The following is a 230,686-nucleotide window of genomic DNA, read 5'->3' on the forward strand; positions in this document are numbered from 1 at the left end:
CCATCGGCGAGCGCCACATCATCGCCACGCCGGCCGATGCGCGCAGTTCGCCGGCGTCGAAGTCGTCGTAGCTCTTGTAGACGCTGCCGAAGTCGACGAAGGCCGAGATGCGTGCCGCCGGGGTGTCGAGCAGGGTCGGGAAATACATTTCCAGCGAACCGGTGGTCTTGAACGCGCCGCCGAGCGGCTGGGTGTAGCTGCCGCCCGAGAGCGAGGCCTGGCGCGGGCCGAGCGTGTTGTCGGTGAAGCCGCGCACCGAGCGCACGCCGCCGGCGTAGAAGTTCTCGAAGAAGGGCAGGCCGGTCGCGGTGATGGTTTCCGGCGGCAACGGGCCGTCCGGGCCGTCGCGGTCGATGACCCGGCTGATGTCCTTGCCGTAGCTGTCGCCGTAACCGAGCTCGGTGCGGGTGTTGAGCACCAAGTGGCGCGACAGCGGCCAGAACTTGGAGAAGTTGTAGTTGATCTTGTAGTACTCGACCGTCGAGCCCGGCAGGGTCGCTTCGATCCACACGCGCTGCTGGGTGCCGGCGGTCGGCGTCAGCGCATGGTTGAGGCTGTTGCGGCCCCAGCCGACCTGGGCGCGCCAGGCGTGGAAGGTGCGGCGGCCGAGCGCGTCGAGGTAGTCGACGATGCTCGGCGGCGTGACCGTGCGGCCGATCAGGATCTCGTTGCTGTCGATGCCGAGCATGCCGGTGATCGAGTCGGTCTCGGTCAGCGGAATGCCGAGCACGACCTGGCCGATGCCGCTGGTGGTCGAATACTGGGCGGTGTTGAAGTCGGAGTAGTCCAACTCGCGCCAGGACACGTTGTAGCCCAGCGAGACGCCGTCGTCGGTGAAATAGGGGTTGGTGTAGGAGAAGTCGTAGCGCTCTTGGTAGTAGCTGCGCTGCGCCTGCACCGACACGCGGTTGCCGCTGCCGAGGAAGTTGTTCTGCGACAGCTGCACCTGGGTGGTCAGCTTGCCGAGCTGGGAATAGCCCAGGCCGAACACGAAGCTGCCCGAGGTGGTTTCCTTGAGGTTGTAGACCACGTCGACCTGGTCGTTGGTGCCAGGCACCGGCTTGCTCTCGACGTCGACGTTCTCGAAATAACCCAGGCCCTGCAGACGGATCTTGGAACGGTCGATCGCGGCCTGCGAATACCACGCGCCTTCGAACTGGCGCATTTCGCGGCGCAACACTTCGTCGCCGGTGCGGGTGTTGCCCTGGAAGATCACCCGGCGCACGTTGACGCGCGGGCCCGGCACCACCTGCATGTTGATGCCGACGGTCTTGTTTTCGCGGTTGACGTCCGGGATCGGATTGACCTGGGCGAAGGCGTAGCCGACGTTGCCGAGCGAGGCGGTGATCGCTTCCGAGCTCACCTCGAGCAGGCGGCGCGAGAAGATCTGCTCGGGCTTGACGATGACCAGCTTCTCGACCTGCTCCTTCGGCAGGATCGTGTCGCCGGTGACCTGCACGCTGGAGACCTTGTACTGGTCGCCCTCGGTGAGACCGGCGGTCAGGAACATGTCCTGGCGGTCCGGGCTGATCGCGACCTGGGTCGAGTCGATGCTGAAATCGACGTAGCCGCGGTCGAGGTAATAGGAGTTGAGCTTTTCCAGATCGCCCGACAGCTTCTCGCGCGAGTACTGGTCGTCGCGGCGGTACCAGCTGAGCCAGTTGTGTTCGCGCGATTCCCAGCCGTCGAGGATGTCCTTCTGCTCGAACTTGTCGTTGCCGACCAGGTTGATGTGGCGGATCTTCGCGGCCTTGCCTTCCTTGACGGTGATCGTCAGGTCGACGCGGTTGCGGTCCAGGCGCGCCACCGTCGGGGTGATCTCGACGTTGTACTTGCCGCGGTTGTTGTACTGGCGGCTGAGATCCTGGGTGACCTTGTCGAGGGCGAGGCGGTCGAAGGTTTCGCCTTCGGCCAGGCCGATTTCCTTCAGGCCCTTGAGCAGGTCTTCGCTCTTGATGTCCTTGTTGCCGGTCAGGGTCAGCTTGTTGATCGCCGGACGCTCGGTCACGGTGACCACGAGGATGTTGCCCTGGCGGTCCAGGTGCACGTCCTCGAAGAAGCCGGTCTTGTACAGGGCGCGGATGGCGTCGCCGGCCTTGGCCGAGTCCATCGTGTCGCCGCGCTCGACCGGCAGGTAAGTAAAGACGGTGCCGGCGGAGATGCGCTGCAGGCCGTCGATGCGGATGTCGCTGACGGTGAACGAGCCCGGGGCCGGGGTGTTCGGCGTGCTGCCGCCGAGGGCGAACGGATCGGCCGACTGCGCCAACGCGGGAATCACCGGGGCCGAGGTCATTGCCGTGGCAAGGGCGAGGGCGAGCAGGCGGCGATTAGGAGTTCGCGTCATCATTACGTCCGTTTGGGGCATTGGATGCCGGCGATCGCGGGCATCGGTCGAAAGTGCGGCAGGGTGAGGGCAAAGCGTTCGTTCGAGCGTCAGGCCGGCATCAGCGCACCAGGTTGTTCAAGATGTCGTTGTAGAACGCCAGGCCCATCAGGCTCGCGATCAACGCCAGGCCCACGAAATGCCCGGCCGCCATGACGCGTTCGCTGACCGGACTGCCTTTGACCAGCTCGATAAGGTAATACAGCAGGTGTCCGCCGTCCAAGATCGGGATCGGCAGCAGGTTCAGGATTCCCAGGCTCAGCGACAGCATCGCCAGCAACTGCAGGTACCAGGCCGGACCGTTGCTGGCGTAGGCGTTGGCGGCGCGGCCGATGGTCACCGGGCCGGCGACGGTGTTCTGGATCGAGACCCGGCCGGTGAACGCGCGCCCAATCATCGCGAACAATTGCTCGGCCTGGTGCACGCCTTCGCGCAGCGCCGCGGGCACCGCGTCGATCGGGCCGTAGCGCAGCACGGCGTCGCGCTTGGGCGGCGCGGTCGCGGCCGAGGTCAGGCCCAGGCCCCAGTATTCTTCGCCGTCGGGCTTCTTCAGGCGGGCCGGGGTGATCTCCAGGGCGAGGCGGTCGCCGTTGCGGGCCACTTCGATCATGGCGTTGCCGCCGCGCTTGCCCAGGCGGGTCACCGCCGCGGCCATGTCTTCCCAGTCGCCGACCGGGTCGCCGTCGAGCGCGGTGACGCGGTCGCCCTCGGCGAGCACGCCCCAGGCCGGGGAGTCGGGCGCGATGCGGCCGATCAGGGCCGGGCGCAGCTCGTGGCGTCCGCTCAGGCCGATGACTTCGACCGAGCGGCGTTCGTCGAACTTGGCCGGCAGGCGCGACAGGCGCAGTTCGCGGGTCGCCGGAGCGCCGTTCTCCGCACGCACCCGCACCGCCACGTCCTGGTGGTCGAGCGCGTAGGGGATCAGCGCCATGTGCACCTCGCTCCAGGTCGGCGTCTGCCGGTCGCCGATCTGCAGCACGGTGTCGCCGCGGCGCAGGCCGGCTTCGGCGGCAATGCCGGTGGCGTTGCCGACCACCGGGGCGAAATCGGGGCGTCCGATCACGAACATGCCCCACAGCAGCATCACGCACAGGATCAGGTTGGCGGCCGGGCCGGCCACGACGATGGCGATGCGCTGCCAGACCGGCTTGCGGTTGAAGGCCTGCGGGGCGAGCGCTTCGCTGATCTCGTATTCGCGCTCGTCGAGCATCTTGACGTAGCCGCCGAGCGGGATGCGCGCGATGACGTACTCGGTGCCGTCGCGGCCCTTGCGCAGCCACAGCGGCTTGCCGAAACCGATCGAGAAGCGCAGCACCTTGACGCCACAGCGCCGCGCGACCCAGAAATGGCCGAATTCATGGATCGTGACCAGCACGCCGAGGCTGATGATCAGCCACCACAACGAACCCAGGACTTCACTCATGGCCGCCTCCGCATCGCTGTCCTGCCGTGGTCGCCATGATTCAGGCCCTGTGGCCGATCGCTTGTTCGGCATGGCGACGGGCCAGGGCATCGGCCTCGCGCAGCACCGCCAAGGAACTGGCCGGGATGGTCGGGAGCGCGGCGAGTGTGTCTTCGACCAGCGCGGGTATCGCTAGGAAACCGATTCGCCGCTGAAGAAAGGCTGAAACGGCCACTTCGTTAGCGGCGTTCAGCACCGCCGGGGTGGTGCCGCCCGCGGCCAGGGCTTCGAAGGCCAGACGCAGGCAGGGGAAGGCGTCCAGATCGGGGCGTTCGAAATCGAGGCGGCCGTGGGCCAGCAGGTCGAGCCCGGCCACGCCCGAGTCGATCCGCTCCGGCCAGCCGAAACCGACTGCGAGGGCGGTGCGCATGTCCGGCAAACCGAGCTGGGCCAAGGTCGAGCCGTCGACGAATTCGACCAGCGAATGGACCAGGCTCTGCGGGTGCACCAGCACCTCGATGCGTTCGCCCTCGATCCCGAACAGATGGTGGGCTTCGATGACTTCCAGACCCTTGTTCATCAGCGTGGCCGAGTCGACCGAGATCTTCGGCCCCATCGACCATTTCGGGTGCGCCACGGCCTGTTCCGGGGTGACCTGGGTCAGTTCGGAACGTGTACGGCCACGGAACGGCCCGCCCGAGGCGGTCAGCAGGATGCGCTTGAGGCCGGCATGGGCGCGGGCGTAGGGCAGGCCGCCGGACTGCGCCGGCGCGGCCGGCGGCAGGCACTGGAAGATGGCGTTGTGCTCGCTGTCGATCGGCACGATGCAGGCGCCGGCTTCGTGCGCGGCGTGCATCAGCAGCTCGCCGGCGAGGACCAGCGACTCCTTGTTGGCCAGCAGCAGGCGCTTGCCGGCGCGGGCCGCGGCCAGGGTCGAGGACAAGCCGGCGGCGCCGACGATCGCCGCGACCACGGTGTCGCAGACGTCCGACGAGACCAGCTCGACCAGGGCTTCGTCGCCGCAATGAGCCTGTGCCGACAGGCCGCGCTCGCGCAGGCCGTCGCGCAAGGCGGCATAGCCGGCCGGGTCGGCGATCACCGCGTGCTCGGGGCGATGCTGTTCGCACAGGGCCAGCAAGGCGTCGACCTTGCCGCCGGCGGCGAGCACGCTGGCGCGCAACGCTTCGGGATGGCGGGCGATCACGTCGAGCGCGGACGTGCCGATCGAACCGGTGGCGCCGAGCACGGCGACCTTGCGGGAGAGGGAGGTCATGCGCGGGCGCTCGCGTGGAAGGGGCTGCCTGGTGCGGTCGCGAGGAGCGCCGGGGGATAAGCAAATCCCCCTCGGTCCCCCTTTTGCAAAGGGGGAAGACAAGCAGGCCAGCTCATCGAGTGAAGGTCAGCGGGCGGCGCGGCTTCGGCCACACCCTCGGTTTCTCCCCCCTTTGCAAAAGAGGGGCAGGGGGGATTTGCTTCTACCCGGCAGACCCGCGTACTCATCATCAGAACCCGAAGATCGCCTTGCCGAGGGCGAACACCGGCAGCGCGGCGAGCACGCCGTCGATGCGGTCGAGGATGCCGCCGTGGCCAGGAATCAGGTGACCCGAATCCTTTACCCCGGCGTGGCGCTTGAGCAGGCTCTCGAACAGGTCGCCGACCACCGAGAACAGCACCGCCGCCAGCGAGACGACCGCGACCCACGGCAATTGCGCCGTGGTCGCGCCGGCCAGCAGCGAGAAACCGACGCCGGCGGCGACGCCGGCGAAGGCGCCGCCGATCAGGCCTTCGACGGTTTTGTTGGGGCTGACCCGCGGGGCGAGCTTGAGCATGCCGAACTTGCGTCCGGCGAAGTAGGCGCCGGTGTCGGCGGCCCAGACCACGGCCAGCGCGGTCAGCAGCCACCAGTGGCCGTTGCTGCCCTCGGCATGGATCCAGGCCAGCGCGCACCAGGCCGGAATCACGCTCAGCGCCGCGGCGGCGAGCTTGAACATCCGCGCGTAGGTGCGGTGGTCGCTGGCGAAGTCGAAGCGCTGCAGCCACAGCAGGGCCAGCAGCCACCAGATCACGCCGATCAGCGAAGCCAGTTTGAACAGCACCATCGACGGCGCCTGGGCGCCGCCGAAACCGCCCGAGCGCGACGCCCAGACGATGGTGACCATCAGGGCCAGGTGGGCGACCAGCAGCACGGTGCGCGACAAGGTGTCTTCGATCTCGGCCAGATCGAACCATTCCCACAGCCCGGCGAGGAACAGGACGGCGGCCACCGCGATCATCCACGGCGTCGGCAGCAGCAGGATCGCCGCGATCGCGACAGGCGCCATCACCAGCGCGGCGAGCAAGCGGGTTCGGGTCATTCAACGGTCTCGTTGGACAGGGCGGCGGCGACTTGCGACCCGGTCAGGCCGAAACGGCGTTCGCGGTTGCCGTAATCGTCGAGGGCGCGTTGCAGGGTCGTCGCGTCCAGTTCCGGCCACAACAACTCGGTGAACCACAATTCGGTATAGGCCAGCTGCCACAGCAGGAAATTGCTGATGCGGGTGTCGCCGCCGGTGCGGATGAACAGGTCCGGCGCCGGCAGATCGGCCAGCGACAGGCGCGAGGCGATCAGCATCTCGTCGATCTCGTCCGGCGCCAGGCGGCCGGCGGCGACGTCGGCGGCCAGCGAACGCGCCGCCTGGGCGATGTCCCAACGCCCGCCGTAGCTCGCGGCGACGGTCAGGTGCAGGGTGTCGTTGTTGCGGGTCTGCTGCTCGGCGGCGGCCATGCGTTCGCGGATTTTTTCCGAGAAGCGCTCGCGCTCGCCGATGAAGCGCACGCGCACACCGCGACGGTGCAGTTCCTCGACCTCGCGCTCGAGCGCGTTGAGGAACAGCTTCATGAGCGCGCCGACTTCGTCTTCGGGGCGGCCCCAGTTTTCGCTCGAGAAAGCGAACAGGGTCAGCGCCTCGATGCCGCGGGCGATGCAGAAATCGATGCAGATGTTGACCGTGCGCGCGCCGGCGCGGTGGCCGATGATGCGCGGCCGGCGGCGGCGTTCGGCCCAGCGCCCGTTGCCGTCCATGATGACAGCCAGGTGGCGCGGGATGCGTGCGGGCGCGGTGGGTGCGGGCTCGTTGGGCATGGCGCCGATGATGTTGACCTTGGAAGCGGGAGGGGCATCCGGAAGCGGGGCTCCGGCGACGATGGATCCCGTCCGGGACCCAGTGCTGACCCGTGCGATCGGCAGAAAGTTCAGTGCGCGATCGTCCAGGAACTGCGGCGATCGATTCGGACCGCCGCCCAGGGACTGCGGCGGCCGGTCAGACCGCCATCAATTCCTGTTCCTTCGCCTTGACCACGCCGTCGACGTCCTTGATCGCGCTGTCGGTGACCTTCTGGATGTCGTCCTCGTAGCGGCGCAGCTCGTCCTCGGTGATCTTCTTGTCCTTCAGCAGTTCCTTTGCCTGGGTGTTGGCGTCGCGGCGGATGTTGCGGATCGCGACCTTCGCGTTCTCGCTCTCGCTGTGTACGACCTTGGTCAGTTCCTTGCGGCGTTCTTCGGTCAGCGCCGGCAGGTTGATGCGGATGACGGTGCCGGCGGTGTTCGGGGTCAGGCCCAGGTCGGAGGCGAGGATGGCCTTCTCGACCGCGCCGACGATCTGCTTTTCCCACGGGGTGATGGTCAGGGTGCGCGCATCGGAGACCGCGACGCTGGCGACCTGGTTCAGCGGCATCTCGGAACCGTGATAGTTCACCTTCAGGTGATCGACCAGCGCGGCCGAGGCGCGCCCGGTGCGGACCTTGGTCAGGTCGTGGCGAAAGGCTTCGACGCTCTTGGCCATGCGGTTCTGTGCGTCTTTCTTGATTTCATTGAGCATTCGCCGGCTCCGGTCCTGTGGCGGTAATCGCGGGATTATATGGGCTCGGGCGGGTTTTGCGGACCGAACGCCGCCGCGGCGGCCGTCGGGATGGGCCGAGGCCAGCGCGGTTTAGGCTGTTTTGCGCGGCCATGGCGCGCGCCGGTGCACGGCTGCGCACAGGACTGCGTCACGGTTTGCGGCCGGGCAAATGCGAAGTTTTCGTTATCCTGCGCCGCCTGCCGCGCCGGCCGCGGTTTTCGCTGCAACGCAGCATGAACCCTAGTGGCCGTGCGAGTGGCCGTGGCCGTGCGTATGCCGATGCTCCTCGTCGCCTTGTTCGTGGCCGTGCCTGTGTTCGTGCTCGTGCTCGTGGCCGTGATGATCGTTATGGTCATGGCCGCCGGCGCCGTGCGGCGCGCGATCGTGGCGGTCGTGCTCGCAGGCGCGGCCGTGCTCGACCTGCAGGGTCGGGTGGTTGATGCCGAAGCGCAGGTCGAGTTCTCGGTTGAGGCGATCGATGAAGACGTCGTGGTCGCGATCGTCGGGGCGCACGATGTGCGCGGTCATGGCGATTTCGCCGGCGCCGAGCGACCAGATGTGCAGATGGTGGATCGCCTCCACGCCCGGTTGCGCGCGCAGCAGGCTCTCGACTTCGGCGCGGTCGACGCCGCGCGGCACCGCGTCCATCGCCGCGTTGAAGCTCTCGCGCAGCAGGCCGAAGGCGCCGATCGCGACCACCGCGCCGATCAGCAGGGCGATGGCCGGGTCGAGCCAGGCCCAACCGGTGAACCACATGCCGGCGCCGGCCAGGACCGCGGCCAGCGACACGGCCGCATCGGCCATCAGATGCAGGAAGGCGCCGCGGCGGTTGAGGTCGTGGTCGTGGCCGTCGCGTACCAGCCAGGCCGCGCCGAGATTGACCGCGATGCCGAGCGCCGCCACCAGCATCACCGGCAGGGCCGGGATCTCCGGCGGCGCGTTGAAGCGGCGGATCGCCTCCCAGCCCAGGGCGCCGGAAAAACCGACCAGCAGCAGGGCGTTGGCGAGCGGCGAGAGCAGGGTTGCGCGCCGCCAGCCGTAGGTGTGGCGCGCGGTCGGCGCGCGCCGCGCCAGCACCGCCGCTCCCCAGGCCAGACCCAGCCCGAGCACGTCGCCCAGGTTGTGCAGGGCGTCCGACAGCAGGGCCAGCGAATTGGTCATGAAGCCATAGCCGGCTTCGAGAATCGTGTAGGCCAGGTTGATCAGGGTCACCGCGGCGAAGGCGCGGGTGCCGCTGGGGCCGTGATGATGGCTGTGCGAGTGCATGGACGAATGCTGTCACGGCCCGCGCCGTGAACACTATTACAGCCCCGGCCGGGTGCGGGCGGAAGCTCGATGGCCGTCGCAGAAGCCCTTATCCGCTCTGGTCTTGCGCTTGCCGTGCGCCGGCCGGTCATGACTTCCGACACCCTTGACTACGTCTGTAGTCATGGCAACCATGCCTACACATGTAGTCATGGCTGGCCATGACCCCGGCAGGCGAGCGCAAGGAGCCTCATGAACCGCAAATCCATCGGCGACCAGGAACTGGCGTTGCTGCAGTACATCGACGAGAACGCCAATGCCACGGTCGGCGAAGTCGCCGCCGCCTACGGCGAACCGCGCGGGCTGGCGCGTTCGACCGTGCTGACGATGATGGAACGCCTGCGGGCGAAGTCGTATCTGCGCCGGCGCAAGCTCGGCGGCGTGTACCGCTATGCCAGTGCGACCGCGCCCGACGACGTGATGCGCTCGGCGGTCGGCAAGTTCGTCGCCAACACCCTGCAGGGATCGCTGTCGCCGTTCGTGGCCTGGATGTCGGAACGCACCGAGGTCAGCGACGAGGAACTGGCCGAACTCGAAAGCCTGGTCGCCGACCTGCAGTCGCGCCGCAAGGAGAGCTGAGATGAGTCTGCCCTCGATCGATCTGTCCTTCGTCGCCGACACGCTGCTGCCGCGCCTGGCCGCGGCCAGCCTGCAGTCCTTGCTGCTGGTCGCCGCGGTATGGGCGCTGTGCCGCTACGTGCCGCGCCTGAGCGCTTCGGTGCGCTGCCGGCTGTGGTGGCTGGCGGCGTTGCAATTGCTGGTCGGCGTGCTGTGGCCGACGCCGCTGGTCCTGCCGCTGTTGCCGGAATCCTTCGGCAGCCTGATCGCCGACGCGCCGTCGGCCACGGCGATGCCGTTGTCGGCGCGCCTGCCGTTCGTGATGGCCGGCGGCGACGCCCCCACGGCATCGCTGGCCGATGCTGCGATCGGCAGCGTCTGGCCGTCGTGGACTTCGTTACTGGCCGGGATCTGGCTGTTTGCTCTCAGTGCCGTGCTCACTGCGAACCTGCGCGCTTTCCTCGACACGCGCCGTCGCATCGCGCGTTCCTCGGCGGGCGTGCCGCTGCCGGTGGCGCAGGCCTATCGCCGGCTCGGCGACAGTCTCGGCCTGCGGCGTTTGCCCGAGCTGCGCCTGTCGGCGGAGATCGAATCGCCGCAACTGCTCGGCCCGTGGCCTGCGGTGGTGCTGTTGCCGCAGCACCGCATCGCCTCGATGAGCGCCGGCGAACTCGACATGGCCCTGCACCACGAACTGGTCCATCTGCGCCGTCGCGATCTGTGGTGGGGCTGGGTGCCGGCCCTGGCCCAGCAGTTGTTCTTCTTCCATCCGCTCGCTCATCTGGTCGCACGCGAGTACTCGCTGGCGCGCGAGGCCGCCTGCGATGCGGCGGTGCTCGACAGCCGCCGCTACACGCCGCAGGACTACGGCCGCCTGTTGGTGCGCCTGGGCGTGGCGCCGCGTCCGCAGGCCGGGCTCGCCAGCGCTTCGCCTACCTATCTGATCCTCAAGAGGAGATTGACCATGCTGCAAGACGCTGCTCCTGCCTCCCGCCTGCTCGCCTTGAGCCTGACCGCGACGATCGCGCTGTTCGGCCTGACGCCGTACCGGATCGCCGCCGCGGACGCGCCCAAACGCACCCTGTCCACCATCGATCGCGGCAACGGCGAAACCCGCATCACCGAACTCGGCGCCGGCGCCGAGCCGCAGCGCTGGGCGGTGCGCGGCGATCGTTACTACCGCATCGACCAGGCCGGCGGCTACCACGAGGTGAGCGACTCGGCGACGCGCGAACGGCTGCGCCAGCGCATGCGCGAATCGCGCGAGGCCGCGGTCGCCGCCGAACAGGCGACGCGCGAGGCGGCCGTCGCGGTCGCCGAAGGCGCGCGTGCGGCGGAGGAGGGACGGCGCGCAGCGGAAGAAGGGCGTCGTGCCGCGGCGGAGGGACGGCGTGCGGCGGAGGAAGCCCGTCGCGAGGCCGAGCTGGGCCAGCGCGCAGCGGAGGACGCCCGGCGCGAGGCGGAGAAGAGCCGGCGCGAGGCCGAGCGGGCGCGAGCGCAGGCTCAGCGCGATGCCGTGCAGGCCCGGGTGCAGGCGCGCGATGCGATAGGCGAACACGGCGAGGCCGAACAGATGGCGGCGCAGGCCCGGCTTACCGCCGACTTGGCGCTGCGCCAGACCGCCGAGGCGACGCGTGCCGCCGTCGAGGTTGCCCGCGAGGTGGCCGAGGCCACTCGCGAACTCGGCGAGGAAGGCTGACCCCGATCCGCGTTTGGACTTCGCTGGCCGGCCTGAAACGCATGTGGTCGCCATGACATGCGAACGGGCGGCTGAAATGCAGGCGCCCCCTACGATATGAAAACGGCCGCCCAAGGGCGGCCGTTGCAGTCGTCGCGTTAAGTCGCGGCAGGGCTCAGTTGCGGCCCTTGACCAGGGTGCCGATGTTCTCGCCGCGCAGGATCTTCAGCAGCACACCGGGCTGGCCCATGTCGAAGATGCGCAGCGGCAGTTCGCTGTCGCGGCACAGCGCGAACGCCGCGGTGTCCATGACCTGCAGGTCGCGGGTGATGACGTCGTCGTAGGTGAGCTTGTCGAAGCGGACCGCGTCGCTGTGCTTCTTCGGGTCCTTGTCGTACACGCCGTCGACCTTGGTCGCCTTCAGCAACAGGTCGGCGCCGATCTCGATCGCGCGCAGCGCGGCGCCCGAATCGGTGGTGAAGAACGGGCTGCCGACGCCGGCGGCGAAGATCGCCAGGCGGCCTTTTTCGAGGTGGCGGATGGCGCGGCGACGGATGTAGTCCTCGCACACGTCGTTGATCTTGATCGCGCTCATCACCCGCACCTTGGCGCCGAGCTTCTCGAGCGAATCCTGCATCGCCAGGGCGTTGATGACGGTGGCGAGCATGCCCATCTGGTCGCCGGTGACCCGGTCCATGCCGCCGGCGGCGAGGCCGGCGCCGCGGAAGATGTTGCCGCCGCCGATCACCAGCGCGATTTCCGCGCCGGCCTGCTGGACTTCGATGACTTCGCGGGCGAGGCGGCCGATCACCTTGGGATCGATGCCGTAGTCCTCGTCCCCCATCAACGCCTCGCCGGAAAGTTTCAACAGGACACGGCGATAGGCGAGCTGGGACATGGGGCATTCTCGGGGAGGCGGGCAGCGGCCGAATTGTAGCCCAAGCGCCCACCCCCGGGTCGTGCGCAAACGGGCCTCCGGCGGTCGCGAGGGCCTTGCCGGCCGTGTTCGCCGCTACGAGCGCCCTCGTTCCGACACGGCGATCCCTTATGATCCCGCCGCCGGTCCAGATTGGAACCGCCGTATCGCGCCCGTGCCGTCCCGGCACGCGCCGCGCACCACCCAAGGAGATGGAAGTGTCGATCAAGAACCTCAACGAATTCCTCGAAGCCTCGAAGCAGAAGGACCTCAGTCAGGACGTGTTCGAGCTGGAAAGCTCGCACCTGCTCGAAGTCAAGCTCGACGGCCGGGTCTGGGCCAAGGCCGGCTCGATGGTGGCGTACCGCGGCGGCGTCAAGTTCGTGCGCCAGGGCGTGCTCGAGCAGGGCCTGAGCAATCTGCTGAAGAAGGCGATCAGCGGCGAAGGCACGCAGCTGATGAAGATGGAGGGCAAGGGCCGGGTCTACATCGCCGATGCCGGCAAGAAAATCACCCTGCTGCGCCTGGGCGGCGAGTCCATCTTCGTCAACGGCAACGACGTGCTGGCCTACGAGGACGGCATTTCGGCCGACATCAAGATGATGCGCAAGGTCTCGGGCATGATGTCCGGCGGCCTGTTCAACATCAAACTCAGCGGCAGCGGCGTGGTCGCGATCACCTCGCATTACGAACCGCTGACCCTGGCGGTGACCCCGGACCAGCCGGTGTTCACCGACCCGAACGCGACCGTCGCCTGGTCCGGCGGCCTCAGCCCCGACATCGTCACCGACATCTCCCTGGGCACCCTGTTCGGGCGCGGCTCGGGCGAGAGCGTGCAGCTCAAGTTCGCCGGCACCGGCTGGGTGGTGGTGCAGCCGTACGAAGAGGTGTATTTCCAGCAGGCCGGCTGAGTCGCCGCGGCAGCGTTCCCGCTGCCGCGACCGCCATGATCTGGCCCGCAAGCGCACGGCCGCGAGAGATCGCGGCCGTGTCGCGTCGGGGGTGGGGAATCTGACAGGTGTCGCAGGGACGCGGACGCGGCCGGACTATGATCGGCTCGGCGAATCGGTTCGCCTAACCCAGGAGGGGTTGCCATGACGTTTCGGAATACCGTGTGCGCGTTGGGCCTGTCGGGCCTGTTGCTGTTCCTGCCGGTGGCCCAGGCCGATCCGGCCGAGGGCTCGTTCCGCACCGAGACCACCTGCGAATACCAGGGCTGGGCCTACGAGATCGTGCTGACCAAGTACCGCTACACCGGCGGTCAGTGGGTGGTGATCTCGCAGAGTTCGCACTACGCCGAGTCCTGCCCGCCGATTGAGTGAGGCGGGGAATCGGGAATCGAACAGCGTAACCATCCCCGTCGTTGCCGCGAAGGTGAGGCCCGCTTCACTTCGGCGAAGCCGAACACCCAGCGACTTCAAGCGTTCTCGCCCGAAAGCCCTGGGTTCCCGCTTTCGCGGGAACGACGGGTGATGATTACGCTGTTCCCGATTCCCGATTCCCGATTCCCGATTCCCGATTCCCGACTCCCGACTCCCGACTCCCGCCCAAAGAAAAAGGCCGCGGAATCCGCGGCCTTTCTCGTACTGCCTCGAAGCGACGGTGGCTTACGCCAGGCCGGCCTGCTTCATGACTTCGGCAGCGAAGTCGTCGACCTGCTTCTCGATGCCTTCGCCGACGGCGATGCGCTGCATGCTGACCACGTCGGCGCCGGCGGCCTTGACCACCTGCTCGACGGTCTGGTCGGTGTTCAGCACGTAGGGCTGGCCGTACAGGGTGACTTCGTTGACGATCTTGGCGATCTTGCCGCCGATGATCTTCTCCAGGATGTCGGCCGGCTTGGACTTGTCCTTGTCGGACATCTTGGCCAGTTCGATTTCCTTTTCCTTCGCCACGAACTCGGCCGGGACGTCGCTGGCCTTGATGTGCGGCGGGTTCATCGCGGCAACGTGCATGGCCAGGCCGCGGGCCAGGTCGGCATCGCCGCCCTTGAGCTCGATCAGCACGCCGATGCGGCCGCCGTGGACGTAGGCCGCGACGTTGTTGGCGCTGTCGATCTGGATCAGGCGACGCACCTGCAGGTTCTCGCCGACCTTGGCGATGACGGCGGCGCGGGTTTCCTCGACGGTTTCGCCGGAAGCCAGCTTGACCGCCTTCAGCGCCTCGGCGTCGACGGCGCCCGAGCTCAGCGCGGCCTGGGCCACGGTCTCGGTGAAGGACAGGAAGTTGGCGTCCTTGGCGACGAAGTCGGTCTCGGAGTTGATCTCGACCAGCACGGCCTTGCCGCCGTCCTGGGCGACCGCGATGCGGCCTTCGGCAGCGACGCGGCCGGCCTTCTTATCGGCCTTGGCCAGGCCCGACTTGCGCAGCCACTCGGCCGCGGCGTCGATGTCGCCGTTGTTTTCGACGAGCGCCTTCTTGCACTCCATCATGCCGGCGCCGGTGCGCTCGCGGAGTTCCTTGACCAGGGAAGCGGAAATTTCAGCCATGGGGTTACCTCGGGTGTTCGATAAAGTCCGGGCAGGAGCGGCGTAAGCCGCGTTTCATCGCTGAGTGCGGCGATGCATCGCGGCTTACGCCGCTGCTACCCGGAGCGGATACGGGCAAGTGCAGCCGCGCAGTGTCGCGCGGCTGCATTACATGACGCTTACTCGGCGGCCGGAGCTTCGCCGTCGGCCTTCTTGGCGGCCGGGGCGGCAGCCGGAGCCGGGCCCTTCTTGGCCGGCGCGCGGCCGCGCGGAGCGGACTTGCGGTCGTCCTTGGCGGCGCCGTCTTCAGCGGCTTCGGCGAACTCTTCCTCGCGGACGCTGCCGACCTGCGGAGCGGCGGCCTTGCCTTCGAGCACGGCGTCGGCGGCGGCGCGGGCGTACAGCTGCACGGCGCGGATGGCGTCGTCGTTGCCCGGGATCGCGTAGTCGACCAGGGCCGGGTCGTAGTTGGTGTCGACGACGGCGATGACCGGGATGCCGAGCTTCTTGGCTTCCTTGATCGCGATGTCTTCATGGCCGATGTCGATCACGAACAGAGCGTCGGGCAGACGGTTCATGTCCTTGATGCCGCCCAGCGAGGCTTCCAGCTTGTCGCGCTCGCGACGCAGGCCCAGCACTTCGTGCTTGACCATCTTCTGGAAGGTGCCGTCGGTTTCGCCGGCTTCCAGTTCCTTCAGGCGCGAGACCGACTGCTTGACGGTGCGGAAGTTGGTCAGCGTGCCGCCCAGCCAGCGCTGGGTCATGTACGGCATGTTGCAGCGCTGGGCTTCTTCCTTGATCGAATCGCGCGCCGAACGCTTGGTGCCGATGAACAGGATGGTGCCGCGCTTCTGGGCGATGCCCGAGATGAAGTTCATCGCGTCGTTGAACAGCGGAACGGTCTTCTCGAGGTTGATGATGTGGATCTTGCCGCGGGCGCCGAAGATGTACGGGCCCATCTTGGGATTCCAGTAGCGCGTCTGGTGGCCGAAATGGACGCCGGCTTCCAGCATCTGACGCATGGTGATCTGAGGCATTGCGATAACTCCGAAGGCAAGGGAACCGACCGCCGGTTGAGTGATGGCGGCTCGCCGCGGACGCAGGTCCGTGGCGAAGGGTTCCGGGGTTGGGCCTCCCTGTCGCTTCCGTGTCCGAACCTGCGGAGCCGAGCTTGCGATCGGTCCCTCAGGCACCCCGGCACGGGCTGTGGCGGCAGGTGTGTATTCGTCGGTGACGCCCGACGTGGGCGGCGCGATTCGGTCCGGTGAAGCAGGTCGGTCCGGTCGCAGAGCCGCGGAAGTGTAACGGGGACGGGGGCTTGGGGCAAGTTGAGGGGGCTGGACCCGGGGTAAAGCGAGGGCAGGGCGGCCAAGCAGGCGCCAAGGCCGCTTTGGGGTTGCCCGGATTGCGTGGCTGCCGCCCTTGAGGCTCGCCATCTCAGCTCGGGCTGAGAAATTCGCCCGTCAGGGCCGACCGTCCCGGTTGCCTGGCTTTGGCCGGCTGCCCGAGCGGCGCCTCGGCTTGTGCGGACGCCGCCTGGCCTTCGCGCCCTGCGCGTGGTTGCAGCTCGCGCGTTCGCCGGCCGCCCTGTGCCGCGCGGTCCACCCTCGGGACGTGCGCACCGACCGCGCCGGCGATGGCACGCAGCGTCGCGTCGACGAGGCCTGCGACGCGTGAAGGGCGGCCCCGATTAAGCGATAATGCCGGCATGGCTATTTCCATCAAGACACCCGAAGACATCGAGAAGATGCGCGTCGCCGGCCGCCTGGCCGCCGAGGTGCTGCAGATCGTCGCTCCGTACGTGAAGCCGGGCGTCAGCACCGGCGAGCTGGACCGCATCTGCAACGAGCACATCGTCAACGTGCAGAAAGCGATACCGGCCAACGTCGGCTACAAGGGCTTTCCGAAGACCGTGTGCACTTCGGTCAACAACGTGATCTGCCACGGCATCCCGAGCGACAGCAAGATCCTCAAGGACGGCGACATCGTCAACATCGACGTCACCGTGATCAAGGACGGCTGGCACGGCGACACCAGCCGTATGTATTACGTCGGCACGCCCTCGGTCATGGCCAAGCGCCTGGTCGACGTGACCCGCGAAGCGATGTTCCGCGGCATCCGCCTGGTCAAGCCCGGCATCACCCTCGGCGACATCGGCCACGCCATCCAGACTTACGCCGAGGCCGAGCGCTTCAGCGTGGTGCGCGACTACTGCGGCCACGGCATCGGCCGCGTGTATCACGAAGACCCGCAGGTGCTGCACCACGGCCGGCCCGGCGAGGGCGTCAAGCTCGTGCCCGGCATGACCTTCACCATCGAGCCGATGATCAACGAAGGCACCTACCGCCATAAGACCCTGCCGGACGGCTGGACCGTGGTGACCAAGGACCGCAAGTTGTCGGCGCAGTGGGAGCACACCGTCGCGGTGACCGAGGACGGCGTCGAAATCCTGACCCGCGTGCCGGGCGACGACAACGACCTATGACCGGCCCCGTCGCCGGCGATCGGCCTGACGAACGATTGGCCGATCGGTCGTCGGCGCCCGATGCGGCGACGCCCGCGGCCGGCAGCCCGGCGGCGATCCGCGCTGCCTTGAGCGCGGTCGACGCCGCGCTCGCGCAGCGTTTCGACAGCGACCCCAATGCCGACATCGACCGCCTGCTGCGCGCGCGCGCCGACGCGGTCGATGCGCAGGTTCGTGCGGCCTGGCAGGCCTGCATCGACGAGGCCGCGCCGCTGGCGCTGTTCGCGGTCGGCGGCTACGGCCGCGGCGAGTTGTTCCCGCAGTCGGACATCGACTTGCTGGTGCTCGCCGACTCCGAAGCGCAGACCGCTCAGGCCGAACAACTCGGCTGTTTCTTCGCCTCGCTGTGGGACGCCGGCCTGCCGGTCGGCCACGCCGTGCGCTCTGCCGAGCAATGCACCGAAGCCGCGGCCGACCTGAGCGTATTGACCGCGATGCTGGAAGCGCGCCCGCTCGCCGCCGGCGCGGTCGCGCAGATGGCGCTGCAGGCGGCGATCTCGCCGTCGCAGGTGTGGCCGGCGCGCGAATTCTTCATCGCCAAGCGCGAAGAGCTGCGCTTGCGCCATGCCCGCTACGGCGACACCGCCGACAACCTCGAGCCCAACCTCAAGGAAGGGCCGGGCGGCATGCGCGACGTGCAGACCCTGCACTGGATGGCGCTGCGCATCATCGGTACCTCCGATCTGGAATCGCTGGTGTCGATCGGCCAACTGGGGCCGGACGAACTGACCACGCTGGAGCGCGAGCGCCGCACCTTGTCGCGCTTGCGCTTCGGCCTGCACTTGGTCGCGCGCAAGCGCGAAGAGCGGCTGCGTTTCGATTACCAGAAACTGCTCGCCGAACGCCTGGGCCATGTCGACAATGCCGACAACCTCGCCGTCGAGCAGATGATGCAGGGCTTCTATCGCAGCGCCGCCCTGGTGCTGCGCATCGGCGAGCGCCTGCTGCAGCGCTTCGAGGAGCAGATCGAAGGCGAGGCCGTGCCGGTGCCGCTGGACGGCGTGTTCGAAGCCTTCGAGTTGCGCCGCGACTACATCGCCGCCCGCGACGCCGAGTGGCCGCGCGATGCGTCCGAGGTGTTCGCCCTGTTCGCGGCCTGGGCCGCGCACGACGAGATCCGCGGCCTGCATTCGCAGACTGCGCGCGCGCTGGCTGAGGCGTTGTCGCAGGTACCGAGTTTCGTCCAGGCCGAGCCGGCGTTGCGCGAACGCTTCATCAAGATCCTGCGCGGCCCGCATCCGGTGCACGCGCTCGAACGCATGGCCCGCCTGGGCGTGCTGGGGCGCTGGATTCCGGCGTTCTCGAAAGTTTCCGGGCGCATGCAGTTCGACCTGTTCCACGTCTACACGGTCGACCAGCACACCCTGGCGGTGCTGCGCAATCTCGCCCGCTTCGCCTCGGGCGTGGCCGACGAACGCTTCAGCATCGCCCACGAAGTCTGGCCGCGCCTGCGCAAGCCGGAACTGTTGCTGCTCGCCGGGCTGTTCCACGACATCGCCAAGGGCCGCGGCGGCGATCATTCCGAACTCGGCGGCGACGACGCGCGCGTGTTCTGTTCGACCATGGGCCTGAGCGAGTCTGACACTGCCCTGGTCGAATGGCTGGTGCGTCAGCATCTGTTGATGTCGGTGACCGCGCAGAAGCAGGACATCGCCGACCCGGACGTGATCCATCGTTTCGCCACCAAGGTCGCCGATCGCGAACACCTCGATCATCTGTATCTGTTGACCTGCGCCGACATCGCCGGCACCTCGCCGAAGCTGTGGAACGCGTGGAAGGACCGGCTGCTCGCCGACCTTTACACCGCCACCCGCCTGGCCTTGCGGCGTGGGCTCGAACACCCGGTCGCCGGCGCCGAGCGCGCCGCCGAAACCCGCGAAGCCGCGCAGGCCATGCTGGCCGCGTTCGGCGCGCGCGACGACGAAATCGCCGCTTTGTTCGCGCGCATGCCCGAGATCGCCTTCCAACGCGGCCGTCCCGACCAGATCGCCTGGCAGGCGGCCTCGCTGCGCGGCATCGCGCTCGGCGACACCCGCGTGCGTGCGCGGCCGGTCAGCGCCCACGGCGGCGCCCATGCCGGCGCGCTCGAAGTGTTCGTACATTCGCCCGACCGCGACGGCCTGTTCGCGGCGATCGTCGCCACCCTCGACCGGCTCGGCCTGGCGATCCAGCAGGCGCGCGTGCTCGACGGCCCGCAAGGCGCGATCTTCGACACCTTCGAAGTGGTACCGACCGATCCGCGCCAGCCGCCGAGCGCCGAGGACGTCGAACGGCGCCTGGAGGCGACCCTGGCCGGCCCGCTCGAACGCATCAAGCCGGCGCGCCGCGCGCAACCGCGGCACCTGCGCCATTTCCGTATCGCCCCGCAGATCGTGTTCGCCTCGTTCAACAAGGACGAAGCCGCGAGCGCGCGCACCACCTTGAGCCTGGTCTGCACCGACCGCCCCGGCCTGCTGGCCGACGTCGCCCAGACTTTGCGAAAACAGCGCCTGCGCGTGTACGACGCGCGCATCGCCACCTTCGGCGAACGCGCCGAGGACGTATTCCAGATCACCGACGGGCGCGATCGCGCGCTCGACGAAACGCAACAGCAGGCCCTGCGCGACGCGCTGCTGGCCTGCCTCGAAGGAGACAGTCGATGAGCCCCGCCAAGAAGACCGCCAAGAAGACCGCACGCAAGAAGAGCAACGAAGTGCCGGGCATCGACGAGTTGAAGTTCATGATCGACAGCGCCTTCGAGCGCCGCAGCATGCTCACGCCCGACGAAATCGAAGGCTCGACCCGGCCCACCGTCGAGCGCGTCATCGCCGGCCTGGAGCAGGGCGAGTTCCGCGTCGCCGAACCCGACGGCAAGGGCGGCTGGAGCGTCAACGAGTGGCTGAAGAAAGCGGTGCTGCTGTACTTCCGCGTCAACGACATGCAGGTCGTCGAAGCCGACCCGGCGCCGTTCTGGGACAAGGTGCCGGCGCGCTTCGAAGGCTACGGCGAAGCCGATTTCCGCAAGCTCGGCGCGCGCGTCGTGCCCGGCGCGATCGCCCGCCGCGGCGCCTACATCGGCAAGGACGTGGTGCTGATGCCGAGCTTCGTCAACATCGGCGCGCACGTCGGCGAAGGCACCATGGTCGACACCTGGGCCACGGTCGGCTCCTGCGCCCAGATCGGCAAGCACTGCCACCTGTCGGGCGGCGCCGGCATCGGCGGCGTGCTCGAACCGCTGCAGGCTTCGCCGACCATCATCGAAGACCACTGTTTCATCGGCGCACGTTCGGAAGTGGTCGAGGGCTTCGTCGTCGGCCACCACAGCGTGATCGGCATGGGCGTGTTCCTCGGCCAGAGCACCCGCGTCTACAACCGCGCCACCGGCGAGATCAGCTACGGCCACGTGCCGCCGTACAGCGTGGTCGTGTCGGGCCAACTGCCGGCCAAGGACGGATCGCATTCGCTGTACTGCGCGGTCATCGTCAAGCAGGTCGACGCCAAGACGCGTTCGAAGACCAGCATCAACGATTTGCTGCGCGGGCTGGCCGATTGATTCGCGTCGCGTCGGGCCAACCTCAGCGCATCTCTTCGCGCGCGACCTTCTATTTCAAGTGGGTCGCGCCGATCGTTTGGCTGCTGTGGGGGGGGCGCGATCGCGGTGTCGTCGGCGTGGTTCAACGGTCTGTGGGGCATGCTGATCGTCTTCGGCGCGATGGCATTGGTCGCCGGCTTCGTATTCGGCATGGAATCCTGGCGCTTGGCCGACGAAGTGCACGACGCCGGAGATGTACTGATCGTGCGCAACGGCAGGCGTAAAGTCCGGATTCCCTTGCGCAGCATCGTCCAGGTCGATTGCAGCCGGCTGGGCCGGCCGACTACCTTGACCTTGTGGCTGGAAGTGCCGGACGCGTTCGCACGGCGGATCGTATTCGTCCCGGTGGGGCCTGCGCCGCTTTTCTTTGGTCGGCACTGGCTGGCCGAGCAGTTGCAATCGCGCATCCGCCACATGCAATCGGCGCGAATGGATGCGGTCACAATGAAATTGCATGCGGTCGATCCGGCAACGCCATGAAACGCATTTCACAGGCTACGTTCGTCTATAAGCGGTTATGGCCGATCTTGAACGTCGCAGTGTTCTCGATCGTTGTCTGGCAATTGAAATCGCCGCCGGTGTCGCCCCAGAACAATGGGATCTGGGTGCTGGGAGCGGTGTTCTTGGCCAGCGGTCTGGCGCAATTGCGGCTGATCTCGGGTTTGGTCGACGAGGTAGAGGACCTCGGCGACCGATTGCGTCTGCGCCGCGGCTCCATCGAAGAGACCGTGGCGCTCGCCGATGTCGAGGCTGTGAGGGTCAATTATTGGTTGCGCCCGAATCGGGCGATTTTGGCGCTGCGGCGGCCTGGCAAGTTCGGTTCGCGAGTCGCCTTTTTGCCGCGCAGCAATGGGCCATTGGGCGATTTCGGCGAGAACGCCGTGGTCGCAGATCTGGCACGGCGGATCGAGCGGGACGCGACTTGAATACCCTCTTCGTGGTCGGGCGGCCACGAGCGGACGCGGCGATCCCGACTTAGTCTTACACTGAAAGCTTAGCGGCGGTCCGACTGCAGGCCGCGCCGCAATTGAGAGATCGCACTTCATGACCACTCTTTACGGACTCAACAACTGCGACACCTGCAAGAAAGCCCGCAAGTGGCTGGACCGCTTCGGCGTCGCCCACACCTTCGTCGATTATCGCGATAACCGGCAGGCGCCGGAGACGCTGGTCGAGTGGAAGAACCAGGTCGGCGGCTGGGAGTCGCTGATCAACAAGTCTTCGACCACTTGGCGCACCTTGGCGCCGAACCGCAAGGAGCCGGCCTCGGATGCGGAGTGGAAGTTGCTGCTGAAGGAATACCCGCAGCTGATCCGTCGCCCGCTGGTGGTGACCGACGACGGCAAGGTCAGCCAGGGCTTCAGCGACAACGGCTTCAAGCAGCGCTTCGGGGTCGGTTCGTGAGTGCGGCCTCGTCGAGCGGGGCCTCGTCGAGTGCCGTACTCGATCTGACCCTGGCGCTGATCGCACGGCCCTCGGTCACGCCCGACGACCTTGGTTGCCAGGCGCTGATCGCCGAACGCCTGCGCCGCGCCGGTTTCGTCTGCGAGCACCTGCGCTACGGCGAGGTCGACAATCTGTGGGCGGTGCACGGCGACGGCGAAGGCCCGACCCTGGTCCTGCTCGGCCATACCGACGTGGTGCCTTCGGGCCCGGTCGATGCCTGGTCCAGCGATCCCTATCTGCCGGAGATCCGCGACGGCGTGCTGTACGGCCGCGGCGCCGCCGACATGAAGGGCAGCGTGGCCGCGTTCGTGGTGGCGCTGGAGGACTTCGTCGCCGCACATCCGCAGCATCGCGGGCGTGTCGCCCTGTTGCTGACCTCGGACGAAGAAGGCGATGCGATCGACGGCGTGCGCCGCGTCGCCGAGGCCTTCCGCGAGCGCGGCGAGCGCATCGACTGGTGCGTGACCGGCGAGCCCTCGTCCACCGCCAAGCTCGGCGATCTGCTGCGCGTGGGCCGTCGCGGCACCTTGTCGGCGACTTTGAAGGTGATCGGCGTGCAGGGCCATGTCGCCTATCCGGACAAGGCGCGCAACCCGATCCACCAGGCCATGCCGGCCTTGTCCGAACTCGCTGCGCGGCGTTGGGACGAGGGTTACGAAACCTTCCCGCCGACCTCGCTGCAGATCAGCAATATCCACGCCGGCACCGGCGCCAACAACGTGATCCCGGGCGAACTGCAGGTGCTGTTCAACCTGCGCTACAACCCGAGCTGGAATGCCGAACGCCTGGAGCAGCAGTGCGAAGACGTGCTGCGCGCGCACGGCCTGGAGTACGAATTGCGCTGGTTCCGCGGCGGCGAGCCGTTCTACACCCCGGAAGGCCCGCTGCGCGCGGCGGCGCGCGAGGTGCTGGCGCGGTTCTCCGGCGGCGTGCCCGAGGAAAGCACCGGCGGCGGCACCTCGGATGCGCGTTTCATCGCGCCGCTGGGCGCGCAGTGCATCGAGATCGGCCCGGTCAATGCCAGCATCCACAAGGTCGACGAGAACGTCCTGGTCGCCGACCTGGAGGCGTTGCCGGATCTGTATCGGGCGCTGATCGAGCGCTTGTTGGTCTGACCGGGCACGAAGCCGCGGCGCTTGAACGCGTCGTCGGCTAACGGTTGCGGCCGCGGCAATCGTGGTTTCGCGGTCGCGGTTCGCGCCGCTCCTACCCAGGAGCGACGTCGCAAAGGGTAGGAGCGGCGCAAGCCGCGACCGCGGGGTTCCGGGGCGCCGCGAACGCCGCAATCACCGCAGCGGCTTCACCGTCAAGGTATGCCGCGCCGGCCCCGGCAGGAACGGCGTCGGCCGACCATGCACCCAATCGTCGTGGCCCGCGCCCCAGAACGGCGATAGCGGGTGGCCGCTCTGGCCGCCGGGCATGTGGATGATGCCGTCGGCCTCGTGGCCGGGCGACACCACCATGCGTTCGGAGGCGCCGAAATCCGGGCGCTGCACGCGCGGCATCGCCGAGTCGCCGGGCAGTTCGTCGAAGGGCATGCATAGGGCGCGCTTGGCGAAGCCGGGCAGGGCCGAGGCGAGCGGGTGGCAGATCGAGGCGGTGTTGTGTTCGCCCCAACGCTGCTCGGCTAATCGCGTCGCCGCATCCGGGCCGGGCGTTACCGCGAATTCCTTGAGCACGTCCTCGGCTGAATGCTCCAGCAATTCGTCCCAGGAACGTTCGCTGCGCGGCAGCAGGTGATCCGGCCGTTGCGTCAGCAGCGGCCACACCACGCCTTCGAGTTGCTTCAGCTCGGGCATTTCGAAGCGTTCGCCGAGCGCGGCGCGCACCGGTGCGGTCAGGCCGTTGGCGACGCGCGTGTGCACGGCGCGGCGCCAGTTGCGGACGATGCGGTAACTCACCGAATCCGGCACGGAGCGGCCTTCCCAACGACGTGCCGCTGCGGCCAGGGTCGCCAGCGCAGGGCTGGCATTGCCGGCTTGGTCGACGCGGGCGGCCTGATCCTGCAGCAGCTTCCACCAGCGCTGCAGGAACAACGCGCGGTCGTCGAGCTGGATAGCGAGCAAGTCGCGTTCGTTGAAGCGCTGCTTGGCGAACAGGCCGTCGCGGATCTGTCCGGCGCGCGCACCGAGCACGTAGTTGCCGTCGCCGATGCGCTCGTACTCGAGACCGTCGAGCGTGCGCGTGTTGGCGGTCCACAGGCGGCCCGACGGCGGCGCGACCAACTGCGGCGCGTCCTGCGTCTGCAGGCTCCAGGGCGGGCAGTCGGCGGCGCTGCGTTGCTTGCCGTCGACGAGGTCGTTCTCGACCAGGGTCGCGGTGGAGCATTCTTCGTCGCGTTCCGGAATGGGCCCGAGCAGACGCCAGGCGATCTTGCCCTGGCGGTCGCCGAGCACCAGGTTCTGCACCGGCATGGCGACGCCGCGGGCGAGTTGCATCGCTTCGTCGACCGATTGCGCACGGCTCAGGTCGGCCAGGCCCATGTTGAGCGAACCCGGCAGGTGCGCGGCCCAGCGCAGGGCTAGCGCGCTGCCGTCGGGGTTGTCGTGCAGCAGCGGGCCCCAGGCGGTCTCGCGCACCGTCAGCTTGCTCGCCGGCCCGCCTTTGACCGCGATGAGTTCCTCGTGGATGCGCAGGCCCGCGCAGGTCGCGGCCTTGGCGTCGCCGGCGCAGCCGGGCTCGCGCGACCAGTCGGCCCAGTCGCCGTAGCTGTTGGTGAAGGCCCAGGCGACATGGCCGTTGCTGCCGACCACCAGCGCCGGCAGGCCGGGAAGGGTGAAGCCGCTGGCGTCGATGCGGCCGCCGGGCACGCGCGGGTCGGCGTAGCGCAGGCGCGCACGGAACCACAGATTGGGCGCACGCAGGCCCAGGTGCATGTCGTCGGCGACGATCGCGCGACGGTCGGCGGTCAGGCTGCCGGCGACGGCGAAGTTGTTGCTGCCGATCTCGTCGGGGAACGGCAGTTGCATCACGCCGCCGGAGGCCGGCGTCGGCAGCTTGCGCAGATCGACCTGGTCGGCGCCCGGCAGTTCGGCGTCGCCGAACGGCGCGCCGAACAGCGGCGCGTCCCAGCGGCTGCCGTTGTGGGTGATCAAGGCGTACAAGGCCGGCGGCAGGTGCGGACGCATGCGCCAGTAAGCGAGGTCGCGGGCGTTGCTCGCGTCCTGCAGATCGAAGTACATGGCATAACCGACCAGGGCCGAATCCGACAACTTCCAGGGTTCGGGTTCGGCGCGCAGCAACAGATAGGGCCAGGGCTTGCGCGACAAGCCGCCGAGGCCGGCGTTGATGCCGTCGGCATAGGCCTGCAACAACGCAGTCTTGTCGCCGGCGAACGACGCGAGTTGCGCTTCGACCCGGCCGCGCAGGCGGTGCACGCGGTGACGGCGGTCGTAATCGAGGGCGCGGGCGCCGAACAGCGCCGACAGTTCGCCGGCGGCCGTGCGTCGCAGCAGGTCCATCTCGAAATAACGTTCCTGGCCGTGGACGTAGCCCAGCGCGCGCATCGCATCGGTCTGGTTGGCGGCGTCGACGGTGACCACGCCGAGCGCGTCGCGCTGGATCGTGACCGGGGCCGACAGGCCCGGCAGGGCGAGTTCGCCGTCCAGGCGGGGCAGGCTGCCGCGCAACAACCACCAGGCCGCGACGGCGCCGAGCAACGACAGGCAAAGCAGCGCGAGCAAGCCGCGCTTGATCCATTTGGCCATGATTTCCTCCGCCGCCGAGCTTAGCCGAAGTCCGCGACCGCGCCTTGGCCGTGTCGCATCGACTGGCGCCGGCACCGGCCCGGTCTCGCAGGAGGGTTGGACGCCCGAACCGCGACCGCGGTCGCGCCGCCCGGCCATGTTGCGGAATTCGGAGTTTGCATCCGGCGCTTGCATCCGGCGCGATCCTCAAGCAGGATCGGGTCATGACCGCCGTCTTCGCCACCGCCGCCCGCAGCCACGCCGCCCTCCGCGGCCTCGCGCGCCCGGCCGCGGCCGACGTGCGGGTCAACAACAATAATCGCAATAACGCCAGCCTCCCGCGGGCCGGCGATTAGCGCGCGCAACACACGCTCAATCGCTCAGGAAGCCCGCACTGCGAAGTGCGGGCTTTCTGCGTTTTGGGCCCCCCGGTTGTTCTGCCGTCCCTTCCGCCCCTTCCGTCCCGAACCGCTGCAAACCCTCCAGGAGATGCTCAGATGTGCTCGATCCTCGGTCTGTTCGACCTGCGCCCCGGCGCCGACCTGCGCCCGCTGCGGCCGCTGGCCCTGTCCCTGTCCGCGCGCCAGCGCCATCGCGGGCCCGACTGGTCCGGCGTCAGCGTCGAGCCGCGCGCGATCCTGGTGCACGAGCGGCTCGCCATCGTCGACCCCACCGGCGGCTCGCAGCCGCTGCGTTCCAGCGACGGCGAACTCGCGCTGGCGGTCAACGGCGAGATCTACAACCACCGCGAACTCGAACAACAGCTCGTCCAGCCCTACGAGTTCCAGACCAAGTCCGACTGCGAAGTCATCAATGCCCTGTACCGCGAAGGCGGCGACCTCGGCGAGTTGCTCAACCGCCTCAACGGCATCTTCGCCTTCGCCTTGTGGGATGCGGCGCGCGGCCGCTACCTGATCGCGCGCGATCCGATCGGCGTATGCCCGCTGTACTGGGGCCACGATGCCGACGGCCGCTTGTGGGTGGCTTCGGAAATGAAGGCGCTGGCGCGGCTGTGCGACGACGTCAGCCCGTTCCCGGCCGGGCACTACTACGACAGCGAGGTCGGCGCGCCGGTGAAGTATTACCAGCGGCCGTGGCGCGACTACGACGCCACCCAGGGCGTCGAAGTGTCCAAGCAGGAACTGCGCGAGGCCTTCGAACGCGCCGTGCACCGGCAGATGATGAGCGACGTGCCCTACGGCGTGCTGCTCTCGGGCGGCCTGGATTCGTCGCTGGTGGCCGCCTGCGCGGCGCGTTTCGCCCGCCGTCGCGTCGAAGAGGATGATCAGGCCGAGGCCTGGTGGCCGCGCCTGCATTCGTTCGCGATCGGCCTGGAGGGCTCGCCCGACCTGGCCGCGGCCGAGATCGCCGCGCAGGCGCTCGGCACCGTGCATCACGGCTTCACCTACACCTTCGAGGAAGGCCTGGACGTGTTGCCCGATGTGATCCAGCACATCGAGACCTACGACGTGACCACGATCCGCGCGTCGACGCCGATGTTCCTGCTGGCGCGCCGGATCAAGGCGATGGGCGTGAAGATGGTGCTGTCGGGCGAAGGTTCGGACGAAATCTTCGGCGGCTATCTGTACTTCCACAAGGCGCCGAACGCGCGCGAATTCCATGAAGAGCTGGTGCGCAAGCTCGATGCGCTGCACAGCTTCGACTGCCTGCGTGCGAACAAGTCGATGATGGCCTGGGGCGTGGAGCCGCGCGTGCCCTTCCTCGACGTCGAATTCCTCGACGTGGCGATGCGCATGGACGCGCAGGCGAAGATGGTCGACAAGGCCGCGGGCGGCAAGCGCGGCATCGAGAAGGCGGTGCTGCGCGAGGCCTTCGAGGGTTATCTGCCCGATTCGATCCTGTGGCGGCAGAAGGAGCAGTTCAGCGACGGCGTCGGCTACGGCTGGATCGACGGCCTCAAGGCGCACGCCGAGGCGCAGGTCAGCGACCGCGACATGGCCACGGCGGTCGGGCGTTTCCCGATCAACACCCCGCAGACCAAGGAGGCGTATTTCTATCGCGGCCTGTTCGAGCGCCATTTCCCCGGCGCGGCCTGCGCCGAGACCGTGCCGGGCGGCAAGTCGATCGCCTGTTCGTCGCCGGCGGCGATCGCCTGGGACGCTTCGTTCGCGAACGCGGCCGATCCGTCGGGCCGCGCGGTGGCCGGCGTGCATCAGGCGGCGTTGGTGTAAGCGGAGCCGGTTGGGCGTCGAGATCGCGCCGGACACCTCTTATCGGGCCTCGCACTGCGAGGCCCGATAAGATTTCATCGACTCGGATGGATGCGATCGCTGTCTCTGCCGATCGCAATGGCGATCACGTTGGCCGAGCCTGTGTTACTGCCCGCAACCCGGCCAACGGCGTTCGAGGTTTTTGTATTCCCAGGTGCCGTTCGGGCATTGCACGTTGACGGTCGCGGCCGCGACCAGTTCGCAGCCCGGGGCCTTGAACACGGTGGTGCCGCTGGTCACCGGCGTGGTGGAGTAGGCGCCGTAGATCTCGGTGTCCTGCACATCGCTGATCCAGTTGGGGTTCGCCGAGTTGCGGCTCATCACCACGCTCTGGGCGACGAAATAGTTCGGATACGGCACCGAACCCTGGGCGAAGGGATTGCGCACCAGGCTGGCTTCGGCGTGCGCGCTGGCGGCGCTGCCGCTGTGGTCGAACACCAGCTTGAGCTTGGCCGAGTATTTGCCGGCGCAGGCGGACTGGTTTTCCGAGATGCTCGGCGGGTCGGACGCGAGTGCGGTCAAAGGCAGGGCGAGCGAGAGCAAGCCGGCGGCGAGCGCCGGAATCCGATAAGTCTTGAACATTGTCGAATCTTCCTTGGATGACGTGAGTAAGAGCCCGCCGGCCGGCTCTGCGCGGACCTGTTCTCCGGGAACATGTTCCCCCGAGAACATGCGTCGCGCGCAGGCCGAGACTGTGCGGACGGCGCCGCGACGGGCGGCGCCGGGGCGAGAATGTGGCACAGGCGGTTTGCGGCGTTAACCGGTCGTGGACGGATTTGCGACGAAGGCCGCCACGGTCCGACGAAACCCCGTCGGGCGCGGACGAAGCGCGTGCGCCGGATTCAGCCGCGGCCCGGATAGTCCTTGCAGTCGAGCCAATGCAGGCCGGCGCCGCGGGTCTGTTGCAGCAGCCCCGGCAGAGCGACGCGCGCCTTGTCGTGGACGTCGTGGAACAGGATCGTGCCGTGGCGCCACAGCAGCATCAGGCTGAGCAAGCGGCCTTGCACCTCCATGGCCGAGACCTTGGCGTTCCAGTCCTGCGAGTCGATGCTCCACAAGGCCACGCGCAGGCCTTGCTGGGCGAAGAACGGCCCGCTGTCGGCGCGGCGTTGGCCGTACGGCGGCCGGAACAGCGGCACGTAGGCCGAACCGGCCGCGGCCCGCACCAAGGCGTCGCTGCGGATCACCGAGTCCTGCCACTGCGGCCAACGCGCATGCGACTGGTGTTCCCAGCCGTGCGAGGCGACGCACATGCCGGCGTACAGATCGGTCGGTCGCGCCGGGGCGGCGCCCAGCCGCCGTTGCAGCGATTCGCCGACGACGAAGAAGGTCGCGTCGAGCCCGGCCTGGCGCAAGGTCGCCAACAGACGGTCGGTGTTGCCGCCGGCCGCGGTCGGGCCGTCGTCGAAGCTCAGCAGGAACTGGCGGTCGCGCAACTCGTTGCCGTCGAGTTCGGCCGCGGAATAGGTGTCGATCTCGCTGCTGACCCGCGGAAACAAGGCCGCCAGGCGCAGGGTCTCGTCGAGGTAGATGCGATGGAAGCGTGCGGCATCGGCGCGCCATGCCGCGTAGCTGCGGTCGGGCGCGGCGTCGAAGGCCTCGGCGAGGCGGCGCAAGGCCGCGGCGTCGTCGGCTGCGGCACAGAACGCTTCGCGCGGCGTGCACGAGCGCGAGGCCAGCCGATAGTTCGCGCTCAGCCGCTGCCAGAAGCGCGCACGGATCTTGTCGAGCGAGGCGCGATCGATCTGCTTGAGCTTGAGGCGGGCGAGCAGGGCGGCCTCGTCGAGAGTTTCGCTGGCCGCCAGCTCATGGGCGAAGGCGAGGATCTCGGCGCGCGAGGCGCGGTCGAACGCGGCCGGTGTGTTCAAGGCTTGCGGCCAGGTGGCGCGATCGGCGCTGGCGACCGCGGACGGTCCGGCCGCCTGGGCCATCGGGGCGAGACCCAGCGCGCTCCAAGCCAATAAGATCCAGGCCAATAGTGATCCAAGCGGCGATTTCAGCGGGGATTTCATCGGCTGGTTCGTGGCGGCGAGGGAGCGCATCAAAGCCCGCGTACCCGTTCGATCGCCTTGTCGTAGGTCGGGTGGGTTTGCTCGCGCTTGGCCGAGAGATAGTTCGACATGGCTTCGTCGTAGCGGCCGGCTTCCTCGAACAGTTTGCCGATGTTGTAGTAGGCGCCGGCGCGGATCGTGGTGGCGTTGGCGCCGCGGGCGAGGGCGATGGCCTTGCGCGAGGCCCAGATCGCCTCGGCGCTGCGGCCGAGTTTGACGTAGGCCAGGCCCAGATTGCTGTAGGCCAGGGCGTAATCGGGGTCGAGCTCGATCGACTGCTGGTACAGCGCGACCGCGCCTTCGAGATTGCCGGCGCGGTACGCCGCTTCGCCGCGTTGGTTGGCATGGGCGGCCGGGCCGGCCAGGCCGGCCTCGATCTCGTCGCCGCCGGCATCGTCGCCGGCACCGTCGAGCCGGTCGAGTTCGGTGTCTATGCGTTCGGCCTGCGCGGTGCTGGCATCGATCCGGTCGATGTCCTGGAAGCGGCCTTCGCCGTCGATGCGGAACACCCGCCACAGGTTGCCGGGACGGTTCTGCGGCACCGGGTAGCTGCGCATCAATTGCTCGCCCAGATACAGCGAGACCCGGGCGCCGCTGCGCGAGAGCGCATTGGCCTCGGGGCGGCTGCGGTTGCCGAAATCGTGCACCGCATAGGTGTAGCCGTAACCGGCCTGCTTGCGCAGCAGGGTCATGGTTTCCGGGCTCTTGCGGGCGCCGTCGTCTACGTCCAGGCGCGCGTCGTCACTGGTCTTGCGCTCGAAATAGACGTGGTGGTCCGGATAGCTGAGGTGCGAGTCGAGGTCGGCCTCGGTCGCGTTCCAGCTCAACACGATACGCAGACCGTCGAGGCTGGTCGTACCCGTACCCGGGCTCAATGCCTGGGCCGTACCGCCGCAGAGCATGCCGCAGCAAAGAACTAGGGCGAGCGCAGCCGCACGGCGAAGCATGGTCCGGTCCTTAGAAGGGAGTTGCGAGGCGCGATCATAGCAACGCCGCGGGCGCCTGCCCGCAAGCCGCGCGCGGCGCGCCTGCTAGGCTGTGTCCAGGCCGGCCCGAAGGGACGGCCGCGCATCCGAATAGAGTGAACCGGCCCGAAGGGACGGCCGCGTATCCGAATAGAGTGAACCGGCCCGAAGGGACGGCCGCGCATCCGAATAGAGTGAGCCGGCCGGAAGGGACGGCGTGCATCCGAATAGAGCGAGCCGGCCCGAAGCGGCGGCCGTGCATCCGAATACGAAGTGAGTCGAGAAGGGGAGACGGGCGATGGCAGCCGAAGCGCAGGGCAGCGAACTGGTCAAGGTGGTGGTGCTGCTGGCCGCCGGCGTGATCGCGGTGCCGATCTTCAAGCGCATCGGCTTGGGCTCGGTGCTCGGCTATCTGGCCGCGGGCCTGGCGATCGGTCCGTTCGGGCTCGGCTTCTTCGCCGACTCGCAGGCGATCCTGCACGTCGCCGAACTCGGCGTGGTCATGTTCCTGTTCCTGATCGGCCTGGAGATGCGGCCTTCGCATCTGTGGAGCCTGCGCCGCGAGATCTTCGGCCTGGGCACCGCGCAGATCCTGCTGTGTTCGGCGGCGATGACCGGGGTCGGCCTGTTGTTCGGTTTCCCGCCGGTGGTCGCCTTCATCGGCGCGATGGGTTTCGTGCTGACCTCGACCGCGATCGTCATGCAGATCCTTGGCGAACGCGGCGACCTGGCCTTGCCGCGCGGGCAGCGCATCGTCTCGATCCTGTTGTTCGAGGACCTGCTGATCGTGCCGCTGCTCGCCTTGGTCGCCTTGATGGCGCCCGCCGATCTGGCCGCCGACGGCGCCGCGCGTTCGCGCTGGCTCGACATCGGCATCGCCCTGGCGTCGCTGGCGGCCCTGCTGGCGGCCGGCATCTGGTTGTTGAACCCGCTGTTCCGCGTGCTCGCCGCGGCCAAGGCGCGCGAGGTCATGACCGCGGCGGCCTTGCTGGTGGTGCTGGGCGCGGCGTTACTGATGCAGGTCGGCGGCCTGTCGATGGCGATGGGGGCGTTCCTGGCCGGCGTACTGTTGTCGGAATCGACCTTCCGCCATCAGCTCGAAGCCGATGTCGAGCCCTTCCGCGGCATCCTGCTGGGCCTGTTCTTCCTCAGCGTCGGCATGTCGCTGGACCTGATCGTGGTCGCGGCGAACTGGCCGCTGATCGTCGGCGGCGTGGTCGCGCTGATGATCGTCAAGGCGGTGTGCATCTACATCGTCGCGCGGCTGCTCAAGGCCTGCCACACCGAAGCCCTGGACCGCGCGGTGCTGATGGCGCAGGGCGGCGAATTCGCCTTCGTGCTGTTCTCCGCCGCGGCCAGCGCCGGCCTGATCGACGCCACCGTCGGCGCCAACCTGACCGCGATCGTGGTGCTGTCGATGGCGCTGACGCCGATCGCGATCATCGCCTTGCGCCGGCTGGCGCCGAAGACCGCGCTGTCGCTGGAAGGGATCGACGAGCCCAACGGCCTCGGCGGCAGCGTGCTGCTGATCGGCTTCGGCCGCTTCGGCCAGGTGGTCTGCCAATCCTTGCTCGCGCGCGGCGTCGAGGTGTCGATCATCGACACCGACGTGGAGATGATCCAGAGCGCGCAGACTTTCGGTTTCAAGGTCTATTACGGCGACGGCACCCGCCTCGACGTGCTGCACGCCTCGGGTGCGGACACCGCCCAGTTGATCGCGATCTGCATCGACGACCGCGCCGCGGCCACGGTCACCGCCCAATTGATCCGCCACGAGTTCCCGCAGGCGCGGCTGCTGGCGCGCAGTTTCGACCGCGAACACGCATTGGAGCTGGTGCATGCCGGCGTCGATCTGCAGGTGCGCGAGACCTTCGAGTCGGCGATGCGCTTCGGCGAAGCGGCCCTGGTCGAACTCGGCGTGCCGCAGGACGAAGCCGCCGAGGTCGTGGCCGAGATCCGCCATCGCGACGCCGAGCGCTTCGAGCTGGAACTGGTCGGCGGCGTCCGTGCCGGCGTGTCGCTGCTGTACGGCAACATGCAGCAGACCCCGTTGGTCACGCCCAAGCCGCGCGTCGGAGCCAAGCCGGTCGAACCGGCCGGCGAGGACAGCGTCAGCAGCGCGTAAGCGTCCTGCTGACATCACTTCTCGCTTCTTACTAATTCCTGGTTACCAGTAACTTAAGAGCTGGCTCCAACCGCTCACGGACACCGCGGCGGCCAACTCAGGTCGGGTTTGGCGACGAGATCGATCAGGAACAACTCGCCCGAGCGCTCGCCATCGGCCTGGGCGAACAGCAGCCGGTCGCCGCGCGGCGACAGCAGCGGGCCGACCTGGAACACGTCGCTGCGCGCGGCGATGCGTCCGCTTTCGCGCCAACCGTCTTCGCCCCGCTCGAATCGGTACAGATGCGAGCGGTCGCCGCGATCGATCACCGCGACCAGGCTGCGGCCGTCGCGGGCGATGTCGGCTTCGTATTCGTCGGCGGCCGTGCTCAGCGGCGCGCCGAGGTTGTGCACGCGCCAACTGCCGTCGGCCTGCGGCGTGGCCAGGTAGAGGTCGTTCTTGCCGTGCCCGCCGTCGCGGCTGGAGCCGAAGTACAGCCGGCCGTCGGCGGCCGCGCGCGGCAGCAATTCCGAGGCCTTGGAGTTGACCGGCTCGGGCAGGCGCTGCGCCGCGCCCCAGGCACCGTCGGCGCCGCGCTCGACGTAATAGATGTCGAGATCCTCGCCGGTGGGGTCGTGGCGGGTCGAGACGAAATACAGGCGTCGGCCGTCGGCGCTCAGGAAGGGATCGGCATCGGCGGCGGATGCGGCGGCGAACGACGGCGCCTGCGGCGTCGACCAACCGTCGCGGCCGCAACGCGAATGCAGGATCCGCCAGTTGCCGAACTGGCGGTCGCTGCGCATGAAATAGAGCTCGCGGCCGTCGGGCGAAAAGGTCGGCGAGGATTCGTATTGATCGCTGGCGATGGCCGGCGGCGTCCAGCGCAATGCGGCGCCGGTCGGATTCGGCGTGCCCGCATCGGCGCAGCCGGCGATCGACAGCAAGCAGGGCGCGAGCGAACGCAACAGGGGCGAAACGGACGACGCTCGGTGCAGGGCCATGGCTGTGCTCGCGCGGTGGGCGGTCGGGTTCGATTTGCGCTCAATCGCCGTCGCGGACGCGCTGCTGAAAGCGCCGTGCCTTGGCGACGTTGCCGCAGGTGGCCATGTCGCACCAGCGGCGGCGGCCGTTCTTGGAGGTATCGACGAATACCCAGCCGCAATCGTGGCCGTCGCAGACGCGCAGGCGATCGAGGCGGGCGTCCTTGAGCAACTCGATGGCATAGGCGGTGATCACATGCGCGATCAAGTCGAGCCCAGAGCGTTCCGGCGACCACTCGGTTTGCAGGCGCGAGCGCCGCGACACCAGGCGCGCGGCTTTCGATGCGGCCAGACGGGCCTGGTCGATGACGTCGAGATCGGCATTGCCGGGCGCCTTGCCGTCGGCGAGTGCGTACAGCGCGTTGCACAAGGCTTCGCGCAAGGCCTTGCAGCGCGTCAGCGCTGCGGCGGCCTTGGCCGGCGCCTCGCCTTGCAGTGTTTCGAGTGCATTGAGGTCGGTGCGCGAGAAGCACGAGGTCTGCCGCGCCCAACGCAGCAACGCAGCGTAGTCGTCGAGCCAATCGCGCGGCTCGCTGTCGCGCGCGGTGACGGTATTGACCAGGTCGAGTACCGGGTCGCCGCCGACCAGGTCGGCGGGCTGGAAGGCGTGGTGTTCGAGGCGCATGCGGGGTCCTTGCGGTTCGCCCGAGATTAGGCCGATTCCGTCTAACCTTCAATATTGATTTTAAAGGTTCGGACGAACGGCTCAGGCGCGATCCCAATAGGGCTCGTCGCCGAAGCGTTCGACCAGGAAGTCCAGGAAGCTGCGCACCAGCGCCGGCATCTGCCGACGCGAGGCATAGACGCCATGGATGCCCATCGGCGGCAGTTCGTAGTCCGGCAGGACGATTTCGAGTTCGCCGGTACGCACCCATTCCAGGGCCTGATAGGTCGGCAACGGCGCGATGCCGGCGCCGGCGCGGGCCGCGGCGACCAGCACCGTGGCTTCGTTGGCGCTGATGGTGCCGCCGACCGCGACGCTGCACGGCTCGCCGCGATGGCGGAACTCCCACAGGCTGCGGCCGACGTGGTGATGGGTCAGGCAGTTGTGCGCGCTCAAGTCTTCGATGCGTTGCGGCCGCCCACGTTGCGCCAGATAGGCCGGCGCGGCGCACAGCACCGAGCGGCAGACGCTGAGCCGGCGTGCGATCAGGTTGGGGTCGAGTTCGCGCGCGATGCGGATCGCCAGGTCGATGCGCTCCTCGACCAGATTGACCGCGCGCTCGCCCAGCACCATGTCGATGCGCGTCTGCGGATGGCGCGCGACGTAGTCGGCGACCGCGGCGGCGAGATGGCTCGCGCCGAACGACATCGAGGCGGTGATGCGGATCTGCCCGTGCGGTTCGGCGTCGTCGGCGGCCAGGGCGAGGCGCAGGTCGTCGCCGATTTCGAGCATTTGCCGGAAGCGGGCCAGGGCGGTCTCGCCGGCGCCGGTCAGGCCGATCCGCCGCGTTGTCCGGTGCAGCACGCGCACGCCCAGCCAACGTTCCAGCTCGGCCAGATAGCGCGTGACCATGGCCCGCGACATGTCCAGGGCCTCGGCCGCGGCGGTCAGGCTGCCGCGTTCGGCGATCTCGACGAAGACGGCGATGGCGGTCATACGGTCCATTCGATTAGCTCGGAATATGCAAAAGACAGTCGACTTATACGCGGTTTTTCGCTCTGTTCCAGGCAACTATCCTGGCCATATCGCGCTGGGACGGCCTGGGCCGCCTGGCCGAGCCATCACGCGCTCTGCGCCCGGCGCGCCGCACCCTGGCCGCCGGGCCGGAATCCGTCACCGCCGTCGTTCAGATCTCCCCTCGAGGAAGCCTCCATGTCCAAGCACCCCGTCTACAACCACCGCCTGTTCCTGGCCATCTCGGCGGCTTGCCTGAGCCTGGCGCTGGCCGCCTGCGGCCGCCACGAATCCGCGCCGGCCGAATCGTCGGCAGCGCCCTCGGCCGCCGTTCCGGCAACGCCGGCCGAGCCGGCCGTGGCTCCCCTCAAGACCGAGGTCTACAACCCGGGCAAGCAGGGCATCTTCGAGGTCAGTTCGGTTTTGGTGAGCGGCGAGCGCGATGCGGTGTTGATCGACGCGCAGTTCGCCGCCGCCGACGCGCGCAAGCTCGTCGACCTAGTCAAGGCCTCGGGCAAGCGCCTGACCACGATCTACATCAGCCACGGCGATCCGGATTTCTATTTCGGCCTGGACACGCTGCGCGACGCCTTCCCCGAGGCCAAGATCGTCGCCACGCCGCAGACGGTCGAACACATTCGCAGCACCCAGGAAGGCAAGTTCGCCTACTGGGGCCCGAAGCTCGGCGCGAACGCGCCCAAGCGCATCGTCGTGCCGCAGCCGCTCGCAGGCGATCGCATCGAACTGGAGGGCCAGTCGCTGCAGATCGTCGGTCTTGACGGCGCGACGCCGGATCGCAGCTACGTCTGGATTCCGTCGATCCGCACCGTCGCCGGTGGCGTGCCGGTGGTGGCAGGCGAACACCTGTTCATGGCCGACACCCAGACCCCGCAATCGCACCAGGCCTGGCTGGCCACGCTCAAGAGCATCGAGGACCTCAAGCCGGATGTGGTGATTCCGGGGCATTTTGCCGAAGCTGCGGCGCAGAACCTCGAAGCGGTGCGTTTCAGCGCCGGCTACATCCGCGCCTTCGACGAAGAAGCCGCGAAGGCGACCGACTCGAAGGCCTTGATCGCGGCGATGAAGAAGCGTTACCCCGACCTGGGCGGCGACCTGTCGTTGGAGATCAGCGCGAAGGTCGCCAAGGGCGAGATGCCTTGGCATTGATTGCGTTGCCTTGCCGAGCGATGCGCCGGCTTCGGCTTAGAGGGTAGGAGCGGCGCAAGCCGCGACCACGTCCTCGCCCGAAGCTGCGCGGTCGCGACTCGTGACCGCAGGAAATCCCTGTGGGACGTCGCTCCTACCCAGCAGCCAAGGCGCCGTTCTCGAAGCGTCGGCTCGGTTTTAAGGGTAGGAGCGGCGCAAGCCGCGACCGCGTCCTCGCCCGAAGCTGTGCGGTCGCGACTCGTGACCGCAGGAAATCCCTGTGGGACGTCGCTCCTACCCAGGAGCCAGAGCGCCTCGCGAACACGAAAACGGCCGCTGCCCACGCAGCGGCCGTTTTTTTGCGATGCAGCCGGGAATTCCGGATCGCAATCGTTACCGCACTCAGGGATTGAAATAGCTCGACACGCTCGAATAGATGTCCGAGAAACGCGAGTAGTAATCCGGGTCGCGCGGCGCGCTGCAGTAGGAATAGCCGCCGTACAGGCCGCCACGCAGCTGGTAGCCGCCGGTGCCGGTCACGGTGAACAGGCCCGAGCCCGACGAACCGCCTTCGGTGACGCCGGTGTTCCAGACCACGCGATACAGCGGCGACTTGCCGTCGATCGAGGTCGACAGCCCGGTCACCGAGCCCAGCGAGTACTTCTTGACGTCGCCGGCCGGGTGGTGGATGCCTTCGATCGCAGTGCCGGTGGCGCCGATCGCCGCACTCGACCAACCCGCGTACACCGCGCCCGACGGCGGCGCGGTCTTGAGTTCGAGCAGGGCGGTGTCGCGGGTGGTGTTGGCATGACGTAGGTAGGCGCCGCCGCTGAGCGTGGTATAGGCCGGATTGACGGTCGAGCCGTTGCAGGTGGTGACGTCGTAGAACCAATACGTTTGCAGCGAATTGGCGACGGTCTGGTTGCTGATGCAGTGCGCGGCGGTCCAGAACAGACGCTTTTTCGGCGAGTGGTTGTTGTTGAGCAGGGTGCCGGTGCACAGGTAAGTGCCGCCGCCGCTGGTGAAGGTCATGCGCGCGACCGACTTTGCTGTGGAGACGAAGCCCGAGGGCGGGCTGGTGCGGCAGACGATGTCCTTTTCGCAATAATCGCTTTCGCCGATTTTGGCCTGGAGCTCGCGTTCGCTCGCCACCGGGCTGACGTCCAGGTGCGAGAGCTGCGGGATCTTCAGGCTCAGCGCATTCGTGCGCACGCCCTTGGGCAGGACCAGTTCGACCACGACGGTGTCGCCCGCGACCACCGGCGACCAACCCAATGCGCTGCCGGCGAAATCGGCGCCGCTCTGTTCGAACACACGGCCGTCGTTGCCGGCGAAATGCAGCGTCGCCGAGGCCGCGCCGGCGCCGCGCAGCGAAAGCCCGGCACGCAATGCGACCGCGCCGTTGGAGGACACCTCGAAGCGCGCTGCGCGCGAGCCGTCGGCGAGCGGCTGCCAGGCGAGGGTGTTCAGATCGACCGCGCTGCGGGCGATGTTGCGGGCAAAACCTATTTCGAGCGGTTCGCCGTTCTTGTCCTGACGGACGCGGCGGTCTTTCAGCGCCGAAACATCCAGGCTGGTCGGCCGGCCCAGGCTGAACAAGCGCGGCGTCGATGCCTTGGCGGCGACGGCGAAGTCGGCGGCGCCCATCGCGCCGGCCGACGGCGCTTCGGTGACCGGCGCCGAATCCATCTCGGCGGCGTTGGAACGGGTAGCGGCATGCATCGAGAAACTGGACAGCCCGGCGACGAGCGCCAGGCAAAGCGCGTTCTTGCGGATCATCGTGCGATTCCTTGAGTGCCATAGGGAGGGGACGGCGGTGCCGCCGGTCCGCCGCCGCAGCGGGGACGCCCGGACCCTACGGCTGCCCGGAATGCGGTTTTGTGCGGTCTTTCCGGCTTCGCCGAAGCGCTTGAAGTACAAGGCGCGGGCTTTGCGAACGCGCGGATTATTTGTGCGCTGCGTGGCAACTCGACGCTAGCCGGAACGTGACGCGGGCCCGTGCCGGTGTGCGCAGCAGCATGAAAACAGCGGTTTTCTCGTTCAGCTGCGGCGCGTGCCGCCGCCGAGCTTCGCCGCCCCGACGCTCGTGCATGCGGTGCGTAGCGCAGGCCTGCCTGCGAATCGCGCGGTGGCCTGCAGCGGGCAGGGAGCGAACGACCGCACGTCGGGAGCGGGCTGCCGGAAAGCCACGGCAGGCACCCTGTTCATGGCGATGTGAGACCATACCGGCATGACAAAAAAGACGAAAAGCAACAAGACCGGTCCGACCGGTGGCAAAACCCCCTCCCGCAAGACCCCTGGCGGCGCCGCTCAGAGCGCCGGCCCCCGCAGCCGCAAGACCACCGCGCCTCGCCCGGCCTGGCTGCCCGAGAATCTCCAGCACGGCCCGCCCAAAGGCCCGCAGGCCAAGAGCGCTTCCGGTCCGGCCCGCACTCCGGCCTATCACGATCCCTACGCCGACCGCGAAGCCTCGCGCTATGCGCAGCCGATCGCCAGCCGCGAACTGATCCTGCAGACCCTGGTCGCCGCCGACGGGCCGATGCGCGCCGAAGCGCTGGCCGAGCGCCTGCAACTGACCGAGCCCGACCGCGTCGATGCGCTCGGCAAGCGCCTCGGCGCGATGCTGCGCGACGGCCAGTTGATCCAGAACCGCAAGGGCGAGTTCGCTCCGGCGGCGCAGATGGACCTGATTCCGGGCGTGGTGATCGCCAATCCCGATGGCTTCGGCTTCTTGCGCCCGGAGGCCGGCGGCGACGACCTGTTCCTGCCGCCGTTCGAGATGCGCAAGGCCATGCACGGCGATCGCGTGCTGGTCAGCGTCACCGGTGTCGACCGCCGCGGCCGCCGCGAAGGCGCCATCGTCGAAGTGCTCGAACGCCGCATCAACCGTCTGATCGGCCGTTTCACCGTCGAGTCGGGCATCAGCTACGTCGTGCCCGACGACCGCCGCATCCAGCGCAACGTGCAGATTCCGCCGGACGCGCGCATGCAGGCGCAGAACGGCCAACTGGTCGTATGCGAACTGCTGCAGGCGCCGGACCCGAAGCGCCCGCCGATCGGCCGCGTGCTCGCGGTGCTCGGCGACAAGCTCACCGCCTCGCTGGCGGTGCAGGCGGCGATCCACGGCCACGAGATTCCCGATGTGTTCCCGCAGGAAACCCTCGACGAAGCCGCCGCGGTGCCGCTGACCGTCGAGGCCTCCGTCGCCGCGCAGCGCGTCGACCTGCGCGCGATGCCGCTGGTCACCATCGACGGCGAGGACGCCAAGGACTTCGACGACGCGGTGTATTGCGAAAGCAACCGCGACGGCTTCCGCCTCGTGGTCGCCATCGCCGACGTCTCGCATTACGTGCGTCCCGGCACGCCGCTCGACGACGAAGCGCAGAAGCGCGCGACCTCGGTGTATTTCCCCGGCTTCGTCGTGCCGATGCTGCCGGAGACCTTGTCGAACGGCATCTGCTCGCTTAATCCCAAGGTCGACCGCCTGTGTTTCGTCTGCGACATGCAGATCGGCCGCGACGGCGAAGTGACCCAGTCGAAGTTCTACGAAGCGGTGATGAACTCGCATGCGCGTCTGACCTATACCCAGGTCTGGAATGCGGTCGGCGACGTCCCCGAGGAAGCGCAAACCGAAGCGCGCGAGCAGATCGGCTCGCTGCTGCCGCATATCGAGCGCCTGCACCAGTTGTTCCAGGTGCTGCTGAAAGCGCGGCAGAAGCGCGGTGCGATCGAGTTCGAGTCCAGCGAAGTGCGTTTCGTCCTCGGCAAGAGCGGCGAAGTGGTGCAGGCCGGCATGCTTCAGCGCAACGACGCGCACAAGCTGATCGAGGAATGCATGATCGCGGCCAACGTCGAGGCGGCGAAATTCCTGATCGCGCAGCAGGTGCCGGCGCCGTTCCGCATCCACGACCGTCCGCCGGAACAGAAGTACGCCGACCTGCAGGAGTTCCTCAAGGAGTTCGCGCTGCGCATGCCGGCCTGGAAGCAGGTCGAGCCGCGCGATTTCACCCAGTTGCTGAAGAAGATCCGCGAACGCCCCGATGCGGCCTTGATCGAATCGGTGTTGCTGCGTAGCCAAAGCCTGGCGGTGTACGCGCCGGAGAACGTCGGCCACTTCGGCCTGGCCTTGACGGCCTATGCCCACTTCACCTCGCCGATCCGCCGTTATCCGGACCTGCTGGTGCATCGAGCGATCAAGCACGCGCTCGGCGGCGCGCAGCCGGCGACCTTCGTGTATTCGCCGCGGCAGATGACCGCGCTGGCGCTGCAATGCTCCGAACGCGAGCGCCGTGCCGACGAGGCCGAGCGCGAGGTCGACGAGCGTTACCGCGCCGCGTGGATGGAGCAGCACGTCGGCGGCGAGTTCGAGGGCACGATCAGCGGCGTGACCAGCTTCGGCTTGTTCATCGAACTCGACGAATCCAAGGTCAACGGCCTGGTCCACGTGACCCAGCTGCCGCACGACTACTACCACTTCGACCCGATCCGCAAAACGCTGAAGGGCGAACGCACCGCGCGCGAGTTCCGCCTCGGCGACCGGGTCAGCATCGTCGTGCTCAAGGCCAGCGTCGAAGACCGCAAGATCGACTTCCGCCTGGTCGAGGAACGCGGCGCCAAGCCGCCGCCGCCGCGTGGACAGCCGGCGAAGCGGACCAAGCAGAAGTATTGAGCGCAGGAGGGGCTGCCCTCCAGGCCGGACCGGATTTTCACGGCGTCCGCTCATAGCCCCCTTCGACGAAGGGGGCGAGCGCTCGGCGCTGGTTCGTTTCTCATCGCGCTTCAGCGCGGGGGATTTGCTTTCGGCCGGGCGAAGCCGTCGAAGCCAAAGCCAAAGCGAAATCCCCCCTAGCCCCCCTTTTTCAAAGGGGGGGAATGTTCCGGTGACCTGAGCGGTTATCCGTTGTCGTTGAGCGCGCCCATGACTCCCTTTGATAAAGGGGCGCGCGCCCGGCGTTGATCCGTTTCGGATCGTGCTCCAGCGCGGGGGATTCGCTTTCGGCCGGGCGAAGCCGTCGAGGCCAAAGCCAAAGCGAAATCCCCCCTGGCCCCCCTTTTCCAAAGGGGGGAATGTTCGGGTGACCTGCGCGGTTATCCGTTGTCGTCGAGCATGCACGTCCATAGCCCCCTTCGACGAAGGGGGCGAGTGCCCGGCGTTGATCCGTTTCGGATCGTGCTCCAGCGCGGGGGATTTGCTTTCGGCTGTGCGAAGCCGTCGAGGCCAAAGCCAAAGCGAAATCCTCCCTGGCCTCCTATGGAAAGGGCGGAATGCCCTCGAGGGGGCGAAAGGAGGGGCCCCCATGCCTCGAACAGGCTCCGGCCAGCAGGCAGCGGGCCGCCGGATCGGCCCGGCGCCGGCCACCCCGGGCCCGGTAGCTTAGAATTGCCGTCCGCCCCCGACCGCGCCGCCGCCCATCGCCGCCGCGCGAGCCTCAGCCCCACGGAATCCCCATGAGCCAGAAACAATGGATCGCCGGCATCAATGCCGTCTCCGCCTCGATCGAACACGACGCGCAAAACGTGCGTGAGGTCCTCATCGAGGCCGGCGCCAAGAACCCGCGCCTGACCGAGATCGAGACCGCCGCGCGCCGCGCCGACATCGACGTGCGCCGGGTCGCGACCCAGGCGCTCGACGGTGTGGTCGGCAATCTGCGCCACCAGGGCGTGGTCGCGCGTTATGCGGCGGCCAAAACCTGGAACGAAAACGAACTCGAAGGCCTGATCCAGGCCGCCGAAGGCCGTGCGCTGGTGTTGGTGCTCGACGGCGTGCAGGACCCGCACAACCTCGGCGCCTGCCTGCGCAGCGCCGCGGCGGCCGGCGTGACCGCGGTGATCATCCCGAAGGACAAGTCGGTGCAGGTCAACGCGACCGTGCGCAAGACGTCGGCCGGCGCCGCCGACAGCGTGGCGGTGATCCCGGTGACCAACCTGGCGCGCGCGTTGCGCGATCTGCAGCAGCTCGGCGTGTGGATCTACGGCCTGGCCGGCGAGGCCGACGCCTCGCTGTACTCGATCGATCTGCGCGGCAACGTCGCCCTGGTGTTGGGCGGCGAAGCCGATGGCCTGCGTCGCCTCACCCGCGATACCTGCGATCAGCTGGTCAAGATTCCGATGCCGGGCGGCGACGCCGCGGGCGGCGTCGAAAGCCTTAACGTTTCGGTCGCCGCCGGCGTGACCTTGTTCGAGGCGGTGCGCCAGCGCGGTTGATGCAGGCCGGGACGCGCGGTCCTGCGACGCGCCATCGCGTCGCAGCGATCAGATTCAGCGACGATGCCCCGATTTCGTCGCGCCGTTTCCGAGCCGCGTCGTCGTCGCGGCGAAGTCCGCCAGCGTCGCAGGCCGGGCGGAAAGCCCGCAAGCGCGGCGCTTTCGTCGCTTTGTAACCCCCCGCTGACCCCACGAACGCAGCGGTCGGCCCCGGCGAATCGCGCTCGTTATAATGGCTCGCGAACGGGGACGACCCCGTTCGCATTACTTCATCCGGGGACGGCCCCATCATCATGGGAGCATCGTCATGCCTTGGATTCTGCTGTTCTTCGCCGGCCTGTTCGAAGTGGGCTGGGCGATCGGCCTGAAATACACCGAAGGCTTTACCCGTTTGTGGCCGTCGGTCGGCACGATTGCCGCGATGGCGATCAGTCTTGGCTTGCTCGGCGTGGCGATGAAGTCGCTGCCGGTCGGCACCGCCTATGCGGTCTGGGTCGGCGTCGGTGCGGTCGGCACGGTCATTCTCGGCATCGTGCTGTTCAACGAGCCGCTCAATACGATGCGCGTCGCCAGCGTGCTGTTGATCGTCGCCGGCCTGGTCGGCTTGAAGCTGGCCTGAGTTCCGCGCACCGGCGGTCGGCGACTCGCCGCCACCCGCACACCGGCGCGACCTCCTGTCGCGCCGGTGTGCGCCGATGCCCGCGTGCGCGTCGCCTCGCGATCAGTGCAGCGAATTGACCAGCAGTTCGTCGAACCGGCGTGCGATGTCGGCGATCGTCTGCGCCTTGTCCTGGCCGTTGATGATCCGTCGCGCATCCTCGTAGTTCGGCAGCTGTCCGGGCTTGAAATAGCTGTCGAGCTTCTTGCCGGTGAACCAGCCCTTCTTCATGCCTTCCATGGCGATCGCATAGGCGACCTCGGGTTTCTTGGCCTCGTCGGGATGGTTGATCAGATCGATGCCGAGGATCTTGCCGGCGCGTTCGTAGTTGGCCCGGCCGGTGAGTTGCACGTAACCGCGGCCGTGATAACGCGCGCCGTCGCCGGCGCGGGTATTGCCGAGCATCTTGCCGACGCGCGTATTCGCCCCGTACAGGCGTTCGAAACGCGCGTCGTCGCCGAACTCGTCGATGGGGCGCAAGGTATGCGCGGTTTCCCACTTGAACGTCGCCAGGCAATAGGCGATCTGGTGGCGATGCACCGGGTTCTGGTTGAAGCTGGCGTCCTGTTCGATGCGTCCGATCAGGAAACGCACGGCCTGCGCGAGTTCGTCGCGCAGCGACCCGAAGCGCCGGCGGTAACCGTCTAGAAACTGCTCGTCGTCGAAAGCGAACATCCTGTCCTCCCTGCATGCGCAACGGCATGTGCGCGCGAAAGCGGCCGCGCGTCCTGCCGGTCGTGGCGGCGCCTTGCCGCTCGCAGTCCATTCAACGCGGCGTTCGGCGCCGGGCGGCCAGATTCGACGTGTTGCTTGCTTGCAACATCGTCGGCAAGAGCGAGTTCAGTCCAGTCGATACCGGCTGAGGACGCATTGGGCTGCGTTGCGGTATTCCACCAGAAAGTATTCGAAGTCGGGGCGTTGCGCGCCGGCTTCGGTCAAGCGGGCGCCCCATCGTTGCAGCCGTTCGTGGTTGAGTTGCTTGCGCAATGCCGATACCAGGGCATGACGGGATTCGGCGCTGAGGAATGAAGCAGGCGCAGAGCCGGCTACGACCAATGCAGACGGCGCTTGCACGAGATGGCAGTTTGCCCAGGCAGTCGGATGTTCGCGGTCGAGCGGCAGCGCATCCGGATAGGCGCCGTCGAGCAGCATCGGCGCGGCGCCAGCGAGCCAGGCGACCCAGCCTGCGCGCCAATACGGATCGTCGATGGCCAGGGCAGACGCCAGCCAGCCCTCGATGAATTCGGGTTCCAGGTACTTCGCTATCAGCGTGCACGAGGCCGAGAACGCATCGACGGGATGAAGCGACTCGCCGGGGTGGAGGCCGGGCAGTCGTTGTATCGGCGAGCAGAACGCGTTCGTCGCCAATCCGCAGGCGCTCCAGTGCGAAGGCGCGAACATAGCGCGGCCCAGCGTGTCGAGCAGGTCGCGGCGTACGCCCGCCGGCCACTGTTCCGGGTCGGGACAGTGGACGAACGTCGCGGTAACGAGCGCCGCGCAAAGTTGCCGATCGAAAAAGGCATCGGCTCGGAATCGCCCGACCAGTTCGAGTGCACGCGGCAACAGGAACGCGAACCACTGACTCCATTCGTGCATCGGCCCGAACGAAGCGGGGCCCGAGCTCAGTTCGTACAGCGCCGAATCCAGCTCACTGCGCGGCCACTGTTGCGGATCTTCGTGCATCAGCGCCGTGTACATGCGCCGCTCGTGGCCCATGAACCAGGCTTCGCCCATCGCTTGCTTGGGCAAGGTCGCGCGTTCACGCAGGCGCTGTAAGGCGCCTGCATTGGGGCCCTGGCCGGGCAGCCAGACGTAAGGGGATGAGTTGTTCGGCGATGCGCGCACGAGCCGACTCCTTGTCGATGCGCAGCGGTTCGGGGCCGAGCCGCTAGGGCGTGGCGATGCCGCGCTGCGGCCAGGCGTTGACGATCTTGCAGAACAATTGCGCGGTGCGTTCGGTGTCGTAGACGGCCGAATGCGCGTCCTGCGCGTTCCATTCCAGTTCGGCAGCCTGCAGCGCGCGCGCGAGCACGGTCTGGCCGTAGGCGACGCCGGCGAGGGTGACGGTGTCGAACACGCTGAAGGGGTGGAAGGGATTGCGCTTATGGCCGCTGCGGGCGACCGCGGCGTTGAGGAAGTTCAGATCGAAGTGAGCGTTGTGGCCGACCAGGATCGCGCGCTGGCAGCCTTGGCGCTTGAGCGCTTCGCGCACCGGCGCGAACACGCTCTCCAGGGCCTGGCGCTCGGGCTTGGCGTCGCGGAACGGGTGGTCGATGTCGATGCCGGTCACTTCGAGCGACTTGGGGTCGATCAAGGTGCCGGGCGCGGGCACGACATGGGCGCTGCTCATCGGGCCCGGGACCAGGCGGCCGTCGGCATCGAGTTCGAGCGGCTGCACCGCGATCTCGAGCAAGGCGTGTTTGTTCCAATCGAAGCCGCCGGTTTCGACGTCGACGACGACCGGCAGGTAGCCGCGGAAACGGTTGGCGAGGGTGGGGGCCGCGGGGGCGGTGGACGGAGTGGGGCCGGTTTCGATCATCGCGAAAGCCTAGCAGGTTGTCGCGAATCGGTCGTTCCGGGGGCGCCGCTCCTACCTTTCGATGCGGCGCGAACGGGCCGCCGCAAACAGCAGCAGTGCCGCACCGAGCCCGGCCAGAGCCAGGCCCGGCGCCGGCAGCAGCATCGCCACGACCAGGCCGACCGGCAGCAGGACCAGGCCCCAGCCGGTCGGGTCGTCGCGCGGTGTCGGCGGGCACAGGGCGGCCGCGCGCGCGAGCAGGGCGTCGACGCTGAGGCGGCCGGCGCCGCCGAGGATCAGCGGCCACAGCATCACCAGGAACAGCAGCGGCAGTTTGTAGTTGCCGGCGCCGTTATCGGTGATGGCATAGCCCTGGACGAGCTGGGACAGGCCCATCCAGTCCTGCGGCCAGTGCACGGCGGCGATGGCGACCACGGTCAGCACGAACAGCGAGGCGGCGACCGCGCGCGTGCCCAGGCCGAGCAACAGGGCCAGGCCGCCGAGCAGCTCGAACCAGGTCGCCATGCCCCAGCTCACGTCCGCGGGCACACGGTCGAACGGAAACGGGAAATTCGCCATGACCGCGCCGAACCAGTTTTCGCCGTGCAGCTTTTCGCGCCCGGATTCGTAGAACTCCCAGGCCAGCACCAGGCGCAGGCCGAGCGGCGAGAGCCAGGCGCCCACGCCGGTGAGACGATCGCGCAGGGCGAGGCAGGTTGCGATACGGGGACGGGCCATGAGCTGCTCCAGTGGGGACTTGCGCCGATCGGCCGGCGCTTTCCACTAAAGAGGCGGCGCTCAGGCGGAAGGATTCGCCGTCGCGGTAAAAAAGATCACGCCGCTGGCGCGCATCTGCCGCAACAGGCCCTGGCCCGATTCGAGAAAGGCGGCGAGCTCGTCGCTGCCGGCTTCCTGCGCCAGCGCCTGCAATTGTTCGCGCGCGCTCAGTTCCGGCGTTTCGCCGATGCGTTCGATCAAGCGGAAGGCGAGCGGGCTCAACTCGGAGAAACGCACCTCGCCGTCGGCCTCGCGGCGCAGCAGCAACAGGGTCGGGGCCGGCGGCGGCTGTTCGGGCTGATGCTCCGGGCCAAGGCGATGCACCGGCCAGGCGTAGGCCAGCGGCCAGGCCAGCGGCGACAGCTGCGGCGCGTGTTCCAGCAGGTCGGCGTCGCCGATGCCGGCGTCGTCCTGCGGTGCCTGCGCTTCACTGAGCTGCAGCGCGAGTTCGACCCATTCGTAATGCGCCAGCTCCGCCAGGAAGGGCGGATCGCCGTCGTCGCGTTCGGGCAGATAGCGCAGGAATTCGCGGGCGATCTCGGCGAACAGCGGGGTGTGGCAGCGATGGTCGCGGTAGAAATCGCGCACCAGCGCGGTCCAGCGTCGCTCGCCGAGCAGCTTGCGGATGACCGGGAAATTGCTCGCCAGCAGGCCTTCGATGTTATTGAACAGCAGGTCGCGATAGATCCCGAGGCGACGGTCTTCGATGCCGGCGGGCGCCGGGCTGGTTGCCGGGTCGCGCAGGTGGCGGGTCAGCTCGAACTGCTGCGCGCGCAGTCGCGAAGGGGCGTCGCTCATGCTTGCGTTGTCGCTCATCGGGCGGCTTGGGCGCGCGCACCGGCCGCGGCGGTTTGCGGTGCGGCTTCGCGCAGCACCTGGCGGACGATGTCGAGCTCGTCGACGAGTTCCTCGTACGGCGGGAAATTGAAGTCGCGTTCGAGCAGGGTCGGGCGCGCGCCGAACAAACGGTAGGCGTCGCCGAGCAGCGACCAGACCTCGTGCTTGACCGGGGCGCCGTGGGTGTCGACCTTGAGGTCTTCGGCTTCGTCGTAATGGCCGGCGACGTGCAGGTAGGCGATGCGTTCGCCCGGCATCGCGGCGAGGAATTCGCGCGCGTCGTAGCGGTGGTTGATCGAATTGACGTAGATATTGTTGACGTCGAGCAACAGCTCGCAATCGGCCTCGGCAAGCACCGCGCGGGTGAACTCGATCTCGCTCATTTCCTGGTGCGGCGCGGCGTAGTAGGAGGCGTTCTCGACCGCGATGCGGCGGCCGACGATGTCCTGGGTGCGGCGGATGCGCGCGGCGACGTGGTGCACGGCTTCCTCGGTGAACGGGATCGGCAGCAGGTCGTAGAGATGGCCGTCGTCGCTGCAATAGCTCAGGTGCTCGCTGTAGCAGGCGACGCGGTGTTCGTCGAGAAAACGGCGGACGCGGATCAGGAAGGTCTCGTCGAGCGGTTCGGTGCCGCCCAGCGACAGCGACAAGCCGTGGCAGACCAGCGCGTGGCGCGAACTCAACTCGCGCAGCGCTTCGCCGTAGCGGCCGCCGATCCCGATCCAGTTCTCCGGCGCGCATTCGAGAAAATCGAAATCACCGGCCGCGGCGGACTGCAGCGGGCCCAGCAGGGCCCGCCGCAGGCCGAGGCCGACGGCATCCGGTTTCAGGGGACGCGAGCCGTCCATCGTCATCGATGCGCAGCGATCAGATCGAACCGCCGCACTTGCCTTCGCCGCACTTGCCCTCGGCGGCCTTCTTGGCCTTGGTGGCGGCCGGAGCGGTCGTGCCGGTAGCGGGCGCAGCAGCGGCCTTGCTGTCGCCACCGCACTTGCCTTCGCCGCATTTGCCCTCGCCGGCCTTCTTCTTGTCGGCGCCGCACTTGCCTTCACCGCATTTGCCTTCGCCGGCCTTCTTCTTGTCGGCACCGCACTTGCCTTCGCCACACTTGCCTTCGGCATGCTTCTTGTCGCCGCCGCAGCTGCCTTCCTTCGCCTTCTTGTCGGCGCCGCAGGTGCCTTCGGCGTGCTTGGCGGTGTCGGCGGCGGCCTTGGCGTCGGCGGCCTTCTCGGCGGCCGGCGGAGCCTGCTGGGCGCCGAGCAGATAGCCCTGCGAGAGATCGCTCATGGCGAACGCGGAAGCCGACAGGCTCAGGCCGCCGAGCAGGGTGGCGCCGATAGCGAGGGCGATGGGCTTCTTGATTTGCTTGGACATGGATGACTCCTACGTGGCGATGACGGCGGGAGGCCCGCCGGCGGGATGAACGGCCCAGTGTGCCGGGTTCCGTCTGGATGCGATGTGCAGCGGTATCGAAGTGAGGGGTTACGAATTCGGGGGCGGTTTAGCGATACGGGTGGAAGCGAGGCGGGGATGCGTCACGGAGCGAGATATTCGCGGGCCAGGACGCGGGCCCGGTGCAGGCGCGATTTCACCGCTTCGCGGCTGAGCCCGAGTTGATCGCCGATCTCGGCGATGGTCAGGCCCTCCAGGTCGCGCAACAGGACGACTTCGCGGTAATGCGCGGGCAGGGATTCGAGTGCGGCGGCGACATCGTGGCGCCATTCGCAGGGCTCGGGGGTGACCACCGGCAGGATTTCATCGGTGATGACGTCGCCGCTGAGCATACGCCGACCGCGCTTGAGGCGGTTGCACTCGCGTTTGACGATGCGGAAGGTCCAAGAGACGAAGCATTCGAGCACGCGCAGGTCGCGCAACTTGCGCGAGACGGTGATCAGGCTTTCCTGGACTGCGTCTTCGATATCGTTGATGACGCAGTGGTACTCGGCGTAGCGGCGCAAGTCCTGGCGCGAGCGCGTCAGCACGCGCTCCAGCGCGGCGCGGTCGCCGGATCGGGCGGCCGCCAAATCCCCGTTCGCCATCAGCAAGGTCATGCCCGGGTCTCCTCCGAGGTACGCAAAATACACCGCGGCACGGCGCTGCGGGTATGTACCAAGAGTTGGGAGCCGGGCCGAACGGTTCGCGATTGCGACGGCGTTGGCGGATTCGTTTAGAACGGATTCAGTCTGGAGCGGCTGTAACCGTTTGCAGGGCTGGAGAGGCCAGCCGACGGCGGCAAGCGGACTAGAGGTTCGGCCTGCCGGTCGGCCGACGGCGTCGGCCGCGTCCCGCGGTTTTGTTGCAACGCAGCGCGACGCGTCTGCGCGAATCCCGCTCCGGAGCCTGCCGGAGCGGGGAGCGAGGTCAGACCGCGCCGGTGGTGTTGGTGTCGTCGCGCTTCTCGCGCGGCGGCAACTGCTCTTCGCCCTTGACCAGGAACCAGACGTTCTCGGCGATGTTGGTGGCGTGGTCGCCGATACGCTCGATGTTCTTGGCCATGAACAGCAGATGGGTGCAGGCGGTGATGCTGCGCGCGTCTTCCATCATGTAGGTCAGCAGCTCGCGGAACAGGCCGGTATAGGCCGTGTCGACCTCGGCGTCGCGGGCGCGCACGCTTTGCGCCAGTTCGACGTCGTTGTCGCGGTAGGCCGTCAGCACGTCGCGCAGTTGCTTGACCGCGAGGGTGCCCAGCGCGTGCAGGCCGGCCACGTGCGGCAGCGGCGGCGACAGGTTCAGCGCGGTCGAACGCTTGGCGACGTTGGCGGCGTAGTCGCCGACGCGCTCGATGTCCGAGGCGATGCGGATCGCCGCCAGGATTTCGCGCAGGTCGCGCGCCATCGGCCCGCGCAACGCCAGCTTCATGACGTCGTGGCTGATTTCCTGTTCGAGCGCGTCGATCGCCTCGTCGTTGGCGATGATGCGCTCGGCGGCCTTGTCGTCGCGGCGCTGGACCACGTCGAGCGCGGCTTCGAGCTGGGACGCGGCCATCTCGCCCATGCGCAGGGTTTCGTCGAGCAGGCGGCGCTGCTCGTCGTCGTAGCTCTTGACGATGTGGTCGTGCATTTGGGTGCTCATTTAGGTGTGTCCGAGTCTCGCTCGTGTTGTTGCTGGGCCGACGATGCCATCCCTGGCGGGACAGCGCATCTCCGGACGGTCCGGCCCGGCCATCCATGGCCGGGCGTTCGGCGCCGCAGCCTGTGCCGATAGGGCACAGGCTGAGCGCGGCGCCTTACCCGAAGCGGCCCGTGATGTAATCCTCGGTCTGCTGCTTGGTCGGCTTGGAGAAAATCTGTTCGGTCGGGCCGTGCTCGATCAGGTCGCCCAGGTACATGAAGGCGGTGAAATCGGACACGCGCGCGGCCTGCTGCATGTTGTGGGTCACGATCGCGATCGTGTAGTCCTTCTTGAGCTCTTCGACGAGCTGCTCGATGCGGCTGGTCGAGATCGGGTCCAGCGCCGAGGTCGGTTCGTCGAGCAGCAGCACCGACGGCTTCAACGCCACCGCGCGGGCGATGCACAGGCGCTGCTGCTGGCCGCCGGACAGGCCCAGGGCGCTCTGGCCCAGCTTGTCCTTGACCTCGTCCCACAGCGCGCCCTGGCGCAGGGCCTGCTCGACGCGGTCGTTCATTTCCGACTTCGACAGCTTCTCGTGGTGGCGGATGCCGTAGGCCACGTTCTCGAAGATCGTCATCGGGAACGGCACCGGCTTCTGGAACACCATGCCGACCTTGCTGCGCAGGCGGTTCATCGGGTACTTCGGGTCGAGGATGTTCTCGCCGTCGAGCAGCACTTCGCCGCGCGCTTCCAGCTTCGGGTACAGCGCGTAGATGCGGTTGAAGATGCGCAGCAGGGTCGATTTGCCGCAACCCGAGGGGCCGATCAGCGCGGTGACCTGCTTCTCGGGGATCTCCAGGTCGATCGACTTCAGCGCGTGGAACTTGTCGTAGTAGAAGTTCAGGCCGCGCGCGGCGAGTTTGACCGGCGAAGCGCCGACCACGGCCGCGGCGCGGTCCGGGGTGGCGACGGAAAGGCGTGCATCGTTCATGGCCGGGGTCCGGGCAACGGGTTGGTTCGAAAGATCAGTCATTGGAGATCCGATTGCGCAACACGAGGGCGCGGGCGAGCAGGCTGACGACCAGGACGAAGAAAGTGAGCACCAGGGCGCCGGCCCAGGCGAGGGTCTGCCAGGTTTCGTAGGGGCTGCCGGCGAACTGGTTCATCACCACCGGCACGCTGGCCATCGGCTGCAGCACGTTGTGGCTCCAGTACTGGTTGCCGAAAGCGGTGAACAGCAGCGGCGCGGTTTCGCCGGAAATACGCGCCAGGGCGAGCAGGACGCCGGTGACGATGCCGGCCGAAGCGCTGCGGTACAGCACCTGCACGATCACCTTCCACTGCGGCACGCCGAGCGACAGCGCGGCCTCGCGCATCTGCGAAGGCACCAGGCGCAGCATTTCGTCGGTGGTGCGTACCACCACCGGCAGCACGATGAAGGCCAGCGAGATCGCACCGGCCAAGGCCGAGAAATTGCCGCCGCTCTGCATCACCACCAGGGTGTAGACGAACAGGCCGAGCACGATCGACGGCGCCGACAACAAGATGTCGTTGACGAAGCGCACCACGGTGCCGATCTTACGGCCGGCGCCGTACTCGGCCAGCCAGGTGCCGGCGGCGATGCCGAGCGGCGTGCCCAGCACGATCGCGATCAGGCACATCACCGCGCTGCCGAAGAAGGCGTTGAGCAAGCCGCCTTCCTGCATCGGCGGCGGCGTGTTCTGGGTGAACAGCGCGAGGTTGATGCCGCCCAGGCCCTTGGCGAGCAGGGTGTAGAGAATCCAGCCGAGGAAGAACAGGCCGAACGCGGCGGCCGCGCAGGCCATCAGCACCGCGATCGCGTTGAACACGCGGCGACGGCCGTACAGCGAATCGGCGACGCGGTGGCGGCGCTGCAGTTCGGCGTCGATGGGAGCGGGAGTCGCGTTCATCAGTTGCCCTCCTTGCGCGAAAGTTGCATCAGCATCAGCCGTGCGGCGGCGAGCACGAAGAAGGTCACGATGAACAGCACGAAGCCGAGCAGCAGCAGGGCCGAGCGATAGGTCTCGGTGGCTTCGCCGAAGTCGTTGGCGATCAGCGCGGCGATGGTCGTGCCGGGTTCGAGCAACGAAGCCGAGAAGTTGACCGAGTTGCCGATCACGAAGGCCACCGCCATGGTTTCGCCGAGGGCGCGGCCGAGGCCGAGGAAGACGCCGCCGATCACCGCCGAGCGGGTGTAGGGCAGGACGATGTCCCAGCTGACTTCCCACTTGGTCGAGCCCAGCGCGTAGGCCGACTCCTTGAGACGGGTCGGCACGGTCAGGAACACTTCGCGCATCACCGAGGAAATGAACGGGATCACCATGATCGCCAGGACGATGCCGGCGGTGAGCATGCCGATGCCGAGCGGGGGGCCCTGGAACAGCTTGCCGATCACCGGCCAGGTGCCGACGTTGTCGTTGAGCCAGGGCGTGACGTGCTCGGTCATCACCGGCACCAGCACGAACAGGCCCCACATGCCGTAGATGATCGAGGGGATGCCCGCGAGCAGCTCGATGGCGGTGCCGATCGGGCCACGCGCCCAGCGCGGTGCGACTTCGGTCAGAAAGAAGGCGATGCCGAAGCTCACCGGCACTGCGATCACCATCGCGATCAGCGCGGTGACGATGGTGCCGTAGATCGGAACGAGCGCGCCGTACTGGTCCTCGACCGGGTTCCATTCGGCGGTGATGAAGAAATCGAGACCTTCCTTGGCCAGCACGTGGCGGCCGCCCCAGAGCATCGACAAGGCGGCGCTGGCGAGAGCGAACAGAACGAAGATGACGGTGGCGGTGAGCACATAACGAAACAGACGGTCGTTGCGCGCATCTTTGCCATCGCGGCTGGAAATACCGGATCGGGCGGGTAGGGCGGTCGCGTTCATTGCGAAGGGAGGTCCGTCGTGGCAGTGCGTTGCATCGGGAGCGTGCGGGGCTGTGGCGGATGCGGGGTGCTGATCGGGCGTGGTGCGGGTGCTGCAGTAGCCGTTGCTATAGAGATGTAGATATATGCGGTAGTGCGGGTGCGATGGGATCGCAGCTTCGGTGGCTGCGACCTTTCCTGCTCGTCATCCCCGCGCAGGCGGGGATCCACCGGACTTTCGTGCGAGAACGCCTGAGGTCTCCGGATCCCCGCCTTCGCGGAGATGACCCATAGGCAATGCCGCGCTCGCTATGCGGACGCGGGCTAATGGGTCACTTGAACTCGGCGGCCCAGTAGGCTTCGATCTGCTTGACCAGTTCCGGCGGCAGCGGCACGTAGTCCAGGCCCTGCGCCTGCGACTGGCCGTTCTCGAAGGCCCACTTGAAGAACGCGCGGGTGTCGGCGCTGCGCTTGGCGTCCTTGGGCTGCTTGTACATCAGGATGAAATTGGTCGCGGTGATCGGCCAGGACTGCGCGCCGCCGGCATTGGTGATGACCAGGTTGAAGTCTTTCGCGCTGGCCCAGTCGGCGGTCGAGGCCGCGGCCTGGAAGGCCTCGGCGCTCGGCTGGACGAAGTTGCCCGCGGCGTTCTGCAACTGCGTGTGCGCCATCTTGTTCTGCAGCGCGTAGGCCAGTTCGACGTAGCCGATCGAACCCTTGATCTGCTTCACGTACGAAGCCACGCCTTCGTTGCCCTTGCCGCCCACGCCGCCGGGCCACTGCACCGAGGTGCCTTCGCCGACCTTGCTCTGCCAGGCCGGGCTGACCTTGGACAGGTAGTTGGAGAAATTGAAGGTGGTGCCCGAACCGTCGGAACGGTGGACGATGTTGATCTTCAGGTCGGGCAGGGCGACGCCCGGGTTGACCGCGGCGATCGCCGCGTCGTTCCACTTGCCGACGTTGCCGAGGAAGATGTCGGCGAGCAACGGGCCGGTCAGGCGCAGCTTGCCGGCTTCGATGCCTTCGACGTTGACCACCGGCACCACGCCGCCGATCGCCGAGGGGAACTGGCCGAGGCCGGCGGCGGCGAGCTCTTCGCTCGGCAGCGGCTTGTCGGACGAGCCGAAATCGACCGTGCCGGCCTTGATCTGGGCGATGCCGCCGCCGGAACCGATCGACTGGTAATTGACCTTGGCGCCGGTGGCCTTGTGGTAGTCGTCCGACCACTTCGACAACAGCGGGAAGATGAAGGTCGCGCCGGCGCCGGTGATCTGCGCGGCGACCTGGTCGCCCGCGGGCGTAGCGGCTTGGGTCTTGCCGTCGGCGGCCGGGGCCGGCGTCTGGCTGCCCGAGCATGCGGCGGCGATGAGGGTAATGGCGAGAGAGAGGACGGCAATGCGGGCCGGCGACGATTTCATGTGCTGCTCCATGAAAGAAGGCCGGCGAGGGCGCCGGCTCGGATGGCGCCATTTGATGATCTTTTTGTTACACGGCTATGACATGGGTTCGTAATGAATCTGTAGCGAAAGGGCGGGGTAGGTGTTGAAAGTCGCGGTTTGCGGGGCTGGAGCTGCTGTTTGGCGGTAACAAACCGTCCCAGGCACGGTTTCCGGCTCGACTGCGGCACGGGCGATCTGGGGGCCCGGGCCGGGGTGAAGTGGGCGGCCGGCCATCAATCCGCGCAGGCGGACTCGGCCTGCTCGGCGGACCTGAATATCCGGGGCCCATTCAGGAACTGCGCTGAAGTCTTCCCGACCAAGCCGACCCCGTCTGGAAGAGACGTCGCGTTCTTTCCTGCCGTCGTCCCGCGGAGGCCGGAACCCAGGGCTTCACCGAGGCATGGCTCTGAAGTCTCTGGATCCCCGCCTCCGCGGGGATGACGGCTGGAAAGGGGCGGGACTCCATTTACCTCTCGTCGTTCCCGCGAAGGCGGGAACCCTGGGCTTCACCGAGGCATGGCTCTGAAGTCTCTGGATCCCCGCCTCCGCGGGGATGACGGCTGGAAAGGGGCGGGACTCCATTTACCTCTCGTCGTTCCCGCGGAGGCGGGAACCCTGGGCTTCATCCAGACTGGATGCTGAAGTCTCCCGATCCCGATCCCGATCCCGACTCCCGATCCCGACTCCCGATCCCGACTCCCGACTCCCGATTCCGACTCCCGATTCCCGATTCCCGATTCCGCGCCCAAAACAAAACGGGCCCGAAGGCCCGTTTCGTCCGATCTCCCCAATCTGAAGGATCCCCCCGGATCCGACGATCGGTCGGATCAGTAGTTCATGTTCGTCGTCCAGTAGGTCTCGATCTGCTTGACCAGCGCGTCCGGCAGCGGCACGTAGTCGAGCGTCTTGGCCTGCTGGTCGCCGTTGGCGTAGACCCAGCGGAAGAATTCCTTGGCGTTCTTGGCGCCGGCGGCGTTCTTGGGCTGCTTGTACATCAGGATGAAGTTGGTCGCGGTGATCGGCCAGGAGTTCTCGCCCGGCGCGTTGGTCATGACCAGGTAGAAGTCCTTGGCGTCGGCCCAGTTGGCGCTGGCGGCGGCGGCCGAGAAGGTCTCGTCGGTCGGCAGCACGAAGTTGCCGTCGGCGTTCTTCAGGCGCGAATACGCCATCTTGTTCTGCAGCGCGTACGACAGCTCGACATAGCCGATGCCGCCCTGGATCTGCTTGACGTAGGCGGCCACGCCTTCGTTGCCCTTGCCGCCGATACCGGTCGGCCACTTGACCGCGGTGCCTTCGCCGACCGAGCTCTTCCAATCGCCGCTGACCTTGGACAGGTAGTTGACGAAGTTGAAGGTGGTGCCCGAACCGTCGGAACGGTGGACGACGGTGATCTTCTTCGCGGGCAGCTTCAGGCCGCCGTTGAGGGCGACGATCGCCGGGTCGTTCCACATGCTGATCTTGCCGAGGAAGATGCCGGCCAGGGTCGCGCCGTCGAGCTTCATCGCGCCCGAGGCCACGCCCGGCACGTTGATCACCGGCACCACGCCGCCGATCACCGACGGGAACTGGGCCAGGCCGAACTTGGCGAGCTCTTCGGGCTTGAGCGGGGCGTCGGAGGAACCGAAGTCGACCGTCGCGGCCTTGATCTGGGCGATGCCGCCGCCGGAGCCGATCGACTGGTAGTTCACTTTCTTGCTGGTCGACTTGGCGTAGTCGGCCGACCACTTCGACATCACGGGATACACGAACGACGCGCCCGCGCCGGTGACGTCGGCGGCCTGGACGTTGACGGCGAACGCGGTCGCGAGGGCGAGTGCGGTCAGGCGGAAGGACAGAGACTTGAACACGGTGAGCTCCTGAAGAGAGACGGCTGGCACGGATCCGTTGCGGCGAATTTCATAACGGTTCGATGACAGTCACGAGGCGAAAACATGACAGGGACGTGACACCCCTTTCTTTCCGACGCACGGTGCGCGCAAAAGAAGGGCGCGGCCTAGGCCGCGCCCGTAACGATCGTTGCCGATCGAGGGGGAGAGATGTCCGATCGGAGCGGTAAGCCGCGGCTTACCAGTAGAACTGCACGCGCGCCGAGATCACGTTCGGGCTGTCGTCGACGACGCGGTTGAAGGTGCGGTTGTTGTAGGCCGCGGTCTGCGAGTAGGTGGCGCTGGTCTTGCCGATGTAGCGCGAGCTGTCGACGATCGAGTAGTCGAGCATGAACTTGAAGTTCGAGCGCCAGTACCAGTTCACGCCGACCGTCCAGGCGTCCATTTCGCCGCCGAGCACGCCGTCGACGATCGGAGCGGCGGTCGGGGTCGCGCCCGGGCGCAGCGAGCCGTCGTTGAGGTCGACCTTGTCGTAACGCACGCCGACCTGCCACATGCCGCTGGCGGGTTCGTCGGGCAGCGGGGTGGACGGCACGCCGCCCTTGTAGCCCCAGGTCTCGCCGGTGATGTTCCACACGCCGCTGACGTAGAAGCTGTCGCCGGTGAACTTCTTGCCCGGCTGGGCGATGGAGCGGGTGGCGTAGCGGTCGAATTCCGAACGCATGTACTCGGCCTGGACCTTGACCGGGCCATGCACCCACATCGCTTCGGCGCCGATGGTGTTCTGGCGGTCGACGTTGAGCATGTTGCCGGTATCGACCAGGCGGCCGGCGGCGAGGTCGGCCTGCGGACGGGTGCGGATGCGCGCGGTGTCGGCGTCGGCGTCGAGATCGACGTAGGACAGGCCGAAGTGCAGGATGTTGCCCTTGTCGTTGATCGGCGCGAAGGTGCCACGCAGGCCGAAGCCCGAGCCGTGGGCGAGGTTGCGGGTCAGCTCGCGGCCGAAGTAGCTCGCGGTCAGGCTCCAGTCGTTGGTGCCGTAGCTGTAGGCGGCGCCGAGACGACGCGCCACGCCGAAGGTGTTGGTCACCATCGCCTTGGAGATGAAGTCGTTGTTCTTGGTCGAAGACAGCTCTTCCAGGCTGTTCGGCTGCTTGTACTGGCCGACCTGGATGTAGTGGTTGGCGTTGCCGCCGAGCTTGTACTTCAGGTTGACGTCGAGGAACTTGTCGGCCTTGGCGTCGTAGCCGGCGACCCACTCGATGTTGCCCGGGCCCTTGCCCTTGAGCACCAGCTCGGCGCGGCGCAGCTCGTTGTCGTTGTCCTTGCCGTCCGGCACGTCGGCGTTGAGGTTGAGGACGTCGCTGTTGAAATCGTTGTAATCCGCCTGCAGCAGACCTTCGAAGGTGACTTCCGAGTCGCCGATGACGTCGAGTGCGATTTCGGCGTGCGCGGCGGGCGCTGCGAGAGCGGCGAACAACGCGACGGCAAGGGTGTTGCGGGAGAGTTTCATGGTCTAGCCCTGAGGCGTGGAGTGATGGCGCGCAGGCTAGAGTGTGAAAGTTGCGTAAATGTGACAGATCTGACTTATTTCGCAGGCATGACGCTGCGATGACGCTCGCGCAAGCGCGGCGCGCCGATTGGATTCTCTTTTTAAATCAAGCCGCTACAGGCTCGGGTTCGCCCGGCGTTTTGTCCGGGAAGCGGCACAGATCACGGATCGCGCAGTGCGGGCAATCGGGCTTGCGTGCCTTGCAAACGTAACGTCCGTGCAGGATCAACCAGTGATGCGCGTCGTGCAGATAGTGCGCGGGCACCGCCTTGAGCAGGCCGTCCTCGACCGCGCGCACGTCCTTGCCGGGCGCCAGGCCGGTGCGGTTGGAGACGCGGAAGATATGGGTGTCCACCGCCATGGTCGGTTCGCCGAAGGCCGTGTTGAGCACGACGTTGGCGGTCTTGCGGCCGACCCCGGGCAGGGCTTCGAGGGCGGCGCGGTCGTGCGGCACCTCGCCGCCATGCAGATCGATGAGCTGTTGCGACAAGGCGATCACGTTCGCGGCCTTGGTGTTGAACAGGCCGATCGTGGCGATGTAGGGCTTGAGCCCGTCGACGCCGAGCGCGGCGATCGCCTGCGGCGTGTTGGCGACCGGGAACAACTTGCGCATCGCCTTGTTGACGCCGACGTCGGTGGCCTGCGCGGACAGCACCACGGCGACCAGCAACTCGAACGGCGCGCTGTATTCGAGTTCGGTGGTCGGCTTCGGGTTCAGCGCCTGCAGGCGCGAGAACATTTCCTCGATCTCGGCCGGAGCGAGACGGGCGATGCGTTTTCCGGCCGGTTTCGCGGTCTTTCTTGCCGCCGGCTGGGTCGCAGCGGGCTTGCTTACGGCGCGCTTGCTTGCGGCGCGCTTCGCCGGAGATTTCGCAGCGGGTTTTGCGACGGTCTTCTTGGCGACTTTCTTGGTCGCCTGCTTGAGCGTCTTGCTGGCGGCGTTCCTGGCGGGCTGGGTGGCGGGCGGGGAGGTCTTGGCCATGCGGAGGGTCGGTCTCAGGTCGGTCCGCGCTGCGCGGCCTTGGCCTTGGCGCGGGCCAGGGCGGCCGCGGCGGCCGAAGGCAGGGCCGGGCGCTGCGTGGCGGGGGGAGCGGTGTCGGCGATCGTGTCGCCAACCGAATTATCGGCCGCGCTCGTGGGCGCAGGCGTCGCCGCGCGTTGCGCGGCGCGCTCGTCGGCGCGTCGCTGCAGGCGAACGTTACGTGCGCGGTAACGTTCGCGCGCCGCCAGGGCGCGCAGGCGCGCCTCGCGCGCGCTGCGCAGCGCCTGCGTGCAGGCGCCGGTGCAGTGGCGACAGACGATGCCGTCGCCGTCGTCGAAGTTCGCGCTCAACAAGCCGAGCGCGATCGCGGCATCCAGGTCGTCCTGCGCCAGCGCCGCGACGATCGCGTGCGCCGCCGCGCCGCGCGCATCGGCGCAGCCGCAGCGGCAGGGCGCGGACGTGCGCTCGCTCACGTTCCGGCGAAGGCGGGCTTGCGCCGTTCGAGGAAGGCGGTGGTGCCTTCGCGCATGTCGTCGGTCGCGAACATCAGGCCGAACTGCGCGGTTTCGTATTCCAAACCTTCTTCGATCCCGCATTCGCCGCCGACCGCGATGCAGTCGAGCACGCCGCGCAGCGCCAGCGGCGCGGCCGCGGCGAGCTGTTCGGCGAGCTTGAAGGTCTCGGCTTCGAGTTCGGCCGCCGGCACCACCCGATTGACGATGCCCAGCTCGCGCGCACGCGCGGCGTCGATCGGGGTGCCGACCAGACACAGCTCCAGGGTGGCGGCGCGGCCGGCCAGGCGCAGCAGGCGCTGGGTGCCGCCGAAGCCCGGGATCAGGCCGAGGTTGATCTCGGGCTGGCCGATCTTGGCGTTGTCGGAGGCGATGCGCAGATGGCAGCCCATCGCCAGTTCCAGGCCGCCACCGAGGGCGAAGCCGTTGATCATGCCGATGACGGGTTTGGGCATTTTCTCGATCCGGCGCATCAGTTTCTGCCCGCGCTGGGAGAAATCGCGGCCCTGGACCGGGGTCAGGGTGTTCATTTCCGAGATGTCGGCGCCGGCGACGAAGGCCTTGGGGCCGGCGCCGGTCAGGACCACGGCGCGCACGGACGGGTCGGCCGCGGCGGCCTCGAAGGCGGCTAGCAGGGCGTCCAGGGTCGCGGCATTGAGCGCGTTCAGCTTGTCGGGACGGTTGACGGTGATCTGGCGCACGGCGCCGCGATCGGCGATCAGCAGGGGCGATTCGGTCATGTGATGGCCGTAGGATTCCGGGGGAATGGGGAGCGGCAGGCAGGGAACTCCGGCCCTGCGTCGCGGTCTGATCCCCGGTCGTCAGTGGCGGTTAAGCGCTGCCGCCGGTATCCTAACTCGTCCTGTCGGGCACTTACGACCGACCCAGGGCTTCTACATCGGGGCATGATTGGACTATGCCCCTAGCCGATCGGGGCGACGCAGTCGCCCCGTGCCATTACCGGAGATTCCACCGAATGAAGTTGCGTTTGATTGCTGCCGCCGTTGCGGCCCTGGCACTGACCGCCGGCAACGCCGTCGCGCAGGACACTTCTTCCGAGAAGGGCAAGCTGAGCTATGCGCTCGGTTACGACCTCGGCCGCAACGCCGTCGAAAGCGGTGAGCAGGTCGATGTCAACACGATCGTCAAGGGTCTGCAGGACGGCTATGCCAAGAAGCAGCCGTCGGTGCCGGTCGACCAACTGCGCACTGCCGTGCAGAACATGCAGAAGCGCCAGCAGGACAAGGCCAAGGCCGAGTGGGACAAGGCCGCTGCCGAAAACAAGGGCAAGAGCGACACCTTCATCAACGGCAACAAGGCCAAGGCCGGCGTGAAGGCGCTGCCGAGCGGCGTGCAGTACCGCATCATCGACACCGGTACCGGCGCCAAGCCGACCCAGGCCAGCACCGTCGCCCTGGAAGTCGCCGGTCCGTTCCCGTGGGGCCAGCGTCCGGAGCAGGCGCGTCCGGCCAACTCGATTCCGTCGATCAAGGTCAGCGAAATCGAAATGGCGGCGATGCGCGAAGTGCTGCTGCAGATGCCGAGCGGTTCGAAGTGGGAAGTGACCCTGCCGGCCGACAAGGCCTACGGCGCCGACCCGCGTACGCCGTACCCGCCGAACGTCGCCGTGCAGTTCGAAATCAAGCTGGTCAGCGTCAAGTAAGACCTGCAACGCGTCACAGACTTGCGCCGGCTAGCCCGGCGCAAGTCGTTTCTGGAGCGGGGCGGCGCGTCGGGCGGTGTAAGGGCCGATGCGCGGTACCCGATGTTTCGCACGGCCTGCCGATCGCTTCGGTCGGGCTTTACGAGGTCGCCCCGCCAGGCACAATGGCGGCATGGCCTCGGTGGACGATATGACGACATTCCGCGCGGTGTTGAGTCCGTGCATCGGTGTCTGCCAACTCGGCGACGACGGCCTGTGCTCGGGCTGCCACCGCACCACGGCCGAAATCGCCCGTTGGTCGCAGATGAACGACGATGAGCGCCTGCGCCTGATGGAAGTAGTGCTGCCGCAGCGCGAGTCGAAGCTGCGGTGACCGCGCCTGCGCCAACGCCGGCCTTCCTGGGCGCCGACTTCCTCGACGGCGATTCGCGCGAACGCACCCGCCTGCTGGCGGCGCTGCATCCGCTCGATGCCGCGCCCGAAAGCGACGGCTGGAACCTCGACGACCTGACCGGGCTGTTGCCCGACGACGCCTTGCATGCGCAGGCCGCGGTGTTGGTCGGCCTGGTGCCGCGAGTCGAGGGCGTGCAGGTGCTGCTCACCCGCCGCACCGACGGCCTGCGCCAGCACGGCGGCCAGGTCAGCTTTCCCGGCGGCCGCATCGAGCCCGGCGATGCCGACGCAGTCGCGGCCGCCCTGCGCGAGACCGAAGAGGAAATCGGCGTGCCGGCCGCGTTGATCGCGCCGCTCGGTTTCCTCGACCCGCTGGTGACGATTACCGGCTTTCGCGTGTTGCCGCTGGTCGCGGTGATCGGCCCGGCCTACGTCGCCCGGCCCGACCCGAACGAAGTCGCCGAGGTGTTCGAAGTGCCGCTGGCCTTCCTGCTGGACCCCGACAACCTCACCACGCGCACCCTCGAGTACAAGGGCCGCGCCCGCCACGTGCTCGAATACCGCTATCCGAGCCAACGCATCTGGGGCGCGACCGCCTCGATGCTGTTGAACCTGCGGCAGCGATTGGAGACGACCCGATGAGCGACTGGACCACCCTGGTATCGGCCGAGGACCTCGCCGCGGCATTGGGCCGCGACGATCTGATCGTGGTCGACGCGCGCTTCGCTCTCAACGACAAGGCCGCGGGCGAAGCGGCCTATCGCCAGGCGCATGTGCCCGGCGCGCGTTACGCCCACCTCGACCGCGATCTGTCCGATCACCGCAAATCCGGCGGCGGCCGTCATCCCTGGCCCGAGGCCGACGATTTCACCGCCGCGCTCGGGCGCTGGGGCATCACCCCGCAACACCAGGTCGTGGTCTACGACAACGGCGATGGCGCCCTGGCCGCGGCGCGCCTGTGGTTCCTACTGCGCGTGCTCGGCCACCAGCGGGTGGCCGTGCTCGACGGCGGCTGGCAGCGCTGGACCGCGCTCGGCCTGCCGAGCGACGACCTCGTGCCGGCGCCGGCAGCGACCCGCTACGAAGCCAGCTATGACGCGCGTCGCGTGCTGGATGCGCAGGACGTGCGTTCCTTGCTGGATTCCGGCGGCCTGCTGATCGACGCGCGCGCCTGCGAGCGCTTCCGCGGCGAAGTCGAACCGCTCGACCGCGTCGCCGGCCACGTGCCCGGCGCGCGCAATCGCCCGTATGCGAACAACCTCGCCGATGGCCGCTTCAAGTCGAGCGAAACGCTCGCCGGCGAATTCGCCCCGTTGCTCGCGGGCCGCGCGCCGGCGCAGACCGCGGTGATGTGCGGCTCCGGCGTGACCGCCTGCCACCATCTGCTGGCGATGGCGCATGCCGGTTTCGACGGCGCGGCGTTGTATACCGGGTCGTGGAGCGGGTGGATCGAGGATCCGCAGCGGCCGGTGGCGGTTGGGGACGAGTGAGGCGAGGGACGCGCAGTCGTCACAGCCATCAATCGAAGCCACCAGCCGCCGTAGGAGCTCTCGTGTAGGAGCGGCGTGAGCCGCGACCGCGGAACGCGCAGAAGCAACAGCGCCGATGCCACGCATCGAAGCGGCGTGCTTCCGCAGGGGTAGGAGCGGCGCGAGCCGCGACCGCGCTGCAACGGCTTTGCGGCGTTTCGCTCAAGCAAGATCAAGATCAAACGCCAAAAGCTTCCGCCACTAAAGCGGCGGGTTACTTTCTTTTGTCAAAAGCGACAAAAGAAAGTAACCAAAGAAAAACGCTTTCTCTTTGAATCACAGGCCCGCACGAGCGGTGCATACGCGGGGATTTTTCATACGGGACATCCCTGTCCCGATGAAAAACGGCGCGCATCCTTGCGCGCCGCCCTCCGGGTCTTCGATTGCCTTCGCTAGTACGAATCGGCGCACGGCAACAGCAAAATCTTTCTGGCCACGGCCACGGCCACGGCCACGGCCACGGCCACGGCCACGGCGCGTAGCGGCTTGAGGGGTAGGAGCGGCGCAAGCCGCGACCGCGATGCTTCAGGTGCGCGTCGTCATTTCATGGCGGCGAGGAGAGCCTGCCAGCCGACTCTCGTATCGCCTTGATGAGCATAACTGCCATTCTGCGCAATTGCCTTTGCCTTTGCCTTTGCCTTTGCCCTTGCCCTTTGCCCTTTGCCCTTTGCCCCTTGCTCTTAGTCCTTGTGGTGCTTTCGCTTTGCCGCTTTCCCGGTCGACCGTAGACCCGGAGGGCGGCGCACAGGACGTGCGCCGTTTTTCGATAGGACAAGGATGTCCTATCGAAAAATCCCGGCGCGCGCATCGCACTCGTGGCCTGTGCTCTTGCAAGGAGAGCCCTTTTCTTTGGTTAGCTTTCTTTTGGGCTTAGCAAAAGAAAGTAACCCGGCCGCGTCAGCGGACGGAAGCTCTGCTCTTGCTCGAGGCTTTCTTACAAGCAAGATCAAACGATAAGAGCTTCCGCCACTAAAGCGGCGGGTTACTTTCTTTTGTCATAAGCAACAAAAGAAAGGTAACCAAAGAAAAATGCTTTTCTTTGAATCAAAGGTCCGCATGAGCGATGCCGACGCAGGGATTTTTCATACGGGACATCCATGTCCCGATGAAAAACGGCGCGCATCCTTGCGCGCCGCCCTCCGGGTCTTCGATTGCCTTCGCTAGTGCGACACGTCGCACAGCAACAACAGCAAAATCTTCACAACAACGACAACGGCGCGCAGCGGCTTTAGGAGGCGGCGTCCGACTGGATTTCCTGCGGCACAAGCCGCGACTGCGTAGCTACCGGTTGCGTCGCGATCCGCAAGCGCCTGCGCGCATCGCGGACATTGCCCCGCTTCTGCGACTCGCGGCTGCTTGCCGCACGCTTATTGCAGCTTGACGAAATAAGGGCATTCCACTTCGTCATTACTGTGCTTGCCGTCGCGTAATCGCAGCGTCACAGGCCGCACCCATCCTGCGCGCAGTTCGTACAGGGGGAGTGCGCGCCATGTCGCGTGCCGTTGTGTTGCCGTTCGTGTTGTTCTTGTTCGCATCGTTGTCCGCGATTGCGTTTCCCGCCCGTGCCCAGGACGCCGAACGCGTTCGTATCCACGGTTCTCAAACGCTCGGTCACGCGCTGGTGCCGAGCCTGGCCGAGGCCTGGCTGCGCGACATCGGCTACTCCGGTATTCGCACCCGCCGGCCGCGCCCGGCCTTGACCGAAATCCACGCCAGTCGCGATGGCCAGCCGCTGATCGTCGAGATCGCCGGCAGCGATTCGGCGCAGGGGTTCACCGATCTGGTCGAAGGCCAGGCGCAGATCGCGATGATGGCGCGACGGCCGAACGCAGCCGAACTCGATGCCGGTTGGCAGCTCGGCGATCTCGGTTCGCAGGACCAGGAGTTCGTGGTTGCGCTCGATGGCGTCGCGGTTGTGGTCAATCGCCGCAATCCGGTCGTGCGCCTCGATTTCGCCCAGTTGCGCCGGCTGTTCTCCGGGCAGTCGCGCCAATGGCGCGAGTTCGGCGGCAGTCAGGGCGAGGTGCGGCTGCATCTCGATCCCGGCGCCGGTGCGGTGCGCGACTTGATGAACGACCGGGTCATGCTCGGCACGGCGTTCGGCGAAGCACAGCGCCATCGCAATGCACGCGAATTGATCGCGGCCGTCGCGGCCGATCCCTTGGCGATCGGACTGATCCCGATCGGCGAGCACTACGGCGACGGCACCAAGCCGCTGGCGATCGCCGACGGCGGGCGCGCGATCGCGCCGACCCGCACCGAAGTGCTGAGCGAGGACTATCCCTTGAGCCGGCGCCTGTATCTGTACGGCGGCCAGATGATGGGCGCCTTGAGCCGCAGCTTCGCCTTGTATGCGATGACCCGCGCCGGTCAGCGCGCGGTCGCTCGCAGCGGCCATCTTGCGGTGACCCTGGTGCCGGGGCGCGAGCGGCCGGTGTCGGCCGGCCCGGCGGAGTATCGCGAACTGGTCGGCCGCGCGGTGCGTCTGCCGTTGAGCCTGCGCTTCAACTTCGGCGGGCCCGGCGAAAGCGGCGTCGCCGCGAACGTGTTCGACAGCCGTGCGGTGCGCGATCTGGATCGCCTGCGCAGCTTCATGGCGCTGCCGCCGAACCGCGGCCGGCGATTGTTGGTGGTCGGATTCGCCGACGCCAGCGCCGGTTCGACGATGGCGGCGATGATGATGAGCAACGACCGCGCCGACCTGGTCGCCCAGGAGTTGATGTCGCGCGGCCTGCGGGTCGAGCAGGCGCGCGGCATGGGCACGGCCCTGCCTCTGGCGGCTGCTCAGCCGGGCAGTGCGCGTAACCCGATCGCCCGCGATGCCGGTTCGCGCTATCGCAACGAGCGGGTCGAGGTGTGGCTGTTGTGATGCCGTAGGGGCTGCTTGATCGGCGCCGCCCGGCGCGGAGAGTCGCGGTTTCGGGTCGTTATGCGGTCGCGGCTTGCGCCGCTCCTACCCCTAAAGACGAATCAAAGGGTAGGAGCGGCGCAAGCCGCGACCGCGAATCGCATAAGGCGATACAAGCGCCGATGTGTGGTGCGAACGATCGAGTCGCTTACTTGCCCAGCTTCGCCACCAGCGCCTTGAGCGCGCTCTGCGTGTCTGGCGAATACCAGGCGTCGACGAAACGGTCGAGCTCGATGTGCTCCGGACGCAGGGCTTCGACCAGGTCGGCGCGGGCGAGCTGGCGGGTGTGCAGCATCGCGCTGCGCGGCAGGCTGAGCAGTTGCTCCAGCCAAACCCGGCCGCGCTGGGCGACGTTTTCGATCTCGACCAATTCATCGACCAGGCCGATCTGCAGGGCGGTGTCGGCATCGACCATCTCGCCGCCGACCAGCAGGCGTTCGGCGCGATAAGCGCCGACCACGCGCCGCATCAGACGCTGGATGCCTTCGGGCGCGACCAGGCCCACCTGGGTTTCGTTGAGGCCGATGCGGTACGGGCCCGAGGCCATGATGCGGTAGTCGCAGCACAGGGCGAGCACGCAACCGCCGGCCGGCGCATGGCCGCCCAAGGCCGCGACCACCGGCAGCGGCGCCGCGGCGAGCGTGCGGGCGAGGCCGAAGAAAGCCTGCCACGCCAGCAGCAGGTGATCGCGCTGGTCGCCGAGCGAGAGCAGATACGGCACGTCGAGGCCGGCCGAGAACACCTTCGGCCCGCCGCTGAGGACGATGCCGTGGGCGCCATGGTGCACGGCCTGTTCGATGGCTTCGCGCGTTTCGTTGCACAACTGCGGGTTGAGGGCGTTGACCGGCGCGCGCGCCAGGCGGATTTCGACGATGTCGCCGTGGGTCTGGGTTTCTACGAAGCTCATGGTTTGACGTCCTGGGGCCAGCGGTAGCGCACGGTGTAGGTCAGCTTGGTTTCGCCGCCGGCGGGCACGGCCACTTCGAACTGGGCGTGGCGCGCATCCTTCTTCTTCGACGGCAGGCTGGACGACACGATCTCCCAATCGGTCCAGCGCGGCAAGGGTTCGATCACCCGAACCGTGGCCTCGTGCTTCTTTGCGTTCTTGATCGTCACCACGAACGATTCGGTGATGGTGCGTCCGGTACGGTCGAGCTGGAAACCGCTCGCTTCGCGGGTGCTGCTGAGGTCGAAGACCTTGCCGAGTTGCAAGCGGATCTCGGCGCCCTGCGGCGTGTGCGCGAGTTGCGATTCGCCGAGGAAATCCTTGCCGTCGAAGGCGCGCACGCGTCCGGCCGGCAGCGGCAGGCCGAGGCCTGAGGCCTTGTCGTTCTTGAACTCGACCTTGGACATCACCGGCACGTCGCCGGTCTGGCCCTGGAAGTTCGGATCGATCAACGGCGTGGGCGGGCGCCAGTCGTTGTCGCCGGCCTCGATCGCGTAGATGCGTTCGCAAGCGACCGCGCCGTTGCGCGGGAACAGGGCGATGCGTTCGGTGCTGCCGCTGCCGAGCGTGACCGGCTGCGGCAGATCGTAGGCGTGGTATTCGCCGGCGGCGCGCTCGACCGGCATCGCCGCGTCGGCGGCCTGGGCGATCGGCGCGGCCGCGAAGCGTTCGGCGTGGCCGCCCATGACGCCGATTTCCTCGCGACGGGTGCGATTGGGCTCGCCGGCGACCAGGCTCAATCGGGTCTGGTTGAAGCCCGAGCCGGAGCGATTGGCCACCAGCGCGGCGCCGTCGAGCGCGAGCTTGCATCCCTGGCCCGGGGTGAGCGTGGCGAGGTATTCGGCGCGCCAGGCCATGCCGCCCATCGGATACGACAGCACGAAGTCGGCGTCGCCGGCCTTGTCGGCGTTGACCGTCCACTGCAAGGCCGATTGGCGCGGCAGCAGGTTGTCGTTGTCGACTAGGCTGAAGCTGTCGTAGCTGCGGATCACCTTGATGCGGCCGTCGTCGAGCGCGAGGGTCAGGCCGTCGCCGGCCGACAACAGCAGGCCGCTGTCGGTCTGCTTGGCGCCGCCGGCGGTGTGTTCGACCGTGACCTTGCGGCCGATCGCCACGCCGACCACGTTCTGCGCGCCCGAGACCGGGGCGATATAGCGCTGTCCGACGATCGCTATGCCGTTGCTGCGCGGCTGCAGCATCGCGGCCTCGGTGTCCATTGACGGCGGCAGGGACTTGCTGGACAACGCATTGCGGCCGCTCTTGAGCGTGTAGCGCAACGGCCGTTCGACCAGGGCGTAACCGGGCATACCGACATTGGGGGCGCGTGCGTTGGCCAGCGCCTCGTAGTCGCCGCTGTAGACGGTGAGCCGGCTTTCGCCGCCGGGCGCATCGCCGGCGGGGGCGTCGGCAGGAGCCTCGGACCCTGCGGCGGGGCCGGCCGAAGGTTTGTCGGCGTCGCCGGAGGGTGCGCCGGAACAGGCGGCCAATGAACAGGCCAGGGCGAGCAGGCTGAGCGGATGCTTCATCGTCAACTCCTTCATGGTCAACTCCTCCACAGGCGGGAGGTATCATAGGCCGATGAACGTATCTGGCATCCGAACGGGGTTGACGCTCGCCGCCATGCTGGCCGCGGCGTCGGTATTTCAGGCCGGCGCGCAGGGCCGCGCCGCGCAACAGGCCAAGGCGCCCCCGGGCAAGGCCTGCGCCGCGCAGGTCCGCGACGGTTGGGTGCGGATGCCGCCGATGCAGATGCCGATGATGGCCGGCTTCGGCCGCATCGAGAACCGCTGCTCGGTGCCGGTGACCATCGTCTCCGCCAGGAGCGCGGCATTCGCCGACGTGTCCCTGCACGAGACCCGCATCGTCGACGGCGTCAGCAAGATGCGCGCGGTGCCCGAGCTGCGCATCGCCCCGGACGGTTCGGCCCAGCTCAAGCCGGGCGGCCTGCATTTGATGCTGATGCAGCCGCACAAGCCGCTCAAGGAAGGCAGCCGCGTCGCGGTCGAATTCGCGCTGAAGGACGGCGGCTCGCTGTTCGGCGAGTTCGAGGTGCGCAAGGCCGCGCCCTGAGTCCTTCCGGTCCTTTCCCTGCTGGAGCGGCGTAAGCCGCGACAACGGGCGCGCAGAGCCGGCAACATCGACGCAATCGCTCGAAGCCGCGTCCCACCCTGGGGCAGGAGCGGCGTAAGCCGCGAGCGCGGAAATCCCACGTCGCTATCCGAAACGGGCCGCGCGGGGCGACAAGGAAATCTGGGGTGTCCGGGCTTCGGTGGCTGCGCTTGCGTACACCACTTCGGTTGGTCGCGGCTTACGCCGCTCCTACAGAGGTAGCGTGGGTCGGAACGCTCAGGCGCCGCCGCAGGCCGCGCGCACCGGCTCCGGCAACGCGGCCGGTTGGCCGGTTTCGCGGTGGATCCACACCAGCACGACGTTGCCGTCGCAGTACACCGCCGAGGTATCGGTCGCGCCGACGATGCGGTGGCCGATACTGAGGCTGGTGTTACCGAGGCGCTCGACGAACAGTTCGATGTCGAGTTCGTTCGGCCATTCGATCGGGCGGCGATAGTTGAGATGCGCCGCCGCGACCACCGGTGCGACGTGTTCGTCCATGCCGTGGCCGGGCAGGGTCACCATCCAGCGCAGGCGCGCTTCCTCGAGGTAGCTGAGGAACTTCGAGTTGTTGACGTGGTTGAAAGCGTCGAGGTCGCGCCAGCGCACCGACAACGGCACCCGGATCAGGGCCGGCGGGGTCGCCGGTACGGTCACCGCGACCTGCGCTGCGGCAGTCTCGGCGGTATTGCTCGAAACGGTCGCGAGGTCCGCGGCCGGAGCCGCGGCGGCCTTGCGTGTGCGCGGCGCACGCTTGCGCGGCGCCGCTTTCTTGCCGCCCGCGGGCGGCTGCTGGGTATCGGTCATGCAGCGGATTTCTTCTTGGCGCGCGACGCGGTCGCAGCGGGGACGGTCTTTTTCGCCGCCGGCTTCTTCTTCGCCGCGTCCGCTTTCGGCGTGCCGAGCAGCGGGGCGAGGAAGTGGCCGGTATGCGAATGCGGCAGGGCGGCGATTTGCTCCGGCGTGCCGGTGGCGAGGATGGTGCCGCCGCGATGGCCGCCTTCTGGGCCCAGGTCGATGACCCAGTCCGCGGTCTTGATCACGTCGAGGTTGTGTTCGATCACCACCACGGTGTTGCCGTCATCGCGCAGGCGGTGCAGGACCACCAGCAAATGCTCGATGTCGTGGAAGTGCAGGCCGGTGGTCGGCTCGTCGAGGATGTAGAGCGTGCGGCCGGTGTCGCGCCGCGACAGCTCCTTCGACAACTTGACGCGCTGCGCTTCGCCGCCCGACAAGGTGGTCGCGCTCTGGCCGAGCTTGATGTAGCTCAAGCCGACGTCCATCAGCGTTTCGAGTTTGCGCGCGATGGTCGGCACCGCCTCGAACAAATTCAGCGCCGCCTCGACCGTCATCGACAGCACGTCGTTGATGTTGTAACCCTTGTACAGAACTTCCAGGGTTTCGCGGTTGTAGCGCTTGCCGTGGCAGACGTCGCAAGGCACGTAGACGTCTGGCAGGAAGTGCATCTCGACCTTGATCAGGCCGTCGCCCTGGCAGGCCTCGCAGCGTCCGCCGCGCACGTTGAAGCTGAAGCGGCCCGGCGAGTAGCCGCGCGCGCGCGCTTCCGGCACCTGCGCGAACAGCTCGCGCAGCGGCGTGAACAGACCGGTGTAGGTGGCCGGGTTCGAACGCGGGGTGCGGCCGATCGGCGATTGGTCGATGTCGACGACCTTGTCGAACAACTCCATGTTCTCGATCGAACGATACGGCGCCGGCGTCTGCGAAGCGCCGTTGAGTTCGTTGGCGGCGAGCACGTACAAGGTGTCGTTGATCAGGGTCGACTTGCCCGAGCCGGATACGCCGGTGACGCAAGTCAGCAGGCCCGAGGGGATGTCGAGGTCGACATCCTTGAGGTTGTTGCCGGTGGCGCCGCGCAGATGCAGCATCGCCTTCGGATTCGGCTTGTGCCGGTTCTTGGGGATCTCGATCTTGCGCTTGCCGCTGAGGTACTGGCCGGTCAGCGAACGCGGCGCCTTCAGCACGTCGGCGAACTGCCCCTGGGCCACGACTTCGCCGCCGTGCACCCCGGCGCCGGGACCGATGTCGACGATGTAGTCGGCCAGGCGGATCGCGTCTTCGTCGTGTTCGACCACGATCACGGTGTTGCCGAGATCGCGCAGCCGGGTCAGGGTGCCGAGCAGGCGCTCGTTGTCGCGCTGGTGCAGGCCGATAGAGGGCTCATCGAGCACGTACATCACGCCGACCAGGCCGGCGCCGATCTGGCTGGCCAGGCGGATGCGCTGGGCCTCGCCGCCCGACAGCGAATCGGCCTTGCGTTCGAGGGTCAGGTAATCCAGGCCGACGTCGACCAGGAAGCGCAGGCGGTCGACGATCTCCTTGACGATCTTGACCGCGATCTCGCCGCGCCAGCCCGGCAGTTCCAGGGCCTTGAAGAACTGCAGCGCTTCGTCGACCGGCAACACCACCAGTTCCGGCAAGGGGCGTTCGGCGACGAACACGTTGCGCGCGGCGCGGTTGAGGCGCGCGCCGCCGCAGTCGGGGCAGGGGCGCTGGCTGATGTACTTGGCCAGTTCCTCGCGCACCGCGGCCGACTCGGTTTCGCGGTAACGGCGCTCCAGGTTCGGCACGATGCCTTCGAAGCGATGCTTGCGCTGGCTGCGGCCGCCGTTCTCGGTGAGGTAGGTGAAGCTGATCAGCTCATCGCCGCTGCCGTACAGCACCGCCTTCTGCACCGTCGCCGACAGCGACTGCCAGGGCGCGTCGACGTTGAACTTGTAGTGCTTGGCCAGCGACTGGATCAGCTGGAAGTAATAGGCGTTGCGGCGGTCCCAGCCGCGCACCGCGCCAGCCGAGAGCGACAGCTCCGGGTGCACGACCACGCGGCTCGGATCGAAGAACTCGGCCACGCCGAGGCCGTCGCAGGTCGGGCAGGCGCCGACCGGCGAGTTGAACGAGAACAGGCGCGGTTCCAGCTCGGGCAGCGAGTAATCGCAAACCGGGCAGCTGTACTTCGACGAGAACAGCAAGGGCGCGGTGTCGGCCTTGTCGAGCGAGTACACCTGGGCCATGCCGTCGCCGAGCTTGAGCGCGGTCTCGAAGGATTCGGCCAGGCGCTGCTTGATGTCGTCTCGCGGACGGAAGCGGTCGACCACCGCTTCGATGGTGTGCTTGACCCGCAGCGCCAGCGGCGGTACCGCGTCGATCTCGTACAGCTCGCCGTCGACGCGCACGCGCACGAAGCCCTGTGCGCGCAGTTGCTCGAACACCTGGGCGTGCTCGCCCTTGCGCTCGCGGATCACCGGTGCCAGCAGCATGTAGCGCTGCTCCGGGTCCAGCGCCAGCGCCTGGTCGACCATCTGGCTGACGGTCTGCGCTTCGAGCGGGTAGTGGTGGTCGGGGCAACGCGGCGCGCCGACACGTGCGTACAGCAGACGCAGGTAGTCGTAGACCTCGGTGATCGTGCCGACGGTCGAACGCGGGTTGTGCGAGGTGGATTTCTGCTCGATCGAGATCGCCGGCGACAGGCCTTCGATGTGGTCGACATCGGGCTTTTCCATCACCGACAGGAACTGCCGGGCGTAGGCCGACAGCGATTCGACATAGCGTCGTTGGCCTTCGGCGTAGATCGTGTCGAAGGCCAGCGAGGATTTACCGGAACCGGACAAGCCGGTGATCACGATCAGCTTGTCGCGCGGCAGATCGAGATCGATGTTCTTGAGGTTGTGCGTCCGCGCGCCGCGGATGCGGATGTAGTCCAGCGCCATCGGGTGCCTGCAAGGGGGGAGGGCCGCCGGCGCGAAACGCGACGGCGAACAGAGGAGCGTATCGAGTGGGCTAGGTGGGGGCAAATCCGGAAAACGGAAGCCTCGGGACCCGCCGCGCGAGGCCCGTGGGGCCTGGGGTTCACCGATGGCGGCCGCGGCGCCGGCCGGCGCGCACCGGCGTGCGCGCCGGCCGAGTGCGCAAAGACGACGGGGTCATCGGCCCCGTCTGACGGGTTCAGCTTGCAAGGCCGGGGCCGAGCGGCCCCGGCCGGCGGGTCATTTGACCGGATTGAAACGCAGCGGCGTCGTCGCCGTGCCGGGTTCGCCGCGGGTGTCGAGCGCGCCCGGGTTGGCGCCGGCGACGATCAGCTGGACCTTGACCGCCTCGGCGCGCTGGCGCGACAGGGCTTCGTTGTCGGCCGGCTGGCCGGCGCTGCCGCCGGGCCCGACGATCTCGAAGCGCGCGTCCTTGGGCCCGGCCTGCAGGGCCTTGGCGGCGCGGCTGAGGATGTCGAGGCTGGCCGGCGCGATGCGCGCGCTGCCCTCGTCGAAGCGCAGGTTCATCAGGTTCAGGGCCTTGGCGATTTCGGCGCTGCCGGCCTTGCCGGGTTCGAGCGCGGCCAGGGCCTGCGCGGCGGCGTCCGAGGAGGCCGCCGCGCCGCCGACGCCCTCGAACAGGCCGGCGTAGTTGTAGCCGGGGAACAAGGCCTTGGCTTTCTCTAGCAGGGTCACGCGGTCGGCGTCGGAGGCCTGGCCGCTGAGCTCGATGGTGGTGCCCTGGAAGCTCACCGCGGCGCCGGGCATGGTCAGCGCCGCGGCGAATTGCGGCAGTTTGTCCTGCCATGGGGCCGGTTTGGCGGCCTTGTCGACGTTGAGGCTGCCGCTGATCTGGCCCATGTAGGCCTGGGTCAGGGCGGTACTCAGCGCCTTGCGCGTGGTTTCGCTGTCGACGGTGCCGTCGTAGCGGATCGCGCCGTTGTTGTTGACCAGGCTGAGCTTGGCGTCGAAACGCACGACCGGCGCGGCGACCGGCGCCGGCGTGGCCGCCGTCGCGCTCTCGTCGGCCGGAGGGGAGGGCTTGTCGCAGCCGGCCGCGCCGGCGATCAGCACGGCCAACAACAGGCCGCTGCGAGCGAGGGCGGGGCGGCGTGAGGCGGATGAAGGATGGCGCATGAAGTCTCCGCTGTTCTGGAACCGGGATTCGTGAGTATGGAGCGCTTGCGCGATGGCTGAAGCGTGCCGAATGTGGCCGGACGATGAGCGACCGCAGGCCGCGTCGACCGGGACGGCGATGGAGTGCCTTATGTCGATCCGAAGTCGTCGGGCGCGGGCGGTCGCTGCGCCGCAACGCTGCGACGATGGCCACGACCGTCGATCGAACGGGGCCGATCCATCCCCGGAAAAAACGAAGGGCCCAGCGATCCGGGCCCTTCGCGATTGCCTACGCTGCGATCACTTGCTGGAGTTGTACTGAATCTCCACCGGATCCGCGCATTCCTGCGTCTGGTTGTTGCACAGCTTGTAGCTCATGGTGCCGCTGCCGATGATGCGGAAGGTATCGGTGTTGGCGCCGGTGTTGCGCACGGTCTTGAGGATCGCGCCGTTGCGGTAGATGTCGATGTTCTTCTTGCCCTTCTCCCACGACAGGTTGACCGAGGTGCGGTGGTTCGGCAGCGCGCTGGCCTTGGCATCGACCCGACGCGGCCAATTGGCGTCGACGAAGCTCGGGTACAGCGACATGCCCGCCGAGGCGCGATAGCCCTTGACGTTGACATACCACACGCCGCCCTTCGGGGTCGGGAAGAAGCAGGTCTCGTTGTTGCTCGCGGTGAACGGACGGCAGTCGTAGGACGTGTTGGTCGGTTCCGCGCCGTACTTCACGTAGATGTCCGAATCGCCGGTGCCGCCGTACATGGCGAACAACAGGTTCGACGCGCCGTTCGGCACCAGCAGCTGGTACTTGATCACGCCGTTGGCCGCGACTTCGATGTTGGTCACGGTGATGCCGTTCTCCAGCTCGATCGGCGGCTCGGGTTCCGGCGCCTGCGGATCCGGCGGCAGCGGCTCGCTGCCGTTGGCCACGGCGACCGCGTGACGCGCGTCGACGATGCCCGAACCGCAGGGGTTGGCCCAGCTGCAGCCGCCCGGCAGGCCGCCGACATGGGCGGTGTTGACCAGGATCTTCTCGATCTCGGCCGGGGTCTTCGGCGTGGTCGCCGCGGACTGCATCAGCGCGACCACGCCGGCGACGTGCGGCGCCGCCATCGAGGTGCCGGCCATCCAGGCGTAGCCCGGGCCTTCCTGGCCCTGCAGGCCGAGGTTCAGCGTCGACAGGATGTTGTCGGCCGCCGGCTGCGCACCGGAACCGCCCGGTGCGGCGACGTCGATCTTCGGGCCGAAGTTCGAGTAGCTGGCCAGGGTGCCGGTCGGGCCGACCGCGGACACGGCGATGACGTTGTCGCAGTTGGCGGGCGAGAAGTTGGCCACGTCGCCGCCCGAGTTGCCGGCGGCGATGACGACGGTGGTGCCGCGCGCGCGCGCGGCGTCGAACGCGGTCTGTTCGGCCACGCTGCAGGCGCCGCTGCCGCCGAGGCTGAGGTTGATGACTTCGGCCGGGGTCGCGTTGTCCGGCACGCCGGTAACGCTGCCGCCCGAGGCCCAGGTCACGGCATCGATGATGTCGGAGGTGTAGCCGCCGCACTTGCCGAGCACGCGCACCGGCTGGACTTTGGCGCCATGCGCCACGCCGGCGACGCCGCTGGCGTTGTTGGTGGCCGCGGCGATGGTGCCGGCGACGTGGGTGCCGTGCCAGCTGCTGTCTTCCGGGACGCCGAAGATGTTGCATTCGCCGGCGTGCCAGTCGCCCGGATCGTTCGGGTTGGCGTCGCGGCCGTCGCCGTCGACGCTGACTTCCTGGTCGATGATGAAGTCGTAGCCCGGCAGGATGTTGGCGTCGAGATCGGTGTGCGGGGTGATGCCGGTGTCGAGCACCGCGACCACGATGCCGTCGCCGTCGGTGATGTCCCAGGCCGGTTCGAGGTTGATGCCGCCCGGACCGTTCTTGTAGTGCCACTGCTGCGCGTAGCCCGGATCGCTCGGGACCATCGTCTTTTGCTTGAGCAGATCGGGTTCGACCGCGATCACGCTCGGGTCCTTCATCAGCTCGATCGCCAGCTCCTTCATGGCAGCGGTATTGAGCTTGGTGTCGGTGCGGATCAGGCTGGCGCCGGTGGCCAGGGTGCGCATCGGGGCGATGCCGATGCCGAGCTTGCCGGCGGCGTTGGCGTACTGCTTATTGACCGCGGCAGCGCTGAGCTTGGCGTTCGCGCCGGGCGCGCGGGTGACGATGAAGCGGTCGTAGGTCTGGGCAGCGGCCTTCTTCACTGCCTTGGCCGAGGTCGTCGCTTTCGGTCCCTGCAACTTCGAGAACGTCTGCAGCTTGCTGCCCGAGTAGGCAGCCGGAGCGACGAGTACGGCGGTCGCGATAGCCAGTGCGGTCCATTTCAATGAACGTTCTTTACGATTCATGACAAACATCCTTGATCCTTTCGTTGCGCATGATCCCCTTCGCATCCCCTGTCGAGCGTCGGGCCTTGGTCCGCGGAGGCGGTGCCGAAAACCTCCGAGGTACTTCCTTGAGCAGCCGGCCGGCATCCATCCGGGAGCGGGTCGGGCTGCGGGATTGCTGACGAAGACGCATTCGTCTGCCTGCACGCGCGCAAGGCGGCGTGAGTGGGTGGGAGAATGCGTCTGTTGCGCAGGAGCGAAGCTCCAGCGCTGGAAACCGGTATGGCGGACGACTCGAACGGCATGCACGGGATACTGGAATTCAACGCGACGGCATCATCGTGGCGCGTCTGCGTCGCAGAGGCTGCGCTACGAAGTGCTGTTCCTTGTCGCGCGACCCCAAGCTGTCGCTCGGGATCGAAGCTAATTGAGGCCGGTGGGTGCGTGCAAGTGTCGTTTACGCCGTCATGACCGCATGAATGCGACTGGGCTCACAGACGGCGCCGATGCGCGCGCGCGGCGCGATCGTGAAAGCGATCCGTTGATGCGGGAAATCAAGGGGTTTTCTGCGTCGAACGGATGCGCGCGAGCGCTTGCGCGCATTTTCGCTTCGAGCAAAATTTCTTTCGGAACTGTGAACTGTGTCGGCCTCTTTGCGTCGCCATGCCGGGTTTTTTCTTGATCGGATGCGCGGTTCTTCAAGCGACGTGCGACACAGGGCGGAGGCGCGCTGCGAAGCTGCGCTATGAAGAGACGATGTGAACGCACGCTGCGAACGCGAGGTTCGATATCGAGTGTTGCGATGTTGCAGGCGCGCAACATCCCGAACATCGCCGATCGACCGCAACAACGAACGCGCCGAAGCGCAGTCGCCAGTAAAGAACGGCGCCGGGACGCATCCGTTCAGAACAAAAAGCACCGAGGCGCCTGCGCAAGAACAAAGGGCGCCGAGGCGCAGTGGCAAAACAAAGGGCGCCGGAGGCGCAGTCGCAAAACAAAGGGCGCCGAGGCGCCCTTTGTTCCGATCCATGATCGCTGGCCGCTTACTTGAGCACGGTGAATTCCATGCGACGGTTCTGCGCCTTGCCTTCTTCGCTGGCGTTGTCGGCGATCGGCTTGTCCTGGCCGTAGCCCTTGCCGAGCAGTTGTTCGCCCGGCACGCCGAGTTCGACCAGCTTCGCGGTGACGGCGTTGGCGCGATCCAACGAGAGCTGCAAGTTTGCCGCGGCGTCGCCGGTGTTGTCGGTGTGGCCGCCGACTTCGATGCGGGTGCCGGCCGGAGCGGCCTTGATGGCCTCGGCCGCTTTGGCGAGCGTCTCGTAGCTGTCGCGGGTGATCGTGGCCGAACCGGTGTCGAAGTTGATGCCCGACAGGTTCAGCGCCTTGATCAGATCGTCGGCGCTGAAGCCGGCCTTGAGCGAGGACAGCGCCGCCATCGCCTTGTCCCACAGGCCGCTGATCTCGAAGCCGCCGAAACCGCTGCGCAGCTTCTGCGACAGCGCGAAACGTTCCGCTTCCGGCAAGGCCGAGGTGTCGATGGCGATCTTGTCGCCGTCGAAGCCGAGCTTGACGCCGCGGGCCTTCAGGTCCGGCAGTAGGGCGATCAGCTTGTCCATCCACCCGGCCGGAGCGGTCGCTGCGTCGACGCTGATGTCGCCGTTGACGTTGTCCGCGCCGAAGGTGGCCTTGATCGCATCGAGCAGCTTGGTCTTCTCGGCGTCGCTGGCGACCTGGCCACTGACGCTCGCCTTGCCGTCGACGTTCTCGAAGCTGAAGCGCGGGTTGGCCTGCGCCGCCGGCGCCGCGATCGGCGCGGTGGAGGAGACCGAGCTGTCGGTGCTGGAGCCGGCGACGACGGCCTCGTCCTTCTTGCAGCCCTTGAACAGCAGGAAGGCAGCGATCAGCAAAGCGCCGAGCAACAGCCAGGGCAGGATCTTGCCGAGACCGCTGCCGGTCTTCTTGGCTGCGTAGGCCGCCGCATCGGCGGTCGCGTCGGCGGCATGGCCGACCGCGCGCGCGCCGCCGGCCACCGCACCGCCCACCGCGGCGGCGCCGGCCGCCAGCGCGCCCCAGCCGAAGCGGCCGAGGTCGCCGAGCCAGTCGGCGATGCCGACGACCCAGGACTTCAGGGTCTCGGGGATGCCGGTCGGCTCCTTGCCGCCCTCGGTCAGCTCGTTGATCAGGTTCGGCAGCAGGCCGCCGATGGCGCCGGCGGTGGCCGAGACCGGGGCGCCCAGCTTGCCGGCGATCGCGCCGATCAGCGGCGCGCCGAAGACGTGATCGACCTGCGCGGCGCTGATCGATTCGTTCGGGCCGGTGCCGACCCAGGACTGGATCAGACGCCCCAGGCCCTTTTGTTCGAACAAGCGGACGAAGCCGGCGAAGCCGCCGCGTTTCTCGTCGAAGATCAGGGCGATCAGGACGCCGACCAATTGGCGGGCCTTGTCGTTAGTCAGGCCGAAGCGGCCGGAGACGTCGCTGATGAGGTTGTCTAACAGGTCGATGCGCATAGTGCTTTCCATAGAATGTGTGATGCGCATCACGAAAAATGGACGCGCACCGCCGATTTATCACGTTCCCGCCAGGATTTGCACAGTCGAACCGGCTTTTTTGCGCGCGGACGCGACCCGGCGGACGGACGGCGTCCGTACGGCCACGAACGGGCGCGAGTGGTCAAGAAAGCACATTGAAAGCACACTAGAAGGCACATTCGAGTGGGCGACAGGCCGGGGCCATCCGGCGCGGGCGGGGCGGGAGGCGGACAAAGCTGGGGCGATTTGACCCTAAGCCCTTGGCCCCGCTACAATTCCGCTTCTGTCCGCCCGCTTGGGCGCGGCAGCGACCAAAATAACTACAGAGGAATCCTGGTCATGTACGCAGTTCTCGTCACCGGCGGTAAGCAATACCGCGTGATGCAAGGCGAAAAGCTCCGCGTCGAATTGCTCGACGTCGAAGCCGGCAGCGAAATCAAGTTCGACACCGTGCTGATGCTCGGCAACGGTGAAGGCGTCACGCTCGGCGACGCGCTCAAGGGCGCCAGCGTCACCGCTAAGGTCGTCGGCCACGGCCGCGCCGACAAGGTGCGCATCGTCAAGTTCCGCCGTCGTAAGCACCATCGCAAGCAGATGGGCCACCGTCAGCACTACACCGAAATCGAGATCACCGGCATTGCCGGTGGCGACAACAAGTAAGGAGAAGCCGCCATGGCACATAAAAAGGGCGTAGGTTCCACCCGCAACGGCCGCGACTCCAACCCGAAGTACTTGGGCGTGAAGATCTACGGCGGTCAGGCCATCGAAGCCGGCAACATCATCGTGCGTCAGCGCGGCACCCAGTTCCATCCGGGCGCCGGCGTCGGCCTCGGTCGCGACCACACGCTGTTCGCGCTGGTCGACGGCAAGGTCGAGTTTTCGACCAAGGGCCTGAAGAAGCGCCGCACCGTCAGTGTCGTCGCCGCCGAGTAATTCTGGCGCGACGTACTGCGAGGAGCCCCGCTTCGGCGGGGTTTTTCGTTTACGGGCCGGGAATCGGGATTAGGGAATCGGGATTCGCAAAGGCGAAAACCCGGTACTTCCACTGTCGCTACAATCCCCGTATCCCCGTATCCCCGTATCCCCGTATCCCCGTATCCCCGTTGTTGTTTTTACGATTCCCGAATCCCCATTCCCCATTCCCGGCTCTTATGAAACTCGTAGACGAAGCAGAAATCAAAGTCATCGCCGGCAACGGCGGCAACGGCTGCATCGGCTTCCGTCGCGAGAAGTTCATTCCGCTCGGCGGGCCGGACGGCGGCGACGGCGGCGCCGGCGGCAGCGTGTGGCTGGTGGCGAACGAGAACGTCAATACGCTGGTCGATTTCCGTCACCAGAAGCAGTTCCGCGCCCAGCGCGGCGAGAACGGCATGGGGCGGCAGGCCTACGGCAAGGGCGGCGACGATCTGGTCATCGTGGTGCCGGTCGGGACCGTGGTCACCAATGTCGAAACCGACGAGATCATCGGCGACCTGGTCGCGCACGGCGATCGTCTGCTGGTGGCGCACGGCGGCAAGGGCGGCCTGGGCAACATGCATTTCAAGAGCTCGATCAACCGCACGCCGCGCAAGGCCCTGCCGGGTCTGCCGGGTGAGGAGCGCGAGCTCAAGCTGGAGCTGAAGCTGCTGGCCGACGTCGGCCTGCTCGGCTTCCCGAATGCCGGCAAGAGCACCCTGATCCGCGCGGTGTCGGCGGCGACGCCGAAGGTCGCGGACTATCCGTTCACTACGCTGTACCCGAATCTCGGCGTGGTCAGCGTCGAAGCGCACCGCAGCTTCGTGATCGCCGACATCCCGGGCCTGATCGAAGGCGCGGCCGACGGCGCCGGCCTGGGTGCGCAGTTCCTGCGTCATCTGCAGCGCACGCGCCTGTTGCTGCACCTGGTCGACGTCGCGCCGATGGAGGGCGGTGTCGAGGGTGTGACCCCGGCCGAGCAGGTGCGCGCGATCGAGAACGAGCTGCGCAAGCACGATCCCGAATTGCTCGAGAAGCCGCGTTGGCTGGTGCTCAACAAGGCCGATCTGTTGCTCGAAGAAGAGCAGCGGGCGGCGGCGCAGGCGGTCATCGACGAGTTGGGCTGGAAGGACCGCTGGTATCTGGTCTCGGCCATCGGCCGCGAAGGCACCTGGCCGATCATGCGCGACGTGATGGCGTTCTTCGACCGTCAGCGCGCCGATGCCCTCGAAGCCGCGAGCGCTGCCGGCGACCATGTTCCCTGAGCCGCAGGCTCGCCGGAACCCGAATCAATCCAGGCTGCGGCGCGCGATGCGTCGCGGCCTTGCCGTGGGCGGGGCGTTCGGTGTTGCGCGGGCACTGAGTCCGGCGCGTTCGAGCGCGGATGTCGCCGTGCGCATGCGCGACTTCAAATTCGCTTCACCGATGGCGCCGATGATGCGTGCGGTGCACAGCGCGAAGAACTCCGCCGCAGGTTCCGCCGACATGTCCGTCGCGGCATCGGCCGCAAAACGAAAAAGCCCGGCCGAAGCCGGGCTTTTGCGTCACGTCGCGAGCGACGTATCAGGCGGCTGCCAGTGCCTTGATGCGGGCCGACAGGCGGCTCTTGTGACGGGCAGCTTTGTTCTTGTGAATCAGGCCACGGGCACTGAAACGGTCGAGGATCGGCTGAGCGACGTCGAACGCGGACTTGGCACTGGCGGCGTCGTTCTCGCCGAGGGCCTTCAGCACCTTCTTGACGGCGGTACGCAGCATCGAACGCTGGCTGGCGTTACGGGCGTTACGCACGACAGTCTGCTTGGCGCGCTTCTTGGCGGACTTGATGTTTGCCACGAGTGGATTCCTGGAATATTTGGTGAAAAGCGTTAATGAAACTGGGCGGTGAAATGCAGTTACGGAAAATCAGACCCAAAAGTATGGGCGATTCAGTGGGTTGCGTCAACTGGAAGAGGGCGGGGCGATGAGCAAGGGTAGCGGCTTGCTGCGTTCTTCGGCCATTTTCAGCGCGATGACCTTCATTTCGCGGGTTTCCGGCCTGATCCGGGACCAGGTCTATGCGGTGGTGTTCGGGGCCAGCCCGGCCATGGACGCGTTCTTCGTGGCCTTCCGGATCCCGAATTTCATGCGCCGGCTGTCGGCCGAGGGCTCGTTTTCGATGGCCTTCGTGCCGGTCCTGGCCGAGTACAAGCAAAAGCACGACCAGGCCGCGGTCAAGGAGCTGATCGACCGGGTCAGCGGCACCCTCAGCGCCTTCCTGCTGGTCCTGACCGCGGTGGTGATCTTCGCCGCGCCCTGGGTCATGGCGCTGTTCGCCCCGGGTTTCGAGCCCGGCAGCGAGCAGTACCGGATGGCGACCCAGATGCTGCAGATCACCTTCCCGTACGCCTTGTTCATCTCCCTGGCCTCGCTGGTCGGCGGGGTGCTGAACAGCTACGAGAAGTTCGCCATCCCGGCCTTGTCGCCGGTGTTGCTGAACGTGTCGATGATTGCCGCGGCGGTCTGCGCCGAGCGGGTGTTCAGCCCGATGGGCCTGAACCCGGTGCTGGCCCTGGCCTGGGGCGTGTTGCTCGCCGGCGTGCTGCAGCTGGGCTTCCAGTTGCCGGCGCTGGCCAAGCTGGGGCTGCTGCCGCGGCCGCGCTGGGGCGGGGCGCACGAGGGCGTGCGCAAGATCATGCGGTTGATGGTGCCGACCCTGTTCGGCTCGTCGGTGGCCCAGGTCAACCTGTTGTTGAACACCGCGATGGCCTCGTTCCTGATCGCCGGCAGCGTGACCTGGCTGTACCTGACCGACCGCCTGCTCGAATTCCCGCTGGGCATGTTCGGCGTCGCCATCGGCACGGTGATCCTGCCGCATTTGTCCAAACGCCATGCCGCGACCGACCCGCAGGGCTTCTCGAAGGGCCTGGATTGGGGCTTCCGCCTGTGCCTGCTGATCGGCGTGCCGGCCTGCCTCGGGCTGGTCTTGTGCGCCGAGCCCCTGGTCGCGTCGCTGTTCCAGTACGGCCGCCTGACCGCCCACGACACCGCGATGATCCGCCTGAGCCTGATGGCGCAGTCGATCGCGGTGCCGGCCTTCCTGCTGGTGAAGGTGCTGGCGCCGGCGTTCTACTCGCGCCAGGACACCAAGACCCCGGTCAAGTCAGCGGTGGTGTCGGTGATCGTCAACCTGGTCTCGACCGCGGGCCTGTTGCTGGCGGTGCTGTACCTGACCGAAGCCGGCCGCGCCGCCCTGCACAGCAGCGGCGGCGACCTGCGCCGGGCGCTCGGCGAAGTGCCCGGCGCGCATGCCTGCCTGGCCCTGGCCATCGCCATCGCCGGCTGGGTCAACGCCCTGCAACTGGCCTGGTACCTGCGCCGCTCGAAGGTCTATGCGCGTCAGCCGGGCTGGGGCCGCTTCCTGCGCCAGATCGCGGTCGCCAGCGTGGCCATGACGGTCGTGGTGCTGGGGCTGTTGTGGTTCTGGACCGGCTGGACCGGTTGGCCGTGGTGGGAGCGCGCCTGGAAGCTCGCGGTCGTGGTCGGTGCCGGCGGGGCGTTCTACGGCGCCGCGCTGTGGCTGCAGGGCATCCGCATGCGCGATCTGCGCGGCCATTGAACGCTTCGCGCCATGGCCGGCATCGTGAGTCGACCGCCGCCTCGGCCCCATTGAGATGGCGGCCGCGTTCAGCGGCCCCGTTGAGAGCGGCGGGTGGCGGCTATACTTCCTGATTCATCCTTCACGCAATGTCCCGGTTCGTCCGGGTCCCCACGCCGGACACTAATGAGCAGGCTGTTTCGTGACGTCGAGGGCGGGCCGCGGTGCCCGCACGGCAGTGTGGTCTGCATCGGCGCCTTCGATGGCCTGCATCTCGGGCATCGGGCGTTGGTGCGCCACACGGTTTCGCGTGCGCGCGCCCTGGGCGTGGAGGCAGTCGCGCTGAGTTTCGAGCCGCTGCCACGCGAGTTCTTCGCTCCGGCCGCGCCGCCGCCGCGTCTGTTGTTGCCGCGCGCCAAGGCCGAAGGCCTGCTGGCGCTGGAGGCCGACCAGGTCGGCCTGTTGCGTTTCAACGGCCGTCTCAGCGCCTTGAGCGCCGAGGAGTTCGTGCGCCGCGTGCTGGTCCAGCGCCTGTCCGCGCGCGAGGTCTGGGTCGGCCCGGAGTTCCGTTTCGGCAAGGCCCGCGGCGGCGATATCGCCCTGCTGCGGCGCATGGGCGAAGAGGGCAGGGCCGAGGGCCGGGGCTTCAGCGCGCACGAGATCGAACCGGTATTGCTGGACGGCGAGCGCGTGTCCAGCACGCGCATCCGCGAGGCGTTGTTGGCCGGCGATTTCGCTACCGCCGCGCGCTGGCTCGGGCGCCGCTATGCGATCGGCGGCCACGTCGTGCGCGGTCAGCAACTCGGCCGCACGCTTGGCTTTCCGACCGCCAACCTGCGCTTCGGCGGCAAGACCCCGGCTTTGTCGGGGATCTATGCGACCTGGGTCCACGGTGTCGGCGACCGCCCCTGGCCGTCGGTGTCCAGCCTGGGCACGCGGCCGACCGTCGCCGGGGTCGAGCCCTTGCTCGAAGCGCATCTGTTCGACTTCGACGGCGACCTGTACGGTCGACGCATCGAGGTCGAATTCGTCGCCCACCTGCGTCCCGAATTGAAATTCCCCGACTTGCCGGCGCTGACCGAGCAAATGCACCGCGATGCCGAACAGGCGCGCGGTCTGCTGCGACTGGACTCGCAACGCGCCGCCGCGCCGTTGCCGGCTCCGCTTGCGGCAGCGACCCAAACACCTGCATGAGAGCTGCTGTGACCGCCAAAGACCCGAGCCAATCCGCTCCCGCCAATCCCTACAAGAGCACCTTGTTGCTGCCGGCGACCGATTTTCCGATGCGCGGCGACCTGCCCAAGCGCGAACCGGAAACCCTGGCGCGCTGGGAAAGCGAAGGCTTGTACGGGCGAATTCGCGAGAAGGTGAAGGACCGCGAGCGCAGCTTCGTGCTGCACGACGGCCCGCCTTATGCGAACGGCGAGATCCACATCGGTCACGCGGTCAACAAGGTGCTCAAGGACGTGGTGGTGAAGTCCAAGCTGCTGTCCGGCTTCGACGCGCCCTACGTGCCGGGCTGGGACTGCCACGGCCTGCCGATCGAGCACAAGGTCGAGAAGGAATTCGGCAAGGTCGGCGACAAGCTCGACGCCGCGGAATTCCGCGCCAAGTGCCGCGAGTACGCCGCCACCCAGATCGATCTGCAACGCCGCGGCTTCAAGCGCCTGGGCGTGATCGGCGATTGGGACAACCCCTACCGCACCATGGATTTCCGCTACGAGGCGGACATCATCCGTTCGCTCGCCAAGATCGTCGAGCGCGGTCATCTGGTGCGCGGCTCCAAGCCGGTGCACTGGTGCTTCGACTGCGGCTCGGCCCTGGCCGAGGCCGAGATCGAGTACCAGGACAAGGAATCGACCCAGATCTACGTGCGTTATCCGGTGATCGAGCGCAAGAAGGTGTTCGACACCTTCGGCATCGAGGACGACGGCGCGCCGCTGTCGGTGCCGATCTGGACGACCACGCCGTGGACGCTGCCGGCCAGCCTGGCGGTGTCGATGGGGCCGCAGGTCGAGTATTCGCTGGTGCGGGTCGAGCCCAGCGAAGCATCGCTGTTCAAGGAGCCGGGCCAGCGCCCGGAATACCTGTTGGTCGCCAGCGAACTGATCGGCGGCGTGCTCGCCGCGATCACCGCCGCCGATGCGCTCAAGCAAGGGCATAGCGTGGAAAGCCGCGACTGGTCCTCGCACAAGGGCGAGGCCTTCGAAGGTCTGCGTTTGCAGCACCCGTTCTACAACGACCGCGAAATCCCGGTGTTGCTCGGCGACCACGTCACCGTCGAGGCCGGTACCGGTGCGGTGCACACCGCGCCCGGCCACGGCCAGGAGGACTACGCGGTTTCGCTGAAGTACGGCCTGATCGAGCGCTACAGCGCCGCGCAGATCAATCCGGTCGACGCGCGCGGCCGTTACCTGCCGTCGACGCCGCCGGCGGGCGCGCACGAATTGGCCGGGCAGCACATCTTCAAGATCGACGCGCTCCTGCTGGAGGTGCTGCGCGAGCGCGGCGCCTTGCTCGCGACCGGCCGTCTCAAGCACAGCTATCCGCATTGCTGGCGTCACAAGACGCCGGTGGTGTTCCGCGCCACGCCGCAGTGGTTCATCTCGATGGAGCAGGCCGGCCTGCGCCGCGATGCGCTGGCCGCGATCGGCGGCGTGTCCTGGGTGCCGGGCTGGGGCGAGGCGCGCATCTACAACATGATCGAGGCGCGTCCGGACTGGACCATCTCGCGCCAGCGTTACTGGGGCGTGCCGATCGCGCTGTTCTTCAGCCGCGAAACCGGCGAGCCGCATCCGCGTACGGTCGAGGTGATGCATCAGGTCGCCGACCGGGTCGAGCGCGAAGGCGTCGACGCCTGGTATTCGATGACCGCCGAAGAACTGCTCGGCGACGAGGCCGAGGGCTACGAGAAGGTCAACGACATTCTCGACGTCTGGTTCGACTCCGGCACCAGCCACGAATGCGTGCTCGCACAACGGCCGCAGGACGGGCTGCGCAAGCCGGCCGATCTGTATCTGGAAGGTTCCGACCAGCACCGCGGCTGGTTCCACAGCGCGCTGCTCAGCGGCGTGGCGATGGACGCGGCGGCGCCGTACCGGCAGGTGTTGACGCACGGTTTCACCGTCGACGCCGAAGGCAAGAAGATGTCGAAGTCGATGCAGAACGCGCTCGCGCCTGAAAAGGTCACCGACGCGATGGGCGCCGACGTGTTGCGCCTGTGGGTGGCCTCGACCGATTTCCGCAACGAGATGACGGTATCCGACGCCATCCTCAAGCAGAACGGCGACGTCTACCGGCGCATCCGCAATACCGCGCGCTTCCTGCTCGGCAACCTGGCCGGCTTCGACCCCGGTCAGCATCTGGTCGGGTTGGCCGACATGGTCGCTCTGGATCGCTGGATCGTGCATCGCGCCGCCGAACTGCAGGACCGCATCGCCTCGGCTTATGAGCGCTACGACTTTGCCGAGATCGTGCAGCTGCTATCGAACTTCTGCAGCGTCGACCTGGGCTCGTTGTACCTCGACGTGACCAAGGATCGCCTGTACACGATGCAGGAGGATTCGCGCGGCCGCCGTTCGGCGCAGAGCGCGATGTACCGCATCTCCGAAGCCTTCGTGCGCTGGATCGCGCCGATCCTGGCGTTCACCGCCGACGAGATGTGGCGGCACCTGCCGGTACAGACCGAACGCGGCGCACGCGAAGACAACGTCTTGTTCACCACCTGGTACGACGGCCTGGCCCTGTTGCCGGCCGACGCCGCCTTGTCGAACGAAGAGTTCGAGCGCTTGCTCGCGCTGCGCGACAGCGTCGCCAAGACCCTGGAACCGATGCGTGCCGCCGGCCAGATCGGCGCCGCGCTCGAGGCCGAGATCTCGCTGCGCTGTGGCGTGTCCGACCAGAACTGGCTGGCGCCGCTGGCCGAGGAACTGCGCTTCCTGTTCATCAGCGGCGATGTCGAAGTGGTCGCCGACGACGGCATCAAGGACATCGCGGTGCTCGCGGTACCGACCGCCAAGAGCAAGTGCGTGCGCTGCTGGCATTACCGCGCCGACGTCGGCGCCGTCGCCGAGCATCCCGAGCTTTGCGGCCGCTGCGTCGACAACGTGGCGGGCGAGGGCGAGGACCGCCACTGGTTCTGACCGCAACACGGCCGCGCGCGGCGAGGCATCGCGCGCGGCCGCTTCAATCCACCGGTTTCGCACCGATCCCGTAGAACCGAAGGCTTATGACCGATACCCCCCGCAAGAACGCATTGCCCTGGCTGATCGTCTCGATCGTCGTGATCGTGCTCGACCAGCTCAGCAAGGCCTGGGTGCTGAGTTCCTTGCCCGAGTACACCGCGGTGCCGGTCATCGACGGTTTCTGGAACTGGTACCGCAGTTACAACACCGGTGCGGCCTTCAGCTTCCTCAGCGACGCCGGCGGCTGGCAGAAGTATTTCTTCGCGATTCTCGCCGTCGGCATCAGCGGCCTGCTCGCGTATTGGTTGTCGCGCGCGGCGCGCGGCGACTGGAAGACCGCGCTGCCGTACGCCCTGGTGATCGGCGGGGCGATCGGCAATGTGATCGACCGCATGCTGCACGGCCATGTCGTCGACTTCATCCAGTGGTACTGGCGCGACTATCACTGGCCCTCGTTCAACATCGCCGACTCGGCCATCGTCGCCGGCGCGATCGGGATCGCGATCTATGGCTTGTTCAGCAAACCCGAGGCCGAGAAGTGAGCGAGCGGGGGTGAAAAGCGAGCCGGACCGCCGGTTTTTCGCTCGCTGATCGCTCCTCTCCGCTCACTCCTGACCGCCAGGAGTACAATGCCCCCATGGACGTCATCCTCGCCAACCCCCGTGGCTTCTGCGCCGGCGTCGACCGCGCGATCGAGATCGTCAAGCGCGCCATCGAGACGCTCGGCGCGCCGATCTACGTGCGCCACGAAGTCGTGCACAACCGCTTCGTCGTCGACGACCTCAAACACCGCGGCGCGGTCTTCGTCGAAGAACTCGACGAAGTGCCCGACGGCGCGACGGTGATCTTCAGCGCCCACGGCGTGTCCAAGGCCGTGCGCGAGGAAGCCGATCGCCGCGGCCTGAAGGTCTTCGATGCGACCTGTCCGCTGGTGACCAAGGTCCACCTCGAAGTCTCGCGCCACTGCCGCGCCGGCCGCGACGTGATCCTGATCGGCCACGAAGGCCATCCGGAAGTCGAAGGCACGATGGGCCAGTGGCGGCGCGAAGCCGGTTCCGGCCGGATCTATCTGGTCGAGGACATCGACGACGTCGCCGCGCTCGAAGTCGAGCAACCCGAAAACCTGGCCTACACCACCCAGACCACCTTGTCGGTCGACGACACCCGCGCGGTCATCGAGGCCATGCGTGCGAAGTACCCGGCGATTCAGGGCCCGCGTCACGACGACATCTGCTACGCCACCCAGAACCGCCAGGACGCCGTGCGCGCGCTGGCCGCGCGTTGCGACCTGGTGCTGGTGGTCGGCTCGCCGAACAGCTCCAACTCCAACCGCCTGCGCGAGCTGTCCGAGCGCGAGGGCGTCGAGGCTCATTTGATCGACGGCGCCGTGGAGATCGACCCGAACTGGGTGCGCGGCCGCAAGCACATCGGCATCACCGCTGGCGCTTCGGCTCCCGAGGTGCTGGTGCGCGGCGTGATCGAACGCCTGCGCGAACTCGGCGCCGAGCGCGTCAACGAGCTGGAAGGCGAGCCCGAGAACATGGTCTTCGCCCTGCCCAAGGAACTGCGCCTGCAATTGGTGAGTTGAGGGCTCGGCCCGGTCGCTCGAGCGCTTGCTTCAGCCGCTCGCTCAGACGTATTCGCGATCGGCATCCGGAGCAGCGCTGCGACGCCCCACGATCGAACGGAACAGCGGGCCGGTCAATACGGTCGACAGCACCGCCAGCATGACCAACGCGGCGTAGGCGGGTTCCGACAGCAGGCCTTTGTCGCGCAGCACGGTTGCCGCGACGATCTCCATCAATCCTTTGCATTGCAGCAGCGCGCCGATCGCCAGCGCGTCGCGGCGTGAGAACGTCGCCGACGGCGGGCAGATCAGCAAGGCCGCGAGCTTCGCTGCGATCGACAGGGCCAGCAGGGCCACGGTGGCCTGCAGCGAACTCCAGCCGAGCGCGTCGCCGTCGATGCCCAGGCCGCTGTGGCCGAAGAACAGCGGCGCCAGGCCGACCAGGGCGAACTGGCCGATCCGCTCGACCGGCAAGCGCCGGATCCAGCTCGGCGCCATGATCGCGCCGCCGAAGTAGGCCCCGAGCAGCGCGTGCAGCCCCAGTTGCGAACTGGCCCATGAGCAGGCGCCGAGGTACAGCGGCATGGCGAGCCAGATCGCGGTTTTCGGTGGCACCCAGGCCTTGCGTTCGGCCAGCGCGGCGGCCGCGGCGAGAACCAGCGGCACCACGACCGCCAGCGCGTCCAGCCCCGACCAGCCGGCGAAACCGGCACCGCCGTCGGCGATCAACAGCAACGCCGCCAGGCCGACCCACAGCACCGCGTCGTCGACGACTGCGATGCCGACCGCCACCTGGGTCAATGCGCGGTGCTCGGCCTTGAGTTCCCGCACAATGCCGATCAGGACCGGCAAGGCGCTGACCGCGACGCAAAGCCCGATCGCGACCGCGCCGAGCCAGTCCTGGCCCCGTGGCGCCGCCCAGCCGGCCAGGCCGGTGAAATAAGCGTGGGCGGCGACCGTGCCGGCCAGGAACGGCAGCGCCAGCGCCAGCGCGGCACTGAGCACGAAACGGGGCAGGGACGAGCCGAGCGCACGCGCGGCCGCCGGCGAGGGCGTGGCCGGATCTCCGCCGTGGCGGGTCTCCAGGCCGGCGGTAAAGGCCAGCGCCAGCACCCCGACCCAGCTGAACCGGTCGCCGATGGCCGAGGGCACGCCGACCTGTGCCGGCAGGCCGCCCATCGCCGCCAGCCCGACGCCGATCGCGATCGGCACCACCGCCAGCGGTATCGAGCGGCCCAACAGGCGCCAGATGCCCCAGGACAACAGGATGAAGATCGACGAATCGACGAGCGCGGCGAGGACGGGTTGCATGGCGCGGATGATAACGACGCCGCGGAATGTGCAGCATGCGCGGCTTCCAGCCAGGGACGCAGCAGGCACGTATGTTTCACAAAAAAGCCCCGCTTTCGGCGGGGCTTTGAAGTATTTCCGGAAGGCTGCCGGCCGTTGGATCGTTGGCCGGGCGGTTGGCTTGCCTTACCTTGCAAGCAACGGAGAGCCCGGTTTGGGACGCATCGGGTGCTGTCGAAGACGACTGGAATGAGCGGCGACTTCCTGATTTGGCAGCGTGCGTTACAAAAAAAGCCCCGCTTTCGGCGGGGCTTTGAAGTGCTTCCGGAAGGCTGCCGGCCGTTGGATCGTTGGCCGGGCGGTTGGCTTGCCTTCGGGGTTACTTGGTGCCGGAAATAGGAATCGAACCTACGACCTACGCATTACGAATGCGCCGCTCTACCAACTGAGCTATTCCGGCGAAGAGGGCAATTCTAGGCGGCGACGGTCGGCGCGGTCAATCGACCGTACCAGGACGGTCTCAGTACCGGCCAAAACCAGGCCTGAAGGCTGCGGTATCAAGGCCTTCACGGGGGCGGGATCAGCGCGTTCGTAATGACGGCCCTCGGCCGGCGCGGCGTTGGCGGGCGGACCGCAGGGACGGCGACGGAGCGGGGAGATTTCGCCATTTCGACACGAGGAATACCGTCATGAGCAATTACTGGCCCGAGCAGAACTTCGACACCGGCAAATTCCATCTGCAGTTGCACCCCTATCTGGCTGCTCCCGAGAACGTGTTCGCACCCGGGGCTGCGTTGCAGTACGGCGGCGACTTCAAGGCGCGTTTCGCACGCGCTGCGCCGCAGAACAGCGAGATCGGGCTGATCCAGCTGATCTTCCCGCAGACGGCGGTGTTTCCGCATACCCAGATCCGTCAGTGGAACGTCGACAAGCGCGACCCCACTGTGGGGCAGCAACCGATGCGCAATTGCTTGTACAGCGAGCCCGGCGTCTTCATAGGCGCGCATTCGCAGTACTACGCCGGTCAGCCGACCCGCCATCTGTCGCCGACCGAATGCTGGCTGATCGATACGCCGCGCGAGTTCAACAACCGCTTCGTCAATGGCCGCTTCGAGGGCGACACCACCACCAAGTTCGCCAATTACGTGGTCGACATGCCCAGCGGCAAGGTGTTCGACCAGGGCATGGTGTGGGGTTATCACGTGGTCCAGAACGCCAAGAAGCTCAACGAATTCGAGCCGGTGGTGGTCGCGCCGAAGGAATCGCGTCTGCGCGAGAACAACGAGCACCTCGATGCCATCGCGCGTTTTTTGCGCATCACCCGGGATCAGGTCAAGAGCTATATCGCCTAGCGTTGAGGGCTCGCGAATTGCGCAACGGCATCGTTCGACGGCGCAAAAAACAAAGCCCCGCCGGAGCGGGGCTTTGTGCGGTTCCTTGCGAATGCACCGCTCGCCTTACTGCGGTGCCTGCTCGACCACCACCTGCATCTGCGCACTCGTCGCGTGCCCATTGGTGATCGTCACCAAGTAGTCGCCGCTGGCGGTCAGGTAGTTCAGATGGAAGGTCGCGGCCTCGTTGGCGTTGCCGCTCGACACCACCGGTCCGCCGGTCGGCGTCTGGACGCCATAGCCGACGACGCTTCCCATGGGAGCAGTCGATTGGCCGGCGACTTTCAGCAGCAGCTTTTGTCCCGCGACCACAGGCAGGGTCATTCGCATGACTTGGCCGTGGCGTGGAATCGTCACGGTCTGCGGCTGGTCGAGGCTCAAGGTTCCGGAGAGTTCGCGACTGAGGGTCGCGGTGGTGCTGAAGGGGCTGTAGCGGTCGGGGTCCTGCCAGTACGGCTCCAGGGCGACCAGATAACGGCCGGCCGCGAGATCCTTCAGACGCATGCTGCAGGGACCTTGCATGACGCAGTAACCCTCGCGCGTGGGGCCGTCGGCCAGCGGAACCACGAAGATCCTGTAGTCGCCCGAAGAGCCGTCGAGCTGGAACTCGCTCAAACCCAGGTCGAGGTACTCGCCCTGCGCTGCATCGAAGGTGAAATACAGGGACTGACCGTGAAGCTGAGTGGCGAAGTTGACCGGATCGCCATCGGCGTGGATATGGCCGCTTTCTCCGAGCACGAGTTCGATCTTGCCGCTCAACTGCATCGCCTTGGATGGATCGACGAACAGCATGTACTCGCCGGTCAGCGCAAGCGCGTCCAGGTTGAAGGTGTAACCCTTTTGCGACCTGCCGGTGCGCTGGCTGCCATCGGGCAGATACAAGGTGTAATCGACATCCCCGAACGCCGGTACGGTCGCGACATTGGAGATCGTCAGTGCCAGGTTTTGACCCGCCACCGCATTGAAACGGTAGCGGCCATTGAGGCCCGGGCGGTTCAAGGAAATCGTGGTCGGGGCGTTCGCGCCCACGCTGCCTTCCAGGTCTGAACTCAGTGTCGCGAGCAGCGAGCGGGCCGGCGGCGGTGGGGCGCTATCGGAAATCCTGACCGTGTAGATGCCCGCATCCAGGTTCTTGAAGTTCATGCTGCAGCCCGGCGGTGCGCACGACTGCGAATGCAGTTGAGTGCCATCCGGTCGGTAAGCCTTGAGCAAGGCCGCAGCCGAAGTCGCACCGCTCAATTCCGAAATGCCGAGGCCCAGGTTGGCGCCTTGTTGCGCTTCGAAACTCAGATGGATTTCCTGGCCCGCGGCCTGGGTGGACATCGGCAAGGAATCGCCGTCGACCGTCAACACACCGGCCTTGGGCGTGTGCAGGATCAGTTGTGCGCTGGAGGTTTCGCCTTCGGTGGGGTCGATTCTGATCGTATAGGCGCCTGCGGCGAGACCCGGCAGAAAGAGCGATTGGTCGGCATTGACCGAGCGGTGCAGGATCAGGCTGCTATCGGGCTTGTAGATGCTGTAGGCGACGCTGCGGCCGGCCGGCTGGGTCGCGTGTTGGTAGACGCCCAAGGCGACGTCCTGTGCCTGGGTCAGGTTGAAGCTAAGCAGGGCATCCTGACCCGGGCGGGCGATAGCCAAGGCGAACGGGGTTTCCGCGACCAACGACCCGGTGAGCTGGGTGCTGGCGGTCGCGCGCAGGCTCAGTTTCTGCTGGCCCAGCGGTTCGACGACGATGCTGTAGTTGCCGCTTGCGAGATTCGTCAGGTTGAGGTCGCAACCGCCCAGCGAGAGGCTGCACTCTTCCGTATGCACGCTGGCGCCGCCGCTGGACAGGACGTTGACCTTGACGCGGCCATTCCCGGGGTCCGGGGCCGACAGTTCGCTGAGGCCGAGGCCGATATTGCCGGTCTGCGGGTTCGACAAGCGGAAGTAGAAATTCTGTCCGGCGTTCTGTGCCGCAGCGTCGATGCTGCTGCCGTCGAGCGCAAGGCTTTCATCGACGCCGTTCGCCAGCCACAGGTCCATCGACACGGTGGCGCCGAGTTCGGTGTCGATCAGCACCGAATAGCGTCCGGTCGCCGACAGGCTGGGCAGATTGAGGGTGGCTGCCGGCGAGCGCGAGCTGCTGGTTTTCAAGGTGGTTCCGTCGGGCCGGTACACGGTGATCGCGACCGCCCGGTTGGCCGGGGCACTGAGCAATTGCGAATATGCCAGTGCCACGGTTTGCCCGGCGCTGGCATCGAACCACAGGCGCCCATTCTGGCCACGGCGATCCAACGCAAACGGCGTCGGGGTCGAAGGCACGGGACCTGTTTTGTCGTTGCTCAAGGTCGCGGTGGCCGAGATCCGGGCCGTGGCCGAATACGAGCCGAGTCGGATGTTGTGCATGCCGGCCGCCAGGCCACTGAGATTGAAGTCGCAACCGCCGTTGGCGACGAAACAGTTGCCCAGCGTGCTTTGGCTGCCATCGGGCTTGGTCAGCACTGCGATCGCCGGGTCGCCCGCTGGCGCACCGGTAAGGGCCAGGTTGCTGAAGCCCAAGCCCAGCTTGGTCCCCGCGGCGACGTAGAAATCGACGGCAGCCGATTTGCCTTCGGTCGGCGAGGCCAGATCCACCGAATCGCCATCGGCGACCAGTACGTCGCTGAAGCCCTGGGTCAGGGTGATCTGAGTATTCGCGGTTTCGCCATAGAGCGGATCGACCAGGACGGCGTAGCGTCCGGTGCTCGGCAGCACGAGGTTGATCGAGGCGGTCGCCGCGGAAATCACGCTGGTCTTGATGGCCGTGCCGGCCGGGTTGTAGACGACGTAGCTGATGTCGCGACCGGCCGGCAGCGTGGCTTGCCCGGCGATGCGCAGGCTGACTTGCTGATTGGCGCTGCCGTTGAACAGCGGGCGGCCGTTCTGGCCGCGATAGCTCAGGCTCAGCGGATAGGCGACGCCGGGCTGAAGCAGCGTTCCCGCGTCGCGACTCAGCGTGGCCTTGAACTTGATCGTTGCGGTACCCGACGTCGGACGCGCGCTCAATACATAGCTGCCCGTGCTGAGTTTGGCCAGGTTGAGCGCGCATCCCGCGTATTGAGCCGTGCAGTTGGTGCTGACCACGGTGCTGCCGCTGCGGGTGACTTTCACGGTCGCCGAGGTGCCTGCGCTCAAGTTCAGCTCGCTGACGCCCAGGCCGTAGTCGCCGGTTTGCGAGATCGTGAACGGCACGGTGATCTCTTGCCCCGGCGTCTGCGACTCGACGTCCACTGGGTTGCCGTCGGGTGCGAGCGTGCCGCTGACCGATGCCGTCGTCGAAGCGGCCGCCATGCGCGGTGCGGTCGCGACCGATGCTGCGGGTTGCGGCGATGGGCGCGGGCCGGCAGTCCCGGTTTCGAAATCGATCAGCGTCGTCGCCAGGGATTTGCCGTTGCGCGCGTGCACGCCGTCGACCAACAGCGAATACGCTGCGTTGGGTTGCATCGGTTGCCGCGGCGTCACGAACAGCAAGCGGCCGGCCTCGGCCGGAGTGACCTGGACGGCGGCGAAACCGCGCGGGCCGAGCAGGGTGACGCTGGCGGCGTTCAATTCCGCCACGCGCAAGGGTTGGTCGAAGCGCAGCGACAGTCGCGAGTCCGGCGCAACACCCTGAGCCAGGTCCTGCGGGAAAGCCGCCATCAACTTGGGAGCCTGGCCGTTGTCGGTGGCCTGGGCAGAAGCTACGCCGGCGGCCTCGAAACTCTGCCGGGCCGGGTCGTAGCGTTGATCCTGTGCGATAGGGCGGCCTTGGCCGTCGACGCCGCCGGAAAGGCGCACCCGGCCGTCGTTCTCGATCCGGCTGCGATGGCCGATGCGCGACGGAGTCGAGAGCCCCTTCGGCACCGATACCGAAGCGCTGCGTTCGTCCCACAGCTCGGCCTGGGCGATGCCGACGCTGCCCGGGGTCCAACCGCCGGTGAGCAGCAGGCGGCCGTCGCTGAGTACGGTCGCGGCATGGCCGGCACGCGGCAACAGCTTGAGCGGGCCGCTGCTGCTCAAGCTGCGCGATGCGGTGTCGAACCACAGACCGCCTTGATGCACATGACCCTTGCCGTCGACGCCGCCCCAGATCAATACGCGTCCGCTCGGCAGCAGGCTCAGGCTGGCCCAGCGGCGCGGCGAGGAAAGCGGCCAGCGACGCAGGGTTGCGCCGCCTTCGCGGTCCTCCATCAAGACCAATGCGGTGCCGCTACGCTCAAGCACCAGCCAGCGGCCGTCCGGCAGTTGCGCGCGGCCTTCGCGCGCATCGGCCGCCAGGCGGTGAACGAGCGTTTGCGGCAGCGGCTCCGAAGCGGCGCCGGCGCTGCTCGACAGCAGTGCCGCCGATCCCATCGTCAGGGTCAGGGCCAAGGCCGCTGCGCTCCAACGCCAATTCCTGCGAACTTCCTGTTGCTTGGGCCTCATGGCGGGTTCCTTGTGTAGAGACGTTTCGATAGAGGCGGACAGCCACCTTGGCGATGACGCACGCGCGAACCGAGACGGAACACGGTCGGTCCGAATGCGTGCGTGTCGTGGGTGCTCTCCCCAGAGCGGCCCCGGAGAAAACGGGCCTGAAGTCATGACGGATGGATGGCGGCCGGCATGCGTTCGGATGCCAAGCGGAACTCGCTGTGCACCGATCGATCGACGGTCGCGCCGCTATTAAACCCGAAGCCCGAACGCGGCGGTAGGCGGGGCAATGTGCCTGGTCCTGGCGCCGGTGTTCAGTTTGGATGAGCTGCGTCGCAACGCCTGAGACCTTGTCTTGTCAAGCTGCAGGGCAGCACGGAGTCCTGCGTTTCTGTCATCAACTTGCATAGAACTTGAATCCAAGATCAGCAACCCGCGGCGCTTCTGCAAATCGCTAATTCCTTCTTCACCTTTTTTTATCGGGCCGATCGACACCATGCGCCGGCTTGCAGCACAAACAGCAAAGGCACTGATGAAAATGCGCGTAGACGTATTCGTGGTGGGTGAGGACGAGGGTTATGTGGTCGCACCTGCCGATAGCTGGTTGCCGCTGGACGAAATGAAGGCCCTCGGCGCTTTGCGCTTCGGTTGGACCATCGACACTTCGATGGCGATGCCGAAGCTGGACTGGCATACGATCGCCAAGGACATCGATGCGCGCGGCTACAGCATCGTCGCCTCGCACGACGTCGGCGGCCTGCTGGCCATCCCGCAGCAGAATCTGCGCGCGATCTATCCCGAACACCACCCGCCCTTCGCGGCCTGAGCTCTCGGCGCCGCGGGGCCGCTTGCGGGCGGCCTTCGGGGGCGTTCGGCGAAGCGACCGCTGGCTCGATCGATTCAGGTGGGCGGCGGCGAGGCTCCGGCGCTTTGGCGCGTCGCGTCTTTGGTTCTGTCGGTTCATCGATCCTCGGCGAAGCCGCGGGCCGTGTCGCTTGCCTCGGCGGATCAATGAGTTGCGCGGCCAATCTCGCAGCATGCGACTGCGAGCGGCTACAGTGCGGCTTCGTGCCGCATCGTTGCCAGTCGCCCACCCATGTCGAATATGTCCAAATCGCCCGGCAAGTCCGCCGCCAAGGCCGCCCGCACCGCCTACGTCTGTTCGGAGTGCGGCGCCGACTACAACAAATGGCAGGGGCAGTGCGGCGAATGCGGCGGCTGGAACACCCTTAGCGAATTCATCGTCGAACCGGCGGCCAAGGCCGGCGCGGGCGGCGGCGGAGTGGCCGCCAGCCGCCGTTCGAGTTGGGCCGGACGCGTCGATGCGCCCGCGGTGACCGCGTTGAAGGACGTGCGCCATAGCGAGGAGTCGCGGGTCAGCACCGGCATCGGCGAGTTCGACCGTGTCCTCGGCGGCGGCCTGGTGCACGGTGCGGTCGTGCTGGTCGGCGGCGACCCCGGCATCGGCAAGTCGACCCTGCTGCTGCAGGCGATCACGCGCATGGCCCAGACCCTGCCGGGTTTGTATGTCACCGGCGAAGAATCGTTGTCGCAAGTCGCCGGCCGGGCCGCGCGCCTCGGCCTGCCGCTCGACGGCGTGCATGCGTTGGCCGAGACCGGCGTGGAGCGCATTCTCGAACACGCCGCCGCGACCAAGCCGGCGCTGATCGTCGCCGACTCGGTGCAGACCCTGTGGACCGAACAACTCGGCGCCGCGCCGGGATCGGTCAGCCAGGTCCGCGAAAGCGCGGCACGGCTCGTGCGCTACGCCAAGGAAACCGGCACCGCGGTGTTCCTGGTCGGCCATGTCACCAAGGAGGGCGGCATCGCCGGCCCGCGCGTGCTCGAACACATGGTCGATGCGGTGTTGTATTTCGAAGGCGAGAGCGGCAGCCGTTTCCGCGTGCTGCGCGCATTCAAGAACCGCTTCGGCGCGGTCAACGAGCTCGGCGTGTTCGCGATGAGCGACAAGGGTCTGCGCGAGGTGCCGAATCCCTCGGCGATCTTCCTGTCGGGCAGCCGCAGCCCGCAGCCGGGCAGCTGCGTCATGGTGACGCGCGAAGGCACCCGGCCGTTGCTGGTCGAGGTGCAGGCACTGGTCGATTCCTCGCCGCTGTCGAACCCGCGCCGGGTCGCGGTCGGCATGGAGCAGAACCGTCTGGCGATGCTGCTCGCTGTGCTGCATCGCCACGGCGGCATCTCGGTGGGCGACCAGGACGTGTTCGTCAACGTGGTCGGCGGCATCCGCGTGCAGGAAACCGCGGCCGATCTGCCGGTGCTGTTGGCGGTGCTGTCGTCGCTGCGCGATCAGCCCTTGGCCGAGCACACCGTCGCCTTCGGCGAAGTCGGCCTGTCCGGCGAGATCCGGCCGGTACCGAACGGCGAAGACCGCCTCAAGGAAGCCGCGACCCACGGTTTCAAGCGCGCCATCGTAGCCAAGGGCAACGCCCCGCGCGGCGGCCGTATCGGCGAGATGGAAGTGATCGCGGTCGAACGCCTGTCCGAGGCCTTGGACGCGGCGTGAGCGGCAGCGAGCGCGAACTCGGCAAACCGAGCGGGTTCGCGCGCTGGGTATCGATCGTCCTGCATCCGTTCGCGGTCTTCATCGCCTTGACGATGGTCAGCGTGCGGGTGCTCGCGCCGCAGGCGTTCTGGTCGGCGGTGTGCGGGGTCGCGGTGGCGGTGTCGGTGAGTTGGGCTTTCGTGGTCCAGCGTCGCCGGAGCGGGCGGTGGTCGACCGTGGATGCCTCGCATCCCAGCGAGCGGCCGCTGCTGTATGCGGTGTTGCTCGCGGTGCTGGCGATCTGTTGGTGGTGGATGCGCGAACGCGCGGCACCGATGGGGCAGGGGATACTCGCGGTCGCGGCGATGCTGGTCGTAGCGGCCTTGCTCAACCGCTGGATCAAACTGTCTCTGCACATGGCGAGCCTGGCGTTCGCCGGGGTGTCGCTGTTTTCGCTGCGGCCGGCGCTGGCAACTATTGGGCTGTTGCTACTGCCGTTGTTGGCCTGGTCGCGCCTGAAACTGGCGCGACACACCTTGGCCGAAGTGATCGGCGGGACGCTGCTCGGCGCAGCGTTCGCCTGCGGTCTGCATGTCCTCGCCGGCTAAGCCGGTGGAGACCGGGCCGGCGAGGTAAGTCCAACCGCGCCGGGCTCAGGCCGCCGGCTTGGCCGCCTTGCCGTGCGCATTGATCAGTTCGACCAGCTTGGCTTCGTCGTAACCCTGCAGGCTCTGGTCGCCGATGTACAACGTCGGCACGCTCTTGATCTTCAGGCCGTCGGCCTCGACCTTGGCATCCTTGTCCTGGTCGATGATGCGTTCGACGAACTTGACGTTCTGTTTCTCGAGCACGGCGCGCGCCTGTTTGCAGAATGGGCAGGTCGACAACGAGTACATCACCACCTCGCCGCCGGCCTTGGCGTAGACCGACGAGTAATCGCCCTGGGTCACCACCGCACCGCCGCCTCCGCCGTTGCCGAGCAGGCCGCTGTTGCGGACCAGGTAACCGGCACCGACGCCGAGGCCGAGCGCCAGCGCCACGACCAGGATCGTCGTCAGGATCGATTTGAAGTTCATTCCATGTCCTCGTAGAGCCGGAGCGTGCGCGGACCGGCGGTGGCTGTGATGGGGTGATCGCGCAGGCCAGCGATCGCGGCCGCTGCAGGGCGGATGCGTTCGCCGACAGGCGATGGGGGTATGCGGGTAGCGGCCAGTACGGCGATCCGGGCGGGTGCCGGGCTTCGGGAGCGGTGTAACGGAGGCGATGCGGCCTGCGGAGATAAGCCGGTGGAGGGCGTCAACGTCACTGTTGCTCCTGGTCCGTCACTGGACGCTCGGAGTTATAGCACCGTCGCGATCCGACGCCATGGCCCGGCCGCCCTGCCGATGTGATCGGTGTTGCTAAACACCGCTCCGGTCGCCTGTTGGAGCGTTCGGCGCGCGCCTGGCGAACACTCCGAACGCCGCGCCCGCTCCGTCGGCGGCGCTCTTCGCTGCGATGCATCACGATCTTGCGCATCGAATGCGGCCGGCAGGCGCGCTGGCGCCGGCCGGCCGCGAGAGCGGCTCAGGGGATCTCGCAACCGCAGGAAATGCCGCAGCTGCGCCAGGTGATCCGGCAGTTTTCCGCGGGATAGCCGGCGTCGATGCAGTAATCGAAATCCGCCTGGCAAGCGTCCCAACAGCCCTGGCAACCGCCGGAGCCGATGGCGCTCAACGAAAACGCCATGCCGAAACAGAACGCGCAGGTGGCGAACAATTTGGTGGTAGTGCGCTTCAACATCAGTCCTCTCCTTGAGCCCGTCATGGGCGATGAGGCCGCGATCGCGGCCGTTCCTGGACGCTCCACGAGAACAGGCGGCGTTGCGTCCCCGGCGCCGCGCTTGCAACGGATCCGCCGTCGCCCGGCGAGGATGCCGAATCGGCGCGGCGCGTGCCGGGCAACTGTCAAAACAGACGGTCGTCGCCCGTAGCAAAACGCAGCCTGGCAGCCGCGACGGTCAATGAAAACACCCGTTTTCCGCAGTTCTTCCCGGAACGGCGATGGCCGTCGAGAATTCGCGATCCCGCTGCGGCGCAACAGAAATTTGTGATCGCCGCTCAGGAATATGAACATGCGATGGCACAAATTCGACGCTTCGTCGTGACATGGAGCGTGCGATGGCGCTGCGTATCCTGTTCCTGTGCACCGCGTACAACGGCCTTGCGCAACGCGCCTGGGTCGAGCTGACCGATCTCGGCCATGAGGTCAGCGTGCAAGTCGCCGCCGATGCCGACACGATGCGTGCCGCGGTCGCGCGCGAGCGGCCGCAGCTGATCGTCGCGCCGATGCTCAAGTCGGCGATTCCCGACGACATCTGGACCCACCACACCTGTTTGATCGTCCACCCCGGCATCGTCGGCGACCGTGGGCCGTCGTCGCTGGACTGGGCGATCCTCGACGGCGAACACGACTGGGGGGTGACGGTGTTGCAGGCGGCGGCCGAGATGGACGCCGGCGACATCTGGGCCAGCGCCGGCTTCGCCATGCGCGGCGCGTCCAAGAGCCAGCTGTACCGGCACGAAGTCACCGATGCCGCGATCCGTGCTTTGCTGCAGGCGGTGGAGCGCTACGCCGAGGGCGGCTATCGCCCGCAGCCGCTCGACTACGGCCGGGCCGAAGTGCGCGGGCGCCTGCGCGCCTCGATGCGCCCCTCCGAACGATCGATCGACTGGCAGCTCGACACCGCGTCGGTGCTGGCGCGCGTGCGCTGCGCCGACAGCTATCCGGGCGCGCGCGCCGAACTGGCCGGACTGCGTTGCCAAGTGTTCGGCGCCCACCCCGAGCGCGCCTTGCGCGGCCGTCCGGGCGAGCTGCTCGGATGGCGCGAAGGCGCGGTCTGCGTGGCCACCGGCGACGGCGCGGTCTGGCTCAGTCACCTGCGCGAGAAGGACGGGATCAAGCTGCCGGCGACTCAGGTGCTCGGCGAGCGGCGCATGCAGGGGGTGATCGAGCGCGCATCGAGGCCGGCCATGTCGGTCGCCGGGCGGCGCGACCACGGTTACCGGCAGATCCGTTATCGCGAAGTCGGCGCCATCGGCTACCTGCATTTCGACTTCTACAACGGCGCGATGTCGACCGCGCAATGCGATCGGTTACGCACCGCTTTCCTGCAGGCGCGGCAGCGTCCGACCCGGGCGATCGTGTTGATGGGCGGCGCCGACCTGTGGTCGAACGGCATCCACCTCAACACCATTCAGGCCTCGAACGATCCGGCGCTGGAGTCGTGGCGCAACATCCTGGCGATGAACGCGCTGGTGCGTGAGATCGTGCTGACCGACAGCCACCTGGTGATCTCGGCGATGCAGGGCAATGCCGGCGCCGGCGGGGTGATCCTGGCCTTGGCTGCGGACCAGGTGTGGGCGCGGCGCGGCGTGGTGATGAATCCGCACTACAAGAGCATGGGCGGGCTATACGGTTCGGAGTATTGGACCTATCTGTTGCCGCGTCGGGTCGGCGACACCTTGGCCCAGGAGCTGACCGAGGGCCTGCGTCCGATCGGCGCCGCCGGTGCCGAGCGCATCGGCCTGATCGACGCCGCGTTCGGTTCGAGCGCCGCCGATTTCGTCGCCCATGTCGAACAGCGCGCCGAGCGCGCGGCCGATCCGGCGAGTTGTCGCAAGGCCTTGGCGCTCAAGCGTCGTCGCCGCGCCGCCGACGAACGCCGCAAGCCGCTGGAAAGTTACGGTGCCGAAGAACTCGCGCACATGTACCGCAATTTCTTCGGAGCCGATCGCAGCTACCACGAGGCGCGGCAGCGCTTCGTATTGAAGTGCGCGGCGGAGGTCTGCGAGGCGGCGCCGTCGGTGCAGCCCGCGGTGCGGGTGCCGGCCTGAGTCGCGTATCGATGCGGCTGCGGCCGTGAGGGAGTACGACGCGAAACGCGACAGGCCGGGCGAACCCGGCCTGTCGTTGATGGCATCCGCTGCGGCGTTACGAGTGCGGCAACATGCTGGATCGTGGGGTGCAGCGATTCGCCGCGATCAATGTCCGCCGGCCGCCGCCGCGCCGCCGCCGAGCTTGGCGGTGAACGGCGGCTTGGCGAACCAGACGATGACGATCACCGCCAGGAACAGGATGCCGAGCAGGTGGAAGATCTCGTTGAAGCCGATCTGCGCGGCCTGCTGCGAAATCATCTGGTTCAGGCTGACCGCGCCGCGTTGCAGATCGCCGCGGCCGAGCGTGTCGACGGTCTGCAGCACCGCCGGGTCGTAGGCGCCGATATGTTCGGTGAGTTGCGCATGGTGGATGGTGCTGCGCTGGTTCCAGCCCCAGGTGGTCAACGAGGCCGCGAAGCTGCCGCCGAGGGTGCGCACGAAGGTGGCCAGGCCCGAGCCGGCGGCGATCTCGTGCGGCTCCAGGTCCGACAGCAGGATCGTCAGCACCGGCATGAAGAACAGCGCCACGCCCAGGCCCTGCCACAACTGCACCATCGCGACGTGGTTGAAGTCGACGTCCAGGTTGAAGCCTGAGCGGATGAAGCTGGTGAAGGCCATCGCGATGAAGGCGAAGCTGGCGACCATGCGCAGATCGAAGCGGGTCGCGTACAGGCCGACGAAAGGCGTGAGCAGCACCGGCAGGATGCCGATCGGCGCGGTGGCGAAACCGGCCCAGATCGGGGTATAGCCCAGGTTGCGCTGCAGCCACAGCGGCACCAGCAGGCCGACCGCGAAGAACGCCGAATAGGCCAGCACCATCGCCGCGGTGCCGGCGGCGAAGTTGCGATGGCGGAACAGGCGCAGGTTGACGATCGGGTCGCGCTCGGTCAGCTCCCAGATCACGAACACGGTCAGCGCGATCACCGAGACGATCGCCAGGATCACGATCTTGGTCGAGTTGAACCAGTCTTCGTCGTTGCCCAGGTCGAGCAGGACCTGCAGCGCGCCGACGCCGACGATCAGGGTCATCAGACCCATGTAGTCCATCTTCGGGCGTTCGAGTTTCTCCGGGCGGCCGCGCAACTGGCTGCCGACCACCAGGCTGGCGAAGATGCCGATGGGAATGTTGATGAAGAAGATCCATTCCCAGCTGTAGTTGTCGGTGATCCAGCCGCCCAGGATCGGGCCTGCGATCGGCGCCACCACCGTGACCATCGCCAGCAGCGCGATCGCTTGCCCGCGCTTATGCGGTGGGTAGATCGAGATCAGCAGCGCCTGGGTCACCGGATACATCGGGCCGGCGACGAAGCCCTGCAAGGCACGCGCGGTGACCAGCAGGCCCATGCTGCTGGCCAGGCCGCACAGCAGGGACGCGACCACGAACGCCAGCGTCGCCCACATGAACAATTTGCGCTCGCCGAAGCGGCGGGTGAAGAAACCGGTCAGCGGCAGGGCGATCGCATTGCTGACCGCGAACGAGGTGATGACCCAGGTCGCCTGGCTGCTGCTGCCGCCGAGGTTGCCGGCGATGGTCGGCAACGAGACGTTGGCGATGGTGATGTCGAGCACCTGCATGAACGACGCCAGGGCCAGGCCCAGCGTGGTCAGCGCGATGTTCGGCGGGCGGAAGCCCGCTTGCGTGGGCGCTGCGGGGGCGGCGCCGGCATTGGCCGTGGTGGCGGACATGGATCTGCCTGTCTGTTCGGATGGGCCGCGCGGGCGCGGGACCAAAAGCGGGAACCCAAGCGTCCGATTCCCGCCATTCCGGCTTGCGCCGGAATGACGGTCTCGGAGCTCGCGGCGCATCGCCGGGGGGAGGGGACGAAGCGGCGCCGATGGCGCGGCTGCTTCGATGCGATGCGTCGCGACAGACGAAGAACGACGTGGGGGAGGCGCTTCGTCTTTGCTGCGGGGTACTGCGTGACCGGATCGCGCCTGGGATGCGGGCCGGTCGCGCGTTCGTCAACCGTGGTGCGTGCCGGGCAAATTCTCGCGGACGATGTTCGCGATCACCGCATCGGCTTCGGACAGCTGCTTGGCATAGGCCTGCGTGCTCAGCAGCGGCTTGGCCGGCGGCGCGGCGGCGAGCACGGCGCCGCCGCGTTCGCGGATGCCGACGTCGACGTGCATGCTCAGGCCCAGGCGCAACGGGTGTTCGACGAGTTGCTTGGGCTCGACTTCGATGCGCACCGGCACGCGTTGGATGATCTTGATCCAGTTACCGCTTGCGTTCTGCGCCGGCAACAGCGAGAAGGCGCTGCCGGTGCCCATGCCGAGGCTGACCAGCTTGCCCTGGTAGGTCACTTCGCTGCCGTACAGGTCCGAGTGCAGTTCGACCGGCTGGCCGATGCGCATGTCGGCGAGCTGGGTTTCCTTGAAGTTGGCTTCGATCCAGACCTGCTCCAGCGGCACGATCGTCATCAACGCGGTGCCGGGCTGCACGCGTTGGCCGAGTTGCACGCTGCGCTTGGCGACGTAGCCGTCGACCGGCGCGACGATGGCCGCGCGCTGCAGGTTCAGATAGGCCTGGCGCAATTGCGCGGCGGCCGCGGCGACCTGCGGCTGCTTGGCGACGGTGGTGGCGTCGACCAGCGCGCGATTGCGCGCCAGCGAACCGCGCGAAGACGACAGCGCCGCTTCGGCCGCGGCGAGTTCGTCGCGGGCATGGGCGAGCTCTTCGGCCGAGACCGCGCCGCCGGCGACCAGGCCTTCGCGGCGCTTCACGTCGGCACGCGCCTTCTGCACCGCGACTTGGCGTGCCGACAGATCGGCCTGGCCGGCATCGACCGCGCTGAACAGACCGCGCACCTGGCGCACGGTGTTGGCGAGGTTGGCGGTGGCCTGGTCGTAGGCGACCTGGGCGTCGTTCGGATCGAGCTGGACCAGCACTTGGCCGGCGCTCACCTTCATGCCGTCGTCGGCGCCGATGCTGACCACGGTGCCCAGGGTCTGCGGGGTGATGCTGACGACGTTGCCCTGTACGTAGGCATCGTCGGTGTCCTGATGCCAACGCAGCACCAGCATGTAGTACAGACCCCAGGCGATCGCGGCGACCGCGACCATGCTGAGCAGGATCAACAGCGCTTTGCGGCGCTTGCCGTTGGACGGCGGGGCGGCGGCTGCGGCCGCGGCTTGCGGATTGATTTCGGTGGTCATGGCGTGGAGGCCTTGGCGATAACGCTGGAATCGGAAATGGTGACGGGGTGCTTCGCGGCGACCGGGTCGGGCGCGCGCAGTTCGAGACCGCCGCCGAGCGCGCGGTCGAGTTCGATCGCCGCGGCCAGGCGTTGTGCGCGCAAACCGGCGAGCTGTTGGTCGAGCTGCAGCAGCGGGCGCTGCGCCGACAGCACGTCGAGCTGGGTGCCCAGGCCGGCGCGGTAGCGGGTGCTGGCGATCTGCCAGGCCTGTTGCGCGGCGTCGCGCGCCTGCTGCGCCGAAACCAACTGCGCATCGAGCGAACGCGAGGCCTGCAGGGCATCGGCGACTTCGCGCAAGGCCGCGACCAGGTTCTGGTTGTAGTTGGCGACGGCGAGGTCGTACTCGGCGTCGCTTTCGGCGAGTTGGTTGCGCAGGCGGCCGCCGTCGAAGATCGGCAGGCTGATCGCCGGGCCGCCCTGGATCAGCACGGCATCGCTGCCGAACAGATCCGACAGGCCGCCCGAGGCCAGCCCGAGCATGGCGCTGAGATTCACGCTCGGATAGAACTCTGCCTTGGCGGCCTTGATCCCGTGCGATGCGGCTTCCACGCGCCAACGCGCGGCGACGACGTCGGGACGATGGCCGAGCAATTCGCTCGAGGTCACCGCCGGCACCGCCGGTGATTTTGCGCTGAGCAAGGACGGGCGCGCGATGTCGAGGCCGCGGTCCGGGCCCTTGCCGAGCAAAGCGGCGATGGCGTTGCGGGTGGCGTCGATCTGCTGCTGCGCCGACTGCATCTGCTGGTCGGCGGCGGCGCTGGCGCTTTCGGCGTTGCGGATCTGCAGTTGATTGTCGAGACCGGCCTTGACCCGCTGGCGGCCGAGGCCGAGCAAATGCTCGGAACGTTGCTTTTCGGCCTGGGCGACGTCGAACGCGGCATAGGCCTGTGCCAGCGAGACGTAGGCGCGGGCGATGTTCGACGACAGGGTCAGGCGCGCGGCCTGGGATTCGACTTCGGCGGCGCGGGCCTGGCCGAGTGCGGCATGCCAGCGCGCGCGTTTGCCGCCCCACAGATCGGGGCTGTATTTGAAGCTCAGCGACAACACTTCCACGCCGCTGTATTTGCCGCCGAGCGGTTCGGGGGCGACCGTCTCGGGCAATTGCAGGCCGGAATATTGGGCGCTGCCGCCGAGGGTGGCCTTGCGCGCGGCATCGGCGAGGCCGGCCTGGGCGACGGCCTGGCGCACGCGCGCGTCGGCGGCGTCCAGGCCCGGCGTGCCGGCCAGGGCTTCGTCGATCAAGCCATTCAATTGCGCGTCGCCGAGCGAGGTCCACCAGTCGCGCTTCGGGAACGTCGCCTCGGACAGCGACGTCTCGGACCGCGGGGCGCCGGCGAAGCTGCGCTGGGTCGCCAGGTCGTCGGCGTCGAGCGCGCGGCCTTCGGGGACCAGGCCGTGGGTGCTGGCGCAGCCGGCGAGGATCAAGGCCGCGGCGAGCGGCGCGAGCACGAGGAGCAGCCCGCGGCGCGGGCGAGTGTCGATGGGTGACATGGCTCAGGAACCGGAAAGGGAGAGGTTGTCGCGAACCTGTTCGAGCAGACGGTAAAGCTGGTCGCGGTCGTCTTCGCTGAGGCCGGCCATCGCGCGTTCGCGCACGCGTCGGCCGCACTGGTCGATATCGCTCCAGATCGCCGAACCGGCCTCGGTCAGGTGGATGTTGATGGCGCGGCGATCGTCGGGATCGGCGACGCGCGCGACCAGGCCGCGGCTTTCCAGCTTGTCGAGCAGGCGCGTCATCGCCCCGGGATTGAGCTGGGCGGCGCGGGCCAGCTCGGTCACGCCGGCGGTGCCGATCGCGAGTTCCTTGAGGGTGATGAACTGGCTGAAGGTCAGATCGTGGCCGGCCTGCGCCAGCTCGCGTTCCATCTGTGCCCACATCGCGTCGCGGACCTGGCGGAACAGCAGGCCGAGGTTCGAGGTCGAGCAGGGCTGGTTCGGATTGGGGGTGGTCATGGCGCCGAATAATCTGCGCCCAGGCAATAGTTGTCAAGGCAAATATTGTTCCGGCAAGCGCCGGTTAAGCCAAGTCGACGAATCGTGCACACAGGCGTTGCCCACCTCATGCTCGCCGGCAGGTGGCTGATTGGCAGGGTTATTGCCTGGCAAGAGCAGGTTCGACGGGCCAGGCGGCGGGGCGCCGGCTGCCGCCGGGAACGCTCAGCTCGGAAGGCTCAGCGCCCAAACATCCAGGACGATATGGGCCACCACCAGTGGCCAGAGCCGGCCGGTGCGGGCGTACAGCCAGGCGTACAGCAAGCCCATCGGTACGATCGAGATCACCCCGACGCTGCCCTGGTAGAGGTGGTAGGCGGTGCGGATCGCGGTGCTCAGGTGGATCGCGGTCCAGAGGCTGCGGCGCTCGCGCATCGCCGTGATCAGATAACCGCAGACCAGGGCCTCCTCGTAAAAGCCGTTCACCACCGAGGCCGCGAGCCGCATCGTCCAGCCGATGTCGCTGGCGACCGGCACCGCCTCGTCGACCGGCGGCAGGCTCAGGCCGAACGCGAGCGCCAGGGCCTGCAGCAGCCAGAACAGCATCGCGGTCAGCACGGCCAGGGCCAGGCCCAGCGGCAGGTCGGTCTTCGCCGGGGCCGGGCCGAGCCTGGCCAGGTTCCAGCCGCGTAGCGACAGGAACACCGCGAGTACGGCCAACACCGGGATTTCCAGGCGCAGGATCGAAGCCAGCCCGGCGCCGTCGATCGGCGTCGGCGGTTGCGGGTAGGCGACTGCGGTCAGGCTGCCGAGGACCGGCCAGGCGAAGGCCAGCACCAGCACGAAGACGAATTCACTGCGCGCCGAAAGCGACTTGATCCAGCGGTCCATGCCTGTGCCGGTCGTGAGTGAGGCGGTGACTCAGGTCCTGCGCAGGACCAGTTCGAGGACGAACTTACTGCCGAAGAAGGCCAACACCAGCAGGACCATCGCGGCCAGGGTCCAGCGCACCGCGGTGGCCCCACGCCAGCCGTAGCGCCAGCGCCCGAGCAGCAGCCCGCCGAAGGCCAGCCAGGACAGCACGCTGAGCACGGTCTTGTGGACCAGGTGCTGGGCGAACAGGTTCTCGACGAACAGCACTCCGGTCAGCAGGGTCGCGGTCAACAGGGCGAAGCCGACCGCGATGGTGCGGAACAACAGGCTTTCCAGCTCGACCAGTGGCGGCAGGGCGCGCAGCCAGCCGTGGAACTCGCGCCGGCGCAGGGCGCGTTCCTGCAGCCACAGCATCAGCGCGAACAGAGCGGCGACGGCCAGGGTGGCGTAGGCGAGCAGGGCGAACCAGGCGTGCAACTGCAGGCGCCAGTCCAGCGGAGCGGGATGCTGGACGTGGCCGTTGAACTGATAGGCGCCGAGCATCAGCGCGGCGAGCGGGAACACCACCACCCCGAGCGCGGCCATGCGTCCGGAGGCGCCGACGATCGCGGTCAGCGCGGCCATGCCCAGGCCGACCAGGGACAGCGCGGCGAAGAAATGCAGGTCGGCGCCGCCGGCGGCGCGCCAGGCGAAGAAGTGGGCGGCGCCGTGCAACAGCACCGCCAGATTGGCCGGCAGCAGCCACGCCCGCGCCTGGCGGCCGGCGTCGTGACGCACCGCGGCGATCAGCAGCCCGCTGGCGACGAGGTAGAGCGCGACGGCGATGAGAACGATTGTCATCGCGGCAGTGTGGCATAGCGGCATGGCGATCTGCAGCGGCCGGATGGCGGATTCGCGCGCCGGGCTATACTTCGCGGTCTTATCAGACCCATACGGCAAGGCCGCCCGGCATCGTCCCGGTCGCGCCGGCCCCAACGCAGGTAGCGCGCGCATGTTCGAATCCCTGACCCAACGCCTCTCCGGCACCATCGAGCGCCTGCGTGGCCGCGGCCGTCTGACCGAGGAAAACATCCGCGAATCGCTGCGCGAAGTCCGCATCGCCCTGCTTGAGGCCGACGTGGCCCTGCCGGTCGTGCAGGCCCTGATCGAGCGCATCAAGATCCGCGCGGTCGGCCAGGAAGTGCTGAAGAGCCTGACCCCGGGCCAGGCTCTGATCAAGGTGGTGCGCGACGAGCTGACCACGGTCATGGGCTCGCAGGCCGCCGATCTGAACCTCAACGTGCCGGCGCCGGCGGTGATCCTGATGGCCGGCCTGCAAGGCGCCGGCAAGACCACCACCGTCGGCAAGCTCGCCAAGCATCTGCGCGAACGCCGCAAGAAGAAGGTCATGGTGGTCTCGGCCGACGTCTACCGCCCGGCCGCGATCGAGCAGCTCAAGCAACTCGCCGAGCAGGTCGAGGTGTTGTTCTTCGCCTCGGACGCGTCGCAGAAGCCCGTGGACATCGTCCGCGCGGCGATCGCCGACGCGCGCAAGTCCTACGTCGACGTGCTGCTGGTCGATACCGCCGGCCGCCTCGCCATCGACGAAGCGATGATGAGCGAGATCAAGGCGCTGCACGCCGCCGCCGCGCCGGTCGAGACCCTGTTCGTGGTCGACTCGATGACCGGCCAGGACGCCGCGATCACCGCCAAGGCCTTCAGCGAAGCCCTGCCGTTGACCGGCGTGGTGCTGACCAAGACCGACGGCGATGCCCGCGGCGGCGCGGCCTTGTCGGTGCGCTACGTCACCGGCCGGCCGATCAAGTTCATCGGCGTCGGCGAGAAGCCCGACGGCCTCGACGTGTTCCACCCCGACCGCGTCGCCAGCCGCATTCTCGACATGGGCGACGTGCTGTCGCTGGTCGAGCAGGTCGAACAGCAGGTCGACAAGGACAAGGCGCAGAAGCTCGCCGAGAAGGTCGCCAAGGGCAAGAAATTCGACCTCAACGACATGAAAGACCAGCTCGAGCAGATGCAGAACATGGGCGGCCTGCACGGCCTCATGGACAAGCTGCCGGGCATGGGCCAGATCCCGGAATCGGTCAAGAACCAGGTCACCGGCAAGGAAGTGCCGCGCATGGTCGCGATCATCAATTCGATGACCAAGAAAGAGCGCCGCAACCCGGGCCTGCTCAACGGCTCGCGCCGCGCCCGCATCGCCAAGGGCGCCGGCCTGACCCCGGCCGACGTCAACAAGCTGATGAAGCAGTATCAGCAGATGGAAAAGATGATGAGCAAGCTCTCCGGCGGCGGCATGAAGGGCTTGATGCGCGGCATGAAGGGCATGATGGGCGGTCGCGGCGGCATGCCGTTCCGCTGATCGCGCGTCGCGCGTGCCGATAAAAAACGGCGGCCGCTCGGTCGCCGTTTTGGTTTTATGCGGATTCGATGTGCGGCGAGTTCGTCCTGCACCGAGCCGGCGAGCCTGACCTCTGCGACAGCCGGCTCAGCCGCGGCCGCTACGGGACTGGAAGCGGCTTCGTTCAGGAATGAGGCCCCGGAAGCTCGCGATCCGGCCCGATCCAGCCCGATCCCGGCTGGGGGGCAGGGCCCGGGTTTGCCCAAGCCGCGGAATCGGTTAAACTTTCCGGCTTACCCCGTCATTCCGACGGCTGGGCAACACAGGAAAGCAGACCCCATGGTCAAGATTCGACTGACCCGCGGCGGCGCCAAGAAGCGTCCGTTCTACCACATCATCGTCACCGACAGCCGCAGCGCCCGCGACGGCCGCAACATCGAGCGCGTCGGTTTCTACAACCCGGTGGCCAATGGCGCCGAAAAGCGCGTCGAGCTCAACGTCGAGCGCGTGAAGCACTGGGTTTCCCAGGGCGCGCAGCTGACGGAAAAGGTCGCCGACCTGTACAAGCAGGCCGTCAAGGCCGCTCCGGCCGCCTGAGCCGGCGGGCCGCGCGCCTGGCGCGCGGCCCGGTTACCGCACCGATGACAGATTCCACGCGCCGCATCCTGCTGGGCAGGGTGCTTGGCGCTTTCGGTCTTCGCGGCGAAGCCAAGCTCGAGTCCTGGACCGAGCCGCGCGTTGCGATCTTCCGCTACCAGCCCTGGATCGTGCGCGACCCGCAGGGCCGCGAGCGCGAGCTTTCGGGCGTGCGCGGTCGCGAAAGCGGCAAGTACCTGATCGCCAATTTCCCCGAGGTCACCGATCGCGACACGGTCGAGGCCATGCACGGCACCGAGATCTACGTGCCGCGTTCGGCGCTGCCGCCGCCCAAGGCCGGCGAATACTACTGGGTCGACCTGGAAGGCCTGCGCGTGGTCACCACCGAGGGCGTTTCGCTCGGCACGGTCTCGCACCTGTTTTCCACCGGCGCCAACGACGTGCTGGTCGCCCGCGACGACACCCGCGAGCGCATGATTCCTTTCGTACTCCCGCAGTACGTCACTTCGGTCGATTTCGACAGCAATACGGTCACGGTCGACTGGGATCCCGAGTTCTAGGAACGAGTGAAGAAGAACGAGGAACGAGTGCGTTCCCGTTTCTCTCGCGGCGTTTCGGCAGTTCCCGCATTGCCACTCGTTTTTCTTTACTGGGCACTCGTTCCTCGCTCCCATGCGCATCGACGTCATCAGCCTGTTCCCCGAATTCGTCGCCCAGTGCGCCGCGTTCGGCGTGGTCGGCCGTGCCGGCGAACGCGGGCTGCTGTCGCTGCACGGCTGGAATCCGCGCGATTACGCCGAGGGCAACTACCGGCGCGTCGACGAACGTCCGTTCGGCGGCGGTCCCGGCATGGTGATGCTGATCGAGCCGCTGCGTGCGGCGATCCGCGCCGCGCGCGCGGCCGATCCGACCCCGGCGCGGGTGGTCTATATGAGCCCGCAAGGCGTGCGCCTGGACCAGGCCAAGGTCCGCGAACTGGCCGCCCACGAGCGCCTGATCCTGTTGTGCGGCCGCTATGAAGGCGTCGACGAGCGCCTGATCCAGGCCGAGGTCGACGAGGAAGTCTCGATCGGCGATTACGTCCTGTCCGGCGGCGAACTCGCCGCGGCGGTGATCGTCGATGCGGTCGCCCGGCTCCAGGACGGCGCCCTCAACGACGCCGAGTCGGCGGTCCAGGACAGTTTCGAAGACGGCCTGCTCGACTGTCCGCATTACACCCGCCCGGTCGAGCACGAGCTCGGCGGCGTGCCGGCGGTGCTGATGTCGGGCAACCACGCTCATATCGCGCGCTGGCGCCGGCAGCAGGCGCTGGGCCGGACCTGGCAGCGCCGGCCCGACCTGCTCGACGAGGCGGCTTTGTCCAAGGCCGACCGCAAGCTGCTGGAAGCCTACCGGGCCGAGCTGGCGGCCGCGCAGGCCGCCGCAGAGCCGGGCGAGGGCGGGGCTGGAAGCGTTTCCAGTGCCGATCAGGCGCCGGCCAAGGCTCCCGGCCCGGGCCGGACGGCCTGAGACGACGGCCCAAGCTGGCAACCCGATTAAAAATGCCGCTATAATTAGCCGCTTAGCCGTACCCATTTGCTGTACCGATGCCATGACGCGGGTCCACGTGCACTCGCGCAACAACTAATCCAACAGGCCGCACCCATGAACAAGCCCTCTATCCACACCCTGCTGCAGAACTTCGAAGCCGAACAGATCCAGCGCAAGCTGCCCGACTTCAGCCCCGGCGACACCGTCGTGGTCAACGTCAAGGTCAAGGAAGGCAACCGCGAGCGCGTCCAGGCCTATGAAGGCGTGGTCATCGCCAAGAAGAACGGCGGCCTGAACTCCTCGTTCACCGTCCGCAAGATTTCACACGGCTTCGGCGTCGAGCGCGTGTTCCAGACCCACAGCGCGATCATCGACTCGGTCGACGTCAAGCGCCGCGGTAAGGTTCGCGCCGGCAAGCTGTACTACCTGCGCGGTCTGGAAGGCAAGAAGGCCCGCATCAAGGAAGACCTCGCTGCCTACGCGCGCGCCAAGAGCGCTGCCGCGGCTACCGCAGCCGAGTAATCCCGTCGCCGCGCCTCACCGCGCAGCGCATCGAACGGCCGCCGCAAGGCGGCCGTTTTCGTTTCCGGCGGCGTCAGGCCGAAGCGAAACGGCGGCGGCTGGAACGAGCCGGTTCTCGCGGGCTTTCGACATAGCCGCAGCGCTGCTGACGCAGCCGTCGAGCGCGTCCGCGACATTGGCCGCAACGGCCCCGCTTTTCGACCGCTCGCGGAATATACGCCGGGGGCCGGTTCGCGCTAGATTCCCGACGCGGCGCCGCCCGCACGATGCCGCCCCCGCGGCAGGAGAGCGCAACGTGAATCCCGGTTTGTCCGAAGGCGATATCTGCACCTATCTGCGCAGCGACGGCGCCTGGGGATTCTTCTGGGTGCAGCGGATCGATGCCTTGCCCGACGGCCGCGATGCCTTGTCGCTGCGCAAATTCGACACCCACACCGCCGAGGAAGTGCTGCGCGAGCACGTCGACGAGGTCGCCGAACTCAAGAGCCTGCGCCTGCTCGGTCATTTCCCCATCGTCGGCACGCGCGTGGCCGAGGTCGAACCGCGGGTGATCGGCCATCTGCCGGTACGCGAGAGCGACCTGGAGGGCTATCGCATCTGGCGCGAGGCTTTCGACAAGGGCGAGGCCGGGGTGTTTACGCTGCCGTTGCAGGACATCTGACCCCGCCCGCCGGCATGGCGGCGCGCGAATCAGCAGCGTCTACGCGCCGCAATTCCGACCGGCGCGTCTATCAACGAACGCGGGGCTCGCGCACAGACGCGGCGACGATATCGATCTCGCCGGTCTCGTGGTTCTCTTCAGGACTCGCATCGGCCACCGGCGCCGGCGGCGACGCGGCGATTTCGGCCGGGGTGGCGATGGTCCGGGCGGCGATCGGCGCGACGACGCGCTCGGGCGCGGCCATCATCCGCGAACGTCGCCAGCCGCCCCAGCGGTAATAGGCGATCGACATCAGCATCGAGCACAGCGCGCTGACCGGGAAACTCCACCACAGCGCATCGGTACCGATCACCGGCTGCAGCAAGGTCGCGAACGGCACGCGGATGCCCCATAGCGCGAAACCGAGGATCAACAACGGCGGCACCACCGCGCCGGTCGCGCGCACCACGCCGGAAATCACGAAGGTCACGCCGAAGAACAGGAACGACCAGATCGCGATGTGGTTGAGATGGCGCGCGATCTCGAACGATGCGCTGCCTTCCGGCAGGAACAGCGCCAGGGTGTAGCGGTCGAACAGGATCAGCGGCACGATCAGCGCGCCGGTCATGAGGAAGTTGAAACCGGTGCCGGTGCGCGCGGTCGCGTCGACGCGGTCCCAACGCCCGGCGCCGACGCTCTGCGCGGCGATCGACGAACAGGCCGCGCCGATCGCCATCGCCGGCATCTGCACATAGGTCCACAACTGCAGCGCGGCGCCATAGCCGGCCGCGGTGCCGGTGCCGTGGGCGTTGACCAGGCTGATCATCGCGATCATCGCCAACGAGATCAGCACCATCTGCAAACCCATCGGCACGCCCTTGACGATCAACGCGCGCAACACGGTCGGGTCGATCTTCAGCAGATGCGCGTCCTGCCGGCCGAGCCAGAGCACGTGGCGCTTGCGCCGCAGGTGCAGCAGCATCGCCATCAGGCCCAGGCCCTGGGCGAAGAAGGTCGAGGCCGCCGAGCCGGCGATGCCGAGCGCGGGGATCGGCCCCCAGCCGAAGATCAGCAAGGGGTTGAAGGCGATGTCGAGCACCACCGCCATCAGCAGGAAGCGGAACGGCGTGCGCGAATCGCCGGCGCCGCGCAGGGCCGCGGAAATGAAAGCGAAGGCGTACAGGAACGGCATCGACAGGAAGATCACCCGCAGGTAGTCCTCGGCCAGCGGCAGCGCCGCCGCCGGCGTGCCCATCGCGCGCAACACCGGATCGGCCATGAACCAACCGGCCGCGGCGATCAGCGCCGACAGGCCGATGAAGAAGGTCGCGCTGGTGCCCATGACCCGGCGCGCGCGCGCGGTGTCCTTGGCGCCGATCGCCTGGCCGATCAGGATCGTCGCGGCCATGCCGATACCGAAGATCGAACCGATCAGGAAGAACATGATGTTGTTGGCGTTCGCGGTCGCGGTCAGCGCGGCTTCGCCGAGATAACGCCCGACCCAGATCGAGTTGATCGAGCCGTTGAGCGACTGCGCGGCGTTGCCCGCCATGATCGGCAGCGCGAAAGCGATCATCGTGCGTCCGATCGGACCTTCGGTCAGCAGATGGCTGCCGCGTGAGGGGCTGGGGGCCATGATGGGATCCGTGCGGAGTCGGCGCAGTATGCCGGCTGATCGGTGAGCCGGTCGTCGCCCTGCCTGCGTCGGCAGCGGGAAGGTCGGCCCGCGGCCCTCAGTTGCCGTGTAGCAAGGCAGTGGTATCTTTCGCGCCGATGAGCAAGCAAGAGATTCCTTCGCCGCCGCCGCAGGCCTCGGTCCGTCTGGATCTGTGGTTGTGGGCGGCGCGCTTCTTCAAGACCCGCAGCCTGGCGCGGCAGGCGGTCGAGACCGGCAAGGTCGAGATCGGCGGTCAGCGCGGCAAGGCCTCGCGCGCGCTGCGCGTCGGCGACGCCCTGCGCATCGCGCGCGGCGAGGAAATGTTCGAGATCGCCGTGACCGGGCTCAGCGATACGCGCGGGCCGGCGAGCGTCGCCCAGACCCTGTATGCGGAAACCGAAGCCTCGCGCCTTGCCCGCGAGCAGGCCCGGGCGATGCGCGTGGCCGAACGCAACGGCTATCGCGCGCCGGAGACCAAGCCCGACAAGCGCGCGCGGCGCTTGATCAAAGCCCTGGGCGATATCGACGCGCTGTGAGTCGCGCGCGCGTCGCCGGTCGATAACGACGAATCGACGGCAGCGAAAACGAAAACGGCTGCGCCTGGGCGCAGCCGTCGTCGATACATCGGGAAAACCCGCCTGGATTCAGCGCTGGCCGCCGCCGAGCAGGCCGCCGCCGATCTTGAGCAGATCGCCCAGGCCCAACTGGCCGTCGCCGTCCTGGTCGAGCACCGCGCCGAGCAGGCCGCCGCCGAGGCCGCCCTGCTGGGAAATACGCTGTTCTTCCTGGCCGAGCACCTGACCGAGCGCTTGCGGCGATGCCGCCTGGTTGCCGCCCGACATCATGCGTTGGGCGAGATAGGACAGCACGATCGGCGCCAGTACCTTCAACAGCGTATTCGCCTGGCTGCCGCCGAGGCCGGTGGCTTGGCCGAGACCTTCCGCCGCGGTTTCCTGGCGGCCGCCGAAGATATGGCCGAGGATGCCGGCGCCGTCGGTCTGCCGGCTTGCGCCGCCGCCGCCGAGCACCGCACCGAGCACGCTGCCGATGTCGAGACCGCTGCCGGCGCCGGCATGGTCGCGTTGCAGCGCGCCGAACAGCGCCTCGGCGCCCTGCGGCTGGCTGGCGTTGCGGCCGAGCGCGCCGAGCAGCAAGGGCAGGGCGGCGCTCACCGCGTTCTGCGTCTGCGGTTGCGACAGCCCGAGTTGGCTGCCAAGTTGCGCCAGCGGCTGGCCCTGGAGTTGGTTGAGAAGGTCGTCGGTCAGCGAGGCGCTCATCAGGGTCGGTCCGTTGCGAGGAACCCAGATGCTAGCGCCGGCTGGTGAGCTTGGGGTGAGATTCGCGGGTTTTTTTCGATAGCACACTTGCCCGCCGATAAGCGGGCGATAGAAGGGCGATAAACGACGATTCATGCGATCCGCGGCGATCCGCCGCTCGGGCCGCGAGACGCAGACTCGCGCAGCTACCGGCTCGGAAACGCAACGGGCCGGCCATCCGGCCGGCCCGTTCGAGTGGAAGCCGTGCTGGCCGGCTCAGGCGAGGTCGAAGCGATCCGCGTTCATCACCTTGTTCCAGGCGGCGACGAAGTCTTGGACGAACTTCTCCTGCGCATCCGAGCTCGCATACACCTCGGCCAGCGCGCGCAACTGCGAGTGCGAACCGAACACCAGGTCGACGCGGGTCGCCGTCCACTTCAGTTCGCCGCTCTTGCGGTCGTGCCCTTCGAACACGTCCTTGGCGTCCGAGACCGCCTTCCACACCGTGCCCATGTCGAGCAGGTTGACGAAGAAGTCGTTGCTCAGCGCATCGGCGCGATGGGTGAACACGCCGTGCCGGCTCGGGCCGACGTTGGTGCCGAGCACGCGCAGGCCGCCGACCAGCACGGTCAGTTCCGGTGCGCTCAGATCGAGCAACTGGGCCTTGTCGATCAGCAACGATTCGGCGCTGACCTCGTACTTGCCCTTGAGGTAGTTGCGGAAGCCGTCGGCGATGGGCTCGAGCACGGCGAAGGAATCGACGTCGGTCTGCGCGGCCGTGGCGTCGGTGCGTCCCGGAGCGAACGGCACCTTGACCGGATGGCCGGCGTTCTTCGCCGCTTGTTCGACGCCGGCGGCGCCGGCCAGCACGATCAGGTCGGCCAACGAAACCTTCTTGCCGCCGGATTGCGCGGCGTTGAAGTCCTGCTGGATCGCTTCCAGCGCCGACAACACCTTGGCGAGCTGCGCCGGCTGGTTGACCTCCCAATCCTTCTGCGGGGCCAGGCGGATGCGCGCGCCATTGGCGCCGCCGCGCTTGTCGGAGCCGCGGAAGGTCGAGGCCGAAGCCCAGGCGGTCGAGACCAATTGCGAGACCGGCAGGCCCGAAGCCAGGATCTTGCTCTTGAGCGCGGCGATGTCCTGCTCGTCGATCAAGGGGTGATCGACGGCCGGAACCGGGTCCTGCCAGATCAGTTCTTCGGCCGGGACTTCCGGGCCGAGGTAGCGTGCGCGCGGGCCCATGTCGCGATGGGTCAGCTTGAACCAGGCGCGGGCGAAGGCGTCGGCGAGTTGATCCGGGTTTTCCAGGAAGCGGCGCGAGATCTTTTCGTAGGCCGGATCGAAGCGCAGCGACAGGTCGGTGGTCAGCATGGTCGGCGCGCGGCGCTTGTTCGGGTCGTGCGCGTCGGGAATGCTGCCGGCGCCGGCGCCGTCCTTCGCGATCCACTGGTGCGCGCCGGCCGGGCTCTTGCTCAGTTCCCATTCGTAGCCGAACAGGTTTTCGAAGAACTGGTTGCTCCACTGCGTCGGCGTGCTGGTCCAGGTGACTTCCAGGCCGCTGGTGATCGAATCGCCGCCGAGGCCGCTGCCGAAGCTGCTGGCCCAGCCCAGGCCCTGCTGTTCGAGATCGCCGCCTTCGGGTTCGCGGCCGACGTGCGATTCGGGACCGGCACCGTGGGTCTTGCCGAAGCTGTGGCCGCCGGCGATCAGAGCGACGGTTTCCTCATCGTCCATGGCCATGCGGGCGAAGGTCTCGCGGATGTCGCGGGCCGCCGCCAGCGGGTCGGGGTTGCCGTTCGGGCCCTGCGGATTGACGTAGATCAGGCCCATCTGCACGGCGCCGAGCGGGTTCTCCAGGACGCGGTCGCCGGAGTAGCGCTTGTCGCCGAGCCAGGTGGTTTCGGTGCCCCAGTAAACGTGTTCTTCCGGCTCCCACACGTCGGCGCGGCCGCCGGCGAAGCCGAAGGTCTTGAAGCCCATCGATTCCAGGGCGACGTTGCCGGTGAGGATCATCAAGTCGGCCCAGGAGATCTTGTTGCCGTACTTCTGCTTGATCGGCCACAGCAGGCGGCGGGCCTTGTCGAGGTTGCCGTTGTCCGGCCAGCTGTTGAGCGGGGCGAAACGCTGTTGGCCGGCGCCGGCGCCGCCGCGGCCGTCGAAGGTGCGGTAAGTGCCGGCGCTGTGCCAGGCCATGCGGATGAACAAGGGGCCGTAATGGCCGAAGTCGGCCGGCCACCACTCCTGCGAGTCGGTCATCAGCGCATGCAGATCGTTCTTGACCGCGGTCAGGTCGAGGCTCTTGAAGGCTTCGGCGTAGTCGAAGCCCTCGCTCATCGGGTCGGCATGCGGGGTTTGTTGATGCAGGACCTTGAGGTTGAGCTGGTTAGGCCACCAGTCGCGATTGGAGGTGCCGCCACCGGCGGTGTGATTGAAGGGGCATTTGCTTTCGTTTGACATGGCTACGTGCCTTTGAGGATGTGGATCCGGCGACTGGGGACGTGGGGCTGGGTGGCGCAACGATGCGCACACGGGCCGCCCTGGAGCGGACTCGTGCGAGCTGTTTCAGAAAGGGGGCGACGGATCGGTCGGGTGATCGTCGCGGGATGAAAGCGATCCGTGCGAGTGCGCCGAGGCAGGATGAGGACGTTCGCGGACCGGACCGTCGGAGGCGGTGGTCGGCGACATCGGGTGTGGCTCGTCCTGCTGGCTCATCGCTGGCGTTCCGTGTCACGAGGGGACGAGGGAACGATAGGCCGGGACCATCCGCATGTGAAATCGATCCTTTCGACTTATCCGATAGGGAACGGCTATGGACGGCGATGCGCGACGGCGGCACCGCCGCTCCATCCAAGACGGATCATGGAAGGCTTATCGCTGCGAGGCCGTGACCGCCTGACGGATTCGGAAGGGTCGTACAGCCGGCCGATTTGATCGCGGTCGACGGCCGGGACGAGTAGCAGCGACTCAAGCCGCGACCGCGTGGGCACGGCCGGTGACGCTCTCGCGGCTTGCGCCGCTGCTACCCATGAGATGTGCGGCGCATCAGGCGCCTATCAGCCGCACATCAGCCGCCCTGCATGACGTCGAATTCGCCGCCGAGCACGCGGTCGAGACGGCCGCTGCGCCAGCCGCGCACGCCGTCGCGGACCAAGGGCGAGGGCGACTCGCGGTAACGCCGGCTGATGCGCCGCTCGCCTTCGGCCGCGGCCTGGGCGACGCGCGCGCGACCCGGCAGGTCCGGCGCCACCTGTACCGACAACGAGACGCGGCGGGTGACGCCGTCCTCCTGGTCTTCGAGCACGTGCAGGCCGGACTCGGCCTGCAGCAAGTCGAAGGCGCCGAAGCCGCTCACCGCCAACCAGGCCTTGCAGCGCTCGGCGTCCTGGCGCAGCACTTCCACGCGCATGTTGCGGCGCTGCGCCCAGGCCAGGTACATCGCCAGCAGGCGCTGCCACCACAGGCGCAGGTCGGGGCCGTGGCGCAGGTGCGCGGCTTCGTCGGTATCGATTTCGATCAAGGCATCCTGTGGGCGCTGTTCGCGAACGGCGTCGACCGCCAGGCCGAGCAGGAACAGCAACTGGGCGATGCGGCCGGCGAATTCGTCGTTGCCGCCGTCCTCGCGCAGGCGATGGTGCATGCGGTGGGCGGTATCGAGCGCGCTTTCGATGCGGTCGCGGCGTTCGATGCGGTCGAGCACCAGATGGCGGTCGCCCGCGTTCCAGAAATCGGCCTCGGCCATGCGCGCGTAATCGGCCTCGCGCGCCGTGACCCAGTCCTGCGAGGTCACGGTGCGGTCGAGTTGCTGCAGGCGGGCATCGAGCCGCGCGACCGACGCCGCCGCGGCCGATGGCGCATGCACCAAGTCGCGCAGGTCGCCGGCGTCGGCGGGCGCTGCGACTTCGGCCACGGCGCCGTCGTTGCGCCGCGACGCGTCGGGATCGATGAACTGCACGTCGAGCTGGTCGCCGGCGCTGCGCACGAACAGGAACTGGTCGCCCTGCGGCGCGCGGTGTTCGACGATGCTGCGCGCCAGAGGGGCGAGCAGGTAGTGCTCGATCGCGCGGCGCAGCGGCCGCGCGCCGAGGTCGGGGGTGAAGCCGCGGTCGAGCAGGAACTCGATCGCCGAGGGCTCCCATTCCACCGCCCAGTCGCGATTGCGCAGGCCGCGCCGGGTCAGCACGCGCTTGAGCTCTTTGTGCAGGATCTCGCGCATCAGGCTGCGGTCGAGCGGATTGAACAGCACGATGCGGTCGAGGCGGTTGAGGAACTCGCGGCGGAAGGTCTCGAACAGCGCCTTCTCGACCGCGTCGCGGGAATAACTGCCGCGCGCCGAGGTGAATCCCGGGCCGGCGCTGCGCGAGATGGTCGAGCCGACGTTGCTGGTCAGGATGATGATGCTGTGGCGGAAATCGGCGGTATGGCCGCTGCGGTCGCTCAGGCGCGCATCGTCGAACACCTGCAGGAACAGGTCCCAGACTTTCGGATGGGCCTTCTCGAATTCGTCCAGCAGCACCACCGAGAAAGGCTGCTCGCGGATGCGCGAGGTCAGCGAACGCACGCCAGTCTGGCCGCCTTCGTCGGCGGTCAGGCGCCAGGCCGAGTCCTCGGACTGGAACTCGCTCATGTCCAGGCGCAGCAAGCGTTCGTCGCTGCCGAACAAGAGCTCGCCGAGCGCCTTCGCCAGTTCGGTCTTGCCGGTGCCGGTGGGGCCGGCGAACAGGAATACGCCGATCGGTCGGCTGCTGTCGATCAGCCCGGCCTTGAGCATGGCGATGCGGTCGAGCAGGGCGTCGACGGCTTCGTCCTGGCCGATCACGCGCTGGCGGAAAAACGCGCGCAGACGGTCGAGGTCGAGGCTCTGGCGGTCGTCGATGACGTCGAGCGGCAAGCCGCTGCGCTGGGCGATGGTCGCCAGCAGGCGCTCGGCGTCGAGCGGCAGCGCCGGCGGCGTTTCCGCCAGCGCGCTCTGCAGGGCGTCGTTGAGCAGGCGCAGCAGGCGGCCGGGTTCTTGCTGCTCGGGGAAATACTGGGCCGCCATGCGCGCGCCCTCGGCGAGGGTGCGCGCCTCGGCGACCGGGCGGCCGAGGCGTTCGCTTTCCAAGCGCGCCCACTCGGCGGCGATCGCCTCCAGCGCGTCGGCTTCGGTCGGCAACAGCGGCACGATTTCGACGTGATGCTTGATGACCGGGCGCGCGATCAGCAACTGCGCCAACTGGCGCGGGGTGATCTCGCCGATCACGCGCAGCTGGCCGCGTTCGATCGCCGGCAGCACCAGATCGAGCAGGCCGCGCGGGTCGCGCGAGTGCGAGCCCTTGGCGAGCAGGTCGAAGAACTCCGGCGCGCGCCACACCGCGCGCTTGCGATTGAGCACGCCGAGCATCTCGCGCACCCGCTCTTCGAGTTCGCCGATGTAACTCTGGCCGGACAGGATCTCGGCCGCCGAGGCCTCGAACACCAGCCAGCCCTCTGCTTGGAGACGCTCGGCCAACAGGTCGATCAGCACGGTCTTGCCGACGCCGTGTTCGCCGGAGACCAGCACCGAAGCGGCGTCGTCGCCCGACAGCAGTTCGTGCAGGCGTTCGAGTTGGCGGGCGAGGGCGGCGTGGACGATGCGCGTCTGCGCCTTGGCGCTGGCGTTGACCCGGCCGAAGGCGCCGAGCACGCGGCTTTCGCGGCGCGCATTGGTGGCGTGTTCGGCCTGCTCGATCAACGGTTCCAATAGCGGCGACTGGAAGCGCTTGAGGGTGTCGCGCAACTGCGTCGAGGCGTGCTCCTCCAGTTCCTCCAGCGCCGGCGCGGCCGGCGCCGGCCCGAATTGTTCGGCCCATTGCAGGTAGTCGCGCAGTTGCTGGCGCACCGGGGCGAAATCCCACCACCACGGCTGGGCATGGCGCAGGAGCTTGGGCAGCTCGCTGGCGTCGGGACGGGTGCGCAGGTACTCGATCAGGAAGTGCAGCGGGTAACCGCCGAACTGGCCGACGTGTTCGAACACCGGGTCGAGCGCGACGTCGCTGCGGCGCGGCAGGGCCTTGGTGATCATCGATTGCAGCACGTAGCCGGTGCCGCTGAGCTGGCGCACCAGGTCGGCGGCGCTGAAGGCTTCGCTCGCGACCAGATCGACGCCCTGGTGGAATTCGGGCAGGGCGAGCAAATCCTGCGGGCGCTGGATGCGTTCGTCGATCGCATCGATGGAACGGACCAACCGAAGTAATCGATCCTCTGGTGCTTCGTTCGTTTCCGAAGTCGATTCAATCGGTGCTTCGGCTTCGTTTTGGATTTGCTCGACAGCCGGTGCGTTTTCCGCATCCGCCCGCAGCGCATCCGTCACGGGAGCGACGACCGCCGCCTGCGGCCGATACAGACGCGCGAGAATCAGGCCGGCGATCAGGCCGACGACGAGTAATAGGGCTTCCACATGCGCTCCGGTGTCCGTTCCGGGCACTAGTTTAGCGGTTCGTCCGATAGGGACCGTGCGCTATGACTGTCGGCGGCGATGTCGTTTGATGCCGCCATCGATCTCTCAGTCGTCGTCCCCGCGAAGGCGGGGATCCAGAGACTTCAGAGCGATGTCGCGGTAGAGCCCTGGATCCCCGCCTGCGCGGGGATGACGGGATTATCGGGGCGGACCGCGGCGGGCAACCAAGCGGCACCCGTCTGCGTCGTCACCGTACTCTGCGCTCAAGCCAGCGCCTTGATCCGATACAGCGCTTCCAAGGCCTGTTTCGGTGTCAGTTCGTCCGGATCGACTTCGGCCAGCGCATCCAACGCCGCCGACGAGGTCGCGAACAGGCCGAACTGCTGCGGCTGGTCGAGCGCGGCGGTGGCGAACGAGGGCTTGGGCGTCTCGCGGCCTTGTTGTTCCAGCTCGATCAAACGCCCGCGCGCCTGCTTGACCACCGACTTCGGCAGGCCGGCCAACGCGGCGACCTGCAAGCCGAAGCTGCGATCGGCCGGGCCGTCCTTGACCGCGTGCATGAACACCAGTTGGTCGCCGTGCTCGACCGCGTCGAGGTGGACGTTGGCGATGCCGTTGCCGGGCTCGGCCAATGCGGTGAGCTCGAAGTAATGCGTCGCGAACAAGGTGTAGGCGCGGTTGCTGTGGGCCAGGTGGCGCGCGCAGGCCTCGGCCAGGGCCAGGCCGTCGTAGGTCGAGGTGCCGCGGCCGATCTCGTCCATCAGCACCAGCGACTGGTCGGTGGCGTGATGCAGGATGTAGCTGGTCTCGCTCATCTCGACCATGAAGGTCGACTGGCCGCGGGCGAGGTCGTCGCCGGCGCCGATGCGGGTCAGGATGCGGTCGATCGGGCCGATCAGCGCGCGCGCGGCCGGCACGAAGCTGCCGATGTGGGCGAGCAACACGATCAGCGCGTTCTGGCGCATGTAGGTCGACTTACCGCCCATGTTCGGGCCGGTGATCACCAGCATGCGGCGGCCGTTGTCCTCGTCGAGGATCAGGTCGTTGGGCTCGAACGGGTCCTTGCGCACCGCCTCGACCACCGGATGGCGGCCGCGTTCGATGCGCAGGCCGGGCGTGTCGCCGAGTTCCGGCTGCGACCAGTCCAGCGCCTGCGCGCGTTCGGCGAAGCCGCATAGCACGTCGAGCTCGGCCAGGGCAGCGGCGCAATGCTTGAGCGGCTCCAGGCGTTCGTTGAGGGCGTCGAGCAGTTGTTCGTACAGCAGCCGCTCGCGCGCCAGCGAGCGCTCGCGCGCCGACAGCACCTTGTCCTCGAACTGCTTGAGCTCCTCGGTGATGTAGCGCTCGGCGTTGCTGAGCGTCTGCCGCCGGGTGTAGTGGGTCGGCGCCTTGTCGGCCTGGCCCTTGCTGATTTCGAGGTAATAACCGTGGACGCGGTTGTAGCCGACCTTGAGCGTGGCGATGCCGCTGCTGGCGCGTTCGCGCGCTTCCAGGTCGACCAGGAACTGATCGGCGTTGGTCGACAAGGTGCGCAGTTCGTCGAGTTCGGCGTCGTAGCCGGCGGCGAACACGCCGCCGTCGCGGGCCAGCACCGGCGGCTGCGGCACGATCGCTTCGGCCAGCAGATGCGCATGGGCGTCGTGTTCGCCGAGTTCGGCGCCCAGCGCGTTGAGGCGCGGCGCATCGAGCGGCGCCAGGATGGCGCGCACGTCCGGCAACAGGCCGAGGCCGTCGCGCAGCGTCGACAGGTCGCGCGGGCGCGCGCTGCGCAGGGCGATGCGCGAGAGGATGCGTTCCAGGTCGCCGAGCGCGCGGAAACGTTCGCGGATGTCGTCGCCGGCGCGGCTTTCGATCAAGGTCGCGACCGCCTGGTGGCGATGACGCAGCACGCTGCGATCGCGCAGCGGGCGGTGCAGCCAACGCCGCAGCAAGCGCCCGCCCATCGGCGTCACGGTGCTGTCGAGCACGCCGAGCAGGGTGGTGCGGCTGTCGCCGTCGACGCGGCTGTCGAGTTCGAGATGGCGGCGGGTGGCCGCGTTCATCGCGATCGCGCCGTCGCCGGATTCGATCGCGATCGAAGTCAGGTGCGGCAGGCGCTGCTTCTGGGTTTCCTCGACGTAGCCGAGCAAGGCTGCGGCGGCAGCGATCGCCAGCGGCTTGTCTTCCAGGCCGAAGCCGCTGAGGTCGTGCAGGCCGAAGAAACGCAGCAACTGGCGGCGGCCGCTGTCGACGTCGAACAGCCACGGCGGACGGCGGCGCATGCCGCTGCGTTCGGCCACGAACGGCGGCCAGCCGTCTTCGTCGGCGACCAGCAATTCAGCCGGCTCCAGCCGGGCCAGTTCGGCTTCCAGCGCGTCTTCGCTGGCGACTTCGTTGACCAGGAAGCGGCCCGAGGCCAGGTCGGCCCAGGCCACGCCGTAAGCGTGCTTGCCGCGAGCGACCGCCAGCAACAAGGTGTCGCGGCGTTCGTTGAGCAGGGCCTCGTCGGTGACCGTGCCCGGGGTGATGATCCGCACCACCTTGCGTTCGACGATGCCCTTGGCCAGGGCCGGGTCGCCGATCTGCTCGCAGATCGCCACCGATTCGCCGAGCGCGACCAGGCGGGCGAGATAGCCTTCGGCCGAATGGTGCGGCACGCCGGCCATCGGGATCGGTTGCCCGGCCGAATTGCCGCGCTGGGTCAGGGTGATGTCGAGCAGTCGCGCCGCCTTGCGGGCGTCGTCGTAGAACAGCTCGTAGAAATCGCCCATGCGGAAGAACATCAGTACGTCCGGATGCTCCGCCTTGGCGGCGAAGAACTGGCGCATGAGCGGGGTGTGGGCGTCGAGATTGCGGGCGCTGGAAGAGTCTGGGGCGGACACGAAATACCGGGTGTTCTGATGCGGGAGGAGCCGGCGCGCTGGGCTGCAGGCGGGCGCACAGTATGCCAGCCGGGCTCAGGCCCGGGCCGCGCCGGTCTGCGGGCACGGCACGCGCTGGTCTGCGTTGCCGGGGCGGGACTGGCCCGCGTGCGATGCGCGCGCTCAGCGGCCGTTCGCGCTCCGATACAGCAGCAATCGTCCTGCGTCCTCGCCGACCCACCAACGGCCGTCGTGCGACACCGCGACCGGTTTGGCGGAACTGTCGGCGGGGGCGACGAATCCGGCTGGCACGGCGCGCGGCGGTTGCGTGCGTTTGCCGGCGACGCCGCCCGGGTCGCTGGCCGCATCGGCGACACCGGCCGGCAGGGGGTCGGCCGGGTAGCGGGTGATGGCGCAGCGCGGGTCGACCCAGGCCGGATGACGTAAAGGCCCGACACCGTCGGAATGGCCATAGCCGGCGGCGGCGAGACCGTCGTCGGCGGTACCCAGCACGCGGCTCAAGTCGGCGGCTTCGCTGCGGCAGCCGAGGCGGCCGTCGCGCCAGCGCTCGGCACGGTCGCCGACCAGCCACAGGTCGCCGTCGGGCGCGTAGGCGAGGTCGGCGATCTCGCTGTCGGTGGCGAAGTCGGCGACGCGGCCGGTGTGCAGGTCGAGGACGTGCCAGCGTTTGCCGTCGCTCCAGGCGAGCAGCGGCCGGCTCGGGTGAAACGCGACCGCGCCGGCTCCGGCGAGCAGACGCGGCGGTGCGGCTTCGGCGGTGGCCGACGCGGTGGGCGATGCAAGGGCAGGGCGCGCGGCGCCGGCCCGGCAGGCCGGCAACAGGGCGACCGCACAGGCGATCGCGAGACAAAGGCGGTGCGCGTGGCGACTCATGTGCGGACCAGTCTAGCCATCGCGAGGCGAGGCGCCGCGGCCTCGGTCACGGTACCTGGCCGATGCCCATGCGATCCCAGACCGCCTCCAGCCCGCCCTGGCGATGGCTTTGCATCATGTTGCGCGCATCGCCGGCGTCGAAGCCGGGGTGGTACTCGACGTGCGGACGGTCGGTAAACCCTTGCCAGTTGCCGCCCCATTCCAGGCCCTGGGCGACGGCGATCTCGCCGTAACGGTCCCAGTTGTTGGTCTCGGCCCAGCTCGGCCGGCCGTTGGCGTCGTTGAAGACCAGGTCGACCGCGACACCGTAGTTGTGCCAGGACTGGCCGGCGCGCGCGTTGGTGACCCGGTTGCCCGGCGCGGTGCGGCCCTGTGCGTAGAGAGCATCTTGTTCGGCGAAGGTGCGATAGGCGGTGTCCACGCGCATGTTCATACCTTCGCGGCGCGCCTGTTCGATCACCGCGGTGACGCGATTGGCGACTTCCTGATTCAGATTGGGGTCGGCGAGGCGGCCGCGCGGATCGGCGGCATGCAGGTCCACCAGGGTCCGGGTCTGCGCGCCGACTTGTTCGGTCAGTTGCACGCGAGTGCTGATGTTGTCGTAGACGCTGCGCGTGGCGGTTTCGTTGGCGAGCTGGACGGTGCCGTCGTTGCGGATCGTGCCGACGGTCCGGCCCTGGGCATCGAGCAGGTTGCCGTTCTGGATGCCGTAGGTAACGCCGTCGAGGGTCAGGGTGCCGGCGTCGGGCGTCAACGAGGACGGTGTCGCCTGCGGGTTCAAGCTCACTTCCGCTGCGCCCTGCAGATAGGTCGCGGTCGCCGCGTTCGGCGCGCTCATGAAGGAATTGAGCGATTCGACTTTCTGTTCTTCGCTGAGCTGGCCGAAATTGCGGTCGGCGACCAACTGGTCGAGCGCGGCGACCGCCTGCGGGTTCTGCGCCAGCTCGGTGCGGATCTCCTCCTCGCGCTCTTCGCTGATGCTCGGCGTGGCCTGGGCCTGGGTGGCCGAGGCGGTGGATTGCGATTCGCTGCTGTGCGATGCGCCGTTGACGCTGTCCATGGGCGTAGTCCTTGTTCGGGGGAACGGCCGGAACTTCGCCGCCTGGGCGAGGTTCCACGGAAGGTTCGCCTGCATTGCACGCCGCATGCATCGCTGTCGCCACCTGGGACCGACCCTAGCGCCGGCGGACCGATGACGCAGTTTTCGTGCACGGCTGTGCAGTCGCGTTTGCGCATTCCGACACGGCGGTGTCGTGCTCTTGCTTCACGAACACGCGAACGTTCGTTCGTTTTTAAGCCGCGAACCACGATGCGACGCGCTTCTACGCTTTTGCTTGCGTTTGCCTACACAAAGGTGTTGCATCGCCGCATGACGTTCGTTAACAGCGTGCTAATTTCCGCACGCCGATTCGATCCACGCCTCACAAACTCAGGCCGCAATCGCTCACGGATTACGTATCGAACAAGGATGTGATCCGCGCAGGGGACGGCGCGGTATCGCAGACACGGGTCGGACCCCCGGACGCATGCCTTCATCTTGCGCACCCGCCGCACCGGACATCGAAGTCCAGCACGTCCCGAACGTTTTCAAACTTGGGGGAAACCAGATGATCGCTCGTCAGCCGGGTCGCAAGTCCTTGTCTTTGGCCATCGCCTTGTCAGTGGCGTCGCTCGCCGCGACCGCACAGGCGCAACAAACCGGTGCCGCGCCCGCCGAAGAGGAGGCCACGACCTTGGCCGGCCTCACCGTGACCGCGCAAAAGCGCGAGGAGGCCATGCAGGACGTGCCGATCTCGATTACCGCATTGCCCGAGCAGTTGCTGCAGGACACCGGCGTGCGCGACGTCAAGGACCTGCAGGTGCTGGTGCCGGGCCTGACTGTGAGCAGCACCCAGAGCGAAGTGCAGACGGTGGCGCGCATCCGCGGCATCGGCACGGTCGGCGACAACGCCGGCCTGGAGTCTTCGGTCGGCGTGGTCATCGACGGCGTCTACCGCCCGCGCAACGGCGTCGGCTTCGGCGACCTCGGCGAGATCGAACGCATCGAGGTGCTGAAGGGCCCGCAGGGCACGGTGTTCGGCAAGAACACCTCGGCCGGCGTCATCAACGTCATCACCCGCCGGCCGAGCTACGACACCACGGTCGAGGGCGAGCTGACGATCGGCAACTACGGCGCGGTCGGTCTGGCCGGCTCGTTCAATACCGCGATCGGCGAGAACGCCGCCTTCCGCGTCTACGCCGGCAAGCGCAAGCGCGACGGTTTCACCGACGTCGAGATCGGCCGCGGCCCGCGCGGCGAGCGCGAGGACGGCGACCAGAACTTCCACACTTTGCGCGGCCAGCTGTTGTTGGAGCCGACCGAGAACCTCGACATCAACTTCATCGCCGACTACAGCAGCCGCGAAGAGAACTGCTGCGTCGGCCTGACCACGGTGCGCGGCCCGACCTCGGCGATCATCAATGCGCTGGTCGGCGGCACCGGCGTGGCGCCGGTCGCCGATCCGTTCGCGCGCGTGGCCTGGAGCAATCGCCCGACCACCCAGGACATCAAGGACAAGGGCATCTCGGCCGAGGTCAACTGGATCACGCCCTGGTTCGGCGGCGCCACCCTGACCTCGATCACCGCCTCGCGCGACTGGCAGGCCATGAACGGCCTGGATTTCGATTTCACCACCGCCGACCTGATCTACCGCAATCCGGACCCGGACGAATCCTTCACCGGCTTCAAGCAGTTCAGCCAGGAGTTCCGCCTGACCGGCGCGACCGACAAGCTCGACTGGATGTTCGGCCTGTTCTATGCCGACGAAGACCTCAAGCGCAACGATTCCTACAGCCTCGGCGCGCACTACGAGCCGTATCTGTCGACGGCGGTGTTGAGCCAGATCGCCGCGCGCTTCCCGGCCGGGCTGATCAACACCGCCAATGCCGCGACCTTCTTGTCGCAGGCTTCGGGCCGCCCGTTCGGCAGCAGTTTCGGCGGGCTCGGTGCGCTCGACCGCTACCAGCAGAACAGCAAGAGCGTGGCCTTGTTCACCAACAACACCTGGCATGCGACCGACGCCCTCGATATCACCTTGGGCCTGCGCTACACCAAGGAGAACAAGGAACTCGACTCGGTCTACAGCAATCCCAACGGCGGCCTCGGTTGCGGCGCGGCACTGTCCAACCCGACCCGGGTCGGCGCGGCCCTGGCCGCACGCGGCGTGCCGGCCGCGGCGCGCGCGGCGCTGGTCCAGCAGGTGGTCGGTTTCATGTGCCTGCCGTGGGCGAACACCCTGCACAACGGCCGGGTGACCAACCAGGAGCGCGACGAGAAGGAATGGTCGGGCACGATCAAGGCGGCCTACCGCTGGAACGAGCACGTCATGGGCTACGCCTCGGCCGCGCGCGGCTACAAGGCCGGCGGCTTCAACCTCGACCGCGTGCAGTCCTCCAACGGCCTGTCCTCGGGCACCGCCGGCATCGCCCCGGTCAACGACACCTCGTTCCCGGGCGAGTTCGTCGACAGCTACGAGCTCGGCGCCAAGACCACCTGGGCCGGCGGCAACCTGCTGCTCAACGCGACGCTGTTCCACCAGACCTACACCGACTTCCAGCTCAACAGCTTCCTCGGCACCAGCTTCGTGGTGCGGTCGATCCCGGAAGTGGTCTCGCAGGGCATCGACACCGAGATCCTGTGGCAGACCGGGTTCAAGGGCCTGATGCTGCAGGGCGGCCTGATGTACGCCGACACCAAGTACGGCAACGACCCGCTGCCCGATGCCGACCTGGCCAAGTTGCCCGGCGCGCGGGCGAGCTTCGCGCCGCTGTGGTCGGCCTCGGCTTCGGCCACCTACCAGTGGGACTTCGGCGCCTCGCTGGTCGGCCGCTTCAACATCGGCGCCAAGTACTCGTCCGACTACAACACCGGTTCCGACCTCGACCCGGAGAAGGGCCAGGAGGCCTACACCGTGGTCAATGCGCGTCTCGGCATCGGCGCCAAGAACCGGCGCTGGATGGTCGAGGCCTGGGCCATGAACCTCACCGACGAGGAGTACAAGCAGGTCGGCTTCGACGCCCCGTTGCAGACCGGCTCCTGGAACGCCTTCCTCGGCGCCCCGCGCACCTACGGCGTGACCTTGCGGGTGATGTACTGAGTATCGCGGGAGCGGCGGCAACGCCGCTCCCTCTTTGCTGATCGTTCCGGTCTTTTGTAGGAGCGGCGTAAGCCGCGACTGTGCCGCCGCAACGACGTCGCCACCTCATGCAACCCCGCGTCCCGTGTCGCGGCTCGCGCCGCTCCTACCCCAAAGCGGTTGCGGCGCGGCTCAAGGGTAGGAGCGGCGCAAGCCGCGACCGTGTAGCCGCACCGACGACGTCACCACATGCAACCCCTCGTCCTGTGCCGCGGCTCGCGCCGCTCCTACTCCAAAGCGGTTGCGGCGTAGCTCAAGGGTAGGAGCGGCGTTAGCCGCGACCGCGTCGCAGCAACTAGGTCGTCACCCGATGCAACCCCGCGTCCCCGTCGCGGCTCAGGCCGCTCCTACAGCGATACCGCGTCGCGCACAGGGATGTCTCCACACCGCATCGGCCGTCCATCCCGGCCGTCCATCCGACCGTCCAGGCAAAGCCCGACCCGCGACGCCCGTTATAGTGGCGCCATGACGCCCGATACCAGCGACTCCGCCCTGCGTGGCCTCGCCGAACGACTCGGCGAGGCGGCGCGCCTCAACCACCACATGCTGGTCACCGCCGAGAGCTGCACCGGCGGCTGGATCGCCAAGACCCTGACCGATATCGCCGGCTCCTCGGCCTGGTTCGGCTGCGGCATCGTCGCCTACAGCTACGAGGCCAAGCAGTCGCTGCTGAGCGTTCGCCCGCAGACCCTCGAGCAATACGGAGCGGTCAGCCGCGAGACGGTGATCGAAATGGTGTCCGGCGCGCTGGCCAATACCGGTGCGACCATCGCGGTTGCGGTGACCGGCATCGCCGGCCCCGGCGGCGGCACCGACGACAAGCCGGTCGGCACCGTCTGGATCGCCTGGAAACGCCGCGGCGGTTACCCGATGGCCGAGGTCTTCCATTTCGACGGTGATCGCGAAGCGGTGCGGCGCAAGACCGTCGCCGCGGCGCTGCACGCGATGCAATCGCTGACCGGCTGAGCCGGCCGTGGGCGCTCAGACGCTTGCTGTCGCCAGGCGCGACCCGGTCCGGTCGCGTGGCGGATCCGCCGACTCGGTCGCCGCGCCGATCACGCCGATCCATCGGTGGGTCGGCTTCGACCCGGCCAAATCCGCCCTGCTCGATCAATCCAACGCGCGCGTCCAGACCTGGCCGACCAGGTCATGGCCGAAGCTGTGGTGCGGCGCCTGTTCGATCAGACTGAAGCCGCAGCCTTCGTAGATCTTCCGCGCCGAACTCAGCACGTCGTTGGTCCACAGCAGCATCCGCCGATAGCCGGCGCCGCGCGCGAAGGCGATGCAGGTTTCAACGAGACGACGGCCGACGCCCAGTCCGCGTGCGCGCGGGTCGACCAACAGGCAACGCAGTTGCGCGGTCGCGGCATCGTCCTCGTTGCGGACCACGAACACGCAGCCGATGCGTTCGCCGTCGAGTTCGGCGATCCAGCAGCGCTCGTATTGCGGCTCATGGTGGGTCGCGAAACGTGCGAACAAGGTCGCGACCAGGGCCTCGAACTCGCCGTTCCAGCCGTACTCGTCCGCGTACAGCCGGCCGTGGCGCTCGATCGCCCAGCCGATGTCGCCGATCCGGTGCTCGCGCACCAGCAAGCGCTGCGCAGCCGGCAGCGACGGCGTCGACAAGGCTTGTTCGGCGTCGCGGATCGCGCGCAGCAGGCGGTCGCGATCCAGCGCCGACAAGGCCGACAGCATCGCCGCGGTCGACTCGTGCGAGCTGCGGTCGAGCGCGGCAAAGGCTTCGCGGCCTTTCGCCGACAGGGTCAGCACGAAGCTGCGCGCGTCCTGCTCGGAGCGGGTTTTCTCGATCAGACCGGCGCCGGCGAAGCCCTGCAGAATGCGGCTCAGATAACCCGGATCGAGGCCGAGCACCTCGCCGATTTCGCGCGCGGCGACCGGCTCGCGCTGGGCGAGTTCGAACAACACCCGCGCCTGGGTCAGCGGGAACGCGCTGTCGAGCAGGTCTTCCTGCAGCACGCCGATCCGGCGGGTATAGAAACGGTTGAAGGCGCGGACGGCATCGACGTCGGCGGTCTCGGCAGCACCGGCCATGAAGGGGCTCGCAGAGATGGGTAGGCGAAGGCCAGACTAGGTAATTGTTTGACTTTGTCAATTAAATGACTGGCGGAGACACTTGCTCCCATGGTTTGTTAGTAGTAATACTACTAACCATGAGCCTGACCGACACCCAGCAAGCCATCCTCGCGATGATCGCCGAGCGCATCGACACCGAGGGTTTCCCGCCGTCGCAGACCGAAATCGCCAAAGCCTTCGGCTTCAAGGGCGTGCGCGCGGCGCAGTACCACCTCGATGCGCTCGAGACCGCCGGCGCGATCGAACGCATGCCGGGCCGGGCGCGCGGCATCCGCGTATTGCAGCCGCCGCCGCAGGCGCAGCGCGAGCTGGGCCTGATCTCGATGGGCGGGATCTCGGCGAACGAGGAGGCGATCCGCCTGCCGGTGCTGGGCCGCGTCGCCGCCGGGGCGCCGATCGGCGCGGACGCCGGCGCCGACAACTACGTCCTGCTCGATCGCAACATGTTCTTTCCGTCGCCGGATTACCTGCTCAAGGTCAAGGGCGATTCGATGCGCGACGAAGGCATTTTCGACGGCGACCTGATCGGCGTGCACCGCACCCGCGATGCGCGCTCGGGCCAGATCGTGGTCGCACGCATCGACGACGAAATCACCGTCAAGTTGCTGAAGATCGGCAAGGACCGCATCCGCCTGCTGCCGCGCAACCCCGATTACGCGCCGATCGAGGTCCAGCCCGATCAGGATTTCGCGATCGAGGGCCTGTACTGCGGCCTGGTCCGGCCGAATCGCTGATGGCCCGCGCGAAGCCCGACCCCAATGTCGATCGCTATGGCTCGGTGCGCGCCTGCGCCGCCGTGCCGGCCGCACAAGCCGCCCTGCAAGGCCTGGACGAGTCGATTTCCGCGGCGTTTTCGCGGGGAAATCCGACCCCGGCGCAAGCCGCCGCCCGGCTGACCGCCGCCGCGGCGAGCGATAATTTGCTTCCAGGCGACGCGGTCTCAGCCTCTGCGATCCGCCTCCTCTAACTTCCTCTCACCACGACACGACTTAAGGACACCACCATGGACGAGAACAAAAAGCGCGCCCTTTCCGCCGCTCTTAGCCAGATCGAGAAGCAGTTCGGCAAGGGCTCGGTGATGCGCATGGGCGACCGCGCCGTCGAAGCCGCCGAAGTCATCGGCACCGGCTCGTTGATGCTCGACATCGCCCTCGGCATCGGTGGCCTGCCCAAGGGCCGCGTCGTCGAAATCTATGGTCCGGAGTCCTCGGGCAAGACCACGCTGACCCTGCAGGCCATCGCCGAGTGCCAGAAGAAGGGCGGCACCGCGGCCTTCATCGACGCCGAGCACGCGCTCGACCCGATCTACGCCGGCAAGCTCGGCGTCAACATCGACGACCTGTTGGTCTCGCAGCCCGACACCGGCGAGCAGGCGCTCGAAATCGCCGACATGCTGGTGCGTTCGGCCGCGGTGGACATGGTGGTGGTCGACTCGGTCGCCGCGCTGACCCCGAAGGCCGAAATCGAAGGCGAAATGGGCGATCAGCTGCCGGGCCTGCAGGCCCGCCTGATGAGCCAGGCGCTGCGCAAGCTGACCGGCAATATCAAGCGCTCCAACACCCTGGTGATCTTCATCAACCAGCTGCGCATGAAGATCGGCGTGATGATGCCGGGCCAGAGTCCGGAAGTGACCACCGGCGGCAACGCGCTCAAGTTCTACGCCTCGGTGCGCCTGGACATCCGCCGCATCGGCGCGATCAAGAAGGGCGACGAGATCATCGGCAACCAGACCAAGATCAAGGTCGTCAAGAACAAGCTGGCCCCGCCGTTCAAGCAGGTCCTGACCGAGATCCTCTACGGCGAAGGCATCTCGCGCGAAGGCGAACTGATCGACATGGGCGTGGAAGCCAAGCTGGTCGAGAAGTCGGGCGCCTGGTACAGCTGCGGCGACGAGCGCATCGGCCAGGGCAAGGAAAACGCCCGCCAGTACCTCAAGGAGAACCCCGAGCTGGCCGCCCGTCTCGAAGCGACCCTGCGCGAGAAGTACGTCCCGAGCGACGCCCCGCGCGACGAAGCCGTCGAGGAATGATCGTCCGGCTCTGAATGGTTCCGGCTCTGAACGGTTAAGGCTCTATGACGTCGGATCGGCACGACGATCGGCGTCGCGAAGGCGGCGCCGTAGACCCGGACGGGCAGGGCGTACAGCCCATGCCCAAATCCGGCCGCGACACGCAGCTTCGCGAGGAGCTGCGCGCGCGGATGCGTGCGATCGAAGCCGGCAATGCGGCGCCGAAGTCGCCCCTGGGCCCGGCGGTGCCCCGTACGCAGCTGCTTTCGTCGCCAGACGAAGCTGCGGATGTCGATGCAGATATAGATCCGGATGAAGGACCGGCTGAGGAGCGCACCACGTCCGAGCGCTCCGCCTCTGAAACCGGCCGGCGCGGCGGGTTTTCCGGCGGCTTTGGCTCGAAGCGCTCGGGTTTGAAGCCGTCGGCTTCGAAACGGTTCGGCTCCAAGGGCTTCGGCTCGAAACCGTTCGCCTCGAAATCGTCCGGAAACGGCGGCTTTGGCGGCCAGGCCGACGGTCCGGAGCGGTCCGTTCCGGGCGGCTCGGCCTGGCCCGAAGCCGACCGCTTCGAGGCGCAGCTCGCCCTGGGCGGCGCCGATCCGCTCGATCCGGCCTCCGCGGCCTCCGCGGAAGATCGACCCAGTGCACTGTTCGACGAAAGTCTAAGCCGCCCTGACGGTTCGGGCCGGGGCCAGCGCCGGCGGGCGCCGCGCGAGCAGAGCCCGACCCAGCGGGCCCTCGGCCTGCTGACCCGCCGCGAGCATTCGCGCAAGGAATTGACCCGCAAACTGACCTCCCGCGGCCTCGACGCCGGCGAGGTGGAAACCGCGGTCGCCCAACTTGCCGAGGCCGGTTGGCAAAACGATGTCCGCTTCGCCGAAAGCATGGTCAGAAGCCGCGCCGGCAATGGTTATGGGCCCCTGCATATACGTGCTGAATTGGCCACCCACGGCCTCGACAGCCAGACCATCGCCGACGCCCTGGCCAGCTACGAAGGCGACTGGCTGCAGAACGCCCGCGATCTGGTCCGGCGCCGCTATGGCGAGGACTTCGCCGCCGACCCGGCAAGGCGGCGCAAGGCCGCCGATCTGCTGATGCGGCGGGGCTTCGACGGCGATACGGCTCGTAATGCGAACCGTTCCGGTTCCGACGACTGAACGGTCGGACATATTTACCGTACGGCCTTGCACATAAGGCCCCCGGGCCTGTTAGGCTACGCGGCTTTCGGGTCCCGGGTTGCCTGTTCCAGTCGATGCCTCCATCGTGGTGGCATGGGTTCGGTCGAGCGGCACCGCTCCCGACCAGGCTAATAATCCCAGGCATGAAAACCACCACTGAAATCCGCAGCGATTTCCTCGAGTTCTTTCGGGGCAAAGGTCACACCATCGTGCCGTCGGCACCGTTGGTGCCGGCCAACGACCCGACGTTGTTGTTCACCAACTCGGGCATGGTGCAGTTCAAGAACGTATTCCTCGGCAGCGAGAAGCCGGGTTACGTGCGCGCCGCCGACGTCCAGCGTTGCCTGCGTGCCGGCGGCAAGCACAACGACCTCGATCAGGTCGGCTACACCGCACGTCACCACACCTTTTTCGAGATGCTCGGCAACTGGTCGTTCGGCGACTACTTCAAGGAAGACGCCATCGTCTGGGCCTGGGAGCTGTTGACGAAGGTCTGGGGTCTGGCGCCGGAACGCCTGCTCGTCACGGTCTATCACACCGACGACGAGGCCTACGCGCTCTGGAACCAGAAGATCGGCGTGCCGGCCGAGCGCATCGTCCGCATCGGCGACAACAAGGGCGCGCCGTTCGCCTCGGACAACTTCTGGCAGATGGCCGACACCGGTCCCTGCGGCCCCTGTACCGAAATCTTCTACGACCACGGCGACCACATCGCCGGCGGCCCGCCGGGTTCGCCCGATGAGGACGGCGATCGCTTCATCGAGATCTGGAACCTGGTCTTCATGCAGTTCGACCGCCAGCCCGATGGCAGCCTGCTGCCGTTGCCGGCGCCGTGCGTCGACACCGGCATGGGCCTGGAACGTCTGGCGGCGGTGCTGCAGGGCGTGCACGGCAATTACGACATCGATCTGTTCCGCCACCTGATCGCCGCCGCGGCGCGCTTCACCGGCACCGACGATCTGCAGAACAAGTCGCTGCGAGTGATCGCCGATCACATCCGCGCCTGCTCCTTCCTGATCGTCGACGGCGTGCTGCCGTCCAACGACGGCCGCGGCTACGTGCTGCGCCGGATCATCCGTCGCGCGCTGCGCCATGGCTGGATGCTGGGGCAGAAGAAGCCCTTCTTCCATCTGATGGTGCCGGCGCTGGTCGAGGTGATGGGCGACGGCTATCCGGAGCTGGCGGCCAAGCGCGAATTCGTCGAACGCGCGCTGTTGGCCGAAGAAGAACGCTTCTCGCAGACCCTCGATTCGGGCATGCGCATCTTCGACGAAGTGGCCGAGCGCTCGACCGGGGTAATCCCGGGCATCGACGTGTTCCGTCTCTACGACACCTACGGTTTCCCGACCGACCTGACCGCCGACATCGCGCGCGAGCGCGGCCTGACCCTGGACATGGAGGGCTACGACGCCGCCATGGCCAAGCAGAAGCAGGGCGGCCGCGAAGGCGCCGACTTCGGCAGCAAGACCACGATGCCGGCGGAACTCGCCGCCAAGCTCGCCCCGACCGAATTCCTCGGCTACGACCGTCTGACCGAGGGCGGCCTGGAAGTCGTCGCCCTGCTGCGCGACGGCATGCCGGTCGACCAGATCGTGGCCGGCGACAACGCGGTCGTGATCCTCGAGCGCACCCCGTTCTACGCCGAAAGCGGCGGCCAGGTCGGCGACGCCGGCGAGCTCGACGAAGCCGGCACCCGTTTCCTGGTCCGCGACACCCAGAAGTTCGCCGGCCAGTTCCATGGCCACATCGGCGAGCTGACCGCCGGCACCCTGAAGCGCGGCGACCGCGTCCTGGGCGCCGTCGACGAGGCCCGCCGCGCGGCGACCGTGCTCAACCATTCGGCGACCCACCTGCTGCATGCGGCCCTGCGCCGCCTGCTCGGCGACCATGTGACCCAGAAGGGCTCGCTGGTCGCTCCGGACCGCCTGCGTTTCGACTTCTCGCACTTCAACCCGATGACCGACGCCGAGCTCGCCGAGATCGAGCGTCAGGTCAACGCCGACGTGCGCCGCAACTACGCGGCCGAAGTCCACCAGATGGGCATGCAGGAAGCCCTGGAGTTCGGCGCGATGGCGCTGTTCGGCGAGAAATACGGCGACCGCGTGCGGGTCCTGCGCATGGGCGAGGCCTCGACCGAGCTGTGCGGCGGCACCCACGTTTCGCGTACCGGCGACATCGGCCTGTTCAAGATCGTCTCCGAGAGCGGCGTCCAGGCCGGCGTGCGCCGGATCGAGGCGCTGACCGGGCAGGGCGCGCTGGACTACGTGGCCGAAGAAGAGCAGCGTCTGGAGCAGGCCGCGCGCCTGCTCGGCGGCAATGCGGCCGACGTGGCCGACAAGCTGCGGGCCCTGCTGGACCGGCAGAAGAAGCTGGAACGCGAGCTCGAATCGATCAAGGCCAAGGCCGCCTCCGGCGCCGCCACCGACCTGGCCGCCTCGGCGGCGCAGATCGGCGGGGTGCGGGTGGTCTCGACCCGGTTGGAAGGTTTTGACGCCAAGGCGTTGCGCGAGGCGGTGGACAGCCTCAAGCAGCAGCTCGGCGATGCGGTAATCGTGCTGGCGGGAGCCAGCGACGGTAAGGCGGCTTTGGTCGCCGGAGTGAACGGAAGCGCGGCTGGCAAGGTCAAGGCGGGGGAACTGCTCGCCCACGTTGCCAGTCAGATCAACGGTAAAGGCGGCGGCCGCCCGGATATGGCGCAGGGCGGCGGTGACGACGGCCCTGCGTTGTCGAAGGCTCTTGCGGGCGTGGCGCAGTGGGTTGAGAGTAGGCTTGTATGAATGGCGAACAGTGACTTCTATCGCTTGCGACCGGGTTTGACCGGTCGCTAAGATGGTTCACGTTTGTGTACAAATTGAAGCATTCTTCCTGATGGAAAAGAATGCCAACGCCGGCGCTGCGGTGCCGGCTCGAGGAGGTTTTCAATGCTGATCCTGACGCGTCGCGTCGGCGAAACCCTGATGATCGGCGACTCGGTGACTGTCACCGTGCTCGGCGTCAAGGGGAACCAGGTGCGTATCGGTATTACCGCACCCAAAGATGTCGCAGTCCATCGCGAAGAGATCTATCAGCGCATCCAGCGCGGCGAGGATGCGTCGGACGACTCGGGCAAGAACACCGGCGGCTGATAAAAAAAGTTTGCTGCGAATCGGGTGAGCCGTTATGCTTCCCGCCCGCACCGCGTTAAGTGATGCGGAGAGTTGCCCGAGAGGCTGAAGGGGCTCCCCTGCTAAGGGAGTATAGGGTCAAAAGCTCTATCGAGGGTTCGAATCCCTCACTCTCCGCCAGTTACAAAAGAGCCGCTTCTGGCGGCTTTTCTTTGCAGATCCATCGGGGTTTTCGCAGCCGATGAGGACGTAAAGAGCAAAACAGAAAATGTTGACGAACAGAAAAACGTCCGTCATAATTTTTCAACTCAGCGCCCGTAGCTCAGCTGGATAGAGCACCAGGCTACGAACTTGGGGGTCGGAGGTTCGAATCCTTCCGGGCGCGCCATACAAAGAAGCCCGGCAATCGCAAGATTGCCGGGTTTTTCTTTGCGCGCGATTTTTGTTCGCCGCCGCCTGTTCATGGCCGGTCGTTCGCGTCGTATCAACTCCGCCGCGCTACTGGCCGAGCCCCCTGTAGGAGCGGCGTAAGCCGCGACCGCGTATTTGCAATTTCGCGTCGTCGATTGCTGAGCGAGGGTAGGAGCGACGCAAGCCGCGACCGTGTCGTTTGTCGTCGCGGCGGTTCTTGCCGCAAAGCGGCAACATCAAGATCTAAAGCTTCCGTCCGCTAAAGCGGCCGGGTTACTTTCTTTTGCTAAGCCCAAAAGTCCGTCTGGATTCCCTTCGGTCAAAGCTAACCAAAGGGAGGGCTTTCCTTGACGAAGCTCCCCTGCGAGCTCGATGCGTCCGCCGGGATTTTCCGATAAGACATCCTTGTCTTATCGAGTCATTTCTTTTCAAAGGCTGGGCGCACGTCCTGTGCGCCGCCCTCCGGGGCTACGGTTGCATCGCAAGTTCGACACTGCGCCAAGCTCTTCACGGCAACGGCAACGGCAACGGCAACGGCAACGGCAACGGCAACGGCAACGGCAACGGCTGACGGGGCGCCTGCTCTTGGGGAGGAGCGGCGTCCCACGGGGATTTCCTACGGTCACAAGCCGCGACCGCGCCACCGCGCTGACGCCGTAGCTGCGAGGCCGATGTCGCGGCTCGCGCCGCTCCTACCCTTTGGGCGCGGCGGCGAGGCGGATTGCCGGCGACACCGGAGTAGGAGCGGCGCAAGCCGCGACCGCGTCACCGCATTTGCGTCGTAGCTGCGAGGCCGATGTCGCGGCTCCCGCCGCTCCTACCCTTTGAGCGCGGCGGTGAGGTGTATTGGCGGCGACACAGGAGTAGGAGCGGCGTCCCACGGGGATTTCCTGCGGTCACAAGCCGCGACCGCGTCACCGCGCTGGCCTCGCAACCGCGAGGTCGATGGAGCGGTCTATGGCCGCAGGAAATCCCCGGGCGACGCCGCTCTTACAGAGGCGGGGACGCTTGCCCGGCTCACCGCTTCTCGATGAAACGCAGGCCCACGCCGGGTTCGGTCGCGATGTAGCGCGGCGCCGCGGCGTCGTCGCCGAGTTTGTGGCGCAATTTGCCGACCAGGATGCGCAGGTAATGGGTGTCTTCCTGATGGGTCGGCCCCCACAGCTCGCGCAACAGCTGCGGTTGGGTGACGACGCGGCCGGCATGTTGCACCAGCATCGCCAGCAGAGCGTATTCCTTGCGAGCCAGCACCACCGCTTCGCCGTCCAGGCTCACCTCGCGACGGGCCAGGTCGATGTGCAGGCGGCCGTCGTCGAACACCGGCAGGGTCTCGCCTTGCGGGCCGTGCGCGCGCAGCAGGGCGCGTATGCGCGCCATGAGCTCCTGTACGCCGAACGGCTTGGTCACGTAGTCGTTGGCGCCGCCGTCGAGCGCGGCGACCTTCTCGGTCTCGCCGGCGCGCACGGTGAGCAGGATCACCGGCACGCTCGACCACTGGCGCAGCTCGCGCAGCACGTCGTGGCCGTCGCGGTCGGGCAGACCGAGGTCGAGCACGACCAGGTCGGCGCCGCGCGTGGCCAGGGCCTCCAGGCCGGCGCCGCCGGTGTCGGCCAACTCCACCGCATAGCCCTGCGCGCGCAGGGCGATGTCGAGGAATTTGCGGATCTGCGGCTCGTCGTCGATCACCAGCACGCGCGCGGGCGGCGTCGTGGCGGAAGGCGGAACGCGATCCTCGGTCATGGGGCGGCGGGCACGGCGGGTTCGATGGGCGGCAGGGTAATCCGGATCGTAGTGCCGCGGCGACCCTGCTCGTCGGCCAGGCCGGGCAGGGCGACCACGCTGCCGCCATGGGCGCCGATCATGCCCTGGCAGATGGCCAGGCCGAGCCCGGTGCCCTGGCGGCCGCGATCGCCCCGCTCGACGCTGTAGAACATGTCGAAGATGCGCGCGCGCTCGTCTTCGGGAATGCCGGGGCCGCGGTCGCTGACGTCGATGCGCAGCACTTGCGCCGGGCCCGCACCGGGCTCGCCGTCGACCCGGCGCGCGTCGATCGTCACCGCCGCGTCCGGCGGCGAGAACTTCACCGCGTTCTCGATCACGTTGAACAGCGCCTGCTCGACCAGGGCCGGATGCACCCAGATCGGGCCGAGGCCGGGCTCGATGCGCAGTTCGAAGCGCGCACGCGGCTCGTAGCGCTGCAGGCGCGTCACCGCCGAGCCGATCAGTTCGTCGACGCCGATCCAGTCGCGGTTGAGCGCCAGCCCGCCGTGGCCGAGCCGGGTCATGTCGAGCAGGTTCTGGATGTAGCGGTCCAGGCGCTCGCCTTCGATGCGGATGGTTTCGAGCAGGCTGTGGCGGTCTTCGCGCGGCATCGCCTCGGCATAGCTGTCCAGGCTGCTGGCGGCGCCGATGATCGAGGCCAACGGCGAGCGCAGATCGTGCGAGACCGAGGACAGCAAGGCCGAGCGCAGGCGCTCGGTCTCGCCGCTGACGCGCGAGTCCTCGAGGTCGGCGACCAGACGCGTGCGCAGCACCGCCTGGGCGACGTCGTCGGTCATCGCTTCGGCCAGGCGCCGTTGCTCGGGCCCGAGCCGGGTCAGCGACGGCGGAAAGCGCAGCCCGATCACGCCCGCGGCCGGCGCGTCGGCGGCGCCGTCGCCCTTGAGCGGCAGCAGCCACCATTCCGAGCCGGCCAGGGTGTCGGTATAACGCCCGGCGGATTGGCGATGCTTGAGGCTCCAGTCGGCGGCGGCGCGGTCCTTGTCGCCCATCTCCGGCAGTGATTCGCCGCGCAGCGGCGCCGCGCCGATGTAGATGAAGGCTTCGACGCCGAGCGAACGCCTGAGCGCGTCGCGGCCGGCGCGCACCACCTGGCCGACGTCGGCCGCGGTGGCGAGTTCGCGGCCGAGGGTTTGCAGCTCGGTGGCGTGCGCGTTGGACGCGCGCAACGCCAGCACCTGCATGCGCAGCTTCGAGGCCAGGCGCCCGGCGACCAGCGCCGCGGCGAGGAACAGCAGCACCGTCGCCACGCCCTGGCGCGCGCCGATCAGCAAGGTGAAGCGCGGTTCGATGAAGAAGAAGTTGTAGGCAAGGAAACACAGGACCGAGGCGATCACCGCCGCGGTCATGCGGGTGCGCGCGGCGACCACGACCACGGCGACGATGAAGATCAGCGACAGATCGCCGAGCCCGATCCAGCGTTCGGCGATCCAGGCCAGCGCCGTGGCCACGGTCGCGGCGACCACGGCCAGGCCGGCGTCGCTGCGGGTCAGCAGGCTGCGCAGCACGGTGCTGCTCTGGCGCAGCGAACGGCGGGCGCGGGCGCGGGCCTCCGGCGTGCTGACGATGGTCAGTTCGTAATGCGCGCCGCGCTGGATCAGTTGCTGGGTCAGGGTGCGGTTGACCATGCGCGCGAGCGGGCGCTCGCGGGTGCGGCCGAGCACGATGGTCGACACGCCGGCGCGTTCGCCGTGGTCAAGCAGGGCGTCGACGATGCTGTTGCCATGCAGCACCGCGGTGTCGCCGCCGAGCCGCCGGGCCAGCGCGAAGGCGCGGTCGAGTTCGGACTGGCGCGCCTCGTCGGGCGAAGCGCCGGTCTGCACTGTCACGACCAGCCACGGGGCGTCGCGTCGTTCGGCGAGGCGCCGCGCGACACGCACCAGATATTCCGACTGGCCGAGGCCGTCGATCGCCACCATCACCGCCCGCCGCAACGGCACCCCGGGCAGGCCGCGCGCGGTCTGGGCCTCGCGCAGATCGCTGTCGACGCGGTCGGCGGCGGTCTGCATCGCCAGTTCGCGCAAGGCGGTCAGGTTCGACGGCGAGAAGAACGCCTGCAAGGCGTGCGCGGCCTGCTCGGGCACATACACCTTGCCCTGCTGCAGACGCTCGATCAGCTCGCGCGGCGGCAGGTCGACCAGAACGATGTCGCGCAGGCGGTCGAACAGCGCATCCGGGACGGTCTCGCTGACGCGCACGCCAGTGATGCGGTGAATGACGTCGTTGAGACTTTCCAGGTGCTGGATGTTGATCGTCGTGTAGACGTCGATGCCGGCATCGAGCAGTTCCAGAACGTCCTGCCAGCGCCGCTCGTGGCGACTGCCCGGGGCATTGCGGTGGGCGAGCTCGTCGACCAGCGCGACCGCGGGCTTGCGCGCGAGCACGGCGTCGAGGTCCATCTCATCGAGCCTGCGCCCCTGATAGTCCAGGCGCTTGCGCGGCAACACGTCGAGCCCTTCGACCAGCGCGCCGGTCTCGGCGCGTCCGTGGGTTTCGACGATGGCGACGACCACATCGATCCCGCGGCGTTGCAACTCGCGAGCCCGCCCGAGCATGGCGTAGGTCTTGCCGACCCCGGGCGCGGCGCCGAGGAAGATCGTCAGCCGCCCGGCGCCCTGGCGTTGCAGTTCGCCCATGAGGGCATCGGCTTGGGCGCTGCGCGGGTCGGTCATGAGGGGGATTGTGCGCTGGGTGGGTGAGGGAGGTGTAGTGATGGGGTGGTGGTTTGGGGTTGTGGGCGTGTCGTTTCTGTGGGATGCCTGGTGCCCGGCAGTTCGCTCGGATTTTTTACTTCGGCTCTAGTCTTGCTGTTGCTGTTGCTGTTGCTGTTGCTGTGCGCAGCTTCGATCTCGCGATGCAAATCCAGACCCGGAGGGCGGCACGCATGGATGCGGGCCGTTTTTCATCGGGACAAGGATGTCCCGTATGAAAAAGCCCCGCGTATGCACCGCTCGTGCGGGCCTGTGATTCAAAGAAAAGCATTTTTCTTTGGTTACCTTTCTTTTGTTGCTTTAGACAAAAGAAAGTAACCCGCCGCTTTAGTGGCGGAAGCTCTTGGCGTTTGACCTTGCTTCTCGAGATGCCACAGCAAGAGCAGAGCTTCCGTCCGCTAACGCGGCCGGGTTACTTTCTTTTGCTAAGCCCAAAAGAAAGGTAACCAAAGAAAAGGGCTTTCCTTGACGAAGCTCCCCTGCGAGTACGCAGCTTGCGCCGGGATTTTCCGATAAGACGTCCCTGTCTTATCGGAAAACGCCGCACGTCCTGTGCGGCGCCCTCCGGGTCTCCACTGTTCTCGCGAGTTCGGTACTGCGCCAAGCTTTCACGGCAAAGGCAAAGGCAAAGGCAAAGGCAAAGGCAACGCGGTGCTTGGGTAGGAGCGGCGTAAGCCGCGACAGCGCCGTTCCGGTCTCGCCGCGAACACCGCCTCAACCCCACAACCGCCTCAGCGCGCCGCATCCAAGGCCAGATTGAGCTTCAACACGTTCACCCGCGGCTCGCCGAGCACACCGAACTGCGGGGCTTCGGTATGGGCCGCGATCAATTGTTCGACTTGTGCGCTGTCGAGGCCGCGTACGCGGGCCACGCGGGCGGCTTGGATCTGCGCCGCGCGCGGGGAAATATGCGGATCGAGGCCGCCGCCGGATTGGGTCGCCAGTTCGGCCGGTACCTGCGTCAGCGCGATGCCTTCGCGCTCGGCCACCGCGGCGGTGGTCTCGGCGATGCGCTTGCGCAGGTCGGGGTTGGTACGCGCCATGTTGCTGCCGGCCGCGGCCATGGGGTCGTAATTGGCGGCCGACGGCCGGGCCTGGAAATAGCCGGCATCGGCGAAGGGTTGCGCGATCAGCTGCGAGCCGACCGCATGGCCGTCGCGTTCTATCACGCTGCCGGTGGCCTGCCACGGAAACGCCAGGCGCCCCAATGCGGTGGCGGTGAGCGAATAAAGCAGGCCGAAGCCGAGCAAGGCGACGGCGGCGAACAGCAGCGGGGCGCGCAGCGGGATGCGGTCGTCGATGTGGGCGGTTTGACTGGTATGGGTGTTCATGTCGGTGTCCTGTGGTGGTCGGTGAGGCGCGAGATGTGCGGCCCTCACCCCAACCCCTCTCCCGCGGGCGGGAGAGGGGCCTTGAGTGCAAGGCGGCTCAGAAGATCGCCACCAGCGCCATGTCGATCAGCTTGATCGCGACGAACGGCAGCAGCACGCCGCCGAGGCCGTAGATCAGCATGTTCCGGCGCAGCAGGGCGACGGCGGTGGCCGGTTTGAAGCGCACGCCGGCGAGGGCCAGCGGGATCAGCGCGGGGATGATGATGGCGTTGAAGATCAGGGCCGCCAGCACGGCGTTGCTCGGGCTCGACAGGCGCATGACGTTGAGCGCGGCCATCTGCGGAATCGCCGCGGCGAACAAGGCCGGCAGGATCGCGAAGTACTTGGAGACGTCGTTGGCGAGCGAGAACGTGGTCAGCGCGCCGCGGGTGATCAGCTGTTGCTTGCCGACTTCGACCACCGCCAGCAGCTTGGCCGGGTCGGAATCCAGGTCGACCATGTTGCCGGCTTCCTTCGCCGCCTGGGTGCCGGAGTTCATCGCCAAGCCGACGTCGGCCTGGGCCAGCGCCGGTGCATCGTTGGTGCCGTCGCCGACCATCGCCACCAGACGCCCGCCGGCCTGCTCGGCGCGGATGCGGGCGAGCTTATCTTCCGGGCGGGCCTCGGCGATGTAGTCGTCGACGCCGGCCTCGGCCGCGATCGCGGCGGCGGTGAGTGGGTTGTCGCCGGTGATCATGATCGTCCGTACGCCCATGGCGCGCAGGCGGGCGAAGCGTTCTTTGACGCCGTGCTTGACCACGTCGGACAGTTCGACCACACCGAGCACGTGGCGGCCTTCGGACACCACCAGCGGGGTGGCGCCGCCGCGCGCCACTTGTTCGACGCGCGCGACGAGTTCGCTGGTCGCCTCGCCGCCGAGCGATCGTACGTACTGGGAGATCGCATCGCCCGCGCCCTTGCGGATCGAGCGCGCGCCGCCGGCGGCTTCGGCCGGCAGATCCACACCGGACATACGCGTCTGCGCGGTGAACTGGATGTAGTCGGCGCGCTCGGGCTCGGCCACGGTACTGTGCAGCTCGCGCGCCAGGCGCACGATGGATTTGCCTTCCGGCGTCGGGTCGGCCAGCGAGGACAGCAGGGCGGCATCGCGCAACTGCGCATGATCGATGCCGGCGAGCGGATGGAATGCGGTCGCCTGGCGGTCGCCGTGAGTGATGGTGCCGGTTTTGTCGAGCAGCAGCACGTCGACGTCGCCGGCCACTTCGACCGCCTTGCCGGACTTCGCCAGCACGTTCGCCGATAGCGCGCGGTTCATGCCGGCGATGCCGATCGCCGGCAACAGGCCGCCGATGGTGGTCGGGATCAGGCAGACCAACAGGGCGATCAGCAACAGCGGGTCGAGCTTGGCGCCGACGAAGCCGGCGAAGAACGGCAGGGTCGCGACCACGATCAAAAAGGTCAGGGTCATCGCCGCGAGCAGCATGGTCAGGGCGATCTCGTTCGGCGTCTTCTGCCGGTTGGCGCCTTCGACCAGGGCGATCATGCGGTCGAGGAAGCTGTGGCCGGGCTCGGCGCTGACTTCGATCACGATCTCGTCCGACAGCACCTTGGTGCCGCCGATCACGCCGGAACGGTCGGTGCCGGCCTCGCGCAGCACCGGCGCGGATTCGCCGGTCACCGCCGACTCGTTGATCGTCGCCAGGCCGCGCACGATTTCGCCGTCGGCCGGGATCAGTTCGTTGGCCGAGACGATGACGCGGTCGCCGGGCTTCAGGCTCGACGCCGGCACCCGGGTTTCGTTCTTGCCGACGGTGTCGAGCTTGCGCGCGACCAAGTCGCGCCGCGCCGCCCGCAAGGACGCCGCTTGGCCGCGGCCGCGCGCTTCGGCCACGGCTTCGGCGAAGTTGGCGAACAGCACCGTCACCAGCAGGATGACGGTGACCGCGGCGCCGAAGCCGAGGTGACCGGGGACGAAGATCGTGATCAGCCCCGACAGGACCGTGCCGAGCAGCACCACGGCCATGATCGGGCTGCGCACGGCGTGCCGCGGCGACAGTTTGAGGAAGGATTCGAGCACGGCCGCGCGCACGCCGGCGGCATCGAGGCCGGCGACCGCGGATTTGCGGCGCTGCACTCCGAGATGGGTTTGTTCGGTCACGATGGCTTACCTCAGAGAACGGGGCTGCTCAGCGCCGGAGCGGCGCTCGCAGACAGCGTCAGGTGATCGGCGATGGGGCCGAGCACCAGCGCGGGCATGAATTGCAGGACGGTCAGGATCGCGATCACCGCGATCAGGGTCAGGGCGAAGGTCGGAGTTTCGGCGTGCAAGGTGCCGGCGCTTTCCGGCGCGACGCGTTTGCGCGCCAGCAGGCCGGCGACCGCGAGCGGAATGATCAGCGCCGGGTAGCGGCCGAGGGCGAGCACGGCGGCGCAGCTCAGGTTCCACCAATAGGTCGCATCGCCGAGGCCCTCGAAGCCGGAGCCGTTGTTGGCGTAGGCCGAGGTGTACTCGTAGAACACCTGGCTGATGCCGTGGAAGCCCGGGTTGGAGTTGCCGGTGATCGACGGCAGCGCCAGGGCGGCCGCGCTGAAGCCCAGTACGACCAGGGGTTGCAGCAGGATCAGCAGGGCCAGCAAGCGCACTTCCGGCGCTTCGATCTTGCGGCCGAACAGTTCCGGCGTGCGTCCGGTCATCAGCCCGGCGAGGAACACCGACAGCAACAGATAGACCAGGAACTGCTGCAAGCCGCAGCCGATGCCGCCCCAGATCGCATTGATCAACATGTTGACCATCGCCATCGCGCCGGTCAGCGGTGCCAGCGAGTCGTGCATGGCGTTGACCGAGCCGTTGCTGCTTTGCGTGGTCAGCGCGGTCCACAGCGCCGAATCGCTGGCGCCGAAACGGGTTTCCTTGCCTTCCATCAGGGCCACGTCGGTGCTGCTCGACGAATAAGCTTCCGAACCGACGGTCAGGCCGGTGGAGATCACCGACATCAGCAGCATGCTGCCGAACACCAGGGCGGTGAGGCGCCGGCGGCCGGTGAAGGGGCCGATCATGAAAGTCACCGCGACCGGGATCAGGATCAGCGCCAGGGTTTCCAGCAGGTTGGCGAACGGGGTCGGGTTCTCCAGCGGCACCGCGCTGTTCGGGCCGTACCAGCCACCGCCGTTGGTGCCGAGCTGCTTGGCCGCGACCATGGAAGCGACTGGCCCGACAGGTATCTTCTGATCTTTCAGCCCGGCGCTTTGGTCGAGCGGCGCGACGCCGACCGCGCCTTGTAAGGTCGAAGGCACGCCCTGCGAAGTCAGCAGCACCGCCCACACCAAGCATAGCGGCAGCATGAAGCGCAGGGTGGCGCGGGTTACGTCGACCCAATAGTTGCCGAGGTCGCGCGGCGCGCCTTCGGCCGGCACCGCGCCTTGCGCGCCCATCGCCTGGCGTCCGCCGAACAAGCCGCGCAAAGTCGCGACCACGATCGCCAGGCCCATCATCGGCGTGACCACCTGCAGGCCGACGATGCCGACCATCTGCGAGAGATAGCTCAGCTGCGCCTGGCCGGAGTAATGCTGCTGGTTGGTGTTGGTGAGGAAGGACACCATGGTGTGCAGCGCGGTGTCCCAGCGCAGGTTCGGCACGGCGTCGGGATTCAGCGGCAGCCAGGCCTGGGTCATGAACAACGCCCAGACCAGCACGGCCAGCACGAGGTTGCTCAAGGCGAACGCCAGCGCGTAGCCGCGCCAGCTCATGCCGCGTGCGGCGTCGACGCCGATCAGGCGATAGATCGTGCGTTCCAGTGGCCCGAACAATGCGTCCAGGCGGGAGCGATCGCCGCGCATGACCCGCGCCAGGTACTGGCCGAGCGGCCATCCCAGGCCGATCGCCAGCGCGAATACGAGAAAGATTTCGATCATGGTGAAACACCGTGCGGTGATGGGTCCGTGGTGGCGCGTCCGGCGCCTTCAGGGATAGGGTGATGCGGGCCGGTCCTGGTCCGCATTGCGGCTGCGCGGACTAGAAGTCTTCCGGACGCAGCACGACGTAGAGCAGATAGGCGCCGGCCACCAGGACCGAAACCGCGCACAACATGGAAAGCCAGCCGGGCATGAGGGGTTACTCCTGTCAGAAGGACGCTTGCACGGCCGCTTCGATCCGCGAGCCGGCCAGCGAGTCGCCGAAGATGCGTTCGGCGTTGCGATCGGTGGCGTGCGCGGTCAGGCGCAGCTCGACATTCGCTTTGGAAGCAAGGGCTTTAACCGCCCAGATCGCGCTGAGTTGGGCGTGGCTGTAGCTGCGGTCGTAGACGTCGTCGAGAAAATAATGGCCGGCGGCGGCTTCGAAGCGCAGCGCGTCGTTGACCGGGAAGCGCGCGCCGATCTGCGAATACAGGCCGCGCTTCTGGGTGCCGAGCGCTTCGTTCGAATACCCCAGCGACAGCCAATAGTTGTCGCGGTAGGTCGCGGTGCCGTTGAGTTCGGTCCAGTTGAGGTCGCTGGTCGTCGACGGATAGCGGTAGTGCAGGACATTGACGTCCAGCGCCCAGTGTTCGGCGACCTGGCCGGCCCAGCCGACGGTGAAATCGAATTCGCTGCTGGCATGCGTCTGCGGGGCGAACTCGACGTTCGAGCCCCATACCGAGCCGTAAAAACCGTTGGCCGCCGCTGCCTTGAAGCCGACCTGCACGGCCGGATCGCTTTGGGTCTGGGAGCTGCCGCGCCAGACGTAGTCGCTGGTGAGCGCGGCCGAGCCGCTGAACTGGACGGCGTCCTGCTCGGCGGCCTGGGCCTGGGTGCCGAGCGCAAGCAGGCCGATGCCGGCGCAGGCGGCCAGGATCAGCGGGACGGCGGCTTCGCGGCTGCGAAAGAGGTGGTGCGACGACATAGTGGATTCCGGGTGCGAGAGGCCTGTCTGGCCACATCGCCATTCTCGGAACCGGGGGCGTAAAGCCGCTATTTCGCGACCGCCGTCACTGCGTAAATTCGCCGTAAAACTTCGGCGGTTCGGCGTAAATCGCCGCGCGAGGCAAACCGCTTTTGGAGTAGGAGCGGCGCGAGCCGCGATTGCGATACCGCATCAACGGCGGCACCACACCGGCAACGGCGCTTTATTGGCGTGGTCGCGGCTCGTGACCGGAGGAAATCCCTGTGGGACGCGGCTCCTGTCCCAAAGCATGGCTTATCGGCGCAACAGCGCCTTGACTACCGCCTCGGGCTGCTTCATCCAGGAAAAATGATCGGCGCGGGTGCCGAGATCGCGCGTCCCCAACAACAGGCTTTCGCTGTGCGCACGCGGCAGCTTCGACAACAGATAGCGCACCGAGCCTGGCGGCACCAGCCAATCGCCGTCCATCGAGACCGCGCGCGCATCGACCGCGACCTGGGCCATGCCGGCTTCGACGTCGGCATCGATACCGGCAGCGGCATAACGCCCGCTCAGCGCGGTGCGGCCCCAATCGCGGATCAGGCTGCGCGCCTCGTTGCCGCCGAAACCGATGCGGCGGCCGGGCAGGGTACCGTTGACGTGGGCGAGCCAGGGCAGGAAGCGATAGATCGGCGGCATCGCGATCCGCTGCGGCATCGGGAGGGTGCGCCAATATGGCGCGCCGCTGGCGACCAGCCACAGCGATGTCGGCAGCGCCGGCTCGTTGCGTGACGCAGCCAGGCCCAGGCGCATGCAGGCGAGCTGACCGCCCAGGCTGTGGCCGCCGATGATGCGCGGCAACTGGGGCAGGGCCGCGGCGACCGCGGCATCGCTGACCGGCAGATCGTCGAGCAACAGCTCGCGATAGCCCCAATCGCTGTCGCGGCTCGCGCGCACGCTGCTGCTGCCGTTGCCGCGCCACTCGTGCACGTACACGGCGATGCCGCGCGCCGCCAGGGCATCGGCGAAGGGCAGGTAATGGCGCGCGGCGACGCCGAGCGCGGGCAGCCACAACAGGCTCGCGGTCGGTTCGGCCGGGACGCGTGCGTACAGATTCCAGCGGTGGCCGTCCGCGGCGCGCAGCGGCAGACCGGAGGGCTCGTGGCGATCAGTCATGCGGCGCTGCGCCGAAGTGATCGAGCACCAACACTTCGCTGCGGCCCGGGCGATAGCCCAGGCGCAGCGCGGCGTGCACATAATCGGCCGCGGCCACGCAGGCGTCTTCGAGCGAGCGCCCGAGGCAGAGATTCGCAGCGACCGCCGAAGCCAGAGTGCAGCCGGTGCCATGGGCATCGACTTGCAAGCGCGCATGCGCGATCTCGCGCACCTGCATGCCGTCGACGAACAAATCGACGACATCGCCCTGCCCGGGCAAATGCCCGCCCTTGAGCAGCACCGCACGCGCACCGAGCGCGGACAGACCGTCGAGGGCGGCGCGCATGCCGTCGAGATCGTCGATGGCGGTGCCGAGCAGCAGTTCCGCTTCCGGCAGGTTCGGCGTGACCAGGCTGGCCAAGGGCAGCAGCCGTGTGCGCATGGCGTCGAGGGCCGACGCCTCGAGCAGGCGCGCCCCGGAGGTCGCGACCATGACCGGATCGAGCACCACGTACTCGGGCCGGTAGTGTTCGAGCGCATCGGCGACCGCAAGGATGACGTCGGCGTTGGCGAGCATGCCGAGCTTGACCGCGCGCACGTCGAAATCGTCGAAACAGGCATCGATCTGCGCGCGCAGGAAGTCGGTGTCCGGCACATGCACCGCGGTGACCCCGCGAGTGTGCTGGGCGGTCAACGCAGCGAGCGCGCTGAGCCCGTGCACGCGATGCGCGGCGAAGGTCTTGAGATCGGCCTGGATGCCGGCGCCGCCGCCGGAGTCGGAGCCGGCGATGGTGAGGGCGCTGGGGTGCGAAGGGGTGTTGGCGGGGAGCGGGGCGGTCATGGGCTAAGCGTACCCAACTGGAGGGGATGCCGCATTGGGGCGTTGAGGCGGTTGGGGGGCGGGGGCGGCCGACTCTGCCTTTGTCTCTGCTTCTGCTTCCGCCTTTTTCTGTTGCTGTTGCTGTTGCTGTGCGCCGCCCCGTACTCACGAAGGCAGAAGAAGACCCGGAGGGCGGCCTGCATGGATGCAGGCCGTTTTTCATCGGGACAAGGATGTCCCGTATGAAAAATCCCCGCGTATGCACCGCGCGTGCGGGCCTGTGATTCAAAGCGAAAGCATTTTTCTTTGGTGACTTTCTTTTGTTGCTTTAGACAAAAGAAAGTTACCCGCCGCTTTAGTGGCGGAAGCTTTGGGCGTTTGATCCTGATCTTGCTTCTCAAGAAGCCATAAGCAAGTGCAGAGCTTCCGTCCGCTGACGCGGCCGGGTTACTTTCTTTTGCTAAGCCCAAAAGAAAGGTAACCAAAGAAAAGGGCTCTCCTTGCAAGGGGACAGGCCACGAGTGCGTAGCTAGCGCCGGGATTTTTCGATAGGACGTCCTTGTCCTATCGAAAAACGGCGCACGTCCTGTGCGCCGCCCTCCGGGTCTATGATCGCATCGCTAGATCGAAACTGCGCCAAGCTCTTTACGGCAACGGCAACGGCAACGGCAACGCGTGTTTTGCTCTTAGGGTAGGAGCGGCGCAAGCCGCGACCGCGCAACCACGATCACTGGTGCCGGCAGCCGCAGATTCGCGGTCGCGGCTCGCGCCGCTCCTACCCTTTGTACCGTCGTGGTTGCAGGATTGCTGTTGCTGTTGCTGTTGCTGTGCGTCGTAAAACACTCGCGAAGGCAACAGAAGACCCGGAGGGCGGCGCGCAGGGATGCACGCCGTTTTTCATCGGGACAGGGATGTCCCGTATGAAAAATCCCTGCGTCGGCATCGCTCGTGCGGGCTTGTGATTCAAAGAAAAGCAACTTCTTTGGTTACCTTTCTTTTGTTGCTTATGACAAAAGAAAGTAACCCGCCGCTTTAGTGGCGGAAGCTTTTGGCGTTTGATCTGGATCTGGATCTGGATCTTGCGACAGCGATACGCCGCAAGACCGTCACAGTGCGGTCGCGGCTTGCGCCGCTCCTACCCTGGGTTCCAGCCGGAGGCGTCGCGAAATTGAAGCGTCGCGGTCGCGACTCACGTCGCTCCTACAGGGGCAGATACGCAACCATGTGCGGTTCGAGCACGCACGACCGATGCCGCCACAAACCGAGCCGCCACAAACCGAAATGCCGCGCGATTCGCATCGCGCGGCATCCGTTCATCGGTATCGCAACCGCCTTAGAGCACTTCGGAAGCGTAATCCGCCAACCTCGAACGCTCGCCGCGGCGCAGGGTCACGTGCGCGCTGTGAGCCCAGCCCTTGAAGCGGTCGACCGCGTAGGTCAGGCCCGAGGTGGTTTCGGTCAGGTACGGGGTGTCGATCTGTTCGACGTTGCCCAGGCAGACGATCTTGGTGCCGGGGCCGGCACGGGTGATCAGGGTCTTCATCTGCTTCGGGGTCAGGTTCTGCGCTTCGTCGAGGATCAGCCAGCGGCTCAGGAAGGTGCGGCCGCGCATGAAGTTCATCGAGCGGATCTTGATGCGCGAGGCGAGCAGGTCGTTGGTCGCCGCGCGGCCCCAGGCGCCGCCTTCCTGGTTGTGGGTCAGCACTTCCAGGTTGTCGGTCAACGCGCCCATCCACGGCGTCATCTTTTCCTCTTCGGTGCCGGGCAGGAAGCCGATGTCCTCACCGACGCTGACGGTGGCGCGGGTCATGATGATTTCGCGGTAGCGCTGCTGGTCCATGGTCTGCGCCAGGCCGGCGGCGAGGGCGAGCAGGGTCTTGCCGGTGCCGGCGGTGCCGAGCAGGGTGACGAAGTCGATCTCCGGGTCCATCAGCGCGTTGAGGGCGAAGTTCTGTTCGCGATTGCGCGCGATGATGCCCCAGACCGCATGCTGGTTATGACGGAAGTCGTCGACGATCTGCAACTGCACGCGGTCTTCGCCGACCTTGGTGACCTTGAGTTCGGACTCGTCGTCGCCGGGCAGGTACAGGAATTGGTTCGGGTACCAGTCGTCGTTCTCGGTGCGGCTGATTTCGTAGTAGGTGCGGCCTTTCTCGGTCCAGGACTTGAGGTCCTTGCCGTGGCGCTGCCAGAAGTCGTCCGGCAGCGCGGTCGCGCCGGTGTAGAGCAGGCTGAAATCGTCGAGTGCGCGGTCGTTCTCGTAGTCCTCCGACACGATGCCGGCGATCGAGGCCTTGATGCGCAGGTTGATGTCCTTGGACACGAACACCACCGGCACGCCGGGTTCCTGCTCCTGCAGGGCGAGGATCGCGCCGAGGATCTGGTTGTCCGGGATCACCGCGCTGAAGCGCTTGCCGGCGTCGAACGAGCCGGTCTGGAAGCGCAGCTTGCCGATGCTCTGCGCGCCGCGCAGTTGCAGCCCCTGCGGGCGGTTGAGGGTGATGCCGCTGCTGATCTTGTCGGTGCCTTCGGCCTGGATCAATTCGTTGAGGAAGCGGCTGACCTGGCGCGCGTTGCGGCTGGCTTCGGAGGTGCCTTTCTTGCCGTTGTCCAACTCCTCGATGACTTGCATCGGCAGGTAGACATCGTGTTCCTGGAACTTGAACAGCGCGGTCGGGTCGTGCATGAGCACGTTCGTGTCGAGCACATAGATCCGCTTGCTTCTGGTCATTCGGAAGTCTCGTCGGAGATGATGGGTGGTGCGTTTCGTTGCGACGGCGGAACGGGGTGGCAAGGCTCGCGAAGGCGCTGAGGCGAGTGTCCGCCAGCGGCCCGCGCCGGGGCGGGGCGTGGGTCGCACAAGTGCGGCGAACGCGCGCGGGCGGCGCGCGCGCACGGCCGCGCCGCCGTGACCCGCGGGGCGGGACAGCGTGCGAGCGTGGAAACGAGGGGCCTCACTGGGCGGCGTGTTCCTTGAGTGCGTCGAGTACGGCCTGGGCATGGCCAGCGACTTTCACCGGTCGCCATGACTGGGCGATGACGCCCTTGGGGTCGATCAGGAAGGTGCTGCGTTCGATGCCCATGTACTTGCGGCCGTACAGGTTCTTTTCCTTGATCACGCCGAAGGCGTTGCACACCGATTCGTCGGCGTCGCTGACCAGCTCGAACTTGAAGCCCTGCTTGGCGCAGAAATTCTGGTGCGATTTGATCGAGTCGCGCGACACCCCGAGCACGGTCGCGCCGAGCTTCTTGAACTTGGGCAGCAGGGCGTTGAAATCCAGGCCTTCGGTGGTGCAGCCCGGGGTGCTGTCCTTCGGATAGAAGTACAACACCAGCCATTGGCCGGCATAGTCCTTGAGCTTGACCGTCTCGCCGCCGGACAGGGCCAGGGCGAGGTCGGGGGTTTTCTTGCCGTAAGCGTGGTCGCCGGTATCGAGCATGATCAGAACTTCATCGGGTCCATGATGGCGTCTAGGTTCAGATGGTCGCAGAACTCGAGGAAATCGTCGCGCAGGGCGGCGATGTGCATGCTCGAGGGCACGCCGATGGTGATCTGCGCCGAGAACATGTCGGCGCCGGTCTGCATCGCGCGGTAGCGCGAGCAATGCAGGCTTTCGATGGTGATGCCCTGGCGGTCGAAGAAGTCGGCGAGCTGGAACAGGATGCCCGGCTTGTCGGCGGCCACCACCTCGACGATGTAGGGCAGCAGGTTGGACTGCACCTGCTTGGCGCCGGTGCGGTACCAGACCAGCTTCAGGCCCTCCTCGCGCTCCAGGCGCGTCAGCATGGCCTCGAGCTTGGCGACCGAGTCCCAGGAGCCGACCGCCAGCGCGGTCACCGAGACGTCGCGGCCCACCGTGGACAGGCGCGCATCGACGAGATTGCAGCCCGAATCGGCGATCCGGCGCGTCACCGACAACAGCGGCGACTCCGGATGCGTCGTATAGGCGTTGATCAGGAGGTGGTTTTCGTTCGGCGACGGCCGGGAAGCGGAATCGGTCAAGGCGGCGCCTGCAAGGGGAGCGTGATGCTCGGATATGAACGGCGGCCCGCGGACGGGCTGCGGCTGAAGGGAGCATACTTGCCCGCGCTTTCGGGCCGCAAGTAACATCGTCCCGTGCGTGGCTGCACCGGCGCACGTTTCCGCACCGGCCCGCCCGCTGGAATAATGGCCCCCGACCGCTCCGCAGCACGGCTACGGACGCGAACTCCACTTAGTAGGTCTTCACTTGCGACTTTCCGGCAGCATCACCGCGCTGGCGACGCCTTTCACCGCGTCCGGCGAAATCGACCTGGACGCCTGGCACAAACTGCTGGCGATGCAGCTGGAAGGCGGCACCCAGGCCGTCGTCGTCGCCGGCTCGACCGGCGAGGCCGCCGCGCTCTACGACGCCGAATACGACGCCGTGCTGCGCGCCGCGGTCGAGTTCGTCGCCGGCCGCATTCCTGTCCTGGCCGGCACCGGCTTGTCCAATACCGCCAAAACCATCGAACTGACCCGCCACGTGGCCGCCCTCGGCGCCGACGCGGCGCTGGTCGTGACCCCGCCCTACGTGCGTCCGACCCAGGCCGGCCTGGTCGCGCATTTCCGTGCGATCGCCGACGACGGCGCCTTGCCGGTGGTGCTCTACAACGTGCCCGGCCGCACCGGCGGCGACCTGCTGCCGGAGACCGTGGCCGAGCTGGCCGGCCATCCGCGCATCGTCGGCATCAAGGAAGCGGTGTCCGACCCGCAGCGGATGCAGGCCTTGCTGGCGCTCAAGAGCGACGGCTTCGCCGTGCTCAGCGGCGACGACCCGACCGCCTGCCGGGCCATGCTTGCCGGCGCCGACGGCATCATTTCGGTCGGTTCCAATGTGCTGCCGGCGGCATTCCGCCGTCTCGCCGACCTGGCCCGTGCCGGTCGCGGCGCCGAAGCCGAGGCCTGGGACGCGCGCCTGCGCCCGGCCTACGATTTCCTCGCCCTGGAACCGAACCCGATTCCGGTCAAGGCCTTGCTCAGCGCCCAGGGCATCGGCCATGGTCTGCGCCTGCCCCTGCAGTCGCTCTCGGCCGTCCATCAGGATGCCGCCCGGCGCACCGCCGGTCTCGTCGTCGAACTCGAACACGTCTGCCGCGACACCCTTGCGGCCTGAATCCCTGTAGGAGATGCTCATGCGTTCCAATGTTTCTCTGTCCCGCGCGGTTGTCGCCGGTCTGTTGCTGGCGATGGTCGCCACGTCGGGCTGCAGCTGGTTCCGCAAGGGCAACAAGCTCTACGCCGAAACGCCTGAGAACCGTCCGCTGGAAGTGCCGCCGGACCTCGACCAGCCGCGTACCGACGGCGCCATGGCTGTGCCGGGCGGTTCGGTGACCGCCTCGGGTCTGGCCGCGTCGCGTCCGACCCAGGCCGCCGCCGGCACCCCGGCCTCGTCGGCCAACGGTTTCACCGTCAGCGGCAACCGCGACGCGGTGTTCAACCAGGTCGGCGACGCGCTCGGCAAGGTCGAAGGCCTCAACATCGCCAGCCGTGCGCAGTTGCTCGGCGCCTACGACGTGAACTACGAAGGCAGCAACTTCCTGGTCCGCATCAGTGCGGTCGAAGCCGGCGCCTACGTCTCGGCGGTCGACCCGCGCGGTCTGCCGGCGACCGGCGAAGCCCCGGCCAAGCTGATCGCCAACCTCAAGGCAGCGCTCGGCGGCCGTTGATCCAACGCCGCAGTCCTGCTTGCGAAACGGGCGCCGATGGCGCCCGTTTTCGTTATGAAGCCAGCGTGCCGAGCGTACTCAGCGTGGCGGCGACCAGCGGGTCAGGCCCTCGTTCAACATCAGGCGCATCGCCGAGGCGCGCTGCGCGCGCGGCATGTCCTTGAGCGCATCCAGCAGCCAGCCGAACGCCTGGCAGCGCGCCTCGCGTCCGCCCGGTTCGCCGGCGTCGGCATTGAGCGCGCCCATGAAGCCGTCGTGCAGCAGCATCGCGGTGGTGCCGGCGGATTTCAGCGTTTGTTTCGCCGCACCGGCGTCGTAAGGCTGGCGCGGGTTCTGCAGGCCGTTCGCGGCGATGCCGAGCAGGGCGTTGGCGAAACCCTGGCGGCTGGCGTCGCCGAGGTTCTGCGCCGCGGCAGCGAGCGCCTGCGGGCTGCGGTCGGCGGCCGGATCGAACAAGGCGCACAGCGTCGCCGCATCGCGCGGATGGCGCGAGGCCTGGTGCAGGGCCTGGAACAAGTCGTCGATCGAACCGTCGGGCGCGCGCATCAGGGTGTCGCTGGCGCCGGCGGCGATCGCGGCCGGGTCCAGGCGCGAGAGATCCAACTGGGACAAGTCGAGCTTGGACAGATCGAGCTGGGAGAGGGCGAGCGTGCGCGGCTGTGCGCCGGCGAGGATCGGTGCGGCGCAAAGCGCGAGGAGCAGATTCAGGCGCAAACGGGCATGCGGCATGGCGTCGTTTCATTCGGTCCGTGACCGGCCGAGTCTAGGTGCGGGCCGATGAATGCCAGGCGGCCATGGCGCGGGCCGGGGCGGGCTCGGGCGGGGCGGTGCCGGCAGTCATCCCGGCAAAGTCCGGGCGGTCAGGGCAGAGACAGGCCGAGCGGCCAAGCCGCATCGGCCAGCCGGGTCGTTGCGGAAGGCGGGGCGAAGCCCGCCGAGGCTCTACGAGGCGGTTCGGACGAGCGCGGCCGACGCCGCGCCGGCGAGGCTCAACGCTCGAGCAGGTCGAGCTTGCCGGGCTTGTTTTCCCAGTCCTTGGCGTCGGGCGGGCCGTCCTTGCGGGTGGTGATCACCGGCCAGGACTTGGACAGTTCGGCGTTGAGCGCGACGAAAGACTCCTGGCCGGCCGGCACGTCGTCCTCGGGATAGATCGCGTTGATCGGGCATTCCGGCTCGCACAGGGTGCAGTCGATGCACTCGTCCGGGTCGATCACCAGGAAATTCGGGCCTTCGTGGAAGCAGTCGACCGGGCACACCTCGACGCAGTCGGTGTACTTGCACTTGATGCAGTTCTCGGTGACGACGAAGGGCATGGCGGGAATCCTGAGCTATGGTCCGGGGCGAACAGGCCGGGCAGCGATAGTGTAGCCATTCGCGCCGCGACGACCCAAGGCGGGACTGGGCCGTTGGCGCAAATCGCGCGTCCGCCCGGCCCCGTAACGCGGCTGGCGCCAAGAAAAAGCCCGCGCATCGCTGCGCGGGCTTCTGGCGACCTGGTCGCGTATTGGCGCTCCCTACGGGATTCGAACCCGTGTTTTAGCCTTGAGAGGGCCACGTCCTAGGCCTCTAGACGAAGGGAGCAGGTTGAAACTCGGCCGGGAACGGGTTCCTGGCAGACCGCACGGACTCTCAACCCGATGCGGCCTGCTAGTATATGCGCCGCCGTTGCCACGGGCAACGGTTGAACCTTACGAACCTATAAGGCGGCACGCCCGCTCGATGCAAGCCGACAACTCTTCATTCCATACCTCGCTGCGCGTGATCCCGCGCGACCAGCACAATGTCTCGCGCAAGGAGATCAGTCCGAACGCGCTTCGCGTGCTGTATCGGCTGCGCGACAGCGGCTTCGGCGCCTTCCTGGTCGGCGGTGCCGTGCGCGACATCCTGGTCGGCGGTCACCCCAAGGACTTCGACGTCGCCACCGACGCCACGCCGGAGCAGGTCAAGGGCCTGTTCCGCAACTGCCGCCTGATCGGCCGCAGGTTCCGCCTGGCGCACGTGGTCTACGGCCGCGAGATCATCGAGGTCGCGACTTTCCGCGCCAACATCGACGACGGCAGCGGCGACCGCGAGACCGACACCGGTGGCCGCCTGGTCCGCGACAACGTCTACGGCAGCATCGAGGACGACGCGGTCCGCCGCGACTTCACCGCCAATGCCCTGTATTACGCGGTCGAGGATTTCTCGGTGCGCGACTACGTCGGCGGCTTCGAGGACGTGCAGAACCGCCTGATGCGCCTGATCGGCGATCCGGAAACGCGTTATCGCGAAGACCCGGTGCGGATGCTGCGCGCGGTGCGCCTGGCGGCCAAGCTCGGCTTCGAGATCGAAGCGGCCACCGCCGCGCCGATCCCGCACCTGGCGCCGTTGCTCGCCGACGCCGCGCCGGCGCGGTTGTTCGAGGAATGCCTCAAGCTGTTCTTGTCGGGCCACGCGGTCGAGAGCTTCCTCGGCCTGGAGCGTTTCGGATTGCTGTCGGCGCTGTTGCCGGAAAGCGCCGCGGCGTTGAAGTCCAACCGCAGCGGCGCCCTGCGCCGGATGGTGCTGGAAGGACTGAAGGGCACCGACGCGCGCGTCGCCAACGACGAGCCGGTTTCGCCCGCGTTCCTGTTCGCGCTGTTGCTGTGGCCGGCGTATTGCCGCGATCTGATGGGCCTGCAGGCGCAAGGCGTGCACACCGCCGAAGCGCAGCGCCGCGCTGCCGACCGCGTCACCTTGCATCAGTTGTCGACGATCGCGCTGCCGCGCCGTTTCTCGCTGCCGATGCAGGAGATCTGGCTGCTGCAGTCGCGTTTCCAGCAGCGTCAGCGCAAGCGCGTGTTCCGGCTGCTGTCGCATCCGCGTTTCCGCGCCGCTTTCGATTTCCTCTCGCTGCGCATGGCCGCATCGGACGAGCACACCGCCGACGTCGAATTCTGGCGCGAGGCGCAATTGCATCCGGGCGAACTGCTCGCCTACCAGGAGGCGAATCCGCCCCTGGACGACGAGGAGGGCGGCGAGGAACGCGGCCCGCGCAAGCGTCGTCGCCGCCGTCGCGACGCGCCGACCGCATCGGAGTGATCGGCCCGGGCCTGCGTCGCTGACGACGACAGGCCCGCCGCCGTCCCGGTGCGACGACCGCACCGATCAGACGATCCCGGCTGCGACCGGCTTCCGGTGACCTTGAATCTGCGATGGCCTGAGCATGACCTGGACCGCATCCGCCCCGTCGACGGTCGTTTTCGTCGGCCTCGGCAGCAACCTCGGCGACAGCGCCGAGGTTTTGCGCGCCGCCTCGCGCGCCCTCGACATTGCGCCGCAGACGCGGTTGTTGCGCCTGTCCAGCCTCTACCGCACGCCGGCCTGGGGCGTCACCGAGCAACCCGATTTCGTCAACGCCGTGGCGATGCTCGAAACCGGCTTGAGCGCGCAGCATCTGCTCGCGGCGATGTTCGCGATCGAACGCGAGGCCGGACGCGCGCGCCGCGCCGACGGCAGCGACCGCTGGGGCCCGCGCACGCTCGACCTCGACCTGCTGCTGTACGGCGAGGCGGTGATCGACGAGCCCGGCCTGCACGTGCCGCATCCGCATCTGCACGAACGCGCATTCGCCCTGGTGCCTTTGCTCGAAATCGCGCCCGACGCCGTCATTCCGCGGCGCGGACCGGCGCGCGAGGCCTTGCAGCGCATCGATGCCGGCGTGATTCGCCGGCTCGACACGGTCGATAATTGACCGCCGCGCTGCGCGCATGAGGCGGCCGGCTTGCCGCGCCGTGGCGGGCTGACCGCGTTGCGCGCATGGCCGGTCGCGCCCCGGCGCAACCTGTTAAGTTATTGCGCTCTCCCCAGCGGCGTCCGCGCGCCACCGCCCGGACGAACCCACACCATGTACACATCGGCCCCCACCGACAGACCGGCCGCCAAGGCCTGGACCGTGCCCATGCTCGCCGACGCCAAGCGCGACGGCCGCAAGCTGGTCATGCTGACCGCCTACGACGCCAGTTTCGCCCGCACCATGGACGCGGTCGGCATCGAGCTGGTGTTGGTCGGCGACTCGCTCGGCATGGTCGTGCAAGGCCAGAACAGCACCTTGCCGGTCACCACCGCCGACATGGCCTATCACACCGCCTGCGTCGCGCGCGGTTTGTCCAAGGCGCTGTTGATCAGCGACCTGCCGTTCCAGTCCGACGCTACGCCCGAACGCGCGCTCGAAGCGGCGACGCGGCTGCTGCAGGCCGGCGCGGCGATGGTCAAGCTGGAAGGCGCGGGCCATAAGCTCGAAGTCATCCGTTTCCTGGTCGAGCGCGAGATCCCGGTTTGCGCCCATCTCGGCCTGACCCCGCAATCGGTGTTGCGCCTGGGCGGTTACAAGCTGCAGGGCCGCGACGACGCCACCGCGGCCAGGCTGCGCGCCGACGCGCGCGCCGTGGCCGAGGCCGGGGCGACCTTGCTGGTGCTCGAATGCGTGCCGACCGGGTTGGCCGCGGCGATCACCGCCGACCTCGCCATCCCGACCGTCGGCATCGGCGCCGGCCCGCATTGCGACGGCCAGGTGTTGGTGCTGCACGATCTGCTCGGGGTCAACTCGGGCCATCGCCGGCCCAAGTTCGTCAAGGATTTCCTCGCCGAGGGCGGCTCGGTCGCCGGTGCCTTCCAGGCCTTCGCCGACGCGGTGCGCAGCGGCGCCTTCCCGGACGCGGCGCACTCTTACGACTGATCCTTGCGGCGGGTCCGTCCGGCGGTCATCCGCATTTGCGCGGCGCGCTGGAAATCGCCGCCGCGCACCCCGATCTTGCCTTCATCGCGGACCCGGTCCGCGCCGTCCTACCGAGTACCGCATGCTGACTGTCGATCAACTGGGCGCGCTGCGCTCGACCCTGGAAACGTGGCGCCTGGCCGGGCAACGCGTCGCCTTCGTGCCGACCATGGGCAACCTGCACGCCGGCCACCACTCGCTGATCCGCCTGGCGCGCGAGCGCGCCGACCGGGTGGTGGCGAGCGTGTTCGTCAACCCGACCCAGTTCGGCCCGAACGAAGACTACGGCCGTTACCCGCGCACGCCCGAGGCCGATGCCGAAGGCCTGCGCACGTCCGGTTGCGATCTGCTGTGGTTGCCTTCGGTCGAGACCATGTATCCCTTCGGCGCCGAGCGCACCGTGCAGGTGCGGGTGCCGCAGGTCACCGAGACCCTCGAAGGCGCGCACCGTCCCGGCCATTTCGACGGCGTCGCCACCGTGGTCGCGCGTTTGTTCAACCAGGTCCGCCCCGACGTCGCCGTGTTCGGCCGCAAGGACTACCAACAGCTCGCGGTGATCCGCTACATGGTCCGCGACCTCGCGTTCCCGATCGAGATCGTCGGCGCCGACACCCGCCGCGAGGCCGACGGCCTGGCCTTGAGTTCGCGCAACCAATACCTGTCCGAAAGCGAACGCCCGCAGGCGGTGGCCATCCACGCCTGTCTGCAATGGATGCGCGAGGCCAGCCAGGCCGGGCAGTCGCGCGCAGCGGTCGAGGCCGGCGCGCTCGAGCGCCTGGGCGCGGCCGGCTTCGTGGTCGACTACGCCGTGGTCCGGCGCCCGGACCTGGGCTTGCCCGAAGAGGGCGAGGGCGGGGCACGGGTGGCGTTGATCGCGGCCCGGCTGGGCCGCACCCGGCTCATTGACAACCTCGAATTCGAGACCTGAACAGGCGCCGGGCGCCCCATGAAAGCCGCGCCACTGAACGGGAATACTCCGTTCCGCCGGCCGCGCGCCCGACCCATGTTGCAGCGCGCCATGCGCTGCTAGACTTCTGGCCTTTCGCGCCCGCGCGTCTGCGGACGGAGTAACCGACATGCAACTGAACCTGCTCAAGGCCAAGATCCACCGCGCCACCGTGACCCACGCCGAGCTTCATTACGAAGGCTCCTGCGCCATCGATGGCCGCCTGCTCGATATCTCGGGCATCCGTGAGTACGAACAGGTCCACATCTACAACATCAACAGCGGCCACCGCTTCTCGACCTACGCCATTCGCGGCGAAGAGGGCAGCGGCGTGATCTCGGTCAACGGCGCGGCGGCCCACAAGGCCCAGCCCGGCGATCTGGTCATCATTTGCGCCTACGGTATCTGCGACGAGGCCGAGGCGGCGAAGTACAAGCCGACCCTGGTCTATGTGGACCGCAACAACCAACTCACCCACACCAACACCTCGATGCCGGCGCAGGCCGCCTGAGAACCGAAGACAGATGAGCGATGACGCCCGACTGACTGAGCTGCGCGCCGAAGTCGGGCGCGTCACCCAAACCCCGCTGCCGGCGTTGATCGCCGCCGATCCGGCCCGCGCAACGGACTTCACCGTCAAGGTCGGGCCGGTCTACGCGAGCTTCGCTCGCCAGCATTACGACCGCGCCGCGCTGGAGTGGTTGTTCCGCGCCGCCGAGGCCGCCGACAGCGTCGGCCGCCTGCGCGCCCTGTTCGACGGCGAGATCGTCAACGTCACCGAACGCCGCCAGGCGCTGCACAGCGCCCTGCGCAGCGACCTGTCCGCGACCGACACCGCGCGCGCTGCCCACGCCCAGGCCCTCGAAGCCCGCCAGCGCATGCGCGCTGTAGTCGATGCGCTCGCCGCTAGCGAGGTCACCGACATCGTCAGTGTCGGCATCGGCGGTTCCGATCTGGGCCCGCGCCTGGCCGTGGATGCGTTGACCGGCGCCGCCCCGGGCCGCTTCCGCGTGCACTTCCTGTCCAACGTCGACGGCCACGCCGCCCAGCGCGTGCTTGCCGGCCTCGACCCCAAGCGCACCGCCGCGCTGTTGATCTCCAAGACCTTCGGCACCCAGGAGACCCTGCTCAACGGCGGCATCCTGCGCGACTGGCTCGGCGACGACGCGCGCCTGTACGCGATCAGCGCCAACGTCGAGCGCGCGGCGGAGGCCTTCAACATCCCCTCCGAGCGCATCCTGCCGATGTGGGACTGGGTCGGCGGCCGGTATTCGCTGTGGTCGGCGGTCGGCTTGCCGATCGCGCTGGCGATCGGCATGGACGCGTTCGAGCAGTTCCTCGACGGCGCCGCCGAGATGGACGCGCACGTGCTGCGCACGCCGCTGCAGAACAATCTCGCCGCGTGGCACGCGCTGACCGCGATCTGGAACCGCAACGGCCTCGGCTACGCGACCCAGGCCGTACTCGCCTACGACGACCGCCTCAAGTTGCTGTCGAATTATCTACAGCAGTTGGTGATGGAAAGCCTGGGCAAGTCGGTGCGCCTGGACGGTTCGGCCGTCGCCGGCGACACCGTTGCGGTGTGGTGGGGCGGCGTCGGCACCGACACCCAGCACAGCTTCTTCCAGGCCCTGCACCAGGGCACCTCGATCGTGCCGGCCGACTTCATCGGCGTGGTCCGTTCCGACGCGCCGTATGCGCAGAACCATCGCGCACTGCAGGCCAACCTGCTGGCCCAGACCGAGGCCTTCGCCAACGGCCAGGGCAGCGACGACCCGCACCGCGTCTACGCCGGCGGACGCCCGAGCACGACCATCCTGCTCGACGCCTTGACCCCGCATTCGCTCGGCGCCTTGTTGGCGATGTACGAACACAGCGTCTACCTGCAGTCGGTGTTCTGGGGCATTAACGCCTTCGACCAGTTCGGCGTCGAACTCGGCAAGCAAGTCGCCAGCCGTTTGCTGCCGGCCTTGGCCGGCGAAGCCGAGGCCGACGACCCGGTCACGCGCGAGCTGATCCGGCGCTTGCGCGGCTGAGGCCGCGGCGGATTCGCGATCAACAAGAACGGCGCTACGGCGCCGTTCTTCGTTTTCGGGGGGCTTCGGCTCTCAGGGTAGGAGCGGCGCAAGCCGCGACCAAGGGACGCGCAGAGACAACAAAGCTGACGTCATTCATCGAAGCGGCGCGCTTTCGCCGGAGTAGGAGCGGCGCGAGCCGCGACCGCGAACTGCGGTCGGTGCGGATCTTTCGTGGCCGACGTCGATCAAACATCGCTGCTGTTGCTATCGCCTTGCCCCTGTTGTTGCTGTGCGTCGTCTGGACCTTGCGAAGGCAATAGAAGACCCGAAGGGCGGCGCGCAGGGATGCGCGTCGTTTTTCATCGGGACAGGGATGTCCCGTATGAAAAATCCCGGCGTCGGCATCGCTCGTGCGGGCTTGTGATTCAAAACAAAAGCATTTTTCTTTGGTTACTTTTGACCGAAGGGAATCCAGACGGACTTTTGTTGCTTTAGACAAAAGAAAGTTACCCGCCGCTTTAGTGGCGGAAGCTCTTAGCGTTTGATCTTGCTTCTGAAAACCCCAAGCAAGTGCAGAGCTGTCACTCATGTAGGAGCGACGTAAGTCGCGACCGATCTCGCCGGATATCGGTTAAGCAAGTGCAGAGCTTCCGCCCGCTACGCGGCCGGGTTACTTTCTTTTGCTAAGCCCAAAAGAAAGCTAACCAAAGAAAAGGGCTCTCCTTGCAAGGGCACAGGCCACGAGTGCGCAGCGCGTGCCGGGATTTTCCGATAAGACATCCTTGTCTTATCGGAAAACGGCGCACGTCCTGTGCGCCGCCCTCCGGGTCTCCAGGCGTTCTCGCGAGCTCGGAACTGCGCCAAGCTTATCCGGCAACGGCAACGGCAACGGCAACGGCAACGGCAACGGCAACGGCCGTCGCCGCTCTTGGGTAGGAGCGGCGCAAGCCGCGACGCGATAGTCAATGGCGACGGTGGCTCGAAGTCTCCGATGCATTAGCAGTGCGGCGCAGTAGTCGCCGGTTCGCGTCGCGGCTTGCGCCGCTCCTACCCTTTGGGGCCCGGCCCATGGCGCCGCACCACAGAACGCTATGTCGCGGGCTACGGCACCCCGTGCCGCGCCAGCGCCCATTCGACATGCTCGCGCACGATCTCGCTGGGATGCTCGCGCCGCGAACGCAAGGCGGCGATTACTTCGTCGCTGCCTGGGGCGTTGCCCAAGGCGACGGCGATGTTGCGCAACCAGCGTTCGTGGCCGCTGCGGCGGATCGCGGAGCCTTCGGTGCGGCGCAGGAATTCGTCTTCGTCCCAGGCGAACAACTGCGCGAGGCTGGCGCGGTCGAGGTCGTTGCGGGCGCGGAAATCGGGTTCGTCGTTGCGCTTGGCGAATTTGTTCCAGGGGCAGACGAGTTGGCAGTCGTCGCAGCCGAAGATGCGGTTGCCGATCGGCGCGCGCAGTTCGACCGGTATAGGGCCTTCGTGCTCGATCGTCAGATAGGAGATGCAGCGCCGCGCGTCGAGGCGGTGCGGGGCGACGATGGCCTGGGTTGGGCAGATGTCGATGCAGCGCGTACAGGTGCCGCAGTGCGCGCTGGCCGGGCGGTCGATCGGTAAGGGCAGGTCGACGTAGATCTCGCCGAGGAAGAACCAGGAGCCGCCGTCCTTGTCGATCAAGCAGGTGTGTTTGCCGATCCAGCCCAGCCCGGCATTGCGCGCCAACGCGCGTTCGAGCACGGGCGCGGAGTCGACGAACACGCGATGGCCGAACGGGCCGACCAGTTCGGCCAGGCGGTCGGCCAGGCGCTGCAGGCGCTGGCGCATCAGCTTGTGGTAATCGCGGCCGAGGGCGTAGCGGGCGACATAGGCGCGTTCGCCGTCGGCGAGCGTGACCCAGGCGTCTTCGTCGTCGCGACGGCCGTAGTCGAGGCCGACCGAGATCACCCGCAGGGTGCCCGGCAGCAATTCGCCGGGACGCGCGCGCAAACCGCCGTGGCGGGCCATCCAGTCCATCGAGCCATGCAGGCCCTGGTCGAGCCAGTCCAGAAGGTAGGCCTCGTCTTCGGCCAACTCGATTCCGGAGATGCCGCAGCGCTGGAAGCCGAATTCGCGGGCGATCTCGCGGATGCGCAGGGCCAACGCCGCGTAGTCGGGCGCTGTTTCGGGCGCATCGGCGGACACGGAAGGCGAAGTGGGGCGGGCGTCGGGCTGGCTCACGATGCGGCAAGTATAGAATCGCTGCATGTCGCCGACCGCTGAAACTTCATCGCCGATGCCGCCGACGGCCTTGTTCGACGGCGCCGCGCTGCGTGCGATCGAAGCCGCGGCCGCCGCCGAGCTCGGCGACGCCCATGCGCTGATGGCGCGGGCCGGCGAAGCCGCCTGGCGCGAGCTGTTGGGCCATTGGCCGCAAGCGATGCGCCTGTTGGTGGTCTGCGGCCCGGGCAACAACGGTGGCGACGGTTACGTATTGGCGATGCACGCGCAGCAGGCCGGGCGCAAAGTACAGGTGCTGCGCCTGCCCGGGCATGCGCCGCGTGGAGCGCTCGCCGAGCGGGCCGCCGCCGGCTACGCGCAGGCCGGCGGTCGCGTGGTCGAATTCGAAGGCGCCTTGCCGGAGACCGAGCTCATCGTCGACGCGCTGTTTGGCATCGGCCTGTCGCGTGCGCCCGACGCCGCGGCGGCGGCGCTGATCGATGCGATCAACGCCCATCCAGCGCCGGTGCTCGCACTCGACGTGCCGAGCGGCGTCGATGCCGATCGCGGTTATGCCTACCCTTCGGCGGTGACCGCGCAGCGCACGCTCGAATTCATCGCCGGCAAATGCGGGCTGCGCAGCGGCGCCGCGCTCGATCGCGTCGGTGCGCTCGCACTGGCCGACCTCGGTTTGCCGCGCGAACTCTATGGCATATCGGCTAGCGCGCACTGGCTGCGCGCCGGCGACGTGTCGCGCTGGTTGTCGCCGCGTCTGCGCGACAGTCACAAGGGTCGTAACGGCCGAGTGTTGTGCATCGGCGGCGATCACGGTCACGGCGGTGCGTTGTTGCTGTGCGCACAGGCGGCTTTGCGCAGTGGCGCCGGCCTGCTCGATGCGATCACGCGCGAGGCGCATGTCGCGCCGATGCTGGCGCGATTGCCCGAGGCGATGCCGCGTGCGATCGGCGAAGGCGACGATCCAGGCGCGACCTTCGCCGCTGCGAACGTGATCGCGATAGGCCCCGGCCTCGGCCAGGAAACATGGGGGCGCGAGCTATACCGATATGCGCTGGACAGCGGAAAACCCCTGCTTTTCGACGCGGATGCGCTGAATCTGCTCGCCGCCGCGCCGCGGCGTTTGCCGGCCGATACGGTGCTGACGCCGCATCCCGGCGAAGCCGCGCGTCTGCTCGGCAGCGACACCGCCACGGTGCAGGCCGATCGTTTCGCTGCGGTGCGCGCACTCGTCGAGCGGTACGCCTGTACGGTCGTGCTCAAGGGCGCCGGCACCCTGGTCGCCGCACCGGATCGCATCGTGCGGGTGATCGGCGCCGGCAATCCCGGCATGGCGGTCGGCGGCATGGGCGACGTGCTCAGCGGCGTGATCGCCGCGTTGCGCGCGCAAGGTCTCGATGCATTCGATGCCGCCAGCTGCGGCGCGCTGCTGCATTCGCTGGCCGGCGACGATGCCGCGCGCGACGGCGGCGAACGCGGTCTGCTGCCGAGCGATCTGATGCCATGGCTGCGCCGTCGCGCCAATCCGTAAAGCGGCCCCGGCGGCTTGGATCGATCCGCAACGCGGAGCAGTCAGTAGAATCGGCAGGGATGAGCATGCACACGATCAAACTGCACTTGGGCGATGCCGAGGCCACCGACGCGCTCGGTGCCGCCCTGGCGCAGGCGCGGCCTGCGCACGACGGCGAGGGCCTGCACGTGCATCTGCACGGCGACCTCGGGGCCGGCAAGTCGACCCTGGCACGTGCCTTGTTGCGCGCACTCGGCGTTACCGGCGCGATCCGCAGCCCGACCTACACCTTGGTCGAGCGCTATCCGCTGGCCGAAGGCGGCGAGGCCTGGCACCTCGATCTGTACCGGATCGGCGATGCCGGCGAACTCGAATTCCTTGGCCTGGACGGCGGCGAAGCGGTGCTGTGGCTGGTCGAATGGCCGGAACGCGGCCGCGGTTGGCTGCCCGCGCCCGACCTGCGGGTCGAGTTGGCGGTCGAAGGAGCGGGGCGCGGGGTCCAACTTAGCGCGGTTTCGGCGGCAGGGCAGGCCTGGCTTGGCGCCCTGGGAGCCGCGACCGCTGGCTATGCGTTTGCGGCCGACTCCTGAACGATTCCATAGGAAGTGGCCCCAGGTGCCGGATTTGAAAGGGAAAAGTTCTTGCATTTACTGTGTCGCAGTGCTTGACTTACGCCCATGCGAGTCAAAGGCGCCACCGTCCAGAAATTCCTGCTCGGCATAGCGCTGTTGGCGGCGCTGGCCTGGAATCTCGCGCACGCCAGTGAAATCAAGGGCTTGGAGCTGCGCACCGGGGCCACCGGCACGCGCGCCGAGATCGCCCTCGACAAGAACGCCGATTACAAGGTCCTGAGCCTGAAGGGCCCGGACCGCCTCGTCGTCGACCTGCCGGCCTCCAGCGTCGGCAAGAGCGTCAAGCTCCCGGCCGGCACCGGCATCGTCAAATCCGTCCGCACCGGCGCACCGCAGCCGGGCACCGTCCGCATCGTCTTCGATCTCGCCCAGCCGGTCGCCGCGCTCAAGCCGCGCATCGAGCAGGGCGGCTCGGGCCCGCGTCTGGTCCTGGAATGGCCCGGCGACGGTATCGAACCCAAGACCGCGGTCGCCGCCGCGCCCGCACCGGCCGCCGCTGCGCCGACGACGACCGCGAACGCGCCGGCCGCGACGGTCGATCCTTCGGTCGAGTCCGCTGCCGCGACCAGCCGCCTGATCTCCGAACTGGCCGCCCGCAATGCTGCGGCGCCGGTGGCCACAACGACGGCCCAGATGCCGACCGCGTCGGTGCCGCATCCCGCTGCTCATGCTTCTAACTTGCAGGCTTCGAACCTGCAGGCTTCGAACCCACAAGCTTCGAACGCACAGGCTCCGGTCGCGCAGCTTCCGAATAGCCAGGCTCCGGCGCTGGCCGGCGCTGCAGTGACGTCGCCGGCCGCCAACCCCCAGCAACTCGCCGCCCAGCAGGCCGCGCGCCAGGCGGTGTTCGAGCAGGCCGCGCAAGCGCCGATGCCGACCACGGTCGCCGCCGGGGTTCCGACCCGCATCGCCACCGGTGTCCCGACCCGGGTCGCGACCGGCGTGCCGACGCCGATGCCCGGCGCCGCGACGGCTCCGGCCGCAGCGATACCCGAAAGCGCGCCGCCGGCCGGCGCGGTCAAGACCCTCAAGGACGTCATGCGCGGCCGCGGCATGCGCCCGCTGGTGATCGCGATCGATCCCGGCCACGGCGGCCAGGACCCCGGCGCGATCGGCCAGTCCGGTAAGCGCGAGAAGGACGTAACCCTGGCGATCGGCCGCGAACTCGCGCGCCAGATCAACGCCACGCCGGGCCTCAAGGCCTACATGACCCGCGACACCGACGTGTTCATCCCCTTGCCGCGTCGCGCTCAGTTGGCGCGCCAGGCCAAGGCCGACATGTTCATCTCGATCCACGCCGATGCCGCCGAAAACCGCGCCGCCAAAGGCTCGTCGGTGTACGTGCTGTCGCTCAAGGGCGCGTCCTCGCAGCGCGCGCGTTGGCTGGCGGACAAGGAAAACGCCTCCGACCTGGTCGGCGGCGTGCGCCTGCAGCAGACCGACAACACCCTGACCTCGGTCTTGCTCGACCTGACCCAGAGCGGCCATATGAAGGCCTCCGAAGACGCGGCCGGGCACGTGCTCAGCGGCCTCAAGCAGGTCGGCCACAACCACAAGCCGCATATCGAGCGGGCCAACTTCGCGGTGCTGCGCACCTCGGACATGCCGGCGATGCTGGTCGAGACCGCCTTCATCTCCAATCCGGAAGAAGAGCGTCGTCTCACCGACCCCTCGCACCAGCGCGCGCTGGCGCGGGCGGTGCTGGACGGCGTCAACACCTATTTCACCCGCCAGCCGCCGCCGGGCACGATGTATGCGGCGCGCGCCGAGGCGCAACTGCCTTCGCCGGGCGGGTTCGGAGGCGGCGGCAGCCCCTGAGGCAGCGGCATTCGTCTCGTATCAGACCGATCGACGGCCCCTCGGGGCCGTTTTCGTTTTACCCACGCGGCCCGGTTGTTGAATCCTTCTCCCGCTTGCGGGAGAAGGTGCCCGAAGGGCGTATGAGGGTGGCCCCGCTTGCGCGAGAAGGTGCCCGAAGGGTGGATGAGGGTGGCCCCGCTTGCGGGAGAAGGTGCCCGAAGGGCGGATGAGGGCAGGGCGCATAAGTGTCGGAACCGCCGGCACGCCCAAACCGCAAGCTGCGGATCGCGGAAGCCGCAGCCCAACGGCTATCATCGATCCCCATCCCCCGACGGTGCCGCGCGCACCGAATGCCGCCTGTGAGCATCCGCCAACTGCCCGACACCCTGATCAACCAGATCGCCGCCGGCGAAGTGGTCGAACGTCCCGCCTCCGTGGTCAAGGAACTGGTCGAGAACGCCCTAGACGCCGGTGCGCGCCGGGTCGACATCGACCTGGAAGAGGGCGGTGTGCGCCTGATCCGGATCCGCGACGACGGCGCCGGCATCTCGCCGGAAGAACTGCCTCTGGCGATCTCGCGCCACGCCACCAGCAAGATCGCCTCGCTCGACGACCTGGAAGGCGTGACCACCCTGGGTTTTCGCGGCGAAGCGTTACCCTCGATCGCTTCGGTCAGCCGTTTCGCTTTGTCCTCGCGCCGCATCGGCGAAGACCGCGGCGCCATGCTCGAAGTCGACGGCGGCCGGGTCGGCGAGATCGCGCCCAAGCCGCATCCGCAGGGCACCACGGTCGAAGTCCGCGACCTGTTCTTCAACGTGCCGGCGCGGCGCAAATTCCTCAAGGCCGAGCGCACCGAGCTGGGCCACATCGAAGAATGGCTGCGCCAGCTCGCGCTGGCCCGTCCCGACGTCGAACTGCGCGTTTCGCACAACGGCAAGCCGACCCGGCGCTGGAAGGGCGAGGGCGATCTGGTCGACATGGGCCTGTCGGACACCCGCATCAGCGAGGCGCTCGGCGAAGAGTTCGCCAAGAACGCGCTGCGTGTCGAACACAGCGGCGCCGACCTGCGCCTGCACGGCTGGATCGCGCAGCCGTCCTACAACCGCGCCAGCGCCGACCAGCAATACCTCTACGTCAACGGCCGCGCGGTGCGCGACCGCAGCATCGCCCACGCGGTCAAGCAGGCTTATGCCGACGTGCTGTTCCATGGCCGCCAGCCGGCCTACGTGTTGTTCCTGGAACTCGATCCGCGCCGCGTCGACGTCAACGTGCATCCGGCCAAGCACGAGGTGCGGTTCCGCGATGCGCGCCTGATCCACGATTTCGTCTATCGCACGCTCAACGATGCCCTGGCCGAGACCCGCGCCGGCATGGCCCAGCAGGCGCCCGCGGGTGCGGAACCGGCCGCTGCCGGTGCCGCCGGCTCGTCGATGTACGCCTGGCGCCCGCAGGCGCCGCTCGGCCTGCAGGTGCAGGAAACCCGTGCCGGTTACGCCGCCCTGTACGGCAACGGCGGTGGCGGTTCCGCCGGCGGCTCTTCCTATGCCGGTGGCGGTTACGGCGCCGGTGCGGGCAGCGGCAGCGCCTATGCGATGCCGCCGCGCGAAACGAGCGATGGCGTGCAGTCGCCGGGCTTGCCGCACAGCGACGACCAGACCCTGCCGCCGCTCGGTTATGCGATAGCGCAGTTGCACGGCATCTACGTGCTGGCCGAAAGCGCCGAAGGCCTGATCGTGGTCGACATGCATGCCGCCCACGAACGCATCGGCTACGAGAAGCTCAAGACCGCCCACGACGGCGAAGGCCTGCGCACCCAGCCGTTGCTGGTGCCGGCGAGCCTGGCGGTGTCCGAGCGCGAGGCCGAAGTCGCCGAGCGCGAGGAGGCGACGCTGGTCGCGCTCGGATTCGAAGTCACCCGCAGCGGCCCGCAGTCGCTGACCTTGCGCGCGGTGCCGGCGCTGCTGGCGCACGGCGACGTCGAGGCCTTGCTGCGCGACGTCCTCGCCGACCTGCGCGAGCACGGCGAATCGCGCCGCGTCGCCGCGGCCCGCGACGAATTGCTCTCGACCATGGCCTGCCATGGCGCGGTGCGCGCGAACCGACGTCTCACTTTGCCGGAAATGAATGCGTTGTTGCGCGAGATGGAGGCTACGGAACGCTCCGGTCAATGCAATCATGGCCGCCCCACCTGGGCGCGCTTCAGCCTGCCCGAGATCGACCGCTGGTTCCTGCGAGGCCGTTGAGATGACCGCTGCACGCTCCTTTGCACGCACTTTGTCGGGCGCGATGTCCGCGCCGGCACTGTCGGCCTTGCTGTTGCTCGGCCTGGCCGCCTGCGATTCGCCCGAACGACAGGCCGCGCAGAAGCGCGAGGTCGCGCGCGCCGCCGCGGTCAGCGACACCTTCGCCCGCGACCAGCAACTGTGGCGCCAGCAACGCAAGGACGAGCTGCTCAAGCCCGACGGTTGGGCCAGCCTGGTCGGCCTGTATCCGATCGACAGCGGCTCGCATTATTTCGGCAGCGACCCCGACAACGGCATCCGCCTCGGCGTCGGCCCGGCCCATTTCGGCCTGCTGTCGCTCAACAAGGGGCGCCTGCGTTTCATCCCCGAGCGCGGCCAGCAGCTCACTCTCAACGATCAGCCGCTCAAGGGTGCGGTCAACCTGCTCGCCGACGATTATCCGGCCGGCCCGAGCAAGATCGGTTTCGACGAGGGCAAGGGCATCCTGACCGTGATCAAGCGCGGCGACCGCTACCTGTTGCGCGCACGCCACGCGCAGGCGCCGACCCTGACCGGCTTCAAGGGCATCGACTACTGGGAACCGCAGCAGGAGTGGAAGCTCAGCGCGAAGTTCATCGCCCATCCGGCCGGCAAGACCATCGACATCGTCAACATCATCGGCACCATCGAGGCGACGCCGAACCCGGGCGCGATCGAGTTCGAGCGCGACGGCCAGACCTATCGCATCGAGGCGCTGGACCAGGGCGGCGACGAACTGCTGCTGGTGTTCGCCGATCGCACCAGCGGCCACCAGAGCTACAGCGCCGGGCGTTTCCTCGACGTCGCGCGGCCGAACCTGCAAGGCCTGGTGACGGTCGATTTCAACAAGGCCTACAACCCGCCGTGCGCGTTCACCCCGTTCGCGACCTGTCCGCTGCCGCCGGCGGAAAACCGCCTCGACCTGGAAGTCGCCGCCGGCGAGAAGACCTACAAACACGACGACACCGCGCCGGCCGCGAGCGCCACCGCGCAGGCTTCGTGACCCGACTGTTTTCATCGCCAAGCGAATCATCCGCGCGCCCCTCCATCCCCCTTTACCCGAGTCCGACGCGCCCGTCGCCGACCCAAGGATCAGTTTGCCCATGCGGTTCCTGAAGCTGTTCGTCCTGCCCTTGTTCACCGCCTCGGTGCTCAGCGCATCGTTGACCTCCGCGACCGCGATCGCCGCCGGCGACGTGCCCGCGGCGACCGCGAAGGCGCCGCCGGTGCCCTTGCTGTGGAAAGTCTCCGACCAGGACAACGCGGTCTATCTGCTGGGCTCGTTCCATCTGCTGCGCGCCGACGACTACCCGCTGTCGTCGGACATCGACCAGGCGTTCGCCGGCGCCGGCAAGCTGGTGTTCGAAGTCGCGCCGGAAGAGATGTTCGACCCGACCGTGCCGCAGCGTTTCATGGCGCGTGCGCGCTACGACGACGGCCGCACCCTGAGCAAGGTGTTGCCGGCCGACCTGCGCGAAAAGCTCAACCGCGTGCTGGCCAAGAACGGCAGTTCGCTGGCCCAGCTCGACGCGCTGGAACCGTGGTTCGTCAACTTGTCGTTGGTGCTCGGCGTTTCGCAGTCGATGGGCTTCAGCCCGCAACTGGGGCTGGACCAGTACCTGATGCGGCAGGCGGCCGAAGCCGGCAAGCCCACCTCGGGCCTGGAGACCATGGAGCTGCAATTGCAGGTCATGGATTCCGGCCCGCTGCCCGAGCAGATCACCGCGCTGCGCGAGTTCGTCGACAAGCCCGAGGACGTGCCGGGCATGCTCGACGAAATCCATTCGGCCTGGCGCAACGCCGATCTCGCCATGCTCGACGAGAAGGCGCGCGTGGAGATGGAACAGAAGACCCCGGAGACCTACCGGATGGTCAACCTCGAGCGCAACGAAGCCTGGGTGCCGCAGATCCAGAAGATGCTCGACGAGTCCAAACAGGGCGACACACTGGTCGTGGTCGGTTCCTTGCACTTGCTCGGCAACGACGGCCTGGTCGAGCGCCTGCGCAGCAAGGGCTATACGGTCGAACGCGTGTGTTCCACCTGCGCGCCGGCCGACGGCCCGGTGCCCGTGATCGGCGCCGAACGCGCCTTCGCCGCCAAGGACGCCGGCAAGCCGGCCGACCCCAAGCGCGGCAAGGACAAGCCCGCCAAGGATGCTTCCGGTAAGCAAGAAAGTAGCAAGCACGAGAGTGGCAAGCACGAGAGCGGCAAGCACGAAGCGGGCGAGGCCGAGGCGGCCAGGCAAGACCCCGCCAAGCACGAGCCGGCACGCGCCGAAGCCAAGCCGACCGCCCCGTCGCGCTGAGTACGAGCCGGGCGATGACCGAAGCGGCCGGCTTCGATTTCGCGGCGCTGCGCGATGACATCGTCGTCGCGGCCATGGCGGCGTTCGCGGAGATCTCCGCCTCGCAAAGCGACGACCCGGTGCGCGCGTTCGCGCTGTACTCCGATTCCGGCGCGATGACGGTGTGCCCGGCGATGGCGACCGCCGATTACCTGCGCCGCGTCGACAGCGAATACCCCGGCGAGCGTCTGTACTACCGTTATTCGCCGTCGGAATGGCCCTTGGAAGGCGTCGGCGCCGACGAGCAGTTCGGACGCTTGTGCGATCGGCTGCGCGAGCATGTGTTCGCTCTTGAGGCTCGGGACGGCGGCGCGGCCTTCGCCGATTTCAAGGCGCGTCTGATGGACACGCTGGTCGAGAGCGCGGAATCGTTGCGTAAGCAGTGCTTCGCCGGGCTCGGCGAGGACTTCGTGGTGTTGGCGACTATTTCCGACGACGACGAGCCGGCCGCCGAATTGAACCGGCGCGTGGCGCGCTTGAATTCGCCGGCGATCGCGGCCGAATTCGCCGCCTGGTCGAGCGGCTGGCGCGACTAAGCGCCGAGCATCGCGTCCGTGGCCGGAACCAGCACGATGCAATCCACCGGGCAGGCCGGCACGCACAGCTCGCAACCGGTGCACAGCGGCTCGATCACCGTGTGCATGTGCTTGGCCGCGCCGATGATGGCGTCGACCGGGCAGGCCTGAATGCACTTGGTGCAGCCGATGCAGTCGGCTTCGACGATCAGCGCCAGCGGCGCGGGTTTGTGCTGGCCGCGGCTGCGGTCGTAAGGCTGCGCCTCGACCCCGAGCAGCCGCGCCAGGGCGCGCGCGCCGGCGTCGCCGCCGGGCGGGCAATGGTCGATCCCGGCCTCGCCGCGCGCCATCGCTTCGGCGTAGGGCCGGCAGCCGGCGTAGCCGCATTGCCCGCACTGGGTCTGCGGCAACAATCGGTCGAGCCGCTCGACCAGGTCGGTCGTAGCGGCTGCGGGATGATCGGAGGGCGTGGACATGGCTGCGGCCGGCAGGCCGTGGCTGCGCGGTTTACTTGACCGGCATGCCCGCTGCGGCGCCGCTGTCGACGTCGAGCAGATGCAGGCCGTCGCCGTCGAAACCGGCCGACAGGATCATGCCTTCGCTGATGCCGAAGCGCATCTTGCGCGGGGCCAGGTTGGCGATGAACACCACCTTGCGGCCGACCAGCTTGTCGGGCTCGGCATAGGAGCCGCGGATGCCGGAGAAAATCTGGCGCGTGCCCAGTTCGCCGGCGTCGAGTTCGAAGCGCAGCAGCTTGTCGGAGCCTTCGACGAATTCGCAGACGCGGACCGTGCCGATGCGCAGGTCGAGCTTGGCGAACTCGTCGATGCCGACCGTAGCGACGGTCGCTGCACTGGCGCCCGGGGACACGACAGCCGGCGTTGAACTCGCGACGGCGGCGACAGCGCCTGGGACTTTGCCATCGGCGGTGCCGACAGCGACGGCGGCCGGGGCGGAGGCGGCGAGGGATTCTTTACTGGCTTCAATCATGGTGTCGATCAGTTTGGTGTCGATGCGGGTGAAGAGCGGCACGTAGGCGCCGATGCGGTGGTCGAGCAGCGGCTCGGCGAGGTCCTCCCACAGCGTCACCGGCGCGGCGAGGAAGGCCTCGGCCTCGGCCGAGACGCGCGGCAGCACCGGCTTGAGCGCGGCGGCGAGCACGCGGAACAGGTTCAGGCCCTGCGTGCACACGGCCTGCAGATGCGTTTCCGCGCCTTCCTGCTTGGCCAGCACCCAGGGCTTGTGCTCGTCGATGTATTTGTTGGCCTCGTCGGCCAGCGCCATGGTCAGGCGTACCGCGCTGGCGGCTTCGTTGCGTGCATAGGCTTCGGCGATCGGCGTCAGCTGGGCGACGAAGCGCTGGTACATCGCCGCATCCGGCAACACCGCCGAGAGCTGGCCGTCGAAACGCTTCTCGATGAAACCGGCGCAGCGGCTGGCGAGATTGACGAACTTGCCGACCACGTCGGCGTTCACCCGGGCGACGAAGTCGGACAGGTTGAGATCGATGTCCTCGACGCCGCCGCTGGTCTTGGTGGCGAAGTAATAACGCAGCGCTTCCGGGTCCAGGCCGACGTCGAGATAGGTGCGGGCCTGGATGAAGGTGCCGCGCGACTTCGACATCTTCTCGCCGTTGACCATCAGATAGCCGTTGACGTGCAGGCGGGTCGGCGCGCGGAAACCGGCGCCGTGCAGCACCGCCGGCCAGAACAGGCCGTGGAAGGTGACGATGTCCTTGCCGATGAAGTGGTGCAGTTCGGCGTCGCTGTCGCGGGCGAGGTAAGACCAGAAATCCAGGCCTTCGCGTTCGCACAGGGCCTGGAAGCTGCTCAGGTAGCCGATCGGCGCGTCGAGCCAGACGTACAGGTACTTGCCCGGGTGGCCGGGAATCTCGAAGCCGAAGTAGGGCGCGTCGCGCGAAATGTCCCAGGCGCGCAGGCCGCCGTCGACGTCGAGCCATTCGTGCAGCTTGGCTTTGATGCCTGGCGTGGCGACGTCGCCGGCCAGCCATTCGCGCAGGAAGGCCTCGAAATGGCCGACCTCGAAGAAGAAGTGTTCGGACTCGCGCAGCTCCGGCGTCGCCCCGCTGACCACCGAGCGCGGTTCCTTGAGTTCGGTCGGCGCATAAGTCGCGCCGCAGTTCTCGCAGTTGTCGCCGTACTGATCGGGGGTGCCGCAGTTCGGGCAGATGCCCTTGACGTAGCGGTCGGGCAGAAACATGCCCTTGACCGGGTCATACAACTGCGCGACCGAGCGGCGGGTGATGTGGCCGCTGTTGTCCAGGCGCGCGTAGAAGCCTTCGGTCAGGGTGCGGTTGCCGGCCGAGTGGGTCGAGTCGTAGTGATCGAACTTGACCCCGAAGTCGGCGAAATCGCGCTCATGGCTCACCTGGACGCCGGCGATGAAGGCTTCCGGAGTCAGGCCGGCCTTCTCGGCGCCGAGCATGATCGGTGTGCCGTGGGTGTCGTCGGCGCAGATGTAGTGAACGCGGTGGCCGCTCATTCGCTGCGCGCGGCACCAGATGTCGGCCTGGCCGTAACCGACCAGATGACCGAGGTGCAGCGGCCCGTTGGCATAGGGCAGGGCGTTGGAGACGACGATTTCGCGGGACATGAGTGCGGGTGCCGTGGGTGGTCGTGAATTATGGCATGGGCCTGCGCGCCGGCCGTGGCGGACCGCCGGGTCTGCGGCCGGCATCGGCGCAAAAAAGAAACCCGGCGCACAGGCCGGGTTTCCGTGGATCGCGGACCGGCGCGGCGTTTACTGCTGGCGCATCCAGGTCTGGGTGCGGCCGAGCAGGGAGAAGCCCATGAAGCCGCGGACTTCGAGTTTCTTGCCGCTGTCGATCGGGGTGACCTTGACCGAATAGATCTTGCCGGTGGCCGGGTCGAGGATCTGGCCGCCGTCCCAGGTGCTGCCGTCCTTGCGGATGCCCCACAGGATCACCATGCCCTTGACCGGCTTGTTCTTGCGCTCGCCCGAGCATTTGTCGCAGGTCGGGTTCGGGCCGCGATCGGATTGCAGGACTTCGTTGACGCGGCCGGCGAGGCTGCCGTCCTTGGCTTCGTAGATCTCGACGACCGACTTGGGCTTGCCGGTCTTGTCGTCGACCGTGGTCCAGGTGCCGACCGGGGTGGACTGAGCGAATGCCGCGATCGGCAGCGCGAGCAGCAACAGTGCAAACAGTTTGGTACGCATGGGTCCCCTCCCAGGGATTAGGCGTGATCGAACCACATTCGGACCGCGCTCGGACCGCTCGACAGGCCGGCCGGTGTTCGCGGTTGCAGCCTTTATACCGCATCCGCCGGGGTATGGAAGTCGACCCGGGCCGCCGTTCAGGCGGGCAAAAAGAAGCCCGGCCTGGGCCGGGCTTCCTGTCGACGCGGTGTCGCTTGCGGCGAGGATCAGAACTTGTAGGTGGCGCCGGCGTAGACGTAGCGGCCGATGCTGTCGTAGTTCGCGTTGTCCTCGGTCTCGCCGAAGTAGTTCAACGGCGGGTCCTTGTCGAACACGTTGTCGGCGCCGATGTACAGGTCCAGCCCGGTGTTCGGGACCTTATAGCCGATCTGCAGGTTGTGATAGGTGTAGGACGGGTTGCGGATCGGCGAGACCTGGCCCGGGTTGCTGTTGTAGCTCTCCGGGACCACGCGCAGGTTGCCGTCGATGTAGCGCATGTCCCACGAACCGCGCCAGTTGCCGTGCTTGTAGCTCGCGTTGAGCGAGGCGCGCCAGCGCGGATCGCTGACGTAGGTCACGTACTCGTCGTACTCGGCCGGGAAGTCCTGGAACGGCCATTCGCGCGAGGAGATCAGGCGGGTGCCGACGAAGCGCAGCGCGGCCTGGCCGCCCAGCATTTCGAAGCGGTAGTCGGCTTCGATGTCGACGCCGGCGCGGCGGGTCTTGGCCAGGTTCTCGCTGATGGCCTTCCAGTTGTAGATCGAATTCGCCGGGAAGGTGCGGCCCTGCGAGTCGACGTAACCGGCGGCCGGCGCGCGCTGGATCAGGGCGCAGAAATCGTTGCCGATGCCGCCGGGCGAATCGACGCAACGGGTGGCGATGGTCTGCGCGGTGACGGCGCCGATGGCGTCGGTCAGGGTGACGCGCCAGTAGTCGACCGACAGGCCGAAGCCTTCGATGAATTCCGGCTGCCAGACCAGGCCGTAGGACAGCGAGCGCGCTTCTTCGACGTTCAAATCCGGGTTGCCGCCGCTGAGGCCCGGGCGGTTGCCAGAATAGGTGTCGCGGTAGTTGGCCGGCAGGCCGAGGGCGGCGCAGTTGCTCGCGCGCAGGGCCGGATCGCCCGCGGTCGATACGCCGTTGGTGACGCCGGGACGGGTGTCGCAGGGGTCGTAGATGGTGGCGAAGTTCTGGGTCTGCGGGTTGAACAGCTCGCCGATGTTCGGCGCGCGCACCGCTTGGGCGACGCTGCCGCGCAAACGCAGCGAATCGTTGATCGCCCAGTCCAGGCCGACGTTCCAGGTCTTGGTCGAACCGACCGTGTCGTAGTCGGAGTAACGGCCGGCCAGGTCCATGCTCAGGCGCTGCACGCCGGGCAGGTCGGCCAGCAGCGGCACGGTGGCTTCGGCGAAGATTTCCTTGACGCTGTATTCGCCCTTGCGGCTCGGAATGGCGTTGAGGAAGGTCAGGCCCTGCGCGGCCAGCGGATCGGTGATTTCCTCGCTGGTTTCCTTGCGGTATTCGATACCGCCGGCGAAGCCGACGCCGCCGGCCGGCAGCTCGAACAGCGCGCTGTTGGCGACCGAGGCGCTGAACACGCTCTGGGTGATCTTGCTGCGGTTGATCGCGTCGTAGTTGAACCAGGCCGCGGCCTTCGGATCGACCGCGCCGTTGCCGAACACGCTGAAGGGCACGCAGCCGGCGCGCGAGATGTCGAGGTAGGCGCGGCCGGTGTTCGGGTTGATCGCGTTGGGATCGACCGAGACGCGGCAGGCGAGGTTGCCGTTGGCGTCGCGCACCACGTCCATGCCGGCCTGCCAGCGGTCGTTGATGCGGTTGTTGAGGTTCAGGCGGTCGATTTCGGTCTTGCCGTAAACGCCGGACACTTCATAGGTCCAGTTCTCCGACAGATAACCTTCCAGGCCGGCGACGTAGCGCTGGGTCTTGCGGTCGACCTGTTCGCCGCGACGGCCGGCGTCGACGTTGAAGCGGCTGATCTGCAACTGGCTGGCCGGCGAAGCGAGACCGTTGGCGTCCATCAGCGCGCCGAGCTGCGGCGAGATCAGGGCGTTGTCGCGGCGGATGCGGATCGGCTGATCGAACGCCGGCTGGCCGAGGAAGTCCGATTCGGTCTTGGTGTACTTGCCTTCGAAGAAGAACTTGTGGTTCTCGTTGATCTCGAAGTTGAGCATGGTGTTGACGCTGTAGCGGTCGAAGCCCGGTTGCAGGTCGGCGACGCCGTTGAGGTCGGCGAAGTCGCAGTCGATGCAGGTATTCGGTCCGTCGCGCGGGCCGTCGTAACGGTTCGGGCGGAAGCTGCCGTCGTCGTTGAACAGATAGCGCTTGCCGCCGAGGTTGAAGGTGCCGCCGTAGGACAGGCTGGAGTTGCCGCCCGGGCCCATGAACACGCGCTGCGGGTTGGTCTGGCTCGGCGGCTTGCTCGGGTCGAAGTTCGGGTTCGGCATGCTGACGTTGAACTCGCGGCCGATCTTGCGATCGCCGCGGCCGAAACGGTCCTGCTTGCTGTACTCGGCCGAGTACACGATGTTGCCGCGGCCGCCGGCGAATTCGTTGCCGCCGGTGGCGCTGATGAAGGAACGGCTGAAATCGCCTTCGCTGGCGTCGCCGGTCTGGGCGCGGATCTCATAGCCGTCGAACTTCTTCTTCATGATGAAGTTGACCACGCCGGCGACGGCGTCGGCGCCGTACACGGCCGAGGCGCCGCCGGTGATGACTTCGACGCGCTCGATCAGTTCGACCGGGATGGTGTTGACGTCGACCGCGGTCGAGCCCGAGGTACCGCCGACATGGCGGCGGCCGTTGACCAGCACCAGGGTGCGCGCGCTGCCCATGCCGCGCAGGTCGAGCAGGCCGAGGCCGGCGGTGCCGATGGCGCGGGTGGAGTTGCCCAGGGTGTAGGTGGCCGACAACTGCGGCAGGGTGGTCATGAGGTCGGCGATGGTCACCGCGCCGGTGGAGCGGATCTCCTCGGCGCTGATGCCGACCACGGGCGAAGGCGTGACGAAGCCGATGCGCTTGATGCGCGAGCCGGTCACCGTGACCGCGTCGATGTCGGTTGCCGCGGTGTCCGCCGGGGCCGCGTCCTGGGCGTAGCCGGTGCCGGCGACCGAGACCAGCATCGCGCTGACCAGCGCCGCCGTCAGCCTGCTGCGCCGCGGGCCCTGCGAGTTGCGTACTGCCATTGAGTTTTCCCCTAGCTGAGAGCGTAAGTGCATGTTTCGGGTGCCTTCCTGGCGGATTAACAATCCCTTTACAAACCTGAACTTAACACGCACGTAATATTTCCCTGCTTGCCCGGGGCGGTGTTTGATTTTGCCGAGTGCCAACATTCAAGCGATTGATTGCAATGCAGTTTCGCGCTTGTTGCCGGCATGTAACCATCGTTGCAAGGCAGGTCCCTGCACGGATAAGCGCAATAGCGACCACCGGAATCTGTGACAGCGCGCTGGTGTGATATGCAATTTATGGTTGCTGACTGAGCGGCCATGTTGCCGGCGCCGAGCCGGTCGGGCGCCGCCGCCGCCGGCCTGTCGGAGCGGCGTCGAATGCGGCCGCGCGCGCATGCCGGGCAGGACGCTGCCAGGCGCAGGCCTTACCATGTGCGCAGGCCGCCGCGCGGCCCGACCCCCATTCAGAGTCCCCATGCGCATCCACACACCCCGTACGGCCGGACGGCCGGTATGAGCGAGACCTTGCAGGCCGCGATCGCGGCACTTTTCATTCCCGAGACCGACGTGCGCCTGGGCGACAGCGAGGCGCGCATCCGCGCCGGCGTCGGCGAAGGCCGCGCCGCGGTTTCGATCACCGCCGGCTATCCGCTCGAAGGCCTGCGTGCCGCGCTGGAAACGGCGATCGCCGAGTTGCTGGCGGGCCAAGGCCTGAGCCTGGCGAGCCTGGAACTCAACACCCGCATCGTCTCGCACGCGGTCCAGCCGAAGTTGGCGCCGTTGCCGAGCGTGCGCAACGTGATCGCGATCGGTTCCGGCAAGGGCGGTGTCGGCAAGTCGACCACCGCGGTGAACCTGGCCCTGGCCCTGGCCGCCGACGGCGCCCGCGTCGGCGTGCTCGATGCCGACATCTACGGCCCCAGCGTGCCGATGATGCTGGGCCTCAGCGGCCGCCCCGACAGCCCGGACGGCAAGAGCATCGAACCGATGCGCGCGCACGGCCTGGAAGCGATGTCGATCGGCCCGCTGGTCGAGCAGGACACGCCGATGATCTGGCGCGGCCCGATGGCGACCTCGGCGCTGACCACCTTGCTCAACGACACCCGCTGGGGCGAGCTCGACTATCTGATCGTCGACCTGCCGCCCGGCACCGGCGATATCCAACTGACCCTGTCGCAGAAAATCCCGGTCGCCGGCGCGGTCATCGTGACCACGCCGCAGGACGTGGCCACGCTCGATGCCAAGAAGGCGCTGCGCATGTTCGAGAAGGTCGAAGTGCCGGTGCTCGGGCTGATCGAGAACATGGCCGTGCACGTGTGCTCGAACTGCGGCCACGCCGAGCATCTGTTCGGCGAAGGCGGCGGCGCGCGCATGGCCTCGCAGTACGGCGTGAGCCTGCTCGGCAGCCTGCCGTTGGAAATCGGCATCCGCGAGCAGGGCGACGCCGGCGTGCCGATCGTCGCCTCGGCGCCGGATTCGACCGCCGCGCGCGCCTACCGCGCCGCCGCGCGCCGGCTCGCGGTGCAGCTCGCGCTGCGGCCGCGGGTGACGCCGTCGATCTCGGCCTCGCTGCTCGGCTGAGCGCGGCCCGCATTACCTCCCTTACCATCGGCGGCCTGGCTGCCCTTACTGGAACATCGCAATGAGCATCAAGTCCGACCGTTGGATCCGCCGCATGTCCGAGCAGCACGGCATGATCGAGCCGTTCGAGCCCGGCCAGGTCAAGCACGCCGCCGACGGCCAGCGCATCGTCAGCTACGGCACCTCCAGCTACGGCTACGACGTGCGCTGCTCGCGCGAGTTCAAGGTCTTCACCAACATCAACTCGACCATCGTCGATCCCAAGCATTTCGACCCGGGCAGCTTCGTCGACATCGAGAACGACGTCTGCATCATCCCGCCGAACTCCTTCGCCCTGGCGCGCACCGTCGAGTACTTCCGCATTCCGCGCGACGTGCTGGTGGTCTGCCTGGGCAAGAGCACCTATGCGCGCTGCGGCATCATCGTCAACGTGACCCCGCTGGAGCCGGAGTGGGAAGGCCACGTCACCCTGGAATTCAGCAACACCACGCCGCTGCCGGCGCGCATCTACGCCAACGAAGGCGTGGCGCAAATGCTGTTCTTCCAGTCCGACGAAGTCTGCGAGACCTCCTACAAGGACCGCGGCGGCAAGTACCAGGGCCAGGTCGGCGTGACCCTGCCGCGCACCTGAGCCCGGCCCGCTGCGGCGAGCGAGGCGAGAGCGACAACCGACGGCCTGGCGCGGATGCGTGCCAGGCCGTTCTCGTCTGCGTGCGGCCCGCCGCGCCGGTCCGTCGCCGGCTTGGACGCAAGGCGGCGAATCGGTCGAGCGAATCGGCCGACAGGATGCGTATTGATGCCGCCGGCCTGTTATCGTTCGCCGTCACAATTCGACAGGCGTCGCGGCAGGGGGCCGTTGGCGCTATCTCAACCAAGGAGCAAAGGAATGGACCCGCAGAACCCGTATCAAAGCCCGCAATCCTCGCTGACCGCGCCCGAGCCCGACGGCGAGGAATTGGCCGATCGCGGCATCCGGCTGGTCGCCGCCATCATCGACGCCGTGATCATGCTGGTGTTGCTGATGCCGGTGATGTTCGTCGGCGGTTATTTCGAACAGGTCATGACCGCGGCCCAGGCCGGCGAACAGACCTTCGGCCTGCAGATGATGTGGGGCTTGATCGGCATCGTGGTGTTTTTCCTGGTCCAGGCCTACCCGCTGAACGCCAGCGGCCAGACCTGGGGCAAGAAGGTCATGAAGATCAAGATCGTCGACATGGACGGCCTGCAGCCGAGCCTGGCCGAGCTGCTCGGCAAGCGCTACCTGTTCTCGCAGGGCGTCGGCCTGATTCCGTGCCTGGGCGCGATCGTCCAGCTGGTCGACGTGCTGATGATCTTCCGCGACGACCGCCGCTGCCTGCACGACCAGATCGCCGGCACCAAGGTCGTCGTCGCGCGCTGATCCCGACGTTAGACCGAACGCCGAAAACCAACGCGCCGACGCTTTCGCATCGGCGCGTTTTTTTATGGCCTTAAGAACGCCCGGGCCCTGGGTAGGAGCGGCGCAAGCCGCGACCGCGCACCCACACGACATCGGCGATTCCAGGCTAGGAGCGACGTCCAACAGCGATTTTCTGCACTCACCAGCCGCGACCGCGCCGCTACGACCACCGGCGCGGCCTTCAGAAAGCCCGCGCTCAGCGCCGCTGATAGGTAACGAAAAAGCCCTGCAGATCGCCGTTCTCGATATACGGCTCGACGCTGACCACGTCGTAATCGCGGGTGGTGAAGGCCTGATGCGCGCGGCTCAGCGCGTTGGCCGCGCCCTGGTTGCGGAAACCCCAGCTCGCGTCGACCCACAGGGTCACCGCGATCAGGTTCTTGTTGACGGCCTCGGTGGCGACCTGCTCGGGGTTCTTGTCGAATAGGCCGGCGTGCGCCGGGGCGGCGATCGAGCCGGCGACGGCGGCGGTGGCGAGCAGGGCGGCGAGTAACAGGCGATGCATGGGGATACTCCGTCGGATATTGGGTGGTTAGGCGAACGCCCGTTTCAGTGTTCGGCGCCGCCGGCGATGCGTCGGTCGACCCGCGTGGTCAGCGCCGTCTCCAGCGCCACCCGCAGGCCTTGCACGACGGTATCGATCGCCAGACTCGGCGCACCGGCATGGCGCGCAGCCTGTGCCGGAGCATACGGAATGTGGATGAAGCCGCCTCGAACGCCGTCGTGGCCGCGCAAGGCATGCATTAGCCCATAGAACAGGTGATTGCAGACATAGGTGCCGGCGGTCTGCGACACCTCGGCCGGGATGCCGGCCGCGCGCAGCGCCGCGAGCATGGCCTTGATCGGCAGGTCGGTGAAATACGCGGCCGGGCCGTCGGCGACCACCGGCTCGTCGATCGGTTGCGCGCCGCGGTTGTCGGCGATGCGCGCATCGTCGAGGTTGATCGCGATGCGCTCCAGCGACAATTGCGCGCGGCCGCCGGCCTGGCCGACGCACAGCACCAGCGCCGGCCGCAGACTGTCGATGGCTTGGTTCAATTCGTCCAGGCATTGGCCGAACGCGACCGGCAGGCAACGCGCGACGATGCGATGTTCGGCGCCGTCGTTGCCTGCGATCGACGCGCCGTCGAGCCGGCGTACCGCGTCCCAGCTCGGGTTGTCGGTCTCGCCGCCGAACGGCGCGAAGCCGGTCAACAGGATCGGTGCCTGCAGAGCCGGCGCTTGCAGTGTCGGTGCCTGCAGAGCCGGCGCCTGCACAGTCGGCGGGCGCGCCTTCATCGGAACGCGATCCAGTACATCAAGGCGACGTTGCAAGCCAGCAGCACCACGCCGGTCGGCCATTGCGCGCGGATCACGCCGTAGGGGTCCTTGAGTTCGAGCAAGGCCGCCGGCACCAGGTTGTAGTTCGCCGCCATCGGCGTCAGCAGGGTGCCGCAATAGCCCGAGAGCATGCCGATGGCCGCCAGCGAGGCCGGTTCGGCGCCGTGGTGATGGACCAGCAAGGGCAGGGCGATGCCGGCGGTCATGACCGGGAACGCGGCGAAGGCGTTGCCCATGATCACGGTGAACAAGGCCATGCCGAGCGCGTAGGCCGCGACCACGACGAAGGCGTTGTCGACCGGAATCACCGAGCGCACCACGCCGGCCACGGCCTGGCCGACGCCGCCGGCCTCGAACACGCTGCCGAGCGTGGCCAGCAGCAGCGGCAGCAAGGCCGCCCAACCGATCGAATCGACCAGGCGCCGCGATTGCTCGACGCCGCTCCACGGCGTCTGCCCGGTCAGCCGGCATGCGGCCGCGAGCGCGATCAGGCAGGCGATGGCGAGCGCGATCAGGGTGACGTTGGCGGTCTGCAGCAAGGGCGTGTCGCCGATGCGCACGTACTTCAGGCCGAGCGCGCCGATCAGGGTCACGCTGGGGATCAACAGCGCCGGCCAGAACAGCCGGTTGCCGAGCCGCTGCGCTTCGTCCTGTTTTTCTTCGGCGGCGGTTTCGTCGTAACCGCCCTTGCCGAGGCCGCCGAAACCGGCGAGCACCGCGAGCACGACCACGCAGGCGCCGACGAGTTTGTTCGGAAGATGCTCGGCGGCGAACATCAGCAATGCGATCAGGCCCCAGAACGTGCCGTTCGCATAGTGGCGCGGATTCGAGCGATCGCGCAGGCCGCGCCAGGCGAGGACGCCGAAATAGGCGCCGAGCACCCAGTAGACGAAGGTCAGGGTGATCATGGCGAGGGCGCTTCGGTCGTCGCCGCAACGGCGCGCCGTCGCGCCAGTCCGCGTTCGAAGCGGACGATCCGCACCGAGTGGATGACGAAGGCGCAGATCGCGGTCGGAATGCCCCACAAGGCGATCTGTAGCGGATCGAGCGTGAAGCCGTGCTCGGCGAAGAAGCTCTGGATCAGCAGCACCGCGCCGAAGGCGATGAAAATGTCTTCGCCGAAGAACATGCCGACGTTGTCGGTGCCGGCGGCCAGGGCGCGGATGCGTTGGCGTTCGTCGTCGTCGAGCTCGCCATGGCGGGTCTGCGCCGCGCCCTCGGCCATCGGCGCGAGCAGCGGCCGCACCGTCTGCGGATGCCCGCCGAGGCTGGTCAGGCCGATCGCCGAAGACAGCTGGCGCATCAGCAGATAGGCGACCAACAGCCGCGCCATGGTCGCGCCGCGCAATCGCGCGACCCAGTTTTGCGCGTGTTCCTTCAGGCCGTGGCGTTCGAGCAGGCCGATCACCGGCAGGGTCAGCAGGAACAGCAACAGAAAGCGTTTCTCGGTGAACGCCTTGCCCAGCACTTCGAGGATGTCCAGCGGCGACAGCTGCGCCGCCAGGCCGGTGATGAAACCGGCGGCGACCACGACCAGGGCCGGATTGAGCCGCAGTACGAAGCCGATCACGACCGCGGCGACGCCGATCAGGGGCCAATAGTTCATGCCACGCCCTCGCTCATGGAAATTCGGTGATGGGGTTTGCCGATGGCGCCGTCTGCGATAGGGCGCGGCCGCTCATGCGACCGGCAGGATGCGGATGCCGTCGGCCACGAGCGCGTCGCGCAGCGCACGCGCGAACGCCGGCGCGTCGCTGCGGTCGCCGTGCAGGCACAGGGTGTCGGCGCGCAGCGCGATGCGGCCGCCGTCGGCGGTGGCGACTTCGCCGCGCACGACCAGGCCGTGGACCTGGGCGATCGCGTCGTCGAGCGACTCGATCACCGCGCCGGGTTGGCCGCGCGGCAACAGCCGGCCGTTGCGGGCATAACCGCGCTCGGCGAAGACCTCGTGGGCGACGCGCAGGCCGGCGGCTTCGGCCGCGTCGGTGAGTTGCGATTGCGACAGACCGTAGACGATCAGGTTCGGGTCGAACGCGGCGACCGCGCCGACGATGGCTTCGGCGACGATGCGATCGTCGGCGGCGAGGTTGTACAGCGCGCCGTGCGGTTTGACGTGGTTCAGGCGCACGCCCTCGTCGGCGGCGACCGCGGCGAGCCGGGCGAGCTGGTTGAGCATCAGCATGCCGATCTCGTCGCGGCTCAACGGCAGGGTGCGGCGGCCGAAGTGTTCGGGATCGTCGTAACCGGGATGCGCGCCGGCGGCGACGCCGTGTTCGCGGCATAGGCGCAGGGTCTCGCGCATCGTGGCTTCGTCGCCGGCATGGCCGCCGCAGGCGATGTTGGCCGAACTGACGAAGGGCAGGATCGCGGCGTCGTCGCCGCAACCCTCGCCGAGATCGCAATTGAAATCGATGCGGTCCTGCATGAGGCGAGACTCCGCGCGGCTATTTGCCGCGCTTGAACAGCAGACCCAGGCCCACGGCGATCAGGATCGCCGGCCACCAGGTCATCAGCAAGCGGGTCAGGCTGACGTTGGTGAAGCCCAGATTGTTGAGCAGGAACAGGGTGCCGATGACGATCAGGATCAGGGCGCCGACGACGTTGGATTTCATTGGTGCGGTCTCGTAAGTGGTGCAGGGCGCCGGGCCCGGGGACGCAAGGAGTCTAGACGGGTTGGGGTGGGGGGACCAAGAGGCGGGCGCGACCACTGACTGGAAGCATCGCTTCGCGCGGGCGAGGGCGGCGAGGGCGGAGGAGCCGTCAGTGCGAACGAGCTGGACAACTCGCCCCCTTTTTTAAAGGGGGCTGGCGCCTGCGTGAATCGGAGGCTGGTTGGGGTGGCTGCGCCGGGGGATTTGCCCTTGCCTTTGTCGTTGCAGCAAAGCGAAGAGCAAATCCCCCCTTGCCCCCCTTTTTCAAAGGGGGGAATGGTGCGAAAGAGGGTTGGAGTGGGGATCGAAGCGAGCTTCGAGTGGCTTACGCCGCGCTGCAACTTCGCCCCCTTTGCAGAAGGGGGCTGGCGCCTGCGCGAATCGGAGGCTGGATAGGGTGGCTGCGCCGGGGGATTTGCTTTGTTGTTGCAGTGAAGAGCAAATCCCCCCTGGCCCCCCTTTTTCAAAGGGGGGGATGGAGCGAAAGAGGGTTGGAGTGGGGATCGAAGCGAGCTTCGAATGGGTTGCGCCGCGCTGCAACTTCGCCCCCTTTGCGGAAGGGGGCTGGCGCCTGTGCGAATCGGAGGCTGGATAGGGTGGCTGCGCCGGGGGATTTGCTTTGTTGTTGCAGCGAAGAGCAAATCCCCCCTTGCCCCCCTTTTTCAAAGGGGGGATCTAAAACGGATTTCAAAGGGGAATCTGCAGCCGGCTTCGCGTAGGCAAGCCCGTTGCCGCCCGAACAAGAACGGGGCCGCGTGCGGCCCCGTTTTTGTCGTCATCAGTGTTCGACCGACTCAGTGCGCGGCGTCGGCCGCGGTCGGCGCCGCGGAAGACGGTGCCGTTGCGCTGGCCGCTGCCGCAGGCTTGGGCGCCTGCCACAACTTGGTTTCCGGCTTGGTGCCCAGCATCTGTCCGCGCAGCAGCGGGATCGGCGGCCCGCCGTAGCTCAGGAACTGGTCGTGGAACCCTTTCCATGCGTTGCGGCCGCCGCGCGTAGCGGTCCAGTCTTCGCGCAACTGCATGATCATCAGCTTGCCCAAGGTGTAGTTGAGGTAGGCCGGATCGTAGGTGCCGCGCGCGGCCTGCTGGCGGGCGTTGCCCGGGTCCTGGAAGGCCTTGTCCTTGAACATTTGTTCGGACTGGGCGACGGTCATGCCGCCGGTGTGCAGGCCGATCGCCGACAGATAACGCACGTTGCGCAGCAGCGCGTTGGTGAGTTGGCCGATGTGGATTTCCGGGGTCGCGCCGTCGAGGCCGGCGTCGAACATCATTTCCTCGGTGTAGTGCGCCCAGCCTTCGGCATAGGCATAGCCGACGAACAACTGGGCGAACTTCCACTGCGAACGGTTGGCGTGCAGGAACTGCAGGAAATGGCCCGGCCACACTTCGTGCGCCGAGGTGAACAGCAGATCGGCCTTGCCCGGCACGTAGGCGTCCTGTTCGGCCTTCGGCCAGTTCGGATCGGGCGGGGCGATGTAGTAGACCGACGGCAGGTTCTTTTCGTACGGGCCGGGGATCTCGATGTAGGCGAAGTTGTTGCGGTTGAACGGCGGCGCTTCCTCGACCTTGGCCTGCTCGGTGCCCGGGATCGTCACCAGGTCCTTGTCGACCAGGAACTGGCGCAAGCCGACCAGTTGCGCGCGCGCGCCTTCGACCGCGCCGCCGACCGGTTTGTCGTCGTTGACCCGGGTGATGCAGTCGTTGAGCGATTTGCCCTTGGCGTATTGGTCGCAGGCGCTCTTCAATGCGGCGAGATTGCGTTCGAGGTCGGCTTCGCCGGCCGCCTTGAGCTGGTCCAACGGCAGGTCGACGCCTTCGGTGGCCTTGAGCATCTTCGCGAACTTGTCCGCGCCCAGGGCGAAATCCTGGGTGGCCTGGGCTTTCTGCGAGGCCATGTGCTCGGCCAGTTCGCGCATGGCGGCCGAGGCGGCGGCGTTGGATTGCTTGAAGCGCGCCTGCAGGGCGTCGTCCTTGACCTCGGCGAAGATCTTCGGCACGTCGGTGTCGAAGAACTGGGCGAGGCCGCCGAACACCGCGGTGCCGAGCTGGATATAGGTTTCGGGGAACGGGCCCTTGAGGTTGGCGCGGATCTGCGCGACCGCCTTGGGCAGGTTTTCCTGATAGGTCACGAACGCGGCCATGCGCTGCGGCAAGGGCGCATAAGGACGGGTCAGGTACATGCTCGGCGACAGGTCGCCGGCGTAGAAGGCCGGGTTCTTGGCGGAAAAACCCGATTCTTCCAGCCAGAACAACTGGCCGTCGATGACCGCGCGCACGTAATCGCGTTGATAGCGCTGAGCGGCGTCGAGGCGCTCGTCGCCGAACGCGTTGATCGCGTCGCGCTGCTGGTGCAGCCATTGGATGTTGCGTTGCAGGCCTTCGGCCGAGAAATCCGGCAGGCGACCGTCGAACTCGTGCTTGCCGGCGTTCGCGCCCCAGGTCGGGAAGTGTTCGAAGAAACCGCTGAGGAAGCCGTCGACGGCGGCGTTCCATTCGGCGCCGGCCGGCTTGGCCGCGGCGGGCGCGGCATCGGCACCGGCGGGCGGCGCGGCGGTTTCGGATTTGCAGCCGGCGGCGAGCGCGGCGACGACACAGACGGACAGCGACAACAGACGCAGGGAACGCATGCGGAATCTCCAGAAGGCGATGACGGCGAAGCGGTTCGTGTGACGGTCGAGCAGGTGCGGACCGCCTGAGCGGCGGCGTGAGTGCGCCGTCGATCGTCGCGGCAACCGGGCCGGAAGCGATAGTGCCTTTTGCCCTAGCTGGGTGCCGAATTCGGCACAGTGGCGGAGATTCGCGATGCCGCTAGCGCGTGTGCGACAAGCGCGATGCCAGCGCAAGGCGCAGACGCACCATGCGTTCGCGCCGATGCCGCAGCGCAGCAATCGCCGCTGGCGCATCGCAGGCCTCAAAGCGCAGCCGCGCATGCGGCGGCGCCTGCGCCAAACGCGGCAGATCGGCGGCGATCACATGGCCCAGGCGCGCATAACCGCCGACGGTCTGGGCGTCGGCGAGCAGGACGATAGGACGCCCGTCGGCCGGCAATTGGATGGTGCCGGGCGCGACCGGTTCGGACACGCCGCTGCCGCCGACGGCGGGCAAGGGCGCGCCGTCCAGGCGCAGGCCTTGGCGATTGCTGGCGGCGGCGACGCTCCAGGGCTGGCGGGCGAGCGCTGCGGCGCTGTCGGCCAGCGCTGGATTTGCGATGGGCAGATAGCGGATCGGCAGGTGCGGGTCTTCGTCGAAATCGGGGTCGACCCACCAGCGCGCGATGCGCGGCGAGTCGATGCGCAAGCTCGGCGCCGACCCGAGCGGCAGACGGTCGCCGGCCTGCAAGGCGCGGCCCTGGTGACCGCCGAAGCCGCCGCGCAGATCGGTGCTGCGGCTGCCGAGCACCGGCGCCACTTCGAAACCGCCGGCGATCGCCAGCCAGGCGCGCACGCCGTTGCGCACGCCGCCGAGCTTGAGCGTGCCGGCCGGCAGATCGATCGGCCGCGCCATCGGCAACACCGTGCCCTCGAAGCGGGCATCGACCGACGCGCCGAGCAGGGCGATGCGCGACGGCCGCGGCAGGCGCAGGCTCGGGCCGTGCAGGCTCAGTTCGAGCACGGCATCGTCGTCGCGATTGCCGACCAGATGATTGGCCAGCGCGGCCAGGTCCGGGTCGAGCGCGCCGCTGCGGGCGATGCCGAGATGGCGCCAACCGTGCCGGCCCCGGTCCTGCACGCTGGTCAGCGGGCCGGGCGCGATCACTTCGATGAATTCGTTTCGTGTGTTCATGCCGGCGTCTGCGCTTGCAGGCGCGCAAGTTCGGCGAACGCGGCCGCGTCGATGGCGACGAAGCGCACCCGGTCGCCGGGTTGCAGCAGGCTCGGCTGGGCGCGCGCGAGGTCGAACAAGGTCAGCGGCGTGCGACCGAGCAGACGCCAACCGCCGGGACCGGGGCGCGGATAGATGCCGGTCTGGGCGCCGCCGATGGCGACGCTGCCGGCGGCGACTTCGGTGCGCGGCGTCGCCAGGCGCGGCAGAGCGAGCGCGGGGTCGAGCCCGGACAGATACGGAAAGCCCGGGGCGAAGCCGATCATCGCCACCGTGTACTCGCCGCCGCTGTGACGCGCGATCAAATCGTGCGCGGACAGGCCGAGTTCTGCGGCGGCGCTGTCGAGATCCGGGCCGTAATCGCCGCCATAAGCGACCGGGATCTCGACGATGCGTTGCGACGCGGGTAACTCGTCATCGCTCGTGTCGATGACGGCGCATTGCGTCATCAGCCAGGCCTGCACGCTCAAGGCGTCGACCGCGGCCTCGTCGAAGAACAGCGCCAGGCTGGCGTAGGCCGGCACCAGGTCGCGCAGCCACGGCGGCGCTTGCGCGCGCAGCCGCGCGACGAGGCGATGCACGCGCGCGTTGACCGCGTCGTCGATGCCGTCGCCGAGCCGCAGCAGCCAGGCATCGTCGGCAAGCGCCTCGAACACGAGGGCCGATGGCGCCGACGCCGTAGCCGCGCTCACGCCGGCAACGCGTCCTGCAGGCGGCGGATGCGTTGCACCAGGATCTCGGGGGAATACGGCTGCGCGCTGGCCATGCCCCAGACCGGACGCGGCCAGGCGATGTCCTCGCGATAGCGCGCGATCACGTGCACGTGCAACTGCGGTACCAGGTTGCCCAGCGCGGCGACGTTGAGCTTGTGCGGCTTGAACGCGGCCTGCAACGCGCGGCTGGTGCGGGCGATCTCGCGGGTCAGGGCGAGCTGTTGTTGCTCGTCGAGATCGATCAGTTCGACCGCGCCGTCGACGCGCGGCACCAGGATCAGCCAGGGGTGGTTGGCGTCGTCCATCAGGCGCAGTTCGCTGAGTTCGAACTGGGCGACCGGATGGGTGTCGTCGGCGAGTTGCGGGTGCAGGTGCCAGGGGTTCATTTGAGGCTGTCCGCTAGAAAATCGAGCGTGCGTGTCCAGGCCAGCGCGGCGCTGTCGGCGTCGTAGTCGGCGCGCAGGTTGCAGTTGAAGCCGTGGCCGGCTTCGTAGAGGTGGATCGGCGCGGTCGGCAGCGCCTGTCGGTGCTGTTCGATCGCTTCCGGCGGGATGCTGCCGTCGTGGCGGCCGAAGTGGAACATGATCGGTGCGCGGACCGGCGCACGAGGCCGCTCGCTCAGGAACGGCACGGTGCGGGCGCCGTAGTAGCTCACCGCCGGCAGGTCGAGGCGGGTATTGGCGAGAAAGGCGATCGAGCCGCCCCAGCAGAAGCCGACCGCGCCGGTGCGCAGGCCTTCGCCTTGCAGCAGGTGGGCGGCCGCGCCGACGATCTCGGTGGCGCGGTCGAAACCCACGGCATTGCGCAATTCGACCCCGCGCGCCGCCGCCGACTGGTCGTAACCCAGCTCGACGCCGCGCTCGACCGGGTCGAACAGGGCCGGGGCCAGCACCGCGTAACCGGCCTGGGCGAAGCGTTCGGCGACATCGCGGATATGCGCGTTGACCCCGAAAATCTCTTGAATCACCACCAATCCGCCGCGCGGGACCGCGCTGGGGTCGGCGCGCCAGGCGGCGACCGTGCCGGCCGGGGTGTCGAGGTCGATCCAGTGGCCCATGGCCTGCTCCCGAACGAATTCATCCAAACCGCGGCCAGTTTAGCCCCGGAGGCTATAATTCGCGCCCCGGCGGTTCCCGCCCGGGCCCGGCCGCCCCCCGCGGCGTCCGGCTCTCTTGTTCAGGTCTCCTCGTTCATGTCTTCCGCCAGCGTCTCGCCAGCCAATCCCAAAGTCGGTTTCGTCAGTCTCGGTTGCCCCAAGGCGCTGGTCGATTCGGAACGCATCCTCACCCAGTTGCGGGTCGAGGGTTACGACATCGTCCAGACCTACGACGCCGCCGACGTGGTGGTGGTCAACACCTGCGGCTTCATCGACTCGGCGGTGACCGAATCGCTGGACGCGATCGGCGAGGCCATCGCCGAGAACGGCAAGGTCATCGTCACCGGCTGCCTCGGCAAGCGCTCGGAGCTGATCCGCGAAGCGCACCCCGGCGTGCTGTCGATCAGCGGACCGCAGGACTACGGCAGCGTGATGAGCGCGGTGCACGCGGCGCTGCCGCCGAAGCACGACCCGTTCATCGACCTGGTGCCGCGCCGCGACGACGGCATCGGCGTCAAGCTCACCCCCAAGCACTACGCCTATCTGAAGATTTCCGAAGGCTGCAATCATCGTTGCAGCTTCTGCATCATTCCGTCGATGCGCGGCGACCTGGTTTCGCGCCCGGTCGACGAAGTGCTGCGCGAAGCCGAAAAGCTGGCGATGGGCGGGGTCAAGGAACTGCTGGTGATCTCGCAGGACACCTCGGCCTACGGCGTCGATGTGAAGTACGCCGAGCGCGAATGGCGCGGCAAGTCCTACCAGACCCGGATGAAGGCGCTGTGCGAAGGCCTCAGCGAACTCGGCATCTGGACGCGTCTGCACTACGTGTATCCGTATCCGCACGTCGACGACATCATCCCCTTGATGGCCCAGACTCATAACGGGATGCCCAAGCTGCTGCCTTACCTCGACATTCCGTTCCAGCACGCCAGCCCGCGCGTGCTCAAGCTGATGAAGCGCCCCGGCGCGGTCGACAAGACCCTCGAGCGCATCCAGCGCTGGCGTTCGATCGCCCCGGACATCGCGATCCGCAGCACCTTCATCGTCGGTTTCCCCGGCGAGACCGAGCAGGAGTTCGAGGAACTGCTCGACTTCCTCGACGAAGCCCAGCTCGACCGCGTCGGCGCGTTCGCCTATTCGCCGGTCGACGGCGCCAAGGCCAACGATCTGCCCGACCCGGTCGACGAAGACGTCAAGCAAGAGCGCCTGGCGCGTTTCATGGAGCGCCAGGCCGAGATTTCCGCGGCCAAGCTCGAAGCCAAGGTCGGCAGCATCCAGCGTTGCCTGGTCGACGCCATCGACGGCGACCTGGCCATCGCCCGTTCGATGGCCGATGCGCCCGAGATCGACGGCCTGGTGCAGATCCAGAACGGCCTCGAAGCGCAGCTGCGCGTAGGCCAGTTCGTCGACGTCGAGATCATGGGCAGCGACGAGCACGACCTGTTCGGCGAAGCCGTCGAACAGGATTGAGGCGGGCGCCGAGCGGCGGTGTCATCCAATGCCATCAGGGTAGGAGCGACGTCCCACAGGGATTTCCTGCGGTCACAAGCCGCGACCGCGCCAATGGATCTACGGCGCACTGTGGATTCGAGGTCGCGGCTCACGCCGCTCCTACATCCGCGACGCCGCCATCCCGTGTAAGAGCGACGCAAGTCGCGACCCAACCAACAGACTTGCGACGCCGGTGCGGATACGGGTCGCGGCTCACGCCGCTCCTACATCCGCGACGCCGCCATCCCCTGTAGGAGCGACGTAAGTCGCGACCCAACGAACAGGCTTGCGACGCGGCTGCGGATACGGGTCGCGGCTCACGCCGCTCCTACATCCGCGACGCCGCCATCCCGTGTAGGAGCGACGCAAGTCGCGACCCAACCAACAGACTTGCGACGCCGGTGCGGATACGGGTCGCGGCTCACGCCGCTCCTACATCCGCGACGCCGCCATCCCCTGTAGGAGCGACGTAAGTCGCGACCCAACGAACAGGCTTGCGACGCGGCTGCGGATACGGGTCGCGGCTCACGCCGCTCCTACATCCGCGACGCCGCCATCCCGTGTAGGAGCGACGCAAGTCGCGACCCAACCAACAGACTTGCGACGCCGGTGCGGATACGGGTCGCGGCTCACGCCGCTCCTACATCCGCGACGCCGCCATCCCCTGTAGGAGCGGCGCAAGCCGCGACCGCGCCAACAGGCCCACGACGCAACCACAGTCAGACCGCCTGGCCCGCCGCATGCCCCGACGCCCAGGCCCACTGGAAGTTGTAGCCACCGAGCCAGCCGGTGACGTCGATGGCCTCGCCGATGAAATACAGGCCCGGCACGCGCTTGGACTGCATCGTGCTCGACGACAGCTCGTCGGTATCGACGCCTCCCAAGGTCACCTCGGCGGTGCGATAACCCTCGGTGCCGCTGGCCACCAGCGGCCATTCGCTCAAGCTCGCGGCGAGCTGCTTCAACTCCGGCAGGTTGTATTGCTTCATCGGCTTGTTGCCCAGCCAGACCTCGCACAAACGCTGGGCGAAACGCCGCGGCACCACTTCGCCGAGCACGGTCTTCAACTCCGCCGCGGAACGCTCGCGCTGCTGCGTCTGCAGCCAATCGAGCGCATCGTGCCCCGGCAGCAGATCCAGGCGCAGATCGTCGCCGGGCTGCCAATACGACGAGATCTGCAGGATCGACGGGCCGCTGATGCCGCGATGGGTGATCAGCATCTGATTGCTGAAACTCTGGCCGTTGCAACTCGCGGTGACCGGCAGGGCGACGCCGCTGAGGTCCTGCAGGCGTTCCTGATGTTTGCCGCTCAGCGTCAACGGCACCAAGCCGGCGCGGGTCGGCAACACGTTGTGGCCATAGCGCTTGGCCAACTCGTAAGCGAAGCCGGTCGCGCCCATGCTCGGAATCGACAGGCCGCCGCTGGCGACCACCAACGACCGCGCCGCGAAGCCGCCGCGCGCGGTGTGCACGCGGAACCCGCTGTCGCCCTCGTTGTGGACGATGCGTTCGACCGCGCAGCCGATCTCGATGCGCACCCCGGCCGCCAGGCACTCGTCGACCAGCATCTGCACGATCAGCTTCGACGACACGTCGCAGAACAACTGGCCGAGTTCTTTCTCGTGATAGGCGATGCGATGGCGCTCGACCATCGCGATGAAATCCCACGGCGTGTAACGCGCCAGCGCGGACTTGCAGAAATGCGGATTGGCCGAGAGGTAATTGGCCGGGGTGGTGCCGGTGTTGGTGAAATTGCAGCGACCGCCGCCCGACATCAGGATCTTCTTGCCGACCTTGTTGGCGTGCTCGATCACCACCGCACGCAGGCCGCGGCGGCCTGCGGTGAGGGCGCACATCAAGCCGGCGGCGCCGCCACCGACGATCACCACATCGACCGCTTCCGTCATGCTCAGGCGGCTCGCGCGTCCGCGCTCTGGCGCACGCCCGGGGTCAGCACCAGCGCGCCCTTGTCTGTGCTTAGCGACACTTCGCCGTCCTGGATCTGGCAATCGAGACGAAAGCTGCGTTCGACCAGGCCGGCCATCGCTTCCACCGCGGCCGGGTCGAGGTCGAGCACGGTCAGGTTCTTGAGCCGGCGTAGGATGGCGACATTCTTCTCCCACCAGATGTCGGCGGCGCGGCCGCCGTAGTTCACCACCACGACCTGGCGCGCGCGGCCGCAGGCCTTGCGGATGCGCGACTCGTCGGGCTGGCCCACATCGATCCACAAATCGATGTCGCCGGTGTAGTCGCGCAGGACCACGTCGGGTTCGTCCTCGCTGCTCAGGCCCGGGCCGAATTCCAGCCGTTCCTGCGCGTTCAGCGCAAACGCCAGCATCCGCACCATCAGCCGCTGCTGGGTTTCGGAAGGGTGTTGCGCCAGGGTCAGGGCGTGGGCGGCGTAGTAATGCCGGTCCATGTCGCTGATTTGCAACTCGATCTTGACGATGGTGGCATTGGGCGCCATGGGCTGAACTCGCAGGAAAACAGCGCGCATTCTAGGCGCTGGCGGCTTCCGCGTCCGGTTCGGGTGCCCGGGCTGGTTCAGGCTGATCGGGCCGTCGACCGGCTGGCTGCATCTTGGCTGGGTCTTGCTGGATCAGGGCTGGATCTTGTCTGGATGGGGCGCCGGGCCGCCGTTCTGCGGCGTGGGCGAGGGCGGCGAAGTCGGCGATGATGCCGGCATGTCGCCGAACGAATCGAATCTGCCCCTCGACGGCATCGCCCCGAGCCGCTTGCAACTGCCGCCCGGCCCGTGGACGAACTTGCTCGATGGCGTGTGCGCACGTTTTCCGGCGATCGCACGCGAGCGTTGGCTCGACCGCTTCGCGCGCGGCCGCGTACTCGATGCGCAGCGCCAGCCGCTGAGGGCCGACGCCGTCTATCGGGTCGGCATGGAGATTCTGTATTTCCGCGAAGTCGCCGAGGAACCTCGGATTCCGTTCGAAGAGCGCGTGCTGCATCGCGACGCGCACCTGCTGGTGGTCGACAAACCACATTTCCTGCCGGTGACCCCGTCCGGCGGCTTCGTGGCCGAAACCTTGCTGGCAAGACTGATCCGGCGTTACGACGAGCCCGAACTGGTGCCCCTGCATCGGCTCGACCGCGGCACCGCCGGCGTGATCCTGTTCTCGCGCGACCCGGCCTCGCGCGCGGCCTACCAAGGCCTGTTTCGCGAACGCCGCATCCACAAGCGCTACGAAGCCTTGGCGCCGGCCCTGCCGGACCTCGAATTCCCGTTGGTACGGCGTTCGCGCCTGGTCGCCGGCGAACCCTTCTTCCGCATGTGCGAGGCCGAAGGCGAACCCAACAGCGAGACCCGCATCGACATCGTCGACCGCGACGGCCCGGTCTGGCGCTATGCCCTGGAACCGGTGACCGGCCGCAAACACCAACTGCGCGTGCACCTGGCCGCCCTCGGCGCCCCGATCCTCAACGACCCGTTCTACCCCTTGTCGCCGCAGGCGCTGGCCGACGACTACGCGCGGCCGCTGAAACTGCTGGCGCGCTCGTTGCGGTTCGTCGATCCGCTGGAGGGGAGCGAGCGGTGGTTTGAGAGTGGGTTGGAGTTGTGAGTGACATGGCCTTGGACTCATCCTCGCGCCTGAAGGGCGCCGAGTGCCGCTGCTTTGATTTCAACGCTCTATGCGAGCCGGGGTGATGGGCGTCACATGACGTTCTGTTATCGATTTTCCGGATTAGTGGTCTGAATTCGCGCCAGTCGCAGGATTTGAGACGGTAAGTGACTGATCTTTCGGGGAAATAGGGCGTTGACTTCGCTGCGCACCGGGCGTAGCGTGGTACTACCTGAACAACACCACATCTTGGGGTTAAGAGGGGGAGTGGACCGGAGTAGTTGAGGTTTGCGTTATGCACCGGTAATCCACAGCATTCTCTGCAACTCATTGGTTGAGCGGGGTGCTAGCCTCCAGCCACGCAATAAAAAAGCCCCGCCATTGTGGGCGGGGCTTAGGTAGTACCGATCTTTCACAACTGAAGAACTGACCGACGAAGGAAGTACGCGTCAACGTACAGACTTCATCGGAGGACCGGGATAGGCGGAGGCCCAAGAGGCGATCCGCACTACACCAGGGCTGGAGTCGTGTCAATCGTCCTGTCACCGGACAGTTGCATCGTATAAGACAAATTAGCTTCGGGCTAGGCCCGTTAGTACCACTTGTCTGAAACGGCGTGCTCCACCTCTTCCGGCCCGTTGCGCCTCTTAATTTGAGGCCGACAACGAATGGCTATCAACGAAAAGACGGTGTTCGTCCACGCATACACCCGCGTCCGCAAGGGCCGGTTGGAATACGTGTGCAAGCACTTCCGCTCGCCGCCCAGCGCCTAACCTGGGTGGTACTTCATATCGGAATCGGAGTGGGGCGTCGGTGAACCGACGCCCTGAGCGGCGAGGTAGCTATGTCGGCCATTCCCTCAACGGCTAACGAGGAGCATTGCCATGAGCAAGAAACAAAGTCCGCCGCCTGACTTCCGAAGCGCCAAGACTGGGCGCTTCGTGACCGAGGACTTCGCTAAACGTCATCCGGCCACGACAGTCAGGGAGCAAAACCTGCCTCGCAAGAAGGGTGGGAAGTGACCCGGTAGAACGAAGAGCCCGCCGAAAGGCGGGCTCTTTTTTTGTGCCGCGAATCGTCATTTTATCTTTATCTGGAAGATTTCTTTGGCACCTTCTTCGCAGGAGCAGGCTTTGGCGCGGCCTCGGGGATATCGAAGATGAAGATCGTCAACGCCAATTCTCGATTTGTATCGGTTGGATGCTGCATCAAGAATCTAAAGCCGGATTCGTGCTTCCCGTTAATTGTCTGTTTGTAGTTGGAGTGTGCTTCGGCAGCATTCTCTATTGCCGTCAGGACCGAAGCTGGGTCCAATCTCGAAAATTCAACGCTCACTCCGCAGAATCTCATTCTGCGAGACGGCGCGGCGCAATATTGGATTCCTTAATAGCTGGAGCCAATCATGCCCAGATATCGCACCATCGCTTGCGACCACTGCGGCCACATGCTGCTTAAGCGTGACACCGAGTGCGAAGTCTGCGGCCGCATGACACGCCGCGAGCGGAACCTATGGATCGCTAAGGCGGTACAAATTGGCGTCATGCTTATTGCCTTCGCTTTCATCTATTTCAATATCAAGGGACTGGCCCAGCAGTGAGGAAGCATCTGGCCGCATCCACGAGTTGGAAAGATTCTCACGCAAGGATTGGTGAAACCGTCCGGGATCACTCCCCTCTCGCCGTGGAATTGGGGGGGCGGCTCGGGGGCATCCGGGAGGTTGCAGCATCCTTGAGTAGCCCTAACCGGGCGCGGAGTCGGACGCAAAAACTACGCAGATACTGAATGACATCTTGGTCGTTATTGACCTGGCGACGGAGTGGACGCGGTCGCGGCTCGCGCCGCTCCTACCCTTGGAGCGTGTCTGCGCGTTCTGAAAGGTGCGGGGTCAAACCCATTCGCGCGAGGGCAGGGTATAGCGCCGCTGGGGTTGGCCGATCAGGTCCAGGAAGTTGTTGAACACCGCGTCGGCGCGGGTCTGCATGGCGTGGATATGTTCGAGCGTATGCGCGCGGATCGCCGCTTCGCTGGTGTCGTGGCCGAGTTCGGCCAGTTCTTCGCGATAGACCGGGTTGGCCAGCCAGCGTTCGATCAGCGGCACGTCCATTTCGAGATGAAACTGGAACCCGTAGGCGTTGTCGCCCCAGCGGAAGGCCTGTTGCTCGCAGGTGTCGGTGCGGGCGAGGTGGTGCGCGCCCTGCGGCACTTCGAAGCTGTAGCGGTGCCACTGGAACACCGGCGCGGTGCCGGCCAGCGGCGCGAGTACGGGGTCGCCGTGGCCGGCCTCGGTGGTCTGCAGGGGATACCAGCCGATTTCGGGGCGGTGGTGTTTACGCACCGGCGCGCCGAGCACGTGGGCGAGCAGTTGCGCTCCCAGGCAGATGCCGAGCACGGGCTTGCCCTGTTCGAGCATGCGTTCGATCGCGAGCAGTTCGGTGCGTAGATGCGGGCGTTGCGCCTGGTCTTCGACGTTCATTGGCCCGCCGAGCACGATCAGGCCGCGGTAGCGATCGACGTTCGGCTGCGCCTGCGGGTCGCGGTCGAAGTTGGTGAAACGGATGCGATGGCCGCGACGCCGGATCAGGGGATCGAGCGTGCCCAGCGGTTCGGCGGCGACGTGTTGGAAGACCAGGATGCGGGGCATGTGCGGCGGCGTAGCGACTACGCTGCGACTATGCCAAAGATCGGCGCCGATACGCGATGGTTGGCTTATGAGTTTTGGTGCGGGTGCTGTGCTCGGTTGCCGCTGCCGCGAACGGCTCCCTCTCCGCTGGCGGCAGAGGGTTGGGGTGAGGGCCCTGGGTTAGCTCTCGGCCTGTCGGCCCGTGCGCCCTCATCCGGCCTTCGGCCACCTTCTCCCGTAAACGGGAGAAGGGATCAGCAGCCAGGTTCTTCCGTAGTCGGGAGAACGGGGTCAGCTCGACTCAGCGCGGCGGGCGCGGCTTGAACGGTTTGCGCGGGCCGCCGTGCGACTTCGGGCCGCCGGGGCCGCCAGGACCGCGCGGGCCACCGGGGCCTCCGGGACCACGCGGGCCGCCCGGGCCCGGACGACGGCTGCGGCCGCCTTCGGTGTCGCCGGGGCTGGCGTGCTGGATGCGCAGCGGGTGACCGGCCACGCGCACCTTCTTCAGGTGCTCCATCAGTTCGCGCGGCATGCCTTCGGGCAGGTCGATCAGGGTGTAGTCGTCGCGGATGTCGATGCGGCCGATGTAGCGGCTTTCCAGGTCGGCTTCGTTGGCGATCGCGCCGACGATGTTGCCGGGCTGGACGCCATGGGCATGGCCGACTTCGATGCGGAAGGTTTCCATGCCGACTTCGGGCGCGCCGCGCGGGCTGCGCTCGGCGCGCGGTGCCGGCGATTCGTCGTCGAACAGCGATTCGGCCTTGTTGGACGGACGCGCCGACGGCGGGGTGTACTGACGGTCTTCGCGACGCGGCGCCGGAGCGCGCTCGCCTTCGCGCGGCGCACGCGCGTCGGTCTGGCGGTATTCCTTGCGGTGCGCGCCGGAGTTCGAGGCGTTGTCGCGCTCGACGAACTTGCGCGTCGCCGCGCCGCGGTGTTCGCGCGGGCCGTCGCGTTCTTCGCGCTCGTAACGCGCCGCCGGAGGCGGGGTCAGCAGCAGCGGGCTGTCGCCCTGGACCACCTTGGCCAGCGCCGCGGCGATCTCGACCGCCGGCACGTTCTTCTCGCGCTCGTAGCGTTCGACCATTTCGCGGAACAGGCCGAGATCGGCGCTTTCCAGGGCTTCGGTGATGCGGCCGAGGAAGCGCGCGACGCGCTGTTCGTTGACGGTCTCGACGCTCGGCAGCTCCATCGGCTCGATCGGCTGGCGCGTGGCGCGCTCGATCGCGCGCAGCATGCCGCGCTCGCGCGGGGTCACGAACAGGATCGCCTCGCCCTTGCGTCCGGCGCGGCCGGTGCGGCCGATGCGGTGGACGTAGCTTTCGGTGTCGTAGGGGATGTCGTAATTCAGCACGTGGCTGATGCGGTCCACGTCGAGGCCGCGCGCGGCGACGTCGGTGGCGACCAGCACGTCGATCTTGCCGTCCTTGAGGTTCTGGATGGTCTTCTCGCGCTGCGCCTGCTGCACGTCGCCGTTGATCGCAGCGGCCGACAGGCCGCGTGCGCACAACTTCTCGGCCAGCTCTTCGGTGCCGAGCTTGGTGCGCGAGAACACGATCATCGCGTCGTAGGGTTCGGCCTCGAGGATGCGGGTCAGCGCGTCGAGCTTGTGCACGCCGCTGACCGACCAATAGCGCTGGCGGATGTTGGCGGCGGTGGTCGTGGTCGACTTGATCGCGATCTCGACCGGCTCTTTCAGATAGGTCTGGGCGATGCGCTTGATCTGGCTCGGCATGGTCGCCGAGAACAGTGCGACCTGGCGCGATTCCGGGGTCTTCTTGAGGACGTTCTCGACGTCGTCGATGAAGCCCATGCGCAGCATTTCGTCGGCTTCGTCGAGCACCAGGCAACGCAGCTCGGACAGGTCCAGGGTGCCGCGGTCGAGGTGGTCGATGACGCGGCCGGGCGTACCGACCACGACGTGCACGCCGCGCTTGAGCGCCTGCAGCTGCGGGTAGTAGCTCTGGCCGCCGTAGATCGGCAGCACGTGGAAGCCGGGCAGGTGCACGGCGTATTTCTGGAAGGCCTCGGCGACCTGGATCGCCAGCTCGCGGGTCGGCGCCAGCACCAGGGCCTGCGGCTTGAACTGCTTGGGATCGATCTGGGCCAGGATCGGCAGCGCGAACGCCGCGGTCTTGCCGGTGCCGGTCTGGGCCTGGCCGAGCACGTCGCGGCCTTCGAGCAGCGGCGGGATGGTGGCGGCCTGGATCGGCGAGGGCGACTCGTAGCCGACGTCCTTGAGCGCGCGCAGCAGCGGCTCGGACAGGGCGAGGTCGGTGAATTTCGGGGTATCGGGGGAGGTATTGGTCAGGTCGGCGCTCATAACGAGGCTCAGCAGCGCCGGCGATGCCGGTCGGAAGACCCACCAGTTTACTCCTATGAGTGTGGAGCTACGGCTCGGTCGCAGGATCGGCGGGCATCCTGGGTACAGGTGCGGGCGGCCGGCGAGGGCGGTCGGGCGGGTTTCGACGATCTTCCGGCTCGCTCTGGGGCCGGCTGTGCCGGATCGGTCCTTTGCGGGCGGCGCGTCGTTCCGGCTTGCTTCGTATGCACGTTTGTGCACAATTGATCTCAATCATTAACGATTGAGTCGATATGTCCGCCGAGGAATTGCTGCCGCAACAGCGTCATCGCCTGATCCTGGAGCGCTTGCTGGCCGAGGGTCGGGTGATCGCGGTCGATCTGGCCCGCGAACTCGAGGTCTCCCACGACACCATCCGCCGCGACCTGCGCGAGATGGCCGCGGCCGGGCAATGCCGGCGGGTCTATGGCGGGGCCTTGCCGATGGCGCCCGATCACGGTTCGCTGGCGCAGCGCCGGACCCAGGCGCCGACCCGCAAGGCGGCGCTCGCGCGCGCCGCGCTGGCCTTGGTCGAACGCGGGCAGTTGCTGTTCCTCGATGCCGGCTCGACCAACATCGCCATCGCCGAGGTCTTGCCGCGCGATTTCGACCTGACCGTGGCGACCAATGCGCCGGCGATCGCGGCCCTGCTCGCGCAACGCGACGACATCGAGCTGATCGTGATCGGCGGCCGCGTCGATCCGCACGTCGGCGCCAGTCTCGGCAGCGGCGCGATCCGCGACGCCGCAGCGATCGTCAGCGATCTGTACTTCGTCGGCGTCTGCGGCGCCGATGCACAGGCCGGCATCAGCGCGATCGACTACGAGGATGCGCAGTTCAAGCGCGCAGTCGCCGCCGCGAGCCGCGCGGTGGTGGCGGTGGCCACCGACGACAAGCTCGGCACCGCCGCGCCGTATACGGTGTGGCCGGCCGAGGGCGTGCAGGCCTTGGTGATCGAGCACGGCGGCGATGCCGCCGAAGCCGAAGCCTTCGCTCGACTCGGCGCGCGCGTGCTGCGCGCCGAACCACCGACCGATGCCGCGCGCGTGCTGCGCGCCGACCCACCGACTGATGGCGCGCGCGTGCCGCGCGCCGAACCTGCCGATTAGAGCGGCGCATGACCAGCAGCCTGGGCGCCGATGCCTTCCGCATCGTCCTGTCGCGGCGACACGCCGCCATCGAACCGAGAACGATCATGACCGAATTCGATCCTGCCGCCGTTGCGGCGGACAACGAGGCAAGCGCCGCGGGCGAGCGCGAAAACGCCGGTGCCACTGCAGCGACGGATGCCGCGCGTGCCGACGCGCCGATCGGCGCGAGCGAGCGCCTGTCGACCCGCATCGCCTTCTTCATCGCCGGCCTGGCGATGGCGGCCTGGGCGCCGTTGGTGCCGTACGCCAAAGCGCGCACCGGCATCGACGAGGGCATGCTCGGGCTGCTGTTGCTCGCGCTAGGCGCCGGTTCGCTGGTGACCATGCCGTTGACCGGCGCCATCGCCGCGCGTTACGGCTGCCGCCGGGTGATCCTGCTCGCCAGCGCCGTGGTCTGCGCGGCCTTGCCCTTGCTCACCCATTTCTCCAGCGTGCCGGCGATGGCCTTGACCCTGTTCGTGTTCGGCGCCGCCATCGGCACCATCGACGTCGCCATCAACATCCAGGCGGTGATCGTCGAGAAGGCCAGCGGGCGTGCGCTGATGTCGGGTTTCCACGGCTTTTTCAGCGTCGGCGGCATCGCCGGCGCGGGTCTGGTCAGCGTGCTGCTGTGGCTGCAGGCGGCGCCTGCGATCGCGGCGATGAGCGTCGCGGTGATCTTGGCTCTGTTGATGTTGGCCGGCAGTCGCGGCCTGTTGCGCTATGGCGACGACAGCCACGGCGGCGGCTCGATGTTCGCGCTGCCGCACGGCGTGGTGATTCTGATCGGCGCCTTGTGTTTCATCGTGTTCCTGGCCGAGGGCGCGATGCTCGACTGGAGCGCCTTGCTGCTGGTGTCGCAGCGCGGCGTCGCGGCCAGCGTGGCCGGCATCGGTTACGCCGTGTTCGCCTTGGCCATGACCATCGGACGCTTCAGCGGCGACCGCATCGTCCACCGTTTCGGCCCGCGTCCGGTGTTGGCGGCCGGCGGTGCCTGCGCCGCTGCGGGTTTCGCCTTGGCGGCGCTGGCGCCGGGCGCCTTGCCGACCTTGCTGGGTTTCGCCCTGGTCGGTTTCGGCGCCTCCAACATCGTGCCGATCCTGTTCAGCGCCGCAGGCCGGCAGACGGCGATGCCGGCCGGTCCGGCGATCTCGGCGGTCAGCACGTTGGGCTATGCCGGCATCCTGGTCGGGCCGGCCGCGATCGGCTGGGTCGCCAAGTTCAGTAGCTTGCCGGTGGCATTCGTGCTGCTGGGTGCGGCGTTGGTCGCGGTGGCCGCGAGCGCGCGCATCGCTGCGGCGCGCGATTGAATCGACGGTTCAGCGCGGCCGTTGCGCCAGCCAGCGGTCGAGTTGCGCGGCGAAGGCCTGGCGGTCGCGCGCATGAAACACCGCCGGGCCGCCGGTCTGCACGCCGGCGCCACGCAACTCGTCCATGAAATTGCGCATCGACAGGCGTTCGGCGATGTTGTCCGCGGTGTACAGCTCGCCGCGCGGATTCAGCGCGACCGCATGCTTTTCCAAGGCCAGCGCCGCCAGGGGGATGTCCTGGGTGACCACCAGGTCGCCGGCGACCACGCGCTCGACGATCTGCGCATCGGCGACGTCGAAGCCGCCGGGCACCTGGATCGCGCGGATATAGGGCGACGGCGGCGTGCGCAGCCACTGATTGGCGACCAGGGTCACCTGCACCCGGGCGCGATCGGCGGCGCGGAACAGGATCTCCTTGATCACGCCGGGGCAGGCATCGGCATCGACCCAGATCTGCGGCGCGGGGGTGTCGGTCATGAGGCAGGCGAGGTCGGCTTCGGCAACGATCCGGCATTGTCGCGCCAAGCCATGCGCCGCGTCGCCTGTCGTCGCCCGCGGCCCGTTACCATGTTCGTCTCCGCCGCGGTCCTGGCGGCCATCTCAGTGGGGCGCCGCGCATGATCAAGGTCCATCACCTCAATAACTCGCGTTCGCAGCGCGTGCTGTGGTTGCTCGAAGAGCTGGAACTGCCGTATCAGATCGTGCATTACCAGCGCGACGCCAAGACCATGCTGGCGCCGCCGGAACTGCGCGCGGTCCATCCGCTCGGCAAGTCGCCGGTGGTCGAGCTCGACGGCCGGGTGCTGGCCGAATCGGCCGCGATCATCGAGACCCTGAGCGAGCGCTTCGACAGCAGCCATCGCTTGTCGCCGCCGCTGCAGCCGCTGGACGGCGAGGAACGCCTGCGTTATCGCTACTGGCTGCATTACGCCGAAGGTTCGGCGATGCCGCCCTTGCTGTTGAACCTGGTGTTCTCCAAATTGCGGCGCGCGCCGATGCCGTTTTTCGCCAAGCCCATCGCCCGCGGCATCGCCGACAAGGCGGTGTCAGCCTTCGTCGGTCCGCAACTGGCTCTGCATCTGGACTACATCGAAAGCGAATTGGGCAAGCACGAGTGGTTCGCGGGCGATCGCTTCACCGCCGCCGACATCCAGATGAGTTTCCCGGTCGAGGCGGCGGTCGCGCGCGCCAAGGATCGCGAACGGCCGCGCATGCAGGCCTTCGTCGAACGCATCCAGGCGCGGCCGGCCTACCAGCGCGCCCTGGAGAAGGGCGGGCCGTACTCGTTGCTGAGCTGACTGCCGAGCCGCGCCCGCGGCGGCTTGGTTTCGGCCCGGTCCGGGCCCACTGATTGGGAACGCGCCGCGACGCCGGCGCTGCCTTTCTTTCGAGCATTGCCCTTTCGAACATCGTCCTTTCGAGCCGTAGCCCCGCATGCATTCGCCGCACTTCGACAACGCCTTCGTCCGCGAACTTCCCGGCGACCCCGACACCGCACCGGGCATACGCCAGGTGCATGGCGCGCTGTATTCGCGGGTCGACCCGACCCCGGTGGCGGCGCCGCGGTTGTTGGCCTGGTCGGCGGAGATGGCCGAACGCCTGGGTTTCAGCGAGGACGAGGTCGCCAGCCAGGCCTTCGCCGAGGTGTTCGGCGGCAATGCCTTGCTCGACGGCATGCAGCCGTATGCGGCCAATTACGGTGGCCATCAGTTCGGCCATTGGGCCGGGCAGCTCGGCGACGGCCGCGCGATTTCGCTCGGCGAAGTCGTCAACGCCGCCGGCGAGCGCTGGGAACTGCAGCTCAAGGGCGCCGGCCCGACGCCGTACTCGCGCACCGCCGACGGCCGCGCGGTGCTGCGTTCGTCGGTGCGCGAATTCCTGTGCAGCGAGGCCATGCACCACCTCGGCGTGCCGACCACGCGCGCGCTGAGCCTGGTCGGCACCGGCGAGGACGTGGTGCGCGACATGTTCTACGACGGCCACCCGCAGGCCGAGCCCGGCGCGGTCGTGTGCCGGGTCGCGCCATCGTTCATTCGCTTCGGCAATTTCGAGCTGCCGGCCTCGCGCGGCGAGACCGAACTGCTGCGGCAGTTGGTCGACTTCTGCATCGCCCGCGATTTCCCGCACCTGGGCGGCGAGGGCGAAGCCCTGTACGGCGCCTGGTTCGGCGAAGTCTGCGAACGTACGGCGGTGACGATGGCGCACTGGATGCGGGTCGGCTTCGTCCATGGCGTGATGAACACCGACAATCTTTCGATCCTCGGCCTGACCATCGACTACGGCCCCTATGGCTGGATCGACGATTACGACCCGGATTGGACCCCCAACACCACCGACGCCGGCCAGCGCCGCTACCGCTACGGCCAGCAGCCGCAGGTGGCGTACTGGAACCTCAGTCGCCTGGCCGGGGCGCTGTCGCTGTTGCTGCCGGTCGAGGCCTTGCAGGACGGCCTGCGCCGTTATGTCGACGCTTACAACCTCGCTGAACGCGACAGCATCGCGCGCAAGCTCGGCCTGCGCGAATGCGGCGACGGCGATGTCGAACTGATGCAGCAACTGCGCGAGTGGCTGCATCGCCATCAGGTCGACATGACGATCTTCTTCCGCGCCCTGGCTTCGGTCGATATCGCGCAGACGCAGCCGGAGCCGCAGGCGTTCGCCGAGGCTTATTACGACGCCGAACTGGGCGCGACAGGCCAGGCGGCCTTGCGTGCCTGGCTGGCGGCTTACGCCGAACGCGCGCGCGCCGACGCCTGGCCCCCAGCCGAACGCATCGCCGTCATGTACGCCGCCAACCCGCGTTACGTGCTGCGCAATTATCTGGCCCAGCAGGCCATCGACCGCGCCGGGCAGGGCGACCTGCAAGGCATCGCCGAACTGCTGGAGGTGCTGCGCCGGCCGTACGAGGACCAGCCCGGCCGCGACGCCTATGCCGCGCGCCGCCCGGAATGGGCCCGCGACCGCGCCGGTTGCTCGATGCTGTCGTGCAGCTCATGAGTGCCTAGTTCCTGGGCACGCATCGCGAACCCATAGGGTTTGCCGCAGAATCCGCTGCCATGAACCCGATTCTCGAACTCCGCGTCGTCGACCGCGACGCCGCCGCATGGCATGGCGCGTATTGCGATTACGTCGCGCAGGTCTTCTGCCAGGCCGATTTCCGCCGGTGGTGCGAATGGCGGCAGTGGGGCGAGGACTACCGCGCGTTCTGCATCGTCGGCGACGACGGCCGCGTGTTCGCCAACGCCTCGGTGTCGCGCATGTGCTTGCTGGTCGAGGGGCGCGAGCTCGTGGGTTATCAGCTCGGCGCCGTCGGCTGCCTGCCGCAGGTGCGCGGGCAGGGGCTGGCGCGCAGGGCGATGCAGGCCGCGTTGGCGTATTGCGGGCAGGCGCCGGTGTTCTTGTTCGCCAACGACAGCGTGCTCGACTTCTACCCGCGCTTCGGCTTCGCGCCGGCGCCGCAAACACTGTTCGAAGCCGAGCTGCAGGCCGAGCCGGCGGGCGAGGGCCGCATCGTTCGCGCCGCCGCCCTCGACCTTGCCGACGGCGAAATCCGCGAAGCCTTCCTGCGTTCGGCGGCCACGGCGTCGCCGGTCAGCGCACGCTTCGCCGCGCGCGATTACGGCCGCATCGCGACCTGGTACGCCGCCAACGGCTACGCCAGCCCTGTGCACCGGCTCGACGACGACACCTGGGTGTTCGCCGAGGTCGAGGACGGCGTACTGACGATCGAAGACGTGTTCGCGACCCGGCCGCTGGATTTGTCGGCGGCGCTGCCGCATTTGATCGCGCAGCCGGTCCACACGCTGCGTTTCGGCTTCACCCCGGAACGGCTGTGGCCGCGGGCCCGTGCGGTCGCGGCGGAGGCCGACGCCGATCTGTTCGTGCGGAATCTGGTCTTGCCGGCGGGGCCGCACCGGTTTCCCTTACTCGCGCGCACCTAAGCGCGGCGGCGGCAGGCTGGCGACGGCGGACTGGCGAGGGCGGGCCGGTGTCGCCGACGGCGCTGGCCGCCGTCGCTCCCGGGCCGCCCGGCTGCGCCGCGCCGACGACTCGCATCGCGCGGCGGCCGTGGCCCGATGACGGCCGGCGCCGCGGCGCCGCCGCAGCCGCCGGGCCGGTCGTTCAGACCGGGGCGAAGCCCTTGGTGGTCTTCTTTTCGTTCTTTTCGGCGCGCTTTTCCTTCATGGTCTTGGCCGGTTTCTTCTTGGTTTCCTTCTTGCGGTCCATTCCCTTGCTCATGATCTCTTCCTCGTTCGATGGCGGCGCGTCGCAGCGGATGGCGGGCGCCCGTGGCCAAGTATGCGCCGCCCGGCGGGTCGGCGCCTGCGTCCGCCAGCCTCCGTTCGCGCGGCCTTGCGGCTGAACCCCGGGGCCGTCGGCCAGCCCCGGCCGCCCGACCCGACCTGCCGATTGGCGCGCCGCGCCCGGTAGAATGGTCGGATGCCCCTGATTACCGTACAGAACGCCGACTACAGCGTCGGCGGCCCGCTCCTGCTCGAAAACGTCGAACTGTCCATCGAACCGGGCGAACGCATCGCCCTGATCGGTCGCAACGGCGCGGGCAAGTCCACTCTCATGAAACTGCTGGCCGGCGAACTGCAGGCCGACGACGGCGAAATCCGCCGCGAATCCGGCGTGCGCATCGCCCGGCTCGAACAGGAAGTGCCGCCCGGCGCCAGCGGCACGGTGTTCGACGTGGTCGCCGACGGCCTCGGCGAGCTCGGCCACTGGCTGGCCGAATACCATCACCTCAGCCACGCCGAACCCTTCGATGGCGACGCCCTGGCCGACGTGCAGACCAAGATCGAGGCCGCCAACGGCTGGGGCCTGGATCAGCGCGTCACCGAAACCCTCGACCGCCTCGGTCTGGACGGCGAAGCCGCGTTCTCGGGCCTGTCCGGCGGCATGAAGCGGCGCGTGCTGCTGGCGCGCGCGCTGGTTTCGGCCCCCGACCTGTTGCTGCTCGACGAACCGACCAACCACCTCGACATCGAAGCCATCGACTGGCTCGAACAATTCCTCAAGTCCTGGCAGGGCGCGCTGCTGTTCGTCACCCACGACCGCCGCTTCCTGCGTTCGCTCGCCACCCGCATCGTCGAGATCGACCGCGGCCAGGTCACCAGCTGGCCCGGCGACTGGGACAACTACGTGCGCCGCCGCGAAGAGCGCCTGAACGCCGAGGCCCAGGAAAACGCCCGCTTCGACAAGCTGCTGGCGCAGGAAGAAGTGTGGATCCGCCAGGGCATCAAGGCCCGCCGCACCCGCGACGAAGGCCGCGTGCGCCGGCTCAAGGCGATGCGCAACGAACGCCAGGCGCGCCGCGACACCGTCGGCAACGTGCGCATGGACTTCGCCCAGGCCGAGTCCTCGGGGCGCAAGGTCATCGAGGCCAAGGACGTCAGCTTCGACTACGGCGGCAAGCCCTTGCTGAGCAATCTGTCGACGACGATCTTCCGCGGCGACCGCATCGGCCTGATCGGCCCCAACGGCAGCGGCAAGACCACCCTGCTCAAGACCTTGCTCGGCGACCTCAAGCCGAGCGCCGGCGAAGTGCGCGAAGGCAGCAAGCTGCAGGTCGCGTATTTCGACCAGTACCGCGCGACCCTGCGCGAGGACTGGAACGCGATCGAGAACGTCGCCGAGGGCCGCGAGTACGTCGAAGTCGGCGGCAAGCAGAAGCACATCATCGGCTACCTGCAGGACTTCCTGTTCACCCCCGAGCGCGCGCGCGCGCCGATCACCCGATTGTCCGGCGGCGAGCGCAATCGCCTGCTGCTGGCCAAGCTGTTCGCGCAACCGTCCAACCTGCTGGTGATGGACGAACCGACCAACGACCTCGACGTCGAGACCCTGGAGCTGTTGGAAGAACTGCTCGGCGACTACACCGGCACCTTGCTGCTGGTCAGTCATGACCGCGACTTCCTCGATAACGTGGTGACCTCGACCCTGGTCATGGAAGGCGAAGGCCGGGTGGGCGAATACGTCGGCGGCTACAGCGACTGGGTGCGCCAGCGCGCCAACGCCGTGGCCAAGAGCGTCGCCAACAAGACCGCGGCCCCGAAGCCGGACGCCGAAGCGGCCGCACCGGTCGTCGCCAAGCGCAAGCTCAGCTACAAGGACGCGCGCGAACTCGAGCAACTGCCGGCGAAGATCGAGGCCTTGGAAACGCGTTTGGCCGAACTCACCGCGCAGATGAACCAGCCGTCCTTCTACCAACGCGATGCCGCCGCGATCAACGCCCACAACGCGACCCTCGCCGAGGCCCAGGCCACGCTCGATGCGGCTTACGCGCGCTGGGCCGAACTGGACGGCTGAGGGGCGCCTGGCGTCGCCGTCGGACCCCAACTTCCGTCGCTTGCGCGGAGCGTAGGCGGCGGTTCCTAATCCCCTCGAACGCCGGCGCGGCCGGCGAGGGGAGAGCGGCGATGCGCAGGGTCGGATCGGATCAGAGCGGATCGGATCAGAGCGGATTGGATCGGAGCGGATCGGATCGAGTCGGACTGGACCGAATCGGACTGGCCCGAATCGGAATGAGCCGGCTCGGATGGGTCGGGGCGCTGGGGTTGGCCTTGCTTGGCACCGGCCACGCCGCGGCCGCGGTCAAGGACGCGGCGCCGAACGGGTTCACCATCGAGAACGAGCAGGTCGTCCCGGTCGACCAGGCCACCGCATGGAAGGCCCTGGTCGAAGACGTCGATCGCTGGTGGCCCAAGGACCACACCTGGTGGGGCGCCGAATCGACCCTGTCGATCGACGCCCGCGCCGGCGGCTGCTTCTGCGAGATCGGCCGCAACGGCCAACAACAAGCCCAGCACATGACGGTCAGCTTCGTCGACCCCGGCAAGACCCTGCGCCTGCTCGGCGGCCTGGGGCCGCTGCAGGGCATGGGTCTGGGCGGGGCGATGGAATTCCGCCTGAGCCCGGCCAAGGACGGCGGCACCCGCATCGCCCTGCATTACCGCGCCGGCGGTTACACGCCCGACGACCTGAGCAAATTCGCCGCCTTGGTCGACAAGGTGCAGGGGCTGCAACTCGGCGGTCTGGCCGATTACCTGCGCCGCGCGCGCGACCCGGCCAAGGCAGGTTCGGGCAAGTGAGTTCCGGGCTCGCCTATCGCACCCGCCACGATCGCGGCGCGATCCTGGCGACGCACCGCCACCACACGCCGTACGCGGCGCTGGTGCTGGACGGCGACTACACCGAATCCAGTCTCGACGGCCCCTTGCCGTGCCGCCCGGGCACCTTGGTGTTGCATCCGCCGTATCACGCCCACGGCGATCGTTTCGGCCGTCTCGGCGCGAGCGCGATCAATATCGAATTGCCGAACGATCGCTTCGTCTTCGCCGCCAGCGCCTGGCAGGTGCACGACCTGCGCGAAGCCCAGGAAGTGTTCGCGCGTTGTCCGCAGCGCCTGTCGGAACTGCTGGCCTGCGCAACGCCGCAGACGGCCGTGGTCGTGCCCGATTGGCAAGGCGAACTGCTGCGCACGATGGCCGAATGCGACGACGAGATCGGCACCCTCGCGCGTCGCCTGGGCGTTTCCGCCGAGCACGCCAGCCGCGCCTTGACCCGCACCTACGGTATGTCGCCGCAGGCGCTGCGGCGCGAAGCGCGCTGGCGCCATGCGTTGCAACTGCTGGCCGGCAATGCATCGCTGGCCGAAGTCGCCGCCGCCGCCGGCTTCAGCGACCAGAGCCATCTGCACCGCATCGTCGTCGCCCATGCCGGCTGCACGCCGGCGCGGCTGCGCGAACAGATCCGCGGCCGGCTCCGGCAACAGATCAATTGCGTACAAGACCGGCCCCTGGCCATCGCGGCTTAATGTCTCCAACGCGCCGCCGGCGCACCAGGAGCCACGCCATGAACCTCACCCGACTTGCCGCCGTCACGGCCTTGCCCGTCCTGCTCGCCTGGGCGGCGAGCGGCGCATCGACGACGGTCCCCGCCAGCGGCCCGGTCGCGGCCAAGGCGGTCAACGATGCGCTCGGCGCGTCGCTGCGCGCCGACACGCCGACCGCGCTGAGCACCTTGAAGGCGGCGCCGCTGGAGGAGTTCAACGCCAAGGACGCCGCGTTCCGCGCCTGCATGCTCAGCCGTCACGACCGCAGCACGCCGCCGTACCTGGCCGGCACCGTCGCCGACCCGTTCGCGCGCAGCGTGCTGGAGGTGTATCAGCGCTATTGGTGGAAGGCGTTGCGCGACCCGGCGGTGCGTCCGGCCGAAGAGGCGCGCTTGAAGACGGATCTGGCCGCGCTGATCGGCGAGTCCGCGCCGGCACCGACCGAAGAAGCTTTCGAAGGCTTGAACGAACGCATCAACGTCGAACTGCGCAAGCGCGGCTTTCATCCGCTGCAGGGCCGCACGCCGCCGTTGTACGACCTGATGCTGTGGGGCCGGCAGGAGGAGCGGCCTTACACCGTCGATCTGCCGAGCGGCGAGCAGCAGCCGGTGAAGGTGTTCGTGATGGACGGTTGGGTCAGCCGCGGCTGGGCCCACTACACCTCGTGCGAGCGCACCGGCGCGGCCGGATGGGCCAAGCCCGAGGGTCTGTACGCGGTGCGCAGTTCCTACGGCGACATGAAGGGCGAAGACTTCCGGGTCAGCTTCCTCGGCCACGAGGCCCAGCATTTCGCCGACATGAAGCGCTGGCCGGAGATGCCGGCCTGGACCCTGGAGTACCGCGCCAAGCTGGTCGAACTGGCCCAGGCCGATACCACCCGCGAGAAACTGCTCGACCGTTTCTATCGCAGCCAGGACGACGAACCCGATCACCCGCATCCCTACGCCAACAAGCGCGTCACCGCCGAGGTGGCGACGAAGCTCGGCCTGGCCGCCGACGCCGATCTGCGCAAGGCCGATCCCGAAGCGGTGCGCCGCACCGCGCGCGAAGTGCTGATCGCCGACACCCAGCGGCGCGAGGCCGAGGGCGATGCGAAGACCGGCGAGGTTAACAGCGGCGAGGCGAAATCGGCCGCGGCCGCGGCGCCTGTCAGCCGGCCATGACGAAAGCTTGCGCGCGCGGCGACGGGAGTTCCTGCGCCGCGCGCGTCTCGCGACGCTCGACCCGGGCGACGCGGCCTTCCTCCATCACGATCAACTGGTCGGCGACATCGAAATAGCGGTCGTCGTGGGTGATCGCGACGATCGCCTTGCCGCGCGCCTTCAGCGCCGGAAGGATCTCGTGATAGAACACGGCCTTGAAGGTCGGGTCCTGGTCGGCGGCCCATTCGTCGAACAGATACAGTTGCTTGTCGTCGATGATCGAGGCCAGCAGGGCCATGCGCCGGCGCTGGCCGTCGGACAGAGCGAGGGTGGAGAAGCGGCCGTCGCGGTAGCTGACCTTGCGGTCCAGGTGCAGGGCCTTGAGGTAGTGGTCGACGGTCGCCTTGAGCTGGTCGTCGTCGGCGCCGAGGATCTGGTCGAACAGGTGATAGTCGGAATAGATCGCGCTGACCGACTGCCGGTAGGTGCCGATCGAATCGTCGCTGACGGCGTGCTCGCCGAAGCGGATGGTGCCGCCGACCGCGCGGTAGTGCAGGGTCAGCAGCTTGCTCAGGGTCGACTTGCCCGAGCCGTTGCCGCCGACGATGAAGCTGATCTCGCCCTTGCGGAACTCCAGGTCGAGCGGGCCGACCCGGAAGCCGTCGTCCTTGTCGTCCTTGCTGCCGTGGCGGTAGCTGACCTGCTCGAAACGCACGCTGTCCCAGTCGCGCGCCGGCTCCTGCACGGTCGAGATGGTCTCCTGCGGGATCTCCTCGAACAGCTTGGCCACGCGCTGGATCGACACGCGCGAGATCGAGATCTGCGGCAAAAAGCCGAGGATCGCCGAGATCGGCCCGGCGATGTACAGCAGCGCCATGATCACCCCGATCAACTGCTCGTTGCTGATCGTGCGGTAGTTGACCACGATGAACACGATCGAACCGATCACGAAGAAACTCAGCAGGTCGCCGTAGTTGCTGGCCGCGCGCAGGATCGTATAGCCGGTCTTCTCGTCCTTCTGCACCGAGCGTTCGCAGTGCATCAGCACCTTGTCGAAGAAGGCCTCGCGCTTGGCGTCGTCGAGCTTGAGCTCCTTGATGCCGTGGATCAGGCCCTGGATCGATTCCTGCAGGTGGTCGAAATGCTGGCGCGCGCTGTTGAAATAACGCCCGCCGATCAGCATCGGGATCTGGTAAGTGACCACGCCGAAGGCGATGCAGCCGAGCACGAACCAGAACAGATCGGCGTTGAGCACCAACAGGAAACCGAGCATGCCCAGCAGCATGACCAGGTTGATCAGCATGTCCGGGAACATGCGCGCGCCCAACACGATGCGCGGCACGTCCGAGGTCAGGGCGGCGATCAGCCGCGAGTGGCCGATTTTCTCCAGCGCCGACAGCGGCGCCTGGGCGATGCGGTCGTACAGGCGGGTGCGCAGGCTGGAGGCGACGTCGATCGCGACCCGGGTCAGCACCACCTGCGACAAGGTCCGGGTGATCAGGATGAACACGCACACCAGGGTGAACACCAGGGCGAACGGGGCGTTGGCGATCTCCAGCGAGAACAGCCGGGTCGGCGCGGCCGCGATCGTGTGCAGGCGCGGGTCGCCTTGCTTGAGCACGTTCATCACCAGCGGGATCAGCAACGAATAGCAGATGCCCGACAGGCCGCCCAGCAGGATCGAGAAGAACACCTTGTTGGGCGCGCGGCGCGAATACTCGGCGAACAATTTCATTCGGCGGCTCCTGTGGCCCGGCCTGCGCGGGGCGCGGCGGCGGGCCGGTCGTAGCTCGCCTCCAGCCTGCGGTATTCGACATTGCGGAAGGCTTCGACGCTGTCGTCGTAGTGCGGGCTGAACACGTTGCCGGACTGGCCGGTGGAGTTCATGTAGTGGTGCTGCACCGCGTCGCGGCGCAACGCGATCACTTGCCGGAAGCCGGCGCCGAAGGCCTGCAGATAACCGTCCGAGCCGGCGTAGGCGGCGCCGGCGACGTTGACCGAATTCGGCGAGCCGCCGTTGCCGACGCGGCGCTCGAACAGTTTGTCGAACGGCTTCCACTGGCTGAAGGGCGTATGCCGGTACACGGTGTGCTGGACCTCGCCCCAACGCCAACTGTCCATGCTCCAGTCGCCCTTGAGCTTGTACAACTCCCACAACGCGCGTTCCTGCGAGGCTGCCAGGGCCTGGTCGCAGGTCTCGCGTGCGGCGGTGGCGGGGCGGTCGCACCAGCCGGCGCCGTCGGCGCGCAGCAGCGCGGTCAGCTGATCCAGGCCGACGCCTTCGACGAGTCCGTCGAGGACGTCTTCGCCCTCGGTCTCGCCCCAGTTCGCCTGCAGGCGGTCGGCGTAGACGCGCTCGCGGAAGTGCCGCATCCAGGCGTGGAAGATCGCCGCGGCCTGACTGTCGGCGCGCATGTCGCCGTTCCAATCCTTGAGGTGGCGGGCCGCTTGTGCGCGGTGTTCGCCCATCTTGTCCGGGGCGTTGCTGTCCGAAAGCCTGCTGTCGGAGAGCCTGCCGTCGGAGAGTTTGGAAAGACGCTTGCGCAACTCGCCGATCAGCGCCGCCGCTTCCAGGTCGAGGGTGTCGGCCTGGATCCGCTGCATGTCGGCCACGCCCAGGCGCTTGCCGGTGTCGATGCGCTCGCGCAGCAAATGCTCGATGCGGCGCGCGCGCGCCGGCGAAGCCCAGTCGTGCGAGACGAAGTACGGGTAGCCATCGCCGGCGACCTTGTTGTTGGCGGTGACGATGTAGCCCGACGGCGGGTTGTAGCTTTGCGGCCATTGCGCCGGCGGCACTTCGCCGGACCAGCCGTAGGCTTCGTCCCAGCCCGGCGAGGGCAGGGTGCCTTCGCCCTGTTTGCGCAGCGGCAGGCGGCCGGCGCCGAGGTAGCCGATGTTGCCCTCGCGGTCGGCGTAGACCATGTTCATCGCCGGGGCGACGTGGAAGGCCAAAGCCTGGCGGAAGCCATCCCAATCCTTCGCATAGCCGAGGCGGAAGAACGCCTCGTAACTGGTGTCGCCCGGGTCGAGGCCGGTCCAGCGCAGCGCCACCGGTTGATCGAACACGCCGTAGCGATCGCTGATGATCGGCCCGTGCCGGGTCGAGCGGACCTTCAATGCGACCGGCGCGTACTGCTCGCGCAACTGCCGCGGGAAATCGGCGCGTACCTCGATGCGCTCCTCGCGCACCGCGAACGCCTGCCAACCGGCGCCGGTTTCGTAATGCTCGCTGCCGCGGTCGACGCGCTCGAAGAACAAGTCCTGGGTGTCGGCCATCATATTGGTGCCGCCCCAGGCGAGGCGCTCATTGCGTCCGAACACCACCACCGGCAGGCCGACCAGGCTCATGCCCGAGGTTTTCAGCCCAGGCGCCTGGATGCTGAGCGGGTACCACAAGGACGGAATCTGCAGGCCGAGATGCGGATCGTTGGCGAGCAGGGCGGCGCCGTCGGCGGTCAGGCGACCGGCCACTACCCAGGCGTTGCTGCCGGTGTTCGGCACCGTCAGGCCGTAATCGCGTTGCAACTGCGATTGCAGGCGGCCGATCGAGGCCAGCGGCGCGGCATTGCGTGCGCCCAGCGCCGCCACCGTGGTCGGCGCATCGGCGGGGTAATCGGGGAAGAACGGTTTCAGCTGCGTTTCGTCGAGGCCGCGCTGGGCGACGTAGCGTGCCAGTTCGCGTTGGAAATTGCCGCCCAGGTCGAGTGCGAACATCTTGATCCAGGCCAGCGAGTCGCGCTCGGTCCAGCGTTCCGGCGCGATGCCGAACACGCGGAACTCGCTCGGCAGCGGGTGGCCTTCGCCGATCCAGGCATTGATGCCGGCGGTGTAGGCGGTCAGCGAACGCTGCGCCTGCGGGCTCAGTGCCGGCCACGCCGTGGCGGTGGATTCGTACAGGCCCAGGGTACGGAACCAGACATCGGTGTCGACGCTGTCCTTACCGAATATCTCGCTGACGCGGCCGCGCGCCAGGCGCCGCTGCAGTTCCAACTGCCACAGACGGTCTTGCGCTTGCGCATAGCCGACCGCGAAGAAAGCGTCGTCGTCGCTCGCCGCCTGGATGTGGACCATGCCGTCGGCATCGCGCCGGATCGTCGCCGGTGCCGTTGCGCCGCGGCTGAGCTGCCCGCGGCTGATCTGCAAGTTCGCCGTTTGCGGCAGGCTCGCTTTCAGCGACGACCAGGTCCAGACCGAAGCGGCCAGCAACGGTACGACGACGATGGCCAGGAACCGCGAGGCGAGCGGAAAGGAACTGAATAATGCAAAAAACTTCACCGATGCTCTCGCCATGATCGTGAAGGGGACGACTCCTTGTCTCCGCCGTCGACGCCGTCCCCACGGAGTGTCGATGCGTGCGTTCCATTGCGGCCGCGGCTGTCGGCCGCGGCCTGCATTCCCGTTTGGGAAGGCTGGCGCTACCGCAGCGCCAGTTTCGCAGCCGGCGCGGTCGTCGCGATGACGCCGATGCGCGCAGCACGGGCGCCCACCAAGCGTCACGGCCCGGCTTCCTCGGCTCGGCCATGTTGGCGACTCGGCGTAGCACCCGACGAGACGCGGCCGTCGCGGCGGGCGACAACGCTGGGCCCGTGCGAGTAGCTAACGTCGCGTTCGCCTCAATCAGGCCAAGCAGGCCAGACCAATGTCCCGGCATGCCCGCCCGCGACCGATCGATGCCATCGATGCCAGTCGTGTCCTGTGCATCCCCCGGATGCCGTTTGCTGTGTTTCGGATATTTCCCTGTTCCTTGGGGTTTCGATCCTTTCTTTGCAGATTCTTGAGTGCGATCACGTTGTCGGCTATCGCAATGATCATGCGCCTATGGCGTCCCCGGACCCTTGCTGATAGGTGGCGATCGAATCGACGAGAACAGCTGTCGATGAAAGACCAACGTCACACAGCAATAGCTTAATGAGGATGTCGCGTCAATAAAATGACTCTCGCTCATGTAGGTGAATCGAGTTGGCGAAAAATTCGCCAGTGCACTCGAAAGTGGTGTTTTCCCTGGGGATTTGCCTAATACATCGCCTTCACATCGGCTCAGGGCGCGTGCATTGAAGTGTGTAGGTTGCACGTACCTGGCCGTATTTTTTATGTGACTGCGTTTCAGTTTCGTGTGGTTGTAGAGACCAAGTGCACAGATTCCATACGTACATTTGACGCGCTTGAGACGCCAAGCGTATAAGCCTCGCGAGGGCCGATTACGCAAGATGCAGTGGCAAGCGTCATGGGCCCCGGAGATGCGCGGATCGCGTTGACGACCGTCGCAACGAGTGCGAACCAGCGCCATTAGGCTCGCACCGTCCGAACCGAATCGGTTCGGACTCAGGGGGAAATCGAAAGGAAGTACCAGCGGCGGCGCGCGTGTTTCGCGCGCCGATGGAGAGTTGTTGGTCCGCATATCGCATGAAGCGAAGCACGCCAGACATGGGGTCTTCGAACGGAAGCAGTTCAGTCAAGCAAAGGTTTGCTCAAGGAAGTCAGTGTGCAAAGTTTTCCCGAGATCATGCTTCACCGTGCCCGAACCATGCCCGACGCCGTGGCCTGCCGCTTTTTCAAGGGCGCCTCGTTGGAGCCGGAGGTATTCACTTTCGGCGGCCTGTTCGAGCAGGCGGCCGGCCTGGCGGCGCGATTGCAGCAGCGCGGCCTGTCGGGCCAGCGCGCCGTGTTGGTGTGCAAGTCGCAACAGAGTTTCGTAGTCGCCTTCTATGCCTGCATGCTCGCCGGCGTGGTCGCGGTGCCGTCGGCGCCGCCGCGCCGGCAGGTGATGCAGAGCCGCCTGCAACTGATCGTCGGCGACGCCCAGGCGCGCGCGCTGCTGTTCGACGGCGACGAATTGCTCGATACCGAGCTCGAATTCGATGGCGAGCGACTGCTCAAGATCGACCTGCGCGAACACGACGCGGCCGGTTTGCGCGCCGATGCCGCGCAATGGACCCAGGCCTTCCCCGAACCTTCGGCGCACGCCTTCTTCCAGTACACCTCCGGTTCCACCGGCGACCCCAAGGGCGTCGTGGTCAGTCACGGCAACCTGGTGCATAACTGCGCCGCGATCCAGGACGCGATGGAACTGTCGCCGGACTCGGTGCTGTTCACCGCCTTGCCGCTGTTCCACGACATGGGCCTGGTCGGCGGCGTGTTGCAGCTGATGTACAGCGGCTGCCCGGCCGGCTTCATGTCGCCGTCCGAGTTCGTGCAATACCCGGAACGCTGGCTGCAGATCATTTCGAAGTTCGGCGTCACCGTCAGCGGCGGCCCGAACTTCATGTACGACCTGGCCGGGCGCGCGATCAAGCCCGAACAGATCGAAGGCGTCGACCTGTCGTCGTGGCGCGTCGCGTTCTGCGGCGCCGAGCCGATCCGCGCCGCCACCGTGGCGCGTTTCGCCGAACGTTTCGGCGAGTATGGCTTCCGCGCCGAATCCTTCTACCCCTGTTATGGCATGGCCGAGTCGACCTTGCTGATCACCGGCGTGCGTTGCGGCACCGCGACCGCGGTCGATCGCCGCGACGGCGCGGCCGTGGTCGGCTGCGGCACGCCGCGCGTCGGCATGCGCCTGGTCGTCGTCGATCCGCACACCCACCGCCTCGTGGCGGACGGCGAGGGCGGCGAGATCTGGGTGCACGGCGCCAGCGTCGCGCAAGGCTATTGGCGGCGTCCCGAACTCAACCGGATCGCCTTCCATGCGCGCATCGAGGGCGAAGCCGAGACGGTGGCGCCGGGCGGTTACCTACGCACCGGCGACCTGGGTTATCTGCACGACGGTCAGTTGTTCGTTACCGGCCGGCTCAAGGACCTGATCATCGTCAACGGCCGCAAGTACGTGCCGCAGGACATCGAAGACGAATGCGAGCAGAGCCATGAAGCGCTGCGCCAGTCCGGCGGCGCCGCGTTCGACGTCGCCGAGGGCGACAGCGGCCGATTGGTGGTCGTGTTCGAACTCAAGCGCGAATGGCTGCGGCGCCATCCGCAGTGGAGCGATGTGATCGGCTCGATGCGCGCCTCGGTCAATTCCGCCTATGGCTTGCCGGTGTCCGAGGTGGTGCTGATCAAGCCCGGCACCTTGCCGCGCACCTCGAGCGGCAAGGTGCGGCGCAACCAGTGTCGTATGGATTATCTCGCCGGTGCCTTGCAGCGCGCGGGATGACCGACCGGCCCCGCAGAGGGCCACGCGGACCGCGTCCGCGATAACAACAAACGTAACGCCAGTGAGTGCAGCGCCGGTCCTCGCGGACCGGAAGACATGGAGCAGTTGGGGGTAGGGCAATGAGCAAGCGTGAACCGTGGTTGATCGATGCGATGGCCGAAGTGCTGGAGGTGGACCGCTCGCAGTTGTCGGCGACCGAGTCCTTCGCCGAACTCGGCGTGGATTCTTTGTTGGGACTGCGCTTGACGCGCAAGTTGGAAGACCTGCTGGGCAGCGAAGTCGAACTGGAATGGTTGTTCGACCACCCCAGCGTGCGCCAACTCGCGTGTTTTCTCGACGAGCGCTTCGGCGAGATGGATGCCGCGCCCGTCGGCCCGGGTTGAAGCAGCCGACCCGACGAACCAAACCCTCCGCAGGCTGGTCCATGGACGGTTCCGCGATCCGGAACCGAGCGGCCTGCTCAACGCGTCACGAAAGGAATCAGCGACATGAGCGAATTTCCGGTATCGCCCGCGACTCGCCACTGGCATAGCGCCGCGCCGCTCGCGCTCGAACTCGGGCAGAACCTGCCCGGCTACACCCTGGGTTATCGCACCTGGGGCCAGCTGTCCGCGGCCGGCGACAACGCCGTCATCGTCTGCCACGCCCTGACCGGTTCGGCCGACGCCGCCGAATGGTGGGAGCCCTTGTTCGGCGCCGGCAAAGCACTCGACCCGCACCGCGATTTCATTGTCTGCAGCAATGCGCTCGGCAGTTGCTACGGCAGCACCGGGCCGGCCTCGCCGCATCCCGACGGCGGTTACTGGGGCACGCGCTTTCCCAAGCTGACCATCCGCGATCAGGTCCGTGCGCAGATGGCCTTGGCCGATGCGCTCGGTATCCGCCGCATCAAGTTGGTGATCGGCGGTTCGATGGGCGGCCTGCAGACCCTGGAATGGGCCTTGCTCGATCCGCAGCGGGTCGAATCGATCGCGGTGATCGCCGCGAGCGCGCGCCACTCGGCCTGGTGCATCAGCTGGAGCGAGGCGCAGCGCCTGTCCTTGCGCGCCGATCCGAAGTTCCGCGGCGGCGACTACCCGCGCGAGGACGCGCCGCATGCCGGCCTCGGCGCGGCGCGCGCGATCGCCATGGCCACTTATCGCAGCCCGGCCTCGCTCGACGACCGTTACGGGCGCGCCAACGGCGCGGCGGTGTTCGATGTTCACGCCAAGCTTCCCGACGACTTCGCCGTGCGCGGCTGGATGCAGCATCATGCCGAGAATTTCGTCCGCCGATTTGACGCCAATTGCTATCTGGCGCTGATCGATGCGATGGATCAGCACGACGTCGGCCACGGTCGCGGCGGCGTCGACGCGGCCCTGGCGAGCATCCGCCAGCCGGCCCTGATCGTGGCCATTTCCAGCGACGGCCTGTATCCGCCGGCCGAGCAGGAACTGCTGTGCGAATCGATTCCCGGCGCGCACTTCCTCGAGATCAACTCGCGCCACGGCCACGACGGCTTCCTCATCGATGCCGCCGCGATGGAGCGCAGCATCGCCCAATTCCGCGGCGTAGCCGCCACACCGGGCCACGGCGCCCGCTTCATCAACGCAGCGGAGGTCGCAACTTATGCTGGCTGATTACTCGCCCGTACGTATCCAAGCCCGCAACAGCGTGGTCGACGCCCACCGCGTCGACCTGGTGCTGATCGGCGCCCGCGGCAAAGTCGGCAGCGCCTTCCGGCGCCAGCTCGGCAATCGCCAACCGGCCTTGTTGTCGGAAGCCAATCTCGATCTGCGCCTGCTCGCCGGTTTCGACCGCCGCGGCTTCGCCTTCGACACCCACGGCATCGTCCCGGAGTCGATCGACGAGCACATGCCCGAGCGCGGCGCCGACGACGTCGAACGCCTGATGTCGCACGTCGGCCGCCACGGCGGCGTGCGCACCCTGGTGGTCGACTGCACCGCCAGCGACGAGATCGCCGATTTCTATCCGCGTTTGTTGCTGGGCGGCATGGGCATCGTCGCGGCCAACAAGCGCGCCAACGCGCGCAGCCTGTCGAGTTATCGCGACCTGCAGCACGCCGCGCGCGAACGCGGCGTGCCCTACCGCTACGAGACCACGGTCGGCTCGGCGATTCCCTTGCTCGGCCCCTTGCGCGACCTGCGCCTGCGCGGCGAGCGGGTGATCTCGGTGCAGGGCGTGCTGTCCGGCTCGCTGAGCTACATCCTGCATCGCATGCACGAAGGTTGCCTGTTCTCGGCCGCGGTCGCCGAAGCGCGCGCGCTGGGCTATACCGAGCCCGATCCGATGGAAGACCTGCGCGCGATCGACCTCAGCCGCAAGTTGCTGGTGCTGGCGCGCGAGGCCGGTTTCGCGATGGAGCTCGAAGACCTGGTGATCGAGCCCTTCGCCGATCTCGACATCGCCTCCGACGATCTGATCCCGGCCCTGCAGGTCGCCGATGCCGGCTGGAAGGCGCGCATCGCCAGCGCCCTGGAGCAGGGCGAGCGCTGGGTGGTGCTGGCCGAGGCCAGCCGCGAAGGCGGGCGCATCAACCTGCGCCGGGTGCCGGCGCACTCGTCGTTCGCGCAGCTCGAACCGGGCCAGAACCTGATCTCGATCCGCACCGAACTGCAGGACCGCATGCCGCTGTGCGTCAGCGGCCCGGGCGCGGGCGTGGAGATCACCGCCGCCGGCGTGCTCAGCGACGTGGTCGCGGCCGCGGCGCACTGGACGCGCCAGGACTGAGGCGCAGCGACACAGGACCGCCGGTCGCGAGACCGGCTTCGGCAGGACGCGAATCGACAGGACGCGATAGATGAATTTGGAGAGGGCCATCGACATGGAGCGAAACGAGGACATGGACGCCTGGTTTCCGCTGTCCGCTGCGCAGCAGGGACGGTGGTTTCTGTACCGTTTCGACCCGGCCGGGCGCGGCAACCACAACAACGTGTTCGCCGTGGCCTTGCAGGGGCGGATCGAGCCGTCGGCGATCGCGCGTGCGTTGGAGACCCTGGCCGCGCGCCACCCCATGCTGCGTGCGCGCGTGCGTTGCCTCGACGGCCGCGAGCCCGAGCAATGCATCGCGGCCGGCGCGCAGGTGCCGCTGTCGATCGTCGATGCCGCCGGGCTCGACGAGGACGAGTTGAGGGCGCGGGTCGGCGACGACGCGCTGGCTGCGTTCGACGACGAGCGCGCGCCGCTGGTGCGGGCCGCCCTGTATGTGCGTGACGCGCGCGATGCGCGCGAATCGGTGTTCGTGCTGGCTTTCGATCATTTGATCTGCGACGGCTGGTCCTACTGGCGCCTGCTCGAAGAATTCGGCGCCTTGCTGTCGGGCACCGCGACCGAAATCGAGCAGAGCGCGCCCGCCGCCGGTTATCGGGACTACGTCGCCTGGCAGCGCGATTGGCTCGGCAGCGCCGAGGCCGAACGTCAGTTCGCCTATTGGCAGGACCGCTTCGCCACGCCCGCGCCGGTGTTGGACCTGCCGAGCGACCGTCCGCGTCCGGCGCGGCCGAGCGGCTTGCAGGCGGTGGTCTCGCTGTCGCTGTCGGCGGCGACCACCCAGGCCCTGACCGCCCTGGCCACACGCCAGGCCGGCACGATGTTCACCACCTTGTTGGCCGCCTATCAGATTCTGTTGCACCGCCTCAGCGGCCAGGACGACATCGTCGTCGGCTCGCCGATGCCGGGCCGCAGCCGCCCGCAGTGGGACGGCGTGGTCGGCGACTTCGTCAATATGGTCGCGTTGCGCGCCGGCTTCGCCGAACGCCAGAGCGTGGCCGACGTGCTGCGCCTGGCCCGCAACGCCGCGCTCAAGGGCATGGCCCAGCAGGACTATCCGTTCTCGCGGCTGGTCGACCGCCTGCACGCCGGCCAGGACCGTGGCGAGCATCCGCTGTTCCAGAGCGTGTTCGTGTTCCAGAACGCGCGGCGCAGCAAGGATCTCGCGGCGCTGTGGAAGGCCGACGAGTCCGATGCGCCGGTGGCGCATTGGGGCGAGATCGGCCTGCGGCCGTTCCCGTTGCCGCAACGCCTCGGCAGCGACCGCATCGGCCTGGCCTTGCAGGCGATGGAATTCGACGACGGCCTGCGTTGCGATTTCGTCTACGACATCGATCTGTTCGACCGGGCCACGGTCGCGCGCTATGCGCAGTGCTTCGAGGTGCTGCTGGCGGCGATGATCGCCGACCCGCAATGCCCGGTCGCTCGTTTGCCGCTGCTGTCGGCGGCCGAGCGCGAGCACGTGCTCGAAACCTTCAACGACACCGGCTTCGATTATCCGCGCGAAAGCCTGCTGCATCAGCCGTTCGAGGCGCAGGTGCGGGCGACGCCGGAGGCGACTGCGGTGGTCTGCGATGGCGAGCGCCTGAGCTACGCCGAACTGAACCGCCGCGCCAACCGCATTGCTCATCGTCTGCTGGCGTTGGGCGTGCGGGCGGACGATCGGGTTGCCTTGTGTGTGGAACGCGGTACCTCTTTGGTCGCAGGCGTACTCGGCATCCTCAAGGCCGGCGCGGCCTACGTGCCGCTGGACCCGAACTACCCGCCCGATCGTTTGGCCTACATGCTCGCCGACAGCGCGCCGATGGCGTTGTTGAGTCAGACGTCGCTGAGCGGTTTGCTCGGCGAGGTCGAGGTGCCGGTGTTGTTCGCCGACGATGCGGCTTTGGCCGATCAGCCCGAGCACGACCCGGTTGTCGACGGTCTGACTGCGCGTCATCTGGCCTACGTCATCTACACCTCCGGTTCGACCGGCCAGCCCAAGGGCGTGGCGATCGAGCATGCGAACGCGGCCAATTTCGTCGCCTGGGCCAACGCCAACTTCAGCGCCGAACAACT

At 67.6% G+C, this 230,686-nt stretch carries 186 protein-coding genes, 4 tRNA genes and 2 pseudogenes (2 of these 192 only partly in view); 89 read left to right on the forward strand and 103 right to left on the reverse strand.

Annotated elements, in window-relative coordinates:
• From bamA to ACKN61_RS09270, 7 genes are all read right to left on the reverse strand, one after another.
• A protein-coding gene (bamA, locus tag ACKN61_RS09240; protein ID WP_408953231.1) for an outer membrane protein assembly factor BamA crosses the window boundary here: on the reverse strand, positions 1-2,344 show its 5' portion. The gene continues 131 nt to the left of window position 1, outside the view; 2,344 of the gene's 2,475 nt are visible here — the first part of the coding sequence; the start codon lies at positions 2,342-2,344; its stop codon lies off the left edge, out of view.
• A 100-nt stretch (positions 2,345-2,444) separates the two neighbouring features.
• On the reverse strand, positions 2,445-3,806 hold the full coding sequence (gene rseP, locus ACKN61_RS09245) for an RIP metalloprotease RseP (protein ID WP_408953232.1): 1,362 nt from the start codon (positions 3,804-3,806) through the stop codon (positions 2,445-2,447).
• Positions 3,807-3,846: 40 nt separating this feature from the next.
• On the reverse strand, positions 3,847-5,058 hold the full coding sequence (locus ACKN61_RS09250) for a 1-deoxy-D-xylulose-5-phosphate reductoisomerase (RefSeq protein ID WP_408953233.1): 1,212 nt from the start codon (positions 5,056-5,058) through the stop codon (positions 3,847-3,849).
• A gap of 229 nt (positions 5,059-5,287) precedes the next feature.
• Entirely contained in the window at positions 5,288-6,139 is an 852-nt protein-coding gene (locus tag ACKN61_RS09255; RefSeq protein ID WP_031370428.1) for a phosphatidate cytidylyltransferase, read from the reverse strand.
• On the reverse strand, positions 6,136-6,906 hold the full coding sequence (gene uppS / locus ACKN61_RS09260; protein ID WP_408953234.1) for a polyprenyl diphosphate synthase: 771 nt from the start codon (positions 6,904-6,906) through the stop codon (positions 6,136-6,138). Before uppS ends, ACKN61_RS09255 begins: the two co-directional genes overlap by 4 nt.
• A 178-nt stretch (positions 6,907-7,084) precedes the next feature.
• Entirely contained in the window at positions 7,085-7,642 is a 558-nt protein-coding gene (frr, locus tag ACKN61_RS09265) for a ribosome recycling factor (protein ID WP_031370430.1), read from the reverse strand.
• A 261-nt stretch (positions 7,643-7,903) separates the two neighbouring features.
• Complete coding sequence (locus tag ACKN61_RS09270) at positions 7,904-8,929, reverse strand: cation diffusion facilitator family transporter (RefSeq protein ID WP_408953235.1); 1,026 nt, start codon at positions 8,927-8,929, stop codon at positions 7,904-7,906.
• Between the two features lie 231 nt (positions 8,930-9,160).
• Here ACKN61_RS09270 and ACKN61_RS09275 point away from each other — a divergent pair, with 231 nt between their 5' ends.
• Positions 9,161-9,547, forward strand: a complete 387-nt coding sequence (locus tag ACKN61_RS09275) for a BlaI/MecI/CopY family transcriptional regulator (RefSeq protein ID WP_408953236.1) — start codon at positions 9,161-9,163, stop codon at positions 9,545-9,547.
• A gap of 1 nt (position 9,548) precedes the next feature.
• A complete protein-coding gene (locus tag ACKN61_RS09280) occupies positions 9,549-11,225 on the forward strand; it encodes a M56 family metallopeptidase (RefSeq protein WP_408953237.1) in 1,677 nt (558 codons plus the stop codon).
• A gap of 154 nt (positions 11,226-11,379) precedes the next feature.
• Here ACKN61_RS09280 and pyrH read toward each other — a convergent pair whose 3' ends face one another.
• Positions 11,380-12,102, reverse strand: coding sequence for a UMP kinase (gene pyrH / locus ACKN61_RS09285; RefSeq protein WP_408953238.1), 723 nt, complete (start codon positions 12,100-12,102; stop codon positions 11,380-11,382).
• Positions 12,103-12,338: 236 nt separating this feature from the next.
• On the opposite strand from pyrH, the gene ACKN61_RS09290 reads away from it, so the two are divergent.
• Entirely contained in the window at positions 12,339-13,031 is a 693-nt protein-coding gene (locus ACKN61_RS09290) for an AIM24 family protein (RefSeq protein ID WP_408953239.1), read from the forward strand.
• Positions 13,032-13,214: 183 nt separating this feature from the next.
• Positions 13,215-13,442 carry a hypothetical protein gene (locus ACKN61_RS09295; protein WP_031370436.1) on the forward strand — a complete coding sequence of 76 codons (228 nt, stop codon included), beginning with the start codon at positions 13,215-13,217 and terminating at the stop codon, positions 13,440-13,442.
• A gap of 285 nt (positions 13,443-13,727) precedes the next feature.
• On the opposite strand, the gene tsf is transcribed toward ACKN61_RS09295, so the two are convergent.
• The 3 genes from tsf to ACKN61_RS09310 form a co-directional block, all read right to left on the reverse strand.
• Positions 13,728-14,609 carry a translation elongation factor Ts gene (gene tsf / locus ACKN61_RS09300; protein WP_031370437.1) on the reverse strand — a complete coding sequence of 294 codons (882 nt, stop codon included), beginning with the start codon at positions 14,607-14,609 and terminating at the stop codon, positions 13,728-13,730.
• 158 nt (positions 14,610-14,767) lie between these two features.
• Positions 14,768-15,625, reverse strand: coding sequence for a 30S ribosomal protein S2 (gene rpsB, locus ACKN61_RS09305; protein WP_031370438.1), 858 nt, complete (start codon positions 15,623-15,625; stop codon positions 14,768-14,770).
• Between the two features lie 400 nt (positions 15,626-16,025).
• Positions 16,026-16,298, reverse strand: coding sequence for a hypothetical protein (locus ACKN61_RS09310; RefSeq protein ID WP_408953240.1), 273 nt, complete (start codon positions 16,296-16,298; stop codon positions 16,026-16,028).
• On the opposite strand from ACKN61_RS09310, the gene map reads away from it, so the two are divergent.
• From map to dapE, 7 genes are all read left to right on the forward strand, one after another.
• Positions 16,297-17,073, forward strand: a complete 777-nt coding sequence (map, locus tag ACKN61_RS09315; protein WP_031370439.1) for a type I methionyl aminopeptidase — start codon at positions 16,297-16,299, stop codon at positions 17,071-17,073. The genes ACKN61_RS09310 and map overlap by 2 nt on opposite strands.
• Positions 17,070-19,754, forward strand: coding sequence for a [protein-PII] uridylyltransferase (glnD, locus tag ACKN61_RS09320; RefSeq protein WP_408953241.1), 2,685 nt, complete (start codon positions 17,070-17,072; stop codon positions 19,752-19,754). The genes map and glnD overlap by 4 nt, the downstream gene beginning before the upstream one ends.
• A complete protein-coding gene (gene dapD / locus ACKN61_RS09325) occupies positions 19,730-20,644 on the forward strand; it encodes a 2,3,4,5-tetrahydropyridine-2,6-dicarboxylate N-succinyltransferase (protein WP_408953781.1) in 915 nt (304 codons plus the stop codon). Before glnD ends, dapD begins: the two co-directional genes overlap by 25 nt.
• Before the next feature lie 138 nt (positions 20,645-20,782).
• Complete coding sequence (locus ACKN61_RS09330; RefSeq protein WP_408953242.1) at positions 20,783-21,163, forward strand: hypothetical protein; 381 nt, start codon at positions 20,783-20,785, stop codon at positions 21,161-21,163.
• Positions 21,160-21,609: a hypothetical protein gene (locus ACKN61_RS09335; RefSeq protein WP_408953243.1), complete on the forward strand. Its 450-nt coding sequence runs from the start codon at positions 21,160-21,162 to the stop codon at positions 21,607-21,609. Before ACKN61_RS09330 ends, ACKN61_RS09335 begins: the two co-directional genes overlap by 4 nt.
• A 118-nt stretch (positions 21,610-21,727) precedes the next feature.
• Complete coding sequence (locus ACKN61_RS09340; RefSeq protein WP_031370445.1) at positions 21,728-22,087, forward strand: Spx/MgsR family RNA polymerase-binding regulatory protein; 360 nt, start codon at positions 21,728-21,730, stop codon at positions 22,085-22,087.
• The gene (gene dapE / locus ACKN61_RS09345; protein ID WP_408953244.1) at positions 22,084-23,244 is read left to right on the forward strand and encodes a succinyl-diaminopimelate desuccinylase; all 1,161 of its coding nucleotides are present in this window, start codon (positions 22,084-22,086) and stop codon (positions 23,242-23,244) included. Before ACKN61_RS09340 ends, dapE begins: the two co-directional genes overlap by 4 nt.
• A gap of 171 nt (positions 23,245-23,415) precedes the next feature.
• On the opposite strand, the gene ACKN61_RS09350 is transcribed toward dapE, so the two are convergent.
• On the reverse strand, positions 23,416-25,836 hold the full coding sequence (locus tag ACKN61_RS09350; protein ID WP_408953245.1) for a penicillin acylase family protein: 2,421 nt from the start codon (positions 25,834-25,836) through the stop codon (positions 23,416-23,418).
• Between the two features lie 203 nt (positions 25,837-26,039).
• Here ACKN61_RS09350 and ACKN61_RS09355 point away from each other — a divergent pair, with 203 nt between their 5' ends.
• Positions 26,040-26,171, forward strand: coding sequence for a hypothetical protein (locus tag ACKN61_RS09355; protein ID WP_408953246.1), 132 nt, complete (start codon positions 26,040-26,042; stop codon positions 26,169-26,171).
• Between the two features lie 141 nt (positions 26,172-26,312).
• Positions 26,313-28,007: an asparagine synthase B gene (asnB, locus tag ACKN61_RS09360; RefSeq protein ID WP_408953247.1), complete on the forward strand. Its 1,695-nt coding sequence runs from the start codon at positions 26,313-26,315 to the stop codon at positions 28,005-28,007.
• A 144-nt stretch (positions 28,008-28,151) separates the two neighbouring features.
• Here asnB and ACKN61_RS09365 read toward each other — a convergent pair whose 3' ends face one another.
• The 3 genes from ACKN61_RS09365 to ACKN61_RS09375 form a co-directional block, all read right to left on the reverse strand.
• A complete protein-coding gene (locus ACKN61_RS09365; protein ID WP_408953248.1) occupies positions 28,152-28,628 on the reverse strand; it encodes a hypothetical protein in 477 nt (158 codons plus the stop codon).
• 260 nt (positions 28,629-28,888) lie between these two features.
• Complete coding sequence (locus tag ACKN61_RS09370) at positions 28,889-30,058, reverse strand: polysaccharide deacetylase family protein (RefSeq protein WP_408953249.1); 1,170 nt, start codon at positions 30,056-30,058, stop codon at positions 28,889-28,891.
• Positions 30,059-30,087: 29 nt separating this feature from the next.
• Positions 30,088-31,044 carry a tetratricopeptide repeat protein gene (locus ACKN61_RS09375; protein ID WP_408953250.1) on the reverse strand — a complete coding sequence of 319 codons (957 nt, stop codon included), beginning with the start codon at positions 31,042-31,044 and terminating at the stop codon, positions 30,088-30,090.
• 316 nt (positions 31,045-31,360) lie between these two features.
• Between ACKN61_RS09375 and ACKN61_RS09380 the strand changes: the two genes are divergently transcribed.
• Entirely contained in the window at positions 31,361-33,187 is a 1,827-nt protein-coding gene (locus tag ACKN61_RS09380; RefSeq protein ID WP_408953251.1) for a monovalent cation:proton antiporter-2 (CPA2) family protein, read from the forward strand.
• A 74-nt stretch (positions 33,188-33,261) separates the two neighbouring features.
• Here the strand turns inward: ACKN61_RS09380 and ACKN61_RS09385 are convergent, their stop codons facing one another.
• From ACKN61_RS09385 to ACKN61_RS09395, 3 genes are all read right to left on the reverse strand, one after another.
• On the reverse strand, positions 33,262-34,167 hold the full coding sequence (locus ACKN61_RS09385; RefSeq protein ID WP_408953252.1) for a hypothetical protein: 906 nt from the start codon (positions 34,165-34,167) through the stop codon (positions 33,262-33,264).
• 40 nt (positions 34,168-34,207) lie between these two features.
• Positions 34,208-34,831, reverse strand: coding sequence for a CGNR zinc finger domain-containing protein (locus tag ACKN61_RS09390; RefSeq protein WP_408953253.1), 624 nt, complete (start codon positions 34,829-34,831; stop codon positions 34,208-34,210).
• An 81-nt stretch (positions 34,832-34,912) separates the two neighbouring features.
• A complete protein-coding gene (locus ACKN61_RS09395) occupies positions 34,913-35,806 on the reverse strand; it encodes a LysR family transcriptional regulator (protein WP_408953254.1) in 894 nt (297 codons plus the stop codon).
• A gap of 258 nt (positions 35,807-36,064) precedes the next feature.
• Here ACKN61_RS09395 and ACKN61_RS09400 point away from each other — a divergent pair, with 258 nt between their 5' ends.
• Entirely contained in the window at positions 36,065-36,991 is a 927-nt protein-coding gene (locus ACKN61_RS09400) for an MBL fold metallo-hydrolase (protein WP_408953782.1), read from the forward strand.
• Between the two features lie 381 nt (positions 36,992-37,372).
• Here the strand turns inward: ACKN61_RS09400 and ACKN61_RS09405 are convergent, their stop codons facing one another.
• Positions 37,373-38,749, reverse strand: a complete 1,377-nt coding sequence (locus ACKN61_RS09405; protein ID WP_408953255.1) for a trypsin-like serine peptidase — start codon at positions 38,747-38,749, stop codon at positions 37,373-37,375.
• A gap of 451 nt (positions 38,750-39,200) precedes the next feature.
• Between ACKN61_RS09405 and rnr the strand changes: the two genes are divergently transcribed.
• The 3 genes from rnr (at position 39,201) to sugE (ending at position 43,793) form a co-directional block, all read left to right on the forward strand.
• Entirely contained in the window at positions 39,201-41,639 is a 2,439-nt protein-coding gene (gene rnr, locus ACKN61_RS09410) for a ribonuclease R (RefSeq protein WP_408953256.1), read from the forward strand.
• A gap of 779 nt (positions 41,640-42,418) precedes the next feature.
• Positions 42,419-43,174 carry a 23S rRNA (guanosine(2251)-2'-O)-methyltransferase RlmB gene (gene rlmB / locus ACKN61_RS09415; protein WP_031370459.1) on the forward strand — a complete coding sequence of 252 codons (756 nt, stop codon included), beginning with the start codon at positions 42,419-42,421 and terminating at the stop codon, positions 43,172-43,174.
• Positions 43,175-43,481: 307 nt separating this feature from the next.
• The gene (gene sugE, locus ACKN61_RS09420) at positions 43,482-43,793 is read left to right on the forward strand and encodes a quaternary ammonium compound efflux SMR transporter SugE (RefSeq protein WP_031370460.1); all 312 of its coding nucleotides are present in this window, start codon (positions 43,482-43,484) and stop codon (positions 43,791-43,793) included.
• A 102-nt stretch (positions 43,794-43,895) separates the two neighbouring features.
• On the opposite strand, the gene ACKN61_RS09425 is transcribed toward sugE, so the two are convergent.
• The 18 genes from ACKN61_RS09425 to ACKN61_RS09510 all read right to left on the reverse strand — a co-directional run bounded on the left by ACKN61_RS09425 (position 43,896) and on the right by ACKN61_RS09510 (position 60,946).
• A complete protein-coding gene (locus ACKN61_RS09425; protein WP_408953257.1) occupies positions 43,896-44,507 on the reverse strand; it encodes a glycoside hydrolase family 19 protein in 612 nt (203 codons plus the stop codon).
• Between the two features lie 165 nt (positions 44,508-44,672).
• Entirely contained in the window at positions 44,673-45,677 is a 1,005-nt protein-coding gene (locus tag ACKN61_RS09430) for a hypothetical protein (protein WP_408953258.1), read from the reverse strand.
• Positions 45,678-45,720: 43 nt separating this feature from the next.
• Positions 45,721-46,371 (reverse strand): ribonuclease T, encoded by a 651-nt coding sequence (rnt, locus tag ACKN61_RS09435; protein WP_031370463.1) that lies wholly within the window; start codon positions 46,369-46,371, stop codon positions 45,721-45,723.
• A 51-nt stretch (positions 46,372-46,422) separates the two neighbouring features.
• The gene (locus ACKN61_RS09440; protein ID WP_408953259.1) at positions 46,423-47,088 is read right to left on the reverse strand and encodes a DoxX family protein; all 666 of its coding nucleotides are present in this window, start codon (positions 47,086-47,088) and stop codon (positions 46,423-46,425) included.
• 60 nt (positions 47,089-47,148) lie between these two features.
• A complete protein-coding gene (locus ACKN61_RS09445; protein WP_408953260.1) occupies positions 47,149-47,925 on the reverse strand; it encodes a DUF2063 domain-containing protein in 777 nt (258 codons plus the stop codon).
• A 14-nt stretch (positions 47,926-47,939) separates the two neighbouring features.
• Positions 47,940-48,812 carry a DUF692 domain-containing protein gene (locus ACKN61_RS09450; RefSeq protein WP_408953261.1) on the reverse strand — a complete coding sequence of 291 codons (873 nt, stop codon included), beginning with the start codon at positions 48,810-48,812 and terminating at the stop codon, positions 47,940-47,942.
• Between the two features lie 19 nt (positions 48,813-48,831).
• Entirely contained in the window at positions 48,832-49,338 is a 507-nt protein-coding gene (locus ACKN61_RS09455; protein WP_408953262.1) for a hypothetical protein, read from the reverse strand.
• A gap of 161 nt (positions 49,339-49,499) precedes the next feature.
• Positions 49,500-50,015 (reverse strand): RNA polymerase sigma factor, encoded by a 516-nt coding sequence (locus tag ACKN61_RS09460; protein WP_408953263.1) that lies wholly within the window; start codon positions 50,013-50,015, stop codon positions 49,500-49,502.
• Between the two features lie 310 nt (positions 50,016-50,325).
• Positions 50,326-51,036 carry a phosphate signaling complex protein PhoU gene (phoU, locus tag ACKN61_RS09465; RefSeq protein ID WP_408953264.1) on the reverse strand — a complete coding sequence of 237 codons (711 nt, stop codon included), beginning with the start codon at positions 51,034-51,036 and terminating at the stop codon, positions 50,326-50,328.
• Positions 51,037-51,190: 154 nt separating this feature from the next.
• Positions 51,191-52,006 (reverse strand): phosphate ABC transporter ATP-binding protein PstB, encoded by an 816-nt coding sequence (gene pstB, locus ACKN61_RS09470; protein WP_408953265.1) that lies wholly within the window; start codon positions 52,004-52,006, stop codon positions 51,191-51,193.
• A gap of 34 nt (positions 52,007-52,040) precedes the next feature.
• On the reverse strand, positions 52,041-52,946 hold the full coding sequence (gene pstA / locus ACKN61_RS09475; RefSeq protein WP_408953266.1) for a phosphate ABC transporter permease PstA: 906 nt from the start codon (positions 52,944-52,946) through the stop codon (positions 52,041-52,043).
• Complete coding sequence (gene pstC / locus ACKN61_RS09480; RefSeq protein WP_031370472.1) at positions 52,946-53,917, reverse strand: phosphate ABC transporter permease subunit PstC; 972 nt, start codon at positions 53,915-53,917, stop codon at positions 52,946-52,948. Before pstC ends, pstA begins: the two co-directional genes overlap by 1 nt.
• 310 nt (positions 53,918-54,227) lie before the next feature.
• Positions 54,228-55,313, reverse strand: a complete 1,086-nt coding sequence (gene pstS / locus ACKN61_RS09485) for a phosphate ABC transporter substrate-binding protein PstS (protein WP_408953267.1) — start codon at positions 55,311-55,313, stop codon at positions 54,228-54,230.
• Between the two features lie 848 nt (positions 55,314-56,161).
• Entirely contained in the window at positions 56,162-57,181 is a 1,020-nt protein-coding gene (gene pstS / locus ACKN61_RS09490; RefSeq protein ID WP_408953268.1) for a phosphate ABC transporter substrate-binding protein PstS, read from the reverse strand.
• 217 nt (positions 57,182-57,398) lie between these two features.
• Positions 57,399-58,673 (reverse strand): OprO/OprP family phosphate-selective porin, encoded by a 1,275-nt coding sequence (locus ACKN61_RS09495; RefSeq protein WP_408953269.1) that lies wholly within the window; start codon positions 58,671-58,673, stop codon positions 57,399-57,401.
• A 145-nt stretch (positions 58,674-58,818) separates the two neighbouring features.
• On the reverse strand, positions 58,819-59,451 hold the full coding sequence (nth, locus tag ACKN61_RS09500; RefSeq protein WP_408953783.1) for an endonuclease III: 633 nt from the start codon (positions 59,449-59,451) through the stop codon (positions 58,819-58,821).
• 257 nt (positions 59,452-59,708) lie between these two features.
• Positions 59,709-60,167 carry a hypothetical protein gene (locus ACKN61_RS09505; protein WP_408953270.1) on the reverse strand — a complete coding sequence of 153 codons (459 nt, stop codon included), beginning with the start codon at positions 60,165-60,167 and terminating at the stop codon, positions 59,709-59,711.
• On the reverse strand, positions 60,164-60,946 hold the full coding sequence (locus tag ACKN61_RS09510) for an enoyl-CoA hydratase/isomerase family protein (RefSeq protein WP_408953271.1): 783 nt from the start codon (positions 60,944-60,946) through the stop codon (positions 60,164-60,166). The genes ACKN61_RS09505 and ACKN61_RS09510 overlap by 4 nt, the downstream gene beginning before the upstream one ends.
• A 236-nt stretch (positions 60,947-61,182) precedes the next feature.
• On the opposite strand from ACKN61_RS09510, the gene ACKN61_RS09515 reads away from it, so the two are divergent.
• The 4 genes and pseudogenes from ACKN61_RS09515 to ACKN61_RS09530 all read left to right on the forward strand — a co-directional run bounded on the left by ACKN61_RS09515 (position 61,183) and on the right by ACKN61_RS09530 (position 66,660).
• Positions 61,183-61,869, forward strand: coding sequence for an FKBP-type peptidyl-prolyl cis-trans isomerase N-terminal domain-containing protein (locus ACKN61_RS09515; protein ID WP_408953272.1), 687 nt, complete (start codon positions 61,183-61,185; stop codon positions 61,867-61,869).
• A gap of 172 nt (positions 61,870-62,041) precedes the next feature.
• Positions 62,042-62,904 (forward strand): annotated as a pseudogene (locus tag ACKN61_RS09520) (NUDIX hydrolase).
• Complete coding sequence (locus ACKN61_RS09525) at positions 62,901-63,752, forward strand: sulfurtransferase (protein WP_408953273.1); 852 nt, start codon at positions 62,901-62,903, stop codon at positions 63,750-63,752. Before ACKN61_RS09520 ends, ACKN61_RS09525 begins: the two are co-directional and overlap by 4 nt.
• 1,528 nt (positions 63,753-65,280) lie before the next feature.
• Entirely contained in the window at positions 65,281-66,660 is a 1,380-nt protein-coding gene (locus ACKN61_RS09530) for a substrate-binding domain-containing protein (RefSeq protein WP_408953274.1), read from the forward strand.
• A gap of 187 nt (positions 66,661-66,847) precedes the next feature.
• Here ACKN61_RS09530 and ACKN61_RS09535 read toward each other — a convergent pair whose 3' ends face one another.
• Together ACKN61_RS09535 and ACKN61_RS09540 are read right to left on the reverse strand one after the other, a co-directional pair.
• Entirely contained in the window at positions 66,848-67,606 is a 759-nt protein-coding gene (locus ACKN61_RS09535) for an enoyl-CoA hydratase/isomerase family protein (protein WP_223619365.1), read from the reverse strand.
• Positions 67,603-69,186 carry a DUF4139 domain-containing protein gene (locus ACKN61_RS09540; protein WP_408953275.1) on the reverse strand — a complete coding sequence of 528 codons (1,584 nt, stop codon included), beginning with the start codon at positions 69,184-69,186 and terminating at the stop codon, positions 67,603-67,605. Before ACKN61_RS09540 ends, ACKN61_RS09535 begins: the two co-directional genes overlap by 4 nt.
• A 79-nt stretch (positions 69,187-69,265) precedes the next feature.
• Here ACKN61_RS09540 and ACKN61_RS09545 point away from each other — a divergent pair, with 79 nt between their 5' ends.
• On the forward strand, positions 69,266-69,715 hold the full coding sequence (locus ACKN61_RS09545; RefSeq protein WP_408953784.1) for a copper chaperone PCu(A)C: 450 nt from the start codon (positions 69,266-69,268) through the stop codon (positions 69,713-69,715).
• A gap of 276 nt (positions 69,716-69,991) precedes the next feature.
• On the opposite strand, the gene ACKN61_RS09550 is transcribed toward ACKN61_RS09545, so the two are convergent.
• From ACKN61_RS09550 to ACKN61_RS09570, 5 genes are all read right to left on the reverse strand, one after another.
• Positions 69,992-70,411: an acyl-CoA thioesterase gene (locus ACKN61_RS09550; RefSeq protein WP_408953785.1), complete on the reverse strand. Its 420-nt coding sequence runs from the start codon at positions 70,409-70,411 to the stop codon at positions 69,992-69,994.
• A gap of 146 nt (positions 70,412-70,557) precedes the next feature.
• Complete coding sequence (gene uvrA / locus ACKN61_RS09555; protein ID WP_408953276.1) at positions 70,558-73,479, reverse strand: excinuclease ABC subunit UvrA; 2,922 nt, start codon at positions 73,477-73,479, stop codon at positions 70,558-70,560.
• Positions 73,480-73,755: 276 nt separating this feature from the next.
• Positions 73,756-74,652 (reverse strand): OmpA family protein, encoded by an 897-nt coding sequence (locus ACKN61_RS09560; protein WP_408953277.1) that lies wholly within the window; start codon positions 74,650-74,652, stop codon positions 73,756-73,758.
• Between the two features lie 279 nt (positions 74,653-74,931).
• The gene (locus ACKN61_RS09565) at positions 74,932-77,007 is read right to left on the reverse strand and encodes a S8 family peptidase (protein ID WP_408953278.1); all 2,076 of its coding nucleotides are present in this window, start codon (positions 77,005-77,007) and stop codon (positions 74,932-74,934) included.
• A gap of 1,022 nt (positions 77,008-78,029) precedes the next feature.
• Positions 78,030-79,496 (reverse strand): OmpA family protein, encoded by a 1,467-nt coding sequence (locus ACKN61_RS09570; protein ID WP_408953279.1) that lies wholly within the window; start codon positions 79,494-79,496, stop codon positions 78,030-78,032.
• Between the two features lie 360 nt (positions 79,497-79,856).
• On the opposite strand from ACKN61_RS09570, the gene rplU reads away from it, so the two are divergent.
• The 3 genes from rplU to obgE all read left to right on the forward strand — a co-directional run bounded on the left by rplU (position 79,857) and on the right by obgE (position 81,736).
• Positions 79,857-80,177, forward strand: a complete 321-nt coding sequence (gene rplU / locus ACKN61_RS09575; RefSeq protein WP_031371912.1) for a 50S ribosomal protein L21 — start codon at positions 79,857-79,859, stop codon at positions 80,175-80,177.
• A 12-nt stretch (positions 80,178-80,189) separates the two neighbouring features.
• Positions 80,190-80,450: a 50S ribosomal protein L27 gene (rpmA, locus tag ACKN61_RS09580; RefSeq protein ID WP_031371911.1), complete on the forward strand. Its 261-nt coding sequence runs from the start codon at positions 80,190-80,192 to the stop codon at positions 80,448-80,450.
• A 218-nt stretch (positions 80,451-80,668) separates the two neighbouring features.
• Positions 80,669-81,736: a GTPase ObgE gene (gene obgE / locus ACKN61_RS09585; RefSeq protein ID WP_408953280.1), complete on the forward strand. Its 1,068-nt coding sequence runs from the start codon at positions 80,669-80,671 to the stop codon at positions 81,734-81,736.
• 24 nt (positions 81,737-81,760) lie between these two features.
• On the opposite strand, the gene ACKN61_RS09590 is transcribed toward obgE, so the two are convergent.
• Positions 81,761-81,958 (reverse strand): hypothetical protein, encoded by a 198-nt coding sequence (locus tag ACKN61_RS09590; protein ID WP_408953281.1) that lies wholly within the window; start codon positions 81,956-81,958, stop codon positions 81,761-81,763.
• Positions 81,959-82,034: 76 nt separating this feature from the next.
• Positions 82,035-82,304 (reverse strand): 30S ribosomal protein S20, encoded by a 270-nt coding sequence (gene rpsT / locus ACKN61_RS09595; protein WP_031371909.1) that lies wholly within the window; start codon positions 82,302-82,304, stop codon positions 82,035-82,037.
• A gap of 127 nt (positions 82,305-82,431) precedes the next feature.
• On the opposite strand from rpsT, the gene murJ reads away from it, so the two are divergent.
• The 5 genes from murJ (at position 82,432) to ispH (ending at position 89,817) form a co-directional block, all read left to right on the forward strand.
• Positions 82,432-84,066 carry a murein biosynthesis integral membrane protein MurJ gene (murJ, locus tag ACKN61_RS09600; RefSeq protein WP_408953282.1) on the forward strand — a complete coding sequence of 545 codons (1,635 nt, stop codon included), beginning with the start codon at positions 82,432-82,434 and terminating at the stop codon, positions 84,064-84,066.
• Between the two features lie 165 nt (positions 84,067-84,231).
• Positions 84,232-85,239 (forward strand): bifunctional riboflavin kinase/FAD synthetase, encoded by a 1,008-nt coding sequence (locus ACKN61_RS09605; protein WP_408953283.1) that lies wholly within the window; start codon positions 84,232-84,234, stop codon positions 85,237-85,239.
• An 89-nt stretch (positions 85,240-85,328) separates the two neighbouring features.
• On the forward strand, positions 85,329-88,187 hold the full coding sequence (gene ileS, locus ACKN61_RS09610) for an isoleucine--tRNA ligase (RefSeq protein ID WP_408953786.1): 2,859 nt from the start codon (positions 85,329-85,331) through the stop codon (positions 88,185-88,187).
• Between the two features lie 86 nt (positions 88,188-88,273).
• Entirely contained in the window at positions 88,274-88,771 is a 498-nt protein-coding gene (gene lspA / locus ACKN61_RS09615; RefSeq protein ID WP_408953284.1) for a signal peptidase II, read from the forward strand.
• A 95-nt stretch (positions 88,772-88,866) separates the two neighbouring features.
• The gene (gene ispH / locus ACKN61_RS09620; RefSeq protein ID WP_408953285.1) at positions 88,867-89,817 is read left to right on the forward strand and encodes a 4-hydroxy-3-methylbut-2-enyl diphosphate reductase; all 951 of its coding nucleotides are present in this window, start codon (positions 88,867-88,869) and stop codon (positions 89,815-89,817) included.
• Positions 89,818-89,859: 42 nt separating this feature from the next.
• Here the strand turns inward: ispH and ACKN61_RS09625 are convergent, their stop codons facing one another.
• Positions 89,860-91,107, reverse strand: a complete 1,248-nt coding sequence (locus tag ACKN61_RS09625) for a cation:proton antiporter (RefSeq protein ID WP_408953286.1) — start codon at positions 91,105-91,107, stop codon at positions 89,860-89,862.
• A 363-nt stretch (positions 91,108-91,470) separates the two neighbouring features.
• Positions 91,471-91,546 (reverse strand) — tRNA-Thr (locus ACKN61_RS09630).
• Positions 91,547-91,775: 229 nt separating this feature from the next.
• Here ACKN61_RS09630 and ACKN61_RS09635 point away from each other — a divergent pair.
• Entirely contained in the window at positions 91,776-92,438 is a 663-nt protein-coding gene (locus tag ACKN61_RS09635) for a hypothetical protein (RefSeq protein WP_408953287.1), read from the forward strand.
• 105 nt (positions 92,439-92,543) lie between these two features.
• On the opposite strand, the gene ACKN61_RS09640 is transcribed toward ACKN61_RS09635, so the two are convergent.
• Complete coding sequence (locus ACKN61_RS09640; protein WP_408953288.1) at positions 92,544-96,902, reverse strand: Ig-like domain-containing protein; 4,359 nt, start codon at positions 96,900-96,902, stop codon at positions 92,544-92,546.
• A gap of 517 nt (positions 96,903-97,419) precedes the next feature.
• On the opposite strand from ACKN61_RS09640, the gene ACKN61_RS09645 reads away from it, so the two are divergent.
• The 3 genes from ACKN61_RS09645 to ACKN61_RS09655 all read left to right on the forward strand — a co-directional run bounded on the left by ACKN61_RS09645 (position 97,420) and on the right by ACKN61_RS09655 (position 99,998).
• On the forward strand, positions 97,420-97,713 hold the full coding sequence (locus ACKN61_RS09645; protein ID WP_144436382.1) for a hypothetical protein: 294 nt from the start codon (positions 97,420-97,422) through the stop codon (positions 97,711-97,713).
• Positions 97,714-97,992: 279 nt separating this feature from the next.
• Positions 97,993-99,411, forward strand: a complete 1,419-nt coding sequence (radA, locus tag ACKN61_RS09650) for a DNA repair protein RadA (RefSeq protein WP_057971132.1) — start codon at positions 97,993-97,995, stop codon at positions 99,409-99,411.
• Positions 99,408-99,998 carry a hypothetical protein gene (locus ACKN61_RS09655; RefSeq protein ID WP_408953289.1) on the forward strand — a complete coding sequence of 197 codons (591 nt, stop codon included), beginning with the start codon at positions 99,408-99,410 and terminating at the stop codon, positions 99,996-99,998. The genes radA and ACKN61_RS09655 overlap by 4 nt, the downstream gene beginning before the upstream one ends.
• A 45-nt stretch (positions 99,999-100,043) precedes the next feature.
• Here the strand turns inward: ACKN61_RS09655 and ACKN61_RS09660 are convergent, their stop codons facing one another.
• Positions 100,044-100,466 carry a glutaredoxin family protein gene (locus tag ACKN61_RS09660; protein WP_408953290.1) on the reverse strand — a complete coding sequence of 141 codons (423 nt, stop codon included), beginning with the start codon at positions 100,464-100,466 and terminating at the stop codon, positions 100,044-100,046.
• Between the two features lie 490 nt (positions 100,467-100,956).
• Positions 100,957-101,505 (reverse strand): hypothetical protein, encoded by a 549-nt coding sequence (locus ACKN61_RS09665; protein WP_408953291.1) that lies wholly within the window; start codon positions 101,503-101,505, stop codon positions 100,957-100,959.
• A gap of 44 nt (positions 101,506-101,549) precedes the next feature.
• Here ACKN61_RS09665 and ACKN61_RS09670 point away from each other — a divergent pair, with 44 nt between their 5' ends.
• Positions 101,550-103,265, forward strand: coding sequence for a hydrogenase maturation protein (locus tag ACKN61_RS09670; protein ID WP_408953292.1), 1,716 nt, complete (start codon positions 101,550-101,552; stop codon positions 103,263-103,265).
• A 147-nt stretch (positions 103,266-103,412) separates the two neighbouring features.
• On the opposite strand, the gene ACKN61_RS09675 is transcribed toward ACKN61_RS09670, so the two are convergent.
• The 6 genes from ACKN61_RS09675 to ACKN61_RS09700 form a co-directional block, all read right to left on the reverse strand.
• On the reverse strand, positions 103,413-104,993 hold the full coding sequence (locus ACKN61_RS09675) for a DHA2 family efflux MFS transporter permease subunit (protein ID WP_031371742.1): 1,581 nt from the start codon (positions 104,991-104,993) through the stop codon (positions 103,413-103,415).
• A 276-nt stretch (positions 104,994-105,269) separates the two neighbouring features.
• Positions 105,270-106,463: an efflux RND transporter periplasmic adaptor subunit gene (locus tag ACKN61_RS09680; protein ID WP_408953293.1), complete on the reverse strand. Its 1,194-nt coding sequence runs from the start codon at positions 106,461-106,463 to the stop codon at positions 105,270-105,272.
• Positions 106,460-107,995 (reverse strand): efflux transporter outer membrane subunit, encoded by a 1,536-nt coding sequence (locus ACKN61_RS09685; protein ID WP_408953294.1) that lies wholly within the window; start codon positions 107,993-107,995, stop codon positions 106,460-106,462. Before ACKN61_RS09685 ends, ACKN61_RS09680 begins: the two co-directional genes overlap by 4 nt.
• A gap of 3 nt (positions 107,996-107,998) precedes the next feature.
• Entirely contained in the window at positions 107,999-108,457 is a 459-nt protein-coding gene (locus ACKN61_RS09690) for a MarR family winged helix-turn-helix transcriptional regulator (RefSeq protein ID WP_031371745.1), read from the reverse strand.
• A gap of 204 nt (positions 108,458-108,661) precedes the next feature.
• On the reverse strand, positions 108,662-109,327 hold the full coding sequence (locus tag ACKN61_RS09695; RefSeq protein WP_408953295.1) for a CPBP family intramembrane glutamic endopeptidase: 666 nt from the start codon (positions 109,325-109,327) through the stop codon (positions 108,662-108,664).
• A gap of 30 nt (positions 109,328-109,357) precedes the next feature.
• On the reverse strand, positions 109,358-110,149 hold the full coding sequence (locus ACKN61_RS09700) for an inner membrane protein YpjD (protein WP_408953296.1): 792 nt from the start codon (positions 110,147-110,149) through the stop codon (positions 109,358-109,360).
• A 151-nt stretch (positions 110,150-110,300) separates the two neighbouring features.
• Between ACKN61_RS09700 and ffh the strand changes: the two genes are divergently transcribed.
• The 6 genes from ffh (at position 110,301) to ACKN61_RS09730 (ending at position 114,957) form a co-directional block, all read left to right on the forward strand.
• On the forward strand, positions 110,301-111,668 hold the full coding sequence (gene ffh / locus ACKN61_RS09705) for a signal recognition particle protein (protein WP_031371748.1): 1,368 nt from the start codon (positions 110,301-110,303) through the stop codon (positions 111,666-111,668).
• A 318-nt stretch (positions 111,669-111,986) separates the two neighbouring features.
• Complete coding sequence (rpsP, locus tag ACKN61_RS09710; RefSeq protein ID WP_057917552.1) at positions 111,987-112,244, forward strand: 30S ribosomal protein S16; 258 nt, start codon at positions 111,987-111,989, stop codon at positions 112,242-112,244.
• A 44-nt stretch (positions 112,245-112,288) separates the two neighbouring features.
• Complete coding sequence (rimM, locus tag ACKN61_RS09715) at positions 112,289-112,804, forward strand: ribosome maturation factor RimM (RefSeq protein ID WP_408953297.1); 516 nt, start codon at positions 112,289-112,291, stop codon at positions 112,802-112,804.
• Between the two features lie 112 nt (positions 112,805-112,916).
• On the forward strand, positions 112,917-113,753 hold the full coding sequence (gene trmD / locus ACKN61_RS09720; RefSeq protein WP_408953298.1) for a tRNA (guanosine(37)-N1)-methyltransferase TrmD: 837 nt from the start codon (positions 112,917-112,919) through the stop codon (positions 113,751-113,753).
• Positions 113,754-113,888: 135 nt separating this feature from the next.
• Positions 113,889-114,296, forward strand: coding sequence for a 50S ribosomal protein L19 (rplS, locus tag ACKN61_RS09725; protein ID WP_223619390.1), 408 nt, complete (start codon positions 113,889-113,891; stop codon positions 114,294-114,296).
• A 295-nt stretch (positions 114,297-114,591) separates the two neighbouring features.
• A complete protein-coding gene (locus tag ACKN61_RS09730) occupies positions 114,592-114,957 on the forward strand; it encodes a hypothetical protein (RefSeq protein WP_152566190.1) in 366 nt (121 codons plus the stop codon).
• Positions 114,958-115,027: 70 nt separating this feature from the next.
• Here the strand turns inward: ACKN61_RS09730 and ACKN61_RS09735 are convergent, their stop codons facing one another.
• Positions 115,028-116,572: an MATE family efflux transporter gene (locus tag ACKN61_RS09735; protein WP_408953299.1), complete on the reverse strand. Its 1,545-nt coding sequence runs from the start codon at positions 116,570-116,572 to the stop codon at positions 115,028-115,030.
• Between the two features lie 137 nt (positions 116,573-116,709).
• On the opposite strand from ACKN61_RS09735, the gene ACKN61_RS09740 reads away from it, so the two are divergent.
• Complete coding sequence (locus ACKN61_RS09740) at positions 116,710-117,129, forward strand: RNA-binding S4 domain-containing protein (protein ID WP_408953300.1); 420 nt, start codon at positions 116,710-116,712, stop codon at positions 117,127-117,129.
• A gap of 108 nt (positions 117,130-117,237) precedes the next feature.
• Here ACKN61_RS09740 and ACKN61_RS09745 read toward each other — a convergent pair whose 3' ends face one another.
• The 6 genes from ACKN61_RS09745 to ACKN61_RS09770 all read right to left on the reverse strand — a co-directional run bounded on the left by ACKN61_RS09745 (position 117,238) and on the right by ACKN61_RS09770 (position 129,058).
• A complete protein-coding gene (locus ACKN61_RS09745; RefSeq protein WP_031371756.1) occupies positions 117,238-117,870 on the reverse strand; it encodes a DUF937 domain-containing protein in 633 nt (210 codons plus the stop codon).
• Positions 117,871-118,125: 255 nt separating this feature from the next.
• Entirely contained in the window at positions 118,126-120,306 is a 2,181-nt protein-coding gene (gene katG, locus ACKN61_RS09750; protein ID WP_408953301.1) for a catalase/peroxidase HPI, read from the reverse strand.
• Positions 120,307-120,913: 607 nt separating this feature from the next.
• Positions 120,914-124,051: an AAA family ATPase gene (locus tag ACKN61_RS09755; RefSeq protein ID WP_408953302.1), complete on the reverse strand. Its 3,138-nt coding sequence runs from the start codon at positions 124,049-124,051 to the stop codon at positions 120,914-120,916.
• Between the two features lie 476 nt (positions 124,052-124,527).
• Positions 124,528-127,071, reverse strand: coding sequence for a DNA mismatch repair protein MutS (mutS, locus tag ACKN61_RS09760; RefSeq protein WP_408953787.1), 2,544 nt, complete (start codon positions 127,069-127,071; stop codon positions 124,528-124,530).
• Positions 127,072-127,287: 216 nt separating this feature from the next.
• Complete coding sequence (locus ACKN61_RS09765) at positions 127,288-127,998, reverse strand: hypothetical protein (RefSeq protein ID WP_408953303.1); 711 nt, start codon at positions 127,996-127,998, stop codon at positions 127,288-127,290.
• Positions 127,999-128,044: 46 nt separating this feature from the next.
• Positions 128,045-129,058, reverse strand: coding sequence for a M15 family metallopeptidase (locus tag ACKN61_RS09770; RefSeq protein ID WP_408953304.1), 1,014 nt, complete (start codon positions 129,056-129,058; stop codon positions 128,045-128,047).
• A gap of 547 nt (positions 129,059-129,605) precedes the next feature.
• On the opposite strand from ACKN61_RS09770, the gene ACKN61_RS09775 reads away from it, so the two are divergent.
• Both ACKN61_RS09775 and ACKN61_RS09780 read left to right on the forward strand, forming a co-directional pair.
• Positions 129,606-132,134, forward strand: coding sequence for a TonB-dependent receptor (locus tag ACKN61_RS09775; RefSeq protein ID WP_408953305.1), 2,529 nt, complete (start codon positions 129,606-129,608; stop codon positions 132,132-132,134).
• A gap of 504 nt (positions 132,135-132,638) precedes the next feature.
• Positions 132,639-133,139, forward strand: coding sequence for a CinA family protein (locus ACKN61_RS09780; protein ID WP_408953306.1), 501 nt, complete (start codon positions 132,639-132,641; stop codon positions 133,137-133,139).
• Positions 133,140-133,283: 144 nt separating this feature from the next.
• On the opposite strand, the gene ACKN61_RS09785 is transcribed toward ACKN61_RS09780, so the two are convergent.
• Positions 133,284-134,225: a GNAT family N-acetyltransferase gene (locus ACKN61_RS09785; protein ID WP_408953307.1), complete on the reverse strand. Its 942-nt coding sequence runs from the start codon at positions 134,223-134,225 to the stop codon at positions 133,284-133,286.
• Between the two features lie 119 nt (positions 134,226-134,344).
• Here ACKN61_RS09785 and lexA point away from each other — a divergent pair, with 119 nt between their 5' ends.
• The 8 genes from lexA to ACKN61_RS09825 all read left to right on the forward strand — a co-directional run bounded on the left by lexA (position 134,345) and on the right by ACKN61_RS09825 (position 140,945).
• The gene (lexA, locus tag ACKN61_RS09790; RefSeq protein WP_031371765.1) at positions 134,345-135,001 is read left to right on the forward strand and encodes a transcriptional repressor LexA; all 657 of its coding nucleotides are present in this window, start codon (positions 134,345-134,347) and stop codon (positions 134,999-135,001) included.
• Positions 135,001-135,234, forward strand: coding sequence for a hypothetical protein (locus ACKN61_RS09795; RefSeq protein ID WP_031371766.1), 234 nt, complete (start codon positions 135,001-135,003; stop codon positions 135,232-135,234). Before lexA ends, ACKN61_RS09795 begins: the two co-directional genes overlap by 1 nt.
• 36 nt (positions 135,235-135,270) lie before the next feature.
• The gene (gene recA / locus ACKN61_RS09800) at positions 135,271-136,296 is read left to right on the forward strand and encodes a recombinase RecA (RefSeq protein ID WP_031371767.1); all 1,026 of its coding nucleotides are present in this window, start codon (positions 135,271-135,273) and stop codon (positions 136,294-136,296) included.
• A gap of 626 nt (positions 136,297-136,922) precedes the next feature.
• Positions 136,923-137,432 (forward strand): recombination regulator RecX, encoded by a 510-nt coding sequence (gene recX, locus ACKN61_RS09805; RefSeq protein WP_408953788.1) that lies wholly within the window; start codon positions 136,923-136,925, stop codon positions 137,430-137,432.
• Positions 137,433-137,596: 164 nt separating this feature from the next.
• Positions 137,597-140,230: an alanine--tRNA ligase gene (gene alaS, locus ACKN61_RS09810; protein WP_408953308.1), complete on the forward strand. Its 2,634-nt coding sequence runs from the start codon at positions 137,597-137,599 to the stop codon at positions 140,228-140,230.
• Between the two features lie 144 nt (positions 140,231-140,374).
• Entirely contained in the window at positions 140,375-140,578 is a 204-nt protein-coding gene (csrA, locus tag ACKN61_RS09815; protein ID WP_031371770.1) for a carbon storage regulator CsrA, read from the forward strand.
• 66 nt (positions 140,579-140,644) lie between these two features.
• Positions 140,645-140,737, forward strand: a tRNA-Ser gene (locus ACKN61_RS09820).
• 131 nt (positions 140,738-140,868) lie between these two features.
• Positions 140,869-140,945 (forward strand) — tRNA-Arg (locus tag ACKN61_RS09825).
• Between the two features lie 1,040 nt (positions 140,946-141,985).
• Here the strand turns inward: ACKN61_RS09825 and ACKN61_RS09830 are convergent.
• From ACKN61_RS09830 to ACKN61_RS09885, 12 genes are all read right to left on the reverse strand, one after another.
• A complete protein-coding gene (locus ACKN61_RS09830; RefSeq protein ID WP_408953309.1) occupies positions 141,986-142,708 on the reverse strand; it encodes a response regulator in 723 nt (240 codons plus the stop codon).
• Positions 142,705-145,419 carry an ATP-binding protein gene (locus ACKN61_RS09835; RefSeq protein WP_408953310.1) on the reverse strand — a complete coding sequence of 905 codons (2,715 nt, stop codon included), beginning with the start codon at positions 145,417-145,419 and terminating at the stop codon, positions 142,705-142,707. Before ACKN61_RS09835 ends, ACKN61_RS09830 begins: the two co-directional genes overlap by 4 nt.
• A gap of 770 nt (positions 145,420-146,189) precedes the next feature.
• A complete protein-coding gene (kdpC, locus tag ACKN61_RS09840) occupies positions 146,190-146,789 on the reverse strand; it encodes a potassium-transporting ATPase subunit KdpC (protein WP_408953311.1) in 600 nt (199 codons plus the stop codon).
• A 97-nt stretch (positions 146,790-146,886) separates the two neighbouring features.
• The gene (gene kdpB / locus ACKN61_RS09845; RefSeq protein ID WP_408953312.1) at positions 146,887-148,947 is read right to left on the reverse strand and encodes a potassium-transporting ATPase subunit KdpB; all 2,061 of its coding nucleotides are present in this window, start codon (positions 148,945-148,947) and stop codon (positions 146,887-146,889) included.
• An 11-nt stretch (positions 148,948-148,958) separates the two neighbouring features.
• Positions 148,959-150,701, reverse strand: coding sequence for a potassium-transporting ATPase subunit KdpA (gene kdpA, locus ACKN61_RS09850; protein WP_408953313.1), 1,743 nt, complete (start codon positions 150,699-150,701; stop codon positions 148,959-148,961).
• Between the two features lie 100 nt (positions 150,702-150,801).
• Complete coding sequence (locus ACKN61_RS09855) at positions 150,802-150,894, reverse strand: potassium-transporting ATPase subunit F (protein ID WP_031373443.1); 93 nt, start codon at positions 150,892-150,894, stop codon at positions 150,802-150,804.
• Positions 150,895-150,909: 15 nt separating this feature from the next.
• Positions 150,910-151,668, reverse strand: coding sequence for a TorF family putative porin (locus tag ACKN61_RS09860; RefSeq protein ID WP_408953314.1), 759 nt, complete (start codon positions 151,666-151,668; stop codon positions 150,910-150,912).
• A gap of 294 nt (positions 151,669-151,962) precedes the next feature.
• A complete protein-coding gene (locus tag ACKN61_RS09865) occupies positions 151,963-152,823 on the reverse strand; it encodes an alpha/beta fold hydrolase (RefSeq protein WP_408953315.1) in 861 nt (286 codons plus the stop codon).
• Positions 152,816-153,643, reverse strand: coding sequence for a bifunctional hydroxymethylpyrimidine kinase/phosphomethylpyrimidine kinase (gene thiD / locus ACKN61_RS09870; RefSeq protein WP_408953316.1), 828 nt, complete (start codon positions 153,641-153,643; stop codon positions 152,816-152,818). Before thiD ends, ACKN61_RS09865 begins: the two co-directional genes overlap by 8 nt.
• Positions 153,644-154,955: 1,312 nt before the next feature.
• Positions 154,956-156,353, reverse strand: coding sequence for a PhoH family protein (locus ACKN61_RS09875; protein ID WP_408953317.1), 1,398 nt, complete (start codon positions 156,351-156,353; stop codon positions 154,956-154,958).
• Between the two features lie 223 nt (positions 156,354-156,576).
• Positions 156,577-157,062, reverse strand: coding sequence for a peroxiredoxin (locus ACKN61_RS09880; RefSeq protein ID WP_031373450.1), 486 nt, complete (start codon positions 157,060-157,062; stop codon positions 156,577-156,579).
• 2 nt (positions 157,063-157,064) lie between these two features.
• A complete protein-coding gene (locus ACKN61_RS09885) occupies positions 157,065-157,625 on the reverse strand; it encodes a glycine cleavage system protein R (protein WP_031373451.1) in 561 nt (186 codons plus the stop codon).
• 226 nt (positions 157,626-157,851) lie between these two features.
• Here ACKN61_RS09885 and dapA point away from each other — a divergent pair, with 226 nt between their 5' ends.
• Together dapA and ACKN61_RS09895 are read left to right on the forward strand one after the other, a co-directional pair.
• The gene (dapA, locus tag ACKN61_RS09890) at positions 157,852-158,757 is read left to right on the forward strand and encodes a 4-hydroxy-tetrahydrodipicolinate synthase (RefSeq protein ID WP_408953318.1); all 906 of its coding nucleotides are present in this window, start codon (positions 157,852-157,854) and stop codon (positions 158,755-158,757) included.
• Between the two features lie 19 nt (positions 158,758-158,776).
• Positions 158,777-159,310, forward strand: a complete 534-nt coding sequence (locus ACKN61_RS09895) for a hypothetical protein (RefSeq protein WP_031373453.1) — start codon at positions 158,777-158,779, stop codon at positions 159,308-159,310.
• Between the two features lie 78 nt (positions 159,311-159,388).
• On the opposite strand, the gene ACKN61_RS09900 is transcribed toward ACKN61_RS09895, so the two are convergent.
• From ACKN61_RS09900 to ACKN61_RS09910, 3 genes are all read right to left on the reverse strand, one after another.
• Entirely contained in the window at positions 159,389-160,039 is a 651-nt protein-coding gene (locus tag ACKN61_RS09900) for a hypothetical protein (RefSeq protein ID WP_408953319.1), read from the reverse strand.
• Positions 160,040-160,299: 260 nt separating this feature from the next.
• On the reverse strand, positions 160,300-160,623 hold the full coding sequence (gene fdxA / locus ACKN61_RS09905; RefSeq protein WP_408953320.1) for a ferredoxin FdxA: 324 nt from the start codon (positions 160,621-160,623) through the stop codon (positions 160,300-160,302).
• A 192-nt stretch (positions 160,624-160,815) separates the two neighbouring features.
• Positions 160,816-160,891 (reverse strand) — tRNA-Glu (locus tag ACKN61_RS09910).
• 168 nt (positions 160,892-161,059) lie between these two features.
• Here ACKN61_RS09910 and pcnB point away from each other — a divergent pair.
• From pcnB to pgi, 6 genes and pseudogenes are all read left to right on the forward strand, one after another.
• Positions 161,060-162,370: pseudogene (gene pcnB, locus ACKN61_RS09915) on the forward strand (polynucleotide adenylyltransferase PcnB); the annotation flags it as partial.
• Between the two features lie 124 nt (positions 162,371-162,494).
• Positions 162,495-163,022: a 2-amino-4-hydroxy-6-hydroxymethyldihydropteridine diphosphokinase gene (folK, locus tag ACKN61_RS09920; RefSeq protein WP_408953321.1), complete on the forward strand. Its 528-nt coding sequence runs from the start codon at positions 162,495-162,497 to the stop codon at positions 163,020-163,022.
• Between the two features lie 153 nt (positions 163,023-163,175).
• A complete protein-coding gene (gene panB / locus ACKN61_RS09925) occupies positions 163,176-164,006 on the forward strand; it encodes a 3-methyl-2-oxobutanoate hydroxymethyltransferase (RefSeq protein ID WP_408953322.1) in 831 nt (276 codons plus the stop codon).
• 121 nt (positions 164,007-164,127) lie between these two features.
• Positions 164,128-164,973 carry a pantoate--beta-alanine ligase gene (panC, locus tag ACKN61_RS09930; protein WP_408953323.1) on the forward strand — a complete coding sequence of 282 codons (846 nt, stop codon included), beginning with the start codon at positions 164,128-164,130 and terminating at the stop codon, positions 164,971-164,973.
• A gap of 148 nt (positions 164,974-165,121) precedes the next feature.
• Positions 165,122-165,502, forward strand: a complete 381-nt coding sequence (panD, locus tag ACKN61_RS09935; RefSeq protein ID WP_031373460.1) for an aspartate 1-decarboxylase — start codon at positions 165,122-165,124, stop codon at positions 165,500-165,502.
• A 13-nt stretch (positions 165,503-165,515) separates the two neighbouring features.
• Entirely contained in the window at positions 165,516-167,027 is a 1,512-nt protein-coding gene (pgi, locus tag ACKN61_RS09940; RefSeq protein WP_408953324.1) for a glucose-6-phosphate isomerase, read from the forward strand.
• Positions 167,028-168,110: 1,083 nt separating this feature from the next.
• Here the strand turns inward: pgi and queG are convergent.
• Entirely contained in the window at positions 168,111-169,250 is a 1,140-nt protein-coding gene (gene queG, locus ACKN61_RS09945) for a tRNA epoxyqueuosine(34) reductase QueG (RefSeq protein ID WP_408953325.1), read from the reverse strand.
• Between queG and ACKN61_RS09950 the strand changes: the two genes are divergently transcribed.
• The 7 genes from ACKN61_RS09950 to ACKN61_RS09980 all read left to right on the forward strand — a co-directional run bounded on the left by ACKN61_RS09950 (position 169,249) and on the right by ACKN61_RS09980 (position 178,301).
• Entirely contained in the window at positions 169,249-170,748 is a 1,500-nt protein-coding gene (locus tag ACKN61_RS09950; RefSeq protein WP_408953326.1) for an NAD(P)H-hydrate dehydratase, read from the forward strand. The genes queG and ACKN61_RS09950 overlap by 2 nt on opposite strands.
• 65 nt (positions 170,749-170,813) lie before the next feature.
• On the forward strand, positions 170,814-171,317 hold the full coding sequence (gene tsaE, locus ACKN61_RS09955) for a tRNA (adenosine(37)-N6)-threonylcarbamoyltransferase complex ATPase subunit type 1 TsaE (RefSeq protein ID WP_408953789.1): 504 nt from the start codon (positions 170,814-170,816) through the stop codon (positions 171,315-171,317).
• 87 nt (positions 171,318-171,404) lie between these two features.
• On the forward strand, positions 171,405-173,177 hold the full coding sequence (locus ACKN61_RS09960; protein WP_408953327.1) for an N-acetylmuramoyl-L-alanine amidase: 1,773 nt from the start codon (positions 171,405-171,407) through the stop codon (positions 173,175-173,177).
• 341 nt (positions 173,178-173,518) lie between these two features.
• On the forward strand, positions 173,519-175,402 hold the full coding sequence (gene mutL, locus ACKN61_RS09965; RefSeq protein ID WP_408953328.1) for a DNA mismatch repair endonuclease MutL: 1,884 nt from the start codon (positions 173,519-173,521) through the stop codon (positions 175,400-175,402).
• 43 nt (positions 175,403-175,445) lie between these two features.
• On the forward strand, positions 175,446-176,423 hold the full coding sequence (locus ACKN61_RS09970; RefSeq protein ID WP_408953329.1) for a DUF1684 domain-containing protein: 978 nt from the start codon (positions 175,446-175,448) through the stop codon (positions 176,421-176,423).
• A gap of 100 nt (positions 176,424-176,523) precedes the next feature.
• Positions 176,524-177,726, forward strand: a complete 1,203-nt coding sequence (locus ACKN61_RS09975; RefSeq protein WP_408953330.1) for a TraB/GumN family protein — start codon at positions 176,524-176,526, stop codon at positions 177,724-177,726.
• Positions 177,727-177,740: 14 nt separating this feature from the next.
• Positions 177,741-178,301, forward strand: a complete 561-nt coding sequence (locus tag ACKN61_RS09980; protein WP_408953331.1) for a DUF4303 domain-containing protein — start codon at positions 177,741-177,743, stop codon at positions 178,299-178,301.
• Here the strand turns inward: ACKN61_RS09980 and rnfB are convergent.
• The 4 genes from rnfB to ACKN61_RS10000 all read right to left on the reverse strand — a co-directional run bounded on the left by rnfB (position 178,298) and on the right by ACKN61_RS10000 (position 184,660).
• Positions 178,298-178,756, reverse strand: coding sequence for an Rnf electron transport complex subunit RnfB (gene rnfB / locus ACKN61_RS09985; protein WP_408953332.1), 459 nt, complete (start codon positions 178,754-178,756; stop codon positions 178,298-178,300). The genes ACKN61_RS09980 and rnfB overlap by 4 nt on opposite strands.
• 31 nt (positions 178,757-178,787) lie before the next feature.
• Positions 178,788-180,893: a methionine--tRNA ligase gene (gene metG / locus ACKN61_RS09990; RefSeq protein WP_408953333.1), complete on the reverse strand. Its 2,106-nt coding sequence runs from the start codon at positions 180,891-180,893 to the stop codon at positions 178,788-178,790.
• 147 nt (positions 180,894-181,040) lie between these two features.
• On the reverse strand, positions 181,041-181,478 hold the full coding sequence (locus tag ACKN61_RS09995; RefSeq protein ID WP_408953334.1) for a DUF2147 domain-containing protein: 438 nt from the start codon (positions 181,476-181,478) through the stop codon (positions 181,041-181,043).
• Between the two features lie 206 nt (positions 181,479-181,684).
• The gene (locus ACKN61_RS10000) at positions 181,685-184,660 is read right to left on the reverse strand and encodes a TonB-dependent receptor domain-containing protein (protein WP_408953335.1); all 2,976 of its coding nucleotides are present in this window, start codon (positions 184,658-184,660) and stop codon (positions 181,685-181,687) included.
• 498 nt (positions 184,661-185,158) lie between these two features.
• Between ACKN61_RS10000 and apbC the strand changes: the two genes are divergently transcribed.
• The 3 genes from apbC to ACKN61_RS10015 all read left to right on the forward strand — a co-directional run bounded on the left by apbC (position 185,159) and on the right by ACKN61_RS10015 (position 187,625).
• Positions 185,159-186,226 carry an iron-sulfur cluster carrier protein ApbC gene (gene apbC, locus ACKN61_RS10005; protein WP_408953336.1) on the forward strand — a complete coding sequence of 356 codons (1,068 nt, stop codon included), beginning with the start codon at positions 185,159-185,161 and terminating at the stop codon, positions 186,224-186,226.
• Positions 186,227-186,287: 61 nt separating this feature from the next.
• Entirely contained in the window at positions 186,288-186,857 is a 570-nt protein-coding gene (dcd, locus tag ACKN61_RS10010) for a dCTP deaminase (protein WP_031372257.1), read from the forward strand.
• Between the two features lie 255 nt (positions 186,858-187,112).
• The gene (locus ACKN61_RS10015; RefSeq protein ID WP_031372256.1) at positions 187,113-187,625 is read left to right on the forward strand and encodes an RDD family protein; all 513 of its coding nucleotides are present in this window, start codon (positions 187,113-187,115) and stop codon (positions 187,623-187,625) included.
• Positions 187,626-187,860: 235 nt separating this feature from the next.
• On the opposite strand, the gene ACKN61_RS10020 is transcribed toward ACKN61_RS10015, so the two are convergent.
• The 11 genes from ACKN61_RS10020 to ACKN61_RS10070 all read right to left on the reverse strand — a co-directional run bounded on the left by ACKN61_RS10020 (position 187,861) and on the right by ACKN61_RS10070 (position 197,227).
• Complete coding sequence (locus tag ACKN61_RS10020; RefSeq protein ID WP_036148699.1) at positions 187,861-188,169, reverse strand: hypothetical protein; 309 nt, start codon at positions 188,167-188,169, stop codon at positions 187,861-187,863.
• Between the two features lie 44 nt (positions 188,170-188,213).
• Positions 188,214-188,942 (reverse strand): pyroglutamyl-peptidase I, encoded by a 729-nt coding sequence (pcp, locus tag ACKN61_RS10025; RefSeq protein ID WP_408953337.1) that lies wholly within the window; start codon positions 188,940-188,942, stop codon positions 188,214-188,216.
• Positions 188,939-189,892 carry a DUF979 domain-containing protein gene (locus tag ACKN61_RS10030; protein ID WP_408953338.1) on the reverse strand — a complete coding sequence of 318 codons (954 nt, stop codon included), beginning with the start codon at positions 189,890-189,892 and terminating at the stop codon, positions 188,939-188,941. Before ACKN61_RS10030 ends, pcp begins: the two co-directional genes overlap by 4 nt.
• Positions 189,889-190,590, reverse strand: coding sequence for a DUF969 domain-containing protein (locus ACKN61_RS10035; RefSeq protein WP_408953339.1), 702 nt, complete (start codon positions 190,588-190,590; stop codon positions 189,889-189,891). Before ACKN61_RS10035 ends, ACKN61_RS10030 begins: the two co-directional genes overlap by 4 nt.
• 72 nt (positions 190,591-190,662) lie before the next feature.
• Complete coding sequence (locus ACKN61_RS10040) at positions 190,663-191,409, reverse strand: 5-oxoprolinase subunit PxpA (protein WP_408953340.1); 747 nt, start codon at positions 191,407-191,409, stop codon at positions 190,663-190,665.
• 19 nt (positions 191,410-191,428) lie between these two features.
• Positions 191,429-191,596 carry a LiaI-LiaF-like domain-containing protein gene (locus tag ACKN61_RS10045; RefSeq protein WP_408953341.1) on the reverse strand — a complete coding sequence of 56 codons (168 nt, stop codon included), beginning with the start codon at positions 191,594-191,596 and terminating at the stop codon, positions 191,429-191,431.
• An 833-nt stretch (positions 191,597-192,429) separates the two neighbouring features.
• Positions 192,430-194,262, reverse strand: a complete 1,833-nt coding sequence (locus tag ACKN61_RS10050) for a DUF885 domain-containing protein (protein ID WP_408953342.1) — start codon at positions 194,260-194,262, stop codon at positions 192,430-192,432.
• A gap of 181 nt (positions 194,263-194,443) precedes the next feature.
• Complete coding sequence (locus ACKN61_RS10055; protein WP_408953343.1) at positions 194,444-195,418, reverse strand: biotin-dependent carboxyltransferase family protein; 975 nt, start codon at positions 195,416-195,418, stop codon at positions 194,444-194,446.
• Positions 195,415-196,149: a 5-oxoprolinase subunit PxpB gene (gene pxpB / locus ACKN61_RS10060; RefSeq protein WP_408953344.1), complete on the reverse strand. Its 735-nt coding sequence runs from the start codon at positions 196,147-196,149 to the stop codon at positions 195,415-195,417. Before pxpB ends, ACKN61_RS10055 begins: the two co-directional genes overlap by 4 nt.
• Positions 196,146-196,556 (reverse strand): HIT family protein, encoded by a 411-nt coding sequence (locus tag ACKN61_RS10065; protein ID WP_031372247.1) that lies wholly within the window; start codon positions 196,554-196,556, stop codon positions 196,146-196,148. The genes pxpB and ACKN61_RS10065 overlap by 4 nt, the downstream gene beginning before the upstream one ends.
• Positions 196,553-197,227, reverse strand: coding sequence for a dienelactone hydrolase family protein (locus tag ACKN61_RS10070; RefSeq protein ID WP_408953345.1), 675 nt, complete (start codon positions 197,225-197,227; stop codon positions 196,553-196,555). Before ACKN61_RS10070 ends, ACKN61_RS10065 begins: the two co-directional genes overlap by 4 nt.
• Before the next feature lie 135 nt (positions 197,228-197,362).
• Here ACKN61_RS10070 and rimO point away from each other — a divergent pair, with 135 nt between their 5' ends.
• Positions 197,363-198,736: a 30S ribosomal protein S12 methylthiotransferase RimO gene (gene rimO / locus ACKN61_RS10075; RefSeq protein ID WP_031372245.1), complete on the forward strand. Its 1,374-nt coding sequence runs from the start codon at positions 197,363-197,365 to the stop codon at positions 198,734-198,736.
• Between the two features lie 740 nt (positions 198,737-199,476).
• Here the strand turns inward: rimO and ACKN61_RS10080 are convergent.
• On the reverse strand, positions 199,477-200,664 hold the full coding sequence (locus ACKN61_RS10080) for an NAD(P)/FAD-dependent oxidoreductase (protein WP_408953346.1): 1,188 nt from the start codon (positions 200,662-200,664) through the stop codon (positions 199,477-199,479).
• A gap of 2 nt (positions 200,665-200,666) precedes the next feature.
• Positions 200,667-201,224, reverse strand: coding sequence for a YaeQ family protein (locus ACKN61_RS10085; RefSeq protein ID WP_408953347.1), 558 nt, complete (start codon positions 201,222-201,224; stop codon positions 200,667-200,669).
• 217 nt (positions 201,225-201,441) lie between these two features.
• Between ACKN61_RS10085 and ACKN61_RS10090 the strand changes: the two genes are divergently transcribed.
• The 3 genes from ACKN61_RS10090 to ACKN61_RS10100 all read left to right on the forward strand — a co-directional run bounded on the left by ACKN61_RS10090 (position 201,442) and on the right by ACKN61_RS10100 (position 203,929).
• Positions 201,442-202,332: a pseudouridine synthase gene (locus ACKN61_RS10090; protein WP_408953790.1), complete on the forward strand. Its 891-nt coding sequence runs from the start codon at positions 201,442-201,444 to the stop codon at positions 202,330-202,332.
• 884 nt (positions 202,333-203,216) lie between these two features.
• Positions 203,217-203,354, forward strand: a complete 138-nt coding sequence (locus tag ACKN61_RS10095) for a hypothetical protein (RefSeq protein ID WP_408953348.1) — start codon at positions 203,217-203,219, stop codon at positions 203,352-203,354.
• 380 nt (positions 203,355-203,734) lie between these two features.
• Positions 203,735-203,929 (forward strand): hypothetical protein, encoded by a 195-nt coding sequence (locus ACKN61_RS10100; RefSeq protein WP_408953349.1) that lies wholly within the window; start codon positions 203,735-203,737, stop codon positions 203,927-203,929.
• Between the two features lie 288 nt (positions 203,930-204,217).
• Here the strand turns inward: ACKN61_RS10100 and ACKN61_RS10105 are convergent, their stop codons facing one another.
• Both ACKN61_RS10105 and ACKN61_RS10110 read right to left on the reverse strand, forming a co-directional pair.
• Entirely contained in the window at positions 204,218-204,973 is a 756-nt protein-coding gene (locus ACKN61_RS10105; RefSeq protein WP_057917608.1) for a type 1 glutamine amidotransferase, read from the reverse strand.
• Positions 204,974-205,253: 280 nt separating this feature from the next.
• A complete protein-coding gene (locus tag ACKN61_RS10110) occupies positions 205,254-207,263 on the reverse strand; it encodes a DEAD/DEAH box helicase (RefSeq protein WP_408953791.1) in 2,010 nt (669 codons plus the stop codon).
• Positions 207,264-207,547: 284 nt separating this feature from the next.
• Here ACKN61_RS10110 and ACKN61_RS10115 point away from each other — a divergent pair, with 284 nt between their 5' ends.
• Together ACKN61_RS10115 and ACKN61_RS10120 are read left to right on the forward strand one after the other, a co-directional pair.
• Positions 207,548-208,402 carry a DeoR/GlpR family DNA-binding transcription regulator gene (locus tag ACKN61_RS10115; RefSeq protein WP_408953350.1) on the forward strand — a complete coding sequence of 285 codons (855 nt, stop codon included), beginning with the start codon at positions 207,548-207,550 and terminating at the stop codon, positions 208,400-208,402.
• A 257-nt stretch (positions 208,403-208,659) separates the two neighbouring features.
• Complete coding sequence (locus ACKN61_RS10120; protein ID WP_408953792.1) at positions 208,660-209,733, forward strand: MFS transporter; 1,074 nt, start codon at positions 208,660-208,662, stop codon at positions 209,731-209,733.
• A gap of 9 nt (positions 209,734-209,742) precedes the next feature.
• On the opposite strand, the gene ACKN61_RS10125 is transcribed toward ACKN61_RS10120, so the two are convergent.
• Entirely contained in the window at positions 209,743-210,210 is a 468-nt protein-coding gene (locus ACKN61_RS10125; protein ID WP_031372236.1) for a YaiI/YqxD family protein, read from the reverse strand.
• A 140-nt stretch (positions 210,211-210,350) separates the two neighbouring features.
• On the opposite strand from ACKN61_RS10125, the gene ACKN61_RS10130 reads away from it, so the two are divergent.
• The 7 genes from ACKN61_RS10130 to ACKN61_RS10160 all read left to right on the forward strand — a co-directional run bounded on the left by ACKN61_RS10130 (position 210,351) and on the right by ACKN61_RS10160 (position 218,736).
• Positions 210,351-211,031 carry a glutathione S-transferase gene (locus ACKN61_RS10130; RefSeq protein ID WP_408953351.1) on the forward strand — a complete coding sequence of 227 codons (681 nt, stop codon included), beginning with the start codon at positions 210,351-210,353 and terminating at the stop codon, positions 211,029-211,031.
• A gap of 136 nt (positions 211,032-211,167) precedes the next feature.
• The gene (locus ACKN61_RS10135) at positions 211,168-212,730 is read left to right on the forward strand and encodes a protein adenylyltransferase SelO (RefSeq protein ID WP_408953352.1); all 1,563 of its coding nucleotides are present in this window, start codon (positions 211,168-211,170) and stop codon (positions 212,728-212,730) included.
• A gap of 59 nt (positions 212,731-212,789) precedes the next feature.
• Positions 212,790-213,674 (forward strand): GNAT family N-acetyltransferase, encoded by an 885-nt coding sequence (locus ACKN61_RS10140; protein WP_408953353.1) that lies wholly within the window; start codon positions 212,790-212,792, stop codon positions 213,672-213,674.
• A 499-nt stretch (positions 213,675-214,173) separates the two neighbouring features.
• The gene (locus ACKN61_RS10145) at positions 214,174-216,048 is read left to right on the forward strand and encodes an ATP-binding cassette domain-containing protein (protein ID WP_408953354.1); all 1,875 of its coding nucleotides are present in this window, start codon (positions 214,174-214,176) and stop codon (positions 216,046-216,048) included.
• Positions 216,049-216,263: 215 nt separating this feature from the next.
• A complete protein-coding gene (locus tag ACKN61_RS10150) occupies positions 216,264-216,830 on the forward strand; it encodes an SRPBCC domain-containing protein (RefSeq protein WP_408953355.1) in 567 nt (188 codons plus the stop codon).
• On the forward strand, positions 216,827-217,555 hold the full coding sequence (locus ACKN61_RS10155; protein ID WP_408953356.1) for a helix-turn-helix domain-containing protein: 729 nt from the start codon (positions 216,827-216,829) through the stop codon (positions 217,553-217,555). Before ACKN61_RS10150 ends, ACKN61_RS10155 begins: the two co-directional genes overlap by 4 nt.
• A gap of 38 nt (positions 217,556-217,593) precedes the next feature.
• Positions 217,594-218,736, forward strand: a complete 1,143-nt coding sequence (locus tag ACKN61_RS10160) for a hypothetical protein (protein WP_408953357.1) — start codon at positions 217,594-217,596, stop codon at positions 218,734-218,736.
• Here ACKN61_RS10160 and ACKN61_RS10165 read toward each other — a convergent pair.
• Positions 218,723-220,450, reverse strand: coding sequence for a cyclic peptide export ABC transporter (locus ACKN61_RS10165; protein WP_408953358.1), 1,728 nt, complete (start codon positions 220,448-220,450; stop codon positions 218,723-218,725). The two genes, ACKN61_RS10160 and ACKN61_RS10165, sit on opposite strands and share 14 nt — an antisense overlap.
• Positions 220,447-222,990, reverse strand: coding sequence for a penicillin acylase family protein (locus ACKN61_RS10170; RefSeq protein WP_408953359.1), 2,544 nt, complete (start codon positions 222,988-222,990; stop codon positions 220,447-220,449). Before ACKN61_RS10170 ends, ACKN61_RS10165 begins: the two co-directional genes overlap by 4 nt.
• Positions 222,991-224,239: 1,249 nt before the next feature.
• Between ACKN61_RS10170 and ACKN61_RS10175 the strand changes: the two genes are divergently transcribed.
• The 5 genes from ACKN61_RS10175 to ACKN61_RS10195 form a co-directional block, all read left to right on the forward strand.
• Complete coding sequence (locus ACKN61_RS10175) at positions 224,240-225,859, forward strand: fatty acyl-AMP ligase (protein ID WP_408953360.1); 1,620 nt, start codon at positions 224,240-224,242, stop codon at positions 225,857-225,859.
• Between the two features lie 119 nt (positions 225,860-225,978).
• The gene (locus ACKN61_RS10180) at positions 225,979-226,242 is read left to right on the forward strand and encodes an acyl carrier protein (RefSeq protein WP_051885037.1); all 264 of its coding nucleotides are present in this window, start codon (positions 225,979-225,981) and stop codon (positions 226,240-226,242) included.
• A 105-nt stretch (positions 226,243-226,347) separates the two neighbouring features.
• Positions 226,348-227,478, forward strand: a complete 1,131-nt coding sequence (metX, locus tag ACKN61_RS10185; RefSeq protein ID WP_408953361.1) for a homoserine O-acetyltransferase — start codon at positions 226,348-226,350, stop codon at positions 227,476-227,478.
• Complete coding sequence (locus tag ACKN61_RS10190; protein ID WP_223619450.1) at positions 227,468-228,589, forward strand: hypothetical protein; 1,122 nt, start codon at positions 227,468-227,470, stop codon at positions 228,587-228,589. Before metX ends, ACKN61_RS10190 begins: the two co-directional genes overlap by 11 nt.
• Positions 228,590-228,659: 70 nt before the next feature.
• Positions 228,660-230,686, forward strand: partial view of an amino acid adenylation domain-containing protein gene (locus ACKN61_RS10195; RefSeq protein WP_408953362.1) — the start only. It continues 4,384 nt past the right edge of the window; only the first 2,027 of its 6,411 coding nucleotides appear in the window; its start codon is at positions 228,660-228,662; its stop codon lies beyond the right edge, outside the window.

Origin of the sequence: Lysobacter sp. Hz25 (genome assembly GCF_046097045.1) — a bacterium.
Classification (GTDB): domain Bacteria; phylum Pseudomonadota; class Gammaproteobacteria; order Xanthomonadales; family Xanthomonadaceae; genus Lysobacter; species Lysobacter antibioticus_B.

Excerpts from the sequence above, each read along its gene's own strand:
- rseP (WP_408953232.1), bottom strand. The coding sequence starts at position 3,806 with ATGAGTGAAGTCCTGGGTTCGTTGTGGTGGCTGATCATCAGCCTCGGC.
- ACKN61_RS09250 (WP_408953233.1), bottom strand. The coding sequence starts at position 5,058 with ATGACCTCCCTCTCCCGCAAGGTCGCCGTGCTCGGCGCCACCGGTTCG.
- ACKN61_RS09255 (WP_031370428.1), bottom strand. The coding sequence starts at position 6,139 with ATGACCCGAACCCGCTTGCTCGCCGCGCTGGTGATGGCGCCTGTCGCG.
- uppS (WP_408953234.1), bottom strand. The coding sequence starts at position 6,906 with ATGCCCAACGAGCCCGCACCCACCGCGCCCGCACGCATCCCGCGCCAC.
- frr (WP_031370430.1), bottom strand. The coding sequence starts at position 7,642 with ATGCTCAATGAAATCAAGAAAGACGCACAGAACCGCATGGCCAAGAGC.
- ACKN61_RS09270 (WP_408953235.1), bottom strand. The coding sequence starts at position 8,929 with ATGCACTCGCACAGCCATCATCACGGCCCCAGCGGCACCCGCGCCTTC.
- ACKN61_RS09275 (WP_408953236.1), top strand. The coding sequence starts at position 9,161 with ATGAACCGCAAATCCATCGGCGACCAGGAACTGGCGTTGCTGCAGTAC.
- ACKN61_RS09280 (WP_408953237.1), top strand. The coding sequence starts at position 9,549 with ATGAGTCTGCCCTCGATCGATCTGTCCTTCGTCGCCGACACGCTGCTG.
- pyrH (WP_408953238.1), bottom strand. The coding sequence starts at position 12,102 with ATGTCCCAGCTCGCCTATCGCCGTGTCCTGTTGAAACTTTCCGGCGAG.
- ACKN61_RS09295 (WP_031370436.1), top strand. The coding sequence starts at position 13,215 with ATGACGTTTCGGAATACCGTGTGCGCGTTGGGCCTGTCGGGCCTGTTG.
- tsf (WP_031370437.1), bottom strand. The coding sequence starts at position 14,609 with ATGGCTGAAATTTCCGCTTCCCTGGTCAAGGAACTCCGCGAGCGCACC.
- rpsB (WP_031370438.1), bottom strand. The coding sequence starts at position 15,625 with ATGCCTCAGATCACCATGCGTCAGATGCTGGAAGCCGGCGTCCATTTC.
- map (WP_031370439.1), top strand. The coding sequence starts at position 16,297 with ATGGCTATTTCCATCAAGACACCCGAAGACATCGAGAAGATGCGCGTC.
- ACKN61_RS09310 (WP_408953240.1), bottom strand. The coding sequence starts at position 16,298 with ATGCCGGCATTATCGCTTAATCGGGGCCGCCCTTCACGCGTCGCAGGC.
- glnD (WP_408953241.1), top strand. The coding sequence starts at position 17,070 with ATGACCGGCCCCGTCGCCGGCGATCGGCCTGACGAACGATTGGCCGAT.
- ACKN61_RS09330 (WP_408953242.1), top strand. The coding sequence starts at position 20,783 with ATGCTGATCGTCTTCGGCGCGATGGCATTGGTCGCCGGCTTCGTATTC.
- ACKN61_RS09335 (WP_408953243.1), top strand. The coding sequence starts at position 21,160 with ATGAAACGCATTTCACAGGCTACGTTCGTCTATAAGCGGTTATGGCCG.
- ACKN61_RS09340 (WP_031370445.1), top strand. The coding sequence starts at position 21,728 with ATGACCACTCTTTACGGACTCAACAACTGCGACACCTGCAAGAAAGCC.
- ACKN61_RS09350 (WP_408953245.1), bottom strand. The coding sequence starts at position 25,836 with ATGGCCAAATGGATCAAGCGCGGCTTGCTCGCGCTGCTTTGCCTGTCG.
- ACKN61_RS09355 (WP_408953246.1), top strand. The coding sequence starts at position 26,040 with ATGACCGCCGTCTTCGCCACCGCCGCCCGCAGCCACGCCGCCCTCCGC.
- asnB (WP_408953247.1), top strand. The coding sequence starts at position 26,313 with ATGTGCTCGATCCTCGGTCTGTTCGACCTGCGCCCCGGCGCCGACCTG.
- ACKN61_RS09365 (WP_408953248.1), bottom strand. The coding sequence starts at position 28,628 with ATGTTCAAGACTTATCGGATTCCGGCGCTCGCCGCCGGCTTGCTCTCG.
- ACKN61_RS09370 (WP_408953249.1), bottom strand. The coding sequence starts at position 30,058 with ATGAAATCCCCGCTGAAATCGCCGCTTGGATCACTATTGGCCTGGATC.
- ACKN61_RS09375 (WP_408953250.1), bottom strand. The coding sequence starts at position 31,044 with ATGCTTCGCCGTGCGGCTGCGCTCGCCCTAGTTCTTTGCTGCGGCATG.
- ACKN61_RS09380 (WP_408953251.1), top strand. The coding sequence starts at position 31,361 with ATGGCAGCCGAAGCGCAGGGCAGCGAACTGGTCAAGGTGGTGGTGCTG.
- ACKN61_RS09385 (WP_408953252.1), bottom strand. The coding sequence starts at position 34,167 with ATGGCCCTGCACCGAGCGTCGTCCGTTTCGCCCCTGTTGCGTTCGCTC.
- ACKN61_RS09390 (WP_408953253.1), bottom strand. The coding sequence starts at position 34,831 with ATGCGCCTCGAACACCACGCCTTCCAGCCCGCCGACCTGGTCGGCGGC.
- ACKN61_RS09395 (WP_408953254.1), bottom strand. The coding sequence starts at position 35,806 with ATGACCGCCATCGCCGTCTTCGTCGAGATCGCCGAACGCGGCAGCCTG.
- ACKN61_RS09405 (WP_408953255.1), bottom strand. The coding sequence starts at position 38,749 with ATGATCCGCAAGAACGCGCTTTGCCTGGCGCTCGTCGCCGGGCTGTCC.
- rnr (WP_408953256.1), top strand. The coding sequence starts at position 39,201 with ATGACAAAAAAGACGAAAAGCAACAAGACCGGTCCGACCGGTGGCAAA.
- rlmB (WP_031370459.1), top strand. The coding sequence starts at position 42,419 with ATGAGCCAGAAACAATGGATCGCCGGCATCAATGCCGTCTCCGCCTCG.
- sugE (WP_031370460.1), top strand. The coding sequence starts at position 43,482 with ATGCCTTGGATTCTGCTGTTCTTCGCCGGCCTGTTCGAAGTGGGCTGG.
- ACKN61_RS09425 (WP_408953257.1), bottom strand. The coding sequence starts at position 44,507 with ATGTTCGCTTTCGACGACGAGCAGTTTCTAGACGGTTACCGCCGGCGC.
- rnt (WP_031370463.1), bottom strand. The coding sequence starts at position 46,371 with ATGATCGAAACCGGCCCCACTCCGTCCACCGCCCCCGCGGCCCCCACC.
- ACKN61_RS09440 (WP_408953259.1), bottom strand. The coding sequence starts at position 47,088 with ATGGCCCGTCCCCGTATCGCAACCTGCCTCGCCCTGCGCGATCGTCTC.
- ACKN61_RS09445 (WP_408953260.1), bottom strand. The coding sequence starts at position 47,925 with ATGAGCGACGCCCCTTCGCGACTGCGCGCGCAGCAGTTCGAGCTGACC.
- ACKN61_RS09450 (WP_408953261.1), bottom strand. The coding sequence starts at position 48,812 with ATGGACGGCTCGCGTCCCCTGAAACCGGATGCCGTCGGCCTCGGCCTG.
- ACKN61_RS09455 (WP_408953262.1), bottom strand. The coding sequence starts at position 49,338 with ATGTCCAAGCAAATCAAGAAGCCCATCGCCCTCGCTATCGGCGCCACC.
- ACKN61_RS09460 (WP_408953263.1), bottom strand. The coding sequence starts at position 50,015 with ATGACCTTGCTGATGGCGAACGGGGATTTGGCGGCCGCCCGATCCGGC.
- phoU (WP_408953264.1), bottom strand. The coding sequence starts at position 51,036 with ATGAGCACCCAAATGCACGACCACATCGTCAAGAGCTACGACGACGAG.
- pstB (WP_408953265.1), bottom strand. The coding sequence starts at position 52,006 with ATGAACGATGCACGCCTTTCCGTCGCCACCCCGGACCGCGCCGCGGCC.
- pstA (WP_408953266.1), bottom strand. The coding sequence starts at position 52,946 with ATGAACGCGACTCCCGCTCCCATCGACGCCGAACTGCAGCGCCGCCAC.
- pstC (WP_031370472.1), bottom strand. The coding sequence starts at position 53,917 with ATGAACGCGACCGCCCTACCCGCCCGATCCGGTATTTCCAGCCGCGAT.
- pstS (WP_408953267.1), bottom strand. The coding sequence starts at position 55,313 with ATGAAATCGTCGCCGGCCCGCATTGCCGTCCTCTCTCTCGCCATTACC.
- ACKN61_RS09495 (WP_408953269.1), bottom strand. The coding sequence starts at position 58,673 with ATGAAACTCTCCCGCAACACCCTTGCCGTCGCGTTGTTCGCCGCTCTC.
- nth (WP_408953783.1), bottom strand. The coding sequence starts at position 59,451 with ATGTTCTCGCGCCTGCAGGCGCTGAACCCGAAGCCGACCACCGAACTC.
- ACKN61_RS09510 (WP_408953271.1), bottom strand. The coding sequence starts at position 60,946 with ATGACCGAATCGCCCCTGCTGATCGCCGATCGCGGCGCCGTGCGCCAG.
- ACKN61_RS09515 (WP_408953272.1), top strand. The coding sequence starts at position 61,183 with ATGAAGTTGCGTTTGATTGCTGCCGCCGTTGCGGCCCTGGCACTGACC.
- ACKN61_RS09525 (WP_408953273.1), top strand. The coding sequence starts at position 62,901 with ATGAGCGACTGGACCACCCTGGTATCGGCCGAGGACCTCGCCGCGGCA.
- ACKN61_RS09530 (WP_408953274.1), top strand. The coding sequence starts at position 65,281 with ATGTCGCGTGCCGTTGTGTTGCCGTTCGTGTTGTTCTTGTTCGCATCG.
- ACKN61_RS09535 (WP_223619365.1), bottom strand. The coding sequence starts at position 67,606 with ATGAGCTTCGTAGAAACCCAGACCCACGGCGACATCGTCGAAATCCGC.
- ACKN61_RS09540 (WP_408953275.1), bottom strand. The coding sequence starts at position 69,186 with ATGAAGGAGTTGACGATGAAGCATCCGCTCAGCCTGCTCGCCCTGGCC.
- ACKN61_RS09545 (WP_408953784.1), top strand. The coding sequence starts at position 69,266 with ATGCTGGCCGCGGCGTCGGTATTTCAGGCCGGCGCGCAGGGCCGCGCC.
- uvrA (WP_408953276.1), bottom strand. The coding sequence starts at position 73,479 with ATGGCGCTGGACTACATCCGCATCCGCGGCGCGCGGACGCACAACCTC.
- ACKN61_RS09560 (WP_408953277.1), bottom strand. The coding sequence starts at position 74,652 with ATGCGCCATCCTTCATCCGCCTCACGCCGCCCCGCCCTCGCTCGCAGC.
- ACKN61_RS09565 (WP_408953278.1), bottom strand. The coding sequence starts at position 77,007 with ATGAATCGTAAAGAACGTTCATTGAAATGGACCGCACTGGCTATCGCG.
- ACKN61_RS09570 (WP_408953279.1), bottom strand. The coding sequence starts at position 79,496 with ATGCGCATCGACCTGTTAGACAACCTCATCAGCGACGTCTCCGGCCGC.
- rplU (WP_031371912.1), top strand. The coding sequence starts at position 79,857 with ATGTACGCAGTTCTCGTCACCGGCGGTAAGCAATACCGCGTGATGCAA.
- rpmA (WP_031371911.1), top strand. The coding sequence starts at position 80,190 with ATGGCACATAAAAAGGGCGTAGGTTCCACCCGCAACGGCCGCGACTCC.
- obgE (WP_408953280.1), top strand. The coding sequence starts at position 80,669 with ATGAAACTCGTAGACGAAGCAGAAATCAAAGTCATCGCCGGCAACGGC.
- ACKN61_RS09590 (WP_408953281.1), bottom strand. The coding sequence starts at position 81,958 with ATGTCGGCGGAACCTGCGGCGGAGTTCTTCGCGCTGTGCACCGCACGC.
- murJ (WP_408953282.1), top strand. The coding sequence starts at position 82,432 with ATGAGCAAGGGTAGCGGCTTGCTGCGTTCTTCGGCCATTTTCAGCGCG.
- ACKN61_RS09605 (WP_408953283.1), top strand. The coding sequence starts at position 84,232 with ATGAGCAGGCTGTTTCGTGACGTCGAGGGCGGGCCGCGGTGCCCGCAC.
- ileS (WP_408953786.1), top strand. The coding sequence starts at position 85,329 with ATGCGCGGCGACCTGCCCAAGCGCGAACCGGAAACCCTGGCGCGCTGG.
- lspA (WP_408953284.1), top strand. The coding sequence starts at position 88,274 with ATGACCGATACCCCCCGCAAGAACGCATTGCCCTGGCTGATCGTCTCG.
- ispH (WP_408953285.1), top strand. The coding sequence starts at position 88,867 with ATGGACGTCATCCTCGCCAACCCCCGTGGCTTCTGCGCCGGCGTCGAC.
- ACKN61_RS09625 (WP_408953286.1), bottom strand. The coding sequence starts at position 91,107 with ATGCAACCCGTCCTCGCCGCGCTCGTCGATTCGTCGATCTTCATCCTG.
- ACKN61_RS09635 (WP_408953287.1), top strand. The coding sequence starts at position 91,776 with ATGAGCAATTACTGGCCCGAGCAGAACTTCGACACCGGCAAATTCCAT.
- ACKN61_RS09640 (WP_408953288.1), bottom strand. The coding sequence starts at position 96,902 with ATGAGGCCCAAGCAACAGGAAGTTCGCAGGAATTGGCGTTGGAGCGCA.
- ACKN61_RS09645 (WP_144436382.1), top strand. The coding sequence starts at position 97,420 with ATGAAAATGCGCGTAGACGTATTCGTGGTGGGTGAGGACGAGGGTTAT.
- radA (WP_057971132.1), top strand. The coding sequence starts at position 97,993 with ATGTCCAAATCGCCCGGCAAGTCCGCCGCCAAGGCCGCCCGCACCGCC.
- ACKN61_RS09660 (WP_408953290.1), bottom strand. The coding sequence starts at position 100,466 with ATGAACTTCAAATCGATCCTGACGACGATCCTGGTCGTGGCGCTGGCG.
- ACKN61_RS09665 (WP_408953291.1), bottom strand. The coding sequence starts at position 101,505 with ATGTTCATATTCCTGAGCGGCGATCACAAATTTCTGTTGCGCCGCAGC.
- ACKN61_RS09670 (WP_408953292.1), top strand. The coding sequence starts at position 101,550 with ATGGCGCTGCGTATCCTGTTCCTGTGCACCGCGTACAACGGCCTTGCG.
- ACKN61_RS09675 (WP_031371742.1), bottom strand. The coding sequence starts at position 104,993 with ATGTCCGCCACCACGGCCAATGCCGGCGCCGCCCCCGCAGCGCCCACG.
- ACKN61_RS09680 (WP_408953293.1), bottom strand. The coding sequence starts at position 106,463 with ATGACCACCGAAATCAATCCGCAAGCCGCGGCCGCAGCCGCCGCCCCG.
- ACKN61_RS09685 (WP_408953294.1), bottom strand. The coding sequence starts at position 107,995 with ATGTCACCCATCGACACTCGCCCGCGCCGCGGGCTGCTCCTCGTGCTC.
- ACKN61_RS09690 (WP_031371745.1), bottom strand. The coding sequence starts at position 108,457 with ATGACCACCCCCAATCCGAACCAGCCCTGCTCGACCTCGAACCTCGGC.
- ACKN61_RS09695 (WP_408953295.1), bottom strand. The coding sequence starts at position 109,327 with ATGGACCGCTGGATCAAGTCGCTTTCGGCGCGCAGTGAATTCGTCTTC.
- ACKN61_RS09700 (WP_408953296.1), bottom strand. The coding sequence starts at position 110,149 with ATGACAATCGTTCTCATCGCCGTCGCGCTCTACCTCGTCGCCAGCGGG.
- ffh (WP_031371748.1), top strand. The coding sequence starts at position 110,301 with ATGTTCGAATCCCTGACCCAACGCCTCTCCGGCACCATCGAGCGCCTG.
- rpsP (WP_057917552.1), top strand. The coding sequence starts at position 111,987 with ATGGTCAAGATTCGACTGACCCGCGGCGGCGCCAAGAAGCGTCCGTTC.
- rimM (WP_408953297.1), top strand. The coding sequence starts at position 112,289 with ATGACAGATTCCACGCGCCGCATCCTGCTGGGCAGGGTGCTTGGCGCT.
- trmD (WP_408953298.1), top strand. The coding sequence starts at position 112,917 with ATGCGCATCGACGTCATCAGCCTGTTCCCCGAATTCGTCGCCCAGTGC.
- rplS (WP_223619390.1), top strand. The coding sequence starts at position 113,889 with ATGAACAAGCCCTCTATCCACACCCTGCTGCAGAACTTCGAAGCCGAA.
- ACKN61_RS09735 (WP_408953299.1), bottom strand. The coding sequence starts at position 116,572 with ATGGCCCCCAGCCCCTCACGCGGCAGCCATCTGCTGACCGAAGGTCCG.
- ACKN61_RS09740 (WP_408953300.1), top strand. The coding sequence starts at position 116,710 with ATGAGCAAGCAAGAGATTCCTTCGCCGCCGCCGCAGGCCTCGGTCCGT.
- ACKN61_RS09745 (WP_031371756.1), bottom strand. The coding sequence starts at position 117,870 with ATGAGCGCCTCGCTGACCGACGACCTTCTCAACCAACTCCAGGGCCAG.
- katG (WP_408953301.1), bottom strand. The coding sequence starts at position 120,306 with ATGTCAAACGAAAGCAAATGCCCCTTCAATCACACCGCCGGTGGCGGC.
- mutS (WP_408953787.1), bottom strand. The coding sequence starts at position 127,071 with ATGCGCCAGTTCTTCGCCGCCAAGGCGGAGCATCCGGACGTACTGATG.
- ACKN61_RS09765 (WP_408953303.1), bottom strand. The coding sequence starts at position 127,998 with ATGAGTCGCCACGCGCACCGCCTTTGTCTCGCGATCGCCTGTGCGGTC.
- ACKN61_RS09770 (WP_408953304.1), bottom strand. The coding sequence starts at position 129,058 with ATGGACAGCGTCAACGGCGCATCGCACAGCAGCGAATCGCAATCCACC.
- ACKN61_RS09775 (WP_408953305.1), top strand. The coding sequence starts at position 129,606 with ATGATCGCTCGTCAGCCGGGTCGCAAGTCCTTGTCTTTGGCCATCGCC.
- ACKN61_RS09780 (WP_408953306.1), top strand. The coding sequence starts at position 132,639 with ATGACGCCCGATACCAGCGACTCCGCCCTGCGTGGCCTCGCCGAACGA.
- ACKN61_RS09785 (WP_408953307.1), bottom strand. The coding sequence starts at position 134,225 with ATGGCCGGTGCTGCCGAGACCGCCGACGTCGATGCCGTCCGCGCCTTC.
- lexA (WP_031371765.1), top strand. The coding sequence starts at position 134,345 with ATGAGCCTGACCGACACCCAGCAAGCCATCCTCGCGATGATCGCCGAG.
- ACKN61_RS09795 (WP_031371766.1), top strand. The coding sequence starts at position 135,001 with ATGGCCCGCGCGAAGCCCGACCCCAATGTCGATCGCTATGGCTCGGTG.
- recA (WP_031371767.1), top strand. The coding sequence starts at position 135,271 with ATGGACGAGAACAAAAAGCGCGCCCTTTCCGCCGCTCTTAGCCAGATC.
- alaS (WP_408953308.1), top strand. The coding sequence starts at position 137,597 with ATGAAAACCACCACTGAAATCCGCAGCGATTTCCTCGAGTTCTTTCGG.
- csrA (WP_031371770.1), top strand. The coding sequence starts at position 140,375 with ATGCTGATCCTGACGCGTCGCGTCGGCGAAACCCTGATGATCGGCGAC.
- ACKN61_RS09830 (WP_408953309.1), bottom strand. The coding sequence starts at position 142,708 with ATGACCGAGGATCGCGTTCCGCCTTCCGCCACGACGCCGCCCGCGCGC.
- ACKN61_RS09835 (WP_408953310.1), bottom strand. The coding sequence starts at position 145,419 with ATGACCGACCCGCGCAGCGCCCAAGCCGATGCCCTCATGGGCGAACTG.
- kdpC (WP_408953311.1), bottom strand. The coding sequence starts at position 146,789 with ATGAACACCCATACCAGTCAAACCGCCCACATCGACGACCGCATCCCG.
- kdpA (WP_408953313.1), bottom strand. The coding sequence starts at position 150,701 with ATGATCGAAATCTTTCTCGTATTCGCGCTGGCGATCGGCCTGGGATGG.
- ACKN61_RS09855 (WP_031373443.1), bottom strand. The coding sequence starts at position 150,894 with ATGCCCGGCTGGCTTTCCATGTTGTGCGCGGTTTCGGTCCTGGTGGCC.
- ACKN61_RS09860 (WP_408953314.1), bottom strand. The coding sequence starts at position 151,668 with ATGTCGTCGCACCACCTCTTTCGCAGCCGCGAAGCCGCCGTCCCGCTG.
- ACKN61_RS09865 (WP_408953315.1), bottom strand. The coding sequence starts at position 152,823 with ATGACTGATCGCCACGAGCCCTCCGGTCTGCCGCTGCGCGCCGCGGAC.
- thiD (WP_408953316.1), bottom strand. The coding sequence starts at position 153,643 with ATGACCGCCCCGCTCCCCGCCAACACCCCTTCGCACCCCAGCGCCCTC.
- ACKN61_RS09875 (WP_408953317.1), bottom strand. The coding sequence starts at position 156,353 with ATGACCAGAAGCAAGCGGATCTATGTGCTCGACACGAACGTGCTCATG.
- ACKN61_RS09880 (WP_031373450.1), bottom strand. The coding sequence starts at position 157,062 with ATGCTCGATACCGGCGACCACGCTTACGGCAAGAAAACCCCCGACCTC.
- ACKN61_RS09895 (WP_031373453.1), top strand. The coding sequence starts at position 158,777 with ATGCGTTCCAATGTTTCTCTGTCCCGCGCGGTTGTCGCCGGTCTGTTG.
- ACKN61_RS09900 (WP_408953319.1), bottom strand. The coding sequence starts at position 160,039 with ATGCCGCATGCCCGTTTGCGCCTGAATCTGCTCCTCGCGCTTTGCGCC.
- fdxA (WP_408953320.1), bottom strand. The coding sequence starts at position 160,623 with ATGCCCTTCGTCGTCACCGAGAACTGCATCAAGTGCAAGTACACCGAC.
- folK (WP_408953321.1), top strand. The coding sequence starts at position 162,495 with ATGACCTGGACCGCATCCGCCCCGTCGACGGTCGTTTTCGTCGGCCTC.
- panB (WP_408953322.1), top strand. The coding sequence starts at position 163,176 with ATGTACACATCGGCCCCCACCGACAGACCGGCCGCCAAGGCCTGGACC.
- panC (WP_408953323.1), top strand. The coding sequence starts at position 164,128 with ATGCTGACTGTCGATCAACTGGGCGCGCTGCGCTCGACCCTGGAAACG.
- panD (WP_031373460.1), top strand. The coding sequence starts at position 165,122 with ATGCAACTGAACCTGCTCAAGGCCAAGATCCACCGCGCCACCGTGACC.
- pgi (WP_408953324.1), top strand. The coding sequence starts at position 165,516 with ATGAGCGATGACGCCCGACTGACTGAGCTGCGCGCCGAAGTCGGGCGC.
- ACKN61_RS09950 (WP_408953326.1), top strand. The coding sequence starts at position 169,249 with ATGTCGCCGACCGCTGAAACTTCATCGCCGATGCCGCCGACGGCCTTG.
- queG (WP_408953325.1), bottom strand. The coding sequence starts at position 169,250 with ATGCAGCGATTCTATACTTGCCGCATCGTGAGCCAGCCCGACGCCCGC.
- tsaE (WP_408953789.1), top strand. The coding sequence starts at position 170,814 with ATGCACACGATCAAACTGCACTTGGGCGATGCCGAGGCCACCGACGCG.
- ACKN61_RS09960 (WP_408953327.1), top strand. The coding sequence starts at position 171,405 with ATGCGAGTCAAAGGCGCCACCGTCCAGAAATTCCTGCTCGGCATAGCG.
- ACKN61_RS09970 (WP_408953329.1), top strand. The coding sequence starts at position 175,446 with ATGTCCGCGCCGGCACTGTCGGCCTTGCTGTTGCTCGGCCTGGCCGCC.
- ACKN61_RS09975 (WP_408953330.1), top strand. The coding sequence starts at position 176,524 with ATGCGGTTCCTGAAGCTGTTCGTCCTGCCCTTGTTCACCGCCTCGGTG.
- ACKN61_RS09980 (WP_408953331.1), top strand. The coding sequence starts at position 177,741 with ATGACCGAAGCGGCCGGCTTCGATTTCGCGGCGCTGCGCGATGACATC.
- rnfB (WP_408953332.1), bottom strand. The coding sequence starts at position 178,756 with ATGTCCACGCCCTCCGATCATCCCGCAGCCGCTACGACCGACCTGGTC.
- metG (WP_408953333.1), bottom strand. The coding sequence starts at position 180,893 with ATGTCCCGCGAAATCGTCGTCTCCAACGCCCTGCCCTATGCCAACGGG.
- ACKN61_RS09995 (WP_408953334.1), bottom strand. The coding sequence starts at position 181,478 with ATGCGTACCAAACTGTTTGCACTGTTGCTGCTCGCGCTGCCGATCGCG.
- ACKN61_RS10000 (WP_408953335.1), bottom strand. The coding sequence starts at position 184,660 with ATGGCAGTACGCAACTCGCAGGGCCCGCGGCGCAGCAGGCTGACGGCG.
- apbC (WP_408953336.1), top strand. The coding sequence starts at position 185,159 with ATGAGCGAGACCTTGCAGGCCGCGATCGCGGCACTTTTCATTCCCGAG.
- dcd (WP_031372257.1), top strand. The coding sequence starts at position 186,288 with ATGAGCATCAAGTCCGACCGTTGGATCCGCCGCATGTCCGAGCAGCAC.
- ACKN61_RS10015 (WP_031372256.1), top strand. The coding sequence starts at position 187,113 with ATGGACCCGCAGAACCCGTATCAAAGCCCGCAATCCTCGCTGACCGCG.
- ACKN61_RS10020 (WP_036148699.1), bottom strand. The coding sequence starts at position 188,169 with ATGCATCGCCTGTTACTCGCCGCCCTGCTCGCCACCGCCGCCGTCGCC.
- pcp (WP_408953337.1), bottom strand. The coding sequence starts at position 188,942 with ATGAAGGCGCGCCCGCCGACTGTGCAGGCGCCGGCTCTGCAGGCACCG.
- ACKN61_RS10030 (WP_408953338.1), bottom strand. The coding sequence starts at position 189,892 with ATGATCACCCTGACCTTCGTCTACTGGGTGCTCGGCGCCTATTTCGGC.
- ACKN61_RS10035 (WP_408953339.1), bottom strand. The coding sequence starts at position 190,590 with ATGAACTATTGGCCCCTGATCGGCGTCGCCGCGGTCGTGATCGGCTTC.
- ACKN61_RS10040 (WP_408953340.1), bottom strand. The coding sequence starts at position 191,409 with ATGCAGGACCGCATCGATTTCAATTGCGATCTCGGCGAGGGTTGCGGC.
- ACKN61_RS10045 (WP_408953341.1), bottom strand. The coding sequence starts at position 191,596 with ATGAAATCCAACGTCGTCGGCGCCCTGATCCTGATCGTCATCGGCACC.
- ACKN61_RS10050 (WP_408953342.1), bottom strand. The coding sequence starts at position 194,262 with ATGCGTTCCCTGCGTCTGTTGTCGCTGTCCGTCTGTGTCGTCGCCGCG.
- ACKN61_RS10055 (WP_408953343.1), bottom strand. The coding sequence starts at position 195,418 with ATGAACACACGAAACGAATTCATCGAAGTGATCGCGCCCGGCCCGCTG.
- ACKN61_RS10065 (WP_031372247.1), bottom strand. The coding sequence starts at position 196,556 with ATGAACCCCTGGCACCTGCACCCGCAACTCGCCGACGACACCCATCCG.
- ACKN61_RS10070 (WP_408953345.1), bottom strand. The coding sequence starts at position 197,227 with ATGGGCCACTGGATCGACCTCGACACCCCGGCCGGCACGGTCGCCGCC.
- rimO (WP_031372245.1), top strand. The coding sequence starts at position 197,363 with ATGTCTTCCGCCAGCGTCTCGCCAGCCAATCCCAAAGTCGGTTTCGTC.
- ACKN61_RS10080 (WP_408953346.1), bottom strand. The coding sequence starts at position 200,664 with ATGACGGAAGCGGTCGATGTGGTGATCGTCGGTGGCGGCGCCGCCGGC.
- ACKN61_RS10085 (WP_408953347.1), bottom strand. The coding sequence starts at position 201,224 with ATGGCGCCCAATGCCACCATCGTCAAGATCGAGTTGCAAATCAGCGAC.
- ACKN61_RS10090 (WP_408953790.1), top strand. The coding sequence starts at position 201,442 with ATGTCGCCGAACGAATCGAATCTGCCCCTCGACGGCATCGCCCCGAGC.
- ACKN61_RS10095 (WP_408953348.1), top strand. The coding sequence starts at position 203,217 with ATGAGCAAGAAACAAAGTCCGCCGCCTGACTTCCGAAGCGCCAAGACT.
- ACKN61_RS10100 (WP_408953349.1), top strand. The coding sequence starts at position 203,735 with ATGCCCAGATATCGCACCATCGCTTGCGACCACTGCGGCCACATGCTG.
- ACKN61_RS10105 (WP_057917608.1), bottom strand. The coding sequence starts at position 204,973 with ATGCCCCGCATCCTGGTCTTCCAACACGTCGCCGCCGAACCGCTGGGC.
- ACKN61_RS10115 (WP_408953350.1), top strand. The coding sequence starts at position 207,548 with ATGTCCGCCGAGGAATTGCTGCCGCAACAGCGTCATCGCCTGATCCTG.
- ACKN61_RS10120 (WP_408953792.1), top strand. The coding sequence starts at position 208,660 with ATGGCGGCCTGGGCGCCGTTGGTGCCGTACGCCAAAGCGCGCACCGGC.
- ACKN61_RS10125 (WP_031372236.1), bottom strand. The coding sequence starts at position 210,210 with ATGACCGACACCCCCGCGCCGCAGATCTGGGTCGATGCCGATGCCTGC.
- ACKN61_RS10130 (WP_408953351.1), top strand. The coding sequence starts at position 210,351 with ATGATCAAGGTCCATCACCTCAATAACTCGCGTTCGCAGCGCGTGCTG.
- ACKN61_RS10135 (WP_408953352.1), top strand. The coding sequence starts at position 211,168 with ATGCATTCGCCGCACTTCGACAACGCCTTCGTCCGCGAACTTCCCGGC.
- ACKN61_RS10140 (WP_408953353.1), top strand. The coding sequence starts at position 212,790 with ATGAACCCGATTCTCGAACTCCGCGTCGTCGACCGCGACGCCGCCGCA.
- ACKN61_RS10145 (WP_408953354.1), top strand. The coding sequence starts at position 214,174 with ATGCCCCTGATTACCGTACAGAACGCCGACTACAGCGTCGGCGGCCCG.
- ACKN61_RS10150 (WP_408953355.1), top strand. The coding sequence starts at position 216,264 with ATGAGCCGGCTCGGATGGGTCGGGGCGCTGGGGTTGGCCTTGCTTGGC.
- ACKN61_RS10160 (WP_408953357.1), top strand. The coding sequence starts at position 217,594 with ATGAACCTCACCCGACTTGCCGCCGTCACGGCCTTGCCCGTCCTGCTC.
- ACKN61_RS10165 (WP_408953358.1), bottom strand. The coding sequence starts at position 220,450 with ATGAAATTGTTCGCCGAGTATTCGCGCCGCGCGCCCAACAAGGTGTTC.
- ACKN61_RS10175 (WP_408953360.1), top strand. The coding sequence starts at position 224,240 with ATGCCCGACGCCGTGGCCTGCCGCTTTTTCAAGGGCGCCTCGTTGGAG.
- ACKN61_RS10180 (WP_051885037.1), top strand. The coding sequence starts at position 225,979 with ATGAGCAAGCGTGAACCGTGGTTGATCGATGCGATGGCCGAAGTGCTG.
- metX (WP_408953361.1), top strand. The coding sequence starts at position 226,348 with ATGAGCGAATTTCCGGTATCGCCCGCGACTCGCCACTGGCATAGCGCC.
- ACKN61_RS10190 (WP_223619450.1), top strand. The coding sequence starts at position 227,468 with ATGCTGGCTGATTACTCGCCCGTACGTATCCAAGCCCGCAACAGCGTG.